Source organism: Pimelobacter sp. 30-1 (genome assembly GCF_018831735.1).
Taxonomy (GTDB): Bacteria; Actinomycetota; Actinomycetes; order Propionibacteriales; family Nocardioidaceae; genus Nocardioides.
In genome coordinates, this window is record NZ_NHTS01000003.1 from 1 (window position 1) to 225,725 (window position 225,725).

A 225,725-nucleotide genomic window follows, 5' to 3' on the forward strand; every position below is an offset into this window, starting at 1 on the left:
ACTCACTGCCTGAACCCCCCAGCGAAGGAACACAGCGCTACACCACTAGCCGGGACTTGACCTGGCCCCGTGCTCGGTTCGTCAGCGTTAGCGTGTTGATGTGAGCCGCAGCTACTCCCTTCCGACTGTGAAAACTCTGTTCGCCGAAGCCAACGCATGCGCTTACCCGGACTGTTCGACTGCGCTGATCTTCCGTGATAGGGGCCGCACGACCGTCGTGGCGCAGATCGCTCACATCCGCTCGGAAAGCCGACTGGGGCCGCGCTTCGACGAAGGCTTCCAGGGAGATCTGAACGGTCCGGAGAATCTCTTGCTTCTTTGCGGTCTTCACCACCCACCCGTTGACCGTCACGAGTCGCTGTACGGCGTTGGCGAACTACTTCAATGGAAGGCAGAACAAGTACGTCGTGCCGACGGCGGAACTGACGTAAGCGAGGAACAGGTCCGAGCGCTGGTAGGCCTGAGTGCGGAGGAGCGCCAAGCATTGACCATGGTGGCTCGACTCGCGCAGCGCGTCGTCTTTGTGTGTCAGGAGGCGCACGAGGCGGTGGTAGAGCTATACGCGCTAGAAGAGGCTGCGAGAGCGAGATCCGCGATGGGCTTCGGGGTCATGTACGACGTCGATGAAGACGGCACGAGAACGCGGATCAACCCGCGGAGCATCCAACTTCCTCTGGCAGAACAGCGAGAGTGGGAGGGGAAGAGGACAGAGGAACTGGATGCGCGGAACCGCAGTGTCCGTGATGCGTTGGGCGCGCTGGAGGAGGAGCTTGCTGTCTTCAGGATGATCTCGCCGAACATCTCTGGTTCTACGGCTGCGGTGCTGACTGCGACAACTGCCGTGTTGCGCACCGTGAACAGTCCGGACTCGGACAACCTCGTTGAGGCTCGTCGGGCGGTCGACGACCGGTTGGCACAGCTGTGGCGTGTGGCCAACGGTGTTGAACAATCACCGTTGCTCGCCGGCTCCGACTAGGTGGCGTTCGTTGAGGACGGGTTTGTCGCTGAACGAAGGGGTGGCAGCACGACCCAGCGGATTGCGTGGCTGACGCGGTCGACTCGCGGCGTGCTGCCTCCGGACGCTGACGATCGGTCTGTCCCATCAGGCTGACCGGTCCCAGTCAGGCCGGAGGACGAGAGCCGCCGAATCGCCCTGAGTCGGCCGCTCGTCGACGCGATGCTGCGGATGTTTGACCGCGGAGAAGCCGCGCGCGATGCCCTGCAGGACCACGTGCAACCGATGTCCGGCGGGCAGCATCGTCTCGACGAACGTGAAGTTCACCGAGGTCAGTGGCGCTCTGTCACTCCTCGGTCAAGCAAGAATCTCATATAGTCCGCGAGGGACGAGACGCCCTCTGACTTCACTGCCACACAGTGACGGTAGCGGAGCCAGGCTCGCGACTCCTGCACGAACGGGTGATAGCAGCAGGTGAGCGGTGAACGACTCGGGCAGGCAAGATCGCGGGGCTCGACTGCCCACACAGACATCTAGGTGGTGTCGCGCTGGCGCCCTCACGTTGCTGAAGGGGCGGCTCAGGTCGTGCCGGTCACCTATCGACTTCAGAGACAACCCGCTCCATTCGGGTTCTGAAATCGCGCTCGCTCCCCCGCGTGTCAGTCCTCTGAGGAAGCGCTTCGTCCCCACTACAAGTCGCCGAACGCTGCGTTTGCGCAGGTCAAGCCCACTAGTTACTCCCACTCGATGGTGCCCGGCGGCTTCGACGTGATGTCGACGGTGACCCGGTTGACGTCGGCCACCTCGTTGGTGATCCGGGTCGAGATCTTCTCGAGCACCTCGTAGGGCAGGCGCGCCCAGTCGGCGGTCATGGCATCCTCGGAGGTCACCGGCCGCAGCACGACGGGGTGCCCGTAGGTACGGCCGTCACCCTGGACGCCGACCGAGCGGACGTCGGCCAGCAGGACGACGGGCATCTGCCAGATGTCGCCGTCGAGGCCGGCGGCGGTCATCTCCTCGCGGGCGATGGCGTCGGCGTCGCGCAGCAGGTCGAGGCGCTCGCGGGTGACCTCGCCGATGATGCGGATGCCGAGGCCGGGGCCCGGGAAGGGCTGGCGCTGGACGATGACGCTGGGCAGCCCGAGCTGGGCGCCGACGGCGCGGACCTCGTCCTTGAAGAGCTCGCGCAGCGGCTCGACGAGCTCGAACTCGAGGTCCTCGGGCAGGCCGCCGACGTTGTGGTGGGACTTGATGGTCGAGGTGCCGGCGCCGTGGCCGGACTCGACGATGTCGGGGTAGAGCGTGCCCTGGACGAGGAAGCCGACCTTGGTGCCCTCGGGGGCGCCCTTGATCACCTCGAGCTCGGCGCCCTCGAAGGCGCGGATGAACTCGCGGCCGATGATCTTGCGCTTGGTCTCGGGCTCGCTGACGCCGGCGAGGGCGTCGAGGAACTGCTTCTCGGCGTCGACGATGACGAGCTTGGCGCCGGTGGCGGCGACGAAGTCGCGCTCGATCTGCTCGGTCTCGCCCTTGCGCATGAGGCCGTGGTCGACGTAGACGCAGGTAAGCCGGTCGCCGATCGCCTTCTGCACGATGGCCGCAGCGACCGCGGAGTCGACGCCGCCGGACAGGCCGCAGATGGCGCGGCCTTCGGGGCCGATCTGCTCGCGGATGCGGGCGATCTGCTCCTCGGCGATATTGCCGATGGTCCAGGTCTGGCGGCAGCCGGCGATGTCCCAGAGGAAGTGCTCGAGGATCTTCTGGCCGTGCTCGGAGTGCAGCACCTCGGGGTGCCACTGGACGCCGGCCAGGCCGCGGTCGACGTTCTCGAAGGCGGCGACCGGGGTGACCTCGGTCGAGGCGAGGACCGTGAAGCCCTCGGGGGCCGCGCTGACCGAGTCGCCGTGGGACATCCACGCGTTGTGCTCGGCGGGGATGCCGGCGAGGAGCGTGCCGGGCAGGCTGGTGGTGACGCGCGTCCGGCCGTACTCGCGGGCGCCGGTCGCCGACACGGTGCCGCCGAGGTGGGCGGCCATGAGCTGGAAGCCGTAGCACATGCCGAACACGGCAGGGCCGGCCGAGAAGATGGCCGGGTCGATCGTCGGCGCGCCCTCGGCGTAGACCGAGGAGGGACCGCCGGAGAGGATGATCGCCTTGGGGTTGCGGGCGACCATCTCGGCCACGGGCATCGTGTGCGGCACGATCTCGGAGTAGACCCGCGCCTCGCGCACCCGGCGGGCGATCAGCTGGGCGTACTGCGCCCCGAAGTCCACCACCAGGACCAGGTCGTGGTCGTGCTCGTGCTCGGGCTGGTTGTCCACGGCCGCCGTCATGGCCGAATCGTATCGAGGGCGCGCCGTACCGCCCGAACCGGCCGGGGCGGGGCAACGACCCAAAAGTTGAGAACCTTCGCCAAGTCGAACGCCTCTCGCTCGGCGCAGCGTCAACCGGTGGTTCGGGCGCGCCGAACCCGCAGCGTCTCGAGCCCGACGTAGACGGTGCCGCCGGCCGCGAGCACGAGCCCCGCGATCGCCAGCCAGACCGGCGCCGCGGTGGACGCGAGGTAGGCCGGCCGGAGCCGCGCCCACAGGACCAGTACGACGAGCATCGGCGCCCAGTACCACAGGCGCAGCAGCGGGACGGCGAGCGCCACGAGGCCGACGAAGCCGACCGCGACCGAGGCTCCGGCGAGCGTCCAGCCGACGCCGCCCAGGCCGGCCACCAGCGGCACGGACGCGAGGACGCAGCCCAGCAGTCGCAGGAGGGGCGGGCGCCAGGGCGCCGACGGGGCGAGCAGGGTCAGCTCAGGCCACCGATCGACGAGGGGGAAGCCGATCGCGATCGCACCGAGCACCGGCATCACGTGGAGCACCGTCGTCGGGTTGCCGAGCACGGGAAGCGAGAGTGGCGTGTCACCCGTGCCCAGCGCCCCCAGCATCATCAGCACTCCGACCGCCAGCGCGGCGACCAGACCCCAGGCACGAGCGACGGCGAGCGCGCGACTAGCCCAGGCCATCGGGCATCCGCAGCTGCGCGTAGGCGCAGTCCGTGAGCTGGCGGTAGGTCGTGCGCACCCACCCGTCGGCGCGCGCCGGGTCGCCGGTCAGCCAGGCCCGGTCGCGGTCCTCGGGCCGAGGCTCGAGCACCCCCGCCCGCACCTGGAGCCAGCGCCCCAGCAGGTGGCGTGCCTCGAAGGACAGGTGTGGCGGCTCGTCGCCGTAGTCCGCGGGGCACGAGGTCGGCCGGGTGAGGGCGTCGGTGGCGAGCTCGTCGGGCACCACCCGGTCCGCCCCGGACTCGCCCAGGTCGATCGACCCGGTGCCTGGAGGCTGCTCGTCGAGCGACTCCACGAAGCGCGCCGGCATCGGGATCTCGAGCGCCCGCAGCGCCGCCGCCTGCCGGTCGACCTTGGCCGCCAGGTCGGCCAGCGGCCGCGGATGCTCGGCGTAGACGCACACCTCCGGCTGCGCGCCGGCGCACGTCCACTCCGGATCGGCGCGGAGGTCGACCGTCATGTCGTCGTCGATCGCGAACCAGCTCGCCACCCACCCCAGCAGCGCCCCGCCCACGAGCACCCGTCGCGCCGCCGTCGCGAGGAACAGCCGCGGGTGGGCCAGCGCGACGACGACGACCGTGAGCGCGAGCGCCGCCGCACCGGGCACCAGCCAGCCCCGCGGGACGAACCGGAAGCCCGCCAGGTCGACGGTGGCCCCACCGTCGAGGAAGAACTCGGGAAGCGGCCCGGACTGGCTCCACAAGAAGACCAGCAGCACCAGCACCACCGCCAGCGGCGCCGTCCAGGGCCGACCGCTCGCGTAGCCGATCGCGGCACCGATCGCGGCCTGCCCCGCCAGCACGCCGCTGACCGGGAGCAGGATCCACACGTCCTCGGGATACGCAGGCACCCCCGACAGCGACGCGATCGTCGTCGCACCGGCCGTGACCACGACGAGGGCGCTCACGGCGAGCACCCAGATCGCGAGCAGGGGCTGCAGCCAGCGCAGCCAGTCGCGGCAGCTCTGCAGGATCACTTCGCTCATCGCCGAGGAGCGCAGCCGGGCATAGACCAGGCACGCCGCCCCGGCGGCCACCGGGCCGAGAAAGACGCGCGCTGAGGCCCCCGCGTCGAGCGCCATCCGCCAGGAGCCGCGCCAGTCGTTGATCCGGCCGGATGACGCCACCGCGCCGGCCGCCACGAAGACCACGAGCATGACCAGCACGCCCCGCCGCCCTCCCAGCCAGGTCGCCCACCGCCTCACGACCGGCTCCCGGCGATGGTGGCCAGGAAGGCGTGCTCGGCAGAGGCGCCCGGCCCGCCGCGTTCAGCGACGAACTGGTCGAGCCCGCCGTCGTAGAGCACCCGCCCTGCCTCGAGGACGGCGACCCGGTCGGCCATCGTGGCGACATCCTCCATCACGTGGCTGCTCAACACCGTCACTGCGGACGCGTCGAGGTCGAGCAGGATGGCGCGCAGTGCCGCCCGCTGCTCCGGATCGAGACCGGTGGTGGGCTCGTCGAGGAGGAGTACGTCGGGCTCGGTGACCAGGGCCACGGCGAGCGCCAGCCGGCGGTTCATCCCGCCGGAGAGTCGCCCGACGCGGTCGTCCCGGCGCGACCCGAGCCCGACTCGGTCGAGGATGCCGGCATTGCGCCGAGCCGCCAGCGCGGCCGGGACCCCGCGCACCCAGCTCGCGTAGGCGAGGGCGTCGGACACCCGGAGCTCACGCGGCAGGTCGAGCTGCTGGGGCATGTAGCCGATCCGCCCGATGACCGCGCCCCGCGAGCGCCGGTAGAGGTCGACGTCGTCGACCCTCACCGTGCCCGCCTCGGGCCGGCGGCAGCCGGCCAGCGTACGGAGCAGGGTGGACTTGCCGGCGCCGTTGACGCCGACGAGCCCACACACGCCGCCGGTCAGGAGGAGCTCGTCAACATCGACGACAGGGGTCGCGGTGCGGCTGTAGGTGCACCGCAGACCAGCGAGGGCAACGGTCATCGATCAGAGACTGAAGGTGAAGTAGGGCTTGCGGCTGCAGGGATCGCCGCTCCACTTCTGGTCCTCGCAGACCTTGACGTGCACCCGGCCGCGGTCGGCGCCGCGGCTCGAGTAGTCGTCGCTGTCGTACTGGTCGCGCCAGTCGCTCGAGTTGCTGCGGGCGCTCTGGTCCTTGCCGACCTCAGGGCACCACGCGGGAGACCCGCCGCCCGGACACACCTTGTAGTAGCTGTAGCTCGTCTCGGTGTAGACAGCATGGTCGTTGCCAGGCTTGCGGTCGCGCCAGTTGGTGTGGTTCTTGAGGTAGCCGTTCTTCTGGTACGCCGTCCCGTAGGCCTGCCCCCGCAGCGTGCCGCTGTCGGAGACGTTGAGCGGCTCGGAGCGGGAGTACCAGTCCTGGTCGGCGGCGAAGGCGGTCGGCGCCGTGGCGAGGACCGCGCCCGCCGCCACGGTCGAGGCGACGAAGGCGCCGAGGGCGTGCAGTCGGGTGGTCATGAGCAGGCCTCCTGAGAAGGGTCAGGCACCGGCAGAGCGCCGGGCAGACCCATCTTCGTATGGTCATACTCGATCTGTCATCGACGTTTTGCGCAGGACTTCGCTCAGGGCGAGGTCCCCGGAAAACGCACCAGGGCCCGGCCGGGGAGGGAGGGTGGCCGGGCCCTGATTGTCCACGCAACTGATGGACAGTGCCTGGACCGAGCCCGGGCTTCGGGAGGGAGCGTGAATTCCCGGGCTCGCTCAGTTCAACGACCCCGTGTGGGGTGGGTTACGCAGGGTCCGGACAACTTCGACAAAAGTTCTGGGGCGGCCCCAGGATCTCCCGGGACCGCCCCACGAGGCATCAGCTTTCGCTCAGCTCACACCCACGATGGGCAGCCGCAGCGCCGCCGGGGCGTCGTCCGGGACGACGGGCGCCTGCGGGGCGACCGGCTCGATCCGCGCGTACGACGCGCCGAGCGCCGGGCGGGAGTCCGCCTCGCCCTTGTTGGGCCAGAAGGCCATCGCCCGCTCGGCCTGGGCGGTGATCGTCAGCGACGGGTTGACGCCCAGGTTGGCCGAGATCGCCGAGCCGTCGACGATGTGCAGCCCGGGGTGCCCGAACATCCGCTGGTAGGGGTCGACCACGCCGGTCTCGGGGCTGTCGCCGATGGTGCAGCCGCCGATGAAGTGGGCGGTCAGCGGGCGGTTGAACGGCTCGCCGATGGTGCCGCCGGCGGTGCCGCCGCCCATCACCGCGGCCATCCGCCGTACGGCGTCGTTGGCGGCGGGGATCCAGGTCGGGTTGGGCTCGCCGTGGCCTTGCTTGGAGGACAGGATCCACTTGCCGGCGACCTTCTTGGGGAAGGTCGTGATCGAGTTGTCGACCGACTGCATCACCAAGGCGATGACGACCCGCTCGGACCAGTGCTTGACGTCGTAGAGGTCGCGGACCCGGCGGCGCTCCTTCCACAGCTCCTTGAGCCACACCTTCCAGCGCGGGTCGGGCCCGTCGCCGTCGGTGAGCACGGTCTGCATGAGCGACATGGCGTTGCTGCCCTTGCCGTAGCGCACCGGCTCGATGTGGGTGTGCCCGTCGGGGTGCCACGACGAGGTGATCGCGACGCCCTCGGTGTAGTCGACGTCGGCGCCCTGGGGCGCGATCGCGCCGAGGATCGACTCGGAGTTGGTCCGGGTCAGGTGGCCGAGGCGGTCCGAGACGTGGGGCAGGTCGCCCTCAGCCTTGAGCCGGTGGAGCAGCTTCTGGGTGCCGAGCGCGGCGGCGGAGAAGACGACCTGCTCGGCGGTGTAGGTCTTGGTGGCGGTGCGCCGCGAGAGCTTGGCCTTGGTCCAGCGCGTGTCGACCTGGTAGCCCCCGCCGGCCAGCGGCCGGACCCGGGTGACCGTGGTCAGCGGATGCACCTCGGCGCCGTTCTGCTCGGCGAGGTAGAGGTAGTTCTTGACCAGCGTGTTCTTGGCGTTGTGCCGGCAGCCGGTCATGCACTCGCCGCAGTCGCGACAGGTGTTGCGCTGCGGCCCGGCGCCACCGAAGTAGGGGTCCTCGACCTGGGCGCCGGCCTCCTGGCCGGGACCGCCGAAGAAGACACCGACCGGCGTGGCGTGGAAGGAGTCGCCCACCCCCATCTCGTCGGCGACCTTCTTCATCACCTCGTCCGAGGGCGTCATCCGCGGGTAGGTGACCACGCCCAGCATCCGCTTGGCCTGGTCGTAGTACGGCGCCAGCTCGTCCTTCCAGTCGGTGATGTGCGCCCACGACGGATCGGCGTAGAACGGGTCGAGCGCCTCGTAGAGCGTGTTGGCGTAGACCAGGGAGCCACCGCCGACACCTGCGCCGGCCAGGATCAGGCAGTCCTTGACCATGTCGATGCGCTGGATGCCGTAGCAGCCGGCGGACGGGGCGTAGAGGTACTTCTTGAGGTCCCAGGAGTTGTCGGCGAAGTCGTCGTCGCTGAACCGCGCGCCGGCCTCGAGGACACCGACCTTGTAGCCCTTCTCGGTCAGCCGCAGCGCGGTGACCGAGCCGCCGAAGCCGGAACCGATGACGAGGACGTCGTAGTCGAAGTCGGTCATCGGTTCACGCCCGTCCGAGCTTGTCCATGATCCGCAGCGAGGCGGACATGAACTTGGCGTAGCCCTCGTCGGACATCCCGAGCATCGGCCCGAAGCGGATCAGCCGCTGGGTGGCGACCGACTGGGTCTCGGTGTAGCGGTGGATGCCCTCGGCACCCTGGCGCCGGCCCATGCCGGACTCGCGCATGCCGCCCATCGGGGCGTCGATGCTGGCGAAGGTCGCGCCGAAGGCCTCGTTGACGTTGACCGTGCCGCACTTGATCTGGCGCGCGACCTGGCGCCCGCGCTCGGTGTCGCGGGTGTAGACCGAGCCGTTGAGGCCGTACTCGCCGTCGTTGGCCCGCGCGATCGCGTCGGCCTCGTCGTGGAAGCGGTAGATCGAGACGACCGGGCCGAAGGTCTCGTTGCCGAAGCAGGTCATCTCGGGGGTGACGCCCTCGAGGATCGTCGGCTCGAAGTAGTAGGGCGCCAGGTCGGGCCGCGCCTTGCCGCCGGCCAGCACCCGGGCGCCCTTGGCGACCGCGTCGTCGACGTGGGCGGTGACCGTCTCGAGCTGGTCGGCGGAGATGAGCGTGCCCATGTCGGCGTCCCAGTCGAGCGTGGCGCCCAGGCTCATCGCCTTGGTGCGGGCCACGAAGCGCTCGACGAAGCGGTCGTAGACCGCGTCGGCGACGAACATCCGCTCGGTCGAGACGCACAGCTGACCGGCGTTGGAGAAGCAGGCCCGCACCGCGCCCTCGGCCGCACGCTCGATGTCGGCGTCGCGCAGCACCAGGATCGGGTTCTTGCCGCCGAGCTCGAGCGAGCAGCCGATGAGCCGCTCGGCCGCCTGCTTGGCGATGATCTTGCCGGTCGCGGTGGAGCCGGTGAAGCAGATGTAGTCGGCGCGCTCGATGATCGGCGTCCCGAGCTCACGCCCCGGACCGGCCACGACCTGCCACAGGTCGCGCGGGAAGCCGGCGTCCTCGAGCAGCTGGGCGCCCAGCAGCGCGGAGAGCATGGTCTGGGCGTCGGGCTTGGTGACCACGGCGTTGCCGGCGAGCAGCGCGGGGAGGCCGTCGCACAGCGCCATGGTGAACGGGTAGTTCCACGGCGAGATGATCCCGACGACGCCCTTGGGCACCCGGTTGAGCTCGACCCGGGTGAGCACCGGGACGACGCCCGGCCGGCGCTCGGTGTCGAGGTGGCGGTGCGCCGTACGGGCGTAGTAGCGGGCGGTCAGCGCGATGTGCAGCGGCTCGTCGAAGGCGTGCTTGCGGGCCTTGCCGGACTCGAGCTGGATCAGGTCCATGATCTCGTCCTGGCGGTCGAGCACGATGTCGTGGAGCCGGTGCAGGATCCGCGAGCGCTCGTCGATCGAGACCCGCGCCCAGGCCGCCTGGGCCACCCGCGCACGCCGGAACGCCTCGGCGACGTCCTCGGTGCTCGACTGCGGGATGTTGGCCACCGGCGCCCCGTTGATCGGCGAGTGGACCTGGGTGGTCCGGCCCGTCGTCGCGAGGATCCGGTCGGTCAGCCGGGCGACGTAGTCCGGCTCGAGGGCGTACGACGCCCGGGGGTCGTGCTCGGGGTCGTGGGGGCCCTCCACGACGGGGCCGCCGGAGGCGCCGGAACCGGGGATCGCTTCGCTCATGTGACGAGCGTAGGTGAGCAGGGTCACCTACGGCTACCGATCGGTAACGGATGTGTGGCTTTACACATCTCGTCTTGATGTCAAGGGACTACATCGGGGGCGCCGCGAGGTACACCGACTTGGCCTCGGTGTACTGCGCCAGGCCCTCCGGCCCGAACTCGCGCCCCAGCCCGGAGGCCTTGAAACCGCCGAACGGCGCCGCGAAGTCCATCGTGTAGGTGTTGATGCCGTAGGTGCCGGTGCGCACCCCGCGGGCGACCTCGAGGCCGGCCTCCTGGTCCGCGGTCCACACGGTGCCGGCCAGGCCGTACTCGGAGTCGTTGGCGATCCGGATCGCGTCGGCCACGTCGTCGTAGGCGATGACCGAGAGGACCGGGCCGAAGATCTCCTCCTGGGCGATGCGCATCTTGTTGTCGACGCCGGCGAAGACGGTGGGCCGGACGTACCAGCCGCGGTCGAGACCCTCGGGACGACCCTCGCCGCCGACCAGCAGCTGGGCGCCCTCCTCCTGCCCGATCCGGATGTACGACGCCACCCGCTCCTGCTGGCGCTGCGCGACCATCGGACCGATCTCGGTCGCGGGGTCGAGCGGGTCGCCGACCTTCATGGCGCCGATCGCCGAGGCGAGGGCGGCAGCGAAGGCGTCGTGCCGCTCGCGCGAGACGAGCACCCGGGTCTGGGCGACGCAGGCCTGGCCGGAGTTCATCACGCCGAGGAACTTCAGGCCCTCGATCGCGGCGGCCTCGTCGGCGTCGTCGAGGATGATCGCGGCGGACTTGCCGCCGAGCTCGAGCGAGACCCGCTTGAGCTGCTCGCCGCAGATCGCGCCGATCTTGCGGCCCGCGGCGGTCGAGCCGGTGAAGGCGACCTTGTCGACGCCGGGGTGGCGCACGAGGTGCTCCCCCACCTCGCGGCCGCCGGCGACGATCGAGACGACACCCTCGGGGACGCCGGCCTCGACCAGGAGCTCGGCGAGCAGGTAGCCGTCGAGCGGGGTCTCCGGCGCCGGCTTCACGACCACGGTGCAGCCAGCGAGGAGCGCCGGGACGACCTTGGACAGGATCGTGAACTGCGGGACGTTCCACGGCGGGATCGCCGCGACGACGCCGACCGGCTCGTGGCGCACGACGACGTCCGCGCCGAGCACGCCGGGACGCCGCTCCTCCCACGGGAACTCCCGCGCGATGCCCAGGAACGCCTCGATCTGCATCCAGGGCGCGGGCGCCTGGGCCAGCGAGCTGAACGAGATGGGCGAGCCCATCTCGGTGGAGATGATGGTCGCCATCTCGTCCAGCTTGGCGGCGTACAGGCCGGAGAGGTTCTGCACGACCTCGATCCGCTCGGCCGGGCTCATCCGCGGCCACGGCCCCTCGTCGAACGCCCGGCGCGCGGCGGCGACCGCGGCGTCGATGTCGGCGGTCGATCCCTCGGGGACGCGGGCGACGACCTCCTCGGAGTGCGGCGAGACCACCTCCAGCACGGCGTCGGTGGCGGGCGTGGCCCAGGTGCCGCCGATGAAGAGGGCGTCGCGGTCGAGGGTCATGTCGTGCTCCTAGTCGAGGTGGTGCGGGTCGTGCGGATCAGGGGGCGAGGGTGAACCAGTCGGCGAAGCCGCTGGGGTCGTGCCGGCCGAGGGCGCCGTGCTCGAAGAGCCCCCATCCCTCCGAGCCGTCCGGTACGCCGGCCCCGGGGCCGTGCACGGTGGCCCGGCCGACGTGGTCGATCACGCCGAACATCACCCGGCCGGCGACGGCCGGGTCGTTCATGTCGTAGGTGAGGCGCTCGGTGAACGCCGGGCCCTTCCACATGCCGTGGGTCCAGTCGGAGTCGCCGCCGTAGCCACCCCCGACGTGGATCGGCACGGGCAGCTTGGAGGTCACCTCCAGCACGAGCTCCTTGCCCTCGGGCGTGGTGCACACGATGGTCGCGCCGGTCGGGACGCGGGTGCCCGAGGTGTAGCGGATCTCGACGCGCGGCCAGCCGAGCTGCTCGACCCGCCCGTCACGCCAGATCCGGGTGCAGTCGTTGAGCGTGCGGAAGCCGTCCGGGGTCTCCTGGATGATGAGGACGACGCAGAACTCCTCGAAGCGCAGCGGCACGTAGAGCCACCACATCCCCTCGAAGGCCGGGTCGGCCGGCTTGCCCGCGGGCGCGGCCTCGCCGACGGGACGGATGCCCCACGACCGGTCGCGGCTGCCGAGCCAGCGGTCGGGGGTGACCGCGATGTCGGTGCCGTCGACGCTCAGGACGCCCTCCCAGGTGCCGAGCTGGGCGAAGCGCTGCGCGTCGAGCGTCGTACCGGTGCCCTGGCGCATGACGTGCGGCAGCTCCTGGACGACGGGGAAGGAGCCCTCCCAGGTGAGATCCATCGCGATGCCCTCGGTCTCCTCGAGCACCAGGCGGAGCTTGTGGAGCGGCTCGACGACCTCGACCCGGTAGTTGCCGACCTGCTGGGCCATCCGGTCCGCGCCGCGCGGGTCGGCGGCGTCGGAGAGGTGGACGGCGGTCTGCTCGTCGCCGCGGCGCAGCAGGACGAAGGCGTCCTTGGTGCCGAGGTTCGGGTAGAAGCCGAGGCCGGTGATGAGGAAGAGGTCGCCGGTGCGGTCGTGGGCGTTGAGGTAGCAGCGGTCGTAGAAGTTGCGGTCGCTGCTGCCCGCCCACGCGACCGGGCGCGGCAGCTGGTGGATCGGGAACTCGTCGAGCGGGCCGAGGCCGTAGTACTCGCCGTGCAGGCCGTGGTCGTGGTGGGTGCTCATGCGCCGACCTCCTCGAGGAGCCGCTCCAGGAGCGGTCGGTGGTGGAAGACGGCCTCGGGGTCCTCGGGCCGCTCGATCTCGCCGAAGTGGATCTGGCGTGCGCTGGTGCGCAGGAAGACGCAGCCCCAGTTGACCGCGGCGTGCAGCAGGAACCAGGTGAGGTCACCGGTCTCGACGCCGGTCAGCTCGCGGTACGTCGCCACGACGTCGTCGGCCGCCAGGAACTCGGGCATGCCGGGCAGGCCGAGCATGGTCGCGATCTCCTGGAAGACCTGGTGGGCGAAGACCAGCCACGCGAGGTCCATCTCGCGCGGCCCCAGGGTGGCCATCTCCCAGTCGAGGACGGCGACCGGCTCGAAGTCGCGGTACATCATGTTGCCGATGCGCGAGTCGCCCCAGACGAGCACCGGATCGCCCTCCGCGACGGGCAGGTTCGCCTCGAGCCAGGCCAGACCGCGCTCGATGAGCGGGGAGCGCGGGCTCGCCTCCGCGGTGGTGATCGCGTAGTCGTACCAGGCGCGGGTCTTGGCGAGGTTGCGTGCCAGCGGGGACGCGCCCTCATGCCCGGTGACCGCGGGGTCGAGGAAGCCGAAGGTCGTCGCGGCGTCGGGGATGCCGTGCAGCCGGGCCAGGACGTCGACGGTGCTGCGCTGGAGCTGCGCCTGCTGCTCGGGCGAGGCGTCGAAGAGCCAGTTGTCGCCGAACGGGTACGGCAGCACGTCGGGCGGGACCGCGCCGTCGAGACGCTCCATCAGGAAGAACGGGGTGCCGAGCACGTCACCGGTCGGCTCGTTGAGGCCGACCGCGGGCACCGGGATGCCGGCCAGCTCGCCGGCCAGACGCATCGCGTCGTACTGATCGGTGAGGCGGTACTCGGCGAAGACCGGCAGGTCGCTCGCCGCCGGCGCCACGCGGGCGACGTACTCGCGGGTGACGCGCGCGCCGTCCTCGGTGGTGGTGATCGCGAGCAGGACCGTCTCGCTCGACATGCCGTTGGTCTGCACGCCGTCGTGGAGGGTCACCTCCGGCGCGGCGCCGTCGGGCAGCACGCCGGTCAGCCACTCCTCGAGCCGGTCGTGCACGGCACCCTGGTCGCGGCTGGAGCGCTGCAGCGTCATCTCGGCGATGTCGGCAGGCAACGGGGACTGGGTCACGGGGGTCCTCCTGGGGGTGAGCACAGCCTGTTAGAACGTGTTCTAACTTGTCAATGGCCGATTACGGTACCCTCGGTAACGAAAGAGGGGAAGGCCTTCATGGGGACCAAAATCGGCCGTCCGCGCGACCCGCGGATCGAGCAGGACGCGCTCGCCGCCGTCCGCTCCCTGCTGGCCGAGGGCGGCTACGCCGCCGTCACCGTCGCCGCGGTCGCGGCCCGCGCCGGCACCACCAAGCCCGCCCTCTACCGCCGCTGGCCCGCCCTCCCCCACCTCGTCCACGAGGCCGCCTTCCCCGGCGAGCTCGCCGGCGAGCTCCACCTCGGCGACGACCTCGCCACCGACCTGGCCGGCATCGTCCGCGGCACCCGCGACGCCCTCTGCGACCCCGTCGCCGCCGCCGCCCTGCCCGGCCTGCTCGCCGAGGTCAGCACCTGGCCCGACCTGCACGCCGCCATGATGCAGCGCTTCGCCGGCGTCTTCCGGGCCCTCGACGAACGCCTGCGTGCGGCCGTCGTTGCCGGCGAGGCCCACCCCGACGCACGGGCCGACGACCTGCTGCGGCTGATCATCGGCGCGGTGATCTCGGGGGTGCTGCTCACGCCGGGACAGCTCGACGACGCGTGGGTGGAGCGGCTGACCGCGACCTTGGGGCGGAGCCTGCGGCCCTAGGGCATGTCTCTCAAGTCCGCGCCGTCGCGAGCGGCGTTTGCGGCCGAGCTGGCAAGGCGGAGCAGCGAAGGCGGGCCGACGGCGGGGCCGATAGTGGGTCGAGTCTGCGACAACGCCGCCAGATCGAGTCGCAAACGCCGCGCAGCAGGCGCGGACTTGAGAGACATGACCTAGGCGCGGACCGGCTCCCTGCGGAAGGTGCGCCCGGCCAGGCCGAGCAGGACGACGCCGAACACGATGTCGCCGCCCACGACCATGATCAGGTCGGCCTCGCTCACGATGCCGCCGTCCCGGTGCCGGGGATGGGTGAGGAAGAACGGGCAGAGGGCCACGACGGCGACGGCGATGGCGAGGCGCCGATGCACGAACCACACTCCGGCGACGACCGCGCCCAGGACGATGCCGAGAGCGAGCCCCCATCCGAGCACGCCCGCCCAGCGGTCCCCCAGTAGGTCGCGCGTCGCGCCGATCCGCGGGACGTCGATCACCGCGATGGTGAGCGGGAGGGCGCCGATCATGAGCGCCCGGAACCGCGGGTGCGCGTCGACGAAACGCTGGAGGCGCCCCGTCACCCGCGGATCTCCGCGAGCGCCGCGCCCTCCTCGTCCCCCAGCCGGACGAGCGCCGTGCTGTCGGGGGCATAGACCGCCGAGCCGCCGATGAACGTGTGCGGCCCGCACCGCCCGGTCAGTCCGGCGACGACGACGTGGAGGCCGTGGTCGAGGGCGCGGGCGGCGTAGGTGACGTCGAGGCGGCGGGCGCCGCCGGGGAAGTAGGCGACCGAGGCGAGGTAGACGCTCGCGCCGGCCGCGGCAGCGATGGCGGCGTGCTCGGGGACGCTGCCGTCCCTGCAGATCGACAGACCGAGGACCACTCCATCGACAGTCAGGGTGGCGGGGCGGTCGCCGGGGACGAACCAGTCGGGCTCGGCGCCGTCCAGGTGCTGCTTGTCGTACGGCGCCGAGGTGGTGCCGTCCGGCTCGACCACCACCGCGCTGACCGTACGACGACCCGCGCCGCGCGCGAGGGCCGCCGACGCGACGACGGTGGTCCCGGTGGCGGCGGCCGCCGCCCGCAGCGGGTCGAGTGCGGGTCCCTGGAGGGTGGTCGCGGTGGGGAGGTCGGCGGCGAAGGCCGCGGCGTCGTACCCGGTGAGGAAGGCCTCGGGGAGGACGGCGACGCGGGCCTCGGCCTGGCGGACCAGGCGGGCGGCGGTGGCGACGTTGTGGGCGAGGTCGCCCGAGCGGGCCTCGGCCTGGAGCGCGGCGACGATCACCTGGTCGGCGCGGTCAGTGGGCGACGACCTCGACGCGCTGGAACTCCTTGAGCTCGGTGTAGCCGGTGGTGGCCATCGAGCGCTTGAGCGCCCCGACGAGGTTCATGGTGCCGTCGGCGACGCGGGAGGGACCGAAGAGGATCTCCTCGATGGTGCCGACCTGGTCGAACTGCACGCGCTGGCCGCGCGGGAGGTCCGCGTGGTGCGCCTCGGCGCCCCAGTGGAAGCCGCGGCCGGGGGCGTCGGTGGCGCGCGCGAACGGCGAGCCGACCATCACCGCGTCGGCGCCGCAGGCGATGGCCTTGGCCAGGTCGCCGGAGGTGCCGATGGAGCCGTCGGCGATGACGTGGACGTAGCGGCCGCCCGACTCGTCGAGGTAGTCGCGGCGGGCGGCGGCGACGTCGGCCACCGCGCTGGCCATCGGGACCGCGACGCCGAGGACGGTGCGGGTGGTGTGGGCCGCGCCGCCGCCGAAGCCGACCAGGACGCCGGCCGCGCCGGTGCGCATGAGGTGCAGGGCGGCCTGGTGGGTCGCGCAGCCGCCGACGATGACCGGGACGTCGAGCTCGTAGATGAACTCCTTGAGGTTGAGCGGCTCGGCCTGGCTCGAGACGTGCTCGGCGGAGACCGTCGTCCCGCGGATGACGAAGAGGTCGACGCCGGCGTCGGTGACGGCCTTGGCGAACTCCTTGGTCCGCTGCGGCGAGAGCGAGGCCGCGACGGTCACGCCCGCGTCGCGCATCTCGCGCAGCCGCTCGGCGATGAGCTCGGCCTTGATCGGCTCGGTGTAGATCTCCTGGAGCCGGCGGGTCGCCTCGACGCCCTGGAGCCCGGCGACCTCCTCGAGCAGCGGCTCGGGGTCGGCGAAGCGGGTCCAGAGGCCCTCGAGGTTGAGCACGCCGAGGCCGCCGTAGCGACCGAACTCGACGGCCGTCTTGGGCGACATCACCGAGTCCATCGGGGCGGCCAGGATCGGCAGCGAGAAGCGGTAGGCGTCGATCTGCCAGTCGACGCTGACCTCCTCGGGATCGCGCGTGCGCCGGGAGGGCACGATCGCGATGTCGTCGAAGGAGTACGCGCGGCGGGCCCGCTTGGCGCGGCCGATCTCGATGTCGCTCACCGGAGAAGGTTACCGAGCCGCGCGGCCGGGGCAGGAAGGCAGGCGTGTCGTTGCGCCTGCTGCCCGCCCTCGCCGTCCTCGCGGCGGTCTCCCCCGCCCTCGTCGCGTGCACCGGCGACGAGCCCGCCGAGCGCACCACCGAGCACACCACCGAGCGCCGTACGACGGGCACGCTCGACACCGGCTGCGCCCGGGCGCCGGGCGAGGTGACGCACTCCCCCGTCTCCGACGTCGTCCGCGTCGACGGGGTGCTCTACGGCGTCACCCCGCAGGGCGTCGACCGGATGCAGGGCTCCGAGCGCTCCCTGGCCTACGCCAGCGACGACCTCGGCCTCGACCTGCTGACCGCGGTCGACGGCGACCTCGTCCTCGCCAGCGACGAGCGGATCGCCCGGATCACCGTCGGCGGCGATGTCGTCTGGGAGCGGCCGGCCGCCGGGGACGGCTCCGCGCCGGTCCTGCTCGCCCCGGAGCCGGTGGTGGTCGTCGGCGGCGAGCGCATCGACCTGGGCACCGGCGAGAGCGCCGCCGCGGGTGCCGCGGTCCCCGACGCCGAGCACGAGCTGTCCCGCGACGGCGAGGACTACTTCCTGGCCGACCACAGCGACGCCGCCCGCGCCTACCTCAGCGACGGCGGGCACGTCCTCGTCACCGACGCCGCGCAGGGCACGCTCGGGGAGCTCGACGGCGCCGTCGCGGTCTGCGGGGACCGGGTCTACGGGCTCTCCACCGACGGCGCGACGCTCACGACGTACGAGGCCGGCGAGGGCCTCGCGGTGGTCTCCACGGTCACACTGCCCGCGGACGCGCGGGCACTCTCGCCGGACTGGTCGACGCTCAGCACCACGGGCGGCGCGGTGCTCGTCGACGTCCAGGGCGAGACCTGGGTGGTCAGCGACTGAGGTCGAGGTACATCACGTGCAGCCCGGCGAACGACCCGTCGGGACGGCGGAAGGCGCCGGGCACGGTGCCGATCACCTCGAAGCCGAGGCTGCGCCACAGCACCACGGCGACCGTGTTGGTGGACACGACCGCGTTGAACTGGATCCCCGCGAAGCCCTCGGCCCGGTGCCAGGCGAGGACGTGCTCGCCGAGCGCCCGGCCGACGCCGTGGCCGCGGGCGGCGGTGCCGACCATGAACGACGCGGTGCCGATGTGGCTGCCCTGGGCGGGCCGGTTGGGGCCCATCTTGGCGGTGCCGACGACGACGCCGTCGACCTCGGCGACCGCGACCGCACCGGGCTGGTCCAGCCAGAACGAGCGCGCGGCGGCGTCGTCCAGCGGGGGCATCGCGTAGGTCTCACCGGCGGTGAGGACCTCGTCGATGATGGCCGCGACGGCCGGCCAGTCGTCGGCGACGAAGGGCCGGATCGTCACGCTCACGAGTGGTGGTAGTTCGGCGCCTCGACGGTCATCTCGATGTCGTGCGGGTGGCTCTCCTTGAGCGAGGCCGAGGTGATCCGGATGAACTGGCCCTTCTCGCGCAGCTCGGCGATCGACTGGGCCCCGACGTAGAACATCGACTGGGACAGGCCGCCCAGGAGCTGGTGCGCGACGCCGGCCAGCGGGCCCTTGTAGGCGACGCGCCCCTCGATGCCCTCGGGGACGATCTTGTCGTCGCTGGTGACCTCGGCCTGGAAGTAGCGGTCCTTGGAGTAGGACTTCTTGCCGCGCGAGGACATCGCGCCGAGCGAGCCCATGCCGCGGTAGGACTTGTACTGCTTGCCCTGGTGGAAGACGACCTCGCCGGGCGACTCCTCGCAACCGGCGAGCATCGAGCCGATCATGACCGACTCGGCGCCGGCGACGATGGCCTTGGCGATGTCGCCGGACTGCTGGAGACCACCGTCGGCGATGACCGGTACGCCGGCCGGGCCGGCCGCGAGGGCCGCCTCGTAGACCGCGGTGACCTGGGGGACGCCGCAGCCGGTGACGACGCGGGTGGTGCAGATCGAGCCGGGGCCGAAGCCGACCTTGACCGCGTCGGCGCCGGCGTCGACGAAGGCCTGGGCGCCGGCCCGGGTGGCGACATTGCCGCCGATGACCTGGACGTGCTTGGTGGCCGGGTCGGACTTGAGCCGGCGGACCATGTCGAGCAGGAGGGTGACGTGGCCGTGGGCCGTGTCGGCGACGAGGACGTCGACGCCGGCCTCGATCAGGCCGGTGGCCCGCTCCCAGGCGTCACCGAAGTAGCCGATCGCCGCGCCGACCATGAGCCGGCCGTCGCCGTCCTTGGAGGCGAGGGGGAACTGCTCGGACTTCACGAAGTCCTTGACCGTGATGAGGCCGCCCAGGCGGCCCTCGGCGTCGACGAGCGGCAGCCGCTCGCGCTTGTGGCGGCGCAGCAGGGCGGTCGCGTCGTCACGGCTGATGCCGACGTCGCCGGTGAACAGCGGCATCGGGGTCATCACCTCGTCGACCTTGGTGGTGGCCCACTCCGCGACGGGGGTGAACCGCAGGTCGCGGTTGGTGCAGATGCCGAGCAGCCGGTTGTCGGCGTCGACGACGGGGAGACCGGAGACGCGGTACTCGCCGCAGATCCGGTCGAGCTCCTCGAGCGTCGCGTCGGGGCCGATGGTGACCGGGTTGGAGATGATCCCGGTCTGGGTCCGCTTGACGAGGTCGACCTGGTAGGCCTGCTCCTCGGCGGAGAGGTTGCGGTGCAGGATGCCGATGCCGCCCTGGCGGGCCATCGCGATCGCCATCCGCGACTCGGTCACGGTGTCCATCGCGGCACTGATCAGGGGCGCCTTGATCGAGATCTCGCGGGTCAACCGCGAGGTGGTGTCGATGTCGTCCGGCGCCAGGTCGGAATGACCCGGGAGCAGGAGGACGTCGTCATAGGTGAGACCAAGGGCTGCGAACTTGTCCGGAACCTCCACCCGCCCCATTCTACGGGCGACGGGCCAGGACGAAGCATCCGCGTCGACGGCTGCCTCGCCCTGGCCCCGCACACCCCCTAGCGGCGTACGACGAGGCGCACGTAGCCGCTCGCCGACGGCAGCTGCACGGCACTGCCGAGCAGCTCGACCCGCAGGTGGTGGACACCGCGCTTCAGCCGAGGCAGGCGCACCACGACCTTGCCCGAGGCGTCCTTGCGCAGCGTCGCCACGGCGATCACCTTGCCGCGCTCGCGGACGACGACCTGGCCGGTCGCGGGCACTCCGTGCGCACCGGGGATCCGGGCGGTGACCCGGACGACGGCGCGCGCGGACGGGCGGACCTGCTTCTTGGCCAGGCGGGCGGTGACGACGGGCCGGACCCGGGTCACCGTGAGGGTCGTGGCCGCGCTGGAGGCGAGCACGCCGTCGGCGCCGTCGTACCGGGCGGCGACCTGCAGGCTGCCCGGACGCAGGTTCGCGGGCAGGCTCACCCGCGCGGTGCCGGCGGCCAGCGTGGCGCCGACCTGGCGGCCACCCACGGTGAGCGTGACCCGGCCGGCGACCGGGGCGCCGTCCGCGTCGGCCACCCGGACCGTGGCCACCGGGGCCCGGCCGTAGGCGACCTTGGCACTGGCCAGCGCGACCGTCGTGGTGGTGGCGACGTCGACCGGCTCGGTGATCTCGGCACCGAGCTCCCCGTCCAGGGTGATCGGGTCGAGCTCGGCCCCGGCGGCGTAGAAGCCGGCGAAGGCGGCGGCACCGGACGCGGTCAGCGTCGCCGGCAGCGCCCGGGCGGTGACCCGGTCCTTGCCCGTGGCCCAGTCCCGTGCGTCGAACGCGGCGAGCTCGACGGCCGGGTAGCTCACGACCTGGTGGGTCGTCTCGTCCTTGGACTCGACGTCGGCGACGAGGACACCGTGGTCACCGTCGACGCGCAGCACCGGGTCGCTGATCCGCAGCGCGAGGCACGGCGAGTGCTCCACGGCGCAGGTCGGCGGGCCGTCGTGACCGGTGAACCGCACGGTGCCGCCCATCCGGACCTCGGCGGTGCCCGCGGCGGGGTCGCTCCAGCCGCCCGTCACCGGGAAGGCGAAGGTGCCGTCGGGGTTCTGCGTGACGCCACCGTCGAGGGTCACCGTGCCGTGCGCGATCGGGCCGGCGAGGTAGTCGCGGAACGACTTCTTGACGCCCCAGGTCAGGGTGCCGCCGTCGATCGCGCGCTTGACCGTCGAGGGCTCGGCGACGTCGAGCGTCGCGACCCGCGTGTACGTCGTGCCGAGCGCGTTGGTGAGCTTGGCCCGGACCTTGAGCCCCGCCTGGTCCGCGGTGGTGTCGCGGAGGGTGAGGAAGCCGCCGTCGATGACGACGCTCTCGTCGTCGGCACCGATCGACTGCCACAGGCCGCCGATCCGGCGCTGCCAGGTGATCGTCGGGTACGGGTTGCCCGCGGGCATCACCTTGAACTGCGCGTCGTCACCGGGCACGGTCGCGATGTCGTCCGGCTGGGCCGCGACCCGCGGGAAGAACTCCACCTTCAGCGTCGCCGTGAGCGAGGTCGCGGTGGCGTGCTCGTTGGTCGCGAGCACCCGGAACTGGCGGCCGTTGTCGTCGCTGGTCGCGGGCCAGGTCAGGCTCGACCCGGTCGCGCCGGGGACGTCGGCGAACTTGCCGGTGCTGCTGAGGCGGGTCTGCCAGCGCAGGCTGTCGGCGTCGGTGTACTCGGTGCTCAGGGTGACGTCCTTGCGCACGACGCCCTCGTCGAGCTGCACGGTCGTGTCGGCCGGCGAGCTGGTCGCGGTCGGCGCGACGCCGGTCGGCTTGAACCGCAGCACCCGGCGGTCGTCGTCGGTGGTGCTGGCGACGAAGACGGTCTGGTCGGTGCCGATGTCGCCGCCGAGGTTGTTGAAGAACGAGCCGGAGCCGAGGTTGGGCACGTTGATGTCGGCCCAGCCGTCGCCCTTCCACACCCGCACCCGGCGACCCGAGAAGTCGAGCATGATCGCGGTGTTGGTGACGTGCTCCTTGCGGTCGGCGAGGAACGAGCCCACGCTCGCGCGCAGCCACGGCCCGGACGCCCGGTAGGCACCGTCGATGGCGGCGATGCGGATCTTGCTGCCCGAGTACGCCGACAGCCACACCCCGGTGGTGTCGCGGAACGCCATCGTCGGCTGGTCGAACTGGCCGGGCTGCTTCGAGGTGTCGTCGGCCACGCCGGGGATCGCCGTCGCCAGGAGCGTCTTGTCGGAGGCGATCAGGCGGACGTAGCGGGCACCCCTGCTCGCGCTCGCGGCCGTGGTGACCACCGCGGTGGCGCTGAGCCCGGCGACGGACTCGCGGTCGCCGAAGGCCAGGCCGGTGTAGGGCGTCACCGTGTAGCCGGTGGGCTCGGCGGCGCTGTGGGCGAGGACGGCGAGGCCGCTGGAACCGAGCACGAGGATGCGGTCGCGCGGTGCGTCGTAGCTGATCTCGAAGACCGTGCCGACGGCCGTGGCGACGGTGACGGGCGTGTAGCCGTCCTGCGCGTCGTACCGGTAGCCGACGAGGCCGGTGCCCTGCGCCATGAGCACGACGCCGTTGCCGGGGTCGAGCACCATGCCCGGGTAGGCCTGGTTCGCGGCCGGCACCGGAGCGGTGGGCAGCGGCGCGAGGGTCGTGTAGTCGTAGGCCTGCAGCACCGCGGTGCCGGCACCGGCGGGCACGTGCTGGACGTGGAGGACGCCGCGGGCGGTGTCGGCGACCACGTTGGAGACGCTCGCGACCCCCTCGATGGCGCCGTCGGGCTCGTACATCGGAGCACCGGAGGCGACGATGTTCTCGGCCGTGTAGACCGGGACGCCGCCGGGGCCGGCGTAGTCGATGTCGATCGTGTCCATCGAGCTGCCGGCCTGGTAGAAGCCGGCGAAGGCGGGCGCGGTCTCCTCGGTGAGCACCGACGGCAGGTCGGTCCACACGGTGCGGCCGCCGGAGATCTGCGGGGCCTTGCCCTCGAACGGGATGTCGACGACCGGGACGTGGCCGAAGTCGACCAGCTCACCGGTCAGGGCCCGCGAGGTCACGTCGGCGAGGATCGCCGGCCGCTCACCCTCGAGGACCAGCTCGAGGTTGCGGAACGTCATGTCGAGCGCACCCTCGTGGGCCTCGAAGTGCACGCTGCCGACGAGGTCGAGCTGGAGGCGCTTGCTGTCCGGGTCGTAGCTGCCGCCGGAGACGTCGAACTCGAACTCGCCGGCGCTGTTGGTGCGCAGCCCGTCACCGACGGTGATCCCGCCGGTGCCGATGTAGTGGCGGAACGAGGCGCGCACGCCCCACACGACGGTGCCCTGCTCGATCGCCACGGGTGCCGCAGCAGGTGCCGCGGCGGTGGCGCGGCCCGGAGCGGCGACGAACGCCGGCAGCAGCAGCGCGAGCGCGAGGAGCAGGAGGAGGGGTGGGCGCGCCAGGGCACGCCACCGGGACGACGACGAGGTCACCGGAGGTCCTTTCGAAAACAGGGGGGACCCGAGAACGCCTAGACTTAGGCGAGCCTTACCTTAGTCATTGTGGTGACACTTTGTCGAGAAGTCCGTCCGCCGGACACCGGCCCGGCGCTTGACGGGCGCGAGAGGCTGGGGAGGTGAGCTCGGACCTTCCTCCGCACGTCCTCGTCCTCTTCGGCGCGACCGGTGACCTGGCCGCCCGCAAGCTCTTCCCCGGCCTCTACCGCCTGGCCGCGGCCGACCGGCTGCCCCAGCACTACGCGGTGCTCGGCAGCGGCCGGCACTCCCCCGGCACCGACGAGGAGTTCCGCGCCCACGTCCGCGCGGCCCTCGACGAGTTCGTCGGCGAGGTCGACGACGCCGTGGCCGGCCCCCTGCTGGAGCGGATCCGCTTCGTCACCTCCTCCGCCGACGACGGCGCGGGCCTGGCCGAGGCCGTCCGCGAGGCCGAGGACGGCCTCATCGACGAGGCGCACTGCCTGCTCTCCGACGTACGGCGCCTGCTCTACCTCTCGGTGCCGCCGGGCGCGGTCAAGGGCATGATCGGCATGCTCGACCGCGAGGACCTCGTGGCCCGGACCCGGCTCGTCGCGGAGAAGCCGTTCGGCACCGACCTCGCCACCGCCCGCGAGCTGCACAGCGTGCTGACCTCGGCGTTCACCGAGGACCAGGTCTTCCGGATCGACCACTTCCTCGGCAAGGAGGCGGTCCAGAACATCCTCGCGCTGCGCTTCGCCAACGGCCTCTTCGAGCCCGCCTGGAACCGGCACACCATCGAGTCGGTCCAGATCGACGTCCCCGAGAAGCTCACCGTCGAGGGCCGGGGCAGCTTCTACGAGGGCACCGGCTGCCTGCGCGACATGGTGACGACCCACCTGGCCCAGCTCCTCGGCTTCGTCGCCCTCGAGGACCCCCACGCCTTCCGCGCCTCCGCGATCCGCGCCGCCAAGGCCGCGACCTTCTCCGCGGTGCGCCCGCTCGACCCCGAGCGCGTCGTCTTCGGCCAGTACGACGGCTACCGCGACGAGCCCGACGTGGCCCCCGACTCCGACGTCGAGACGTTCGTCGCCGCCGAGGTCTGGATCGACAACGACCGCTGGCGCGACGTCCCGTTCTACCTGCGCACCGGCAAGGCCCTCGCCGACGGACGGCGCACCATCACCGTCCGCTTCCGCGACCCGCGCCACCGCTGGCTCAAGCCCGAGGGCGGCGGCGTCCCCGAGCCCAACGAGCTCGTCATCGACCTCGCCGACCGGCCCAAGATCGCGATCGAGGTCCGCGCCAAGCGCCCCGGCCCCGACATGGCGCTGGTCGAGGGCGTCTTCCGCCTCGACCTGGTGTGCGACGTACCCGGCGCGGACCCGCTCGAGGCCTACGAGCGGCTGCTGCTCGACGTGATGCGCGGCGACCGGACGCTGTTCATCAGCTCCGAGGAGGTCGACCGGCTGTGGGAGATCTTCCAGCCGGTGCTCGACCGCCGCCCGCGCACCCAGGTCTACGCACCCGGCTCCTGGGGGCCGGCGAGCGCCCTCGACCTGCCGCTGGGCGGCTGGCGGCTGGGCGACCGGGTCAGTGCGGCGAGCTCTTCGTCCACTCCTCCGACTGGGTGAGCTTGAAGAGATAGGCCAGCGGCGGCACCACGACCACGACCGCCAGCCCGACGGCGACGAGCAGCCCCTGCAGGGTCGCCCGGGCGCCGGCGGCGTCGGCGATGGTCACCTCGTCGACGAGCAGCCAGGGGTACTGACCCACGCCCCAGCCGGAGACGACCGCGGCGACCGCGAGGACCGCGGTGATCCGGGCGAGGGCGTAGCGGCGACGCCAGAGCAGGACCATCGTGCCCAGGCCGGCCAGTCCGGCGAGGACGACGAGCGGCGCGGCGCGGCCCTCCAGGCCGGCGGCCAGGGTGGGGGCGTCGCGGTCGAGGGGGACGAGCGCGGCGAAGACGAGCAGGCCGGTGATCGCGCCGACCGCGAGCGCCCGGACCCGGAGCTCGCCGGCCAGGCGGTGCTGACCGCTGCGCTCGGCGTCGGCGACGAGGAAGGTGCCGGCCAGGAAGGCGCAGGTGCCGACGGCGATGACGCCGCCGAAGATCGAGGTCGGGTTGAGCCACGACGTCCACAGGTCGCCGCGCCCCTCGAGCGGCACCCGGCCCGAGGCGATGCCGCCGGCCACGGTGCCGAGGAAGAACGGCGTGATGATCGACGAGGTGGCGAAGACGATGCCGAAGAGGCGGGCCTGCGCGAGCGTGGCGGCGTACTTGCGGAAGGCGAAGCTCGCGCCGCGCAGGACGATGCCGAGCAGGGCGAACAGCAGCGGGAAGACCAGCGTCGACATCGCGGCGGCGAACGACTCCGGGAAGCCGGTCCACCAGATCACGAGCACGTAGATCAGCCAGACGTGGTTGGCCTCCCACACCGGGCCGATGCTGTGGTCGACGAGCGTGCGCAGCTCGGCGCCGCGCTTGCTGCTGCCCGCGGTGAGGTCGAAGAAGCCGGAGCCGAAGTCGGCGCCGCCGAGCACGGCGTAGGCGATGATCCCGACGAAGAGAGCGGCCGCGACCGCGAGCTCGAGGCTCATCGGTGGGCCTCCGGCTCGGACGCCGGCTCGGGGTCGGGGGCGTACGGGCTGGGCAGGTCGACATCGCCCGCCCGCCAGCGCCGGGCCATCGAGCGCAGCACCACGACCGCGCCGATCGTCATGGTGGTGTAGACGACGGTGCTGATCCCGAGCAGCCACCACAGGCTCGCGGTGTAGTCACCGACCGCCTCGGGCGTGCGCATGATGCCGTAGACGATCCATGGCTGGCGGCCGACCTCGGTCGCGATCCAGCCTGCTTCGAGCGCGATCACCGCCAACGGCCCGGCGATCGCCGCGAACCGGAGGAACCAGCGTTTCTCCAGCAGGTCCTTGCCGCGCCGGCGCTGCACCCAGAACAGGACGACGGCGCCGGCGAGCAGCGTGCCGATCCCGACCATGGTCTGGAAGGCCAGGTGGGTCATGTTGATCGGCGGGTGGTCCTCCTCGGGGATCGTGTCGAGCCCGGGGACCGGCTTGTCCGGCGAGTTCATCGCGATCAGCGAGCCGAGCAGCGGGATGTCGATGGAGTACTTCACCTCGCCGTCGATCATCACCCCGCCCAGCCGCAGCGGCGACGGGCTCTCGGTGGTCTCGGCCAGCTCGAACGCCGCCAGCTTGGCCGGCTGGCGCTCGTCGAGGCCGAAGCCCAGCACGTGCCCGACGAAGGGCTGGGTGACCGCGGCGATCGAGGCGAACACGAACGGCACCATGAAGCCGAGGCGGTGGTGGGCGTCGCGCCGGCCGCGGAGCATGCCGACCGCGTAGACGCCGGCGATCGTGAAGCCGGCCAGCATGTAGGCGCCGACCCACATGTGCGCGAACTGCAGGAAGGTGTGCCCGTTGAAGAGCACCTTCCACGGCTCGACGTCGGTGACCTCGCCGTCGACGAGGCGGAAGCCCGTCGGCACGTTCATCCAGGCGTTGACCGCGAGCACGCAGTAGGCGCCGATGATGCCGGTGATCGCCATCGGCAGCACCATCAGCACGTGCCGCTTGGGGGGCATCCGGTTCCAGCCGTAGAGGTAGATGCCGAGGAAGATCGCCTCCAGGAAGAAGGCCAGCCCCTCGAAGGCGAAGGGGAGGCCGAGCACGTCGCCGTACTTGCCCATGAGGCCGGGCCAGAGCAGGCCCATCTCGAAGCTGAGCACCGTGCCCGAGACCGCGCCGATCGCGAAGAGCACCGCCGAGACCTTGGCCCAGCGCTGGGCCAGCCCCAGGGCGACGGGGTCGTTCTTGCGGATGCCGCGCAGGTGTATCACGAAGATCATCGCCGGGAAGGCCACGCCGAAGCAGGCCAGGATGATGTGCCAGCCCAGCGAGAGCGCCATCTGCTGACGCGCCGGCATCAGGCCGGCGGGCTCGTCAGGAGCGGCGGACGCCACCTGGGTGGCGACCTCGGTGACAGCGTGGGTGAGGACGTCGACGCTCAGCACGACCCTGACGCTACGCCCCCGTCCGGCCCCGTTCACGAGTTTGTGAACCGATTCACAAGCGGGGTGGAGACGGTCGGACCCCCGTCACCGGCAGGCCGGTGACGTGCTACGCCGGGGAGGTCAGCGCGAGCGGCGCAGGTCGTTGAGCGCGATCCGGACGGTGAGCGACTCCCCCGCCATCCGGATCCGTCCGCGCATGCCCGCGGCGAGCACCATCGGGAGCACCGCCTGGCTGTCGGAGGGCGCGGTCAGCACGATCTCCTCGGCCCCCTGGTCGCGCGCCGCGCGGGCGATGTCGGCGAGCAGCCGGGTCCCGACCCCACGCCGCTGCCACGCCGGGTCGACCCAGAGGTCGACGGGCCAGGGGGTGTCGGCCGTGTCGTGCGCGGTCACCTCGGCACGGCCCGCGACGAGCCCGCCGGAGAGCGCGGAGACGGTCGTGTCGACGGTGACGTAGTCGGGCTCGGCGGCGCCGGGCTGCTGGGGCGCGGGCGGCACCTGGGCGTCGAGCACCTGGCCGACCAGCCCCGCCAGGGCGGCCGCCCGGGCCCGCTCGGTGGGGGTGAACGGCGGCTCGCGGCGGATCTGGATGGTGGTGGACTCCCCCACCGCCATCTCGAGCACGTCCTCGGTGCCGGTGCTGGGCGCGACCGCGGCGTCGAAGAGGTGGGCGGCGACCTCGGGGAAGGTGGCCGGCTGGGCGATGATCGAGCGGACCGCCTCGACGTACCGGGTCGGCTGGTCCTCGAGCGCGGCCGCGGTCGCGGGGACGGCGGAGACCGTGACCCCGCCCGCCTTGTCGATGAGCGCGTGCAGCTCGGCGCTCGTCCAGCCCTCGGGGACCTGCAGGACGAGCTCGTCGGTGACGCTCGCCGCGTCCGGGAAGACCTGGACGGTCTGGATGTTGACGCCCGCGCGGCCGCACGCCGCGGCCAGCTGGGCCAGGGCGCCGGGGCGATCGGGCAGTCCGGCACGGACTCTCCAGAGCATGTGCCCACTATGCCGGAGAGATGTGTCGGAAGGGGATCCCCCAGATTTCGGCTGATGACATGCTCCGGTCGCCGTGCGAGGGTGAGAGCCATGCCGAGCTGGGTCTACCTGCTGCACCCGCCCCGCACGGGGTTCGTCGCCACCATCACCGAGGACGAGGCGGCGCTCATGCACGCGCACGCCGACTACCTCGCCGCTCTGCTCGACCAGGGCGTGCTGGTGCTGGCCGGGCCGACGCTCGGCGAGACCAACACCGGGATCACCGTCTTCGAGGCCGACGACGAGGACGCCGCCCGCGCAGTCATGCTCGCCGACCCGGCCGTCACCGGCGGCCTGATGACCCCCGAGCTGCGCCCGATGCGGGTGCGCTTCCTGCGCGGACGCGAGGACTGATCCGGTGCGCCGCCCCATCCGTACGACGCTCGGCGTGGCGCTCACCGGCGCCCTCGCGCTCACCCTCGCCGTCCCGGCCACCGCGCCGGCGCCGGCGGGCGCCGAGGTCCGCAGGTTCGCCGACAAGGCGGCCGAGAACCCCGACGCGATCCGCACCGTCCGGGTCGACCACGGGCTCTACAACGTCCGGTTGCGGGTCAACGCCGGCGAGCTCGCGCACAACTACCACTGGTACCTCGACACGGTCCCGAGCCGCCCCGGCCCCGAGTACGTCGCCGTGGTGATCGGCGAGGTCGAGAGCTTCGCGGTGCACAGCGTGCCCGGCTGGCTCGCCGGCCCCGGCGGCGGGCCGCGCGGCACCGGTCCGCTGCGCTGCCAGGGCCGGGTCGACTTCGACGTCGACCGGCAGCGGGTGACGTTCACGATCCCCCGCCGGTGCCTGCGGGAGAACCCGGCCGCGACCGGACAGCCGGCCCGGGTCCGGGTCGGCCTGGAGGCCTGGCCCGACTTCGGCCCCGCCCAGGACCGCTTCCCGAAGCGGCACCGGTTCAGCGACTGGGTACGCCGCGGCCCGGTGCACTAGGCCCAAAAAGCCGGAGACCCGGCTCGTCGCAACGAGCCGGGCCTCCGCGATGGTGCAGGTGGGCCTCAGTGGCCGTGCCCGTGACCGTGGCCGTGACCGGCCGCCTCGGGCTCCTCCTCCTCGGGCTTGTCGACGACCAGGACCTCGGTCGTCAGCAGCATGCCCGCGACGGAGACCGCGTTGGCCAGGGCCGACCGGGTCACCTTGACCGGGTCGATGACGCCCTGGGCGACGAGGTCGCCGAACTCGCCGGTGGCGGCGTTGTAGCCGTTGCCGACACCGAGCTCGCGCACCTTGTTGGTGACGACATAGCCGTTCTCGCCGCCGTTCTCGGCGATCCAGCGCAGCGGCTCGTCGACGGCCTTGCGGACGATGCGGACACCGAACGCCTCGTCACCGGTCAGGCCGAGGTCGCCCTCGAGCGCCGCCGCAGCGTGGATGATCGCCGAGCCACCGCCGGGAACGATGCCCTCCTCGATCGCGGCGCGCGTCGCGGAGACGGCGTCCTCGATCCGGTGCTTCTTCTCCTTGAGCTCGACCTCGGTGTGCGCGCCGACCTTGATCACCACGACGCCGCCGGAGAGCTTGGCCAGCCGCTCCTGGAGCTTCTCGGTGTCCCAGTCGGAGTCGGAGACCTCGATCTCCTTCTTGATCTGCTCGACGCGACCCGCCACCTCGGTGTCGTCGCCGGCACCGTCGATGATCGTGGTGTTGTCCTTGGTGACCACGATGCGGCGGGCCTGGCCCAGCACGTCGAGACCGACCTGGTCGAGCTTGAGGCCGACCTCGGGCGAGATGACCTGGCCGCCGGTGAGGACCGCGATGTCCTGGAGCATCGCCTTGCGGCGGTCACCGAAGGCCGGGGCCTTGACGGCGACGGCGTTGAAGGTGCCGCGGATCTTGTTGACGACCAGCGTCGACAGCGCCTCGCCCTCGACGTCCTCGGAGAGGATGAAGAGCGGCTTGCCGGCCTGGATGACCTTCTCCAGCAGGGGCAGCAGGTCGGCGATCGCCGAGATCTTGCCCTGGTGGATGAGGATGTAGGGGTCGTCGAGCACGGCTTCCTGGCGCTCGGCATCGGTGACGAAGTAGGCCGAGATGTAGCCCTTGTCGAACTGCATGCCCTCGGTGAACTCGAGCTCGGTCGAGGGGGTATTGGACTCCTCGACCGTGATCACGCCGTCCTTGCCGACCTTGCCGAAGGCCTCGGCGAGGAGCTCGCCGATGTGGCTGTCACGCGAGGAGACGGTCGCCACGGAGGCGATGTCCTTGGCGTCCTCGACCTCGCGGGCGGCGGCCTTGAGCGCGTCGCCCACGGCACCGGCCGCGGCGTCCATGCCCCGCTTGAGGCCCATCGGGTTCACGCCGGCCGCGACCGCGCGCAGGCCCTCGTGGACCAGCGCCTGGGCGAGCACGGTCGCGGTCGTCGTACCGTCACCGGCGACGTCGTTGGTCTTGGTCGCGACCTCCTTGGTGAGCTGGGCACCGAGGTTCTCGAACGGGTCGTCGAGCTCGACGTCACGCGCGACGGTGACACCGTCGTTGGTGATGGTCGGCGCGCCCCACTTCTTGTCGAGGACGACGTAGCGGCCCTTGGGGCCGAGCGTCACCTTGACGGTGTTGGCGAGGGCGTCGACGCCCCGCTCGAGCGCGCGACGGGCGTGCTCGTCGAACTCCAGGATCTTGGGCACTGCTTACTCCTTGGGTGTGGAAAGCCGAACGCCCGGGACGCCGCTCGCACCGGCAGGCGGTGCGGGACGTCCCGGGCGGCGTGAAGCTCGGATCAGGCCAGAACCGCGAGGACGTCGCGGGCCGAGAGGATGAGGTACTCCTGGCCGGCGTACTTGACCTCGGTGCCGCCGTACTTGCTGTAGATGACCTTGTCACCCACGGCGACGTCGAGCGGGACGCGGTTGCCGTTGTCGTCGATGCGGCCGGGACCGATCACGAGGACCTCGCCCTCCTGGGGCTTCTCCTTGGCCGTGTCAGGGATGACCAGGCCAGAGGCGGTGGTCTGCTCCGCCTCGAGAGGCTTGACGACGATCCGGTCCTCGAGCGGCTTGATGTTGACCGACACGATGTCGACCTCCACTTTCTGAGCTGACGGGTGCTGCTGACTCTTTGGGGCGAGGCCGGGAAGGACCCCGACCTGCATTGGCACTCTCGGTTCGAGTGTGCCAATGACGAAACTAGCACTCTCCGCAAGGGAGTGCCAGGCCCGGCCCCGGCTGACAGGATCAGGGGGTGGACCTCGACGACTTCCGGTGGCTGCTGACCGACGAGGGCCAGGCCCTGCTCACCGAGGCCACCGCCCTGGTCGGTTCCGGGGCCACCGCCCTGGCGGCCGGCTCCGCCCTGCGTCGTACGACGACGCCGGAGCGGGCCGCGACGGCGCTGACCCAGGTCGACCTGCGCGCCCGCGCGCACGCCAAGTTCGGTGACCTGGCCGCGCGGATGTACTTCACCCCCGACGCCCTGGAGCAGGCGACCCGGCTCCGGGTCGCCCAGCACCGGGCCGGGCGCGCGGCCGCGTTCGGCGCCCGCACCCTGATCGACCTCGGCTGCGGCATCGGCGGCGACCTGCTCGCGGCCGCCCGGGCCGGGATGGTCTGCGCGGGCGTGGACCTCGACCCGGTCCGGGTCGCGGTGGCCGAGGCCAACCTCGCCGCGCTGGGCCTGCCCGGCGCGGTCCAGGTGGCCGACGCCACCGAGATCGACCACCGCGGCTTCGACCTCGCCTACGCCGACCCGGCCCGTCGTACGGGCGCGGGGCGCAGCTTCCGGGTCGACGACTGGACGCCGCCGTGGTCGTGGGTCGAGACGCTGCTGGCGCGCGATGCGTGCGTCAAGGTCGCCCCCGGCATCCCCCACACGCTCGTGCCCGACGGCGTCGAGGCCGAGTGGGTCAGCGACGAAGGTGAGGTCAAGGAGGCCGCGCTGTGGGCCGGCCGCACCGCGACCGTACGACGGCGCGCCACCGTGATCGGCACCGGCGGCCTCGCCACGATCACCGACGAGGACGACCCCGGCGCCGACGCGGTCGGGGTCGCGCCGGTGGGTGCCTTCCTCTACGAGCCCGACGGCGCGGTGATCCGGGCGGGTCTGGTCACCGCGGTCGCCGCAGGCGTCGGGGGCGCGCTCATCGACCCGAAGATCGCCTACGTCACCGCGGAGGCGTCGTACCGGACGCCGTTCGCGCGGGCCTACCGCGTGGTCGAGGAGCTGCCCTACCGCGAGAAGCAGCTCAAGGCCGCGCTGCGCGAGCGCGGGATCGGGCGGCTGACCATCAAGAAGCGCGGCGTGGACGTCGTACCGGAGGCGCTGCGCAAGCGCCTCGCGCTCCAGGGCGACGCCGAGGCGACCGTCGTGCTGACCCGGGTCGCGGGCGAGGGCACGGCGCTGCTGGTCGAGCCGTTCTAGGGCGCGGGAACTAGTCGGGCAGGTCCATCGTGCGCCCGCCGCGGGCCAGCACCGCCCGCTCGCTGCGGATCACGGTCTTGTGCAGGTCGGCGTTGTCGCCCCGCCGCACCCGGTCCGGTACGACGTGCCGCGAGGTCCGCGCGAAGGTCGTGGCCCCGCGCCACGCGACGGCGTGGGCCGGCGTCCAGGGCAGGCCGTAGAGGCGGCGTACCTCGGGCGGGAGCATGCCGACGACGAGCAGGTTGGTCACCGTGACGCCGGGGCGGGCGACGAGCGGGACGGGCATGTCGCGGGCGATCGCGCGGCCCACGGCGCGGGCCTCGGCGGTGAGGTGCATCCGGCCGGAGGTGTACCAGTCGCGCATCCACTGCTCGAAGGCCGCCGCGGTCTCGGGCGCCACCGAGCGCGGCATGCCGAAGAGCTCGCCGAAGCGCACCCAGTCGGCCCAGAGGTCCTCCTTCTCCTTCGCAAGGAGAGGCCGCACGAGGGTCTCGAAGGCGACCCGGGAGGAGTCGGCGAGCATGGCCATCGTCCAGAGCATGAGCTCGGGGTCGAAGGCGTCGTAGGGCGTCCCGCGGGAGAACTCGCCCTCGTCCTGGGTGAGCTCGCCGCGCACCCGGGTGTGCAGGTCGTGCACCGCAGCGAGCAGCCGGTCGGCCTCGGCGCGCGGGGCGAAGAAGACCGTCTCGAAGGCCAGCGCAGTGCGGGCCAGGCGCTCGAAGGGGCGCTCCTTGGCGAGCGTCGACTGCGAGGTGCCGACGTAGGGCACGGGGTGGGTGGCGCCGATGATGAGCGCGCGCTGGCCGTAGGTCTGCCCGACCGCGCGGTGGGACTGGACGAAGCGCAGCATCGAGCCCTCGGGGAAGTACCCGTCGTCGACCCGCGCCGCGTCCATCGCCTCAGCCTGCCAGGACCTCGGTCACCGGGAGGCTCGAATCGGCCGGGAGGTCCAGCGGGGACGGCGTCCGCCCGCGCTCGACCATGGTGGCGCCGAGCGCGGCGACCATCGCGCCGTTGTCGGTGCACAGGCCGGGGCGTGGCACCCGGACCCGGATGCCGAGCTTGCCGGCGCGCTCCTCGGCGAGCACCCGCAGCCGGGAGTTGGCTGCGACTCCGCCACCGATCATGAGGTCCTCGATGCCTTCGGCGCTCGCGGCGTCGAGCGCCTTGCGGACCAGGACGTCGCAGACCGCCTCCTGGAAGGACGCCGCCACGTCGGCCACCGGGACCGGTTCGCCGGAGCGCTCGCGGGCCTCGACCCAGCGGGCGACCGCGGTCTTGAGCCCGGAGAACGAGAAGTCGAAGCGGTGCCGCTCCAGGTCGCGCCGGCTGGTCAGCCCGCGCGGGAAGTCGATCGCGACCTGGTTGCCCTCGCGGGCCGCCTTGTCGATGTGGGGGCCACCCGGGAAGGGCAGGCCGAGCAGGCGGGCGACCTTGTCGAAGGCCTCACCGGCCGCGTCGTCGATGGTGGCGCCGAGCGGGTCGACGCCGCCTTCGTACCCGGTGATGTCGGTGACGCGGAGCAGGCTGGAGTGGCCGCCCGAGACGAGCAGCGCGAGCGACGGCTCGGGCAGCGGTCCGTGCTCGAGCTGGTCGACGGCGACGTGGGCGGCGAGGTGGTTGACGCCGTAGATCGGCTTGCCGAGCGAGAGCGCGAGCGCCTTGGCCGAGGCGACGCCGACGAGCAGCGCGCCGGCGAGGCCGGGACCGTGGGTGACCGCGATCGCATCGACGTCGCGCAGCGTGATGCCGGCGGTGTCGCACGCGCGCTGGATGGTGGGGACCATCGCCTCCAGGTGCGCCCGGCTGGCGACCTCGGGGACGACGCCGCCGAAGCGTGCGTGCTGCTCGACGCTGCTGGCGACCGCGTCGGCGAGGAGCGTGTGACCGCGAACGATCCCGACGCCGGTCTCGTCGCACGAGGTCTCGATGCCGAGGACCAGGGGTTCGTCGCGGGTCATGGGTCCATTGTGACGGGTGTGCTGAGCACCAGTGCGGTGGTCCCGTCGCGGTAGTAGCGGGGGCGGCGTCCGAGCTCGGCGAAGCCGTGCCGCTCGTAGAAGGTGCGGGCGATGATGTTGTCCTCGCGGACCTCCAGCAGCAGCCGGGTCGCGCCGCGCTCGCCGGCCACCGCGTGGGTGGCGGCGAGGAGGGCGCCGGCCACACCGGAGCGCCGCCGCTCCTCCGGTACGGCGATCCGCTGGAGCTCCGCGTCGACGTCGACGACGCTCACCACCGCGTAGCCCAGGAAATCCGCAGCGCCGCCGTCCGCGGACGAGCGGGCGACGAGCAGCGCCATGGTCGGCACCAGGCCGCCGACGGCCTCGCGCAGCAGGTTCGGCGACCACGGGTCGAGGGGGAAGGCCTCCGCCTCCAGCGCGGCGATCTCCGCGATGTCGTCGACGCCGGCCGGGCCGATGTTCACCGCGGCGACGGCTCGTCGGCGAGGACCGCCTTGGGCGCCCGCGGGATCTCGGCGTCGGGACGGCGCAGGTAGAGCGGCTCCGGCGCCAGGACGGCGAACCGGCCGGCCACGACACCGCGCGCGAGCCAGGCGGCGCTGGGCCGCTGCGGCCCGCGGGACTCCGGGAACGCCTCGGGGTAGAGGGTCGCGCCCTCCCCCACGACCGGGCGGTCGCTGGCGAGGGCGGCCGGCCGATCGACGACCGGCTCGTCCTGGCGCACCGCCCCGGCGTCGTACGACGCGAGGTAGACCTCCTTGCGCCGGGCGTCCGTCGCGACCAGGAAGTCGCCGTCCACGGCGCCGGTCTCGACCGCCTCGAGCGCGAGCGGGTCGAGCGAGCAGACCCCGTGCACCGGAACGTCGAGCACGTGCGCCATGGTCCGCGCGGTGACCAGCCCGACCCGCAGCCCGGTGAACGGGCCGGGGCCGACGCCGACGGCGATGCCGGTCAGGTCGTCCGGGCTCGCGCCCACCTCGGCGAGCACCTGGGCGATGAGCGGCGCGAGCTGCTCCCCGTGGCGCATGCTGCTGGTGGCCGTCGCCTCGGCGACGACGTCCGTGCCGTCGTGAAGGGCGACGGTGACCGTCGGGGAGGCGGTGTCGAACGCGAGCAGCACGCACCGAGCCTAGTTGAGGCTCAGGACCAGGCCTTGACCCAGTCGACGACGAGCGTCGAGGTGTCGGGCATCTTGTCGGTACGGGTGTTCCAGCCCAGGCCCCACACCTGGGTGAGGACCAGGTAGAACGGCTTGTCGAACGGCTGCGCCCCGGTCATCCCGGTCGGCGTCCAGCGGTGGCTGTAGCAGAGCCGGCCGTCGTAGTAGAAGCGCATGATCTTGGGCGTCCACTCGACCGCGTAGTTGTGGAAGGCCGTGCTCGCCGTGGGCATCCGGCAGGAGTAGCCCGAGCTGAGCTGGGTGTTCTCGCCGGCGTAGTGCACCGACGGGTAGACGTTGGCCGGCAGCCCGCTGAACCACTCGGCGATGTCGACCTCGCCCGAGCCGGGCCAGCGGCCGTACGCCTGGTCCTGCGGGTAGAGCCAGAACGCGGAGTGCGAACCGGCGATCCCCGACTCGGCGGGCATCTTGAGCCGGGCCTCGAAACGCCCGTAGGTCTGGGTGAACTTCGAGCGGGTGGCGACCGTGGAGACCTCGGCGTTGGTCGTGAACGACCCGTAGGGGCTGCGGCAGAGGAACTCCGTCGGCAGGATCGTGGACGTCAGCCGCAGCAGGCCGCCGCCGACCCGGACCGTGCGCTCGTTGTCGACGTAGCAGCCCTTGCTGCCGCCGTACATGCCGCTGAAGGAGGTCTGCTGGACCATCCACCGGCTGCGGTCGAGCGCGTCGCCGTCGAACTCGTCGTAGAAGCTGCACGCGTAGTAGCCGCCCTCGGCGCGCTGGGGGCGGCTGCCGCAGGTGTCGACCGGGGCGCGCTCGGGCGTCGGTACGACGGCGGGCGCCACGTCGCGCTTGTGGCTCACCCGGCCGGCCGCCTTGACCCGGTAGGTGCGGGCCGTCGCGGGGCGGGCGAGGACGATCTTGAACGTGCCCTTCTTGGTCGCCCGGCGCTGGGCGACCGTGGCCCAGCTCGCGCGCCGCCGCTCCTGCAGCCGGACGACAGCCCGGGCGCGGGTACGGCCGGCGAAGACGACCGTGGAGCTGCGCGCCACCGGCTTCGTCAGCACGGGGCGCTCCGGGCGCTCCGGCGCGGCACCCGCCGTCTCGGCGGTGACGGGCGCGAACAGCGCACCCGCACAGATCAGTGCCGTCAGCGCGGCCTTCAGTCCCCCCATGGAACTTCCCCTCCAGAAAGTTTGAACCCTCGCTCTGGAGACTAGGAAGAATGCGCATCCTTACGGCACGGGTGTGCGATCCGACTCACACGGGCTCGATGGGACTAGCCCGAGCAGGACCGGTCCCCGAACGAAGGGACGGAGGTCCCGGGACTTCAGCCCAGGTCGGCCAGGACCACACCGAGCCAGCGCAGGCCGACGGGGTCGAGCTCGACGACGCGCGGATCGGCCTCGGGGTCGACGTCGGTGCGCGCGGTGGCCCGGGCGATCCGGATCTCGAGCCGGTCGTCGGAGAGGCTCTCGGCGACGCCGGTCCCCCACTCCACGACGGTGACGGCCTCGTCGAGGTCGGTGTCGAGGTCGAGGTCGTCGAGCTCGGCCTGACCGCCGAGGCGGTAGGCGTCGACGTGGACGAGCGCCGGTCCGTCGCTGAGGGAGGGGTGCACCCGGGCGATGACGAACGTCGGCGAGGTGATCCCGCCGCGCACGCCCAGGCCCTCGCCGAGGCCCTGGGTGAAGGTGGTCTTGCCGGCCCCGAGCTCACCGCTGAGGACGAGCACGTCGCCCGCGCGCAGGTGGCCCGCGACCCGGCGGCCCAGGTCGCGCATGGACTCGGCACTGGGGACGTCGACGGCGACCGGGACCGGCCGCGCCATCTCGACGTACGGCGCGTGACGGGCCGTCTGCACGAAGCCCATGTCGCGCCAGAAGCCCACGGTGCGCGGCAGCTCCTCGCGCGCCAGGATCACCGCCCTGGTCGCGCCCGCCCGGCCGGCCGCGCGCAGCCCGGCCCGGACCAGCTCGCGCGCGAAGCCGCGGCCCTGGGCGGCAGGGTCGATGCCGAAGCGGCGCAGGTAGACCGCGTCGCCGACGGGGTCGAGGACGACCGCGCCGACCGGCTTGCCGTCGGCGCGCACGAGCAGTCCGCCGCCGGGCGCCAGCATCGCGGCGATCGACTCCTCGGTCTCGGCGAGTGCCTCGGTGGGCGGGTCGAGCGCGGGGCGCGCGGCGAACGCGGCCCGGACGACGGCCAGGACGTCGGCGGCGGCCTCGGGGCCGACGCGCGTGGTCTCCACGGTCACCGGGCTGCTGCCCTCGCGGTGGCGGCGGTGATGAGCTGGTCGAGCTCGGCGTTGACCAGCTCGTGGCGCTCCATGATGACCATGTGGCCGGCGCCCTCGCACTCGAGGAGGCGGGAGCCGGGGATCCGCGCGTGCAGCTTGCGGGAGTGGCCGATCGAGGTGAGCTTGTCGGCGGTGCCGCAGATGACCGACGTGGGCACCTGGCCGAGCCGCTCGACGAAGTCGAACTTGTCGAGACCGGCGAAGTTGGGGAAGAAGTCGGCGACCACCTCGAAGGGGGTCGCGGCGAGCATCCGGTCGACGAACTCGACGTAGCCGCGCGGCACCTCCTCGCCGAAGGCGAAGCGGTCGGTGGCGACGGTCGCGACGGCGCCGCCCGCGCGTCGTACGCCGTCGATGGCGCGGTGGCCGAGGTGGAGGGTGCGGACCGCGCCGCGGGTGACCGGGCCGGCCAGCCGGGCCGGGACCATCGGCAGCAGCACCCGGCTGGGGTCGAGCCCGCCCGCCGTGGTGGAGATGAGCCCGACGCCGACGACCCGGTCACCGATGAGCTCGGGGTACTGCTCGGCGAGCGCGACGATCGACATCCCGCCCATGGAGTGCCCGACCAGGACGACCGGCCCCTCGGGCACGACCTCCTCGAGCACCCGGTGCAGGTCGCGGCCGAGCTGCTCGATGGTGGCGTGGGCGCGGTCGGAGCGGCCGGAGCGGCCGTGCGAGCGCTGGTCGTAGTAGACCGCGCGGACCAGGCCACGGTAGGCCGCGCGCTGGAAGTGCCAGCAGTCGAGGTTGAGGCAGTAGCCGTGCACGAAGACGACGGTGACCGGGCCGGCGAACTCGTCGACCTCGACGTGGAGCGGGACGCCGTCGTCGGCGACGACCGTGACCGGCGCCGAGTGCAGCGAGCCGAACGGGATGTCGTCTCCGGAGCGGCGGCTGATCGCCCGCTGCTGGCGCGCGATGCCGAGCGCGGCACCACCGGCCGCGGCGACGCCGAGGGCGCCGGCGAGCGAGCCGAGGATCCGGCTGCGGCGGCTCACCGGTCGCCCTCCGTGCCATCGACGTACCTGCGGGTCATCCGGCCCCCGATCCTGGTGACGATCTCGTAGCTGATGGTGGCGCAGGCCTCGGCCCAGTCCTGGGCGGTGGGTCCACCGGCGGACGGCGGCCCGAAGACGATCACCTCGCTGCCGACCGGCGGCCGGTCGCCGCCGAGGTCGACGACGACCTGGTCCATGCACACGGTGCCCCGGATCGGGCGCTGCTTGCCCTCGATGCCGACGGACGCCGCGGCGTCGGCGGCGCCGGGACGCGAGGCGTGGCGCGGGATGCCCTCGCCGTAGCCGACGGGGACGAGACCGACCGTGGTCGGGTGCTCGGCCACCCAGTGCTGGCCGTAGGAGACGGCGTCGCCCACGGCGAGGTCCTTGACCATGAGCAGCGGCGCGCGCACGGTCATCGCGGGCACGAGCCCGATCTCGGTCGCCTCACCGGGCGCCGGGTCGAGACCGTAGAGGGCGATCCCGCAGCGCACCGCGTCGAAGCGGGACGACGGCCGCAGGATCGCCGCCGCCGAGTTGGCCATGTGGCGCAGCTCGGGACGCAGCCCGTGCTCCTCGGCGAGCGCGAGCGCATCGCGGAAGGCCGCCTCCTGGCGGTCGTTGGCGGGGTGCGCGGGCTCGTCGGCGCACGCGAAGTGGGACCAGAGGCCGGTGATGGTCCAGGACCCCGCCTCCTCGCCGGCGCGCGCCCGCTCGAACAGCTCGGCCCAGGCCGCGCGCGGGGCACCGCTGCGCGAGAGCCCGGTGTCGACCTTGAGCTGCACCCGCGCGGGCCGGCCGGCCGTGGCTGCCGCCGCGGCGAGGGCGTCGAGGTGGGCGAGGCTGGACGCGGTGACGTCGAGGTCGGCGGCGACCGCGGCCGCCAGATCGGTCCGGGGCCCGATGATCCAGCACAGGATGCGGCCCTCGACACCGGCCGCCCGCAGCGCGAGCGCCTCCTCGACAGTGGCCGCAGCGAGCCAGTCGGCGCCGCCCTCCTGGGCGGCCCGGGCGCAGGCGACCATGCCGTGGCCGTAGCCGTCGGCCTTGACCACCGCGATCAGCGGGACCCCCGCGGTCGCGCGCAGCAGCCGTGCGTTGGCCCGGACCGCGGCCAGGTCGACGACGATCTCGGCGGGGCCGAGGGGCTGGGTCATCTGACTATCGTCCCATCACGGGGTGGTCAGGGTGGCGAGCAGGTCCGGCAGCGTGGCGGCGACGTCGGAGGCGACGATCGGGCCGTCCTGGGCGGCGAGCGTCGCCGCGGCGCCGTGCAGCCAGGAGCCGGCCGAGGCCGCGTCGAACGGGTCGAGCCCGGCGGCGAGGAGCGTCCCGATCAGCCCGCCGAGGACGTCGCCCGCGCCGGCCGTGGCCAGCCAGGGCGTGCCGGTCGTGGTCACCCGGGCCCGGCCGTCGGGGCGCGCGACGACGGTGTGCCGGCCCTTGAGCAGGACGACGGCGTCGAGCTCGTGAGCGGCGCGGCGGGCGTGGTCGAGCCAGCGGGCCTCGACGTCCGCCCGGTCGGCGTCGAGCATCCGGGCCAGCTCGCCCGCGTGGGGCGTGAGCACGGCGGAGCGGCCGCGGGCCAGGCCGGCGAAGGCGAGCGCGTCGGCGTCGACGACGACGGGGACGTCGTCGGCCAGGGAGCGGCGCAGCGCGTCCTCGGCGCGGTCGTCGCTGCCCGAGCCGACCACCCAGGCCTGCACCCGGCCGGGGCCGACGACCTCGGGGTGCGCGGCACGGACGAGGTCCAGGGCGGCCGGGTCGCCGTCGTACCGGACCATGCCGGCCAGGCCGCACGCGGCGCCGGCCACGCTGAGCAGGGCGGCGCCGGGATAGGTCGCGGAGCCGGAGCGGACGCCGACGACGCCGCGGGTGTACTTGTGGGCGTCGGCCGCGGGGCGCGGGAGCAGCGCCACGACGTCGGCGGCCTGGAGCGCCTCGACGGGGGCCTCGGGCAGGTCCAGGCCGATGTCGACGAGCTGGAGCGCGCCGCACGCGCGGGCCGCGGGGTCGACGAGGTGGGCGATCTTGTGGGTGCCGAAGGTGACGGTCAGGTCGGCGCTGACGTGGGGCCCGGCGACCTCGCCGGTGTCGACGTCCACCCCCGACGGTACGTCGACCGCGACCACCGGGGTCCCGGCGACGTGGCCGAGCGCCGCGACCGCCGCGGGCCGCAGCCCGGGACGCCCGCCGATGCCGACGATCCCGTCGACGACGACGTCGTACGGCGCCGGTACCGGGCCCGGGCTGCCGATCCGGCCGCCCGCGGCCCGCAGCGCGGCGACCCCGCCCTCGTGCGCCGACGACGAGAGCAGCCAGGCCTCGACCTGGACGCCGCGCCGGGCGAGCAGGACCCCCGCGTAGAGGGCGTCGCCTCCGTTGTCGCCGGAGCCGACGAGGAGCAGCACCCGGCGGCCGTAGCCGCTGCCGAGGAGGTCCAGGACGGCGTACGCCAGGCCGGCCGCGGCGCGCTGCATGAGCGCGCCCTCGGGCAGCCGGGCCAGCAGCGCGGCCTCGGCCGTGCGGACCTGCTCGACCGTGTGCGCCCGGATCACGACTCGAGCACCACCATCGCCGAGGCGATGCCGCCGTCGTGGGTGAGCGAGAGGTGCACCGACGTCACGCCCTGGGCGTCGGCCTCGGCCAGCACGGTGCCGCGCAGCACGAACCGCGGCCGGCCGTTGTCCTCGGAGACCACCTCGGCGTCGTGCCAGGACATCCCGCGCGGGGCGCCGAGCGCCTTGGCGAGCGCCTCCTTGGCGGCGAAGCGCGCCGCGAGCGAGCGGATGTGCAGCGTCCGCTCGGCCTCGGTGAAGAGCTTGGTCACCAGCGCCGGCGTACGACGGCACGACTCCTCGAACCGGGCGATCTCGCACACGTCGATACCGACGCCGACCACCGCCACGGCCTTACTCGACGGTGACGGACTTGGCGAGGTTGCGCGGCTGGTCGACGTCGTGGCCCAGCACCGTGGCGAGCTCGCAGGCGAACAGCTGGAGCGGCACGATCGCCACCAGCGGCTGGAGCAGGACGGGCACCTTGGGCAGCCGGATCAGCTCGTCGGCGTAGGGCTCGATGGAGGCGTCTCCCTCCTCGGCCAGGCAGATGGTCCGGGCGCCGCGGGCGCGGACCTCCTGGATGCCGCTGAGCATCTTGCCGTGGAGCTGGTCGCGACCCTTGGGGGGTACGACGCAGAGAACCGGCAGGCCGTCCTCGACCAGCGCGATCGGGCCGTGCTTGAGCTCGCCGGCCGCGAAGCCCTCGGCGTGGAGGTAGGCGAGCTCCTTGAGCTTGAGCGCCCCCTCGAGCGCGACCGGGTAGCCGGCGTGGCGGCCCAGGAAGAGCACCGAGCGCGACGAGGCGTGGTCAGCGGCGAGGGAGTAGACGGCGTCGGAGCCGGAGAGCACGGTCTCGATGTGGCCGGGCATGGCCTCGAGGTGCTCCATGATCTCGTCGATCTCGTCGCCGAAGCGGGTGCCCTTGACCTGGGCGATGTAGAGCGCGAGCAGGTAGCAGGCGACCAGCTGGGTCAGGAAGCCCTTGGTCGAGGCGACGCCGATCTCGGGGCCGGCGTGGGTGTAGATCACCGCGTCGGACTCGCGCGGGATCGAGGAGCCGTTGGTGTTGCAGATCGCGAGCACCTTGGCCCGCTGGGAGCGCGCGTGCCGGATCGCCTGGAGCGTGTCGGCGGTCTCGCCGGACTGGCTGATCGCGACGATGAGCGTGGTCGCGTCGATGATCGGGTCGCGGTAGCGGAACTCCGAGGCGAGCTCGACCTCGACCGGCGTCCGGGTCCAGTGCTCGATGGCGTACTTGGCGACCATGCCGGCGTAGAACGACGTACCGCAGGCGATGATGATGATCTTGTCGATGTCGCGCAGCTCTTCGTCGGCCAGGCGCATCTCGTCGAGCTGGAGCCGGCCGGTCGCGTCGCGGCGGCCGAGCAGGGAGTCGGCGACCGCGCGCGGCTGCTCGAAGATCTCCTTGCGCATGAACCAGTCGTGGCCGTCCTTCTCGGCCGAGGAGAGGTCCCAGTCGACGTGGAAGCGCTTGGCCTCGACCAGGCGGCCGTGGAAGTCGGTGACGTCGACCTTGTCGCGGGTCATCACGACGATCTGGTCCTGGCCGAGCTCGAGCGCCTCGCGGGTGAACTCGATGAAGGCGGCGACGTCGGAGCCGAGGAAGTTCTCGCCCTCGCCCAGGCCGACCACCAGCGGCGAGTTGCGCCGGGCCGCGACGACCTTGTCGGGCTCCTCGGCGTCGATCGCGACCAGGGTGAACGCACCCTCGAGCTGCTGGCAGACGCGCTGCATCGCGGTCGCGATGTCGACCCCGGACTGCACCTGGAGCTCGAGCAGCTGGGCCACGATCTCGGTGTCGGTCTCGGAGATCAGCTCGTGGTCGTCGGCCTCGAGGCGCGCGCGCAGCTCGAGGAAGTTCTCGATGATGCCGTTGTGCACCAGCGCCACCCGGCGGGACTCGCCGGTGTGCGGGTGCGCGTTGACGTCGTTGGGCGGGCCGTGGGTGGCCCAGCGGGTGTGCCCGATGCCGATCTGAGCCACCGGCATCGGCGTCTCGTCGAGCACCTTCTCGAGGTTGGCGAGCTTGCCGGCCCGCTTCTCGGTCCGCAGCAGACCCTCGCTCACGACCGCGACGCCGGCGGAGTCGTAGCCGCGGTACTCGAGCCTGCGGAGACCGTCGATGACGGTGTCCTGGGCCGACCGGGGCCCGATGTATCCGACGATGCCGCACATGATCGGCCAGTCTAAGCGGTCCGGGCCTGCATCCCCGCCTCGACAGCGGTGTGGCGCCCGCCGCCCTCCCCCGGCACCGTCCGGATCGAGGACGCACCTGAAGCCGCGGTGACGCCGACTGGAACAATCGGCGCCATGACGACGGGCGCGAGCACGGCGGACACCCCCGGCGAGGAGCTCCCGCGGGAGGCCTCGCCGTACGTCGAGCTGGACCGGGCGACCTGGGCACTGCTGGCCTCGGAGACCGAGAGCCCGCTCACCAGGGACGAGGTGCACCGGCTCCGCGGCATCGGCGACTCGCTCGACCTGCGCGAGATCCGCGACGTCTACCTGCCCCTGTCCCGGCTGCTGTCCATGCGGGTCAGCGCGGCGACCGACCTGCACCACGCACAGGAGGAGTTCCTGCACGGCCGGACGCCGCCGCGCACGCCGTTCGTGATCGGGCTGGCGGGCTCGGTGGCCGTCGGCAAGTCGACCGCGGCCCGCGTGCTCCAGCAGATGCTCGCGCGCTGGCCCGAGCACCCCAACGTCGCGCTCGTCACCACCGACGGCTTCCTCTACCCCAACGCCGAGCTCGAGGCGCGCGGGCTGCTCCAGCGCAAGGGCTTCCCCGAGTCCTACGACCGGCGCAAGCTGCTCAAGTTCGTCATCGACATCAAGTCCGGCATCGACGAGGTCGAGGCGCCGGTCTACTCCCACCTCGTCTACGACGTGGTCCCCGACGAGAAGATCGTCGTCAAGCGCCCCGACATCGTCATCGTCGAGGGTCTCAACGTGCTCCAGCCCGCGCGGGTCCGCGAGGACGGCCGCACCGGCCTGGGTCTGTCGGACTTCTTCGACTTCTCGATCTTCGTCGACGCCAATACCAACCACATCCGCGACTGGTACGTCGACCGCTTCCTCAAGCTGCGCGAGACCGCCTTCCGCGACCCGTCGTCGTACTTCGCGAAGTACGCCTCGCTGACCCACGACGAGGCCGTCGACGAGGCCCGCCGGATCTGGGACGCCATCAACGGCCCGAACCTGGCCCAGAACGTGCTGCCCACCCGCTCGCGGGCCACGCTGGTGCTGCGCAAGTCCGCGGACCACTCGGTCCGCTACGTCAGGTTGCGCAAGATCTGAGGGGTTTTCGCCCCATCCCGCGGATTCCGTGGGTTTCCGGCCGCCTCAGGCGGCAAGGACCCCTGGCATGACTCCCCGCAAGAAGGTCTCCGTCCTCACCGCCCTGCTGGCCGCGTCGACGTTCGCGTTGGCCGCCTGCGGCGGCGACGACGAACCCGACCGCAAGGGCAGCGACCCCGCCTCGACCGAGGCGACCACCGAGGCCTCGACCGAGACCACCACCGACGCCCCGACCGACGCCGGCACCGAGACCACCGAGGCCGCGCCCGCCGGCGACGTCGCCGCCCCGGGCACCGCGCTCGCGTTCGGCCAGCCGGCCGTCGTCCCGTTCTCGTCCGGCGACGCCAGCGGCACCGTCTCGGTGACCGTCACCGGCATCACCAAGGGCGCCGCCGCCGACCTGGCCCCGCTCAAGCTCGGCGACCGGGCCAAGGGCTTCGTGCCCTACTACATCAAGCTCGACGTCACCGGCGTCTCCGGCAGCGCGGAGCTGTCGAGCTACTCGATCAACGAGTCGATCGAGGGCACCCTGCCCGACGGCACCGAGGCCCAGAACATCTCGATCATCGGCACCTTCGCGCCGTGCGACGGCGAGTCCTTCCCCAGCGGCTTCGCCGACGGGCAGACCTTCTCGACCTGCGTGCCATACCTGGCCCAGGAGTCCTCCTCGGTCAGCGGCGCCCGCTTCGCCCCCAACGACGGCCCCTACAGCTCCTTCGACGGCAAGCCCGTCGTCTGGAAGTAGGGCCCGCGCCACCGATTTCGCGGCCGACGTCCCCGTCCCGGGAGGGGATGTCGGCCGCGAAATCGACGTTTCCCACACACTTCGGACGATCTGCTGGACCGCCCGCTCGAGCCGTTCCTAGCGTCGGCCCATGACCGCTCCCGTCCGCTCCTCCTGGCGCCGCGCGCTCGCCGTCCTGGCCGCCGGCGCCACCGTGCTCGTCCTCCTCGCGCCGACCGGCCCCGCGCGCGCCGCCGCCACCGCCGCCACCGCCGCGACCTGCACCGACGTGTCCGTCCCGGTCACCTACGCCGGCGGCTCCGGCCGGATCGCGGGCACCCTCTGCGTGCCCCCGGGCGGGGCGACGAGCGTCCAGCTCCTCGTCCACGGCTACAGCTACGCCCGCTACTACTGGGACTTCCCCTACCAGCCCGAGACCTACTCCTACGTCCGGCGAGCCACCGCGGCCGGCTACGCGACGCTGGCCATCGACCGGCTCGGCGACGGCGCGTCCACCCGCCCGGCCGGGCTCCACCTCACCTGGGACAACGCCGCCGCCACCGTGCACCAGGTGGTGACCGCGCTGCGCTCGGGCGACCTCGGCACGGCGTACGACAAGGTGATCCTGGTCGGCCACAGCTACGGCTCGGTGACCAGCTACCGCGCGGCCGACCGCTACCAGGACGTCGACGCGCTCATCGTGACCGGCATCGCCCACCGCGCCGACCTGGTCCGGCTGACCACCGACCTCGTCCTGCAGTCCCCGCCGGCCGCGCTCGACCCGAAGTTCCGGGGTCAGGGCCTCGACCCCCTCTACGTCACGACCCGGCCGGGCACCCGCGGGCTGTTCTACAACACCGCCAACGCCGATCCCGAGGTGATCCGGGTCGACGAGCGGCTCAAGCAGACCGCCGGCCTGCTCGAGATCCCGACCGCCGCGCAGTACCTGGTCAACGGGGTCTCGCGCCGCACGAACATCCCGGTGCTGACCGTGCTCGGCGACCAGGACCCGTTCTTCTGCGGTCTGCTCGCCGCGCCGTGTGCCTCGGAGGAGGGGCTGGCCCGGTTCGAGCGGCGCTTCTACGGCCCGGGCGCCACGGTCGAGCGGCCCTGATCCCCGCGGGCGGCCACGACATCAACCTGGAGCGCACGGCGCCCCAGGCCTACGACCGGATGCTCGCGTTCGCCGACCGGGTCATCGGTAGTCGTCGAGAGTGAACCGCTGCCGCGCGAGCCGGGTCCGCCCGTCCTTGGCGAGCACGGTGACCACCAGGGTCTCCGCTCCCCGCAGCACCGGTACGCCGCCCGGGCAGCGCAGGTCCGGGCACAGCGAGCGGTACGGGCTGTCCTCGGCCAGCCGGAGCTCCGCGATGGAGGCGGTGCCGTCGGCAGCCGCGACCACCGAGTGGGCCGCCATCTTCGCGAGGTCGTCCAGCTTCCACTGCACCAGGAGCGTCTGGTCGGACGCGAAGCCGCGCAGCTGGAAGTTGAACCAGTCGCACGGCGCCGGGACCCGCTGGCCCGTCTGCTCCTCCACGAGGTCGCCGGCATCGCAGGCGGCGCCCGGTACCGGGATCAGCTCGACCGAGCGGGGCTTGGCCGTGCCGCAGACCTCCCGCTCCGGCCCGCCCGTACGCCGCTCCCCCTCCACCGCGACCAGCCGCAGCCGGGCGCAGCCCTCCGCGCCCCCGACCGGCACGTCGATCGCGAACGTCGGCTCGACCTGGCGCCACTCGCCGTCGGCGTCGCGGCGCTCGAGGACCGTGCGGACCGCGCCCGTGTCGCCGGGCAGGTCGACGGTGACCGCGACCGCGCGGTCCCGGGCCACGACCGTGGCCTCGACCGCGGCAGGTGCGGTGGGGGCGGCCGGGCCTCGGGCGGCCGGATCGTCGTCGCCGCGGGCGAGCCACCAGGCGCCGGCCGCGAGCGTCGCGGCGACCAGCACCCCGGCGACCAGCAGCACCGGGCCCGCGCGCCGGCGCCGGCGTACCGGTCCGGGAGGCGGCGGTGGCGGTGGCGGTGGTGCCGGCGGCCGGATCACCGTCTCCTCCGGTCGCGGCGGCGCCCAGGCGCGCAGGACCGCGGCCAGCCGGGCCGCGCTGGCGTAGCGGTCCTCGGGGCGCTTGGCCAGGCACCGGGCGATGATCGCGTCGAGCGCGGCGGCGTCCGGTACACCGGCGGGCAGCGCGGGGACCGGCTCGTTGACGTGGGCGTGGGCTGCCTGGAAGCTCGTCCCCTCGTACGGCGCCCGCCCCGCGAGCAGGTTGAAGAGCAGGCAGCCCAGCGCATAGATGTCGGTCGACTCGGTCGCCGGTTGCCCCAGGTGCCGCTCGGGTGCCATGAACGGCGGGCTGCCCGGCACGGCACCCGTCTGGGTCAGGCCGAGGTCGGCGGCCACCGCGATGCCGAAGTCGGCGAGCACCGGGCGCAGCTCCTCACCGCGCCGCCACAGCAGCACGTTGGCCGGCTTCACGTCCCGGTGGATCACCCCGAGGGCGTGGGCGTCGGCCAGACCCTCGGCGACCGCCGCGACCAGCGGGACCGCGATCTCCGGCGGCATCGAGCCGTGGCGCTCCAGCCATCCGGCCAGGTCGCCGTCGGCCAGGAAGTCCGTGACCAGGTAGAACCGTCCGTCGCTGCGGCCGTAGTCGAAGATCACCACGACGTACGGCGACCGGACCCGCGCCAGGATCGCCGCCTCGCGCTCGAAGCGGCGCACGAACTCGGCGTCCGCGAGCTCCTCGCGGATCACCTTGACCGCGACGATCCGGTCCAGCACCCGGTCCCGGGCGCGGTGCACCACGCCCATGCCGCCGCTGCCGACGATCTCCAGGAGCTCGTAGCGCTCGTCGACGACCTCGCGCGGCGCCGGTCCCGAGGTCACGCCCGGCTCCTCAGTACCGCACCTGGAACGCGCACGCGGCGAGCCGTCCCGGGTAGAAGGCGCCGAGCACGTCGAGCGGATCGACGGCGGGTCCGGTCGGCGCGGTGGTGGTCTTTTCAGGAGGTCGCACGTCACGCACCTGGGTCGGCGCGGGTGGGCGCGGCGGGCGCGGCTTGACCCGGACCCGGACCGCCTGGCGGGACATCGCCGTGGTCAGCCCGGCCTTGCCCTGGACCTGCACGGCGAGGACGTAGCGGCCCGCGCGCGGCGGGGTGTAGGCGAGCATGAACCGACCCTTGCGGTCGGTGCGGACCCGGACCGGAGTGCGGCGCAGGAGGCCGGTGCGACCGGTGACGCGGACGGCGTACAGGTCGACGACGCGCTTGCCCCCGGGCACGACCCGGCCGGTGAGCAGCAGCCGGCGCCCGGCCAGCGCGGCCTTGCTCCGCCGGGTGAACGTCGCGGTCGGGGTGGCCACCACCCGGAAGGCCCCGCTGGACTCGTCGGTCCCGTCGGCACCCTGCGCCTGCGCCGCGACCCAGCCGTTGCGGCTGAACCGGATCGGCACCTGGTTGATGCCGGCCGCACCAGTGCGGTCGTGGATCAGCGTGCCGGTCGCGGTCGTGTTCTCGACCGTCGAGAACCACACCCGCAACCGGCCGGCCTGGGCCAGCCGGACCGGCTGGGTCGAGACGTTCGGGTACGTCGGGTGCATCACCAGGCAGCCCGCCCGGCTGCCGACCAGCGGGTCCACGAGGCGCACGAAGTCGACCCCGGACGGGCGCAGGCTCCAGCGGCCGCCGGGATCGGCCGCGTTGACCTGGATCCGCACCTCGCCGCTGGCCACGAACCGGCCGGTGACGCAGGCGCTCACCCGCGCGGGGATCGCGCCGCCGCGCCGGCAGAGCGGGATCCGCTCCGCGGCCAGCCCGGGACGCCGGCGGAAGATCGCCAGCCGCGGCGGCGCGGGCAGGGCGGCGTCGTGGAAGGCGAAGGACAGCGACGTCGGGGCGACCGGAGCGGTCACGTCGACGGCGGGCTGGAGCTCGCCACTCGCGACGTCCGTCGTGGTGCCCTCGACCACGGCGACGCCCGTGACGGCCTGATCGGGGCGGTAGACGGCGTACATCGGGTCGTCGGCGCTGGTCACCGGGTCGCAGGGGCGGGCCGCGTCCCCGGCGGCTCCCGGCGTGCCGCAGGCGCCGGTGCCGAGCCGGGCCCCACCGGAGACCCTCCCACCGGTGCCGGAGCTCGCCCCGCCCGCGACGCTGAGACCACCGGCGAGCACGTCGATCCGGCCGGTCCCCTCGTAGCGGACGTTGAGCGAGCCGCGCCCGCTCCCGGCCGACTTGGTCACCGTGCCGGCGTTGCTGAACAGCGCGAGCTCTCCGTCGGGACGGCCGTTGGCGAGGCCCTCGTAGACGCTGCCGTCACCGGCGAGCTCGAAAGTCCCACCCGCCTCGACCGCGATCTCGGTGTCGCGGTCGGCGGCGAGGTAGCCCGCGGCACCCTCGACCCGGAGCAGCCCGCCGGAGGCCACCTCGAGCCGGTAGCCGTCGGCGAGGTTCACGCCGCGTCCGGCCACGGTGAGCCGGCCGCCCGAGCCCACCCGGAGAACCCCGGTCGGCCCGACCCCGGAGCAGCCGGCCACCTGCTCACCGGGCGGGAAGCCCTCGCCGGGCGCGGCGTCGCAGAAGTCGTTGTCGAGCGTGGCGGCGCCGGTACCCGCCTCGCCCCACAGCACCCGCCCGTGGACGTCGATCGCGCCGGGCCCGCCGAGCGTGCTCCCCCGCAGCTCGACCGCGGCGCCGGCCGCGATCGTCGAGGAGTAGCCGGCCGGACCGCCGTAGACCATCACCCGGGCGTTCGGTCCGACCGCCAGCGTCGCCTGGGCGACCTGGAGGGAGAGCACGTGCACGTGCGTCTCGTCGTCGAGCACGACGCGGGTCCCGGTCAGCACGCAGAGGTAGCCGGTCAGGCTGTCGTCGGTGGCCGGCGTGCCGTCGTAGTTGGGGGCGCGGTGGGTGAGCGGCTGACCGGCGCGCTCGGTGTTCCAGGAGGCATCGGTCTTCCAGGCGCCGCCGTCCGGTCCGGCCCACGTGTAGCGGGTCAGCCCGGCCGGGACCGCACCACCGCACGGAGCCACCGCGGCCGCGGCCGGCGCGGCTGCGCCCGCCACCGTCAGCAGCGGCACCACGAGGGCCAGGACTCCGCCGGCCCATCCGATTCTCGACATGACACACCCCCCGGTCGGTCACCCCCGAGACGCAGGGCTCAGCCTATGCCGGGCTGCGGCGCGCGTCCCCCGATCAGCCGACGTCGCGACGCAGCGTCGTGAGCCGGCCGATGACGGCGAGCACGACGACGTACGCCAGGAGCACGAGGATCGCCGCCCAGCGCGGGAGCAGGTCGACGTCGCCGGTCGCGCCGAGGAAGGACGCGCCGATCAACGAGTCCGCCGCCCCGCCCGGCAGGTACGACGCCACGCCCGCCAGCGCGTCGACCTGGCTCAGCACCACGCGGGCCAGTGGCTCGACGAACTGGGTGAACGCCAGGATCACGACGATCGCGGCCACCTGGTTCGACAGCACCGAGCCGACGGCCACGCCGATCACCGCCCACAGGGCGATCGCGACGACGCTGAACAGCAGCCCGACGAGCACGTCGCCGCGGCCGAGCATCGCCCCGTCGCCCTTGATCTGCAGCATCGGGGCGCCGCCGGCGACGGTGGCGAGGACGCCGACCAGGCCGGCGACGAGGCCGACCGGCAGGACCGAGACGATCTTGGCGACCAGGAAGCGGGTCCGGTCGGGCTCGACGAGCAGGCTCTGGGTGATCGTCTTGTGCCGGAACTCGGTGGTCATCGCGAGGCTGCCGATGATGAGCGGGAAGACGTAGCCCACGCCGTTGACGACCGAGTAGACCGACCGCGCGGCGGCCTCACCGGTCAGCGGCGGCTCCTGGCCGTCGGGCACGAAGACGAAGGTCGTCGAGACGACGGCGGCGATGAAGACCAGGTAGCCGACCATCACGATCAGCAGCAGCCACCACAGCCGGGTGGTGAGCAGCTTGCGGTACTCCGCGACGAGTGCGGCCCTCATCGGACGTCCTCCGGTCGGGTCAGCTCGAAGAAGAGCGCCTCCAGGTCGACATCGCGCCGGACCAGCTCGTGCAGCTCGAGCCCGGTCGCGTGGGCGGCCGCGCCGACCTCGGCCGCGGTCGCGCCGTCGACGACGGTGCCGGCACCGTCGGCCTCCAGGGTCCAGCCGCGGTCGGCCGCGAGGGACGCGAGGGCGTCGGGCCGCGGCGTCTCGACGTACGCCGCCGGGGTGGCGCGGGTGCGCAGCTCGGCCAGCGTCGAGGCGTGCCGGAGCCGGCCCTGCGCGATGACCACGACGTCATCCACGCTCGCCTCGACCTCGCGCAGGAGGTGGCTGGAGACCAGGACGGTGCGTCCCTCCGCGGCGAACTGGCGCAGCAGCTGCCGGATCCACACGATGCCCTCGGGGTCGAGGCCGTTGGTCGGCTCGTCGAGCACGATCACCGGCGGGTCCGCGAGCAGCGCGGTGGCCAGGCCGAGCCGCTGGCGCATGCCGAGCGAGTAGCCGCCGACCCGCTTCGTGGCGGCCTGGTCGAGGCCGACGGCCTCGAGTACCTGGCGGCAGCGCTGCTTCGAGACGCCGACCTGGGGCGCGAACCCCTCGAGGTGACCGAGCCCGGTGCGTCCGGGGTGGAAGCTCGACGCCTCCAGCGCCGCGCCGACGACCGTGCCCGGCCGCTCGTACGACGTGTAGGGCCGGTCGCCGACCAGGGTCCGGCCCGCGCTGGGCCGGGTCAGCCCGAGCAGCATCCGCAGGGTGGTCGTCTTGCCGGCGCCGTTGGGTCCGAGGAAGCCGGTCACGGCGCCGGGGCGGACGGTGAACGTGAGGTCGTCCACCGCCTTCACGGCGCCGAACTGCTTGGTGAGTCCGTCGATGACCAGTGGGGGACTTGTCATGGCACCACCCTGCCAGGTGGCGGCACCGGGTCAGAGGGCGAGGCGCTCCCGGACCACGTCGGCCAGGCCGTGGGCCACGCTGTCGGCCTGCTCGGCCGTCGGCGCCTCGACCATCACCCGCACCAGCGGCTCGGTGCCGGAGGGGCGCAGCAGGACGCGCCCGCTGTCGCCGAGCTCCTCCTCGGCCGCCGCGACGGCCGCGAGCAGGGCCGCGTCGTCGGTGCGCGCCCGGTCGACTCCCCCGACGTTGACCAGGACCTGGGGCAGCCGGGTCATCACGCCGGCCAGGTCGCGCAGGCGGTGGCCGGTCACGACCATCCGCTGCAGCACGTGCAGGGCGGTGAGCAGGCCGTCGCCGGTGGTGGCGTGGTCGCGCAGGATGACGTGACCCGACTGCTCGCCCCCGAGGGAGTAGCCGCCGGCGCGCATGTCCTCGAGGACGTAGCGGTCGCCGACGCCGGTCTGGCGCACGGTGACGCCCGCGGCGGTCATCGCCTGGACCAGGCCGAGGTTGCTCATCACGGTCGCGACGAGGGTGTCGTCGCGCAGCCGGCCGGCGTCCTTGAGGCCCAGCGCCAGGATCGCCATGATCTGGTCGCCGTCGACGACCTCGCCGGTGTGGTCGACCGCGAGGCACCGGTCGGCGTCGCCGTCGACGGCGAAGCCGGCGTCCGCGCCGTGCTCGAGGACCGCCTTGCGCAGCGGCTCGAGGTGGGTCGAGCCGCAGCCGTCGTTGATGTTGAGGCCGTCGGGCTCGGCGCCGATGGTGATCACCGTGGCACCGGCCTCGCGCAGCGCGTGGGGGCCGACCGCGCTCGCCGCGCCGTGGGCGCAGTCGAGGACGACGGTGAGTCCGGCCAGCGGCCGGTTCGCGGCGTCGTCGAGGGTGCCGACCAGGTGGGCGGCGTACTCCTCGACGGTGGGGCCGTAGGGCGTGACCCGGCCGACGGCACCGCCGGTGGGGCGGTCCCAGTCCTGGCCGACGTGCTCCTCGATCTCGCGCTCCAGGGCGTCGTCCAGCTTGACGCCGCCGCGGGCCAGGAACTTGATGCCGTTGTCGGGCATCGGGTTGTGCGAGGCGCTGATGACCACGCCGAGGTCGGCCTCCAGCGCGTCGGTGAAGTACGCGACGCCGGGCGTCGGCAGCACGCGCAGGCGCAGGACGTCGACGCCCGCGGCGGCCAGGCCCGCGACCACGGCGTGCTCGAGGAACTGCCCCGAGATGCGGGTGTCGCGGCCGACGACGGCCAGCGGGCGGGGCCGGTCGAAGCCGCCGTGCTCGACGAGCACCCGGGCCGCGGCGACGCCGAGGTCCAGGGCCAGCTCGGCGGTCAGCTTGTCGTTGGCGAGTCCGCGGACCCCGTCGGTCCCGAAGATGCGGGTCACGTGCGCTCCCTCTGTGTCACTGGTGCTGCCGTAAAACTGCCGACAGGGCCACGGACCGCGGCAGCGGTGCGTGGCCCTGTCGTGATGATCGCCTGGAGGCGGATCAGCGCTTGCTGTACTGCGGGGCCTTGCGGGCCTTCTTGAGACCGGCCTTCTTGCGCTCGGTCGCCCGGGCGTCGCGGGTCAGCAGACCGGCCTTCTTGAGGGTCGGGCGGTTGGCGTCGAGGTCGATCGCGTTGAGCGAGCGAGCCACGCCGAGGCGCAGCGCGCCGGCCTGACCGGTGATGCCGCCGCCGTGGATGCGGGCGATGACGTCGAAGCGGCCCTCGAGGCCGAGCGCCGCGAACGGCTCGTTGACGACCTGCTGGTGCAGCTTGTTCGGGAAGTAGTCCTCGATGGTCCGGCCGTTGATGGTCCAGGTGCCGGTGCCGGGGACGATGCGCACGCGGGCCACGGCCTCCTTGCGGCGGCCGGTGGCCGCGCCGGGGGCGATCGTGGCGGGACGGGCGTCGATGGCGGCCGACGGAGAGGTCTCGCTGGTGTAGGCGACACCCTGCTCGTCGGTCTCGAAGGTCTCCTCGACCTCGGTGGTGTTCTCAGTCACTTGATAAGTCCTCAGTCCTGGTCAGCTCTGTCGAGAAGTCACTGGGAGATCTGGGTGATCTCGTAGGGAACGGCCTGCTGGGCCTGGTGGGGGTGAGCCGGGCCGCTGTAGACCTTCAGCTTCTTGATCATCTGCCGGCCGAGGCGGTTCTTCGGCAGCATGCCCCACACGGCCTTCTCGACGGCCTTGCGAGCGTCCTTGTCGATGACCTCACCGATCGGGGTCGCGGTCAGACCACCCGGGAAGCCCGAGTGGCGGTAGACCATCTTGGCCGTCCGCTTGTTGCCGGACAGGGCGACCTTGTCCGCGTTGACGATGATGACGTAGTCACCGGTGTCCGCGTTGGGCGCGAAGATCGGCTTGTGCTTGCCGCGCAGCAGGTTGGCGGCGGTGACCGCCAGGCGACCGAGGACGACGTCCGTCGCGTCGATCACGAGCCAGGCGCGCTCGACGTCGTCGGGCTTCGGAGCGTAGGTGCGCATGATGCGAACCCTCCTTGCTAGTTCGTAGCCACACGACGGATGTCGCACGGCGGTGCCTTCGCAGCGGGCTGCTCGGGCGGCGTCTCCTGACGAACTCAGCCCGGCCCACGCACGCTCGTCATCACGACGATCCGAGGGCGATCCGGGTCTGCCTCACGAACGGGCGTGAAGCGGCAGAAGACGCGACCGCCAAGGCTACGGGAGCGTGGAGACGCGGGTCAAAACGGTGCACCCGCCCGCACCGGCCGCCGATCGCGCTGTGACCTGTGCCACACTCGGGCCGCATGGACTCCGGACTGGTCTCGATCGGCCTGCCCGCCGCGCTGGCGATCATCATGTTCGGCCTCGGCCTGGCCCTGACCGCCGACGACTTCCGCCGGGTCGGCAGCGCCCCGCGCCCGGTCGTCATCGCCCTGCTCGCCCAGCTGGTCCTGCTCCCCCTGCTCTGCTTCGGCCTGGTGCTGGCGCTCGAGCTGGAGGCGATCCTGGCCGTCGGCATGATGCTGCTGGCCGCCTCGCCGGGCGGTACGACGGCCAACCTCTTCAGCCACCTCTTCCGCGGCGACGTCGCCCTCAACATCACGCTGACCGCGGTCAACTCCGTGATCGCGGTGGTGAGCCTGCCGCTGGTCGTCAACTTCGCCGTCGGCTGGTTCGACCCCGCCGGCGCCGAGGACATCGGCCTCCAGCCGGCCAAGACCGCCCAGGTGTTCGCCATCGTGCTGGTCCCGGTCGCGATCGGCATACTCGTGCGCCGCTCCTCCCCCGCCTTCGCCGAGCGCGCCGACCGGCCGGTGCGGATCGCCTCGGCCGTGGTCCTCGCGCTCGTCATCATCGGCGCGCTGCTGGGCGAGCGCGAGAACCTCGGCGACTACCTGGCCGACATCGGCCTGGCGACGGTCCTGTTCTGCGCGGCGAGCCTGGCCGTCGGCTACACGCTGCCGCGGCTGCTCGGCGTACCGGAGCGGCAGGCGCTCTCGTCGGCCTTCGAGGTCGGCATCCACAACAGCACGCTGGCGATCGCGGTGGCCCTGAGCGTGCTCGAGAACGACACGCTGGCGGTCCCCGCCGCGGTGTACGGCGTCCTGATGTTCCCGCTCGCACTGCTCGCCGGGTGGCTCTTGACGCGCGGCCGCAAGGGCGGCCCGGGTCACGCTTCGGGACACCGGCTACCGGCTCTGTGACGTGGCCGACTAGGTTGGCAGCGTGACTGACTCTCTCACCGTACGCGACAACCGCACCGGCGCGGAGTACGAGATCCCGATCGTCGACGGCACCATCAAGGCCGCGGACCTCGGGCAGATCAAGCTCAACGACGACGAGCCGGGACTGGCCACCTACGACCCGGGTTTCGTCAACACCGCCTCGTGTCGTAGCTCCATCACCTACATCGATGGGGACAAGGGCATCCTCGAGTACCGCGGCTACCCGATCGAGCAGCTGGCGGAGAAGTCGAACTTCCTCGAGGTCGCCTACCTCCTGATCCACGGCGAGCTGCCCACCAAGGAGCAGTACGAGAACTGGGTCCACGAGATCACGTTCCACACGTTCGTCCACGAGAACGTCAAGGGCTTCATGCAGGGCTTCCGGTACGACGCGCACCCGATGGGGATGCTGATGGCGTCGGTGGGGGCCCTGTCGACGTTCTACCCCGAGTCGAGCCGGATCGCCGACCCCGACAACCGGCACATCCAGATCGTCCGGATGATCGCCAAGATGCCGACCCTCGGCGCCTGGTCGTTCCGCCACGCGCAGGGCAAGCCGTACGTCTACCCGGACAACGAGCTGTCCTACGCCGAGAACTTCCTCTCGATGCTCTTCAAGATGAGCGAGACGAAGTACGCCGGCGACCCGCGCATCGTCAAGGCGCTCGACACCCTCTTCATCCTCCACGCCGACCACGAGCAGAACTGCTCGACCAACGCGGTCCGCTCGGTCGGCTCCTCGCAGGTCGACCCCTACTCGGCCGTCGCCGCCGGCATCGGCGCCCTCTTCGGCCCGCTCCACGGCGGCGCCAACGAGGCCGTCCTCAAGATGCTGCGCCGGATCGGCACCGTCGAGAACATCCCCGCGTTCATCGAGGGCGTCAAGAACGGCGAAGAGCGCCTGATGGGCTTCGGCCACCGGGTCTACAAGAACTTCGACCCGCGCGCCAAGATCATCAAGAAGGCCTGCGACGACGTCTTCGAGGTCACCGGGGTCAACCCGCTCCTGGCCGTCGCCAAGGAGCTGGAGAAGATCGCGCTCGAGGACGAGTACTTCATCAAGCGCAAGCTCTACCCCAACGTCGACTTCTACTCCGGCCTGATCTACGAGGCCCTGGAGTTCCCGCCGGAGATGTTCACGGTCCTCTTCGCGATCGGCCGCACCCCCGGCTGGCTCGCGCAGTGGCTCGAGCTGACCCAGGACAAGGAGCAGAAGATCGCTCGTCCCAAGCAGATCTACACCGGCGCCCGGACGCTCGACTTCGTCCCCGCCGAGGAGCGCTGGGCCTGAGCCGGCGCGCCGCTGATCGCTCCGCGACCCCGACCGCTGCTCCGCAGTGGCCGGGGTCGCTGGTTTTTCGGGGTCAGGCGAGCAGGGCGTCGAGGTCGACGGGGACCTCGACGTCGCCGTAGGTGAGCACAACCTGGCCACCGGTGTGGCGGGCGGTCTCGAGGTAGAGGCCGTCGACGAGCTCGAGGGTGAGCACCTGGTGGTCACGCGGGTCGACGATCCAGTACGACGGCGCGCGCCACGCCGCGTAGCGCTGGACCTTGGCCACGAGGTCGTCGCGCCGGTTGGTGGAGAGCACCTCGACGACCAGCAGCGGGACGCCGGACAGGAAGTCCTCGTCGCTCTCGTCCCGGAAGACGGTCAGGTCAGGGATGAGGAGCTCGCGGACGCCCGATGGCGACCAGCCGAGGGACGGGAGCGCCTCCGCCCCGGCAGGCAGGTCGGCCTCGACCAGGCGTAGGAGCCGCTTGACGATCTGCTGATGCTTCTTGCCTGCGGTCGGCATGACGACCAGGCACCCCCCGTAGTACTCACCGTCGTTCTCGGGGTGGTTCAGGTAGTCGCCCCAGCTCATGGGGATGCGCCGCAGCTCTTCGGTGGGCTCCATCGCCACGGTCATCGCTGCTCCTTCCAGTTTCGGCGTCTCCCGAGATCGTCGCCGACCCGGCAAGTCAACGCAACCGCCAGGTCCGCCGCAACCGGCAGCCTCAGCCCTGGGGAAAAGCCGGCAGCTCCGCCTCGAACAGCCAGGGCCCCAGCAGCCCGGCGACATCCACCCCGGTCCGCTCCCCCGCGAACTCCAGGAGCTCCGCCGTGGTCACCGACGCCCCGCGCCGCTCGGCCGCCCAGGCCTTGAGCAGCCCGAAGAAGGACTCGTCACCGACGGCGACGCGCAGCGCGTGCAGGGCCAGCGCCCCGCGCTTGTAGACGCGGTCGTCGAACATGAGCTCCGGGCCGGGATCGGCGAGCACCAGGTCCTGGGGCAGGTCGGCGAGGCGCTCGTGGTGGTGGCGGGCCCAGCCGTCGCAGGTGTGGGGGCCGCCGGACTCCTCCGACCACAGCCACTCGGCGTAGCAGGCGAAGCCCTCGTGCAGCCAGATGTCCTGCCAGTGGCGCAGGGTGACGGCGTTGCCGAACCACTGGTGCGCCATCTCGTGGGCGATCAGGCGCACCTGGGACCAGTCGGTCGAGCAGAAGTTGCGGCCGAACGTCGACAGGCTCTGGCTCTCGAGCGGGATCTCGAGCTCGTCGTCGGTGACGACCGCGGCATAGCCGTCGAAGGGGTAGTCGCCGAAGACCCGCTCGAAGAACGCCATCATCGCGGGCTGCTGGTCGAACGAGCCGGCCAGGTCGGCGTCGGGCGGCGCGATGGTGACCAGGGACGGCGCGTGCTCGGTGGTGTCGTAACGGCCGATCTGCACCGTCGCCAGGTACGACGCCATGGGCCGGTCCATCACGTAGGTCCACGTGTCGACGCTGGCCCGGCGCCGCTTCTGCGCGAGGTTCCCGTTGGCCACGACGGTGTAGCCGGAGGGCGCGGAGAGCTCGATCCGGTAGGTCGCCTTGTCGTCGGGCCGGTCGTTGCAGGGGAACCAGGTGGGCGCGCCGTGCGGCTGGGCCGCGACGATGACGCCGTCCTCGAGCTCCTCCCAGCCGGCGTCGCCGTGGTAGCGGTCGATGACCGGCTGCGGCGAGCCGCCGTAGGCGATGGTCAGGGTGAGCTCGGCGCCGGCCGCGACGGCGCGGTCGAGCTGGAGGACCAGGCGGTTCGAGCGGGTCGACCACTTCTTGAGGCGGGCGCCGTCGATGCGCAGCTTGGTCGCGGCGAGCCCGGCCAGGTCGAGCACGAGCCGGTTGGTCTCGGCGAGCACGACGACCGACAGGACGGCGGTGCCGCGCAGGCGGTTGCCGTCGGGCACGTAGATCAGGTCGAGGTCGTAGTGCCGCACCGAGTACGACGGATCGCCGTGGTCGGGCAGGTACGGGTCAGCGGTGGGAAGTCCGGGCACGGCGGGTCAGTCCTCCGCCCACGGCCCGATCGGGTTCCCGATCCACCTCGTCTTGTCCGGCACCGTCTCCCCCCTCATCACCAACGACACCGGACCGACCGTAGCGTGCTTGCCCAGCGACGCCGCGGGCAGCACGACCGAGTTGGGCCCGAGGGTCGCGCCGCGGCGCAGCCGGACGGTGTCGGTGGCGAGCAGGCGGTCGTGGAAGAGGTGGGTCTGCACCACACTGCCCTGGTTGACGGTGGCGCCGTCGCCGAGGTCGACGAGGTCGGGCTCGGGCAGCCAGTACGACTCGCACCACACGCCGCGGCCGACCCGGGCGCCCATCGCGCGGAACCACAGGGTGATGAGCGGCGAGCCGGTCGCGAGGCCGGCGAACCACGGCGTCGCGAGCACCTCGACGAAGGTGTCGGCCAGCTCGTTGCGCCACACGAACGAGCTCCACAGGGGGTGCGCGCCGGCCCGGACCCGGCCGACCAGGAGCCACTTCGCGGCGATCGCGACGACGGCGGCCAGGAGGCCGGCTCCCCACAGCAGCAGCGGTACGACGAGCGCCCCGGCCACCGCGCCGTGGTCGGCCCACACGGCCAGGCTGCCGAGCACCACCAGCGCGTGCAGGGCCACGGCGAGGGCGATCGGGACGAGCCGGGCCAGCTCCCAGCAGGCGCGGGCGACCTTGAGCCGGGTCGGCGGGGCGTAGGTCCGCTCGTCGGCCGAGCCCTGCTCGGCCCGGCGCAGCGGCGCGGGCGGGCTGCCGAGCCACGACTCCCCCGCCTTGACGGTGCCGCGCGCGGGCGCGGCCGAGAGCACCGCGACCAGCGAGCGCTTGGGCACCTTGCGGCCGGGTGCGGCCATCGCGGAGTTGCCGACGAAGGCGCGCTTGCCGACCTTGACCCGCTCGGCACGCAGCCAGCCGCCGCCGAGCTCGTAGCCGCCGATCAGGGTGTCGTCGGCCAGGAACGCCTGGTCGCTCACGGTCGTCAGCGACGGGATCATCAGCACCGTCGAGGCCTCGACGTCCTTGCCGATGCGCGCGCCGAGCAGGCGCAGCCAGCGGGGCGTGAGCTGGGAGCTGTAGAGCGCGAAGAGCCAGGTCCGGGCCTCGTCGAGCACCCGGATCGTGCCCCACACGCACAGCGCGGCGCGGCTCTGGAGCGGGTGCGCGCCGGGCTTGACCCCGCGCGCCAGGAGCCGCACGACGAGCAGCACCAGGAGCGCCAGCACGACGCAGCCGGCGACCACGCCGGGCACCAGCCACGGCAGCAGCGCCCGGGCGGCCTCGCCGGCCGACGCGGTCGAGCCGATGTCGGCCAGCAGCAGCACCGGTACGACGACCGCGAGCAGCGCGAGCAGGGGCAGCAGCGCGAGCAGGGCGGCCGTGGCGGCGTACGAGACCGCCCACACGCGCAGCGAGCGGCGCGAGGCCGGCGGGCGCTCGGCCCACGGACCCCGGGCGGCCGAGCTGGCGCGGGTGGCCGGCGCGCCGGACCAGAACTCCCCGGCGGGCACCTGCCCGAAGACCGCGGAGCCGGGCGCCACCTCGGCGTCGTCCCCGACGACCGCGCCGGGGCAGAGCATCGAGCGGGTGCCGACGCGGGCCCGGCGGCCCACCCGGATCCCGCCCACGTGGAGGGTGTCGCCGTCGATCCAGTAGCCGGTGAGGTCGACCTCGGGCTCGATCGAGGCGCCCTTGCCGACGGTGAGGTGACCGGTGATGGGCGGCAGCGAGTGCAGGTCGGCGCCGCGGGCGACCTTGGCGCCGAGCAGCCGCGCGTACCAGGTGATGTAGGGCGCGCCGCCGAGGCGGGTCGCGCCCAGCTCGTCGGCGAGGCGCTCGGCCGCCCAGATCCGCAGGTGCACCTTGCCGCCGCGGGGGTAGGCGCCCGGCTGCACGCCGGCGAGCACCGCCCGGGCGAGCTTGGCCGCGACGAGCATCCGTCCCGGCGGGCTGACGAAGACGACGAGCAGCAGCACGATCAGCCACCACGGCGCGGCCGGCACCCAGGCCACGTCGAGCAGGTCGTGGACCAGGCGCGAGGCGGTCAGGATCCCGGCGAGCCAGCGCGGCGCGGCGAGCGCCCGCAGCACCGGTACGGCGAGCACCTGGCCGACCTGGGTCTTGGGCGGGATCGGCTTGACCTTGCGGCTCTGCTCGGCGAGCGCGCTGGGCTCGAGCGAGTCGAGGAAGGCCGCGAGCCCGTCGACGGTGGGATTCTCGTAGAGGTCCGCGACCGTGAGCTCGGCGTGCTCCGCGCGCAGGAGGGTGACCACCTGGGCCGCGGTGAGGCTGCCGCCGCCGAGGTCGAAGAAGTCGGATCCCGGGCCGTCGGGAGCCGCGCCGATGACCTTCTGCCAGACCTCCGCGATGCGCGCGGACGTGCCGTGCAGGCCGGCGTCGGCGGGATCCGCGGTCGGCAGCGGCCAGGGCAGCGCGTCGCGGTCGACCTTGCCGGAGGTGCGCGTCGGGATGTCGTCGACGACCGCGAGCCGCGGGACGAGGGCAGCCGGCATCGTGGCCCGCAGGTGGGCGGTCGCCGCCGCCGCGTCGTACGCCGCGGTGGTGGTGAGGTAGCCGACGAGCAGCTGGTTGCCCGTGCTCGTGCGGCGCACGGCCGCCGCGGCGGCCGAGACCCCGGGCAGCGCGAGCAGGGCCGAGTCGATCTCGCCGAGCTCGATCCGGCGTCCGCCGACCTTGACCTGGTCGTCGGCACGGCCGGCGAACAGCAGCCCCGCGGGGTCGTTGATGACGATGTCGCCGCTGCGGTAGGCGCGCTCCCAGCCGAGTGTCGGCATGGGCGCGTACTTCTCGGCGTCCTTGGCCGGATCGAGGTAGCGGGCGAGCCCGACGCCGCCGATGATCAGCTCACCGCGCTCGCCCTCGGCGACCGGCTCGCCGGTCGCGGGATCGACCACGACGAGGTCCCAGCCGGCCAGGGGCAGCCCGATCCGGACCGGGCCGACGCCGTCGACGAGCGCGCCGCACGCGACCACGGTCGCCTCGGTCGGGCCGTAGGTGTTCCAGACCTCGCGGCCCTCGCGGGCCAGGCGGGCGGCCACCTCGGGCGGCAGCGCCTCGCCACCGAGGATGAGCAGCCGGACCCGCTCGAGCGCGTCGTCGGGCCACAGGCTGACCAGGGTCGGCACGGTGGAGACGACGGAGATGTCGTTGGCGGTCAGCCAGGGCCCGACGTCGACGCCGCTGCGCACCAGCGCCCGCGGCGCGGGGACCAGGCAGGCGCCGTAGCGCCAGGCGAGCCACATCTCCTCGCAGCTCGCGTCGAAGGCGACGCTCAGGCCCGCCATCACCCGGTCGGACGGGCCGATCGGCGCGTCCTGCAGGAACATCCCGGCCTCGGCGTCGACGAACGCCGCGGCATTGCGGTGGGTGACCGCGACCCCCTTGGGCGTCCCCGTCGAGCCGGACGTGAAGATCACCCAGGCGTCGTCGTCGACCCCCGGGTCGCGCCGGGACCGGGCCGGCGCCTCGCGGCGCGCCTCGATGACCAGGCCGGTGCCGATGAGCGCGGCGACCCGGGCCTCGCCGAACACCAGCCGGGCCCGCTCCTCGGGGTCGTCGGCGTCGACCGGCACGTAGGCGGCACCGGCGAACAGGATCCCCATGATCGCGACGTAGAGGTCGGTCGTGCCCGACGGCAGCCGGACGCCGACCTTGTCGCCCGGGCCGATCCCGAGGTCGGCCAGGTCGGTGGCGACCGCCTCGGCGGCCTCGGCGAACTCGGCGTAGGTGACCGTGTCGTTGCCGCTGTCGAGCGCCATCGCGTCCGGGTGGTCGGCGGCCGTGCGCCGCAGGACGTCGACCAGCGTGCGCGGCGGGGGCGCCTCGTCACCGCGGAGCAGGGGGTTCACCTCTCGATCCTCGTCGATCCAGGTGAACGGGACATGACCGGTTCGCAGGCACTCCGTTGTGCCGCTTTGTGATGTGAGCCACAATCAGCGAGGTGAGTGCGACGACGGAGCCCGAGAACCCCGCCCCTGCCACCCGCGCGTGGCCGCCTGCCGTGCCGCCGGAGCCGACGTACGTCGACGACCGGCTCAACTACTGGGCCGAGGCCACCCCCGACGCCGAGGCGATGACCTACCTCGGCCGGACCTGGACCTGGGCCGAGTGGCACGACCGTGTCCACCGCGCGGCCGGCGGCCTGCGCGACCTCGGTGTCGCCCGCGGCGACGTCGTGTCCTTCCTCGACAAGAACCACCCGGCCTGCGTCGAGATCAGCCTCGCCGCGGGCTCGATCGGCGCCGCCAACGCGATCATCAACTGGCGCTCGGCCGGCGACGAGATCGACTACGCCGTCAACGACTCCGGCGCCAAGGTGCTCTTCGTCGGGCGCGAGCTGATGCCGACGATCGAGGCGATCCGCGACCGGCTGCCGAACGTCGAGAAGATCATCGAGGTCACCCCCGACGGGGGCGAGGACGACGAGTACGAGCAGTTCCTGGCCGCCTCCACGGCCTGCGCCGACGGCCCCGACGTCCTCGAGGACGACGTGTGCCTGGTGATGTACTCCTCCGGCACGACGGGCCGGCCCAAGGGCGTCATGCTCACCCACCGCAACATGGTCAAGCACACCATCAACGCCCATGACGGCTGGGGATTCGAGCCGGGCGACAAGTCGATGGTGGCCATGCCGCTCTTCCACGTGGGCGGCTCGTCGTACGTGCTGTTCGGGATCCACGACGGCATCCCCAGCGTGATGACCCGCGAGCCCGACGCGGCCTCGCTGGCCGGCGCGATCCTGGCCGGCGCCAACCGGACCTTCCTGGTGCCGGCGGTGCTCGCCCAGGTGCTCCAGGCGGGACCCGACGCGGTCCAGCTGTTCGGGCTGCTCAAGACCTACACCTACGGCGCCGCGCCGATGCCGCCGCCGCTGCTGCGCGCGGCGATGAAGGCCTGGCCCGACACCGACTTCATCCAGGTCTACGGCCTGACCGAGGTGGCCGGCGTCGCGACCCACCTGATGCCCGAGGACCACCGCACCGCCGAGGCCGACGGTCACCCCGAGCGCCTCGTCTCGGCCGGCAAGCCGCTGCCCGAGTGCGAGGTCCGGATCGTCGACCCGGCCACGCTCGCCGACGTCGCCACCGGCGAGCACGGCGAGATCTGGCTCAAGACGCCACAGCTGATGAAGGGCTTCCTCAACAAGCCCGAGGCCACCGCCGAGGTGATCACCGACGACGGATGGTTCCGCACCGGCGACATGGGCCACGTCGACGAGGACGGCTTCGTGTTCGTCTCCGACCGGCTCAAGGACATGATCATCACCGGCGGCGAGAACGTGTACTCCCCCGAGGTCGAGCGGGTCCTCTCCGAGCACCCCGCGGTCCTCGAGGTCGCCGTGATCGGCGTACCGGACGAGCGGTGGGGCGAGTCGGTCAAGGGCGTGGTCGCGCTCAAGGAGGGCTCGGACACCAGCGAGCTCGAGCTCATCGAGTGGACCCGCGAGCGCCTCGCCCACTTCAAGGCGCCCAAGACCGTCGACATCATCCCGGCGCTGCCCCGCAACCCCACGGGCAAGATCCTCAAGCGCGAGCTCCGCAAGCCCTACTGGGAGGAGCAGGAGCGCCAGGTCTGAGCCGCCCCCCACCCGAGCCTCAGTGCGCGATGGCCGCCCGGACCCGGGCGGCCGTCTCGCCGAACTTCGCCAGCCCGCGGATCTCGTCCGGCGCGAGGTCGGCGTCGGCGGAGAACGGGACCAGCTCGTCGAGGACGATCCGCCCCGGGCGCGGGCTCATCACGAGCACCCGCGAGCCGAGGAAGACCGCCTCGTCGACGCTGTGGGTGATGAAGAGGATGGTCTTGCCGGTGGCCCGCCACAGCGCGAGCAGCTCGCCCTGCAGTCGCTCGCGGGTGAGTGCGTCGAGCGCGCCGTAGGGCTCGTCCATGAGGATCACCTCGGGGTCGCCGGCGAGCACCCGCGCGATCTGGGCGCGCTGCTGCATACCGCCGGAGAGCTCGTACGGACGCCGGTCGGCGGCATCGCTCAGCCCGACCAGGTCGAGGTAGCGGTCGGCGATGGCCAGCCGCTCGGCCCGCCGTACGCCGCGCAGGCGGGGGCCGAGCGCCACGTTGCGCCGTACGTCGAGCCAGGGGTAGAGGTTCGGCTGCTGGAAGACCACGCCGCGCTCCACCCCCGGCCCCGTCACCGGCACGCCGCCCACCGCGATCGAGCCCGCCGACGGCGACGCGAAGCCGGCGATCATCCGCAGCAGCGTGGTCTTGCCGCACCCCGACGGCCCGGCGAGCGTGACGAGCTCGCCGGGCGCGATGTCGAGGTCGATCCGGCCGAGCGCCGCGACGGCGCCGCCGCGGGCCGGGAACGCGTGCTCCAGGCCCGCGACGGCGATGCCCTTGCTCATCGGTGCCCGCTCACTTGCCCGCGGCCGCCGCACCGGACGGGTCGACCCCGGCGGCGTACACGTCGGGTCCCGCGACGGCGTCGATGCCGTCCTGGGTGAGCAGGAACTCCGCGGTGGCGTGGAGGTCCTCACCGAGCTTCTTGCCCAGCCACTCCGTCTTGGCCTGGTCCGCGGCACGCAGGTAGGTCAGCCCGGCGAACTGCGCCTTGGCCTCCTCCGGCGTCACGCCGACCTCGATCGCCACGCTCTCGGCGGCCTTGTCGGGGTCGGTGAGGATCTGCTCGACGGCGTAGTCCTGGGCCTTGGCCCAGACCTCCAGCACCTTCGGGTTGGCCTCGATGAACGACGTGCTCGCCAGCCCCAGGTCGTACGTCGGCTTGCCGGCCGCCGCGGTGTCCGCGCTCGACAGGATGACCGTGCCGCCCTCCTTCTTCAGCTCCGACAGGGTCGGGTCCCAGATCCAGGCGGCGTCGATGTCGCCCTTGGTCCAGGCCGGCGCGACCTGCTCGGGCTCGCTGTTGACGAGCTTGTAGTCGGCCGGGTCCTCGCCGGCGTCCGTGATCGCCTGGAGCAGCGAGTAGTGCGCGGTCGAGCCGAACGGCGTCGCGATCGTCTTGCCCTTGAGCCCCTTGATGTCGGTGATCGCGGGGTCGCGGACCACCAGCGACTCGGCCTCACCGATGACGTCGTGGATCCAGACCACCTTGACCGGCAGGTCCAGCGGCGCCGAGAGGGCCTTGGTCGAGGGCGAGGAACCGGCCAGGCCGAGGTCGAGGCTGCCGCCGCCGAACGCCTGGATCACGTCGCCGCCGGAGGCGAAGTTGCTCCACTCGACGGTGGCGTTGGGCAGGCAGGACTCGAGGATCCGCTGGTCCTTGACGACAACATCGCCGTTGGGGATCTTCTGGTAGCCGATCCGGATCTTGCCGGTCACCGAGGTGTCGGCCTTCCAGGGGCAGTCGCTCGCCGACGCCTCCTTGTCCTCGCCCAGGCTGCACGCCGACAGCGGGAGCACGAGGGCGGCGACCAGGCCGGCAGCGGCGGTCCAACGGGTGCGGTTCATTTCAGGCCTTTCCTCGCCACGGGACGACGAGCTTCTCGATGGTGCGGATGACGGCGTCAAGGGCGATCGCGGTGAGGCCGATGACGAGGATGCAGGCGACCGACAGCGCGATCTTGTTCTGCGTTCCCGAGAGATAGGCCAGGCCTCCGATGCCCGGCAGTCCGTTGACGAGCTCCGCCGCGACGACCGTCGTCCAGGCGAAGCCGACGGCGACCCGCAGGCCCGACAGGATGTCGGGCAGGGTCGCCGGGAGGATCACGTGCCGGGTCACCTGCAGGCGCGAGGCACCCAGGCTCCGTACGGCGTTGAGCTGGTCCAGGCGCACGCCCCGCACGCCGTTGACCGTGGCGAGCGTGATCGGCGGGAAAGCGGCGAGGAAGAGCAGCCACACCTTCGAGGTGTCGTAGATGCCGAACCACGCCACCAGGAAGCCGATGTAGGCCAGCGGCGGCAGCGAGCGCAGGAAGTCGACGTACGGGCCGACGAGGTCACCGACCCACCGCACGCTGCCCATGAGCAGCCCCAGCGGTACGCCGACCAGGACGCCCAGCGCGAGGCCCAGACCGATCCGGCGCAGGCTGACGAGCAGGTGCTCCCAGAGGAAGTAGTTCTCCTCGCCGCGCACCACGCGCTCGATCCCGCCCCCGACGGGGTGGTGGGAGTTGGCGCGCACGAACGCGTCCCACACCTCCAGCGGGCTCGGGGTCAGGTAGTGCGGCTGGACCAGGTCCGCCGCGGCGACCACCGACCAGACGACCAGCAGCACGACCAGGCTGACGGCGAGGCCGGCCCAGCGGCGCGGTGCGGAGACGGAGGAGCGGGTGGACACCCGACGTAATCTATAGCGAGTCGCTCAACTTTATGTCTTTGGGGTTGATCTACGAGACGCAGCCCGTCACCGCAGGCTCAGAGGAAGTCCTCACCTCGGTCTCAGCGGGATCACAGGGAGGCTGCGCACGATGGATGACATGACCCAGGTCCCGCCTCCCCCGCCGTTCCCGCCGCCCTCCCCCTTCGAAGGAGCGCCGGCTTCCCCGGGCCGGCGTCCACGACGGGCCGGCTTCGCGGTCGCCGTGCTGAGCGGCGCACTGCTGGTGGGAGGCGGGGCCGGGGTCGCCGGCGCCGCCCTCTACGACAACGCCAACGGCGGTGGGAGCCCGTCGAGCACGAGTGCCCCGCTCCCGGTCGTCGACAGCGGCAACAAGCCGGCCGCGTCCGGCAGCGTCGAGTCCGTCGCCTCGGCCGTGCTGCCCTCGGTCGTCGAGCTCAACGTGAGCGGCGGCGGCTCGGGCGGCAGCGGCTCGGGCGTCATCCTCGACGCCGACGGCCTGATCCTCACCAACGACCACGTGGTGACGCTGGGCGGCCAGATCCAGGCCGACCAGGCCGAGGTCACCGTGTCGTTCAACAACGGCAAGAAGGCCCGCGCCACCGTGGTCGGCACCGACCCGCTCACCGACACCGCGCTGGTCAAGGTCGAGGGCGTCGACGGGCTCAAGCCGATCACCATCGGCAAGTCGAGCAACCTCGACGTGGGCGAGCAGGTGGTCGCCGTCGGGTCGCCGTTCGGCCTCGCCGCGACCGTCACCAGCGGCATCGTGAGCGCGCTCGACCGCCCGGTCGAGGTGGCCCGGGACGCCAACGGCAACGCGACGGCGTACCCGGCCATCCAGACCGACGCCGCGATCAACCCCGGCAACAGCGGCGGGCCGCTGGTCAACATGGACGGTCAGCTGGTCGGCATCAACGCCTCGATCCGCTCCACCGGCTCGGCCCAGGGCGGCGCGGAGTCCGGCTCGATCGGGCTCGGCTTCGCGATCCCGATCGACGAGGTGCTGCCGATCATCGACCAGCTCCGGGCGGGCGAGACGCCCACCCACGCCCGCCTCGGCATCCAGGTCCGCGACGCGGCCGGCACCGCCGGGTCGAGCGACAGCACGATCACCGGCGCCCGGATCCAGAGCATCGAGAACGGCTCCGCGGCCGGCAAGGCCGGGCTGAAGGACGGCGACATCATCACCGCCATCGACGACCACCAGATCGACACGACCGAGGGCCTGATCGCGACCGTGCGCTCCTACCGCCCCGGCGACACGGTCAAGGTCACCTACCAGCGCAACGGCAAGGAAGCCACCACCGACCTCGCGCTCGGCTCGGACGGCTAGAGAAGGCGCCGCGCCCCACAGACGGGCCGGCGGAGCGCGGCTGACCTGCAGGGCGTGTCGGGGGGCATGCTCGCGGGACTCTCCTAGGAGCCGCCTCCGCCGGCCTTCCGGCGGTGCATCCGCGGACCGCCGCCGGCGACCTCGGACCCGTGCGCCTTCTCCTTGGTCGGGCTGTCCTCGTGGACGCCCTTCTCCTTGCGGTTCTTGCGGTCCAGGGCCTCGCGCATCTTGGCCTTCAGGTCATCGTTCGCGTTGTTGGCAGCCATGGGTCCACCGTCGCATCCAGGACCCACCCAGGCCAAGGGATTAACCGGCGCGGCGTTGGAGCTCTGCCGAACGCGCCGACGGGACGAAGCCGAGCTCCTCGTTGATGTCGATCATCGGCCCGTTGACCTCGGCGTTCCAGGTCACCAGGCGGCGTCCGGACGCCGCCGGGCCGAGGTCGCGCTGGAGGGCCTGCAGGTTGGCCACCTTGAGCGCCACGCCCAGGCGGTGACCGCGGTGCCCGCGGGCCACGAGCGTGCCCCACTGGAAGGCGACCCCGGGATCGTGCGCCGGGACCACGACCTCGGTGTAGGCCACGACCTCGCCGGCGGCGTCGAGCGCCACCGCATGCCACGAACGACGGCCCTGCCGGGCCTGGGTCGCCTCCATCGCCCGGAAGGCCGCGACATCGGCCGAGTCGTCCTCGCGCTCGGACTCCCCCGTCGGCGCCTCGGTCGGCAGCGTGCTCCACACCGCGAGCCAGCTCTCGACCAGCTCGTCGGGGACGGGCCCCTGCCACGCCTCGATCCGGTACGCCGCGTGGTGCGGCGCCGCGTCCGCCGCCAGCGCCACGAGCCGCTCCTCGCTCACCGGGAGCACCAGCTCGCGCTGCACCTCGCCGATGCCGAAGTGGTAGCCGCGCGCCAGCGCGAACGCCATGCCCGGGGTGCCGGCACCGTCGGCCGGCCCGTCGTAGGGCCACTGGGAGCGCGCATCGAGGCGGCTCCGGCCGGCCTCCGCGGCGCGCTCGTGGAGCCGGTCGAGCACCCGGCCGCCGTACCCGTGGCGGCGGTGGGCGGGCAGCACGTGGACGTCGAGCTCGGCGGCGTCCAGGTTGTCGAGCAGGCGCATCGCCAGCCAGCCCGCCGCGACCGGCTCGCCGTCGAGGAGGCCGAGGTGGAAGGTGTCGCGGCGCATCCCGTCGCTGGTGCCCACCACGACCGCCAGCTCCTCGGCGGTCCACGGCGTCGCCGGCGGGCCCACGTCGTGGCGCAGCGAGGCGGCGGTCACCGCCGCCCAGGCCCGGATCCCCGCGTCGTCGCCGTGGGCGACCTCGACGACCTCGAAGCCGCTCACCGGGTGCGCTCCACGCGGCCCTCGTCCCAGACCGGGCCGTCGGACTCGTAGACGGTGCCGTCGGAGCCGAACACGCAGAACCGGTCGAACCCGCGCGCGAACCACCGGTCGTGGGTCACCGCGACGACCGTGCCGTCGAAGGCCTCCAGGCCCTCCTCCAGCGCCTCGGCGGACTGCACGTCGAGGTTGTCGGTCGGCTCGTCGAGCAGCAGCAGCGTGGCGCCGGAGAGCTCGAGCAGCAGGATCTGGAAGCGCGCCTGCTGGCCGCCCGAGAGCGACTCGAACGGCTGCTCGGCGCTGTCGGCCAGCTCGTAGCGGTCGAGCACCCGGCTCGCCTGCTCCCGGCCCATCCCCTGGCGCCCCTGGGGTGTGCCGTCGCCGCGGTGCAGGATCTCCAGCAGCGTCCGCCCGACCAGCTCGGGGTGCTCGTGGGTCTGCACGAACCACCCCGGCCGCACCCGCGCGCCCAGCCGGGCCCGGCCCGCGTGGGCGACCGGCGCGATCGGCACGTCGCCGACCGGGCGGTGCTCGACGTCCGGGTCGGAGCCGCCCGCGGCGAGCAGGCGCAGGAAGTGGGACTTGCCGGAGCCGTTGGAGCCCAGCACGGCCAGCCGGTCGCCGTACCAGACCTCGAGGTCGAAAGGCTTCATCAGCCCGGTCAGCTCGAGGTCCTCGCAGACCACCGCCCGCTTGCCCGTGCGCGCGCCGGACAGCCGCATCGTGACCTGCTGCTCGCGCGGCTGCTCGGTCGGCGGGCCGGCGTCCTCGAACTTGCGCAGCCGGGTCTGCGCCGCGCGGTACTGCGACGACATGCCGTCGTTGTACTCCGCCTTGATCTTGAGCCGCAGCACGAGCGCCTTGATCTTGGCGTGCTCCTCGTCCCAGCGCCGGCGCAGCTCGGCGAAGCGCGCGAACCGGTCCTTGCGCGCCTCGTGGTACGACGCGAACCCGCCCGGGTGCGTCCACGCGCTGTTGCCCGTGCCACCCGCCCCGAGCTCGACCGTGACCACGTGCGTCGCGGCGTTGGCGAGCAGCTCACGGTCGTGGCTGATGAAGAGGATCGTCTTGTCCGAGGCCGCGATCCGCTGCTCCAGCCAGATCTTGCCGGGCACGTCGAGGAAGTTGTCCGGCTCGTCGAGCAGCAGCACCTCCTCGGGCCCGGCCAGCAGGTACTCCAGCACCAGCCGCTTCTGCTCACCGCCGCTCAGCGTGCGCAGCTCGCGGTACTTGGCCCGGTCGTAGGGCACCGCGAGCGCCTTGACCGTGCACACGTCCCAGACCACCTCGACGTCGTACCCACCGGCGTCGGCGTACTCGGCGAGCGCGTGGGCATAGGCCAGCTGGGTCGCCTCGTCGTCGGTGTCCATCAGCGCCAGCTCGAAGCGCTCCACCTCGGCCGCCGCCTGCTGCACCCGCTCGGGCGCCAGCCCCAGCAGCAGGTCCGCCACGGTCGGCTCCTCACCGAGCCCCCGGTCGACCATCTGCCGCATCACGCCCAGCCCACCCGAGCGCGTCACCGCGCCCGCATGGGGCTGGAGGTCACCGGTGATGATCCGGAACAGCGTCGTCTTGCCCGCACCGTTGGCGCCGACGAGCGCCACCTTGGCACCCTCGCCGACCCGGAACGACACCTCGTCCAGGAGCACCCGCCCGTCGGGCAGCTCGTACCGGACGCCGGCGACCTCTACATGTCCCACGAGGGTCGATTGTCCGGGGTCGGCGGGCGGAAAGCGACCGGGTTTCGCGAGCTCAGCGCGCCCACTCGGCCGGGCAGTGCTCGTGCTCGCGGCAGCAGGCGTGCGGATACATCTCCTCGTCCGGCCACGGGTGCGACCAGCCGGCGCCCGACAGCTCGGGATGGGTGCACTTGTAGCGCTCCGGCCGGTCCGGCGCCGCCGCCTGCTGCAGAACGGCGGCCCGCGCGTGCGTGAGCTCGCCGCTGCGGTCGAGCAGCCGGGCGACCTCGGAGAGCCGGCTCACTCGGCGACGAAGCGCGCGTCGATCTCGGCGGTGACCTCGATGTCCTCGGGCGACAGGTTGAGCTCGGCGCCGCCGGCGCTGTCCTTCGCCGCCATCCGCATGTACGGCGCACCGCCGCCCCCGCCGATCGGCGTGATCCCCTCGCCCAGCATCCCCGCGTCGGCCACCGCGACCGGGGTGACGGCGCCGAGGCCGAGCGCGTCGGCGTACTCCTGGGCGCGGCGGACGGCCTCCTGCACCGCACGGGTGCGGACCGCGCGCTCCAGGTCGTGGCGGTTGCTCTCGGTCAGCGCCCAGACCACCCCGTCGAGGCTGAAGCCCTCGGTGCCGGCGACGTGACCGCTCACCCAGGCGCTGAGGGCGCCGAAGTCGCGGAACTTCACCTCGACGCCGACGCTGGCGTGGTGGACGAGCGGGAGCTGCTTGCCGTCCTGGTTCCACGGGCGGTTGGCCCAGGTGCGCACGTGCTTGGTCGACCACCAGGTGACCGGACCCTGGTCGGGGTCGTGCATCGGCTGGATCGACTTCTTCACGCTGTCGAGGTCGCGCAGCACGCGGTCGTAGACGGGCTGCATCTTCGGCCCCTCGAACCCGAGGGTGACCTGGACGGTGCCCCGCTCGGGGCGCTGGAACGCGGTGTGCGCCCCGCGCACGGTGAACTCGGTCGGCATGCGCCCACTGTAGGGGCGCGTCCCTCAGCCGCGGCGGGACTCGAGGACCCGGAACCCCTTGGCGCTCGCCAGCCGCTCGGTCGGGAAGCCCTGCTCGCCCAGCCAGCGCTGCAGCGAGTCCGCACCGAGGTTCTTGCCGACCACCATCACCGCGCGGCCGCCCGGGGCGAGCCGCGGCAGCCAGGTCAGCAGCAGCTCGTGGAGCGCCGCCTTGCCGATCCGGATGGGCGGGTTCGACCAGATCTCGTCGTACGTCGCGGCGGGGTCGATCCCCTCGGGCGTGGCCGCGGTGAACCGGTCGGTGACGCCGAGCGTGGCGGCGTTCTCGTTGGCGAGGAGCACGGCGCGCTGGTTGACGTCGACCGCGGTGACCACGGCCTCGGCGGCCGCGACGGCGCAGGCGAGCCCGATCACGCCGTACCCGCAGCCGAGGTCGAGGATCCGCCCGCCGGTGGGCGGCTCGGTCTCGCGGAACAGGATCGACGTACCGATGTCGAGGCGGCCCTGCGCGAACACCCCGGAGCCGCTGACCAGGTCGAGCTCGACGCCCCACACCTCGGCGTGGACGGGCGCGCGCTGGAAGGCCACCGACGGGTCGGCGGAGAAGTAGTGCTCGTCGCTCATCCCTCGGCCCCTTCCGCCAACGTACGCCGTGCCGACGCCTGCGCGACCCGCTCGGCCAGCTCGGCGTCGTCCGGGTAGGCGACCTCCTCGAGCGTCAGCCCGTGCGCCGGGACGACGACCACGTTCTGGTCGCGCCGCCGCCCGGTCAGGATCTCCGCCGCCCAGGCGGGATCCTTGCGCCCCTCGCCCACCGCGATCATGCAGCCGACCAGCGCCCGCACCATCGAGTGGCAGAACGCATCGGCCTGGACGTGCCCGAGCAGCATCCCCTCGGACGTCCGGGTCCAGCCGAACTCCAGGAGCGTCCGGATCGTCGTCGCACCCTCACGGTGCTTGCAGAACGCCGCGAAGTCGTGCAGCCCGACCAGCGACCGCGCCGCCTCGTCCATCGCCGCGACGTCGAGCGCCCGCGGCCAGAAGAGCACGTGGTTGCGCACGAGCGGGTCCACCCGGGCCGGGTCGTCCACGATCCGGTAGGCATAGCGCCGCCACAGCGCCGCGAACCGCGCGTCGAACGCCTCCGGCGCCACGCTGATCCGGCGCACCCGCGCGTCCTTCGCCAGCACCCCGTTGACCCGCCGGGCCAGCACGTCGAGCTGCCCGAGCTGGCGCGCCGCCGTCTCCGAGCCCTGCTCGGCGTCCTCCGGGACGTCGACGTGCGCGACCTGGCCGCGCGCGTGCACCCCGGAGTCGGTCCGGCCGGCACAGGTGACCCGCAGCGACCCCTCCGGCAGCCGCAGCACCGTGGTCAGCGCACTGGTCAGCTCGGCCTGGACGGTCCGCAGACCCGGCTGCGCCGCCCAGCCCCGGAAGTCGGCGCCGTCGTAGGCGAGATCGATCCGCAGGCGCACCCGAGAAGCCTAGGGGGTGCGACCGCGCGGGCCTCACTCGCAGCCGACGCCGTCTCCGTCACGGTCGAGGTGGGAGCCGTAGCCGGGGTCGCCGATGCGGATCGGGGCCGCGCCGTGGGCGCGGACGTCGTCGCAGTTCTCGTAGGAGACGGTGACGGGGGCCGGCTTCGGCTTCGGCTTGGGCTTGGGCTTCGGCTTGGGCGCGGGCTTGGGCTTCGGGGCCGGCTTCGGCTGGGGTGTCGCGGTCGCGCCGGTGTCGGCGAACCCGCGCACCGAGGGCGTGGGCGTGGCCGTGACCGTGGCGGTCACCGTCGCCGTCGCGGTCGTGGTGACCGTCGCCGTCGCCCGCGCCGCCGGATCGGCGGACTCCTGGCCGCTGCACGCGCCGAGCGCCATCGTCACCGCCAGGACCGGCAGCAGCCCGGCCACCCGCCACGTACGCACCCTCGTCCTCATGCGGGCTGACGCTAGACCGCTTCTCCCTCGGCCGGGGCAGTTTCAGACAATTCGTCCCGCGTCGGCGGATCCGCCCCCACCCGCCCGACCGTCACCGCGGCCGCCCGGGCGGCGTACGCCAGCGCGGCGGTCCACTCCTCGGGCCCGAGGCCGCAGATCCGCTCCCGGCCGCCCGGTCCGAGCACCGGCCACAGGTGGTCGAGCAGCCCGGCCGCGAAGGTGTCCCCCGCGCCGATGGTGTCGACGACCTCGACCGGCGGCGCGTGCACCCCGCCGGTCGACCAGTCCGTACCGGAGCAGGCGTGCCACGACGCGCCGTCCCCGCCGTGGGTGACGACCACGGCGACCGGGCCGCCGGCGATCGCGAGCAGCGCGGTGGCGCTCTCCCCCACGAACCGCTCGGGCCACAGCGCGAGCAGGTCCTCGTCGGAGGCCTTGACGATGTCGGCGAGCGCGGCCATCCGGAGCACCCCGGCGGCGACGTCCGGTCCGGTGCCGGTGACCGCGGGGCGCAGGTTGATGTCGTACGAGACGGTCGCACCGGCCGCGCGCAGCCGCTCGACCAGGGCGAGCGTGTCCGCCGCACCCGGCGCGAGCAGCGGCGCCTGGGAGGTCACGTGGACGACGCGGGCCGCCTCCGCAGGCTCCTCGACGTCCGCCGGCAGCTCCCACCCCATCGCGAAGGTGTACGTCGCCGCGCCGTCCCCGCCGATCACCGCCTCCGCGCGCGAGGTCGCCCCCAGCACGGTCGGCGTCCCGGCCAGGCCGACGCCCGCCGCCCGCAGGTGCTCGGCGACGAGACGACCCGCCGCATCGTCGCCGTACGACGTCGCGAGCCGGACCGCGCGCCCCAGCCGGGCGAGCGCGACGGCGACGTTGACGGCCGAGCCGCCCGGGCGTTCGACGGGGGCCAGGCCCGGCGCGTGGACGACGTCCAGCACGGACTCCCCGATCACCAGCGCTGTCATCCCGACACACTAGTGTCGCGACGTGGCCCTGGAGACGTCCCTCGAGAAGCCGGCGCCGGTCCGGGCGATCGCGAACGCGATCTCCGGGTGGGTCGACCGGCTCGGGGCGGTGTGGGTCGAGGGCCAGGTGACCCAGGTGAGCCGGCGTCCCGGCCTGGCCACGGTGTTCCTGACGCTGCGCGACTCGGTCGCGGACATCTCGGTGCCGGTCACCTGCTCGCGGGTGATGTTCGACAGCCTGCCGACCCCGGTGACCGAGGGGGCGAGCGTCGTCATCCACGCGCGGCCGTCGTACTACGCCAACCGGGGGACGCTCTCGCTCCAGGCCCGCGAGATCCGGATGGTCGGCCTCGGCGAGCTGCTCGCCCGCCTCGAGCGCCGCCGTCAGCTCCTCGCCGCCGAGGGACTCTTCGCGCCCGAGCGCAAGCGCCGGCTGCCGACCGTGCCGACCCGGGTCGGCCTGGTCACCGCGCCCGGCTCGGCCGCCGAGCGCGATGTCGTCGAGAACGCCACCCGCCGCTGGCCCGCCGTCGTCTTCACCACCGCCTACGCCTCGATGCAGGGCGCGCGCTCGGCCGCCGAGGTCATCGAGGCGGTACGACGCCTCGACGCCGACCCCGCCGTCGACGTGATCGTCGTGTCCCGCGGCGGCGGCTCGGTCGAGGACCTGCTGCCCTTCTCCGACGAGGGCCTGATCCGGGTCGTGTCCGCCGCCCGCACCCCCGTCGTCTCCGCGATCGGCCACGAGCCCGACAGCCCGCTGCTCGACCTCGTCGCCGACGTCCGCGCCTCGACCCCGACCGACGCGGCCAAGCTGATCGTCCCCGACATCGCCCAGGAGCGCGCGATGCTCGACCGCGCCCGCGAGGCCCTGCGCCGCGCCGCACGCACCCGCGTCGACCGCGAGCAGGCCCAGCTCGACGCGATCCGCTCCCGCCCCGCACTCGCCCACCCCGGCACCCTCCTCGACGCCCGCCTCGACGAGCTCGACGACTGGCGCACCCGGATCCGCCGCCAGCTCGAGTGGCAGCTCGACCGCGCCGCCGACGACCTCGACCACCGCCGTGCCCGGGTCCGCGCGCTGTCCCCGCTGGCCACCCTGCGCCGCGGGTACGCCGTCCTCCAGGACGACGCCGGCCGCGTCGTCACCTCCGTCCACGAGGTCGCCGCCGACGCCCCGCTCTCGGTGCGCGTCGCCGACGGCCGCATCCACGTCACCGCCACCACGACCGAGTCGATCGAGGAGAACCATGACTGACGAGCCCGGGACCGCGACCACCGAGGAGCTGTCCTACGAGGACGCCCGCGCCGAGCTGGTCGAGGTCGTGCGGCAGCTCGAGGCCGGCGGTACGACGCTCGAGGAGTCACTGGCCCTGTGGGAGCGCGGCGAGGCGCTGGCCACCGTCTGCCAGGGCTGGATCGACGGGGTCCGGGCACGGCTCGACGCGGTGCTCGACGACGAGTCCGCGGAGGCGGACGAGGACGACGACGAGGACTAGCGGATCTTCGTCGTCACGAGCGCGTCGACGATCGACTGCAGCTCCTGCTTCGACGCGGAGCCGAACACCAGCACGGTGTTCTCGCCGACCTTCGCGACGTACGCCGCGTCACCGCCCTTGTCGGTGTAGCCCTTCCACTCCCGCGCGACCGGCGCCGCGACCGACGCGGGCACGGTGTAGCCCGCACCCGCCTGGGTCTCCTCGTCGACCCACTTGGTCAGCAGCGCCGACGACGTCGCACGCTCCTGCCGGACGGCGACGAAGCGCTCCTTGCCGGTGAGCATCCGGACCATGAAGACCGGGTCCTCCTCGGACGGCGTCACGTCGACGCCGGTCGAGATCCAGCCCTGGGGCAGTGCGCTCGGGTAGACCGGCGTCAGCCCGGCCTGTTGGGCCGACTGCACGGTCTCGAGGTAGTCGACCGCCTCCGGCTTGATCTCCGTGGAGCTGCGGAAGGCGCCCATGAAGTAGAGGAGGCCGCCGATGACCAGGACCGTCACCAGCAGCGAGGAGATGAGGCCGCTGAAGGAGCGCTGGTAGCGGCCCGGACGGCCGGTGGACTCGGTCTGCTGCGTGCTCATCTCGCCCCCAGTCTCCCAGCCGGCCCCACGAAGCACGCACCCGGGAGGGCGCACGACGACGAACCTACCCAACGGTTGTTGCACTCTTGGCAACATTTGCTACGTACTTCCTAGGTAAATGCCCTAGGGTCCGGATGGTGTCCACACCAACGAAGAAGCGCACCACCCTGCTGCGCCGGCTGGCCGCGGCGAGCGCCGTGCTGGCCCTCCCCCTGACCGCGACCGCCATCGCCCCGGCGGCCCACGCCGACGACAACGCGACCCTGACGGTCGTCGGGACGAGCGACGTCTACGACTCGTTCCTGGTCCAGACGATCCTCAAGCCGCAGTTCGAGGCGGCGTACCCGCAGTACACGCTCAACTACGTCAGCCGCGGCACGGGCGCCGCGATCGCCTACGCCAAGTCCGGCGCGGCGAGCGCGATGATCGTCCACGCGGCGGCGCTGGAGAACCAGTTCGTCGACGAGGGCTACTCGCTCGAGTCGTACGGTCGCGCGATCTTCTGGGGCGACTACATCCTCGGCGGCCCGGCCGCCGACCCCGCCGGCATCTCGAGCGCGGGCCACGGCAACGACATCGTCCGCACCTTCCAGGACATCGCCACCGCCGGAGCCGCCGGTACGGCGACCTTCGTCTCGCGCGGCGGCACCCCCGGCACCACCGTGCAGGAGCACGCGATCTGGGCCGAGACGACCAGCGTACCGCTCTGCACGATCAGCGCCTCCGACGGCGGCGGCAAGGCGCCCACCACCGGCAACGGCGCGTGCGGCACGGTCGCCGACCTGCCCGCTTGGTACAAGCGCACGGACCTGACCCAGGCCCCGAACATCCTCGCGGCGAGCACCTGCAACTTCTCGCCCCGCCCGGCGAACAGCTGCTACGTCTTCACCGACCGCGGCACGTTCAACTACCTCCAATCGACCGCGCAGGCCACGAACCTGACGATCCTGACCCGGGACAACGCCCCGAACGCGATCGGTGGCCCCGACCTCCTGGTCAACTCGTTCCACGCCTACGCCATCAACCCGGCGAAGTTCACCGCCAACCCCGGCGTCTCCATCAACACCGCGGCGGCCACGGCCTTCCTCAACTGGGTGACGTCCCCGGCCGGCCAGACCGCCGTCGGCGGCTACCTGAGCGACACCGGCGACGCGCCCTTCCTGCCGTCCGCGGCCCCGGCCGTCACCACCTCGACCGTCCCGGCCTCGCTCGTCTCCGGCCAGACGCTCAAGGTGACCGGCACCCTGCGCAATGTCGTACCGGGCACGCCGAAGCTGGACTTCGTCCCCGTCAAGCTCGTCGGTACGCCGACCGGCGGCGGCGCCGCCACGACCGTCGCCACCGCGACCACCGATGCCACCGGCGCCTTCACCCTGACCTACAAGCCGACTGCGTCGATGAGGTACGCCGTCGTCACCGACCAGATCACCAAGATCGAGAACACCACCCTCGACCCGATCTTCGGCGACCTGCTCGCCCCGACCGAGACCTCCCTCGGCACGGTCAACGTCACGGCCGCCCCGCTCGCCAAGGGCACAGTCACCGCGAAGGCGGCCAAGGCCGGCGCCAAGACCCGCTTCCACGGCAAGCTCACGCCCGCCGCCGGCAGCGCGAAGGCCAAGGTCGTCGTCTACGTGAAGGTCGCCGGCGCGAAGAAGTTCCGCGCCCTGACCACCGTCGCGCTCCGCAAGGGCGCGAAGACCTGGAGCACCAAGGTCCGGGTCAAGGGCAAGCGCTTCACCTACTACGTGAAGTACACCAACCCCGGCACCAGCACCCCCGCCACCTCGCCCAAGAAGCGGACGGCCCGCTGAGCAAGCGCACGCGACGGCTGACGTGGTCGCTCCTGGCCCTCGGGCTGGGGGCGACCGCGTCGCTCGTCGGCATGACGGCGGACCCGGCGGCCGCCGGGCCCTGCCCGGGCAGCGCCGTCGACGGGTGCGTGATCGTCACGCTGACCGGGCCCGAGGGCCGGACCGTGCTGGTGCCGGGCAGCGACATCAGGGCCTGGGCGGCCGAGGCGGGTGAGCACAACCCTGACTACGACATCCGTCGCGTCCCCGGGGGCCCGGTCGAGGACCGGGTGACCGCCACGAGTGCGCTGCCGGTCCGCGACCTGATCGAGCACCTGACCCGGCCCGGCGCCGCACTCGACGGACTGCAGCCGTCGGACGTGACGATCGTGAAGCTCCCCCACCCCCAGAACGACTACATCTCCACGCTCGGCAAGGCCGACCTCGGCCCCGCGGGCAGCGGCGGCTTCGCCGACGGCCTCGAACCCGTCGTGTACTTCGCCGACTCCGACGCCGTCTCCTACATCCGTCCCCTGCGCCCCGGCACCGACGACGTCAACGGCGACGACGACCTGCGGCCGGGAGGACGGATCGCCCTCGAGGTGACCCTCAGCACCACCGGCCGCGTCCTCACCCCGGAGATCACGGTGACCCCGGCCCACCCGACCGTCGGCCAGAAGGTGCGGTTCCGCGCCGACGTGCCGGGCGCGCCGTACCCGTCGCGGCTCACCTACCGCTGGCAGCTCGGGAGCGCCGGCGCGGCCGATCCGCAGAACCCGGCGACGGCATCGGCGACCTGGACGACCAAGGGCGGCCGGACGATCGGCCTGGTCGTCACCGACGACCGCGACTCCTACGGCCGCGCCCTCGCGACCTTCACGGTCGGGGACGCACCGCCCCCGACCGAGACCCCCACCGTCCCGGTCCAACCCGGCGGAGGTGGCGGCAAGGGCGACGGCAACGGCGAGACCGAGGGCCCCCCGGGCGGCCAGCACGCGACCCCCGGAGGCACCGGGACCGACGGCGCACCGGGCCCGACCGGACCGCCCGAACCCGCCGGCACGGCGACGACCTCACCGACCCCCGCACCTGACCCCGACGACGGCACCGTCCGCGGCCTCCTCCTCAGCTCCGGTACGACGACCGGCGGCGTGGACGCCCCCGCGCCCACCGAGGGCCCGGCGACCAGCTCGACCGTCGTGCCGCCGAAGCACCCGTTCCGGATCGCCACGGGCGTGTGGTTCGCGCTGCTGGCGGGGCTCCTCGTCCTCGTCGGCGCGGCCGGAGAGCTGCGCGACGTACTCCGCACCAGGAAGGCCACCTCATGAAGGACCAGCTCTACGAGACGATCTTCCGGGCCTCGGAGGCGCTCGAGATCCCCGTCGTGGTGCTCGCGCTCGCCTCGCTCGCGTGGGTGGTGGTCGAGCTGGGCTCGTTCGCCGCCGAGACGGCGCGGCGGCTGCAGCGCCGGCTGCCGGCGCTGGTGCAGGCGGCGGACCGGGCGCGCGGGGCGCTCGACGCGGGCGACCGGGACGCGATGGCGCAGGCCCTGCGGGCCGTCGCGTGGAGCCCCGCGATGGGGGCGGTGCTCGCGTCGTTCGCGCGGGACGCCGGGACCCCGGGAGCCGAGGCGCGGATGGCCAAGCAGCTCGCCGACTTCGACTTCGGCCGGCAGCGCCGGCTCGGGCGGACCCGGCTGCTGGTGCGGACCGGCCCGGCGCTCGGGCTGATGGGCACGCTGATCCCCCTCTCACCGGCACTCGAAGGGCTGGCCGCCGGCGACATCGCCGCGCTCTCGGACAACCTGCGCCTCGCGTTCAGCATCACCGTGCTCGGCCTGCTGGTCGGCGCGGGAGCCTTCGCGATCTCGCTGGCCCGGGACCGGATCTACGGCCAGGACTTCTCCGACCTCGAGTACGTCGCCGCGATCCTCACCGCCGCGGCCGACCAGACCACCCCCGCCGACCCGGCCACCCCGGCCGAGGAGCGCGTCCGGTGATCCGGGTCAACCCGCGCGCCCGGCGCCACGAGGACCGGGCCGGCGACCCGCTCGACGGTCTGGTCAACCTGTTCGACCTCGGGATCGTGCTGTCGGTCGGCTTCCTGCTCGCCGCGCTGTCCTCGCTCAACCTGGCGGACACCCTCACCAAGGACGGCGCACCGGCCCAGCAGCCGCCCCCGGGCTCGATCACGGTGCCGCCGGACGCGGAGGTGTCCGACGTACCGACCGATGCGCCGTCGGTGGTCGGCCAGGGCGAGCAGGTGGGCCAGGTCTACCGGCTCAACGACGGCCGCCTCGTCTACGTCGTCCCGAAGCCCTCCGCCGGACCGACTCCGTGAACTTCTGGACCGACGGCTTCGGCCAGGCCTGGGACCTGGTGCTCGGCCGCGAGCCGTGGCTGCTCGACCTGACGCTGACCACGCTCAAGGTGGCGCTGCTGCCGACACTCGTCGCCTTCGTGATCGGGCTGCCGATCGGGCTCGCGCTCGGGCTGGGCCGGTTCCGCGGCCGCGGCGTCGGGCTGGTGCTCGCGAACGCCGGGCTGGGCCTGCCGCCGGTGATCGTGGGGCTGTTCCTGGTGCTGCTCATGTTCCCGGTCGGGCCGCTGGGCCGCCTGCACCTGCTGTTCACGCTCAACGGCGTCTACGTCGCCCAGACCGTGCTCGCGCTGCCGATCATCGTGGCCCTCAGCGCCTCCGCGGTGCGCGACGTCTCCCCCGGCCTGCTCGACCAGGCCCGCGCGTTCGGCGCGGGCCGGCTGCGGGTCGGCGCGCTCGCGGCCCGCGAGGCGCGGACCGGGATCCTCGCCGCGGTCATCGCCGCCATCGGCTCGGGGCTCTCGGAGGTCGGCGCCGTCGTCCTGGTCGGCGGCAATATCGACGGCCTGACCCAGACCCTGGCCAGCGCCACCCTCGCGCGGGTCAACGCCGCGCACTGGGCCGAGGCGATCGCGATCGGCATCGTGCTGCTCGGCCTGATCCTCGTCGTGGTCGCGCTGCTCACGATGCTCCAGTACGGCCGGCGCCGGCCCGGACCGCCCAGGCGGGCGACGTGAGCGGCGAGCGGCTCCTCACCCTCGACGCCCTGCAGGTACGCCGCGGCCGGGCGAGCGTCGTCCACGGCGTCGACCTGACCCTGGACCGCGGCGAGGTCGTGGCGGTGCTCGGCCCGAACGGCGCGGGCAAGAGCAGCCTGCTCGAAGCGGTCGGCGGCGTGGTCCGCGCCCACGGCGGCCGGGTGGAGCGGACCGGACGCGTCGCCTCCGTGCTGCAGGCCCCGGGTCTGGCGAGCCGGTCGGTGCGCGCGAACGTCGAGCTCGCGCTCGCCTGGTGGGGCGTCCCGCGGTCGCAGCGGCGGGCGCGGGCGATGGAGGCGCTGGAGCAGATGCGCGCCGCGCACCTCGCCCGGCGCCACGCGACGACCCTCTCGGGCGGGGAGCGGCGCCGGGTCCACGTCGCCCGCGGGATCGCGCTCCGGCCCGACCTGCTGCTCCTCGACGAGCCGTTCGCCGGCCTCGACGCCGAGACCCGCGCCGCGCTGTGCGAGGACACGGGGTCGGCGCTGCGCACCGCGGCGGGCGGCGTCCTCGTCGTCGTCCACGACCGCGCGGAGGCCTGGGCGCTGGCGACCCGGCTGGTCGTCATGATCGAGGGCCGGGTCGTCGCCGCGGGCGGTCCGGACGCGCTCCTCGCCGCGCCGCCGAGCGCCGAGGTCGCCCGCTTCCTCGGGTACGACGGCGAGCTGGTCCTCGGCGACGAGCTGGTCTTGACCCGTCCCCCGCACGTCGTCCTCGACGCCGCCGGCGAGCTCACCGGCACCGTCACCCGGCTGGTCCCCCAGCAGGACGGCGTCCGGATCGAGGTCACCGGAGCGCACGGCTCCGTGCGGACCGTCCGGCCGACCGGCAGCGTCGGTCTCGGCGACCCCGTCCGGTTCCGGCTCGACGGCGCGGTCCGGTTCCCCGCCCCGGCGGCGACGGGAGCGCCCTAGGATGAGCGACGTGTCGGAGTACTTGCGCATCGGTGAGGTCGCCCAGGCCGTGGGCGTGAGCGTCGACACGCTGCGCCGCTGGGAGTCCGAGGGCCGCGTCGTGTTCGAGCGCCAGAACAACCAGCGCGTGCTGCGCTCGGACCAGCTGCCGGCGCTGACCGCCAAGCTGACCGGGCGCACCGCCACCTCCAGCGCCCGCAACCGGCTCGCCGGCGTCGTCGTCTCGGTCGAGCGCGACGGCGTGATGGCCAAGGTCGAGCTGGCGTGCGGTGACTACCGGATCGTCTCGCTGATGAGCCGCGAGGCCGCCGACGACCTGGGCCTCGAGCCCGGCAAGCCGGCGACCGCCGTGGTGAAGTCGACGACCGTGATCGTCGAGGCCTGATGGGACGACGGACCGCGCGCCTCGCGGCGGCCACGCTGGTCCTCGGCGTCCTCGCCGCGGGCTGCACCGACGAGCAGCGCAAGCAGCTCAGCCCGACCTGCGCGATCGCCCAGACCGCGGTCGACGACGCCCAGCGCCAGGCCGAGAACGCCATCGCCACGATCAGCGAGGACCCGGCGACCGCCCGGCGTACCCTCACCGCGGTCAAGACCGCGCTGAGCGCGGCCAAGGCCACCGTGTCCGGCGACGAGCGGGCCCAGCTCGAGAACGCCGAGCAGGCCGTCGCCGACCTGCTCGCCCAGGCCCGCCGCAGCACCCAGGGCCGGCCGGTCGACGGTGCCGTGGTGACCGAGGCGCGCGAGGGACTGCTGGCCGCCGTCAAGGGAGTCCGCGCCGACTGCTGAGCAGCGGATGCAACACCCGGTGGCGCTTTTCTGCCGCAGATGCGGCAGGGTGGTGTCATGGCCGACTATCGCGTCTCCGAGGCGGCTGACCTCCTCGGCGTCAGCACCGACACCGTGCGCCGCTGGATCGACGCCGGCCGGGTGGCGAGTGCGACCGTCGACGGACGCACCGTCATCCCCGGCCCGGACCTCGCCGTGCTGGCCGCGTCGCTGGTCGACGAGGCCGACCGCACGCGCACCCGTTCGGGTGAGGTCAGCGCGCGCAACCGGATGACCGGGATCGTCACCCGGGTCGTCGCCGACACGGTGATGGCCCAGGTCGAGATGGTCTGCGGTCCCTACCGGGTCGTGTCGCTGATGAGCGCGGAGGCCGCGGCCGAGCTGGGCCTCGAGCCCGGCGTCCGCGCGATCGCGTCGGTCAAGTCCACCACCGTCGTCGTCGAACGACCCGTCTCCCCGAGGAAGCAGTCCTGATGAAGACCACCTGGCTCCGGCTCGGCGCCGCGAGCGCCGCCGTCCTGCTCGCCCTCCCCCTCGCCGCCTGCGGTGACGACGGCGACAAGGGGGGCGACACCAAGAGCGGCGGCAAGACCGAGCTCACCGTGTTCGCCGCCGCGTCGCTGACCAAGACGTTCGAGGAGCTGGAGAAGACCTACGAGGCCGCGCACTCCGACGTCGACGTCAAGCTATCGTTCGGCGGCTCCTCCGACCTGGTCGCGCAGATCACCGAGGGCGCCTCGGCCGACGTCTTCGCCTCGGCCGACACCGCCAACATGGACAAGCTCGTCGCCGCCGGTCTCACCGCGGGCGAGCCCCAGGAGTTCGCGACCAACACGCTCATGATCGCGGTCCCGCCGGGCAACCCGGCCGGCATCAAGGGTCTCGCCGACCTGACCAAGAAGGACGTCAACCTGGTGCTGTGCCAGCCCGAGGTCCCGTGCGGCAGCGCGTCGGCCAAGGTCGCCGAGGCGGCCGGGCTGGACTTCAAGCCGGTCAGCGAGGAGCAGTCGGTGACCGACGTCCTCGCCAAGGTCGAGTCCGGCGAGGCCGACGCCGGCCTGGTCTACGTCACCGACGTGACCGCGGCCGGCGACAAGGTCCAGGGCATCGAGTTCCCCGAGGCGGCCGACATCGTCAACCACTACCCGATCGTCGCGGTCAAGGACGCCCAGCACGCCGACCTCGCGCAGCAGTGGATCGAGCTCGTCCTCGGCGAGGGACAGAAGGTCTTCGAGCAGGCCGGCTTCGGCGCGCCCACCCCGTGAGTCGCGGCGGGCGCACCCGGCACGTCGGCCTGCCGCGCTGGCTCTTCGGGCCGGCGCTGCTGGCCGCCGTGTTCGTGGTGCTGCCCGTCGCCTCGATGACGACGCGGATCGCGTGGGGCGACTTCCTCTCGCTGATCACGTCCGAGGGGGCCCGCTCGGCCCTGTGGCTCAGCATCCGTACGTCGACCGCCAGCACCCTGCTCTGCCTGGTGCTCGGCATCCCCCTGGCCACGGTCCTCGCCCGGAGCGAGGCCCGCTGGCTGGGGGTGCTGCGCTCGCTCGTGCTGCTCCCGCTCGTGCTGCCGCCCGTCGTCGGCGGCATCGCCCTGCTGTCCGCGTTCGGCCGCCAGGGCCTGCTCGGCTCCGAGCTCGAGGCGCTCGGGATCAAGATCGCGTTCAGCACCGTCGCCGTCGTCCTCGCCCAGACGTTCGTGTCGCTGCCCTTCCTGGTGGTCAGCCTGGAGGGCGCCCTGCGCACCGCCGGCGAGCGGTACGACGTCGTGGCGGCCTCGCTCGGCGCCCGCCCCACGACGGTGCTGCGCCGGGTCACGCTGCCGCTCGTGCTCCCGGGCCTGGCCTCGGGCGCCGTGCTCGCGTTCGCCCGCTCCCTGGGTGAATTCGGCGCCACCATCACCTTCGCCGGCAGCCTGGAGGGCACCACCCGCACGCTGCCGCTGCTCATCTACAACCTCCGGGTCACCGATGCCGACGCCGCCGTGGCGATGTCGCTGGTCCTGGTCGCCGTCGCCGTGCTGGTGATCGGCCTGGTCCGGCCGCGGGGTGCCCTGTGAGCGCGCTCGTGGACGTGACCGTCGCTGAACGTGACGTCAACGTCAGCTTCGAGATCGCGGACGGCGAGACCGTCGCGCTGCTGGGCCCCAACGGCGCGGGCAAGTCCACGACGCTCGCGGTCCTCGGCGGCCTGCTGCGCCCCGACGCCGGGCGGATCGTGCTCGACGGCGAGGAGCTCACCGGCCCCGGGCGCTGGGTCGCGCCGCACGCGCGTCGTACGGCGCTGCTGGCGCAGGACCCGCTGCTGTTCCCCCACCTGACGGTGCTGGAGAACGTCGCCTTCGGCCCGCGCAGCACCGGGACCGGACGCCGCGCGGCCCGCGCCGCCGCCGAGCACTGGCTCGCCGAGGTCGACGCCGCCGACCTCGCCGGCCGCAAGCCTTCGCAGCTCTCCGGCGGCCAGGCGCAGCGCGTCGCGGTCGCCCGGGCGCTCGCCGCGGACCCCCGCCTGCTGCTGCTCGACGAGCCGATGGCGGCGCTCGACGTGGCGGTCGCCCCGGCGCTGCGGACGCTCCTGCGCCGCGTCCTCGCCGACCGCACGGCCGTCATCGTCACCCACCACGTGCTCGACGCGCTGCTGCTCGCCGACCGGGTGGTCGTGGTCGAGGACGGGCGGGTGGCCGAGCAGGGACCGACCAGCGAGGTGCTCTCCCGGCCGCGCAGCGCCTTCGCGGCGCGGTTCGCGGGGCTCAACCTGGTCTCCGGCGTCGCCACCCCCGACGGCGTACGACGTCCGGACGGCCTGCTCCTGCACGGCACCGCCGCGACCGGCGACCACCCCGCCCCCGGCGCCCCCGCGGTGGCGGTCTTCCGCCCCTCCGCGGTGGCCGTGCACCGGGAGCCGCCCGGCGGCAGCCCGCGCAACGCCCTGGCGGTCGTGGTGACCGAGCTCGAGCCGCTGGGGGATGTCGTCCGGGTGCGCGCGGGCGAGCTCGCGGCGGACGTCACGGTGGCCTCGGTCGCCGAGCTGGGACTCGCACCGGGCACCGGCGCGACGTTCGTCGTCAAGGCGACCGAAGTCGACGTGTACGCCCAGTGAGAAAGCGACCGATAGGGTTCGCCCTATGAACGACGCCCTCGCCGTGGAGCCGCCCGCCCCCGACCGCAACCTCGCTCTCGAGCTGGTGAGGGTCACCGAGGCGGCCGCCATGGCAGCCGGGCGGTGGGTCGGCCGTGGTGACAAGAACGGCGCCGACGGCGTCGCCGTCCAGGCGATGCGCGTGATGATCTCGACCGTCAGCATGAACGGCACCGTCGTGATCGGCGAGGGCGAGAAGGACAACGCCCCCATGCTCTACAACGGTGAGACCGTCGGCGACGGCACCGGCCCCGAGTGCGACGTCGCCGTCGACCCGATCGACGGCACCACGCTGACCGCCAAGGGCATGGCCAACGCGGTCGCCGTCCTGGCCGTCGCCCCGCGCGGCACGATGTACGACCCCTCCGCCGTCTTCTACATGGAGAAGCTCGTCACCGGCCCCGAGGCCGCCGACCTGGTCGACATCCGCTACCCCGTCGCCGAGAACATCCACCAGGTCGCCAAGGCCAAGGGCTCCAACCCGTCCGACGTGACCGTCGTCCTGCTCGACCGTCCGCGCCACGACAAGCTGGTCGAGGAGATCCGCGCGACCGGCGCCCGGATCAAGTTCATCACCGACGGCGACGTGGCCGGCGCGATCATGGCCGCCCGCGCCGACACCGGCATCGACCTGCTCCTCGGCATCGGCGGCACGCCCGAGGGCATCATCGCCGCGTGCGCCATGAAGGCCATGGGCGGCACGATCCAGGGCCGGCTGTGGCCCACCGACGACGAGGAGCGCCAGCGCGCCATCGACGCCGGCCACAACCTCGACCCCGACCACATCCTCACCACCGACACCCTGGTGACCGGTGACGACTGCTTCTTCGTCGCTACGGGCATCACCGACGGCGAGCTCGTCCGCGGCGTCCGCTACCGCGGCGGCGGCGCCGTGACCCAGTCGCTGGTCATGCGCTCGCGCAGCGGCACGATCCGGACCATCACGTCCGAGCACCAGCTCTCCAAGCTGCGCGGCTTCAGCGCGATCAACTTCGACTGACCAGCTCCAGCAGGCGCGCGACGTCGGCCACCGCGTCGGCGACGGGATCCTCGTCGCCGGCGGCGGCGCCGTACAGCAGCGCCGCATCGAGCATCCGTACGACGAGGTCGAAGTCCGCGCTCGCCCCGACGGCTCCCCAGCCGCACCGGTCGAGCGTCTCGCGCAGCGCGTCCAGGAGGGCGGGCCGCGAGGCGGCCATGATCGGGCGCAGCTCGGGGTCCGACGTCGCCTCCAGCATGGGCTGGAGGCGGCGGGTGACGACCGCGCGGTCGAGCGCGGGCGCGTAGAGCACCTCCAGCAGCAGCGCGGCGGTCGCGGTCGCCGACCGGCGGCGCCGGGGCAGCGCGGCCGCCCGCTCGGCAGCGCCGGCCGAGCGGACCCGCTCGGCCGCGGCGACCGCGGCGGCGTAGAGCTCCTGGCGGGTCGGGAAGTAGTAGCCCGCCGAGCCGGCGGGCACCCCCGCGGCGGCGGCGACCTTGCGGTGGGTGACCGCGTCCGGTCCCTCCTCGATCAGCAGGCGGGCGGCGGCGTCGACCATCGCCTGCTGGCGCTGCGCGCTGCGCGCGCGGGCCGTGGGACGGGGTGCGGTGGCCACGGCGCCACCCTACGGGCGACCCCGCAGCCGGAATAACTAAACGCGCGTATAGGTTCTGGCTACCGAGGGCCGAGATCCGGCCCCACGGTTGGACTCGAGGTGCAGCACGATGAACACCCTGGTGGCCCAGGAGGGCCTGAAGATCGACTGGGCGAACATGCCCACCTACAACACGATCATGGCCGTCGCCGTCGGCGCCGCCCTGGTCGGACTGGTGATGCTGGGCCGCCAGCTCCTCACCTCCCCCCAGGAGGTCGAGACCGACGGCTGGGCACTCACCTTCGGCATCCTCGGCGGCATCCTGACCGCGACCGGTCTGCACATGACGCTGACCTGGCCGCTCGCCGCCGGCGGATTCCCGTTCGACAACATCATCTTCGGCGAGACGAGCCTCGGGTTCGGCGTCCTGCTGCTCGGCGCGGCGCTCTACCTGTGGAAGCGCGGCGCGACCGCGCTGGCGGCCAGCAAGCCGGTCGAGAAGCTGGCGCGCGTCGCCCAGCCGATCACCGTCTTCGTCGGCGGCCTGGGCCTCAGCCTGCTCGCCATCGCGGTGGCCGGCATCAAGTACCAGCTGTTCGCCGCTCCCCCGCAGGAGCCCATCTCGGGCGAGTTCGCGGACTACCCGCTGGTCGAGGCGATCTTCATGTCGGGCCTGATCGGCATCGTCGGCCTCGGCGCCCTCGCCTTCGCCGTCCTGGTCAACCGCCTGCGCAGCACCGGTACTGCGGGCGTGTGGGCCCGGATCACCGGCTGGCTGTGGACCGTCTCGGGCGTGCTGTTCCTGCTGTTCGGCGCGATGAACTTCTTCACCCACATCGGGCTCATCGTCAACACGATGTGACCCGAGCCCCCGGCTCGAGCCTCAGGCTCAGGCCGAGTCGCGCCCCATCCGCACGGAGACCCCGGCGGGTGGGGCGCTCAGCGCTGTGGCGACGGCGTCGATGACCCGCGGGTCGACGGCCATGCCGATGTGCGAGGCCCGGACCTCGACCGCCTCGCCCTGCGGGTCGCGGCAGGCCTTCCAGTCGACGATCCCGTCGCGGCGCGAGTAGATGTTGGTCATCGCCACGTCCGCCCGCAGCGGCTCCTGCGACTCGGTGAAGCTCAGGTGGGCGCACTCCCCCGCGACGCAGTCGGCCGACATCAGGCCGGGCACCCCGGCGTCCGAGAGCCGGTTGAGGACCCGGACCCCCCGGGTCAGCACCGCGTGGTGCGCGGCCGGCGCCCGCATCGGGCTGCCCATCGTGACGATCCCCGAGACCAGGTCCGGGCGGCGCGCGGCGAGACCGCGGGCGATCATCCCGCCGAGGCTGTGCCCGACGATCCGGACCCGGGCATCGCGGCGCTCGGCGATCTGCTCGATGCGCGCCTCCAGCAGCAGCGCCGAGCTGAGCGTGCAGCCGATGTTGGCGTGGATCTGGGACCGGTAGGTCCGGAACCCCCGCGCCCGCAGCTCGGCGGCCATCGCCGTGAGCGTCCAGTCGCCGGCCAGGAAGCCCGGCACGAGCAGCACCGGCTCGGCCGCCCGCGCCGCCGCCCGCTCCGCATAGGGAGTACGACGACGCGCGTGGTGGGTCACGGTCCGGCGGGCGGCGTAGCGCCCCGCCTCGGTCACCAGACTGCCCTCGCGCAGCAGCGCGGCCAGCGCCGGACGGCCGTAGCCGTCGGGCAGCAGCCAGGGCGCCAACGTGTTGCTCACGTCACAGACGTTACCCAGTTGAAAGGGCAACTACTCGCAATTGGGCACACTGGAGAGCATGTCTCCCGCAACCACGGTCTCGGACGAGCTGCTGGCCCCGCTGAGCAGCGGCATCGAGCTCTGCTACCAGACGTTCGGCGATCCCGACGCCGAGCCGCTGCTGCTCGTCATGGGGCTGGGCGGTCCGATGACGTGGTGGCCGCGGGAGCTGTGCGTGCGGCTCGCCGAGGCGGGGTTCTACGTGATCCGCTACGACAACCGCGACACCGGGCGCTCGACCCGGATGACCGGACGGGTGACCACCGGACGCCTGGCGCGGGCCTTCGTCGGGGCGCCGGCGCCGGCGCCGTACTCGATCGGGGACCTGGCCGGCGACGCCCTCGGGCTGCTCGACCACCTCGGGCTGCCCGCGGCGCACGTCGCGGGGGTCTCGATGGGCGGCATGATCGCCCAGACGATGGCGCTCGACGCGCCCGAGCGGGTGCTCAGCCTGGTGAGCATCATGTCGACGACCGGGCGGCGTGGGGTCGGGTGGCAGAGCCCGGCGCTGCTGCCGACGCTGGCGGCGCGGCGGGGGCCCGGCAAGGAGGCCTACGTACGACGGGCGCTGCTCGTCTGGGGCATCATCGGCTCCCCCGGCTTCCCGGTCGACGAGGCCGACCTGCGCGCACGCGCGGGCGAGACCTGGGACCGCGGGGTCGACGAGGCCGGTGTGGTGCGCCAGATGCTCGCCGTCCTCACCCAGTCCGACCGCACCCGCCGCCTGGCCGAGATCACTGCGCCGACGACGGTGCTGCACGGCCTGGCCGACAAGATGGTGCACGTGTCCGGCGGGCGCGCGACCGCGGCCGCGATCCGTGGCGCGGAGGTCGTGCTGGTGCCCGGTTGGGGGCACGACCTGCCGGCGCCGCTGTTCCCGACGTTCGTCCGCGCGATCCGTCGTACGGCGGACCGCGCCGGCCGCCGGCCCTAGGACGCCGCCGCGGGATCCGCCGCCGCCACCTCGGCGCCCGGGATCCGCCCGGCCCGCTCGTGGTCGACGGTGAGGTTCTCGCCGGTGGCCGGGTCGAAGAGGTGCATCCGGCGCCCGTCGACCCAGATCTCGGCCTCCTGGCCCTCGGCGATCCGGCTCGCGCCGTCGAGCGAGACCACGAGCTGGGTGCGCAGGGCCTCGCCGTCGAGGTCCTTCTCGAGCTGGAGCAGCTGCTGCTTGACCTCGTCGGGCGACTCGAACGGGATGTAGGCGTAGGTCTCGTTGCCCAGCCACTCCACGACGTCGACGGTGGCCCGGAACGTCGAGCCGGTCCGCCCCTCGGCGTCCGCGAGCGAGGCGTCCTCGAAGTGCTCGGGCCGGATGCCCGCGATGAGCAGGCCGCGCCCGGCCGCCCGCTCGGCCCGGTCGGCGGGGATCTCGACGGTGCCGAACGGCAGCTGCACCCGCGTCCCCTCGACGGTGGCGGGCAGGAAGTTCATCGGCGGCGAGCCGATGAAGCCGGCCACGAACAGGTTGCCCGGGTTCTCGTAGAGCTCGCGCGGGGTCGCGAGCTGCTGCAGCAGGCCCCGCTTGAGGACGGCGACCCGGTCACCGAGGGTCATCGCCTCGGTCTGGTCGTGGGTGACGTAGACGGTCGTGATGCCGAGCCGCTTCTGGAGCCGGGCGATCTCGGTGCGCATCTGGCCGCGCAGCTTGGCGTCGAGGTTCGACAGCGGCTCGTCGAAGAGGAAGGCGTCGGCCTGGCGGACGATCGCCCGTCCCATCGCGACGCGCTGGCGCTGGCCACCGGACAGGTTGCCGGGCTTGCGCTCCAGGTGCTCGTTGAGCTCGAGGGTGTCGGCCGCGTCGCGCACCAGCCGGTCGACCTCGCTGTCGGGCATCTTCGCCAGGCGCAGCGGGAAGGCGATGTTCTCGTAGACCGTCAGGTGCGGGTAGAGCGCGTAGTTCTGGAAGACCATCGCGAGGTTGCGCTCGCGCGGGGCCAGGTCGTTGACCCGGCGCTCCCCGATGATCATGTCGCCGGAGGTGATGTCCTCCAGGCCGACGATCATCCGCAGCAGCGTGGACTTCCCGCAGCCCGAGGGCCCGACGAGGATCATGAACTCGCCGTCGGCGACGTCGATCGAGACGTCGTTCACGGCGGGAAAGCCGTCGCCGTACTTCTTGACGATGTGGTCCATCGTGATGCCGGCCATGGGAACCTCACCCCTTCACCGCGCCGGACGTCAGCCCGGCCACGATCTTGCGTTGGAAAATCAGGACGATGACGATGATCGGGATGGTCGCGATGACCGCTCCCGCGGCCAGCAGCGAGGCCGGCCGGTTGAACGGATCGGCGCCGACGAAGAACGACAACGACGCTGGGATGGGCCGTGCGGTCTCGGTCGAGGTCAGCGAGATGCCGAAGACGAAGTCGTTCCAGGCGAAGAAGAACGTCAGGATCGCCGCGGTGAACACACCGGGAGCGGCCAGCGGCACGATCACCTTGCGGAACGCCTGCCACGACGTCGCGCCGTCGACCTGGGCGGCCTGCTCCATCTCCCACGGGATCTCGCGGAAGAACGCCGACAGCGTCCAGATCGCCAGCGGCAGCGTGAACGACATGTAGGGGATGATCAGCCCCGGCCACGTGTCGTAGAGCCCCGTCGCGCGCCACATGTCGAACAGCGGGCCGATCAGCGAGACGACCGGGAACATCGCGATGGCGAGGGCGATGGTGAGCACGAGCTTCTTGCCGCGGAACTCGAGCCGCGCGATGGCGTACGCCGCCAGCGTGGCCACGATGACCGAGAGCAGGGTCGCGATCAAGCTGATGCCGATCGAGTTGAAGATCGCGCGCCGGAATTGCTCGTTCTCCCAGACGGTCTTGTAGTTGTCCCAGCCGGCGCCCGTCCCGTCACCGGGGAAGAAGCCGGGATTGCCGTTGGTGATCGAGGCCTCGGACTTGAAGGACAGCGAGATGATCCAGACGACCGGCAGCAGGCACCAGATCAGGATGAGGGCACAGCCGACGACGAGGCCGACGCGATTGCGGGTGCGGTTCATCTCAGGACTCCTGCCGGGCCTGCGCCAGGTCGACGCGGAACAGCTTGACGATCAGGAAGGCCACCAGCAGGACCGAGAGGAACAGCAGGACCGACAGCGCGGAGCCCATGCCCAGCTGGAACTGCTCGATGGTCTGGCGGTAGGTCAGGAAGCTGATCGACTCCGTCTTCACCGCACCGGCGGTCATCACGAAGATGTTGTCGAAGATCCGGTAGGCGTCGAGCGCCCGGAACAGGACGGCGACCATGATCGCGGCCCGCATGTTCGGCAGGATCACCTTGGTCAGCCGCTGCATCCAGGTGGCACCGTCGACCTTGGCCGCCTCGATCATGTCCTCGCTGACCTGGGCCAGCCCGGCCAGCAGGAGCAGCGACATGAACGGCGTGGTCTTCCAGATCTCCGAGACCATGATCGAGACCACCGCCGACCCGGTCTGGCCGAACCAGTTGAAGTCGTCGCCCACGAACGGCAGCCATCCGTTGATGAAGCCGTTCTGGTAGGAGAAGGCGAACTGCCAGGCGAAGCCCGAGACCACGGTGATGATGCCGTAGGGAACCAGGATCGACGTCCGGATGATGCCGCGGGCGAAGATCACCCGGTGCATCACCATCGCGAAGATGAACCCGATCACCAGCTCGATCGCGACGGTGACGACCATGTAGAGCACGGTCACCCCGGTCGTCTGCCAGAACAGCGGATCGGTGAGCGCCGTGACGTAGTTGCGCACTCCGATGAAGTTGCGGTCGTCCGGCGCGGTCAGCGCGTAGTCGAAGGTCGACAGGTAGATCGCCCGCAGCATCGGGAACGCCGTCACGATCAGCATCAGGACGACGGCCGGAGCCACGAGCCGCTGCCCGAGGCGGGTCTCGGCCCGGGCCCGGTCGCTGACCTCCGGCTTTGCGGTCCGGCGGTGACCGCCGGTGGTGGTGGGGGCGGTGACGGTGCTCATAGCAGCGACTTCCCTTCCAGCACGTCCTTCAGGTAGGTCGCGGACTCCTCGGGCGTGCTGCCCGGGTCGACCGAGGTCGGCGAGTGCCACTTGGCCTGGATGGCGCCCGAGATCATCGCGTAGAAGGCGCTCTTGGGTCGCGGCCCGCCCTCGTCCACGCTCGTGCGGAAGAGCTCGATCAGGTCCTTGGGGTACTTGCCGCTGGCCGCCACCTGGTCGTACGCCGCGTTGGTCGACGGCATCAGGCCGTCGTTGAGGGCCAGGTCGACCTGCGCCTTCTCGGACGTGATGCAGCGGGCCGCCTCGGTCGCCCAGTCGGCGTGCTTGGTGTAGGCACCGACGCCGATGTCGATGCCGCCCACCGGCGGCTTGGAGGTCTCGCCCTCGACCGTGGCCGGGTAGCGCACCCAGCCGAGGTCGGCGAACTGCTCCTTGGTGGGGCCGCCGGCCTGGCCGATCAGGCCTTCGTAGTTCTTGTAGACGAACGTCCAGTTGACCATGAACTCGCCAGGGCCCTCGGCCGGGAACATCTGCCCCAGGCTGGTGCCCTCGTTCGACACCGACAGGTCGGGCTGGGCCGCCTTGGAGTCGGCGAGCTCCTGGATGACCGTGGCCGCGTCCCGGCCGGCGGCGGAGTCGACGTCGACCTTGGCGTCGCGCCCGGCCTCGGTGTCGGAGACGATGTCGCCGCCGGCACCCTGGATGAGGGCGTTGATCCACACGACGTAGGCCTCGTACTTGTTGGCCTGGACGCCGACCGTGCCGCCGTTGTCGGAGGCCGCGTCGATGACCTGCTTCCAGGTGACCGGCTTGGTCATGTCGAGTCCTGCGGCCTCGGCGAGCGACTTGCGGTACCAGAGCACCTGGGTGTTGGCCCAGAGCGGGATCGCGTAGACCTTGTCGTTCCAGGTCACCGTGTTGGCCGCTCCGGCCAGGTAGTCGCCGCCGCCCTCGAGGCTGCCGTTGATCGCGTCGGCGAGCTCACCCTCGACGGGCTCGAGCCATCCGGCGTTGGCGAACTCGGCCACGAAGACGGGGTCGAGGTTCATCAGGTCCGTCGAGGAGTCCTTGGCCGCGAGCCGGCGCGCCAGCTGGGTGCGCTGGTCGGTCGCCGAGTTCGGCAGCTGCTGGACCGCGATGTCGTAGTCACCGGTGCTGCACGACTTGGCGTACTTCTCGAACGTGGCCACCCCGTCGGGGTTCACGTACCAGTTGAGCACCGGCTTGCCCGAGTCACCGCACGCGCTCAGCGTGGTGGTGGCGAGCACCGCCACGGCGGCTCCGGCGACAGCGCGTCGCCTTCGTCGAGACCTTCGCCTCGGCACCTCACTTGTCGACCTCATCGCCCGATCACCCCTCCCAAGAGTGTGGCGTGCGTCACTCAGTCCTAGCCCAGCGGAGGCACTCTTGTCCACGCCCCCGTGAGGGATCAGTGCCCGTGACGTGGGATTCCAGACGTCGTAACTTTGCTGTCATGGCGCTCCACGTCGTCGCGGCACGCACCGATCCGGCGCTCTTCCGGCTGCCGTGGTCGCGCCCGCTCGCCGAGTGGGAGGACTGGTACGTCGTCCCGCTGCCCCTCGGGCTGTCGCGCCACGTGGTCCGGGTGGTCCAGGTGAACCGGCAGTTCGTCGCGGTCAAGGAGACCCAGGAGGCCATCGCGCTGCGGGAGTACCACCTGCTGCGCGACCTGCAGCGGCTCGACCAGCCGGCCGTCGTACCGCGGGGGGTGGTGACGGGGCGCCGCTCCGACGCCGGCGAACCGCTACCGGCCGCACTCCTCACCGAGCACCTGCACTACTCGCTGCCCTATCGCACGATCTTCCAGCGCGGGCTGCCCGCGCACCAGGTCCCGGCCCTCGTCGACGCCCTCGTCGTGCTGCTGGTGCGCCTGCACCTGGCCGGCTTCTTCTGGGGTGACGTCTCGCTCTCCAACGCGCTTTTCCGCCGTAGCGCCGGGGGTTTCGCCGCTTTCCTCGTCGATGCCGAGACCGGCGAGCTGCGCTCGCACCTGTCCGACGCGATGCGCGAGCACGACGTCACGGTCGGCGTCGAGAACATCTTCGCCGAGCTCCTCGATCTCCAGGCCAGCGGCGACACGGACGTCGAGGTCGACGGCCAGGAGGTCGTCGCCCAGCTGGCCGACCGCTACCACGCGCTGTGGGACGAGCTCACCGCCGCCGAGGAGTTCGGCGCCGACGAGTGGTACCGCGTAGAGCAGCGGATCGCGCGCCTCAACGACCTCGGCTTCGACGTCGACGAGCTCGACGTCCAGACCGACTCCGACCGGGTGCGCATCCAGCCCAAGGTGGTCGAGGCCGGGCACCACCGGCGCGAGCTGCGCGAGCTCACCGGGCTCGTCGCCGAGGACAGCCAGGCGCGCAAGCTGCTCAACGACCTCGCCGCCTACACCGCCCACTTCGGGTACGACGACGAGGACCGCGAGACCGTCGCCCGCCGTTGGCTCACCACGATCTACACGCCCATCGTCGACCTGCTGCCGCCCAGCATGCGCACGACGATCTCGCCCGCGGAGTACTTCCACGAGGTGATGGAGCACCGCTGGGCGCTCTCGGACGAGGCCGGGCACGAGGTCGACATCATCGAGTCGGCGCGCGACTACGTCGAGAACGTGCTCCCGCACCGGCCGCCCGACCTGCCGGGAGCGGCGCCCTAGGGCGTGCCGCGCGCGGCGAGCTCGGCGTGCAGCCGTGCCGGGTCGGCGGAGCCCGTCGCCAGCAGCGCCCACAGCAGCAGCCGGGCCTTGACCGGCGGCAGCCAGCCGGCGCCGATGGCACCGCGGGCGAGCAGGTCGATCTCGGAGCCCGGGTAGCCGTACATCGCCCGCCCGGTGGGGCCGGAGCCCGTGCGCGAGGCGAAGACGACCGGCATCCGCTCGGCGGCGCGGCCGACCGCGGCGGCCATCGCGGCCGACACGTGACCGGCGCCGAAGCCGGCGATCACGACGCCGTCGACACCGCTGTCGCGGACCGCGTCGAGGACGTGCCCGTCGTCGCCGAGGTAGGTCGCCAGCAGCGGGACGCGCGGGTCGGGGGTGTCGGCGGCGGGCAGGGCCAGGGCGGGCGCGCGGCTCGCCGGTACGCCGTAGACGACCTCCGCCTCGACGCAGCGGCCGATCGGGCCGAAGCCGGCGGACCGGAAGGCGCTCGTCGACATCGAGTCGGTCTTGGCCACCCACCGCGCCTGGTGGATCTCGTCGTCGAACGCGACGAGCGCACCCCGCTCGCGCGAGGACGTGGCGAGCGCGCAGCGGACCGCGGTGAGCAGGTTGGCCGGACCGTCGGCACCCGCGGCCTGGGGCACGCGCATCGCGCCGGTGACCACCAGCGGCTCGGGGCGGTCCCAGAACAGGTCGAGCAGGTACGCCGACTCCTCCAGCGTGTCCGTGCCCTGGGTGATCACCACGCCGGTCGCTCCGGCATCCACGGCGTCGTGCGCCCAGCGCAGGGTCCGCAGCACGGTCGGCTCGTCCAGTGACGGGCTCGGCAGCTGGGCGAGCGTCTCGGCGCGGACCGTCGCGAGGTCGCCGAGCCCCGGCACCGCGGCGGCGAGCCGCTCCGCGGTCAGGGTCGGGACGACCTCGCTGCCGTCGTCGGCACTCGACGTGGAGGCGATCGTGCCGCCGAGGGCGCCGATCGCCACGGTGGGTCTGGTCATGGCGCCATCTTCGCGGATGCGCCCGCCCTGTCGGCGGCGGGTGGCAGGCTGACGCCCATGCCGGACGACGTCACCCCCGGCCGCCTCGGCGGCAGCACCGAGCGCCCCGCCCGCTTCTTCGCCGACGCGGCCGAGTTCGGCGCCTGGCTCGCGCTCCACCACGACAGCGAGACCGAGCTGTGGATGGGGCTCTACAAGAAGCACGTCCCCGAGCGCGGGCTCACCTGGGCCGAGGCCGTCCCCGAGGCGCTGTGCTGGGGCTGGATCGACTCCGTGGCCCAGCGCATCGACGAGGACGCCGTCCGCCAGCGCTGGACGCCGCGCAAGAGGACGAGCAACTGGAGCAAGGTCAACCTCGACCTCGTCGAGCAGCTCCGCGCCGAGGGCCGGATGCAGCCCTCCGGCCTCGCCATCTGGGAGGTACGACGCCCCGAGGCCGCGCCCTACACCCACGAGGTCGACGGCGAGCTGGTGCTGCCCCCGGCGTACGCCGCCCAGCTCGCCGCCTCCCCCGCCGCCACGGCGTTCTGGGAGACGGCGACCCGGACCTACCGGCGGGTGTGCACCAACTGGGTCCTCAGCGCCAAGCAGGAGGCGACCCGCGACCGCCGGATGACCCAGCTCGTCACCGACTCCGCCGCGGGCGAGATGATCCCCAGCCAGCGCTACGGCGAGGTGCCCAAGTGGGTGGCGCGGGCCGCCGCCGCGGCTCAGGAGGCCTCGGGCTCCACGTAGACCGTGCCCCCCAGCTCGACGAACTCGGCCGACTTCTGCGCCATCCCGTCGGTGGCGAAGCGCTCGCGCACGTCCTGGCTGATCCGCATCGAGCAGAACTTCGGCCCGCACATCGAGCAGAAGTGCGCGGTCTTGGCGTTCTCGGCGGGCAGCGTCTCGTCGTGGAAGGACTCGGCCGTGACCGGGTCGAGCGAGAGCGCGAACTGGTCGTGCCAGCGGAACTCGAAGCGGGCCTTGGACAGCGCGTCGTCCCAGTCCCGGGCGCCCGGGTGGCCCTTGGCGACGTCGGCGGCGTGCGCGGCGAGCTTGTAGGTGATGACGCCGGTCTTGACGTCGTCGCGGTTGGGCAGGCCCAGGTGCTCCTTGGGCGTGACGTAGCAGAGCATCGCGGTGCCGTGCATGGCGATCGTGGCCGCGCCGATGGCCGAGGTGATGTGGTCGTAGCCGGGCGCGATGTCGGTGGCGAGCGGCCCGAGCGTGTAGAACGGCGCGCCGTGGCACCAGTCCTGCTGGAGCCGGACGTTCTCCTCGACGAGGTGGAGCGGGACGTGGCCGGGGCCCTCGACCATCACCTGGACGTCGTGCTCCCAGGCCCGTGCGGTGAGCTCGGCCAGCGTGCGCAGCTCGGAGAGCTGGGCCTCGTCGTTCGCGTCGGCGGTGGCGCCGGGGCGGAGGCCGTCGCCGAGCGAGAACGAGACGTCGTAGCGCCGGAAGATCTCGCAGAGCTCGTCGAAGTGCGTGTAGAGGAAGTTCTCCTGGTGGTGCGCGAGGCACCAGCCGGCCATGATCGAGCCGCCCCGGCTGACGATCCCGGTCACCCGGTTCGCGGTGAGCGGCACGTAGCGCAGCAGCACGCCGGCGTGGATCGTCATGTAGTCGACGCCCTGCTCGCACTGCTCGATCACGGTGTCGCGGAAGACCTCCCACGAGAGCTTGTCGGCCTCACCGTTGACCTTCTCCAAGGCCTGGTAGATCGGGACGGTGCCGATCGGGACCGGCGAGTTGCGGATGATCCACTCGCGCGTGGTGTGGATGTCCTCCCCGGTCGAGAGGTCCATGACGGTGTCGGCGCCCCAGGTGATGGCGTGGGTGAGCTTGTCGACCTCCTCGGCGATCGACGAGGTCACCGCGGAGTTGCCGATGTTGGCGTTGATCTTCACCAGGAACCGCTTGCCGATGATCATCGGCTCGGACTCGGGGTGGTTGACGTTGGCCGGGATGATCGCCCGTCCGGCAGCGACCTCGCTGCGCACCAGCTCGACGTCGCAGCCCTCGCGCAGGGCGACGTAGCGCATCTCCTCGGTCACCACGCCCGCCCGGGCGTAGGCCATCTGGGTGATGTTCTCGCCACGGCGCGGGCGGCGCCGCTCGCCGCGCCACTCCTCGTTCGCCGCGCCCCGCCGGACCGCCGAGCGGCCGTTGTCGATGAGCTGCGTCTCCCGGCCGTCGTATGACATCGTGTCGGCGCGGCCCTCGATCCACCCGGCGCGCAGCGGTGCCAGGCCGACCTCCGGGTCCGAGCCGGGTCCCTCGGTGCAGTAGCGGTCGAACGTCTCGCCGTTGGTGAGCGCGACGCGGGTGAACGGCACGGCCAGGTCGCCGGCCTCGTCGCTCTTGAGGACGCGGGTGTGAGCGGGGTGGACGGTCATGCGATCTCTCCTTGGGTGGGGGCGTGCGGGTGGGCGAGCAGGTGGGCGACCGGTCCCCGGCCGCGGCCGAGGGTCCAGTCCGAGCCGAGGTGGAGCTGGCGGGCGACGAAGGCGTCCGCGAGCGGGGCGGCCGTGGCGAGGTCGACGCCGTGGGCCAGGTACGCGGCGAGCGCCGCGGAGTGGGTGCAGCCGGTGCCGTGGTCGTTCGTCGTCACGATGTCGCCGCCGCGGGTGACCAGGACGTTCGCGCCGCCGGGCCGGCCCAGCGCCGCGAACTCCTCGGCGTTGGGGGTCGCGACGGTGGCGACGGGCAGCAGGTGCTCGCGGTAGGCGGCGACCACCGCGGCCGAGGCGAGCACCGCGCCCGAGGTCGCGACCAGCACCGGATCGACGACGAGCACCCGGTCCGCGCACCGCTCGGCGACCAGGCGCACGACCTCGGGCGTGGCCAGCATCCCGGTCTTGACCGCGACTGGGTCGAGGTCGTCGAGGACCGCGTCGAGCTGGGCGACCACGACGTCGTACGGGATCGGGTGGACGGCGCGGACGCCGGTCGTGTCCTGCGCGGTGACGGCGGCGACGACGCACGTGCCGTGGACGCCGAGGGCCGCGAAGGTCGCCAGGTCCGCGCCCACGCCGGCGCCGCCGCTGGAGTCGGTGCCGGCGATCGTCAGCACCACCGGCGGGTTCACCTCACGACCTCGCGCAGCAGCGCGGCGACGACGGCGCCGGGGTCGTCGGCGCGCATCACCGCGCCCATCACGGCCACGCCGTAGGCGCCCGCATCCCGCGCCAGTGCGGCGTTCTGGGGCGTGATCCCGCCGAGCGCGTAGACCGGGAGCGGCGGTGCGGCGAAGGCCGACGCCGGCAGCGGCGGACCGTAGCCGGGCTTGCTCTCCGTCACCGCGTACGGCGACAGGGTGGCCCACCACGCGCCGTCCGCCGCCGCGGCCACCGCATCGGCCCGGCTGTGGCAGGAGCGTCCCCACCGGGTCGCGACCTCGGGCAGCGCCGCGCCCGCCGGCAGGTGCACGCCCGCGCACCCGGCGACCGGACGGTGCGCGGCGATCACCTCCAGGCCGCAGGAGCGCGCGTGGTCGGCGATCTTGGCGCGCTCGTCGTCCGGCAGGTCGACCTCGCGCAGCAGCACCGTCGTCAGGCCGGCGTCGGCAGCGGCACCCAGGACGTCGCGCAGCGAGCGGCCCGCGGGCACCAGCGTGCGGTCGGTGAGCACGACCAGGCGGCGGCTCACCGGGGTCCCCGCGGACTTGTTCGGGGGAGCGCAGCGGAGGAGAAGAAGTCCGTGGGGTGGTTCATCCGATCCTCCCCAGGACCGGGCTGGAGGCGCGGGCCTCGCTGCGGCGCGGGATCCGGCCCGCCGACCACGCGAGCCGTCCCGCCTCGACGCCGAGTCGCAGCGCGGAGGCCATCGCCACCGGGTCGTCGGCGCGGGTGACCGCGGTGGCGGCGAGGACCGCGTCGCAGCCGAGCTCCATGGCCAGCGCGGCGTCGCTCGCCGTACCGACCCCGGCGTCGAGGACGACGGGCACCTCGACCGCCGCCCGTACGGCGGCGATCGCATGCGGGTTGAGCACGCCGAGCCCCGAGCCGATCGGTGAGCCGAGCGGCATCACGGCCGCGCAGCCGGCATCGACCAGGCGCCGGGCGAGCACCGGGTCATCGGTCGTGTAGGGCAGCACGACGAAGCCGCGCCGGACCAGGTCCTCGGCCGCGTCGAGCAGCTCGACCGCGTCGGGCAGCAGCGAGCGCTCGTCGCCCACCACCTCGAGCTTGACCCAGTCGGTGCCGAGGGCCTCGCGGGCCAGCTCGGCGGTGAGCACGGCCTCGCGGGCCGACAGGCAACCGGCGGTGTTGGGCAGCAGCCGGACCCCCGCGTCCCGCAGCGCCGCGAGCAGCCCGCCCTCGGCGAGCGAGGAGGTCCGGCGCACCGAGACGGTCACCAGGGCCGGGCGCGCCGCGTCCAGCACCGGGCCGACGAGCGCGACGTGGGGCAGCCCTCCGGTGCCGAGGAAGAGCCGGGACGGCAGGACGACGCCGGCGATCGAGAGCTCGCTCATCCGCCCTGCACCGCCGTCACGACCTCGACGACGTCGCCGTCGACGAGCCGCCGGGCGGCCCACTCGCCGCGCGGGACCACCTCGTCGTTGACCGCGACCGCGACACCGTGGGGACGCGGGTCGCCGAGGCGCTCGTGCAGCAGGTCGGCGATCGCACGGGCCTCCGTGCGCACCGGCTCGCCGTTGCAGGTGATCGTCATGGTGCTCCTTCGGTCGTGCGGCGGGGATCCACCGCGGGGTCGACGTGTCCGGTCTCGAGGTGGTCGGCGACGAGCCGTGCGGTGAGCGGGGCCAGCAGCACGCCGTGCCGGTAGTGCCCGGCCGCGAGGACGACGCCCGGGACGCCGCTGGGCCCGACCAGCGGCAGGCCGTCGGCGGTCGCGGGGCGGTCCCGGGCGGTCCCCTCGACGAGCTCGGCCCGGTCCAGGGCCGGCCACACGGCGCGCGCGGCGGCCAGCAGCCGCAGCGTGCCCCCGCCGGTGAGGACCGGCGGCGCGGCGTGGGCCTCGGAGGTCGCGCCGAGCACCACCCGGCCGTCGCCGCGCGGGACCAGGTAGACGGCCTCGCCGCCCACCCACCCGCGGACCGTACGACGCGGCGGGTCGTCCGAGCGCAGCCGCAGCACCTCGCCGCGCACCCCGCTCACCAGGCCGGTCCACGGCGCCGGGAGCCGCGCGCCGGTGGCGACCACGGTGACCTCGGCTTCGGGCCGCGCGGTGGGGCGCAGCGCGACCCGGTCGAGCAGCGCCGCGCAGACCGCGCGCGGGTCCACGCTCGCCTCGTCGGGCAGCAGCGCGCCGCCGGCCACCCGGGCCAGGGTCGGCTCGGCCGCGCGCACGCCGGCCCGGCCGAGCAGCCGGGCCTCGTGACCGCGCCGGCCGAGCAGCGCCACCTGGCGCTCGACCTGCTGGAGGTCGCCGCCGTCGTACCCGACGAGGAGGGTGCCGGTCCGCCGCAGCGCGACCCCCAGCCGCTCGGCGAGCGCCGGCCACAGCGCCAGCGAGGCCACCCCGAGCCGGAGGATCTCCTCCTCGCCGTGCCACACCTCGGCACCGGGGCTCAGCATCCCCGCCGCGGCGTACGACGCCCCACTGGCCGGGTCCGGATCGACCACCGCGACGCAGTGCCCGCGACGGCCGAGCTCCTCGGCGACCGTCAGCCCGACGATCCCCGCGCCCAGCACGTCGACGCGCATCAGCCGACCGCCGCGACGAGCTCCTTCGCTGACCCCACCGGGTCGGGTTGTCGCCAGATCGCGCCGATCACCGCCACGCCGTACGCCCCGGCGGCGCGCGCCTGCGCGGCGGAGTCCGTGCCGAGCCCGCCGATCGCCACCAGCGGCAGCACGCCGGCGGCCGCGGTCACGGCCGCGAACCCCAGCGGCGTGGGCAAGCCGGCCTTGGACGAGGTCGCGAGCACCGGGCCGAAGCCGGCGTAGTCGGCCCCGGCCTCCGCGGCGGCGACGACCTCGGCGCGCGAGCGACAAGTCGCCCCGACGAGCAGCCCGGGCGCGAGCCGGCGGGCGTCGGCGACGGCGAGGTCGCTCGTGCCGAGGTGGACGCCGTCCGCGCCCGCCGAGAGGGCGACGTCCAACCGGTCGTTGACGACGACCGTGGCGCCGTACGGCCGGACGGCGGCCAGCACCGACCGGGTCAGCGCGACCAGCGCGCCGGTGGGCAGGGACTTGTCCCGCACCTGGAAGCCGTCGACGCCGGCCTCGGCCAGCGCGGGGAGCAGGGTGAGGTCCTCCGCAGAGGAGGTCAGGCAGAAAAGACGTGCGCTCATCAGGTCCGTTCCTTCGCCGGCATGATCCGGATCAGGTGTGACGGTCGGAGCGGCTCCAGCTCCCTCTCAGCCCGCTGCCGCGGACTCCCGTGGGTGGTCGTGACTCACGCTAGCGCACGATCCTCGGCGAGCTCCAGAGGGTGCTCGGCGAGGTAGCGCCGGACGGCGAGCGCCGCGGCCCGGCCGGCGCGGTTGCCGCCGATGGTGCTGGCCGAGGGTCCGTAGCCCACGAGCTGGACGCGCGGGTCGCGCAGCGCGGTGGTCGCGGTCTGCACGTCGGTCCCGCTCTGCAGCAGGGCGATCCCGCCGTGCTCGCTGCGCAGGTGCAGCGGCGCGAGGTGGCCCACGGCCGGCCGGAACCCGGTCGCCCAGAGGATGACGTCGGCCCGCTCGAACGAGCCGTCGGCCCAGCGCACGCCGTCGGGCTCGATCCGCGCGAACATCGGGCGCCGGCGCTCGTACACCCCCAGCCGGGCGGCCTCCTGCTCCTGCGGGCGCAGTGCCAGCCCGGTCACGCTCACCACGCTCGCCGGGGGCAGGCCCGCACGGACCCGCTCCTGGACGAGCTCGATCGCGTGGCGCCCGGCGTTCTCGTCGAAGCGGTCGCGCCACACCGGCGGCCGGCGGGTCACCCAGACCACATCGGTCCGCGGCCCCAGCTCGCCGAGGAACTGCACCGCGGACGCCCCGCCGCCGACCACGACGACGCGCTTGCCGTCGAAGTGCTCGGGGCCCGGGTAGTCGGCGGTGTGCAGCTGCTCCCCCGCGAACGTCTCGGCGCCCGGGTAGTGCGGCACGAACGGCCGGGTCCAGGTACCGGTCGCGTTGACCAGCGTGCGTGCGGTCCACGCGCGCTCCCCCGCGTGGACGACGAGCAGCCCGTCGGCGTCCTCGGTCACCCGCTCGACCCGCACCGGCCGGACGACGGGCAGCCCGTGCTCGCTCTCGTAGCGGCCGAACCAGTCCGGCACGACCACGTTGGCCCGGGCCCCGGAGTCCCCCGGCGCGGGCGCGTCGGGCAGGTCCGCGACGCCGTGCACGTCGTGCATCGACAGCGAGTCCCACCGGTGCTGCCAGGCGCCGCCGGGCTGCGGGTTGGCGTCGAGGACGACGTGGTCGAGGCCCAACCGGGTCAGGTGGAAGGAGGCGGAGAGCCCCGCCTGACCGGCTCCGATGACCACCGCGTCGTACACGTGCACGCCGGTACAACGGCGGCGCCGGCCCGGCTATGCCCGCACCGGATCCGTCTCGCGGGCAGATCAGGCGTGACTTGCCGGCAGAACCTTCGTTAAATTGATGTCCGGAATGCCCTCGCGCGCTCGTCACGAGCGGGTGCGCGGTGGTTTCCTGGGGGGACAAACTTCAAAAAAGTCACAACACGAATGGGAATGGGGTCCCGTGAACGTGCGGAAGCTCGTCACTCTTGTCGCCTTTGCTCTCGGGGGTGCAGGTCTGGTCGCCGTACCGGCGCCGGCTCACGCCGCCGACCCGGTCTACTGGTCCTACTCGGCCAGCACCGGCGCGACCTACATCAAGGTGCTCGACGGCGTCGTCCAGTCCGACCTGACCGCCCAGTCGGGCGTCACCGGCGGGGCGAAGTCCAGCAGCTCCAAGAACAGCACCGCGGCCGTCAAGGTGCTCAACCTCGCCGAGGTCGGCGCGGTCGAGACCAAGACCGACGCGGTGGTGCAGAAGGCGCTGGTCGGTCAGACCACGACCCTCAAGTCCTTCGCCCGGACGGCGCACGTCAGCCTCCTCGGCGGCCTGATCTCGGCCGACGCGCTCGAGACCAACGTGACCACCACCGGTCGAGCGGACGGTTCGGCGTCGTACACCGCCAACAGCCGCCTGGCGAACATCAAGATCGCCGGCATCAAGCTGCCGCTGAACATCCCCAAGAACTACGCGGTCACCATCCCGGGCGTCGCGAGCGTCACGCTCAACTACGCGCTGCACGGCAAGTACGACCAGCCCGAGGGTGACCTGGCCGGCACCATGGCGTGGGCCGTCGGCATCACGCTGCTCAAGCCGCTCGGCGGCTACTCGGCCGGCGTCACGCTGCTGGTCAACCCGGTCAACCAGTACCTCTCCGAGGTCGCTCCGGCCTCCGGCGCCTCGCTCGGCGGCACCGCCTACGGCACCCGCATCCAGGCGCACGTCGGCGACGACATCCAGGTCGTCAGCGACCCGACCGCCCGCGTCGGCACGCCCGTCGGCTCCAGCAACGGCCGCACGCTGACCAACTCCACGCTCGGCGTCCGGGTGCCCGGCATCCTCACCACCGGCGTGATCAGCTCGACCACGACGTCCAAGAAGGACGCCTACGGCAACGCCGAGGTCACCAACACCAACCAGACCGCGGGCATCAACCTGCTCGGCGGCCTGGTCAAGGCCAACGCCATCAAGGTGAGCGCGGCCGGCAAGCTGCAGGACGGCAAGTGGACGTCCACGATGGACATGCAGCTGGTCAACCTGGTGATCGCGGGCCAGAAGATCCCGATCAACGTCTCGCCCAACACGATCCTCGACATCGCCGGGCTCGGCAAGGTCGCGCTGAACCTCCAGCAGACCAGCACCAACGGTGGTGCCTTCCAGAACGCCATCACGGCCGTCAAGATCACGCTCGACACCGCTCAGGCGGGTCTGCCGGTCGGCGCCACCGTCGAGCTGGGTGTGGCCTACACCGCCATCGCCCCGTCCGCCGGCTGACGGTTCGCACGGACCACCCTCCGAGGGGCCGGGTCGCCGCAAGGCGGTCCGGCCCCTCGGCCGTTCCCGGGGCCGGGTCCACCGATGGGTGGCCCGGGCTCCGGGCGGGATATCCTGTGTGCTCGTGGCTGAAGCTGAGTTCCGTTACTCCGACCTCCTCCCCACCGGCAAGGACGACACGCCCTACCGGTTGATCACGAAGGAGGGCGTCGAGACCGTCGAGGGCCCCGACGGCCAGACCTTCCTCAAGGTCGATCCGGCGGCCATCCAGCGGCTCACCGCCGAGGCGATGCACGACATCAGCCACTACCTGCGGCCCGCCCACCTGGCCCAGCTGCGCAAGATCATCGACGACCCCGAGGCCTCGGGCAACGACCGCTTCGTCGCGCTCGACCTGCTCAAGAACGTCAACATCTCCGCCGGCGGCGTGCTGCCGATGTGCCAGGACACCGGCACCGCGATCGTGATGGGCAAGAAGTCCGAGGGCGTGCTCACCGGCGCCGAGGACGGCGAGTGGATCAGCAAGGGCGTCTACGACGCCTACACCAAGCTCAACCTGCGCTACAGCCAGCTCGCGCCGCTGACGACGTACGAGGAGAAGAACACCGGCACCAACCTGCCGGCCCAGATCGAGCTCTACTCCACCGCCCAGGGCGAGAAGGGCCCGGAGTACAAGTTCCTCTTCATGGCCAAGGGCGGCGGCTCGGCCAACAAGTCGTTCCTGTTCCAGGAGACCAAGGCCGTCCTCAACCCGAAGCGGATGCTGGAGTTCCTCGACGAGAAGATCCGCTCGCTCGGCACGGCCGCCTGCCCGCCGTACCACCTGGCGGTGGTGATCGGCGGTACGTCGGCCGAGTTCGCGCTGAAGACCGCGAAGTACGCCAGCGCGCACTACCTCGACAACCTGCCGACCGAGGGCTCGATGAGCGCCCACGGCTTCCGCGACCTCGAGCTCGAGGAGGAGGTCTTCAAGCTGACCCAGTCCTTCGGCATCGGCGCCCAGTTCGGCGGCAAGTACTTCTGCCACGACGTGCGCGTGGTCCGGCTCCCCCGCCACGGCGCGTCGTGCCCGGTCGCGATCGCCGTCTCCTGCTCGGCCGACCGCCAGGCGCTCGGCAAGATCACCGCCGACGGCGTCTTCCTCGAGCAGCTCGAGACCGACCCGGCGCAGTACATGCCCGACGCCGGCGTCGCCGAGGACATCTCCGGCGGCGAGGTCGTCAAGGTCGACCTCAACCGGCCGATGAGCGAGATCCTGGCCCAGCTGTCGTCGTACCCGGTCAAGACGCGGCTCTCGCTGACCGGCCCGCTCGTGGTCGCGCGCGACATCGCGCACGCCAAGATCCAGGAGCGCCTGGACGCCGGCGAGGAGATGCCGGAGTACCTCAAGAACCACCCGGTCTACTACGCCGGCCCGGCCAAGACCCCCGAGGGCATGGCGTCCGGCTCGTTCGGCCCGACCACCGCGGGCCGGATGGACTCCTACGTGAAGTCCTTCCAGGCCGCCGGCGGCTCGATGGTCATGCTCGCCAAGGGCAACCGCTCGAAGCAGGTCACCGAGGCGTGCGACGCCTACGGCGGCTTCTACCTCGGCTCGATCGGCGGCCCGGCCGCCCGCCTGGCCCAGGACTGCATCAAGAGCCAGGAGGTCATCGAGTACCCCGAGCTCGGCATGGAGGCGGTCTGGAAGATCGAGGTCGAGGACTTCCCCGCCTTCATCGTCGTCGACAACAAGGGCAACGACTTCTTCACCGACCCCGGCGGCGCGGTCACCGTGCCGATCACCGGGATCCGGGTCCGCTCGGCCGAGTAGTCGCGCCGCGGGGCGCCGGGAACCACCGGCGCCCCCGAACCGTTCACCAGGCATGCGCTGCCCTGTGGATGAGACGACGCTCGTGATGAGCGAGCGGAGCGGGATCGAGATCGACTACTGCCCCCAGTGCCGGGGCGTGTGGCTCGACCGCGGCGAGCTCGACAAGATCATCGACCGCTCCGTCGACGCTCCGGCGCCGGCCGCCCCGCAGGCGCCGCCGCAGAAGCAGTACGACAACTACCGCGAGCCGCGCCAGCAGCAGCAGTACCCGCCGCAGCAGCAGGGCTACTACAAGAAGCGCAAGCGCGAGTCCTGGCTCAGCGAGCTGTTCGACTGAACCGCCCGACCAGGGCGTTCACCAGCTCGGCGGCCGGTTCGGGTCGGTCGACGGTCGCCGCGAACCGCTGACCGTCGCGCAGGGTGAGCACCAGGCCCGGTCCGCGACGCGCGACGGCCGCCCGCCCGCGCGTCGTACGGCGGTAGCCCCAGCCGCCCCAGCGCAGCGGCTCGACGTGCTCGGCCTGCGCGCTCGCGATCCGGTCGACGGGCACCCGGACCCGCGGCCACTGCGCGGGGCCCCACGACACCGCGACGCCGGCGTCGTCGACGCGCACCGTGACGACGTGGGTCCAGGCGAGGGCCACGGCGGCGAGCCCGGCCGCGAGCGCCGCCGGCCACACCGCGAACCACAGCGGGACCGTGCCGAGCCCGAGCACGACCCCCGCCACGAGCATCCGGCCGGACGAGGCCTGGCCGACCCAGGCGACCCGCTCGCCGTCGGCCAGCACCAGGCTGGACGAGGGCGCGGGCGGCGCCTCGGCGTCCGGGAGCGGTGCGGGCAGCAGCCGGTGCACCGCGAACGCGGCCACGAACGGCACCAGCGTGGCCGCGACGATGCTCAGGACCGGCAGCCGGACGTCCGCGGCCCGGACGGCGTCCGCGGAGGCCACCAGCGTCGCCACGAAGAGCGCGGCAGGCAGGCCCGCGACCCAGGTGGCGGCCGCGGCGCCCAGCCCGCCGAGCGCCGTACGGCGGCCGGCGCGGGCGACGAGCACGAGCGCCACCGCCGCGGCGAGGACCACCACGCCCAGGACGATCGTGGTGAACGCGGCGAGCCCGGAGGTGCCGTCGACGTCCCCGCCGAGGTCCCAGTGGGTCGGCAGCGGGTCGGGCACGTCGCCGCGCAGGAGCAGGGCCGTCCCGATCGCCCACAGAGGCGCCTGGAGCACGACGAGGGCGGCGAGGAGCTGCCGGAGGCGGAGGGTCATGGGGTGGCCTTTCGGATCTCGTCGACGAGCTGGTCGGGGGTCAGGCCGATGCGCGCGGCCCGGTCGAGCAGCGCCCGCACCTCGCGGCGCAGCGCGACCCGCTCGCGGTCGGGCTCGGCGAGGTCGCTGCGCACGTGCGCACCCCGGCCGCGGCGCAGGTCGACGACCCCCTCGTCGCGCAGCGCGGCATAGGCGCGCAGCACGGTGTGCATGTTGACGTCGAGCCCCGCGGCCAGCTCGCGGGCCGGCGGCAGCTTGTCGCCGCCGCGCAGGCTGCCGTCGATGATCGCCGCGCGCACCTGGGCGGCGATCTGCTCGGCGAGCCCGAGCGGGCTGGTGGGGTCGACCCGCAGCAACATGTTTGCATCATACTAGAACAACTCGATCAACGCTCCTCCCCCTCCGCCGAGGTGGCACGGCCGAGTAGCGTCGGTGTCGTGAGCACCCCGCACGAGCACACCGCCTTCCGCACCGAGCACGACTCCATGGGCGAGGTCCTCGTCCCGGCCGCCGCCCTGTGGCGCGCCCAGACCCAGCGCGCGGTCGAGAACTTCCCGATCAGCGGCACGCCGATCGAGCCCGCCCTGATCCACGCCCTCGGTCACGTCAAGGGCGCCGCGGCGAGCGCCAACGTGGCGCTCGGCGTCCTCGACCCCGAGCTCGCCACCGCGATCACGACCGCGGCCCGCGCCGTCGCCGACGGGCGGTACGACGACCAGTTCCCGATCGACGTCTTCCAGACCGGCTCGGGCACCAGCTCCAACATGAACGCCAACGAGGTCATCGCCTCGCTGTGCGCCCGCGAGGGCGTCACCGCGCACCCCAACGACCACGTCAACGCCAGCCAGTCGAGCAATGACACCTTCCCGACCGCGATCCACGTCGCCGCGACGCTGGCCGTCACCGACGACCTGGTCCCCGGGCTCGACCAGCTCGCCACCTCGCTCGAGGCCAAGGCCGACGAGTTCGCCGGCCTGGTGAAGTCCGGGCGCACCCACCTGATGGACGCCACCCCGGTGACGCTGGGCCAGGAGCTCGGCGGCTACGCCGCGACGATCCGCTACGGCGCGGAGCGGCTCGCCGCCGTCCTGCCTCGGGTGCGGGAGCTCCCCCTGGGCGGCACCGCCGTCGGCACCGGCATCAACACCCCGCCCGGCTTCGCCGGCGCCGCGATCGAGGCGCTCAGCGCGGCGACCGGCCAGGAGTTCACCGAGGCCCGCAACCACTTCGAGGCCCAGGGCACCCGCGACTCGCTGGTCGAGCTCAGCGGCGTCCTGCGCACGATCGCGGTCGGCCTGACCAAGATCTGCAACGACCTGCGCTGGATGGGCTCGGGCCCCACCACCGGCCTCGCCGAGATCCACCTGCCCGACCTCCAGCCGGGCTCGTCGATCATGCCCGGCAAGGTCAACCCGGTGCTGCCCGAGGCCACCCTCATGGTCTGCATGCAGGTCATCGGCAACGACGCCGCGGTCACCGTCGCCGGCGCGAGCGGCAGCTTCGAGCTCAACGTCGCCATGCCGGTCCTGGCCCGCAACGTGCTCGAGTCCGTCCGGCTCCTCGCCGCCGCCTCCCGCACCCTCGCCGAGCGCTGCATCGACGGCATCACCGCCGACGCCGACCGGATGCTGCGCTATGCCGCCTCGTCACCCTCGGTCGTCACGCCGCTCAACCAGCACATCGGCTACGAGGCGGCCGCCAAGATCGCCAAGCAGGCGCTCGCCACCGGCAGCACCATCCGCGAGACCGTGCTGGCCCTCGGGTACGTCGAGCGCGGCGAGCTCACCCTCGAGCAGCTCGACGCCGCCCTCGACCTCGCCTCGATGACGCACCCCTAGCCCGGCCCGGGGCCACCCCCGGCCCCGCGGAGCGCGCCTCAGGCCCGCTTGCGCCCGGTCAGCGTCGCCGCGACGATCACCGCGATCGCGGCCACCGCGATCTGCCACAGGTGGCGCAGCCAGTCGATGCCGTTGGTGGCGTTGTCCCAGGTGGCTTCGTGCCCGTCGAACGGCTTGTTGTTGTGCCCGAACAGCACCCAGTAGAGCAGGCTGCCGACGAGCATGCCGACCACACCGCACGCGACGGTGAGCCAGAGCGGGAACTTCGTGCGGTCGCCGGGCGCCACGGCCTTGCCGATGAGTCCGATGACGGTGCCGCCGACCAGGGTGACGATGATGGTCCAGAGCATGTGCGGGCCCCTTCTGTCGTACGGGGCACCCGGAAGCCCCGGCTAGGCGTCATCATGCACCCTCAGCCCCTCCGAACGCGCCCAAGCGGCGTGTCGCCGCCCAACCACCCGCACCGACCACCGCGCCCGCCCGACCACCCGGCCCGCCCGACCACCCGGCCCGCCCAACCACCCCCACCGACCAGCCGGGTCCCCCAGCAAGGCCGATCGGCGGCAACGCCGACGAGAAGCCGAAGCGAGCGAGGCACGAGCGACCGGAGGCGACGACGTCGGCGTTACCGCCGACGCCGACGTCTGGCCGCCAAGTCCGAACGACCGGCCAGAACCTCGACCGCGAGCGCGGCAGCGCGGCGCGACGAAGGAGCGACGCGCTCGCGCCATCCAGCTCAGTACCAGCCGACGGACTCGCTGTGCCCCCAGGCGCTGCAGGGGCTGCCGTAGCGGTTCTTGATGTAGCCCAGGCCCCAGCGGATCTGGGTGGCCGGGTTGGTCGCCCAGTCCGCGCCCTCGGTCGACATCTTGGAGCCGGGCAGTGCCTGCGGGATGCCGTAGGCGCTGGACGTCGGGTTGTCGGCGTTGACGCGCCAGTTGGACTCGCGGGTCCACAGCGAGTCGAGGCAGCCGAACTGGTCGGAGGAGAAGCCGAACTCCCCCAGGAGCGCGCGGGCGATGTCGCGCGGGTCGGAGTCGGAGAGCTTGCGCTCGTCGGTCATCGCGGCGGTGCGGGCCTCGCTGAGGTCGAGGGCCTTGGCCGGGACCGACTCGGGACGACGGTCGCTGCGCGACAGGACGGCCTCGCGGCGCGGGGCGGTCTGGTCGGTGGCGGAGGCCGTGGTGCCCTCGGCCGCGGCACCGTCGGACGAGGTCCGGGCGAGCGGGTCGAGGTCGGCGCTGGCGGCGGCCGGCGGGGCCACGTGCTGGCCGGCGAGGCCGGCCGCGATCGAGACCCCGGTCACGGCGACCGCGACGGAGGAGAAGACGACGGCGTTGCGCGCGGCCTTGCGCGGCGCACGGGCCAGGTGGGCGTGCTTCGGCGCTCCGCGATGCTTCGGTGCGGGCTTGGCGTGATTCGACAAGTGCTCGTATCCGGGCTCGACGTCAGGGGCGCAGCCACCGCCCGATCGGGCCCGACTCGATGTCATCACCGCCGGTGGCCAAGCGCCCACCCTGCCTGAGGAGGCGAGGGGACGCAAACCGAACCGCGGAACTTCCCCCGGTTCGCGTGAACCCGTCCGCCCCCTGGGGCACACGAGTCACAGGCGTCCCACCCGCCTCCTCGGCGGGCGGCGTCAGAGGACCACGTTCTCCAGCATCTCGGTGACCAGCGCGGCGATCGGCGAGCGCTCGGAGCGGGTCAGCGTGACGTGGGCGAAGAGCGGGTGACCCTTGAGCTTCTCCACGACCGCGACCACGCCGTCGTGGCGGCCCACCCGCAGGTTGTCGCGCTGGGCGACGTCGTGGGTGAGCACGACCTTGGAGTTCGCGCCGATCCGGGACAGCACGGTCAGCAGCACGTTGCGCTCCAGCGACTGCGCCTCGTCGACGATGACGAACGAGTCGTGCAGCGAGCGGCCGCGGATGTGGGTCAGCGGCAGCACCTCGAGCATGCCGCGGTCGAGGATCTCGTCGACCACGTCGCGCGAGGTGAGCGCGCCGAGGGTGTCGAAGACGGCCTGGGCCCAGGGCGACATCTTCTCCGACTCCGAGCCGGGCAGGTAGCCGAGCTCCTGGCCGCCCACCGCGAAGAGCGGGCGGAAGACGACGACCTTCTTGTGCTGCTGGCGCTCCATGACCGCCTCCAGGCCCGCACAGAGGGCCAGGGCGGACTTGCCGGTGCCGGCCCGGCCGCCGAGCGAGACGATGCCCACCTCGGGGTCCAGGAGCAGGTCCAGGGCCACCCGCTGCTCGGCGCTGCGGCCGTGGATGCCGAACGCCTCGCGGTCGCCGCGCACCAGGTGCACCTGCTTGTCGGGGCCGACCCGGCCGAGCGCCGTCCCGCGCTCGGAGAGCAGCACCAGGCCGGTGTGGCAGGGCATCTCGCGCGCCTCGGCGTGGTCGAGGGTGCCGTCGTCGTAGAGCTCGTCGAGCTCGGTGCCGCTGACCTCGAGCTCGGCCATGCCGGAGTAGCCGGTGTCGGAGTCGCTGATGGTCTCGCCGCGGTACTCCTCCGCGGCCAGGCCGACCGCCGAGGCCTTGATCCGCATCGGCAGGTCCTTGGAGACCAGCGTGACGTCGTGGCCCTCGTCGGCCAGGTTGCGGGCGACGGCGAGGATGCGGGTGTCGTTGTCACCGAGCCGGAAGCCCGAGGGCAGCGACGTGGCGTCGGTGTGGTTGAGCTCGACCCGCACGCTGCCGCCCTCGTCCCCCATCGGGACGGGGGTGTCGAGCCGGCCGTGGCTCACCCGCATCTCGTCGAGCGAGCGCAGCGCGCTGCGTGCGAAGTACCCGAGCTCGGGGTGGTGGCGCTTGGCCTCGAGCTCGGTGATCACGACCACCGGCAGGACGACCTCGTGCTCGGCGAACCGGCGCAGGGCGGCCGGGTCGGCCAGCAGGACGCTGGTGTCGAGGACGTAGGTACGGCGCTGCGTGCTGGTCTGTGCCCCATCGTGATTGGTTCCCACGACTCACCTCACCGGACCGCACGCGCCCCCGTAGGGCCGCCCCGGCCCTATTCCTTGTGGACGGACCGGGCTGCGCTTGCGTGATGGTTCACGTCGGGCCTCCCGATGTGGCCGGCTTCCCCACCTGCCACTGCTTCGGAAGGTACGCCCGGCTCCCGACCAAACCGGGCGCCACGCCGGTCCACGGAAGTTAATGTCAGGTGACGCGTCGGTAGGTCAGGTCGGTGATGACGCGGTCCTTCGCGAGCCCCTTGCGCTCGAACTTGGTGACCGGCCGGTCCGCCCAGCGCTCGACCACACCGCCCTCGAGCAGCGGCTCCGCGTCGAGCACCTCGACCATCTGCTCGGCGTAGTCGGCCCAGTCGGTGGCCAGGCGCCAGAGCGCGCCCGGAGCGAGCCGGGAGGCGACCAGCGCCGCGTTCTCGGCGTTGACCAGCCGGCGCTTGTGGTGGCGGGTCTTGTGCCAGGGATCGGGGAAGAACGTCCACAGCTCGCTGATCGCGCCCGGCCCGAGCAGGTGCTCCAGGGTCCAGACCGCGTCGACGCCGCAGAAGCGGACGTTGGTCGCACCCGCCTCGCCCACCCGGCCCAGGCTCTCGGCCACGCCCGGCTGCCAGACCTCCAGGGCCAGCACGTTGACCTCGGGACGCGCCGCGGCCAGGGCCGCGGTGGCCTCGCCGACGCCGCCGCCGATCTCGACGACCAGCGGCGCCTCGCGCTCGAAGCAGGAGGCGAAGGTGAAGCCGGGGCGGTCGACGGCCTCGTCGGGGATGACCCACCGCTCGGCGTACGTGTCCCAGGCGGCCTGCTGCTTGGGCGAGAACCGGCTGCCGCGCCGCGAGTACGTCAGCACCTCGCGCAGCCGCCGGCCGTCCTCGGTGAGCTTGTGGTGCGGTCGCGCGGGCGTCACGCCACCACTCATGCCGAGCTCCCGATCAGGATCACGATGAAGATCACGTAGACCACCGCGAACGCCAGCCCGAGCAGCAGCAGGCAGCTTCCGACGATGCCGAGCACCCAGCCGATGGTGACCATCTGGGAGCCGCCGACGGTCCCCCGGGACGCCGCGATCTCCTTGCGGACCCGCCCGCCCATCACCCACGCGAACGGCGCCAGCACCTGGCACAGCACGATGCCGAGGATGCCCAGGATCAGCACCGTCGTCGCCTGCGGGTGGTCCGGCGGCGGCGCCGGCGGCAGCCCGTAGCCGCCGTACGGCGGGTACGGCCGGGGGTCGTAGGGGTTCGGTCCGGGCGGCTGGCTCACCGGCGGATTCTCCCATCCGGCGCCCGCGCCGCAAAAGCAGAGGAGCCCCTGCCGCCGAAGCGGCAGGGGCTCCCCCCGAAGCAGGTCAGATCACTTGGTGATCTTCGTGACCCGGCCGGCGCCGACGGTGCGGCCACCCTCACGGATCGCGAACTTCAGACCCTCGTCCATGGCGATCGGCTGGATCAGCTCGACCGTCATGTCCGTGTTGTCGCCCGGCATGACCATCTCGGTGCCCTCGGGAAGGGTCACGACGCCGGTCACGTCGGTGGTCCGGAAGTAGAACTGCGGACGGTAGTTGTTGAAGAACGGCGTGTGACGGCCGCCCTCCTCCTTCGAGAGGATGTAGACGCTCGCCTCGAAGTTGGTGTGCGGGGTGGTGGTCCCCGGCTTCACCACGACCATGCCGCGCTCGACGTCCTCGCGCTTGGTGCCGCGCAGGAGCAGACCGACGTTCTCACCGGCCTGGCCCTCGTCGAGCAGCTTGCGGAACATCTCGACACCGGTGACGGTGGTCTTCTGCGAGGTGTCGCGGATGCCGATGATCTCGACCTCCTCGTTCACCTTGACGATGCCGCGCTCGATACGACCGGTGATGACGGTGCCACGACCGGTGATCGTGAAGACGTCCTCGACGGGCATGAGGAACGGCTTGTCGACCTCACGCTCGGGCTGCGGGATGTACTCGTCCACGGCCGACATGAGCTCGAGGACCGACTTGCCCCACTTCTCGTCGCCGTTCAGCGCCGGGAAGGCAGCAACGCGCACGACCGGAACGTCGTCGCCCGGGTACTCGTACTCGGAGAGGAGCTCGCGCACCTCCATCTCGACGAGCTCGATGAGCTCGTCGTCGTCGACCATGTCGCACTTGTTGAGCGCGACGACCAGGGCGGGGACGCCGACCTGGCGGGCGAGCAGCACGTGCTCACGGGTCTGCGGCATCGGACCGTCGGTCGCGGCGACCACGAGGATCGCGCCGTCCATCTGGGCGGCACCGGTGATCATGTTCTTGATGTAGTCCGCGTGACCGGGGCAGTCGACGTGCGCGTAGTGGCGCGCCTCGGTCTGGTACTCGATGTGCGCGATCGAGATCGTGATGCCGCGCTGGCGCTCCTCGGGAGCCTTGTCGATCTGGTCGAACGGCGAGGCCTCGTTGAGCTCGGGGTACGCGTCGTGCAGGACCTTCGAGATCGCCGCGGTCAGCGTGGTCTTGCCGTGGTCGATGTGACCGATCGTGCCGATGTTGACGTGCGGCTTGGTCCGCTCGAACTTCGCCTTAGCCACTGGGGCTCCTCCTGGATGTGTTGTTACTTGACTCGTACAAAGGGGTGGTGCGCCGAGGGTCTGCGACGATTACTCGCCGCGCGCCTTCTTGATGATCTCGTCGGCGATGTTCGTGGGAACCTCGGCGTACGAGTCGAACTCCATCGAGTACGACGCCTGGCCGGAGGTCTTGGACCTCAGGTCGCCAACGTACCCGAACATCTCGGACAGCGGCACGAGGGACGACACGACGATGTCGCCGTGACGCTCCTCCTGCGCGCGGATCTGGCCGCGACGGCTGTTGATGTCACCGATGACCGTACCGAGGAAGCTCTCGGGGGTGGTGACCTCGACGGCGAACATCGGCTCGAGGAGGCACGGCCGCGCCTTGCGGGCAGCCTCCTTGAACGACTGGATGCCGGCGATCTTGAACGCGAGCTCGGACGAGTCGACGTCGTGGTACGCGCCGTCCTCGAGGGTGAACTTCACGTCCACCATCGGGTAGCCCGCCAGGACACCGAACTCCATGGCCTCCTGGCCACCCTGGTCGACCGAGGGGATGTACTCCTTCGGCACGCGACCACCGGACACGTTGTTGACGAACTCGTAGCCCGCACCCAGACCGGTCTCGGGGTCGATGTTCGGCGCGATCGAGATGACGACCTTCGCGAACTGACCCGAGCCACCGGTCTGCTTCTTGTGGGTGTAGCTGTGGTTCTCGACGGTGCCGCGGATGGTCTCGCGGTAGGCGACCTGCGGCTTGCCGACGGTGGCCTCGACCTTGAACTCGCGCTTCATCCGGTCGACGAGGATCTCCAGGTGGAGCTCGCCCATGCCGGCGATGATGGTCTGGCCGGTCTCCTCGTCGGTCTTGACGACGAAGGTCGGGTCCTCCTCGGAGAGCCGCTGGATGGCGGTGCCGAGCTTCTCCTGGTCGCTCTTGGTCTTCGGCTCGATGGCGACCTCGATCACCGGGGCCGGGAACGTCATCGACTCGAGGACGACCTGGTTGCTCGGGTCGCTCAGCGTGTGGCCGGTCTTGGTGTCCTTGAGACCCATGACCGCGACGATCTGACCAGCACCGACCGACGCGATCTCCTCGCGCTTGTTGGCGTGCATCTGGTAGACCTTGCCGATCCGCTCCTTGCGGCCGTTGACCGAGTTGACCACGGTCGAGCCGGCCTCGAGCTTGCCCGAGTAGACCCGGACGTAGATCAACTTGCCCAGGTGCGGGTCGGAGGCGATCTTGTAGGCCAGGCCCGAGAACGGCTCGTCGTCGGAGGGCTTGCGGCTGATCGCCTTCTCCTCGTCGCGCGGGTCGTGACCGACGATGGCGTCGATGTCGAGCGGCGAGGGGAGGTAGTCGATGACCGCGTCGAGCAGGGGCTGGACGCCCTTGTTCTTGAACGCGGTGCCGCACAGGACCGGGTTGAGCTTGTCGGCGAGGGTCGCGCGACGGATGGCGGCCTTGAGGGTCGGCACGTCGAACGTGTCGCCGTCCTCGAGGTAGACCTCCATGATGTCGTCGTCGGCCTCGGCGAGGGTCTCGACGAGCTTCTCGCGGTACTCGGCGGCCTTGTCGGCCAGGTCCGCGGGGATCTCCTCGACGACGTAGTCCTCACCCATGGTGGTCTCGCCGCGCCACACCTTGGCGTTCATCTCGACCAGGTCGACGACGCCGATGAAGTCGGACTCGGCACCGATCGGGAGCTGCATGACCAGCGGGGTGGAGTTGAGGCGCTCGACGATCATGTCGACGCAGCGGAAGAAGTCCGCGCCGGTGCGGTCGAGCTTGTTGACGAAGCACATCCGGGGCACGGAGTACTTGTTGGCCTGGCGCCACACCGTCATCGTCTGGGGCTCGACGCCCGCGACACCGTCGAACACCGCGACGGCGCCGTCGAGGACGCGCAGCGAGCGCTCGACCTCGGCCGTGAAGTCCACGTGGCCGGGGGTGTCGATGATGTTGATCTGGTGCTTCTTCCACCAACAGGTCGTCGCGGCCGACGTGATGGTGATGCCGCGCTCCTGCTCCTGCTCCATCCAGTCCATCGTGGCGCCGCCGTCGTGGACCTCACCGATCTTGTAGGTGATGCCGGTGTAGAACAGGATGCGCTCGGTGGTGGTGGTCTTGCCGGCGTCGATGTGCGCCATGATGCCGATGTTGCGGACGACGTTCAGGTCCGTCGTGATGTCGACTGCCACGTGAGTCAGCGTTCCTTAGGTTCGGGTTGGAACCGGTGTGCCGGAGCGAGCGCCGCGTGTGCGGGCCCGCTCCGACGAAGTCACCAGCGGTAGTGAGCGAAGGCCTTGTTGGACTCGGCCATCTTGTGCGTGTCCTCGCGCTTCTTCACCGCGGCACCGAGGCCGTTGGCGGCGTCGAGGATCTCGTTCTGCAGGCGCTCGGCCATCGTCTTCTCACGACGGTCGGATGCGTAGCCCACGAGCCAGCGCAGCGCGAGCGTGGTGCCACGCGTGCCCTTGACCTCGATCGGGACCTGGTAGGTCGCGCCACCGACGCGGCGGGACTTGACCTCGATCGCGGGACGGACGTTGTCCAGCGCGCGCTTGAGGGTGATGACCGGGTCGGTGCCGGTCTTCTCGCGGGTGCCTTCGAGCGCGCCGTAGACGATGCGCTGCGCGACCTGCTTCTTGCCGTCCTGCAGCACCTTCGACACGAGCTGGCTCACCAGCTGCGACCCGTAGACCGGGTCGACGTCGATCGGCCGCTTCGGCGCGGGGCCCTTGCGCGGCATGTCAGCTCTTCTCCTTCTTGGCGCCGTAGCGGCTGCGAGCCTGCTTACGGTTCTTCACGGCCTGGGTGTCCAGAGCGCCGCGGATGACCTTGTAGCGAACACCGGGGAGGTCCTTCACACGACCGCCGCGGACGAGCACGATCGAGTGCTCCTGGAGGTTGTGACCCTCACCCGGGATGTAGGCGGTGACCTCGACGCCGCTGGACAGGCGCACACGGGCGACCTTGCGCAGGGCGGAGTTCGGCTTCTTGGGGGTGGTGGTGTAGACGCGGGTGCACACACCGCGACGCTGGGGCGAACCCTTCAGGGCAGGCGTCTTGGTCTTCGACACCTTGTCCTGGCGGCCCTTGCGGACCAACTGATTGATGGTGGGCACCTGGTGGTTCCCTTTCGGTTTTTTCTCACGGCTCGGCGACTTGCCGGGCTCGGGATCCTGCTTGCTGCGATAGTGCCGGTGCGATCCCTGGAGGGGCGGCCGGGAACCGGTGCGCCTCGCAGGGCATGCTCGACGTGCCGGGGCACCCCAGACACGGGATTCGAGATTACCGGCCGGTCAAAGGCGGGTCAAAATGCCGACCGCACGCTCCCGGCCGCCGGGTGCTCAGGTCAGCAGCCGGGTGATCGGCTCGATCGCGAAGTAGACGACGAACAGCCCCGCCACGACCCACAGCAGCGGGTGCAGCTCGCGGGCCTTGCCGCGCACGATCTTGAGGAAGACGTAGGCCACGAAGCCGGCGCCGATGCCCACCGAGATCGAGTACGTGTAGGGCATCAGCACGATGGTCAGGAACGCCGGGATCGCGATCTCGACGTCATTCCAGGCGATGCCGGTGATCTGCTGCATCATCAGGAAGCCGACCAGCACCAGCGCCGGGACGGCGGCCTCCGACGGGATCATCGCCACGAACGGCGAGAGGAAGATCGTCACCAGGAACAGCAGGCCGGTGACCACCGAGGCGAGGCCGGTCCGGGCCCCCTCCCCCACACCCGAGGCCGACTCGATGTAGGAGGTGTTGGACGAGACACCGCCCGCACCGCCCGCGATCGCGGCGACGGAGTCGATGACGAGGATCCGCTCGGTGTGCGGCGGGGTGCCGTCCTCCTGGAGCAGGCCGGCCTCGGAGCCGATGGCGGTCATCGTGCCCATGGTGTCGAAGAAGTCGGCGAGCATCAGCGAGAAGACCAGGAGCAGGACGGTGACGACGCCGACCTTGTCCCACGAGCCGAGCAGGTTGAACTGACCCAGCGTGCCGAAGTCGGGTGCCTGGAACAGGTCGTCGGGCCAGGCCGGGACGGTCAGCGACCAGCCGCCGGCCTGCTCGGCACGGCTGCCGAGGTCGGCGAACGACTCGAGGATCACCGAGCCGACGGTCATCACGATGATCGAGATCAGGATGGCGCCGCGCACCTGGCGCACCCACAGCGCGAGCATGAGCAGCAGGCCGACGATGAACACCAGCACGGGCCAGCCATCGAGGTGCCCGTCGGCGCCGAGCTGGACCGGGACGGTCGTCTTGGCGGCGTCGGGCATCCGGCCCACGACACCCGCGTCGACGAAGCCGATGAGCGCGATGAAGAGGCCGATGCCGACCGAGATCGCGACCTTGAGCTGGGCGGGGACGGCGCGGAAGACCGCCGTACGGAAGCCGGTGAGGACGAGCACGAGGATGAGCACACCCTCGATCACCACCAGGCCCATCGCGTCGGACCAGGTCATCTGCCCGGCCACCGCGAGGGCGAGGAAGGCGTTGAGCCCGAGCCCCGTGGCCAGCGCCAGCGGGTAGTTGGCGACGACGCCCATCAGGATCGTGACCACGCCCGCGACCAGCGCGGTGCCGGCGGCGATCGCGGGGAGGTTCGGGGCGCTGCCGCCACCGAGGTACTTGCCGTCGATGTCGGTCGCGTAGCCGAGGATCAGCGGGTTGAGCACCACGATGTAGGCCATCGTGAAGAACGTGACAACACCGCCACGGACCTCGCGCCCGATCGTCGAGCCGCGCTCGTTGATCTTGAAGTAGCGACTGATCGGGTGGGTGCTGACGCTGTTGAATTCGGCCGAGCTCACGACGGAAGCATGGCAGCACGCGGCTCCGTGGTCCGCAGGGTGGTCGCGCTGCGGGACCGGAGCACCAGCACCGCGAGCCCGACGCCGACCAGGACGAGCAGCCCGCCGAGGATCAGGGTCCAACGGGCGCCGTACTGCTCGCCGACCCAGCCGATGAACGGGGCGCCCAGCGGCGTGCCGCCCATGACGATGGTCATGTAGATCGCCATCACCCGGCCGCGCAGCGCCGGCGCCGACTCGATCTGGAGCAGCGCGTTGCACGAGTTGAGCACCGTGATCACCGAGAAGCCGAGCAGCGGGCATACCAGCACGAAGGTCAGGTACGACGGCACGAGCCCCGCCACGACCTCCAGCACACCGAAGACGACCGCCGCCCCCACCAGGAGCCGCAGCCGGACCTGGGAGCGCCCGGCGGCGACCAGCGCACCGGTCAGCGAGCCGATCGCGAGGAACGAGCCGAGGATCCCGTACTCCTCGGCGCCCTTGCCGAACTCCTCGGTCGCCATCAGCGCGGAGGTGATCTGGAAGTTCATGCCGAACGTGCCGACGAAGAAGACGAGCACCAGGATCATCAGCATCTTGGGCTGGCCGCGCAGGTAGGCGACACCCTCGCGCAGCATCCCCGGGGTGCGCGCGGCGGCCTTCGGGGAGTGCAGCTCGGCCGGGTCCATCCGGCGCAGCTGGTAGATCACGGCCAGGTAGGACACAGCGTTGGCCAGGATCACCCAGCCGGTGGCCCGCATCCCGCCCCCGCCGACGCCGATGAGCAGGCCGGCCAGGCCGGGGCCGATCAGCCGGGCGGAGTTGAACGCCGCGGAGTTGAGGCTGACCGCGTTGGCGACGTCGTCGGTGCCGACCATCTCGGACACGAACGCCTGCCGGGCGGGCGCGTCGAAGGCGGCGCCGATGCCGAAGACGAACGCGATCACGTAGACGTGCCAGGTCTGCGCCGAGCCGGTCGCGGCGATCACGCCGAGCAGGAGCGCGGAGAGCGCCATCACGGCCTGGGTGACCTGGAGCAGGCGGCGCTTGGAGAAGCGGTCCGCGACCACGCCGGCGTACGGCGAGAGGAGGAGGACCGGGAGGAACTGCAGGCCGGTGGTGATGCCGAGCGCGGCACCGCCGTTGCCGGGGATGGTGAGGACCAGCCAGTCCTGGGCGACGCGCTGCATCCAGGTGCCGACGTTGGAGATCAGGCTGCCGGCGAAGTAGAGGCGGTAGTTCGGGTGGGCCAGGGAGCGGAATCGGGGGCTCGTGGGGACTCCTTCGGGGTCGGTCGGCTAGTCGGCTTCGGCGAGCCGTTGCAGGATCGGGGCCGCGCGGCGCAGGACGTCGCGCTCCTCGGGGGTCAGGTCGGCCAGGCGCTTGGAGAGCCAGCGGTCGCGGCGGGTGACGTCGGCCGCGACGACCGCGCGTCCCTCGTCGGTGATCCGTACGACGACCTGGCGGCCGTCGCTCGGGTGCGCGTGCCGCTCGACCAGCTCGGCGTCGGCCAGCGTGGTGACCGTCCGGGTCATGCTCGGCGGCTGCACCTGCTCGCGGCCCGCGAGCGCACCGACCGTGAGGTCGCCGTGCCGGTTGAGCGCGTAGAGCACCGCCATCGACGAGACGCTGAGGTCGTTGTCGGGGTGCCGCTCGCGGAACAGCCGGCGGCGCAGGCGCATCACCGCGAAGCGGAGCTCGGTGGCGAGCCCCGCATTGCTGCGCACGTGCTTCTCGAGGGTCGGCATATCGTTAGCATAAGTCATTACCTGAGGTAACTATTCCCGGTGGACCTCGCCGGGCCCGGCCGGCCGTCGTACGATCGCGGTGTGGAGCTCCGCGACGACCAGCCGACCCAGCACGAGTTCGGCAAGCGCACCTACCTGATCGCGCCCGTCGAGCCCCTCGACGTCGACGGCGTGCGGACGGTCCAGGTCGGCACCGCGCTGTTCTTCCTCGCCTTCGTCGGCCTGCTGCCGTTCTACGGCCGGCTCCAGGACGACGGCCACACCTGGCTGCTCTGGATGTGCCTGACCGGCGTCGGCCTCGGCGTGCTCGGCATCGAGTACTGCAAGCGCCGCCGCCAGGTCCGCGCCGAGCGCGCCACCGACGATGCCTGACTCGCTCCCCCCGACCCGCTGGGCCCTCGGCGGAGCGCGGAACACCGGCTACGGCGAGCGCTTCGCCGACCTCATCGCCCAGGGCGAGGACGTCGTCGGCGAGGGCCGGCTCGCGGACGCGCTCGTCGGCCGGGGCGCCCGGATCCTCGACGCCGGCTCCGGCATGGGCCGCATCGGCGGCTACCTCGACGCCTGCGGTCACAGGGTCACCGCGGCCGAGCCCGACGCCACGCTCGTGGCGCAGTCGCGGCGTACCTATCCGGGGCTGACGGTCGTCCCCCTCGAGATCCTCGCGCTCACCCCCGAGGCGCTCACCGACGCGGGCGTCCCGACCGAGTACGACCTCGTGGTCTGCGTCGGCAACGTGCTGGCGTTCCTCGCCGAGGGCACCGAGGTGGCCGTGCTCGAGCGCCTCGGCTCACTGACCGCCCCTGGCGGCCGGATCCTCGCCGGCTTCCACCTCCAGGGCGGCCCGGCGACGGCCCGCTCCTACCCGCCCGACGAGTTCGCCGCGGACGTCACCGCGGCGGGGCTGCGGGTCGACCACCGGTTCGGCGGGTACGACCTGCGCCCGGTCGACGACCAGTACGCCGTCTGGGTGCTCGCGCGGGGCTGAGGCCGCGTGCGCCGCGCGTCGGTCGCGGTGGGACGAAGCCGGCCCGGAGCCCGAGGGAGCGAGGCACGAGCGACCGAAGCGGAGGGAGGCGCCGTTCCACGCGCCGACCCGCTGGTCGCCGGACGGCCGCGACCCGATCCGGTCTCGACCGCCCGTCGACTCAGAAGGTCTCGAGGTCGTCCAGGGACACGGTGTCGATGACCGGCGGGGCCGGCGGCTGCGGCTGCTGGCGCTTGGTCAGCCGGACCTCGGAGTGGCCGCCGCACCCGTGCTGGTGGGCCACGACCCGGCCGTCGTCGTTGGCGTCGCCGTTGGCGCAGACGCCGAACAGCTCGGAGAGCGGTCCGGACAGGCGGACCAGGAAGCCGCAGGAGTGGCAGTGGTGCGGCGCGGCCTTGGCGATGGGCGCGTCGGGGCCCGGCTCGCCGTCGTACCAGCGCTCGGCGGCGGCGTCGCGGCCCTCGGGCGAGAGCACCCGGACCCGGCCCAGGCCGAGGTCCTTGGCGACCGTGCGGATCTGGGCCTTGTCGTCGGTGTCGAGCGGGTCGTCCCCGAAGGAGTACGTCGGCACGAGCCGCGCGTCGTCGTCGGCGACGGGCAGCAGGTCGCCGGGCGACATGTCGCCGGGCTGGAGCCGGTCGCGGTAGGGCACCCAGGCGGGGGCCACGATCGCCTCCGGGCCGGGCAGCAGCACGACCTCGACGACGGTGACCTTCTTCTGGCGCGAGGCGCGGGTCAGCGTGACCGCCCACTGCCAGCCGAGGTAGCCCTTGCGGCTGCAGTCGAACAGGTGGGTGACCACGCGCAGGCCGTCGGTCTGGTGACCGAGGTGCTCGCCCACGTCGGAGGCGTCGACCTCGTCGAGCAGCGCCGTGCGCGCCGTGTCGATGGCGTCGGCGATGACGGCGTCGGTCAGCTTGCGCTCGAGGGTGGACACGGGCACAGCATCCCCCATCGGGGCGACGGTCGTCACGTCGGGGCGGCGCGCGGCACCTGTCGGGCCCACCAGGCAAGATAGGACGGGTGAGCAGCAACGGACCCGACCCGCGCCATCCGGGGGCGCCATCCGGTCCACTGCCGGGCACCGATCCGACCACCGAGCCGACGTCCGAGACCGGATCGGTCCGCGCCGCCAAGGCGACCGCGCGCGGGGTCAAGGGCGTGGCCCGGGTGACCGGGCGCGCGAGCAAGGCGACCGTACGTACGGCGCGCAAGGCCGCCGGCGCCCAGGGAGCCGACCGGTCGGGCCTCAACCGGCTGATCGAGCTGCACGCCGCCAACGCCGCGGGCGACTCGGCCTTCGCGATCGCGCTGGCCGGCACTGTCTTCTTCGCGGGCGCGACGAGCGGCGAGCGCGGCCCGGTGCTGCTGTTCCTCGGCCTCACGATGGTCCCGTTCGCGGTCGTCGCGCCCCTGATCGGCCCCTTCCTCGACCGGTTCAGCCACGGTCGCCGCTGGGCGATCGGCGCGACCTTCGCGCTGCGCGCGTTCCTGTGCTGGGTGCTGGCCGGGACCCTCGCCAGCGGCTCGCCCTGGTTCTACGTCGCCGCGCTCGGCGTCCTCGTCTCCTCCAAGGCCTACGGCGTGGCCAAGGCCGCCGCCGTGCCCCGTCTCGTGCCGCCCGAGATCACCCTGGTCAAGGCCAACGGCCGGGTGGCGCTCGCCGGCGTGGTCGGCGCCTGCGTGTCCGGACCGCTCGCGGGCCTGGCGTTCTGGATCGGCCCGGAGTGGGCCTGCCGCTACGCGTTCGTCGTCTTCACCCTCGGTACGGTCGCCGCGATCCTGCTGCCCACCCGGATCGACGCGACCCAGGGCGAGGAGTCCGTCGACGCCCCGCGGGCCGACGGCAAGCGCCGCAGCAGCGGACTCCCCCCGAAGGTCGCCTTCGCGCTGCGCGCCAACTGCGGACCTCGGCTGCTGTCCGGCTTCCTGACCATGTTCATGACCTTCGTGCTGGCCACCGAGCCGCTCGACGGCTGGGAGACCAAGACCAAGTCGACCATCCTGGTCGGCCTGGTGATCGGTGCCGCCGGTCTCGGCAACACCCTCGGGATCGTCGTCGCCTCGCTCGCCCGCAAGATCAACCCGGCCGTGATGGTGGTCGTCGCGCTGATCGCCGACATCGCGGCGTTGGTGTTCGCGACGGTGCTCTACAGCCTGCTGCCGCTGCTCGTGCTCGGACTGACCGTGGGCCTCATGCAGTACCTCGCCAAGGTCTCCCTCGACTCCACCATCCAGTCCGGCGTACCGGTGCGCGCCCACGCCAGCGCGTTCGCCAAGGGCGACACCACGCTCCAGCTGGCGTGGGTGATCGGCGGCTTCCTCGGCGTGATCCTGTCCTACCCCGCGATCAACGGCGTCGGGCTCGGCTTCGCGGCCGTCCTGCTGACGGCATGGGCCGTCTTCGTGCTGCGCACCTCGCCGACGCGACGCAAGAAGGAGCCGGCGCCGCCGGTCACGACCGGCGGCTGATCCGGCTCCCGCCGCGCGCCGCGCAGGCTCAGCCCTCGAGCTCGTCGGCGAGCGCGCGCAGCAGCATCGCCACCGGCTGCGCCGTACGGCGGTCGGGGTGGCGACCGTGGCGGTAGGCCTCCCCCACGCCGTCGAGCAGGCGGATCAGGTCCTCGACGATCGGGACCATCTCCTCCGGCTTCTTGCGGCGCGCCTCCTTCTGGTTGCGCGAGACCGACGCGGGGGCGTCGACGAGGCGGACCTGGAGGGCCTGGTCGCCCCGGCGTCCCTGGGCGATGCCGAACTCGACCCGGGTCCCCGCCTTGAGGGTGGTCACGCCCTCGGGGAGCGCGTCAGCGCGCACGTAGACGTCAGCCCCGTCGGGCTGGGAGAGGAAGCCGAAGCCCTTCTCCGCGTCGTACCACTTGACCTTGCCAGTAGGCACGGCTCTCGGCCCACCTCTCGTGTCGTCATCGGGAACGGCACATCGTAGGACATGCCGCATCGCCACCTATTCTCACGATCGTGGCAACCGAATTGATGCCGCCGGTGCTGCCGGCCCCGTCCCTGCCGATCCGGACCGAGCGCCTGGTGCTCCGGCTGGTCCGTCCCGACGACCGCGCCGCCATCGGCGCCTACTGCGCCGACCCCGAGGTGACCCGCTACCTGCCCTTCCCCGCCCTCGACGAGGACGGGCTCAGCACCCGCATGGAGCGCCTCGTCGCCGGCACCGCTCCCTCGGCGACCGGCGAGATCCTCGCCCTGGCCGTCGAGCACGAGGGCGTCCTCGTCGGCGACCTGATGCTCCGGCTCACCACCGCGCACTCCCCCGAGTCCTCGCCCTCGATCGCCGAGCTGGGCTGGGTGTTCGCGCCGGCGTACGCCGGGCGGGGGTTCGCCACCGAGTCCGCCGCAGCCCTCGTCGACCTCGCCTTCACCCACTACCCGCTGCACCGCCTGATGGCCCAGCTGGACCCGCGCAACCTGGCTTCGGCGCGGCTGTGCGAGCGGCTCGGGATGACGTTCGAGGCGCACACCCGCGAGGACTACGCCGAGCGCGCCGGCGGGTGGAGCGACACGGCCGTCTACGGCCTGCTCCGGCGAGAGTGGGAGGCGGGGCGCTAGGGCGCGCGCCCTAGGCACTAGGCCTAGGCCCGCTCGACCTTCATGCTGCGGTCGCCGAAGCGCACCACGTCGCCGGCCAGCAGCGTGCTCGGCCGGCCCGGGGTCAGCGAGCGCGACATGCCCTGGCGCACGACGTAGGAGCCGTTGGTCGAGCCGCGATCCATCACCACCAGCGCGCCGTCGGGCGCCACCTGGAACTGGGCGTGGGTCTTGGACAGCGACATGTCGCTGGACCGCAGCGGCACCACGTGCCGCACCGGCTCACCCGGACGCGCCTCGGGACGCCGGCCGACCAGCGCCAGGCCCTCGACCTCGAACGCCTCGCCGGTGTCGAACTCCACCCGCCAGCGCAGCACCGGCGCCGGGGCCTGGGCCGCGGCGGCGGCCGGGGTCTGCGCGGCGGGGTCGCCGGCTCGGGGGCGGACGCGGGTCTGCTCGGCGATCGGGGCTCCGGGGGCTCCGGGCGGGGGTGCGCGGTGGGCTCCGGGGGGCGTGGGCAGGGCGGGCGCCGGGGGCGGGGTCGGGGTCGGGTTCGGGGCCGCCGCTGGAGTCGGCGCCGGAGCCGGGACCGGGGCTGCGGCTGGGGCCGGGGCTGGGACCGGCACGGAGGTCGGCGTGGGCGTCGGTGTCGGCGTCGGGGTCGGGGTGTCCAGGACCGGCGCCGGCAGCAGCCGCATCGCGGTGAGGTTGACGACCTGCTGCGGCCGGGCGGCGACCTCGTCGACGTCGACCGGGACCGGACGCGGGCGGGCGTCGACCACGACCGCGTCGCCGATCCGGTCGTGGAGCGCGCGGCGGCGTCCGTCCGGGTCCATGGCGGCGGTCCAGGCGAGGGTCGCCCAGCCGAGGCCGACCGTCGGCAGTCCGGCCACCCCGAGCACGATCGCCCGCCCGAGCGCCGCCGGCACCCCGATCGGACGCCCGGTGCTCTGCCGGACCACCCGGAGGCCGGCGAGCGCCTTGCCGGGCGTGCGCCCCGTCGTACCGAGGGCGAGGGCGAGGACCAGCCCCACCAGCACCAGCACCCCGGCGAACGCCAGCGCCGCGACGAGCACCCGTTCGCTCAGCAGCCAGGCCCCCGCGGCGGCCGCGGCCGCCAGTCCCCACCCGAGCACGCGGTCGACGAGGAAGGCGGTGAACCGCCGATCCATCTCGGCCGGCGGGTCCAGGACGACGCGGCCCGTGCCGGGTCCGCCGCCGAGGCCGGAGCCGGCGGCGACGGGCGGTGGGGCGAGGGACGACATGCGGGGCGCTCCGAGCGGCGAGGGTGGTGGGTCGGTCAGGTCAGGGACGGGTCACCTGGATGGTGACCCCGTCGCCGAGGTTGATGATCGCGCCCGGGATGAGCTGGACCGCGATTCCCGGCTTGAGGTCCTCGGGCCCGAGCCCGGGCTGGACCAGCACGGTGCCGTTGGTCGAACCCATGTCGGTCACGACCGCCGTACCGAGGTCGGCGCCGGTACCGGGCCGTACCTCCACGTGCGTCGACGAGATCTCGTGCAACCGGCTCGGCACCGTCACCAGCGTCGGCTGCTCGGTCGAGGTGAACCGCCGCGCCTCCGGAGCCCGCCCGATCAGCACCGCCCGGTCGACCACGATCGTCTGACCGTCGGACACGAGCAGCTTGGCGACCGGCTGGGTCACGGCCGGTACCTGCGGCTGCCCGGGGATCCCCGGTACGGGCGGCGCCGGCGGCTCACCGCCACCGGCCACGGTGTGGCCGTCGTGCTCCACCCCCGGAGCCGGGGGCGGCGGGTAGGAACCGGTGACCGGCTCCCAGGAGCCGATCGGCAGCGGCGGGGCGTCGGGGGCGTCCGGCGCGTCCGGGAGGTCGGGGACATCGGGGACGTCGGAGGGGACAGGCACGGGCGGGATCGGCGGCGCGGGCGGCACCGGAGGAACCGGCGGCACCGACCCCGGTACGCCGGGCGGCGGGGGCGGGATCCACCCCGGCGGCGCGACCTCGGTGGCCCCGCCGACTCCCAGCGGCGGTACGGACGGCGTCGGCGGCTCGTCCAGCGGACTGGGCTCGGCGCCCGGCTCGCTCCAGGGGGTGACCCAGCCGTCGGGGGCGGGCTCGGGCTCCGGCGCGGGCTCCGGCGCGGGCTCCGGCGCGGGCTCGGGCTGGCCGAGCTGGTCGGGCTCGTCGGACACGACCGGGAGCGGGTCAGTCAGCGGATCGGCCTCAGGGTCGACATCAACAGCAGCAGCCGCCGCGGCGGCGACCGGCTCGTCGTCGACGATCTCGAGGACCTCGGTGACCGGGCCGTCGTCCGCGCCCGCGTCGATGGCAGCGTCAGCCGCGACCTCCGGGGCGACCTCGGGCTCGACCTCGGGGGCGACCTCGGGTACAGCCTCGGGTACAGCCTCGGGTGCAGCTTCGGCCACAACCTCGGGCTCGGCCAGGGGCGGCGCGGCGGCGGGCGTACCGACCGCGACGGCCGAGGGGCGGTCGATCCGGCCGACCCGGACCAGGCCGGTGTCGATGGCGAAGTCCACGTCCGACGGGGCGGCGGCGTCCTCGGACTCGGGCGGCAGGGTGATGGTGAGGCCGGTGACGTCCTCGACGGTGCGCTCGACCCAGGTGTGGCTGGCGGCGCCGTCGACGGTCACGGTCTCGCCCGAGCCTCCGGAGGCGACGGTGGCGACGACGCCCGTGCCGCGCAGGAGGAAGCGGGTGGGGCCGTCGGTGCTGGTGCTGACCAGGACGAAGCCGGGGATCCGGCTCAGGCCCGCGGCGAGGAGGCCGTCGAGGACCTCGTCGAAGCCGGCGCCTCCGTCGACGGTCGCCCAGAGGCCGACCACCTGGTCCTTCTGGGAGGCCGGCAGGACGATCGCGGCGTTGGTGCCGAACACGGCGAGCCAGGAGCCCGCGCGGTAGGACCAGGCTCCGGCGGCACTGGTGGCGCCGGTGGCGCTGGTGGCGTCGGCGCTGGCGTTCTCGCTCATGGGAGTGCTCCCAACTTCTGCTCCAGACTCATCCGCTGGGCGGCCGAGTCGTACGGATCTTCGTGCGCCAATCCCACCACATCCACCACGACGGCAGTCGCGTTGTCGTGTCCCCCGGCGGCGACGGCCGCGGCGACGAGGGCGTCGGCGGCGTCGCGGGGGTCGTCGTGGCGGGCGAGGATCGCGGCCAGGGCGGCGTCGTCGACCATGCCGCTGACGCCGTCGGAGCACAGGACGAGGCGCTCGACCGCGGAGAGGGGCAGCAGGAAGTAGTCGGCCGCGCCGCTGACGTTGCTGGGCATCGCGGCGCCGCCGAGGGCGCGGGTGACGACATTGCGGCTGGGGTGGACGGCAGCGGCGGCCGGGGTGAGGCGGCCGGCGTCGACGAGCTCCTGGACGACGCTGTGGTCGACGCTGACCTGTTCGAGCTCGCCCTCGGAGAAGCGGTAGATCCGGGAGTCGCCGACGTTGGCGAGCAGCCAGCGGGGGCCGTCGGCGGACTCGACGAGGAGGGCGATCACGGCCGTCGTACCGGCGGCGAAGCCCTCGCCCGCGCCGGCCGCGCGCTGCTCGGCGTCGTAGGCGAGGAGACGGTCCTGGACGGCCTGGAGCGTGGCGTCGACGACGGCGGTCCCGCGCTCGAGGTCGTAGCGGCCCTCGGCGAGGCGGGCGAACTCCTCGACGACGAAGGCGCTCGCGATGTCACCGCGATCGTGACCGCCCATGCCGTCGGCGACGACGAAGACGGGCGGGGCCGCGAGGTAGGCGTCCTCGTTGGCCTGGCGGACGAGTCCGACGTCCGTGGCGGCCCCGTGGTGGAGCTCGACGTGGGTCATGCGGCACGCGGCCCTGACCGCGTCGGTAGCGTGGTCCCCGTGGGAGCAGGCCCGAGCGGACACCGGTCACTGGCCGACCAGCTGAGGTCGTGGCCGGATGAGCGGATCCGACGCCTGCTCACGGAACGTCCCGACCTGGCCACCCCTGCCCCTCACGACTTCGGACAACTCGCTTCGCGCGCCGCGGTGAGGAGCTCGATCGCTCGCGCGCTCGACGGCCTCACCCGAGGCGAGCTTTCGGTGCTAGATGCCCTCGTGGTGGCCGGCCAAACCACCGATCCGGAACTCGTCGAGATCGTCCATGCCGAGCCCGGGTACGCCGCCGCGGTGCTGACCCGGCTGCGCGACCTCGCGCTCGCCTGGGACACCCCGGAGGGCCTGCGCCCGCTCAGCGGGATCTCCGACGCCCTCATCGGCGGCCGGGACGCCGGGGTCAGCGGGATCCGGCCGCGCACCGCCACCCCGCGAGCGCCCGAGGAGATCGCGGCGGCCATCGCGGGCCTGCCCGAGGGCGCCCGCAAGCTGCTCGACCACGTCGTCGACGAGGGCGGCACGGCGAAGTCCGGCAGCGCCCGGATCGGCCTGGCTCCCGAGGACGCCGAGACGCCCGCCGAGCTGCTCATCGCGCTCCGGCTGCTCGTCCCGGGCGGCTCGCTGCTGCCCGGTCTGCTGGTCGTCCCGGGCGAGGTCGGGCTCGCCCTGCGCGGAGGCCGTACGACGACCGAGCCGGTCGACGTCGTCCCGGCCGTGGCCTCGGCCGAGCGCCCGTCCCGGCTCACCCTCAGCGCGGCGGCCGGCGCCGCCACCGACGTCGTACGACGTACCGAGCTGCTGCTCGAGTGGTGGGGCCACCGCCCCGCCGCCGCCCTGCGCACGACCGGGCTCGGCGTACGCGAGCTGCGCGCCACCGCCGCCCACCTCCAGGTGAGCGAGAGCGAGGCCGCCCTGGTGATCGAGGTCGCCAGCGAGGCCGGCCTCCTCGGGACCCGCGCGGACGCCGACGGCAACCAGGTCTGGGTCCCGACCACCGAGTTCGACCGCTGGCGCGAGCTGCCGACCGCCGAGCGCTGGGCGCGCCTGGCCCAGGCCTGGCTGACCAGCCCCCGGCTGCCGTCGCTGGTCGGCGAGCGCGGCCCGGACCAGAAGCCCTGGAACGCGCTGACCCCCGAGCTGTCCGCGGCCGGGATGCCGGAGGCCAAGGCGATGGCCCTCGCCGCGCTCGCGGACCTGCCCGAGGGCCACGGGCTCGCCGCCGGGACCGGGCTGCCCTCGCTCGTCACCCGGCTCGCCTGGGAGCGCCCCCGCCGGCCCCGCACCCGGCCCGACCTCGTCGCGTGGGCGGTCGCCGAGGCGGCGGTCCTCGGCATCACCGGCGCCGAGACCCTGGCGCCGTACGCCGCACCACTGCTCGCCGGCGCCGACCCCGCACCGGCCCTGGCCGAGCTGCTGCCCCCGCCCGTCGACCACGTGCTCGTCCAGGCCGACCTCACCGCCGTCGCCCCCGGCCCGCTCGAGCCCGACCTCGCCCGGCAGCTCCAGCAGGTCGCCGACGTGGAGTCGCACGGCGCGGCGACCGTCTACCGCTTCACCCCCGACTCCGTACGACGGGCGCTCGACGCCGGCTGGACCGCGGCCGAGCTGCACGCGTTCGTCCTCGCCGCGTCCCGGACACCGATCCCCCAGCCGCTGAGCTACCTGATCGACGACGTGGTGCGCAGCTTCGGCCGACTCCGCGTCGGCGTCGCCTCGTCGTTCGTCCGCTCCGAGGACGAGGCCGCGCTCGCCGCGCTCGAGAACCACCCCAAGGCCGCCGGGCTCGGCCTCCAGCGGATCGCGCCGACCGTCCTGGTCTCGACCGTGCCGATCGACGTCCTCCTCCCCCGGCTGCGCGAGCTCGGCGCCGCCCCCGTCGTCGAGGGACCCGACGGTGTGGTTCGGGTGGGCGCCGCCGAGGCCCTCCGGGCCCGCAGCCCGCGCACCCGCGAGGCCACCGACGCCGCCCGCGCCGCCGCCCGGCAGTCGGCCCAGGTGGTGGCCGCCGTGCAGACGCTGCGTGAAGGTGACGAGGCCGCCCGCAACCGGCCCGCCTCGGCGTCCCTGCCCGGAGGCGGGGTGCTCTCGGCCCTGCGCGACGCGATCGAGCGCCGGGGCACAGTCCTCATCGGGTTCACCGACAACCAGGGCGTCGTCGCCGAGCGCGCGATCCTCCCGCTGACCGTCGAGGGCGGTCAGCTCACCGCCCGCGACGCGGACGCCGACGCCGATGACCTCGATGCCGAGCGGCGCTACGCGGTGCACCGCATCAACCGGGTGGTGCCGACCGGCACGTAGACTCGTGCGGTGACCGACGGACCCCTGATCGTGCAGTCGGACAAGTCCCTGCTCCTCGAGGTGGACCACCCTCAAGCCGCCGAGTGCCGCAAGGCGATCGCGCCCTTCGCCGAGCTGGAGCGCTCCCCCGAGCACATCCACACCTACCGGCTCACCCCGCTGGGGCTCTGGAACGCCCGCGCCGCCGGTCACGACGCCGAGCAGGTGGTCGACACCCTGCTCGCCTTCTCGCGCTACCCCGTGCCGCACGCGCTGCTCGTCGACGTCGCCGAGACGATGGCCCGCTACGGCCGGCTCCGCCTGGAGAAGCACCCCACGCACGGCCTCGTCCTCGCCTCGACGGACCGTCCCGTGCTCGAGGAGGTCCTGCGCGCCAAGAAGATCGCCGGCATGCTCGGCAGCCGGATCGACGACGACACGGTCGCGGTCCATCCCTCGGAGCGCGGCAACCTCAAGCAGGCGCTGCTCAAGCTGGGCTGGCCAGCCGAGGACTACGCCGGCTACGTCGACGGCGAGGCCCACCAGATCGACCTCGCCGAGGACGGCTGGACGCTGCGCGACTACCAGCGCGACGCGGCCGAGTCGTTCTGGCACGGCGGCTCGGGCGTCGTCGTCCTGCCCTGCGGGGCCGGCAAGACGCTGGTCGGCGCGGCCGCGATGGCCCACGCCCAGGCGACCACGCTGATCCTGGTGACCAACACGGTGAGCGCCCGGCAGTGGAAGGACGAGCTGGTCCGCCGGACGTCGCTGACGCCCGACGAGATCGGCGAGTACTCCGGCACGGTCAAGGAGATCCGGCCGGTCACCATCGCGACGTACCAGGTCATCACGACCAAGCGGAAGGGCGTCTATCCGCACCTCGAGCTGTTCGACGCCCGCGACTGGGGCCTCATCGTGTACGACGAGGTGCACCTCCTCCCTGCTCCGATCTTCCGGATGACCGCCGACCTCCAGGCCCGCCGCCGGATCGGCCTGACCGCCACGCTGGTCCGCGAGGACGGCCGCGAGGGCGACGTGTTCTCGCTCATCGGCCCCAAGCGGTACGACGCCCCGTGGAAGGACATCGAGGCCCAGGGCTGGATCGCCCCCGCCGACTGCATCGAGGTACGGGTCTCGCTCCCCGACGCCTCGCGGATGACCTATGCGACCGCCGAGCCCGAGGAGCGCTACCGCCTCGCGGCCTGCACCCCCGAGAAGGTCGGCGTCGTGCGCGACCTCGTGACCCGCCACGCCGGGCAGCCCACCTTGGTGATCGGCCAGTACCTGGAGCAGCTCGACGAGCTCGCGGCCGCCCTCGACGCTCCGGTGATCACCGGGCAGACCTCGGTCAAGGAGCGCCAGCGGCTCTTCGACGCCTTCCGCTCGGGCGAGCTCGGGCTGCTCGTGGTGTCGAAGGTCGCGAACTTCTCCATCGACCTGCCGACCGCTGAGGTCGCCATCCAGGTGTCGGGGTCGTTCGGCTCCCGCCAGGAGGAGGCCCAGCGCCTCGGCCGGCTGCTGCGCCCCGGGGAGCCCGGGCCCGACGGCGAGCGGAAGATCGCGCACTTCTACACGATCGTCGCGCGCGACACCGTCGACGCCGAGTTCGCCCAGAACCGGCAGCGGTTCCTGGCCGAGCAGGGCTACGCCTATCGGATCGTCGACGCCGGGGACGAGCTCGCCGGCCGCTGAGCCCGGCTCAGCGTCGGAGCCTGCCAGGGGCGACCGCGACCTCGAAGGGGACCCGCGCGGTCCACTCCTCGTCGCCCGCGACCGCCGCGGCGGCGACGTAGGCGCCGTCGCGGAGGTCCCACGCGGTCAGCGTGGCCTGGTCGCCCGCGACGTCGACGACCCAGTAGGCCGCGACGCCGGCCCGCTCGTAGACGCGCTTCTTGAGGCCGAGGTCGCGGTGTCGGGTGCTCGGGGAGAGCACCTCGACGGCCAGCAGCGGTGGGCCGGCCAGACCGCGGTCGTCGAGTGCCTCGGGATCGAGCACCAAGACGTCGGGCTGGACGACGGTGTGGCGGCCGAGCACCACGTCGAAGGGCGCGTGCGAGACCTCCAGGTGGTCGGGACAGGCCGCGCCGAGGGTGAGGATCAGCCGGGTCGCGGCGATCTGGTGGCGCGGGATCGGGGCAGCGGACACGACGATCTCACCCTCGATCAGCTCGTACCGGTTGCCGTCGTCGGGCATCCGGTCGAGGTCGTCGCGGGTGAGCATCGGGGTCGAACGGGCGGCCATGGTGGTCATGTTGCCTCACTCTCGGGAGCGTTTGAAGGTCCATGGAGCGAGGCTGTCGCGGATCGTCGATGAGGCCGAACGGGACCGCGGCGCCTGTGGAGACCGCACACGGAGAAGGCCACCTGTGGATGACAGGTGGCCTTCTCCGGTGGGAGGGGGACGGAAGGGGCGGCGGCTCAGGCGGCTCAGGCCGCTTGGTGCCCCGGAACCGCGTCGGTAGTCGCGGTCGTGTCCGCGGCCGCGGTGGTGACCAGCGCCCGCTCGAGGATCTCGGTGACCACGCCGACCGGCGTGACGGTGAGCTGCTCGAGGATCTCGGCCGGGACGTCGTCCAGGTCGGGCCGGTTGCGCTCGGGGATGAACACCTCGGCCACGCCCGCCCGCTGGGCGGCGAGGAGCTTCTGCTTCACCCCGCCGATCGGGAGCACCCGACCGGACAGCGTGACCTCGCCGGTCATCGCGATGTCGGAGCGCACCGGGCGACCGGTGAGCAGCGAGACCAATGCGGTGACCATGGTGACGCCGGCCGACGGCCCGTCCTTGGGTACGGCGCCCGCCGGGAAGTGCACGTGGATCGACTGCTCGAAGGCAGCGGCCGGGATGCCCAGCTCGGCGGCGTGCGAGCGCACCCACGAGAGCGCGATCCGCGCGGACTCCTTCATCACGTCGCCGAGCTGGCCGGTGACGGTGAGCCCCGCCTCGCCGGAGGCGACGGAGGTCTCGACGTAGAGCACGTCGCCGCCCATGCCGGTGACCGCGAGGCCGGTGGCGACACCGGGCACCGAGGTCCGCTCCTCGACGTCGGGGGTGAACCGTGGCCGCCCGATGAGGTCCTTGAGCTGGTCGACGCCGATGTCGACGCGGTCGGCCGCACCCGACGCGAGCTGCGCGGTCGCCTTGCGGAACGCCTTGGCGAGCAGCCGCTCGACCTGGCGTACGCCGGCCTCGCGGGTGTAGTTCGCCGCGATCTCGCGCAGCGCCTCGTCGGTGATGGTCACCTCGTCGGCCGACAGCGCGGCCCGCTCGAGCTGGCGCGGGACCAGGAAGTCGCGGGCGATGGCGACCTTGTCCTCCTCGGTGTAGCCGTCGATCGAGACCAGCTCCATGCGGTCGAGCAGGGCCGCCGGGATGGCGCCGACGTCGTTCGCCGTGGCGATGAACAGCACGTCGGACAGGTCCAGGTCGAGCTCGAGGTAGTGGTCGCGGAAGGTGTGGTTCTGCGCGGGGTCGAGGACCTCGAGCAGGGCCGCCGCGGGGTCGCCGCGGTAGTCCGAGCCGACCTTGTCGACCTCGTCGAGGAGGACGACCGGGTTCATCGAGCCGGCCTCCTTGATCGCGCGGACGATGCGGCCGGGCAGCGCGCCGACGTACGTCCGGCGGTGACCGCGGATCTCGGCCTCGTCGCGGACGCCGCCGAGGGCGACGCGCACGAACTCACGGCCCAGGGACCGCGCGACCGACTCGCCGAGCGAGGTCTTGCCGACGCCCGGAGGCCCCGCCAGCAGGACGACGGCGCCCGAGCCGCGTCCGCCGACGACCTCGAGCCCGCGCTCAGCACGGCGCGCGCGGACGGCCAGGTACTCAGTGATCCGGTCCTTGACCTCGTCGAGCCCGTGGTGGTCGGCGTCGAGCACCGCCCGGGCCGCGGCGATGTCGTTGTCGTCCTCGGTCCGCACCGACCAGGGCAGGTCGAGGACGGTGTCGAGCCAGGTCCGGATCCAGCCGGCCTCGGGGTTCTGGTCGCTGGAGCGCTCCAGCTTGTCGACCTCGCGCAGCAGCGCCTCGCGGACGGCGTCCGGGACGTCGGCGGCCTCGATCCGGCTGCGGTAGTCGTCGCCGCCGTCGGGGTCACCCTCGCCGAGCTCCTTGCGGATGGCGGCGAGCTGCTGGCGCAGCAGGAACTCGCGCTGCGACTTCTCCAGCGACTCGCGCACCTCGGAGTCGATCTTGTCGCTGACCTCGGACTCGGCGACGTGCTCCCGGGTCCACTCGACGACCAGGCGCAGCCGGGCGACGACGTCCGCCGTCTCGAGCAGCTGTCGCTTGCGGTCGTCGGAGAGCCAGGGGGCGTAGCCCGCGGTGTCGGCCAGGGTCGCGGGGTCGTCGATCCGGGTGACGGTGTCGGCGACCTGCCAGGCCTCGCGGCGCTGGAGGAGGCCGACCACGAGCGACTTGTACTCGTCGGCCAGCGTGCGCGCCTCGTCGGTGATCGTGTCGGCCTCGACGGGCTCGACCTCGACCCAGAGGGCCGCGCCGGGACCGGTGACACCGCTGCCGATGCGCGCGCGGCCGCCGGCCTTGAGCACGGCCGCGGGCGCGCCGCCGGAGAACCGGCCGACCTTCTCGACCGTGGCCACGACGCCGTACGACGCGTAGCGGTCCTCGAGCCGAGGAGCGACGAGGACCTGGGCGGTCTCACCGGACTCGCGAGCGGCGATCTGGGCGGCGTCGATGGCGGCTCGGGCGGGCTCGTCGAGCTCGACCCGGACCACCATCCCGGGGAGCACCACCACATCGGAGAGGAACAGCACCGGAAGCTGGATCGGGTTCGTCATGCACCGATCAATGCCCTACCGAGGCCCGGTGTTCCGGCGTTCGCCAACGGCGAACCGGGGAACTCCTGCGCTCAGGCCCGTAGCGCCCGACAGTCCCGCTGGCCCAGGCCCACCGCGGCCCAGTCCCAGCCCGGCGCACCGAGCGCCTGGGGGGCGAAGGCGGCCTCGATCTCGGCCGCGTCGCCGGAGTCGAGTGCCGCCACCCGCCGGTCGAATCCCGCCACCCGGTCGGACGCCAGCGCGACGACGGCCGCCCACGCCTCGGTCGCGACCAGGTCGTCGGCCGGTACGGCGGCCAGGTCGTCGTGGGTGCGCTGCCACTCGTCCCGGACGGCACGGACGGCGGCGCGATCGTCGTCGGTCGGCGCGACCGCCTTGCCCTGGTGCACGGCGAGGACGAGGTCGAGCGTGCGGGTCGCGGCGCCCGCGAAGCCCGAGGTACGACGGCGGTCGGCGATGGCGCGGCACGTGCTGGCCGCCGCCGCGGCGAACGCCGGCGCGGCCGGGTCGGGTCCGGCGACGTTGGCGAGCACGGCACAGTCGCGGCCGGCGAGGGCGGCCAGGCCGGCCGCGGCGAGGTCGTCGTCGGACGCGGCCGCGAAGGCCTGGCCCGGGGCGAGGTCGGCCGGCGGCCAGGCGGCGGCCGTGACCGCGGCGAGCCGCGTGTCGAGGCCGGCGATCGTGTTCTCGACCGGGGCGAGGACGACGTCCCAGCCGGACGGCTGCGGCCCCGTGCGCAGGGTGTCGAGGTCGGCGGCGAAGGCGTCGCGGGCCGCGGTGAGGTCGGCGCGGAGGGCGGCGCGCACGTCGTCCGCGGGCGGGTCGTCGGACCACGACAGGGTGAGGACCCGCAGCGCGGCGTCCCGGCCCCGGGTGAACACCTCGGCATCGCGCCGGTTGAGCAGGTCGGTGCACCGCGTCGCGACCGCCGCGATGTCGTCGGCCGGCGCGCCCACCGAGGGGTCGCTCGGGCGCGGGTCGGGGTCGTTCGCGGAGCACGCGACGCCGACCAGCGCGAGCAGGGTGAGCACGGTGGCGAGGGGAGCACGCGGCATGGGGTCCTCCCTACCCCCTCGGGACCGTGCCGGAAACCGTCCGGTCAGCCGGCGGTCGCGAGCGGCACGCCGAGCCGGCGGCGCAGGTCCGCGACGCTGATCCCCCACGTCTCCCGGACGACGACCGCGTCACCGCCGACCTCGAACACCCCGTGGTCGGTGTAGACCCGGCTCACGCAGCCCACGCCGGTGAGCGGGTAGGTGCAGGCCGGGACGAGCTTGGGCGAGCCGTCCTTGCCGAAGAGCGACATCATCACGAGGACGTCCTTGGCGCCGATGGCGAGGTCCATCGCGCCACCTACGGCGGGGATCGCTCCGGGCTTGCCGGTGTGCCAGTTGGCGAGGTCGCCGTTGCCGGCGACCTGGTAGGCGCCGAGCACGCAGACGTCGAGGTGGCCGCCGCGCATCATCGCGAACGAGTCCGCGTGGTGGAAGTACGACGCCCCCGGCAGCTCGGTGACCGGCACCTTGCCGGCGTTGGTCAGGTCCGCGTCCACCTCGTCGCCGTGGGCCGCGGGGCCCATGCCGAGCATGCCGTTCTCGGTGTGCAGGACGACGCCGCGCTCGGCGGGCAGGTGGTCGGCGATCTTGGTGGGCTGGCCGATGCCGAGGTTCACGAACGAGCCGTCGGGGATGTCGCGGGCGATGACCTCGGCGAGCTCGTCCATCGAGAGGGGGCCGCGGTCGAGGTGCTCGGTGGTGGTCATCGTGCTCCCTGGACGGTGTAGTGGCGGGCCTCGACGGCGACCACGCGGTCGACGTAGATGGAGGGGGTGACGACGGCCTCGGGGTCGAGCTCCCCCGTCGGTACGACGGCGGTCACCTGGACGATCGTGGTCGTGGCCGCGGCGGCCATCACCGGCCCGAAGTTCCGGGCGGTCTTGCGGTAGACGAGGTTGCCGAGCCGGTCGGCGCGGTGCGCGGAGATCAGCGCGTAGTCGCCCTTGATGGGGTGCTCCAGCAGGTACGGGCGCCCGTCGATCTCGCGCAGCTCCTTGCCCTGGGCGAGCGGCGTGCCGACGCCGGTGGGGCTGTAGAAGGCGCCGATCCCCGCGCCGGCGGCGCGCATCCGCTCGGCGAGGTTGCCCTGGGGGACGACCTCCAGCTCGATCCGGCCGGCGAGGTAGAGCTCGTCGAAGACGTAGGAGTCGGCCTGGCGCGGGAAGGAGCAGACGACCTTGCGCACCCGGCCGGCCTGGAGGAGCGCGGCGAGGCCGACCTCGCCGTTGCCGGCGTTGTTGGACACGATCGTCAGGTCCGTCGCGCCCTGGCGGATGAGGGCGTCGATGAGGTCGAAGGGCATGCCGGCGAGGCCGAATCCCCCCACCAGGACGGTCGATCCGTCCTCGATCCCGGCGACGGCCTCGTCCGCGGAGTCGAGGAACGACGTCCGCGCCATCAGCGGGCCCCCTCGTTCTCGAGGACGACGGCGAGGCCCTGGCCGACGCCGATGCAGATCGCCGCGACGCCCCAGCGCTCGTTGCGCTCGCGCAGCACGTGGGCGAGCGTCCCGACGATGCGGCCGCCGGACGCACCGAGGGGGTGACCGAGGGCGATCGCGCCGCCGCGGGTGTTGACGATCTCGGGGTCGATCTTCCAGGCGTCGACGCAGGCCAGGGACTGCACTGCGAAGGCCTCGTTGAGCTCGACCGCGCCGACGTCGGACCAGGAGATGCCGGCCCGCGCGAGCGCCAGGTTCGCGGCCTCGACGGGGGCGTAGCCGAAGGCCTGGGGCTCCAGCGCGGAGGCGCCGCGACCCGCCACGCGGGCGACCGGGTCGGTGCCGATGAGGTCCGCGGCACCGGCCGAGCCGAGCAGGACGGCGGACGCGCCGTCGCTCAGGGGCGAGGCGTTGCCGGCGGTGATGGTGCCGTCCTTGCGGAAGACCGGCTTGAGGCCGGCCAGCGACTCCGGCGTGCTGCCGGCCCGGATGCTCTCGTCCCGGGGCAGGTCGACGCCGTCGACGGGCACCACGAGGTCGTCGTAGAAGCCGTCCTCCCAGGCCTGGTGGGCCCGCTGGTGCGAGCGGGCGGCGAAGGCGTCCTGCCGCTCGCGGGAGATGCCGAACCGCTCCTGCAGCTGCTCGTTCGCCTCGCCCAGGCTGACGGTCCACTCCGGCGGCATCGCCGGGTTGACCAGGCGCCAGCCGAGGGCGGTCGAGACGGCCGTGACGTCGCCCGCGGGGAACGCCCGCGACGGCTTGGGCAGCACCCAGGGTGCCCGGGTCATCGACTCGACGCCGCCGGTCAGGACGACGTCGGCGTCGCCGGTCTCGATCGTGCGCGAGCCGACGAGGACGGCGTCCAGGCTGGATCCGCAGAGCCGATTGACCGTGGTCGCGGGGACGCTGACGGGCAGACCGGCCAGCAGGACCGCCATCCGGCCGACATTGCGGTTGTCCTCGCCGGCGCCGTTGGCGTTGCCCCAGACGACGTCGCCGATCGCGGCCGGGTCGAGGCCGGGCGTCCGGGCCAGGGCGGCACGGACGACCTGCGCGGCGAGGTCGTCGGGACGGAGGTCGGCCAGGCCGCCGTTGAACCTGCCGAACGGCGTGCGGACCGCGGTGTAGACGTAGGCGCTCACGGTCCCGACGCTAGGGGGCCGCCTTGATATTGTGAAGTATCAATATCGGACCCATCTGAGACGAGTTCAGATATGGATCTCCTGCGCCACCTGCGCTACTTCGTGACCGTCGCCGAGGAACGGCACTTCGGTCGTGCCGCCGAGCGGCTGCACATGGCGCAACCGCCGCTCTCCCAGCAGATCCGGCGCCTGGAGGCCGAGCTGGGCGTGGACCTCTTCGTGCGCACCACCCGCCGGGTCGACCTGACCGAGGCCGGGACGGCGTACCTCGAGCGGGCCCGGGCGATCCTCGGCTCGGTCGACGACGCCGCCGAGGAGGCCCGGCGGGTCGCGGCCGGCGTCGTCGGGCGGCTCGCGATCGGGTGCGTCGGATCGGCGACGTACAGCCTGCTCCCGGACCTCTCCCGGCGCCTGGCCGAGGAGCTGCCCGGCGTCGACTTCGCGTTCCGCGGCGAGATGCTCGTCGCCGACCAGGTCGAGGCGCTGCGCGCGGGCGCGATCGACATCGCGCTGCTCCGCCCGACCGACGACGACGCCGGACTGACCGTCACCCGCCTGCGCGAGGAGCGGCTGGTCGTGGCGGTGCCCGCCGGGCACCGGCTCGCGGCCAAGCGGCAGGTCCGGGTCGCCGACCTCGCGGGCGTCGACCTGATCGTGCACGCGGCCGCCCGACGCTCCGTCATGTACGACGTCGTGCGCGACCTGTTCGCCGAAGCCGGCGTCGCGCCGCGGATCCGGCACGAGGTCGGCGAGACCTCCACGCTGGTGACGCTGGTGGCGGGTGGGCTCGGCGCGGCCGTCGTGCCGGAGCCGGTGGGGGCGCTGGCCCTCGCGGGGGTCGTCTACCGCCCGCTCGTGCGCCCCGTCCGCTCGGTCGAGCTCACCGCGGCGCACCGGGCCGAGCGCACCGAGCCGCACCTGCACCGCACGCTGGCGGTGCTCACCGAGCTGGTGCGGAGGGGCCGCTGATTCATAATCTGGAGTTATGAATCAGCGAACTATTGGTCTTTGTGTTTCTGGATCCCTCGGATCTAGCGTGAAAGAGCCGCGTGACGACCACCACACCGGCTCGACGCCCCCGAGGAGGTGAGCATGGACCTCAAGCAGCTGCGCTACTTCGACGCCGTCGCCGAGACCTGCCACTTCGGCCAGGCCGCCGAGCGCCTCCACCTCGCCCAGCCCGCGCTCTCGCAGGCCATCCGCCGGCTCGAGGCCGAGCTCGGCGTGCTGCTCCTCGCCCGCACCACCCGCCAGGTCGCGCTCACCCCGGCCGGCGAGTTCTTCCACCGCGAGGTGCGCCGGATCCTCGGCGACCTCGACGCCTCGGTCCTGGGCGCCCGGAGCATCGCCGAGGGCAGCCGCGGGCTGCTCCGGGTCGGCTTCACCGGCACCAGCGCGTTCACCCAGCTCGCCCGGCTCTCCCGGATGATCCGCGCGGCGCTGCCCGGCGTCGTCCTGGAGGTGCAGGCCGACCTGCTCACCCCCGCCCAGGTGGAACGGCTGCTCGACGGGCGGCTCGACCTCGGCGTGCTGCGCGGACCGGTCGCCGAGCCCGGCATCGAGACCCGCACGCTCCTGCAGGAGCCGCTCGTGCTCGCCCTGCCGGCCGACCACCGGCTCGTGCCCGAGCCGGCGCTCGAGGTCGTCGACGTCTCCGCCGACGAGTTCGTGGCCTATGCCGACACCCGCTCGGCGGTCAACGAGGCGATGCTCTCCAGCTGCCGCCGGGCCGGCTTCTCCCCCAACATCACCCACCGCGCGCCGGGCACGGCCGCGCTGCTGGCCCTGGTCGCGGCCCACCTCGGCGTCGCCCTCGTCCCCGAGTCGGTGCGCAGCATGCAGCTCAAGGGCGTCGTGTTCCGCGACGTCGCCGGGGCCGCGAGCATCGACCTCTCCCTGGCCTGGCGGGCCGGAGAGCCGTCGGCGCTGGTCACCGGCGCGCTCGACGTCCTCGAGCGCGACGGCTTCTTCTCCCCGCACCCCTCCCCCACGAGCTGAGGACCCCGTGAAGATCACCGCGATCGAGGCGATCCCGTTCCGGATCCCCTACGTCAAGCCGCTGAAGTTCGCCAGCGGCGAGGTGCACGTCGCCGACCACGTGCTGGTCCGCGTCCGCACCGACGACGGGATCGTCGGTGTCGCCGAGGCCCCGCCGCGGCCGTTCACCTACGGCGAGACGCAGCGCGGCATCATCGCGGTGATCGAGACGATCTTCGCCCCCCAGCTGGTCGGTCTCTCGCTGACCGACCGGGAGCAGATGGCGGCCCTGCTGGGCCGCACGGTCGGCAACCCGACCGCCAAGGCCGCGATCGACATGGCGGTGTGGGACGCGCTCGGCCGCACCCTCGGGCTCACCGTGACCGAGCTGCTCGGCGGCTACACCGACCGGATGCGCGTCTCGCACATGCTCGGCTTCGACCAGCCCGGGGCGATGGTCGACGAGGCCGAGCGGATGCGCGACGTCCACGGCATCACGACGTTCAAGGTCAAGGTCGGCCGGCGTCCCGCGGCGCTCGACGTGGCCGTGGTCCGGGCGCTGCGCGAGGGCCTGGGCCCCGACGTCGTCCTGTACGTCGACGGCAACCGCGGCTGGACGGCCTCGGAGTCCGCACGGGCGATGCGCCAGATGGCCGACCTGGACCTGGCGTTCGCCGAGGAGCTCAGCCCGGCCGACGACGTCCTGGGCCGGCGCTGGCTGGTGCAGCAGCTCGACGTCCCCTTCATCGCCGACGAGTCCGCCACGACGCCCGCCGAGGTCACCCGCGAGGTGCTCGGCGGCGCGGCGACGGCCCTCTCGATCAAGACCGCGCGCACCGGCTTCTCCGGCTCGCAGCGGGTGCTCCACCTCGCCGAGGGACTCGGCCTCGAGGTGGTCATGGGCAACCAGATCGACGGCCAGCTCGGCTCGATCTGCACCGTGGCGTTCGGGGCGGCGCACCAGCGCACCACCCTGCACGCCGGCGAGCTGTCGAACTTCCTCGACATGAGCGACGACCTGCTCACCGAGCCGCTCCGCATCGAGAACGGCGAGCTCGCCCTCCGACCCGGCGCCGGGCTCGGCGTCGACATCGACGAAGACAAGCTTCGCCGCTACCGCACCGACTCCTGAGCCGCAGCAGCACCGCAGCACCGCAGGAAACCAACCCGAGAGGACACGTCATGACCACCGAGGTCGCCACCGCCGCCGCTTCCGGCGCCAGCGCCACCGAGCGCTTCCACTCCGACAAGTCGCCCTACGCGGCGGTCAGGGACACGCCGCCCGAGCGCGTCGACCGCCTGGCCCGGCGCGTGCTCGACGCCGTCTACCAGACGGTCCGCGACGAGAAGGTCACCTACGACGAGTTCAACGCGCTCAAGGCGTGGATGATCGGCGTCGGCGAGGACGGCGAGTGGCCGCTCTTCCTCGACGTGTGGCTCGAGCACGTCGTCGAGGACGTCAACACCGCCCACCGCGAGGGCAACAAGGGCTCGATCGAGGGCCCGTACTACGTCCCCGGCGCGCCCGAGCAGGGTGCGAAGGGCACCATCGAGATGCGCGAGGGCGAGGCCGGCACGCCGCTGGTGTGGACGGGCACGGTCACCTCGACCGACGGCACGCCGCTCGACGGCGCGCTCGTCGAGCTGTGGCACGCCGACAGCGACGGCTTCTACTCGCAGTTCGCCCCCGGCATCGCCGAGTGGAACCTGCGCGGCAACTTCCGGGTCGGTGCCGACGGCGCCTTCGAGATCCACACGATCCAGCCCGCGCCGTACCAGATCCCGACCGACGGCTCCTGCGGCAAGCTCATCGCCGCCGCCGGCTGGCACGCCTGGCGTCCCGCCCACCTGCACGTCAAGGTCTCCGCGCCCGGCCACGAGCTGCTCACCGCCCAGCTCTACTTCCCCGGCGACGAGCACAACGACGACGACATCGCCTCGGCGGTGAAGCCCGAGCTGATGCTCGCGCCGCAGGCCCAGGCCGACGGCTCGGTCACCGTCGACTACGGCTTCGTGCTCGACCCCGAGAACCCCGCCTGATGCTGTTCCAGGTCCGGATGGACGTCGACCTCCCGCGCGACCTCGACCCCGCCCAGCGGGACGACGTGCTCGCGCGGGAGAAGGCGTACTCCCAGGAGCTCCAGCGCTCCGGCGAGTGGGCGCACCTGTGGCGCATCGTCGGGCAGTACGCCAACATCAGCGTCTTCGACGTGGAGTCCAACGCGCGGCTGCACGAGATCCTGTCGAGCCTGCCGCTGTTCCCCTACATGCGGATCGAGGTCACCCCCCTGACCACGCACCCGTCGGCGATCTGAGGATGCCGTGACGCCCCGCCTCGCCCTGCGCCACCTGGCCGGCACCCCCGGCCGCCCGCTCCTCGTCGTCGGTCCCTCGCTCGGTACGACGACCGACCGGCTCTGGGGCGCGGTCGCCCACCGCCTGGAGGGCTGGAACGTCCTCGGCTGGGACCTCCCCGGCCATGGCCACAGCCCCGCCGCCGACCGGCTCACGCCGGGCTTCTCGATGGCGGTGCTCGCCGAGGCCGTGCTCGCCGCGGTCGGCGAGGCCGTCGGGGAGGACGTCGGGGAGGACGTGCCGTTCGCCTACGCCGGCGACTCGGTCGGGGGCGCGGTCGGTCTCCGGCTCGCGCTCGACCACCCCGGCCGGCTCTCGTCGCTCACCGTGCTGTGCAGCGCCGCTTCCTTCGGCGGTCCGGACGGCTGGCGCGACCGGGCCGCGCTCGTGCGGGCCGAGGGGATGGCGCCGATGGTCGCGTCGTCACCGGCCCGCTGGTTCGGCAGCGCGATCCCCGAGGAGCGGCGGGCCGCCGCCCTCGGCGATCTCGCCACCGTCGATCCCGAGGGCTACGCCCGGGTCTGCGAGGCGCTCGGCGGCTTCGACGTGCGGGACCGGCTGGCCGAGGTCGAGGTGCCGCTGCTCGCGGTGGCCGGGGCCGAGGACGTCGCCACCCCGCCCGCCGCGCTGGCCGAGATCGCCGACGGCGTCGCGGACGGCCGGCTCGAGGTGCTCGGCGGCGTGGGCCACCTGGCGCCCTACGAGGCGCCGGACGAGGTCGCCGTCCTGCTGCGCGACCACCTCGCCCCGCCCGCTCACTCCGCGCGCAGCAACGCCGACAGCCGGGCCCGGGCGGCGTCGAGGTCGGCCAGCGCCTGACCGCCGGTGAACGTCACCGACCGCAGGACGCCGGTCCACGCGAACGGCGGCGCATAGGCGTCGCTGACCGGGAATCCCGCGTCGTGGCCGAGCCGGAGCCCGCCCCCGCCGATCTGGATGCCGCTCGCACCCATGCCCTGCGCGAACGGCGCGCGGGCGACCTCGGTCCCGTCGACCAGCAGGACGCCGTCGGCTCCGGCCAGGCGGAACCCGACCGTGTGCGCGCCCGGGGTCAGCGGCGCGACCGACGTGACGTCGTACGGCGTGCTGGTGGCGTTGAGCAGGAACCGCGGGCAGCCGTCGACCACCACGAGCGCCCAGCCGTTGGACCAGTCGCCGATCGCGGCGAGCACGCCCTCCCCTCCCCCGTCCGGTACGACGACGTCCGCCTCGACCAGCGCCCCCAGCGCGAGCGACGGCACGGCCTCGTCCGCCACCGGGTTCGCGCCGGGCCGGACGACGAGGCGCTCGGGCACCGGCCACAGCGGCGGCTCGATGCCGGGCAGGTGCCCGTAGAGCCCGTCGGTCAGCGGGAACACCTGGTTGGCCGCGGCCTCCGCCTCCCACCGCGCCTCCAGGTCGGCGACGACCTCGGGGTGCTCGTCGGCGAGGTCGTGCGCCTCGGAGAAGTCGTCGTCCATCCGGTACAGGCACCACCGGTCGCTCGCGAAGTCGCGGCTGCCGGGCAGCATCCGCTCGTCGTCGACACCGGTCGAGACGTGGTCGGTGGTGGCCTTCCAGCCGTCGTGGATGATCGAGCGCGAGCCGAGCATCTCGAAGTACTGCGTGGTCCGCGGCGCCGGCGCCGCGGGATCGGCGAGCGTGGCGCGCAGCGAGGCGCCCGCCATCGGCTGCTGCGCGACGCCGTCGACCTGCGCGGGCGCGGTGACCCCGCACAGGTCCAGCACGGTGGGCGCGATGTCGACGATGTGGCACCACTGGTCGCGGATCCCGCCCGGCACGGCCATCCCGCGCGGCGGCTTGAGCACCATCGGGACCCGGACACCGCCGAGCCAGGAGTAGCGCTTCCACAGGTGGAAGGGGGTGTTCCCGGCCCACGCCCAGCCCCACGGGTAGTGGTTGTAGCCGCGCCAGCCGCCGATGTCGTCGATGGCGGCGAGGTTGTCGTCGAGGTCGTCGCCCACCCCGAACCCGAAGCGGTGCTCGTTGAGCGAGCCGAGCCGGCCGCCCTCGGCGCTGGCGCCGTTGTCCGAGGTGAGCAGGACGATCGTGTCGTCGAGGATGCCCAGCTCCTCCAGGCTGTCGAGCAGCCGGCCGAGGTGGTGGTCGAAGTGGGCGACGAAGCCGGCGTGCGCCTCGGCGTACCGCGCGAAGAGACGGCGCTCGTCCGCGCCGAGCTCGGCCCAGTCCTGCACCCACGGCGGCCGCGGCGGCAGCGTGGTGCCCTCCGGGACGAGGCCCGCGGCCTGCTGGCGCGCGAAGACCCGCTCGCGCAGGCACTCCCACCCGTCGTCGAAGCGCCCCGCGTAGGCCTCGATCCACGCGGGCGGCACCTGGTGCGGCGCGTGCCCGGCGCCGGGCGCGAAGTACATCAGGAACGGCTTGTCGGGGGCGGCGTGCTTCTGGTCCTTGACCATCCGCACCGCCTCGTCGACGAGGTCCTCGGTGAGGTGGTAGCCCTGCTCCGGCGTCGCGGGCGGCTCGACCGCCGAGTTGTCGCGGTAGAGCGTCGGCGTCCACTGGTTCGCGTCGCCGTGGAGGAAGCCGTAGAAGCGCTCGAAGCCCTGCCCCAGCGGCCAGGTGTCGAACGGGCCGGCGGCGGTGCGGTCGTTGCGCGGGGTCAGGTGCCACTTGCCGACGGCCATCGTGTTCCACCCGGCGTCGCGCAGGATGCGGGGCAGCGTGGCCGCCGACGCCGGCATCCGGCCGCTGTAGCCCGGGTAGCCGCCCGGCATGTCGGCCAGGAAGCCGATGCCCACCGCGTGGGAGTTGCGTCCGGTCAGCAGCGAGGCCCGGCTCGGCGAGCACATCGCCGTCACGTGGAAGCGGTTGTAGCGCAGGCCCTGCCCGGCGATCCGGTCGATGTTGGGGGTGTCGATCTCGCCGCCGAACGTGCCGAGCTGGCCGAACCCGATGTCGTCGAGCAGCACGACCAGCACGTGGGGGCGACCGGCCGGGCGCGGCCGCGGCGCGTGGTACGGCGTGGACGCGTCCGCCGTCCGGGCGATGACCGGGGCGGTGGCGGGGTTCTCGCTCACGATCGGGCTCCTACGATGCTCGGGTGACGGACTTCGGTGTGCTGCTCAGCCTGGCGGGCGTGGTGTTCGTCGACGCCCTGCACGAGCGGCTGGGTGAGGAGGGGTTCGGGGACTTCACCGTGCGCAGCGGCTGGGTGCTGCGCACCCTCGGCGACGAGGAGCTGAGCCTGCGCGACCTGGCCGAGCGGATGGACCTCAGCAGCCCCGGTGCGCTCAAGGCGATCAACCCGATGCTCGACGCGGGCTACCTCGAGCGCGCCGGGACCAGCGACAAGCGGGTGCGCGCGGTCCGGGTGACCGAGCGCGGCCGGGCGGCGCTGGCCTGCGCGAGCGCCTTCCACGCGGAGTTCGAGGCGAGCCTCGCCGCCGCGGTCGGCGCCGACGACGCCGCCGCGACCCGGCGCGGACTGGAGTCGCTGGTCGAGCGCGGGTCGGCGCACCTGCCGCGCGCGCTGACGCCCTAGGTCCCCGCCCCGCCGCGTCATGACGCCGGCTCCGGCGGGCGCCGGCGCCAGAACGACGACAGCAGCAGCCCGGTCAGCACGTCCCACAGCGCCCAGAAGGCGACGACGAGCGCGACCCCGCCGAGCTGGTCGAAGTACGCCAGCGCCAGGACCAGCCCGAGCGCCGTGTTGCGGATGCCGGTCTCGAAGGTCATCGCCCGCACCCCCGCGGGCGGGAGCCGGAAGGAGCGGCCCACGACGTACCCGACGAGGAGGACGACGGCGTTCTGGATGATCGCGGGGACCGCGACCTCGTCCAGGTGCGCCACGATCACGCCACCACGGGTGGCCAGCCCCGCCACGATCACGAGCAGCAGCGTGACCAGGACGGCGATCTCGACGGGTCGGCGCAGCCGGGCCGCCAGCCCCGGCCGGCGCGCGGCCACTGCGATGCCGACGGCGAACGGCAGCCCGATCAGGAGCGCCACCTCGACGCCCATCTCGACCGGGTCGAGCCGGATGTCGCTCAGCAGCGCGTCGGCCGCCGGGTAGCGCGCGGCCCAGAAGCCGAACGCGACCGGCGTCGCCGCGACCGCCAGCAGGTTGGAGCAGGTGGTCAGCGCGATCGACAGCGCGACGTCACCGTGCGCGCGGTGGGTCAGCAGGTTGGAGAGGTTGCCGGCCGGGCAGCAGGCGATGAGCAGCATCCCCAGCGCGACCGAGCCGCCGACGTCCAGGGCCCGGCACAGCAGCAGGGTCAGCGCTGGCAGCACCGCGAACTGGGCCGCGAGACCGCCGGCCAGCACCAGCGGGCGCCGTACGACGGCGCGGAGGTCGGCGAGCCGGACGTCGAGCGCGACGCCCAGCAGGAAGACCGCGATGAGCAGCTTGATCCCGGTCTGACCGCCCTGGCCCAACGAGAGCCGGAGCGCGTCCAGGTCGGACGCGGCAGCGAGCATCGAGCCTCCCTCCCAAGTGCTTAACCGCAGTTAAGCATATGGGAGGGGTGGCGCGGGAGGCTCAGTCCTCGCGCTCCTCGGCGAACTGCTCGTGGTTGCGGATGACCTCGCCGATGATCACGTTGAGGATCTTCTCCGCGAAGTGCGGGTCGAGCCCCGAGCTCTCGGCCATCGACCGCAGCCGGGCGATCTGCACGGCCTCGCGCGCGGGATCGGCCGGCGGCATCCCGGCCCGGGCCTTGAGCCGGCCCACGGTCTCGGTGCACTTGAACCGCTCCGCGAGCAGGTGGATGAGGGCGGCGTCGAGGTTGTCGATGCTCGACCGCAGGCGGTGGAGCTCGGCGCGGGCGGCGTCTTCTGCACTCACACCCCGCATCCTGCCCTACGCCTCCGGACGGAGATCACCGACCTGCCGGGCGTACCACGGGTCGCCCACGTGGACGGCGATCTCGCGCAGCGTCCAGTCCGCGCCCCGCGGCCGGTCCCACGCGTCCGGGCCCGCCGCGAGCAGCCGCAGCCGGAACGTGCGCGAGAGCCGGGTCAGCCGCTCGGTCGCCTCGACGAGGTCGACCTCGGTGAACGGCGCCAGGTCGGCCGGCGTCGTCACCGCGCTCTCGAACCAGCCGTTGGGCCGGGTGGGCACGCCGGCCAGGAGTGCCTCGACCTGTGCCAGGTGGTCGACGAGGTGGTCGCCGTAGCGGCGGACCGCCTTGTGCGGCGTGTAGATCCGGGCGCCGTCCTCGGCGACCCGCGGCCGCCCGTCCCAGGCGAGCCAGGTGCGGGCCAGGGCGAGGACCTCGGCGGTGGCCTCCTCGACGACGCGGCCGGGGTCGGTCGCGCTCTCCTCGATGCTCATGGCGGCGACGCTAGGCCGCCGACGTCTCGGTCACGGCCGAGACGTCGCCGCGCGATGATCGACCCCATGAGCGCCGACCTCGCCCAGATCGGCCGGGCCCTCGGAGCACCGGCCCGGGCCGCGATGATCCACGTCCTGCTCGATGGAGCGCCGCACCCGGCAGGCGAGCTGGCGCGAGCGGGCGGGGTGAGCTCGGCGACGGCGAGCGAGCACCTCGCCGTCCTCGTGGCGGCGGGGCTGGCCACCGTCGAGCGGGACGGGCGGCACCGGCAGTACACGATGACCGACCCGCGGATCGCCCAGGCGCTCGAGCTGCTCGGCGGCCCGGCGCCCGAGGAGGTGACGTCGCTGCGGCTCTCCCGCGAGCAGCAGCGCGTACGCCGGGCGCGCACCCGCTACGACCACCTGGCCGGCCGGCTCGGGGTCGCGCTCACCGAGCAGCTGGTGGCCCAGGAGTGGGTCGATGCCGCGCTCACCACGGTCACGCCGGCCGGCCGGAGCGCCCTCGCCGCGCAGCTCGGCATCGACCTCGACGACGTCCGCACGGGACGGCGTCCACTGCTGCGCGCCTGCCGCGACTGGACCGAGCGCCGCGACCACGTCGCCGGCGTGCTCGGCGCCCGGCTCGCGGCGCACGCGCTCGCGGACGGGTGGGTGGTCCGCAAGCCCGGCAGCCGCGGGCTCACCGTCACCGCCCACGGAGAGGACGCGCTCGGCCTGCTGGGCGTCGTGCTCCCCTAGGATCCGAGACCTCCGAGCACGACGCCTTCCCGAGAGGACCCCCATGAGCGACCAGGTGATGTACACCCTCGACCCCGACGAGCAGCCGACCCACTGGTACAACATCGTCGCCGACCTCCCGGTCCCCCCGCCGCCGCCGCTCCACCCGGGCACCCACGAGCCGGTCGGACCCGACGACCTCGCGCCGCTGTTCCCGCCCGAGCTGATCGCGCAGGAGGTCACCGCCGAGCGGTACGTCGAGATCCCCGAGGCCGTGCTCGACGTCTACCGGCAGTACCGCCCGAGCCCGCTCTACCGCGCCCGCCGCTGGGAGGAGAAGCTCGGCACCAGCGCCCGGATCTACTACAAGTACGAAGGCGTCTCGCCGGCCGGCTCGCACAAGGTCAACACCGCGGTGCCGCAGGTCTACTACAACAAGATCAACGGCATCACCCGGCTCACCACCGAGACCGGCGCGGGCCAGTGGGGCACCGCCCTGTCGTACGCCGCCTCGCTGTTCGGCGTGACGTGCGAGGTGTGGCAGGTCGGCGCCTCGTTCGACACCAAGCCGCAGCGGCGCACGCTGATCGAGGTCTTCGGCGGCAAGGTGCACCGCTCCCCCAGCCGCCTGACCGAGTCGGGCAAGGCGTTCGCCGAGGACCACCCCGGCTCGCTCGGCATCGCGATCTCCGAGGCGGTCGAGGTCGCCGCGCAGGACCCCGAGGCCAAGTACGCGCTGGGCTCGGTGCTCAACCACGTCCTGCTGCACCAGAGCGTCATCGGCGAGGAGGCGCTGCGCCAGCTCGCCAAGGCCGGCGAGACCGGTGCCGACCTGGTCGTCGGCTGCGCGGGCGGCGGCTCGAACTTCGCCGGCCTCGCGTTCCCGTTCCTGCGCGAGAAGCTCGCCGGCAACCAGGACCCGCGGATCCTCGCGGTCGAGCCGAGCTCGTGCCCGACGCTGACCCGCGGCGAGTACCGCTACGACTTCGGCGACACCGCGGGCCTCACGCCGCTGATGAAGATGCACACGCTCGGCCACGACTTCGTGCCGTCGCCGATCCACGCGGGCGGCCTGCGCTACCACGGCATGGCGCCGCTGGTCTCGCACGCGGTCAACGAGGGCTACATCGACGCGGTCGCGCTGCACCAGAACGAGTGCTTCGAGGCGGCGGTCGAGTTCGCCCGCACCCAGGGCATCGTCCCGGCGCCCGAGTCCTCCCACGCCCTCGCCCAGGTACGCCGCGAGGCGCTCGCCGCGACCGAGGCCGGCACCTCGCCGGTCATCGTCGTGGGCCTGTCGGGCCACGGCCTGCTCGAGCTCGGCGCCTACGCGAGCTTCCTCGACGGCAACCTCGACGACGACCCGCTGTCGGACGAGGCGCTGAGCGAGGCGCTGGCCAACGTGCCGGTCATCGACTGACCGAACCGTCGTACGCACGGCCCGGGAGACGCGCAGCGGCGCGACTCCCGGGCCGTCGTCGTCCCGCGACCAGGGCGAGGGCGGCCACGACCGCGCCGGCCCCGGCCACCCACGCGATCGCCCAGCCGGTGCCTGCCGAGTCTCCGTGGGTCGCGGCCCGGCTCCGGAAGAGCGCGTCGCCCGCGGCCAGCGCCACGGCACCGATCACCTGCCGGCCCAGGAGCAGGGTCCCCATCGCCGCGGCGAGGTCGCGGGGCGCGACGCTCCGGGAGAGCGCGATCTGCAGGCCGGACAGCTGCGGTCCCATGCCGAGGCCGAGCAGCGCCATCGCGGCGAGCGGCAGCACCGCCGCCGACGACGCCCCCAGCCCGAGGAAGGCGAGCGCGCCGGCCAGGGTGACGGCGCTCGCCGCGACCAGCGGCACGCGCAGACCGCCTCGGCTCACCAGCACAGCGCCCACGTTGACGCCGACGAGCAGCGCGACGAGCAACGGGTAGACCCGGATCCCGGCGCCGGTGGCATCGAGCCCGCCGTCGAGCTGGTACCAGCGCGGGACCAGCAGCACGCACGCGTAGAGCCCCGTCGTCGCGAAGGCCCCGGCGAGCAGCAGCCGGGCCGACGCGGGGTCGGCCAGCAGGCGCAGCGGCACGATCGGCGCGGCCGCCGTGGCCTCGACGCGCAGGAACAGCACGATCCCGAGCACACCGCACACGAGCGCGCCCCCGGTCGACGGCAGCAGCCAGTCGCCGAGCTGCTGGTGCCGGTTGAGCGCCACCAGGAGCGCGCCGATGCCGAGGACCAGGCAGGCGATGCCCGCGAGGTCGACGTCGGTACGCCGCGACTCCATCCGGCCGAAGCCGGCGGGCAGCGAGCGCAGCAGCATCACCATGGCGGCCAGGCCGACGGGCAGGTTGACCAGGAACGCCCAGCGCCAGCCGACGTGGTCGGTGAGCAGGCCGCCGATGAGCGGACCGGCGATGAAGCTGATCGCCATCACTGCCGAGATCGCCGCCTGGCCCGCGCCGCGCTTGCTGTCGCGGGCGAGCTCGTTGACGACGAGGAAGCTCAACGCCTCCAGGGCCGCGGCGCCCGCGCCCTGCGTCGTACGGCCGGCGACGAAGACGGGCATCGAGCCGGCCAGCGCGCAGACCGCCGAGCCCACCAGGAACAGCGCCATGCCCAGGAGCAGCATGTCGCGGCGACCGGTCCGGTCGGAGAGCCGGGTCGCGACCGGCAGCAGGACGGTGGCCGGCACGAGGTAGCAGGTGAACGCCCAGACGTACCACGACGGTCCGCCCAGGTCGCCCACGATCCGCGGCAGCGCCGTGCCGACGATCGTCTGGTCGAGCATCGCGAGCAGCAGTCCCGAGACGACGGCGGCCCAGAGCAGCCCGCGGCGCCGGGGCGAGAGATCAGGTGGATTCACATATCGAATCTGACATGTCATTTTCGACATGTCAATCTGGATTGCTGGGACTAGGCTCGGCCCATGTCGTTGCGCCACGCGATCCTGGGCCTGCTCGCCCGCAAGCCCTCGACGGGCTACGAGATCGCGCGGATGTTCGACGTCTCCCTCCGCTCGGCCTGGCACGCCGGGCACAGCCAGATCTATCCCGAGCTCGCCCGCCTCGAGGCCGGCGGACTGGTCGAGGTCGTCGAGCGCGGGGCCCGCGGCAGCAAGACGTACGCCCCCACCGACGCCGGCCGCGAGGAGCTGCGCCGCTGGCTCGTCGAGGCCGAGCCGGACCGCTCCCAGCGCAACGAGGGCGCCGTGCGGCTGTTCCTCAACCAGCTCCTGTCACCCGAGGACCGCCGCCGGGTCTTCACCCGCGACCTCGACCACGTCGAGGCCGAGATCGCCACGCTGCGCGAGCTGCACGACCAGACCGACGCCGACGAGCCCTTCGCCGCCCAGATCGATCTCGGCCTGCGGATCAACGAGGTGCTCGCGGCCTGGCTGCGCGAGCAGGCCGCACGCTGAGCGCCCCGCACCCGTAGCCGCTCGAAAACCACCTGCACAAGGCATTTCCGCCCCTCTAGCGTTCACCGCCGGTCGCGTCCGCGGCCACCACGAGAACGCACGTCACGAGAAGGGCGACGACACAGGAACCATCGATGGACAAGATCACCCCGAAGCTCCTCAGCTGGGCTTCGATCCTCGAGCAGGGCACCCGCGAGCAGGCGATGACCACGGCCCGGATGCCGTTCATCCACCCGCACCTCGCGCTGATGCCCGACGCCCACCTGGGCCTGGGCGCGACGGTGGGCTCGGTCATCCCGACCCTCGGCGCGATCATCCCGGCCGCGGTCGGCGTCGACATCGGCTGCGGCATGATCGCGGTCCGCACGCAGTACGTCGCCGACGAGCTGCCCGCGGACCGGCGACCGCTGCGGGAGGCGATCGAGCGGGCCGTCCCGCTCTCGGCCGGCGCCGCCAACCAGACGATCTCGCGCGAGCACACGCAGCGCCGGCTCGACGAGCTGAGCGCCGCGGCCGAGCAGGCGGGCTTCGATCCCGGCCGCTACGCGAAGCGCTGGGAGCTGCAGCTGGGCACGCTCGGCTCGGGCAACCACTTCATCGAGGTGACCGTCGACGAGGAGCAGCGGGTGTGGCTGTTCCTGCACTCCGGATCGCGGGGCGTGGGCAACAAGATCGCGCAGAAGCACATCCAGGTCGCCCGCGACCTGTGCGAGAAGTGGTGGATCAAGCTCCCCGACAAGGACCTGGCCTACCTCGCCGAGGGCACCGACGAGTTCTGGTCCTACATCCGCGAGATGCGGTGGGCGCAGCGCTACGCGCTGCTCAACCGCGAGGAGATGATGGACCGGGTCGTGCGGCAGTTCGCGGAGTGGGTCGGGCTCGGTTCGGCCGACGAGGTCGAGCGGGCCGAGGAGATCAACTGCCACCACAACTACACCGAGCAGGAGCGGCACTTCGGGCGCGACGTGTGGCTCTCCCGCAAGGGTGCGATCAACGCCGAGCTCGGGCGGCCGGGGCTGATCCCGGGCTCGATGGGCACGGCGTCGTACGTGGTGAGCGGGCTGGGCAACCCGGTGGCGCTGCACTCGGCGCCGCACGGCGCGGGGCGGGAGTACTCCCGGTCCAAGGCCCGGCGGACCTTCACCCGCGAGCAGCTGCGGGAGGCGATGACGGGCATCGAGTACCGCGACACCGACGCGTTCATCGACGAGATCCCCGCGGCGTACAAGGACATCGACCGGGTGATGGCCGACGCGGCCGACCTCGTCGAGGTCCGGCACACGCTGCGCCAGATCGTGAACGTGAAGGGCGACTGAGGCCCGATCCGGACCCACCGGTGACAGCGGCCGGGGCGGTCGGTTTGAATGTGCGGATGGAGGACGACCATCCCACCCATCCCGACCTGCCCTGGCCGCTGATCGGCGCCGACGCCCTGCGCGACGAGCTCCTGGCGGCCTACGGCGAACCGAGCCGCGGCCACCACGGCACCCGCCACCTCGCCGAGGTGCTGGCCCGGCTCGACGAGCTGGCCGCGGCCGGCACCGCCTTCGACCGGACCCCGGTGCTGCTCGCAGCCTGGTTCCACGACGCGGTGTACGACGGCGAGCGCGACGCCGAGGAGCGCTCGGCGACCTGGGCCGAGCACGCGCTCCCCCAGCACGCCGACCCGGCGACCGTCGCCGAGGTCGCCCGCCTGGTGCGGCTCACCGAGCACCACCGACCCGAGGCCGGCGACGACAACGGCTGCGCGCTGAGCGACGCCGACCTCTCGATCCTCGCCGCCGGCCGCGAGCGCTACGACGAGTACGTCGCGGCCGTGCGCACCGAGTACGCGCACCTGTCCGACGACGTCTTCACCGCCGGCCGGGCCGACGTCCTGCGCGCGCTCGCCGACGCCCCCGAGCTCTTCCGCACCGCCCACGGCCGCGCGCGGTGGGAGGAGCCGGCCCGGGCCAACATGGCCCGCGAGCTCGGCGTCCTGTCGTCCTCCTGAGCACCGCTCACCCCCGAGCACGCACAATGGGAGGCGTGGACGACAGCGCTATCTACACGGCCCGGGCCCGGGTGCTGGCCGACCTCGAGGCCCGCGGCCTCGGGAGCCCGGCCTCGGTGACCCTGCTCGAGGAGGCCTGTTCGGAGCGCCGGTGGTGGCTGAGCCAGTGGCCGCCCGGACAGGACTTCGTCGCCGGCCTGGTCGCCCAGGACGTCCAGGACGGCCTCGCCGACCAGTTCGGGCGCGGGGTGCGCGAGGGCCTGTGGCCGGTGTGCACCCACTGCGCCGACGGACCCGTGCACGCCCTCCACATCGAGCCCGACCTCGGCGGCCCCGACCCCACCTGGGTGTGCGAGGAGACCGGGACGCCGGTCGCGCCGCTGGGTGGGCTCGGCGCCCATTAGGGCGTGTCTCCCAAGTCGTCTTCGCCTCGCTCAGCGGGTGGCGCAGAGCTGGACGCTGAGCGTGTACGCGTCCCCGCGGTAGACCGTCCGCGACACCTCGACCACCGCATCGCCGGCCAGGGCCCGCCGGTGGTGGCGCAGCACCGCCGAGCCGGACGGGATCTCCAGCAGGGCCGCCTCCTCGGGCGTCGCGGTGGCCGCGGCGAGCATGTCCTCGGCCCAGCTGGGACGCAGGCCGCGAGCGGCCAGGTCGTCGTACAGGCTGGTGGGGAGGCACTCCAGCAGCCCCGGCACGCGGGTCCGGTCGAGGTAGGCGTCGGAGAGGCAGACCGGGCGACCGTCGGTCATCCGCAGCCGGCGCCAGTGCACGACCGGGACGCCGGCCTGGACCTGCAGCGCCCGGGCGAGGTTCTCCCCCGCGGGCAGCTGGTCCGCGGCGAGGGTGCGGGACTCGGCGACGATGCCGCGGCGCGCCATCTCCTCGCTGAAGCTCGTCACCCCGCTCGCCGTACGCCGGGGGGTGGCGACGAACGTCCCCCGACCGGGGAAGCGCTCCAGCACCCCCTCACCGACCAACGCGTCCAGCGCCTGACGCACCGTCATCCGCGCCACGCCGAACCGGTCGACGAGGTCGCGCTCGGACGGCGCGGCCGTGCCGGGCGCGCTCCCATCGACCAGGTTGCGCACGTACTCGCGGATCGCGACGTGCTTGAGTGAGCGGCTCATCGTGGCGAAAGGCTAGAGAGGACGCGCGAGGGCGTCCGGAGAATCGCGGAAACTTTGCCGCGGTGCGAACACCTGTTCGAATCCTGGGGTACCCTCGAACCCATGACGGTCGACTTCCAGACCAGCCTGTTCGACCCGGCCACCACGGCCGTCCCGGCGTCCGAGCTCGCCCCCGAGCGCCGCTCGCTCAGCGCCGGCGCCTGGGTCGACGTCGCCCGCAACTGGCTCCCCGACGCCGATGACGTCTTCGCGACCCTGGTCACCGAGGTGCCCTGGCGCGCCGAGCGGCGCACGATGTACGACCGCGTGGTCGACGTACCCCGCCTGGTGTTCACCTACATGATCGGCGACGAGCTCCCCCACCCCGCGCTGAGCGCCGCCCGCGAGCGCCTCAGCGCGCACTACCTGCCCGAGCTGGGCGAGCCCTTCCGCACGGCCGGCTGCTGCTACTACCGCGACGGGCGCGACAGCGTCGCCTGGCACGGCGACACCATCGGCCGCGGCTCCACCCACGACACGATGGTCGCCATCGTCTCCCTCGGCGACCCCCGCCGCCTCCACCTGCGCCCCCGCGACCCGGAGCGGCGCGACGAGGCGTTCGCGGTCGAGATGGGCCACGGCGACCTGGTCGTCATGGGCGGGGCGTGCCAGCGCACCTGGGAGCACGCGGTGCCCAAGGTGGCGGCGGCCGGACCGCGCGTCTCGGTGCAGTTCCGGCCGCTCAACGTCTTCTGACCTGTCGGGGCGAGCGCGTCTCCGGCGCAGGTCCCGGCAGCAAGCTGCCCTCGGCGCCTCCCGCCGCGCTGCCGCGCTAGCCCTGAGTGGCCCGGGTCTGCTCGTCGATCTCCTCCTGCGAGCGCAGGATGCAGAACTCGTTGCCCTCCGGGTCCGCCAGCACGACCCACCCCGAGCCGGGACCGTAGATCCCGCGGTGGTCGGCGACCTGGGTCGCGCCGTGGTCGAGGAGGCGCTCGAGCTCGTCGTCGCGGCCGCCGGAGCCGGGGCGCGGACGCAGGTCGAGGTGGAGCCGGTTCTTGGTGCTCTTGCGGTCCGGGACCTCGATGAAGAGCACCTGCTGGCCGGTGTCGGGGTCGACGATCATGCACTCCTCGTGGCCCGGCTCGTTGGGATCGCCGGGCACGTCGGTGTAGCCGAGGACCGGCTTCCACCACTCCGAGAGGTCATAGGCGTTCGCGCAGTCGACGGTGAGGTGCGAGAGGAACGACGTCATCCCGTCAGGGTACGGCGGGCGCCCCGGTCGGTGTCGGGCTCGGGGTGGGCGTCGGCGTGCCCGGAGGGGGCTCGGTGGGCGTCGTCCCCGGGTCGGTGGGCCCGGTGGTCGGTACGTCGGTCGGGTCGGTCGGCCCCGTCGTCGGGTCGGTCGGCCCCGTGGTGGGGTCGGTCGGACCGGTGGACGGCGCGTCGGTGGGACCGGTCGGCGTCGGGTCCGGGTCGGGCCGCGGGCGGTCGCGGTCGTTGCCGCCGCCGTTCTTGTCGCCGAAGATCCCGGTGAGCGAGGTCCGGTCGGAGCCGTCGGTGCCGCCGGTGATCGTCGAGACGCTCTTGCCGGCGATCAGCTCGACCAGGCTGATCACCACGATCGCGATCACGAAGACGAGCGCGGCGAGGAGCGCCATCTTCTTCCACGGCAGCTGGGCCCAGCGGCTGGGCTCGGCCTCCTCGAGGTCGCTGCTGGCGGCGTCGAGGTGGTGGTGGGCGCGGTCGAGCTCGCGCTCGGCGGCCTCGGGGTCGGAGCGGCGCGAGGCGCGGCGTACGTTCTGGTCGGCCAGGTTGACCCGCTGGAGCGCGGCGGCCTGGACGTCGGCCATCCGCCGCCGGCTCGACTCGATGCCCTGCTTGTAGAGCGCGGAGCTGACCGTGGCGATGACACTGCCCAGGGCGGCGCCGATCAGGGTGCCGGCCGCGCCGAGGGTGGAGAGCAGCACGGCGACGGTCACCGCCGCGCCGGCCCCCGCGAAGGTCGCGGGCCAGTCGATCCGCGTCCTGCGCTCGGGGGCCTGCGAAGCCTCCTGGGGTTCTGCCTCAGCCATGGGGTCGCACGATTCGTCAGTCGGTGCCGTTGGCCTTGATGAAGGCGAGGATCTGCTCGGAGAGCTCGGGGCGGCACACGATGACGTCGGGCAGGTAGACGTCGGCCTGGTTGTAGACCAGCTCGCTGCCGTCGACGCGCGAGGTGAACAGGCCGGCCGCGCGGGCCACGGCCACGGGGGCCGCAGAGTCCCACTCGTACTGCCCGCCCGCGTGCACGTAGGCGTCGGCGACGTCGCGCACGACCGACATCATCTTGACCCCGGCCGAGCCCATCGGGACCAGCTCGGCGTCGAGCTCGGCGGCCAGCGCCTGGACGAACGCCGGCGGACGGGTGCGCGAGACCGCGATGCGCGGGCGCTGCGACGTGCGCGCCGGTACGACGGGCGGCGTACCGGTGGTGAAGGTCTCGCCCAGCACCGGCTGCGCGACGGCTCCGGCGACCAGCTCGCCGTCCTGCCACAGCGCGACGTGGACCGCCCAGTCGTCCCGCGGCGGCTCGGAGAACTCGCGGGTGCCGTCGAGCGGGTCGATGATCCAGACCTTGGCGGCGCTCAGCCGGGCGTCCTTGTCGTCGGCGCTCTCGAGCGCCTCCTCGGACAGGACCGCGTCGTCGGGCCGGTGCGCGGCCAGCAGCTCCATGAGCAGCACGTGCGCGGCCCGGTCGCCGGCGTCCTTGAGCTCCTTGCCCTCGAGCCCCTCGGTGCGCACCTCGAGCAGGCGGCGCCCGGCGGCCTCGGCCAGCCAGGCGGCGAAGAGGTGGTCGTCGGCGACGACGTCGGGAGCGGGGGTACCGGGCACGGAAGTCACGGTCGCCAGCGTAGCGATCCGGCGCGAACCCGGAGCGCGGCCGTCACCGGTTGAACGTCTGCTGGGTCTTCTCCAGACCCTCGGCGATGAGCGTCTCGACCGCGTCCGCGGCGCTGTCGACCTGGAACGGCAGCTCCTTGCGCTCGGTGGTCGAGTAGTTGGATAGCACGAAGTCGGCGACGTCCTGGCGTCCCGGCGGGCGGCCGATGCCGGCCCGGATCCGGTAGAAGTCGCCCGTGCCGAGCGAGGAGCGCATGGACTTGAGGCCGTTGTGGCCGTTGTCGCCGCCGCCGAGCTTGATCCGGAGCGTGCCGAAGTCGATGTCGAGCTCGTCGTGGATCGCGATGATCCGCTCGGGCGGGACCTTGTAGAACGTGGCGAGCGCCTTGACCGGGCCGCCGGACTCGTTCATGTAGGAGCGCGACTTGGCGAGGACGACGCGAGGGGCGGCGGCGCCGGGGGCGGCCAGGCGGCCCTCGACCACGTCGGCGCGGCCGGTCTTGTGGGCGCGGAAGCCGCTGCCCATCCGGCGGGCGAGCTCGTCGACCACCTGGTAGCCGATGTTGTGCCGGTGCCCCGCGTACGACGGCCCGGGGTTCCCGAGGCCGACGACCAGCCACACGTCAGCGTCCGCCACGGTCTCGCTCCCGGTCTCGTCGGTGGGCAGGGGGGTGGGAAATGCGGAGCTCCCCGGTGCGGCGGACCGCACCGGGGAGATCAGTCGGCCCAGGAACCACCTGAGCCGGCCGAAGGTCACTCGCCGGCAGCCTCGGCGGCCTCGGCCGGGGCGGCGTCGCCCTCAGCGGCCTCGGGCTCGGGCTCGGCGGCCTGCTGCTCGGTGACGTTGACGACCAGGGTCTCGGCGTCGGTGAGCAGGGTGGTGCCCGAGGGAAGCTCGATCTGGCCGGCGAGGAACTGGGTGCCGGCCTCGGCGCCCTCGATGTTGATCTCGAACTGCTCGGGGATGTGGGTGGCCTCGGCCTCGACCTGGACCGTGGCGTTCTCGGTGACGACCAGGGTGCCGCTGGCGGCGTCGCCCACGACGTGGACGGGGACGTCGACGGTGACCTTCTCGCCACGGACGACGGCGACGAAGTCGACGTGCTCGAGGACGCGGCGGACCGGGTCGACCTGGACCTGCTTGGTCAGGGCGAGCTGCGCGGTGCCGTCGATGTCGAGCTCGAGGAGCGCGTTGGCGCCACCGTGCTTGAGCGCCATCATCGTGTCGTGGCCCGGGAGGGTCAGGTGGATCGGCTCGTTGCCGTGGCCGTAGACGACCGCGGGAACCTTGTTGTCGCGACGGATGCGGCGGGCGGCGCCCTTGCCGAACTCGGTGCGGACCTCGGCCTTGATCTTCTCGGTGCTCATCGGAATCTCCTGGTTCGTACGTCGACGTGGCGGGTGCTGCCCGGAGACGAAGAACGCCGCGCTTCCCTCACCCGGTGATCGGCTGGGGCGCGCGGCGTCGTACAAGACGAACCGGCCCAGTCGATCACGGAGTCACAGAAGCGGGAGCTCCCTCGCCGAGGCAACCGGAGAAGGTTACCCAACGGCGGCAAGGCCCGCGAAATCCGCAGGTCAGGCGTAGGGATCGGTGATCTCGCGCAGCGCCTCCAGGGCGTCGCGCAGGGCCGCCATCCGCTCCGCGCCCAGGTGCGCGGTCCACTCCCGCTCGACGGCGGCCTCGACCTCGCGCGCGAGCCGCTGGACGGCGCGCCCGCGCGGCGCGATCAGCACCAGCCGGGCGCGGGCGTCACCCGGGTCCGGGACCCGGACGACGTACGCCGCGCGCTCCAGCTGCTCGACCAGCACGCCGGCGCTCTGCTTGGTGATCCGCGCCTGCGCGGCGAGCGCGGTGAGCCGGATGCCGTCCTCGCCGAGCCGGGCCGCCACGCGCGCCATCGCCGGGGTCAGGTCGTCGTAGCCCGCCGCCGCGACGGCCTCGGCGACCCGCTGCTCGACGTACCGGGCGCCGATGAACATGAGCAGGGCCGGGTGCGGGCGGTCCATCGCGCTCCTCGGGTCTTGACGAACTAGTCAGGAAGACTGACGATATCAGGGAAGGGAGTCGCCATGGACCGGTCGCAGACGTGGGCCCACATCCATGCCGAGCGCGCCGCGCTCGCCACGACCCTCGCGGGCCTCGACCCGGACGCGTGGTCGCACACCACCCTCTGCCCGGGCTGGACGGTCCACGACGTCGCCGCGCACGTCATCTCCACGGCCCGGATCGGCTGGCGCCAGATGCCCGGGATGCTGGCGCGCAACGCCGGGCGCGGCTACAACACGATGATCTTCCGCGAGGTGAAGCGGCTCGGCGCCCGCGAGACCCGGGAGAGCATCCTCGCCGACTTCGAGCGCCACGCCACGAGCCGGCACCACGTGCCGACGACGACCTCGGTCGAGCCGCTCATCGACGCGCTGCTGCACCACCAGGACATCGTCCGCCCGCTCGGGCTGCGGCACACGATGGCGCCCGAGGCCGCGGCCGTCGCCACCGACCGGGTACGACGGCTCGCGCCGCTCATGGGCACCGGCCGACTCGTGCGCAGCATCCGGCTGGTCGCCACCGACCTCGACTGGGCGCGCGGCTCCGGCCCCGTCGTCCGCGGCCCGGTGCAGGAGCTGCTCATGCTCGCCTCGGGCCGCGCCCCCGACCCGGACCTCGTCGAGGGAGACGGGCTGGCGCTCGTCCCGCCGCGCCCTCGCGCGTAGCCCTGCGCCGGCGGATACTTGTTGATACTTTCTTGAAGTATCGGCGGGTATCGATCCTCGGGAGCGCAGATGACAGCCAACCCCTACACCCCCGGCCAGGTGCCGCGGGTCTTCGCCGGACGCGCCGCGGAGCTGCACCGCATCGAGGACCAGCTCGCCCGGGTCCTCACCTTCGGCGAGCTCGGCGGCCCCCTGCTCGTCTTCCACGCGCCCCGCGGCATCGGCAAGACCTCGCTGCTGCGCACGGCGCAGCGCCGCGCCGAGGAGCTGGGCTTCGTGACGGCCTGGGTCGCGTGCAGCCGCGAGCGGCCCGTGCTGCCCGAGCTGGTGAGCGGCCTGCGCACCGCACTGGAGCGCGCCGAGGTGCTCCCCCGCGGCGGTGCCGGAGGGGCCTGGCGCAAGCGCCTCGAGCGGGTCTCCGTCGAGGTCGGCCTGCCCGGCGCCAAGGTGGCGGCCGAGGTCGCCTCCCCGCCCGGCGAGAAGCCGGACGACACCCTGGGCCTGGCCCCCATCAGCGCGCTCGGCACGCTGCTCCACGACGCCGCCGCCCTCGTCCGGCGCCGCGGCGGTGCCGGGCTCCTCCTGCTGGTCGACGAGCTGCACGTCGCGCTCCCCGACGACATGTCGATCCTGCTCAACACCCTGCAGAACCTCGACGGCGACCGCGAGCACAACCCGCTCGCCGTCGTCTCCGCCGGACTCCCCGTGACCCCCGAGGCGCTGACCCGCGCGGCGACCTTCGGCGAGCGCAGCGCGTTCGTGCCACTCGACGTCCTCAACAGTGCCGACGCCCGGGCCGTGCTCACCGCCCCCGCGGCCGCGGCCGGCGTGGGCTGGACCGAGGGCGCGCTCACCGCCGTCGTCGACGAGGCCCGCGGGCACCCGTACCTGCTCCAGCTCATCGGCAGCAGCACCTGGGACGCCGCCCGGCCGCGCCGCGGCGGCAAGCTCGGCCTGCCCGACGTACGACGTGGCCTGCCCGCCGCCCAGCAGCAGCTGGCCGCGATGCACCGGGCCCGCTGGGGCGCGGCGACGCCGACCGAGCAGGCGTTCCTGGCCGCCATGGCCGCGACCGGCCTTGACAACGTCACCCGGGTCGCGATCGCGGCCGGGATGGACCGCGACTCCCGCTCGATCAGCGCCCCGCGGGAGCGGCTCATCGAGAAGGGCGTCATCGAGCCGGTGGGCCACGGCCTGGTGCGGTTCACGCTCCCGGGATTCGGCGCCTTCGTCCGCGGCCTCGACGACGCCTGAGCGTCCTTGCTCCCCCTAGGCTGAGTCCCGTGCGCATCGACTTCCACGGCTCACCGGAGCCGACGATCGGGGTGGAGTGGGAGTTCGCACTGGTCGACCGGCGCAGCCGTGACCTCCGCAACGAGGCCGCACACCTGTTCGCCCGGGCCAAGCCGCGGATGCCCGACCCGGGCAAGCTCCACAAGGAGCTGCTCAAGAACACCGTCGAGGTGGTCACCGGCGTGTGCGACACCGTCGGCCACGCGATGGCCGACCTGCGCGAGACCCTCCAGCACGTCACCGCCGCGGCCGACGCCCTCGACCTCGACCTGTACGGCGCCGGCACCCACCCGTTCGCGTCGTGGACCGGGCAGCAGCTCACCGAGGGCCACCGGTACGCCGAGCTGATCAACCGCACCCAGTGGTGGGGCCGGCAGATGCTCATCTGGGGCGTGCACGTGCACGTGGGGCTGCCGGAGAAGAGCCGGGTGCTGCCGGTCCTCAACGGCCTGCTCACCTACTACCCCCACCTGCAGGCGCTCTCCGCGTCCTCGCCGATCTGGATGGGGATGGACACCGGCTACGCGTCCAACCGGGCGCTGATGTTCCAGCAGCTGCCGACCGCGGGGCTGCCGTTCCAGTTCGAGCGCTGGGAGGAGTTCGAGCAGTTCGCGCACGACCAGATGACCACCGGCGTCATCGACGAGCTGAGCGAGATCCGCTGGGACCTGCGGCCCGCGACCAAGCACGGCACCTTGGAGAACCGGATCTGCGACGGCGTCTCCACCCTCGCCGACATGGAGGCGCTCGTCGCCCTCATGCACTGCCTCGTGATCTGGCTCGACGGGCGGGTCGCGGCCGGCGAGACGCTGACCACGATGCCGCCCTGGCACGTGCAGGAGAACAAGTGGCGCTCCGCGCGCTACGGCGTCGACGCGATCGTCATCCTCGACGGCGCGTCCAACGAGCGGCTGGTCACCGACGACCTCGCCGACCTGGTCCCGCTCCTCATGCCTACCGCGGCCCGGCTGGGCTGCGAGCGCGAGCTCGCCTCGGTGCTCGACGTCGCGCAGCGCGGGCCGTCGTACGTGCGGCAGCGGGCGGTCGCCGAGCGCACCGGCGGCGACCTGGTCGCCGTCGTCGACTCGGTGGTGACCGAGCTGCGCGCGGGGCTCTAGGACGAGGGTCGACGTGATCAAGGTGAACCAGGTGGTCTCCGCGGCGGAGGCGCAGAGACTGCGGCACGTCGATGTGCTGGGCGTCTACGTCGGCAGTGGCACCGAGCACGATCGAGCGGTCGCCACCAGTGCCGTGCCGGCCATCAGGTCGGCGTCCGAGGCGTTGCTCTCGGTCGCCCTGGCCCCGTCCGGACCGGTCACGACGGAGGCGGTCCACCAGACGGTGCGAGACCTGCGGCCGGACTACTTCGAGTTCACCGCAGTGGATCCGGAGAAGACCGCGGACGTGCACCGGCAGACGGAGCTCCTCGAGGAGATCGACGTTCCCAAGGTGGCGAACGGGTTCTTCCTGCTCGCCGACGACCTCTCGTTGACGGATCGAGCCGACTACCTCGGCCTGTTGAGGGCAGCGGGCGTCGTCCTGTTCCAGGTCGAGCTGGAGTCGGTCGTCGACGCCGACTGCCGGATCTCTGCGTCGGGGAGGAAGGCCATCGCGAGCATGTTCGCCGACGTGCCCGTCCTGATCTCCGACAGGTTCCGCCGGATCTCCGACGTGCCGGACCTGGGGCAGCGCGGGGTCTCCTTCAACCTCGGCAACGACGGAGCCGTCAACTACGACCACTCGACCCGATCGATGTCGTTGTCGAGGGTGCTCCGAGCGACCTCGGTGCCGGAGCGCAGGTGACGGGCGCTCGCTAGTACCGGCGGGTGTCGGGGAAGACGACCCGGCAGCTGTCGTCCGCGCACGGCGGCGTCTCGGCCCACACCAGTGCGGAGTCGAACGCCGAGCCGGTCGAGAGCATCACCTGGACGCCGGTGAACGCCTTCTCCTTGTAGGCCTTGACCACGAACACCACATCGGCCTTGCCGTCGCCGTCGACATCGCTGAGGGTCGCGCCCTGGAGCGCGCGGTTGCCGATGGTGCTCGTGCCGGTGAACGACGTGACGGGCTGGGGGCGGCCCGACGCGAGGTCGTACACGGTGACGACGAGCTGCTCCTTGGCGGTGTTGGCGCTGACGCCGACCAGGCTGGTCGTCCCGTCGCCGGTGACGTCGCCGACCAGGAAGGCGTCCTCGTAGATGCTCACCTTGCTGACCGCGCCCGGCTCGAAGGCCTTGCCGGTCGAGCGGAGCATCGCGTAGCCGCGGTCGCCGGCGTAGTAGCCGGAGTAGTCGGCATCGCTCAGCTGCTCGGCCGGAAGCTCGGTCCACAGGTCGGTCCGGCCGTCGTCGTCGAAGTCGCCGGCCCGGATGGTCGTGCTGTCGATGGTGGCGTTGGGCAGAGCCAGCCAGCGCTCGGGATCGGCGAACGTGCCGGAGCCGTCGCCGCGCAGCACGGAGATGTCGACCGCCTTGTCGTCGGGTCCCGCGACCGCGAGGTCGGCGTGACCGTCACCGTCGAAGTCGCCGGCCTGGACCTGGATCTTGACGCCGTACTTCTTGAGCGAGGACAGGTCGAGCGTGAACCGCTGCTCGCCGGGGAAGTCCGGGTCGCCCGAGCTGAGCGTCAGCTGGTTGCCGGACTCGACGAACGCCCAGCGCAGCTCCTCCTCGACCCCGTCGCCGTCCCAGTCGACGTGCAGGGTCGTCGGCTCGGCGTAGGGCTCGACCGAGGCCGACGTCGTCGTGAACACCTTGCCGTTGCTGCTCGCGGTCACCCGCTGCACGTGGCTGTAGTCGAGGTGGACCAGGTAGACCACGTCGCCGAAGCCGTTGCCGTCGAGGTCGCCCTGGATCCCGGCCGCGGCCGGGTCGTCGGTGCCGCCCTTGCCGTCCTTGCCGTCCTTGCCGTCCGTGCCGCCGGCGGAGTCGCCGGACCAGGGCTGCAGGACGGCGAGCGTGACGCCCGAGCCGACCAGCAGCACCAGGACCACGGCCAGCGCCGCCCAGAGTGCCGTACGGCGGCGCGGCGGCGCGGCCGGCGTCGGAGCGGCCGGCATCGGTGCGGCCGGGGGCGACGACCAGGCCGGCGGGACCTGGCCGTAGCTCGGCGTCGGCTGCGGCGGGGCCGGGGCAGGCTGCGGGGCAGGGGCCGGCGCGGGCGGCGGCGCGGGCGGCGGGGTCGGTGCGACGACCGGCCGTACCTGCGTCGGGGTGGGCGGTTCCGCCATCCGGCGCCGGTCGGCGGTCCAGCCGGTCCCGTCCCAGCGACGTTCCCAGCCGTCGCCGTCCGGATACCACCCGGGAGGCGTGGTGTAGTCACTCAAGGCCGAGATCCTTTCGGGAGACGCGGTGAACATACCCCGGCCCTGCTCCTTGTGACCGCGGTCACGACGCGCGAGGATCGCCGGACCTGCAACGAAAGGGGCTCTCGCATGGTCTCCGTGCCCGGCTTCCGCCCGATCGACCCGACCGCCACCGCGTTCCTCCTGGCGGAGAACCGCAACATGCCGATGCACGTGGGCGGCCTGCAGCTCTTCGAGCCGCCGGCCGGCGCGGGGCCCGACTACGTGCGCCAGATGTTCGAGTCGATGCGCGACACCGCGCAGGTCTCCCCGCTCTTCCTCAAGCACCCCTACCGGTCGGTCAAGACGGGCGGGACGCTCGTGTGGCGCGAGGACGAGCAGTTCGACATCGAGCACCACGTCCGACACAGCGCGCTCCCCCAGCCGGGCCGGGTCCGCGAGCTGCTCGAGCTGGTCGGCCGGCTGCACTCCACCCGGCTCGCCTGGGAGCGGCCGCTGTGGGAGACCCACGTCATCGAGGGGCTCGCCGACGGCCGGGTCGCCATGTACACCAAGCTCCACCACGCGCTCGTCGACGGCATCTCGGCGATGCGGCTGATGGCGAGCGTGCTGTCCTCCGACGCCGACCGGCGCCACATGCCCGCGCCCTTCGCCGAGGGCGCCGCCCGGCGCCGGCGTCCCGAGCCCGAGGGACCCGAGTCGCTCCCGGCCGCCGCCGTCGACGCGGCGACCACCGCGGCCCGCACCCTCGCGGACCTGCCCGGCGACGCCGTCCGTACGGCGCTCAGCGTCAGCGCCGACGCCGCCGGCATGCCGCTCGCGCTGATCCGCACGCTGCGCAAGGGCCTCAAGAACGAGACCTCGGCGGTCTCCCTCGCCGCGCCGCGCACGATCTTCAACCAGTCGATCACCGGCGCCCGCCGGTTCGCCGCGCAGGACTGGCCGATCGAGCGGATCCGCGGCGTCGGCAAGGCCAGCGGGACGACGATCAACGACGTCGTGCTCGCCATGTGCAGCGGCGCGATGCGCACCTACCTCACCGAGCTCGACGCGCTTCCCGACCAGTCGATGGTCTCGATGGTCCCGGTCGGCCTCAAGGGCCGCCAGGCCGGGACGCCGTCGGCCGACGGCGGCAACGCGATCGGCTCGGTCATGGTCCGCCTCGCCACCGACAAGGCCGACCCGGCCGACCGGCTGCGCACCATCGCCGCGTCGATGAAGGACGGCAAGGAGGCGCTCTCGTCGATGACGCCCACCCAGATCGTCGCGATGAGCGCGATCGGCATGGCGCCCTCGATCGTCGTACCGATGCTCAAGATGCAGGGCATCGTGCGCCCGCCCTACAACCTGATCATCAGCAACGTGCCCGGGCCGCGCGTCCCGCACTACTGGAACGGCGCCCAGCTGGTCGGCAACTACCCCGTCTCCATCCCGATCAACGGCATGGCGCTCAACATCACCTGCACGTCGTACGCCGGCAACATGGGCTTCGGCCTGACCGGCTGCCGCCGCACCGTGCCGCACCTCCAGCGACTGCTGACCTTCCTGGACGACGAGCTCGCCGCGCTCGAGAAGGCGGCCGGCGTCAGCTGAGCTCGGCGTAGCCCCCGCCGACCGTCGCCGCCACCGCCCGGAGCCGCGCCCGGGTCACCGCAGCGACGGTCGCGTAGCCCGCCCGCTCGGCGTTGGAGCCGACCCGGGTGGGCTCGGCGGAGTTCACCGACAGGCACGTACGCCGTCCCCCGTCGGCCGCATTGGCCAGCGCCACGGCGTGCCCCGTGGTGCCCGAGCCCGCGAAGTAGTCGAGCACCCGGGCGTCGGACGGCATCGTGCCGAGCACCCGCAGCAGCAGGCCCGTCGGCTTGGGCGACTCGAAGACGTGACCCACCAGGTCCTTGAGCTCGGCGACCGCGGTGTCGGTGGAGCCGATCTCCTCGGCGAGCCAGATGGTGCGCAGCTTCTTGCGCCGCCCGCCGACGGGATGGCGCCAGTCGCGCTGGTAGACGTCGACCCGGTCACCGCGCACGCCCCGCACGACCCGGCACTCGAGGTCCTCGGGCCGCTCCTCGATCAGCGGTCGCGACCAGCGCCACACGGCCGGCGTACCGTCGCCGAAGACGGGCTTGATCTCGACCGCGCCCGCGAACGGGTCGGCCGCGACCTGCCCGGTCTCCGGGTCGCCCCAGAGCGCGAAGTGCAGCGTCGGCGAGCTGAGCGGGTTGAACTTCTTGTTGGTGTTGCGCAGCGGCAGCCGCCGGTAGCGGCGCCCGTCGTCGGTCGCGAGCGGGAAGTCCCCCTCGACCACCGTGTGCGGCGACGACGCGTCGAGCACGCACCGCCGCGCGTTCTTGGCGTAGACGAGGACGTACTCGTGCGCCGTCGCGAACCCCTTGCCGAGCTGGCGGCCCTTGGCGTTGAGGTTGACCACGACCTGGGCCAGGAAGTTGGCCTCGCCGAACACCTCGTCGAGCAGCAGCCGCAGGTACGCCGCCTCGTGGTCGTCGATGCTGACGAAGATCGCGCCGGTCTCGGCGAGCACCCGGTGCCCGGCCTCGATCCGCGGCCGCAGGTAGGCCAGCCAGGACGCGTGCCGCCCGGCCGCGCCCGCGCCTCGCTTGCCCTTGAAGTCGTCGTGGTACACGAAGCCGTTGCCGGTGTTGTAGGGCGGATCGAGGTAGATCAGGTCGTACGACTCGTCGGGCAGCGTCGCGAGCACGTCGAGGTTGTCGCCCTCGGCGAAGGTGTTCCACGGTGCTCCCGGCTCGGCGCCCACCGGGCCATCGTGACAGGCTCGGCGGGTGGCCCGTCGTACCTTCACCCGAGCCGAGCTGGAGTCCTTCCGCGACGCCGTCGTCCCCGACCTGCTGCCGAACGCCCCCGGCCAGCGGCTGCGGCTGCTGTTCGTCGGCATCAACCCGGGGCTGTGGACCGCCGCGACGCAGACCCACTTCGCCCACCCCGGCAACCGCTTCTACCCCGCACTGCTGCGCGGTGGCGTGATCACCGAGCCGGTCGACCCCGCCGACGGGATGAGCGATGCCGACCGGGTGATGATGCGCGATCGCGGGATCGGCATCAGCAATGTCGTCCACCGGGCCACGGCCAAGGCCTCCGAGCTGAGCAGCGAGGAGCTGCGCGCGGGCGGCGTCCAGCTCACCGAGCTCGTCGCGCGGGAGAAGCCGGAGGTCGTCGCGATCGCCGGGATCACGGCGTACCGGACGGCGTTCGGGCACCCCAAGGCGGTGATGGGCCGCCAGCCCGCGACGCTCGACGACCTGTGGTCCGGCGCCGAGCTGTGGGTGGTGCCGAACCCGAGCGGGCTCAACGCCCACGAGACCGTCGAGACGCTGGCCGCGGCCTACCGCGAGGTCGCGGTCGCGGCCGGGATCGTCACGGACGCGCGGTCGTAGCCGCCCCCACCACCATCGGGACGACGGTCACCGCTCCCCCGGGCATCCGCAGCTCCTCGAGCTCGGTGATCGTGAACGGCGAGCGCCGCAGCGAGCCGACGAAGTCGCGGTTGGGCCGGCACCCGTCGGCGATCCGGCGCTGGAGCGGGGTCGCGACCTCCTGGACGACGCGGCGCAGGCCGGAGCCGCGCACGTGCTCGTGGAACAGGAAGGTGCCGCCCGGGCGCAGCACCCGGGCCAGCTCGGCGAGGGCCGCACCGGGGCGGTCGAGCGAGCAGAAGACCAGCGAGGCGGCCACCGTGTCGAACGAGCCGTCCTCGAACGGCAACGCGTAGGCGTCGCCGTCGACGATCTGCCAGGCGCGCGCCCGGATGTCCGCCGTACGACGCTGGAGCTGGGCGCGCAGCGCCGGGTTGGGCTCCAGCAGCACCAGCTCGGTCACCTCGGCGGTGTAGTGCGGGACCGAGAAGCCGTTGCCGGTGCCCAGGTCGAGCACCCGGCCGTGGGCGCGGGCCAGGTGCCGGGCGCGGATCTCGGCCTGGCCGGCGTCCTCCGCGCGCTGCATGACGTCGGGGTACCAGCGGGCGAAGAGGCGCTGGCTCCGGGTTCCGGCTCCCTCGCTCACGGGGTGCCTCCTTCGGTGGGGGTCGGCGTCGGGGTCGGCGTCGGGGTCGGGGTCGGCGTCGGGGTCGGCGTCGGGGCGGCCCGGAGCACGACGCGCTCCTCGACATCCTCGTCGGCGCTGACGTCGGTCGTCATCACCACCTCGCGGGAGGCGGGGTCCACCTCGATCACCAGCCGCCACGACCAGGGCCCGTCGGCCCGGTCGAGCGCCGCGCGGACCTGGGCGATCATCGCGTCCGGCTGCGCCAGGTCGAGGGGGAAGCGGCCGGGGTGGAAGTCCTCGTACTCGTTGTCGCGGGAGCGGACCCGGTAGCCCTCGGGGTCGTAGTGCGACGTCTCGACGGTGCGGACCTTCTCGGTGGTGGGGTCGTAGTACTCCACGCGGAGGCTGTACTCGTCGAGGCGCACCGAGATCGGCTGCTGGCCCGGGGCGGCCTCGGTCGCGTACTGGAGCGCCGCGCTCACGAAGTCCGCGGCGAGGACCTCGGTCTGCACCGAGCCCCGGTCGGGGCCGTCGTCGCCGCTGCGGACGAGCGCGACGACCAGCACGATGACCGCCACCACGGCGACGGCGGTGCCGGTCATCAGCCACGGCCGGCGGGCGGCTGCGGGCGCGGGCGCGGCGGCCTTCTTGGAAGCGGGCTTCGTGGGCGCCGCCGCCTTCTTGGGCGCTGCCGGCTTCTTGGGCGCCGTCGTCTCGTCCTCCGGGCGCGGGTCCCCCGGGCGGCGGTAGCGCTTCCAGCGCGGCTGCTCTGCCATGTCGCGGAGTGTAGGCACTCCCCGGCGCCGGCCTCAGAGCGGCTGGATGCCGGTGACCTTCCAGTCGCCGTCGCGCCGCTCCGCCTCGACGGAGAGCTGCGCCGCCGAGTAGGTCGCCTCCTTGTCGGACTCGCGCTGCGAGGCCTGGTCGAGGAAGACGAGCAGCGTCGCCTTGTCCCCCTCGAGCTTCTTGACCGCGGCCACCTGGACCTGGGCGGTGAGGACGAGCTTCTGGCCGGGTGCCTTCTCCTTGAGCGCGGCGAAGAGCGTGTCGTACTGCTCGCGGGCCTGGCCCGCGAGCAGGTCGTCCGCGGCCTGCTCGGTGGGCGCCGGGTCGTTGTAGTCGAAGCTGAGCACCCGGACCAGGGCGGCGGCGACCGCCGACTGGACCTCGGTGGTGCCTGGGTCGTCGACGACGGCGTGGTTGGCGACGTTGTCGGCGCTGCGGGCCCGGTCGGCCTGCCAGAAGGCGAAGCCCGCGCCGGCCAGCAGGAGCAGCGCGACGAGCAGGATGCCGTGCTTGCGCAGGACGTCGAGGAGTCCGTTCACGATCGGTTCACCGCCACCTGGTCGAGGCCTTCGAGGAGCCACTTGCCGCCGACCTTGACCAGGTCGGCCGCCATCCGGTTGCGCTTGACCGTCGGGGCCGCGTCGGGCGCGCTGGTGTCGATCACCGTCACCTCGAGCGCGGCGATCACGGTCGCGGTGCTGGGGGTGAGGTCGACGATCGCGGCGTCGGTCACCTTGCCGGTCGAGATCATCTTGCGGTCGGCCATCAGCTTGCGGGACTCGGCGTCGGTGGCGGCGATCTGGTCCTTGAGCGTGCCGGTCGAGACGTCCTCCCACTTGTCGAGGCCACCGTCGATGTCGCGGTAGTCGAGGGTGTTCATCGTCTCGATCTCGCTGCGCGCGGTGATGAGCACCTGGTCGCGCAGCTCGGCCCGGTCGACCGCGGCGGAGTCGTGGTCGCCGGCCCGGATCCAGGAGACCACGGCGAAGACCAGCAGGATCGCGGCCAGCAGGGCCAGACCGAGCTCGATCGGGGTACGGCTGCTGCCCGAGCCGCCGCCCGTACCGGCGCTGCCGTCTCCGGGGCCGGCGCCGGCCGGAGCGGTCTCCGGCTCAGCCGAAGCCTCAGCCTCGCGGACCTCGTCGTCGCTGATGGCCTTCTCCTCCACGTCGTTGCCGATCACTGCCCACCGCCCAGCAGGTCGTCGAGGTCGTCGGCGACGTCGATACCCGGGCGCGTGGCCACCCCGCTGTCGCTGCCGCCCTGGACCGCCCGCGGACCGCGGACGTTGCCCTCGCGGCGCGGTGCGGTGCAGCCGGCACGCGTGTTCAACGGCGGCCCATCGGTCGTCACGGTGCCGCGCCGCTGGGTGGTGCCACCATAGCCATCGACGCACGGCAGCGGGTTGAAGAAGGTCGGCACCATGCCGAAGTTGAGCCCGCGCCCGCTGGTGGTCGCCCAGCCGATGCTGACCGCCTCGGGCAGCCGGATCATCGTGTCGCGCACCCCGCCGGAGTAGACCCCGAAGATGGTCGCGGTCGAGACCAGGTTGTTCATCAGGATCGACAGCGGCTGGCCCACGTCGCGGATCAGCAGGCTGACCTCGCGCGAGGCGCCCGGCGTGGCCGCGATGAGCGTGCGCAGGTCGGCGTCGGAGTCCTCGAGCGTGGCCGAGAAGAGCGCCAGGTCCTGGCTGTAGGAGCGGATCGCGGACCCGGACTCCTCCTGGGTCTGCAGCACGCGCTTGGCGTTGCGGATCAGCGAGGCGCTGACCAGGAAGTTGTCGTCGGCCGCCTTCTGGAACTCCATCGAGGTGCGCAGCAGGCGCCCGAAGTCGTCGCCGACACCGCGGGAGAGGTCGTAACCCTCGTCGATCACGGTGGTCAGCGACTCCGACGGGATGGAGCCGGCCAGATCACGCCCGGCCCGCAGCACCTCGGCCAGGTCCTGGGGCAGCGCCTCCGGTCCACCGCTGAGGTGGTCGCCGTCGGCGAGCACCTCCTTGTCGTTCGACCCGCGCAGGTCGAGGTACTGCTCGCCGATCGCCGAGCGGTTGCGGACCGCGGCGGTCGCGTCGGCCGGGATGTCCGGGGCGCCCGGGTCGATCTCGACGCTCACGTCGACGCCGTCGGAGGTCGGCGTCATCGCGGTGACCTCACCGACCTGGACGCCGCGGTAGGTGACCTCGGAGTTGACGAACAGTCCCCCGGCGTCAGGCAGCGCGACGGTCAGCCGGTAGCCGCTGCTGAACGGCGTGAACCCGACGTACGACGCACCGAGGTAGCTGGTGCCGAGCAGCGCCACGAGCACGAACAGGCCGAGCTTGACGTGGACACCGCGGGTGAGCTGCTGCATCTCACTCGCCTCCTTCTGCGACACGGGAGTCGTTCTGGCTCGGCGCCGATCCGCTGCCGGAGGGCGATCCCGACGGGGTGCCGCCGGACGCGGAGCCCGACGGGGTGCCCGCGCTGCCGGACGGCGAGCCGCCCGGCGTGGTCGGCAGGATCGACGGGCCGGGCACGGTCGGCGTCCCCAGGCCCGGGGTGGCGCTGTCGGTGGGCGGCAGCATGGTCGGCGGCGGCTCCTCGGTCCGGGCACCGCCCTTGCCGGAGCCACCGGTCACCGGACGGCCGGCGATCGGCTGGGGCCACGAGCAGCCGTACGACGAGCAGCCCTGGGGGGTGCGGAAGTTCGTCGTGATGAACACGTTGAGGTAGTCGCCCTTGATCGCGCTCAGCACCGAGTCCGGGAACGGGTAGGTCAGCAGGATCTCCATCGAGCGCGGCAGGTCGTCCCCGGCCTTGGCCAGCTCGGTCAGGATCGGGTCGAGCGCCTTGAGGTCGGCGACCATGTCGTCCTGGGACGCGTCCAGGGTGCGGACGGTGACCTTGGAGAGCCGGTCGAGGGCGCTGAGCATCCGGGTCAGCTGGGGGCGCTGCTCGGTGAGCACCTTCATGCCGGGCGAGAGCCCGTCGAGCACGTCGACGATCTGCTGCTTGTCGTCATCGAGCGACTTCGAGAGCCGGGCCAGACCGTCGATGGCCGCGGTGATGGCCTCCTTGCGGTCGTCGAGGACCCCGACGAACCGGTTGACCTCGGTCAGGAAGGCCTTGACCTCGCCGGTCCGGCCGTCGCCGGCCTTCTGCAGCTCCTGGGAGATCTCCTGGAACTGCCCAACCCCGCCGCCGCTGAGGACGAGCGAGAGCGCGCCGAGCACCTGCTCGGCGGTCGCCGCGGCGTCGGTGTCGGCCGTGCTGAGCCGGGCGCCGTCGGTGAGCCGGCTCGCCACGGGCGCGCCGGCGCCGCCGCCCTCGGGGCGGACCAGGGCGACGTACTTCTCGCCGAGCAGCGAGGTCTGCTGCAGCCGGGCGATGGTCTGGCCGGGCAGGTCGATGTCCTTGCGGACGACCATCTCGACGACCGCGGTCCGGCCGTCGGAGCCGAGCTTGACCTTGGTGACCCGGCCGACCGAGACGTTGTCGACCTTGACGTTCGACTGGGGCACCAGGTCGAGCACGTCGGTGAACTCGGCGGTGATCGTGATCGGGTCGTCGCCGACGTCGGCGCCGCCGGGCAGGGGCGCGTCGTAGACGCCGCCGCCGATGATGCCGCAGCCGGTCAGGCCGAGGCTGACGGTGGCCAGCAGCGCCGCCGCCGTACGGCGGACGCGGGTGGTGGGTGCGCGCATGGTCACTGTCCTCCGTCCACGCCGGGCAGGAGCACCGGGGGCGCGTCGTTCGAGGTCCGCACCGACTTGCCGTCCTTGCTCCACACGGTGAGCTCGTTGAGGTTGCCGCGACCGGAGATCGTGTTGGAGCCCGGGTCGTAGGCACGGATGAAGTTCTGCAGCGCGAGCGGGATCAACCGCACCGCCTCGGCCAGCGACTTGCGCTGGTTGACCAGCACCCGGGTCGGGCCGCTGAGCTTGTCGACGCTCTTCTTGAGCGCGGCCCGGTTGTCCTTGACGAAGCTCTCGAGCAGGCTCAGCGCCTTGCCGAGCTCGGTGATCGAGCCGGAGAGGTTCTCGCGGTCCTCGGCGAGGTAGTCCGCGACGAGGGCGAGCTTCTCGTTGGCCCCCGCCACGCCCTTGTCGTGCTCGAGCAGGGTCTTGTTGAGGGTGTCGAGGTTGCGCACCGTGGCGAAGAAGTCCTGGTCGAAGCCGGCGATCGTCGCCGAGGCGTCGGAGAAGTTGCCGATCATCTTGTTGATCGAGGCGCCCTGGCCGTCGAGGTTCTCGGCCAGCGCGGTCAGGAAGTCCGACAGCGCGCCGTTGCGGTTGGCGCCGTTGGGCCCGAGCTGCTCGCCGACATCGGCCAGGCTGCGGTACATCTCGTCGATCTCGACGGGAACGGCGGTCTGGGCGATCGTGGTGCCGTCCTTGATCGAGGGACCGCTGACCCACGGCTCGGTGAGCTGCACGTAGCGGTCGCTGACCAGGGTCGGCGCGACGACGACCGCACCCGTGCCGGGCGCGACCTTCTGGCCCTCGTCGATCTTCATGGTGACCTTGACCTTGTCGCCGTCCGGCTCGACCGCGGTGACCTTGCCGACGGGGACGCCGAGCACCTGGACGTCGGAGCCCGGGTAGAGGCCGACCGCCGCGTCGAACTCGGCGGTGAGCTCGGTGCCGGGACGCAGCATCTTGAGGCCGACCACGACCCCGGTGGCGACGATCGCGAGGCCGACGACGATCGCGACCCAGCGCATCAGGGGAGACTTCATCGGGCACCTCCGGGGCGGCAGTCGCGGACGACGTCCTTGTCGAGGACGGGCGCGTCCTGGGCGTCGAACAGGCCGCAGATGTAGGAGTCGACCCAGCGCCCGTTGCCCATCGCCGCGGTGAGCATCCGGTAGTAGGGACCGAGCACCGCGATGGCGTCGTTGAGGTGGCGCTGGTTGCGCTGGAGCATGTCCGCGACCTGGTCGAGCTTCTCCAGGGCCGGGCGCAGCTGCGCCTCGTTGTCGCGCACGACGCCGGCCAGCTCGATGCCGAGGGTCTTGGTCGCCTTGAACATCCGGCGGATCGCCTCGCGGCGGTTGGCCAGCTCCTCGAGCAGCAGGTCGCCGTCGTCGATCAGCTTGCCGATCTCGGCGTTGCGTGTGGCCAGCGTCCCGGTCACGCCGTCGGTGGCCTTGAACAGCCGGGCCAGCTCGTCGTCGCGGCTGGAGATGGTCTCGGAGAGCCGGGTCAGGCCGCTGACCGTGCCGCGCACCGACTCCGGGGTGTCGGCGAGCACCTCGCCCATCGTCTGGAGGGCGTCCTCCATCTGGTTCGTGTCGATCTCGCCGAGGTTCTCCGAGAGCTGGGAGAACGCCGCCTGGACGTCGTACGGCGTGGTGGTGTGGTCGAGCGCGATCGGGTCCTCGAGCTCACCGGTGCCTTGGGGGTCGATGGAGAGGAACTTCTTGCCGAGCAGGGTCTTGATCTTGACCCCGGCCGTCGACTCCTCGCCCAGCCGCACGCCCTTGACCCGGAAGGTGACCAGCACCCGGTCCCGGTCGAGCTCGACGTCGGTGACCTTGCCGACCTTGACCCCGGCCACCCGGACCTCGTCACCGGCCCGCAGGCCCGCGGTCTCGGCCAGGTAGGCCTGGTGCTTGTCGCCCCCGCCGATCACCGGCAGGCCCTCGGCGTTGAAGGTCAGGAAGAACGTCGCCGCCAGCGCGACGAGCCCGATGATCGCGATGACGATCCGGTTGCGCTCCGCGAACGACGTCGGGAAGCGCCTCTTGACGCGTGCCATCACTTGCACCTTCCCGCGACCGGCTGGGCGCCGAGATCGCCGTAGTAGCCCTCGGGCAGCGGGATCCGGCCCTCGATGGAGCACAGGTAGAAGTTGACCCACGAGCCGTAGCTGGCGAGCTTGGCCATCCGCTTCATCTTGTCCGGCATGGTCCGCAGCGACTTCTCGATGACCGCCTCGTTGTTGGCCAGGACGCCGGAGAGGTCGCCCAGGCTGCGGATCGAGCGCTTGAGCGGGCCACGGCCCTCCTCGAGCAGACCCGCGACGCTGTAGGAGAGGTCGCTGAGGCCGTCGATGGTCTCGCCGATGGTCTTGCGGTCCTCGGACAGGCCGCTGACCAGCTGCTGGAGGGTGACCAGGGTGGTGTCGAGCTGACCCGACCGCTCCTGGACCACGCCGAGCACCGAGGACAGGTTGGTGACGAGGTCACCGATCACCTGGTCCCGGTCGGCCAGGGTCGAGGTCAGGCTCGCGGTGCTCTTGAGCAGGCCCTCGACGGTCGTGCCCTCGCCCTGGAAGACGGCGACGATCTGGGCGCTGAGGTTGTTGACGTCCTCGGGGTCCAGCAGCCGGAAGAGCGGCTGGAAGCCGTTGAACAGGACGGTCAGGTCGAGCGCCGGCTCGGTGTCGTCGACGGAGAAGACGTGCCCGGCCGCGAGCCGCTTGCCGCTCACGTCGCCCGGCTCGATCGCGATGTAGCGCTGGCCGACCATGTTGCGAAAGCGCAGCAGGGCGCGGGCGCCGTTGCCCAGCGGGGCGTTCTCGGCCACCGTGAAGCGGACCTTGGCCACGTTGTCGTCGGCGACCTCGACGCTGGAGACGGTGCCGACCTTGACGCCGGCCATCCGGACGTCGTCGCCCTTGTTGAGGCTGGTCGCGTCCTTGAACATCGCGACGTACTCGTCGGTGGGGCCGCCGGCGCTGTTGCGGATCGTGCTGGCCAGCGCGAGCGTGGCCAGGATCGTGACGAGCGCGAACACCAGCGACTTGGTCAGCGTGACGCCGACGACGTGGTCCTTGAGGAAGCTCATCGGACCTCCACCTCCGCTCCCCGCAGCAGCGGTCCGACCAGGAGGCTGCCCCAGGTCGGGTAGTCCGCCGGACCGACGCCCGCCTCGGGCGCCATCATCTCGGCGATGAGCTGGTTCTCGGCGGGCGAGTTGGCCTCACCCAGGCCCGCGCTGTCGGCGAAGGCCTGCTGCACCCGCTCGCTCGGCGGCGGCAGGATCCGCTCCGGGCCGTCCTCGGCCTCGCCGGCCGAGCGCGCCCGCACCGGCTTGACGCTGCCGTTCTGGTAGGGGCAGCGCGGCACGCCGGTGGTGCGGAACGTCGGGTCGTCCTTGCCCATCACGTAGCGGCCGCGGCTCGGCGTGACGTTGAGGATGACGTGCATGCCCGGCTCCTTGGTGCCCTTGCCGAGCGCCTTGTCCATCACCGGGATGAAGTCGCGCAGCGCCTTGAACAGGCACGGGAACTGCACGGCGTACGGCGAGACCGCCTCGAGCGCGCGCCGGCTCTCCCGCGAGAGCGTGATGATCGTGTCGGAGTTGGCGACCATCCAGCCGTTGGTGTCGTCGGCCGCGGTGATCACGCTCGCGAACAGGTCGGAGACCTGGGTGCGCTGGTCGACCAGCGTCTGCGAGGTCGTGGTCATGCTGTCGAGCGCGTCGACCAGGTCGGGCGCGGCGTCGGCGTAGACCTCCGCGACCCGGCCCAGGGCCGCGATGTCGTCGGCCATCTGGGGGGTGAGCGGGTTGAGCTTGTGCAGGTACTGGCCCCAGGCCACGACCGTGTCCCCCATCTCGGTGCCGCGTCCGCGCAGCATCTGGACGAGCTCGCCCAGCATCGCGGAGAGCTTGTCGGGCTGGATCGCCTGGAGCACCGGCAGCAGCTCGTCGAAGACCTCTTCGAGCTCGACCGCGGGTGCCGAGGCGTCCTGGTGGATCGTGTCACCCGGCTTGAGCGTCGACCCGCCCGCTCCGGGGCGGACCAGCGCGACGTAGCGCTCGCCGAAGAGCGTCTTGGGCAGCAGCCGCGCGGTCGTGTCGGCCGGCAGCTCGTCGAGCACGTCGGGCTTGAGCGCCAGCGTGAGCGTCGCCCCGCCGTCGCGCGGCTCGATCTCGGAGACCGTCCCGACCGGGACGCCGTTGAGCTTGACGTCGGAGCCCTTCTGCAGGGCGTTGCCGAGCGTGCCCGTGGTCAGCTTGATGTCGCTGCGGTCGGTGAAGACCTGGTTGTAGGCCGCCCAGGTGCCGACGATGATCGCCAGCACCAGGCCGAGGTAGCCCAGGCCCAGGGCGGCGTCGCGGACGCGCCCGAGGCCCGCACCGGCGCTCATCCGGCGATCCTGACGGTGGTCGTGGTGCCCCACATCGCCATCGACAGGGCCAGGTCGAGCAGCGCGACGACGACGAGCGTGCGGCGTACCGAACGACCCACGGCGACGCCCACCCCGGCCGGTCCGCCCTTGGCGAAGAAGCCGAGGCGGCAGTGGATGAGGATGACGAGCACGGCGAACACCAGCACCTTGCCGAAGGACAGCAGGATGTCGACCGGCGGCAGGAACAGCTGGAAGTAGTGGTCGTAGGTACCGGCCGACTGACCGCGCATCTGCACGGTGACCAGGCGGCTGCCGGCATAAGAGGTGAGCAGGCCGATCACGTAGAGCGGGATGATCGCGATGAATCCCGCCACCACCCGGGTCGAGACGAGGAAGGGCACCGCGTCGAGGCCGATCACCTTGACGGCGTCGATCTCCTCGCTGATCCGCATCGCTCCCAATTGGGCGGTGAACCCGGCGCCGACCGTGGCCGACATGGCCAGGGCCGCGACCAGCGGCGCGATCTCGCGGGTGTTGAAGTAGGCGGAGATGAAGCCGTTGAGGGCGCTCGTGCCGATCTGGTCGAGCGCGGCGTAGCCCTGGAGGCCCACGACGGTGCCGACGAACAGGCTCATCCCGGTCATCACGCCGACGGTGCCGCCGATGACGGCGAGCGCGCCGGTGCCGAAGCTGACCTCGGACAGGACCCGCCAGACCTCCTTGGGGTAGAGCCGCAGCGCCTTCGGGATGCCGGCCAGGACCCGGCCGTAGAAGCGGACGTCCCGGCCCGACTGCACGAGCCGGTCGAGGCGACGGTCCCACCAGGGCCGCTTGGCCACCGCGACGGGTGGACGGCTGGCGATGGCCATCTCAGGCTCCCTTCCCGGGCACGAGCTGGAGGTACAGCGTGGTGACGACGAAGTTGACGAAGAACAGCAGCAGGAAGGTGACGACGACCGACTGGTTGACCGACTCCCCCACGCCCTTGGGCCCGGGCCGGGTGTTGAGGCCGCGGTAGGAGGCGACCACACCGGCGAGGAAGCCGAAGATGACGGCCTTGATCTCACCGACCACCAGGTCGGGGATCTGGGCCAGTGCGGTGAAGCTGGCGAGGTAGGCGCCCGGCGTACCGCCCTGGACGACGACGTTGAAGAAGTAACCGCCGAGCACGCCGACCACCGAGACCAGGCCGTTGAGCAGCACCGCCGCGATGACGCAGGCGAGCACGCGCGGCACGACGAGGCGCTGCACCGGATCGATGCCGATCACCCGCATCGCATCGATCTCGTCGCGGATCGTGCGTGACCCGAGATCGGCGCAGATGGCCGCACCTCCCGCTCCCGCGATCACCAGGGTGGTCACGATGGGTGCGGCCTGCTGCACGACGGCGAGGACCGACGCGGCGCCGGTGAAGGACTGCGCACCGACCTGGACGGTCAGCGTGCCGAGCTGGAGCGCGATCACCGCGCCGAAGGGGATGGCGATGAGCATCGCCGGGATCCAGGAGACGCTGGTGACGAACCAGAACTGGTCGAGCAGCTCGCGCGCCGAGAACGGGCGCCGGAAGGCGGCCCGGATGGTGTCCAGACCGAGCGCGAAGAAGGCGCCCGTCTGGTCCAGGGCACGTGCCAGGGGGTCCGGCCGGGTCAGGGCAGGCGGTCGGTCTGCCTCCTCGTCGTCGGCGACGTACAGTGACGCCTCGCCGCTGGCGACCCGCCGCGCGTGGCGCTCGGTGGCCGGCCGGGGCCGGCCGCTGGCAGGCAGCAGCTGGCGCGGCAGCACCTCGATCGCCCGGGCTCCGGCCCGGACCATGGACGGCGCGCCGCCGCCCCCGTCGACCGGGTAGCCGTAGTCGTCCAGGAGCGGGGCGTTGCTCGAGTGGTCGACCTCCTCGCTCATGCCGATCGGGCCGACCGGGTCGCCCGCCATGAACTGCGAGACCACCGGGTGGTCGGTGAGCAGGAACTGCTCGCGCGGCCCGTACATCACCAGCTGGCGGCGGTAGAGCATGCCGAGGTTGTCGGGCAGCGTGCGCGCCAGCTCGATGTTGTGGGTGACCACGAGCATCGTCGCGTCGGTCTGGGCGTTGACATCGAGCAGCAGCTGGGCCAGGTTCGCCGTACGCACGGGGTCGAGGCCGGAGTCCGGCTCGTCGCACAGGATGATCTCGGGGTCGGTGACCAGCGAGCGGGCCAGACCCGCGCGCTTGCGCATGCCGCCGGAGATCTCGCCGGGCAGCTTGTGCTCCTGGCCGAGCAGCCCGACCATGTCGAGCTTCTGCATGGTGATCTCGCGGACCTCGGACTCCCCCTTGCGGGTGTGGGCCCGCAGCGGGAATGCCACGTTGTCGTAGACGCTCATCGAGCCGAACAGCGCGCCGTCCTGGAAGAGCACGCCGAACTTCTTGCGCAGCTCGAGGCGGTGCGACTCCTTGGCGGTGACCATGTCGACCCCGTTGACCAGGCAGACGCCGGCCTCGGGACGCAGCAGGCCCATCAGGGACTTGAGGAACACCGACTTGCCGGTGCCGGAGGGGCCGAGCAGCGCCGTGATCTCCCCCGGCGCCAACGTCAGCGTGACGTCGCTCCAGATGTTCTGGGAGCCGAAGCTCTTGGTGAGTCCGGTGACCTCAACGGTGCCGCCCATGGCGGATCTCCTGCCTGTCGGTGCTGGTGTACGTCGTACGTGCGGGGGTGGATCGGGTCACGGAGTGACCTCCGGACCGGTGCCCAGGGCGTCGGTCGGCGTCTCCGTCGCGGTGGTGCTCGAGCTCGGGCCCGGGCTGGGGCTCGGCGTCGAGGTGTCGGTCTCGGTCGGGGTGGGCGTCGGTGTCGGCGTCGGGGTCGGGGTGTCCGTGGGGCTCCCGCTCGGGCTCCCGCTCGTCGCGCTGCCGGACGGCTTGGTGGGCTTGGGCCCGAGCGTCGCGGTGGGCGCGGCGGTCGCCCGCGGGCCCTGGCTCGCCGCGAGCATGCCGACCCGCGCGGGGACCGTCGTACCGGTGCCGGGGAGGGCGGGCAGCGGCAGCGTCACCGGCGGCGGCGCCGGCACCTGCGCGGACTGCTTGTCGTAGCGGCGGGCGATCGCCAGCACCGTGGGCACGAACCCGTCGCCCGGGTGGTACGCCGCCAGCGAGGCCTTGAGCCCCTTACGCGTGCTGAGGTCCTGGTCGGCGCACAGCAGGACCGCCGCGGCCAGCGCCGCGTCGTCGAGGTCCTGCGGGTCGCGCACCCCGTTGTTGTCGGCATCGACGGCGACCCGGCTCCAGGTCGCCGGCAGCAGCCCCAGGGGCCCCACCGGCGCGTCCCAGCGCGGGTTCGCGTCGAGCGCCCCGAGATCGGTGTCGGGCAGCTCGCCCCGACCCCCACGTCCGTTGAGCGGAGCACCCACGAACCCCGGCTTGACCCGCCCGGCCTTCCCGACCCGGTGATCACCCTTCGGCCCGCGCCCGTGGTCGGACTCGACCCGCCCCACGGCCGCCAGCACCGTCCACGGCAACCCGCACGCGGACGCCGTGTCCATGATCGTCGCCGCCCGCTGGTAGGCCAGCACCGCCGCCGGCGGCGCCGAGCCGAGCGACCCCGGGAGATCGCTCGGCCTGCCGACCGGCGCCCGTCGTACGTCTTCGGGGGCGGTCATCACGGCAGGCGCCACCACCGGCGCCTCCGTCACCCCCTCCGCCGTCGTCGTGCTCTGCACCGCGGCCGTCGTCGGCACCTCCGCCGACGACGCCCGCAGCACCTGCACGACGCCGCCCACAACGCCCGTTGTCGCGAGCAGGACGCCGAGAAGAACCACCGTCACGTGGCGAGTACGGGACGCACGGTGCCGGATACCCCGACGAGCCGTGCTGCTGAGCCGACGGATCATTTCCGCTGCGCGCCCCATGCCTCCCCCTCGTGACGACCCTCACATGACGTGCCTAGTCAAGGTCCCTGCGGACGCGTTCGGAAAGGGGCACGCCGGAACCGGTTGCGGTGCCCCGTTGATGTTGTGATGCGCGTGACAACTTTTCGGTGACAGCACCCCGAACCCTGCTTGGCCGGTGGGTGTCACTAAGGGGCCCGGGACCCCCTTGTCACTCACCTGACAACGGCGCGTTCACGGATTGCTCAGCGCCATGGGGGTGCTCCCGGCCGGCGGCGCGTTCGTGAAGGCGCCGCGGATGCCGAGGCTGTCGCCCACCTGGAAGTCGAGCGTGGCGCACAGCGCCCCGGTCGGCGGAGCGGGCGTCGCAGCGACGACGAGTCCCGTCGGGACGTAGGAGGACGCGCCGGATCCGGGGTTGCCAGCCGGGGTGAACACCTGTGTCGCCGGGTCGACCTTGCCGTTGACGACGCCCTCGACGTAGAGGTCGCAGTTGGCCCAGCTGACCTTCCACCTCACGTTGGTGATCCTGGCCGGCCACGTCCCGGCCACGGGGTCGCCCGTCACGATGAGGTTCGGGGTCGTCAAGGACGTGATCATCGTCGTCCCGAAGAACGGGTTGGTGCAACCCGAGGAGCTGAAGGTGCCCAGCGTGGCCGCGGTCGCGCCGTACGCCCTGCTGGCGCCGGGGCTGCTCACCGATCCGCCGAACGAGAAGCCCGAGCAGCTGACGCTCTGGTCGGGCTCGATGATCGTCAGCTGGATCCCCGGCACGGTGGTCGTCTCCGGCGTCCGCGGGTCGTCGTAGCTCCCGGTCAGGCTGATGCCCGGACCACCTGACGGCGTGTAGGTGGTCGCTGCCTGCGCGGGCGCCGTCGTACCCAGCAGGGAGAGGACCGTGCCCAGCACGGCTCCTCCCGTCGCGAGCGGTCGGAATCGACGCGCCGCACGTGCTCTCATGTCATTGGTCTCCCGTGATCGGCGCTCGCGACCGTGTCCTGATCTCGGCGCGCACGCTGGTGCCCCGGCCTCGCGAGACAGCGTGCCTAGTCGTTCGGGATCGGCGGTCGTACGGGCGTCGGCGGTGCCGGGAGTGGGCAGAGGTTCAGGCAGATGTCGAGGTTGTCCACGTCGATGTCTCCGTGGGAGACGAGGGGGCCTTGCACCACACGAACCGGATTGTTCGGTCCGGAGGCCATCGCCGTGATCAGCGGGCTGAGGTTCTCACCCTTCGTGCCGCACCCGGCGAACGGCGGTACCTCGAGACCGGTCGACGGCTTGATCACCCGACCGTTGTCCTCGAAGTAGTAGGGCGAGTTGAGCGGGCCACGCGAACCGACGTGCAAACCGTCGTAGGAGCCCAGATCACCACCACCACCAGGTGAGTAGCCGCCAACCGCCCCGCTCTCGCCCCAGAGCTGCAGGTCAGCGGGCCTGACCGTCCGGCACGAGGGGCCGAGGTCGACGGGGCGTCCGTCGACCTTGAGGTCCTTGATCGAGATCTCGACCTTCCCCTCCGCCAGCGTGCTGACCTTCGGCATCGCGTTGCTGTAAGCCAGGTCGCATCCCTCGCTGCCGGTCGAGACACCCCAGATGTGAATCATGAAGGGCTTCACCTTGCCGTTCACCCGAGGCGCCCTGAGAACGAGGGTCGCCGTCGCCGGGATCGCCCCGAAGGCGACCATCCGGATCGGCACCTCCGCGAGCTTTCCGACATCTACGCCTCCACCCGGGAGTCGCGTGACGGGATACATGAGGTTCCGGATGTAGGGACCCCGCCGCTGCGTGGTGATGTCGTTCGTCGCGCAGTCGGGCTGGAAGAACGGGTCGGCCACGCAGGGTCGCCCTCGGGCGCACAACGCCTGGTAGACGGTCGGGTTGTCGACGGGGGTGTTGAAGAGGCTCAGGTAGAGCACTGCCCAGATGGGCGTCTCCGGCTTGATGGTGATGTACATCTTCGACCGCGTGACGACGGTGCCCTGCGTGCTGGTGACGACGCCCTGACCTCCGCCGTTGAACGGCGGGTTCGTCGATGGGAGGTCCCCTTGGCCGTCTCCAGGGGCGCTGCTGCTCGGAGTACTCAGCAGCAACGAGACGACGGCCGCCAAGCACACAGCGACCAGCGCCCGGTGGCCGAGCAGCGAGGAGAAGCGGGACGAGGACCGGGATCGCATCGACGGTGACCTTCCGAAGGGCGGTGCGGGAACGATAGTGCAAACACCTGGACGCCGACGGTGCGGCTCGCGATCAGCGAGCCAGCACCGCCGGCGCCAGGTCACGGCATCACGAGTTGGTGATCGTCAGACCCGAAGCGGTCCAGTAGCCACCGACCGAGATGGTGTCGCCGAGCTGCACGTCGAGAGTCGCGCAGGTGCCACCGTTCGGGATGGTGTAGCCGGGGCCACCCATCGGCGTGGTCGTGATGGTGAGACCGCTCGCACCCGAGTTGGGCGTGAACTTCTGGTCGGTCTCGTTGAACGAGCCGGCCACCGAGCCACCGACGTCGAAGGTGCATCCGGCCGCGGTGATGTCGGCGTTGATGTCGTACAGCGTCGCGGGCGACTTCTGACTCGCCGGCGAGGACACGACGACCTCGGGACCGGTGACCTTGACCTTCCAGGTACCGGACGGGGTGACCGTGGTCGCGCCCGCGATCGGGTTGGTGCAGCCGCTCGAGGTCAGCGAACCGAGCTGACCACCCTCAGAGCCGAAGGTGCGTGCGACGCCGTTGTTCGTCACCGTGCCGCTGAGGTTGAACGTGCTGCAGGTCAGCGTCTGACCGGCCTCGATGTCGGTGAAGCTGACGCTGGAGCCGGTGAAGGTCACCGCGCCGCCAGACGCAGTCGGCGTGTAGTTCGACAGGGCGTGGGCGGGGACGGTCGTCGCGAGGATGGCAGTCCCGGCGGCGGCGGTGGCCACGAGACCAGCAGCGACGTGCTTGATGCGCTTGCTCATTGCGTTTCTCCTAATGGGGGTGGTGATGAGGTGGATGGATCGTTCTTGAAGAGCGGTGATCGTCGAGACGGTCAGTCGCCGTTGCGGGGGTTGTCGAGCTTGAGCTGCAGGGTGTTGTCGCTGTTCGGCACGATCAGGTTGATCGGCAGCGAGCCGATGGTCGGGAAGAAGCCCGGGATGCTGAAGAAGTTCAGCGGCGCGCAGCCAGTGAAGTTGCCGATCGTGTACTTCGCCGTCACCGGGCCTCCGCCGTTGATGGTGAAGAATCCGGTGGGCGGGGTGGTGCTGTTGTCGATCGGGCTGCCGACGTTGATGGTGACGGGGTCGATCGTGTGGCAGTTGTTGCCAACGGCCAGCGGCCACCAGATGCCGAAGACCTTGGTCTCGACGTCGCTCAGCTTGATGTCGTACTTCACCTGCGTCTTGAGGTCGAGCGCCTGGCGGGGCGACGGGAGCTTCGTGAGCGTGCCGGTGATCTGGCCGACCTGGGTCATCGTGACCCGGGCCCGCGCCGGAAGCCCGAGGATCTCGAAGTTCATGACCTTGCTGGGGACATTCATCGTGCCGGCGACGATCGGCGTCGGAGCCGGCGCCGAGGTGTCGATCGTGACCCGGATGGTGGTGGGACCGATCGGCATGTCCGCGTTGACCTGACCACCGACGTGGGTGGACCCGACAGCGTCGTAGATGACGCTGAGGTGGTTCGGGTTGGTCTCGTCGGCGTGCGCCACGGACGGCGCCGCGAAGGTGCCGGCGACAGCCGCGAGGGCGGCGAGAGCGCCGACGGCAAGCGACGTCCGCTTGCGCTTGGTGGACCTGATCTTCACTGGATCCTCCTGGGGGATTCGGTTGGTGCAACCTTTGGTTCCGAGATGCGAGCCGGTCAACGGAGAAGGCCCGCAGGGGCTGGAATTCCGGACGTGCGTCCGGTTCGCGGTGTCACGGGCGACCACGCCGGGACACCTCCTCGCGCCAGCCGGGCAGGCTCGCGTGGAGCGAGACGACGATGGCGGCGTGGGCGGAGGGTTCGGCGTCGACGGCGGGGACGGCCTGCTTGCCGAGGCGGAGGCGGTCGTGGGCGGTCTGCTTGGCGATGTGGTGGGTCGCGGCGATGACGGCGAGGGAGGCGCGGGACTCGAGCCAGGTGAGGAGGACCTCGGCGATCTCGACGCGGCGCGCGGGCTTGAGGTCCTGGAGGCCGGAGAGGTACTTGGCGACCAGGAGCTCGGTGAGGGCGGGGCGGCCGGCGAGCAGGAGGTCGGCGGCGACGTCGGCGCAGGGGGTGACCTGGCGGTCGGAGGGGATGACGCCGGCGCGCATGGCGTCGGCGGCCTGGTGGGCGAGGCGGAGGGCGTCGCCGAGCTCGCGGGCGGGGCGGGGCGGGCCTTCGACGACCCGGTCCCCCGCCTCCAGTACGACGTCCGCGCGCTGCGCGAGCGGGACCAGGGCCGCGCGCCCGGTGCTGTCGACGAGGGCGTCGGGGATCTCGGCGGTCGCCCGGATCGCGCCGCGGCTCCCGCACACCCACACCAGCGGCACGTACGCCGTGTCCCCCGGGATGCCGGCGATCGCGAGGAGGTCGTCGGGCACCGCCTCGGAGGCGAAGAGGGCCCGGGCCATCATGTGCCGGCGGGCGGCCGGCCCGAGGGCCATCATCGTGTGCGCCTGGCGGTGCCCGGCGAGCGCGGCGTGCTGGACGTGGCGCAGGAAGACGGTGAGCCGACAGCGCAGGCCGTCGACCTCGTCGTCCGGGATGAGGCGCGAGATCATGTGCTCGGCCTGGCGGGCGCGGTCGTCGACGACGCGCTGGAGGTCGGTGCTCAGGCGTGCCGCGGTGTGCCCCCGGACGGCGGCCCGGCGGCCCAGGCGCATCAGGGTCGGGCGGACCAGGCGGACCGCGTCGTCGGAGTGGCCGTCGGTGGCGACGAAGGCGCGGGTCGCGGCGACGACGGAGTCGAGGACAGCGGGTGGCAGGCTGCGCTCGGCGAGGTCGAGGTCGCGGCACAGCTCGTCGACCAGAGCCTCGCCCGAGGTGATGTCCTCCCGGCCTTGGATCATGCTCCCGATCACCGCCGCTCCCTCCTGTGCGCCGGGTTCCGCTGCCCCCACTGCAGGAAGATCCGGCTGTCCCACGCTCGTTGAGTGACGAGCGCCACACGCAATCAGCCACAGCGCGACACCCCGTCGCAAGTGTCGGGAGACCCGAAGGACCGAATCCGGTGCTGCCTTGTCAGATGGATGACAACGGGCGTCCGGCCGCCATGACGCGGCCTCGGGGTGACCCCGGGCAGGGGGGCAGTGGTGGGCCAGGAGGTCCAATACTTGTCATGCGGATGACAAATTCTTCCCTCGTCCGACCGGCAGAGGTATGTTCCAGAGCACACCGGCACGCCGGTGGGGAGGGCAGGGACAACGAGATGCAGGTGCACCACATGCAGGACCCCAGACACATGCGGCCGGCTGCCGCGGCCCGGTGAGGCGGGCCTCGCGCGGCAACGACGACGGAACAGGTCAGAACGAGATGACAGAGGCCCCCGCCCGGGTCTCGCTCCCCGGTTCGGCCCAGTGGATGATCAGCAGCCTCGAGGGCCAGGTCCGCGAGGTGGCCGAGCGCGTCACCCTGCAGGTGCGCACGACGGTCCCCGACATCGACGGCGGCGGTGACAGCCGGCTGCGCCAGCTCGTCTTCACCGCCATCCACAACGCCATGCGGCTGTTCGTGGACGAGGCGCTGGGCCGGGAGGTGTCCTACGTCGCGGTCGAGGACATGTTCCGCAAGGTCGGCTACCGGGTCGCGATCCGCGGCCGCGACCAGGACGTGATCGACCAGGGCATGAACGTCGCCGTGCGCGAGCTCTCGACCGAGCTGCGGGTGCGCGCGGCCGAGAACGAGCTGTCGGCGGGCGCGCTCAACGCGATCAACGAGGCGGTGACGATCTTCGTCGCCCACCTGACCGAGCAGATCACGATCGGCTGGCGGGCCGGCGCCGAGGCGCGCAACACCGACTCGGGCCTGGCCCGGGCCCGGCTCCTGGCGGCGCTGCTGTCGGGGGCCGACGACGACGAGGTCGAGACCCAGGCGGCGATCGCCGGCTGGGAGGTGCCCGACCGGCTGACCGTGATCGCGGTCGAGCTGCCCGAGGGCCGCACGATGCCCGGCGACGCGCTCGGCCACGAGGCGCTGACCCGCCCCAGCCGTACGCCGCAGCCGGTCGTGTGCGGCGTCGACGACGCCGACGAGGTGGTCGCCCGGATCCGCGCGACGTTCCCGCAGGCCCGGGCCGCCGTGTGCTGGCCGGTGCCGCGCTCCGACGTACCGGCGGCGTGGACGTGGGCCAACCGGGCCCAGGAGCTGGTCCGGGCCAAGGTGATCCCGACCCGGCCGGTGATCGACTGCGTCCGGTTCCGGACCGAGATCTGGCTCCACGCCGAGCCGGTGCTGCGCCGCCAGCTCGCCCAGGAGCTGCTCCAGCCGCTGTTCAACGAGACCGAGAACTCCCGCGAGATCCTCTCCGAGACGCTGCTCGTGTGGCTCGAGACCCGCGACAGCGCGCCGGCGATCGCCGCCAAGCTGGGGGTGCACCCGCAGACGGTGCGCTACCGCTGGAAGCGGATCAACGAGCTCTTCGGTGACTCCCTGCACGACCCGGACTTCGTCATCCAGCTGACCTTGCTGCTCAAGGCCAGCGTGCCCCTGTGGATCGCGGGCGACCAGAGCGACTTCGAGCGCTTCCGCGAGCAGGAGGAGGCCGGATGAACGCTGCCCTCCTGGTCGCCTGTGTTCTCGTGGCCGCACTGCCAGGGGTCTTCGCGTACGCCGCACCGGTGACGCTGTGGATCGTCCGTGCCCGCGCGCGCGGCGCCGGTGTCTTCCTCGACGACCGGCGCGCGCTCACCATCGGTCCGCGGATCGACACCGTGCTCCTCGACCGCTGGGGGACGGTGACCACCGGGCAGCTGCGCGTGGTGGCGATCGACCCGGTCGAGCCCGACCACGAGCGCAACCTGCGCTGGTTCGCCGGTGCGCTCGGCCACGCCGCCGACGACCCGGTCGGCCGGGCGATCGCGCGACTGTCGAGCCGCGGCAAGCTCAGCCAGGTCCAGCAGCACCACGGCGGCGGGCTCAGCGGTTCCGTGGACCGGCACCCGGTCCGGCTGGGCAGTCCCGAGTGGCTCGGCATGGAGGCCCGCAACGGCATCGGCGTGACCGTCGGCGTCCAGGTCGACGCCCGCCCGATCGGCTACATCACGGTCGCCGACGAGGTCCGCCCGCACGCCGCCGAGGACGTCACGCGGCTGCGCGCCGCCCAGGTCGAGCCGATCCTGGTCTCCGAGGACACCGAGGGCAACACCCGCCAGCTCGCCGACGCCTGCGGCATCACCCAGTGGTACGCCGCCACGCCGGCCGACCAGCGCGAGCAGCTCGTCGACGAGCACCGCCGGCGCGGCCGCGTGGTCGCGGTGGCGAGCCCGACGCCGGTCCCCTCGGCCGACCTGATCCTCAGCGACGCCGAGTCCACCGACGGCATCCGGCTGCTCGACCTCGACGTGGGCCGGGTCGCGACCGCGCTCGCCCTCACCCGCAGCGCGGCGCGCGCGACGGTCCGCTCGCGCCGGACCGGCATCCTGCTCGGCCTGGTCGGGATCGGCCTCGCCGTGGCGAGCGTGCTCTCGCTCCCCCTCGCGATCGGCTACGCCGTGCTCGCGTGCGCGGTGGTCGTGGCGACGGCCGCACCGGCCGCCCCCACGACGAGCGTCACGAGCCCAGATCCAGCCCCATCGGCGACTTGACCGGGATCTCCCCCGCCGCGACGACCGCGGCGCTGATCGGCCGCAGCGCGCCGGCGAGCGCGGTGAGCTCGGCGTCGTCGAGCACCTCGTAGGCGCTCGCGGCGAGCTCGTCGGTGGTCGCCTCGACGGCGCGGTCGAGCGCGCGGCCGGCGTCGGTGAGCCGGCCGTCCGCGGTCGCCAGGCCGCGCCCGGCCAGACGGGCGAGCTCGGCGGCCCACTCCTCGTCGCCGAGGTGGCGTGCCGCGCGGTAGACCTCGTGCGGGGTGTCGCTCGCCAGCGACCGGAACACGTGGGCGGTGCGACCGCCGATGCCGCGCGCGAGCAGGGTCGCGACGTGCCCGTCGCCGCGGTGCTCGCGCAGCAGGGTGGCGGCGTGCCACAGCAGGGCCAGGGGCTCGTCGGCAGCAGGCACCGGAAGGGCCCGGTTGGCGGCGTACAGCGGGCGTCCGGGCAGCGGCGCGGCGAGGGCCGCACGGGCCGCGAGGCCCGCCGCGACGGTGGCGTCGGCGCCCCCGGTGACCCGGTGCAGGGTCGCCACGGAGCCCCGCAGCCGGGCGTCGAGCGCGGCCTGCGGCGGCGCGAACGTCCACGCGTCGGGCAGCGCCCGGCGGACGTGGTCGGCGTCGAAGTTGTAGAACAGCGCCTGCACGAGCTCGGCCGAGGCCGGGCCGAGGGGCGCCGCGCGGCCGGCGAAGTAGCCCATCCAGAAGCCGCGGTAGCCGGCGTCCTTGAGCGCGCCCAGCGGCTCGGGCGAGAAGTAGGTGACGGCGTGGATCGGCTCGAGCAGGCGCCAGAGGTCGCGGGCCGTGGGCCGCGCCGGGGAGGCCGGGGAGGAGGTCACCCCTCAGTGTCCTCCTGGTCGCCGTCCTCGTCGTCGAGCAGGCCCTCCTTGCGGGCGGCGCCGACGAGCCTGCGTACGTTCTCGACGGTGCCGCAGCCCTCGTCGATGAGGGCGTTGCGCCGCGCCGCCCACTTCTCCCCCAGGCCGTAGCGGATGCGCTCGGAGACCTCGGTGCGCGCCGGTTCGAGGATGCTCAGCTCCTCCTCGGCGATGTGGTGCGCGATGAGGTTGCTGAGCTCCTCGACGGCGTCCTGGAAGGCCTGGGTCTCGGTGCCCTTGAGCTCGAGGACGGCGAGCAGCGCCTCGTTGCCCTCGGCGTGCTCCTCGGTGCCGTGCTCGACCTCCTCCTGGCCCACGTCGCCGGCCTGGGCGCGCAGCACCGGGTAGACGACCTCCTCCTCGGCCTCGCCATGGGCGATGAGGACGTCCGCGAACGCCCAGCGCACGGCGTTGCGGTCGGAGGTCCCCAACCGGAGCTGGGACAGCAGGTGCTCGAAGCGGCGGTGGTCCTCGGCGATCAGGTCGAGCACGTCGCCGTACTCGGGCCGGCCGAGATCGATCGCAGTGGTCGTCATGGCGCGGGCAGTACCCGCAAACCCTCCAGGTACCCGTGCACCAGGGAGACCGCCGAGGCGCCCTCGCCGCTGGCCGCGGCGACCCGCTTCATCGAGCCCGAGCGGATGTCTCCGGCCGCGAAGACGCCCGGGACGCAGGTGGCCAGGTCGGCGGGCGGCAGTCCGTCGGTCCAGCACTCCGTGGGCACCTCGCGGCCGGTGAGCACGAAGCCGTGCTCGTCGCGCAGCACCGCGTCGCCGAGCCAGTCGCAGTGCGGGGCGGCGCCGATGAGCAGGAACAGCCCGCCCGCCTCGACCTTGTCCTCGGCTCCGGTACGGACGTCGCGCAGCAGCAGCCAGCCGAGCTGGCCGTCGGTGGCGCCGCCGTCGACGATCTCGGTGCACGGCCGTACGGCGACCCGCGGGTTCCACTCGATCTCGTCGATCAGGTAGCGCGACATGGTCGCCGCGAGGTCCTCGCGCCGGATCAGGATCGTCACCGAGCGCGCGAACCGGGCCAGGTGGATGGCGGCCTGTCCGGCGGAGTTGCCGCCGCCGACGACGTAGACGTCGCGGTCCTCCATCTCGCGCGCGGCGGCCATCGCGGCGCCGTAGTTGACGCCGGCCCCGACGAGGTCCTCCAGGGCGGGCACCCCGAGCCGGCGGTAGGCCACGCCCGAGGCGACCAGGACGGCACGGGCGTGGACCGCGCCCCCGCTGGTGACGAGCGTGTGCGGCGCGCCGTCGGTGCCGGGCACGAGCTGGTCGACCGGCCAGCCGGTGAAGAAGCGCGCCCCGAACCGGATCGCCTGGACCCGGGCCCGCTGGCCCAGCCGCATCCCGGAGATCCCGCGCGGGAAGCCCAGGTAGTTGCGGATCATCGAGCTGGTCCCGGCCTGGCCGCCGATCACCTCGGACTCGATCACGACGGTCGACAGCCCCTCGGAGGCGCCGTAGACCGCGGCGGCGAGACCGGCCGGCCCGGCGCCGACGACGGCCAGGTCGACGACCGTGTCGACCTCGATGTCGGAGGGACGGCCGTAGATCATCGCGGCCAGCTCACGGGTCGAGGTCGGCTGGAGCACCGGGCGGTCGGCGAAGGGCCGCGACGCCAGGTGCACCAACGGGTACGACGGCGCCCCGGTCAGCAGCGCGAGCGCCTCCTGCCCCTGGGGGCTGTCGGGCGGGTAGGTGCGGTGCGGCATCCCCTGCCGGTCGAGGAAGTCGCGGATCGCCAGCGCGAGCGGTCCCGGCTCGGGCGCGATGATCCGCACCGAGTCGATCTCGGAGGTGGCGACCGTGGCGCCCCAGTCGCTGAGCAGCTCGGTGATCGCGTAGTGGAACTCCTCGTCGCGACGCCCCTGGGGCAGCACGAGGTAGGTGTCGAACTTGCCCTTCTGCAGGTAGGGGCGCAGCGCCACGCTCTCCTCGGCGAACCGGGCGATCGGGATCGCCACCACGCGCCGCGCGGTCGGCACGAGCGAGCGCCAGTCGTGCATCGCGACGAGGACGTTGCCGCCGGGCACCTGGGACTCGGTGACGACCAGCGCGACGGGCTGGCCGCGCTCGACCGCGGCGACCAGCTCGGCGGTCGCCTCGGCGGCGGTCGCGGCGGGGCGGACGTCGTACTCGTGGGCGTAGCGGCGGAACTGGTCGGTGAGGACGTCGAGGTGCTCGCCCGAGACGAGCAGGATGACGGGATCGTTCACCTGCCCAGTGTGGCGGGCGCGGCCACGCCCGACCAGCGCTCCGGGCGCGGGGTCCGTCGAGTAGGCTCGGGGGCGATGGAGAACACGCCCGAACTCGCCGCCCTGATCGACCAGCTCCAGGGCGAGGAGTACGCCGTGACGGAGCCCCTGCCCGGCGTGATCCACGTCCAGGGGCGCTTCTCCAACCCGGAGCGGATCGCGCTGCGCGCCGCGGCCGACGCGCACCGACCGGTCGCCGTCTGGGCGACCAGCCACCACGACGACTGGGCCCTGGTCGTGTGGACCCGTCCCGACCTGGTCGCGATCACCCAGAAGGGCGCCACCCCGCAGCGCTGGCGGCACCGCCGGCTGCCGGCGACGCTGCGCCCCGACGCGCAGACCTTCCTCGAGGGCGCCTCCTCGCCCTTCGACATCGTGACCCGGCCCAAGCACCAGCCCACGGACGCCGCCCGCGAGGTGCTCGACCACTTCGGCATCACCGACCCGCCCCCGCCGGGCTGGGTCCCGCCGGTGGTCGAGGCGCCCGTGGTCCAGGAGAGCCTGGTCCCGGCCGCGCCTGCGAAGCCCAAGCGGGTGGCCGCCCCCAAGGCGCCGGCCAAGCCCGAGAAGCCCGAGCCGGTCATCGCGATCTGCCCGAGCTGCTTCATGGCACTGCCCGCGACCGGCATCTGCGACAACTGCGGCTGAGCCCGCACGCTCGTGGCTGACCGGCAGCGACGCCTCGTCGTCGGCGCGATCATCGTCGACGACCTGGCCGCGCCGACCCGGGTGCTCGCGTGCCGGCGTACCAGGCCGGAGGCGATCGCCGGGCAGTGGGAGTTCCCCGGCGGCAAGGTCGAGCCGGGCGAGACGCCGGCCGCGGCCCTGGTCCGCGAGATCGCCGAGGAGCTGTCGGTCGCGATCGAGGTCGGCGCCGAGCTGCTCGACGCGGCGGGCGGACGCTGGCCGATCGACGAGCGCTACGAGCTGGCGCTGCTGCTCGCGGCGCTGGCTCCGGGCGAGACCGCCGTCGCGGGGAGCGACCACGACGAGCTGCGCTGGCTGACCGGCGCCACGCTCGACACGGTCGACTGGCTGCCCGCGGACCTGCGGGCGCTCCCCCGGCTCCGGGCGCTGCTCGAACGCGAGCGCGGGTTCGCGTAGCCCGGGAGACGCACGACGGCACGATTTCTGGCCCATCCTCTGGCGACTACTAGCCGTTGGGCAACTTTAGCAATCGCCGGTAGACGTCCTCCGAGACCAAGCCATAGAAATGGCGATGGTAGACCTGAGATCCGATTTCAATGGTCGCCTGTGCGGAATCGTGCGTCGACAGCGAGGGGATCCACTCAAGCTCCAGTGAAGCCCGGACCCCTTCAGGGAGGGCCGCCAAGTTTGGCTCACTTTCGCTGATCCGCCAACGAACAGCGTTTCGCGCTACGAAATCTTCCAGATCGACAATTGAGTCGCGGAGCGAGACATCCAGAATCACATCGACGCCCGAGATCGAGGCAATTGCGTCTGCAGACTGCACCCGGTCGCACTCTACAACCTCGAGCTCCTTGAGCGCGGGCAAGCCCGCAAGGGGCGCGAGGTCACTGATCCCGAGACCTCGGAGGCCCACTGACTTCAGGTTTTCTAGACCGTAGATCGACGAAAGATCGGAAAATCCCGCACAGTAACTCAGCCGCAGGTGGGTAAGCATGGCAGCTTTGGAAAAGTCGATGGCCTCAACGTCACTTGCACCGAGGAAAACGGCCAACGCCTTCTCGGCCACCAGCGAGAAGGCCGCTGAATTGAACGGACCGCGGTCGGAGAAGATAAACGCCTGGAGCCGGCGCAGAAGGTGAAGTGAAGGGAGTTCTCGACTCGAGACATTGTAAACTCTGCCATAGTCGAGCCGCGAGTCCCTGAGGACTTTTTCGGCATATTTATCCGGATCAAAATAACTCCAACTCCTAAGGAGTTCCCGAGCAACCGTAACGCGGTCATCCGGTCCAAAACTGACCAATGCGTCCAGCGCTGATTCGCCCCCGACTAGCGTCAACGATCGGACACAGGCGGCGGACGTCGTCGCAAGCGTTTCGCGCCCTGCAAACTGCTTCAAAAGAGGCACCGCAATCTCTCCCGCAGATGCGACGGATTGCGCGTCTGTCATATTGGCCGGTGGAATGAGCTTCTCAAGCGCGCCGCCAAGACGAACGCGAACTTCTTCAGAGAGTTCTACCGCCGTACCCATGCATGCGACCGCTAGCAGGTGAAGCCGATGCCTCTCATCAAGCTCCCTATCTCCGCGGTCGAGAAGCTGACCAATCAAATCACTTGCCACTGATTCCGTCGCGTGGCCCGCCGCCAAAACCACAACCTCTCGCCACTCACCGAGGTGGGCATTCTGAACCAGCAATCCGACGTTCTGTCCATCGATTGCCTCCTTGGCCGCTAGGTACTCCTGGAAAGTCCGGTGGACGAAATCAACGCGTCCCACAACCGCCTCCCGCAGCAGCCCGCTGCGTTCGAGAAAGTATCGGAGCGCGGTACGTCCATCAACGGATACGCGCTGCATAGTCCGCAGTCGTCTAGCGAATGAACCTTCTGCCTCTAGTTTCGAACAGTCCGAGTACCCGTTGAGGATCAACCAGTACGCGAAAGCTTGGAGCAAGAGCCGCTTCTCGCGATCGGGAAGCGCTTGCTGAGCCACAACGGCAGATGGGATCTTTCGTTCAGAATCCCTGCGCTCAAGGAGCATTTCCAACGCAATTCTGTACAACTCCATCCGATCTTTCGGGAGCTGCTCATTTCTGTCTCTATTCAAAGCACACAACATCGCACACAAGAGGGGCGAGGTTGCCAACGAGCGCAGGCTGGCCGTATCTCGAATACGTGCCTTGAGGGCAGTAGCAGCTCGAGCCAGTTCATGCCCGCGCTCGTCGTCATTCGTGGCAGATGCGACCGCATCGTGCCAGCGGTCGATCAGTTGAAATATGTCATCAGGGGTCATCGGTTCGAGGTCGCAATGCTCAAATTCGACATTCTCCAACCAGTCCTGCTCGGCAGCCGCCGGCCGAGAAGTCACGACATATTTCGAGTCCGGAAAGGTTGCGGCCAAGTCCGCAATCCACTCCCGGGCCTGGTCTCGATCAGCAGCCGGGATCTCATCGACGCCATCGACAAGTACCAAGGCCCGCCCTTCCCGCAGCACCGAATGAACCCACTGGGCAGGCATTTCCTCGGCGAGATTCTTTGCGACCGCGGCAACAAACTCCCCCGGCGCCGGAAGGTCGCGGTCAACATACCTTCGCAATTCCAAAAAGAACGGGACTCTTCCGTTCCAACTAGCCAGTGCCTCAGGAAAGTCCTGCCGCGCAGCTCTAACTGCAAGCCATCTCAGAAGGGTCGTTTTTCCCGATCCCGCCTGTCCCCTGACAAACATTCTCTGAGCAGACGAGAGCGCATCGTGCACCCGCACGTACTCAGTGTCACCAGAATCATCCTTCGTCGAATCTCTCGTGGCCTCATTCGCCGCATAGTTTGAGGAAAGGGTGATATAGGCGACCGTCAATGCGTAGCGCCTACTCAGGGGGCTCGCATCGACCCCAAAGAGCTCCAACTGGTCCAGCTTCCTGGCCACGTCCCTAACGTACTGACGTTCGAATCCTTGAAACTGTGAACCGACCACAGACGCCTGAAGATCCGGAAGCCGGTCAAGCACGGTCCGAACGAGATCAATGATCTGTGATTCTCGACGTAGAGACTCGACAGCAGCAGCCGTGCCGAACTCTGGTAGCGTGGTCGATATTTCTACCACATAATTGCATGCCTCGGTTAGCACTCTCCGGAAAATCTCCGATCCTGCCTCGGAAAGCCTCTCGCGCTCGATTCGGTCACGCTGGGAGCTTCGAATGTGCCCCTCCAAGGAGGCAGGCTCAAGGTCATGCATGATCAGCAGCGGAAGTCCAACAACTGCCGCTGTCATCACTTCCCCGACTGCAGTGACGGCGGCGTTTACCTCGTACTCAGGAACGCTTCTGAATTCATGAGTGAACATAGGCTCAAGCTTCGAAGCAACCTGATCGGCGATCGCATCAAACTGACGCTTCGCCCGTCTATGCTCACTAAAATCGGAGATTGCGGATCGGAGAAGACCCGTTGCCTCCTGCCCCAGATCCAATGCCAGTGGACTATCGCGCAACCAGATCTTTAGGACTGTATTTGACACAGATGCACCGACGGTGAGCGTCAGGGTCTCAAGGAAGGGCATGGGGGTTCTCCTGAATTCGATCGCGCTCGCCCCGACCCTAGGCCCACTTCGGACTACTAGGGGGCCGTTTCGTCCATCTGCTCGCTCGGCCGTTCCGTCTTCCCTGGCGGCCGGGGTCAACTTCGAGCCGGTCAAACTGCACGACCGTCTTATGCTTCATCAACCACAGCGCGACCCAAGCCGCCAGGGCCCATTCCCTTAGACCCCAGAGCCCGGGCGACAGATCTGGCCAGGGCGAGCGGGACGCCGGTCGGCACCAGTGCCCCGAACGGGCTCGAACCGCGTGCACGCCGAGTGCAAGCCCGCGCAGGCACAGTTTCAGGACGAGCAGCGCGAGCAGGCCCTAGGCCCAGGAGCTCTCGAGCACCTCGCGGTGCGTGGGCAGCGCGGCGTCATAGACCGCGCGGCCCTTGTCGGTCAGGCAGACGAAGACGCTGCGCCGGTCGTTCTCGCAGGCCGAGCGCGAGACCAGGCCGTCCTTCTCGAGCCGGGTGATGGCGCGCGAGAGCGCGCTCTGGCTGAGGTGGATGTCGCCGGCGAGCTCGGCCATGCGGTACTTGCCGCAGTTGGCGTCGACCACCCGGTCGAGGGTCTCGAACTCGCTGAGCCCGATGCCGTGCCGGTCCTGGAGGGCCTTCTCGAGCGCACAGCTGACCGCGGCGTGCCGGTCGAGCAGCAGGCGCCACTCGGCGACCAGGGGGCTCGGGACGGCTGCCTTCGGCATGCCCGCATCCTAGCCAGGAGGCGAATTTTATGCAAACGCATTATTTGCGCTTGCATTGAATGCGTGCGCATGGAAACCTTCTGTGCCATGTCCTCGACATCCCTCACTCCCCCCGCCTCCGCCGGCGCGATCAGCTGGTCCCGGCGCACCTGGGGTCTGCTGATCACGCTCTGCGTGGTCCTCTTCCTCGACGGGCTCGACGTCTCCATGGTCGGCGTCGCCCTGCCCTCGATCGGCGCCGAGCTCGACCTGTCGACGTCCTCGCTCCAGTGGCTGATCAGCGGCTACGTCCTCGGGTACGGCGGCCTGCTCCTCGTCGGCGGACGCACGGCCGACCTCCTCGGCCGGCGGCGCGTCTTCCTCATCGCGCTGGCCGTCTTCGCCGTCGCCTCGCTGCTCGGCGGCCTGGTCAGCTCGGGCCCGCTGCTCATCGCGACCCGCTTCATCAAGGGCCTGGCCGCGGCGTTCACCGCCCCGACCGGCCTGTCGATCATCACGACCAACTTCGCCGAGGGCCCGGCCCGCAACAAGGCGCTGTCGATCTACACCGTCTTCGGCGCGGGCGGCTACTCCTCCGGCCTGCTCTTCGGCGGCCTGATGACCGGCATCGGCTGGCGCTGGACCTTCCTCCTGCCGGTGCCGATCGCGCTGCTGGCGCTCGTCGCGGCGTACTTCCTGGTGCCGCGCGACGAGGCGGCCGAGGAGGGCGGCCACGACCTGCTGGGCGCGCTCACCTCGGGCGCCGGCATGCTGCTGCTCGTCTACACCGTCGTCTCGGCGCCCGAGGTCGGCTGGGCCTCGGCCCGCACGATCGGCTCGTTCGTCGGCGTCGCCGCCCTGTTCGCGGCGTTCGTGACGATCGAGCGCCGGATCGCGCACCCGCTGATCCGGCTGGGCATCCTGCGCAAGTCCACCCTGGTCCGGGCGAGCATCGCGATCGTCGCGGTCGGCGGGTCCTACTTCAGCTGGCAGTTCATCGTGACCCTGTTCCTCCAGGACGGCCTGCGCTGGAGCCCGCTCGAGCTCGCCCTCGCCCTGCTGCCGATCGGCCTGATGGTGACCGCGTCCGCGATCTTCTCCGACAAGCTCGTCGACCGCTTCGGCAGCGGACCGATCATCGCGGTGACGATGTCGATCATGGCCGTGGGCTACCTGCTGTTCGTGCTGCGCCTCGACACCGCGCCGTCGTACGTCGGGATGCTGCTGCCCGCACTGCTCCTCATCGGCATCGGCTGGGTCGGCTTCCCGGCGATCAACATCCAGGCGACGAGCGGCATCGACGACGACGAGCAGGGTCTGGCCGCCGGCGTGCTGCAGACCTCGATGCAGGTCGGCGCCGCGATCGTCCTGGCCGTCACCACCGCGATCATCGCGTCCGGCGCGGGCGAGGCGGCCACGCCCACGGCCCTGCTCGACGGCTACCGACCGGGGCTGGCATTCGCAGCGGCGGTCAGCGCGGTCGGCGCGCTCGTGGCGATCGCCGGGCTCGCGCTGGAGCGGCGGTCCCGGCGCCAGGAGGGTCCGGCCCCGGTCGTCGCGACCGAGCCGGCCCTGGTCGACGCGGCCTGAGCCACGCCACCTCGCAGAACCGGCCCCCGACGCAGCGCGTCGGGGGCCGGTTCGTCACAGACCGAGGTCGGGCGTCCGCTCGGGCAGCAGGTCGACGACCGGCACCTCCAGCACCTCGCTGAGCGCGAGCAGCGTGCTGAGCTGCGGGTTCATCGGCCGCCCGGGGCGGGACTCGCCCTTCTCGAACTTCTGGTACGTGTAGCCCGCGATCCCGGCCAGGTGCGCGACCCGCTCCTGGCTCAGTCCCCGCGCGGCCCGCGCTCGCTGGAGGTTGACGCCGAGCTCGCGCGCGTACTGCTCGAAGGTGATCCGCCGTTTCGCCACGCTCCCATCATCGGGAGGTGACCACCTGCTTTCGACCACACGGGAATGGGAATCGCTGTCGCGAGAGCTCCGCTCAGCCGACCCCGGCCTGAGCCTCCGCGGTGACGGTGACGCCCTCGGCGAACTCGACGACCTGCTCGTCGGAGAGCCCGAGCGACTTCCACGCCTGGACGACGACACGGTGCTCGCCGTCGTCGTAGGTCAGCACCTGGGCGCCGTCCTCGGCCGTGCGCAGCCGGCCGTCGTGGTCGCCGACCCGGACCGGACGCCCCTCGGGCGGTGTGGTCACCGACTGCGACTCCAGCATCACGACCAGCTTGTCGCTGAACACGTCGAGCCCGCTGTGGTCGTCGGCCCGCGCCACGTTGAGGTTGTACGCCGTCGCCCCCTCGAGCACGAAGCCCGCCGGCACCTTGGTCACGACGAAGCCCGGCTGCTGCTGCCCGGTGTAGGCGACGAGCCGCGGCGCGTCGTTCGGCGCGGCGGTGATCGGCGCGGGCGCCGGCGTGCGGTCGGCGTTGACCGCGATGGTCCCGCCGACGACGGCCACGGCGGCCAGGCTGAGCCCGGCCGTGCCGCGCCGGAACGCGCGGCGGCGGGCGGCCCCGCGACCGCGGGCCACGTCGCGTCGTACGGTCTCGGCGGCGGGCTCCGCGCCGGGCGCGGCGAGCCGCGCGAGGCGGTCGGTGAGGTCGGTCATGGCTGATCTCCTTCGTGCAGGGATCCCGAGAGGGTGACGGGCTGCGGGAGGACCTCCCGCAGCTTGGCGAGACCGCGGGCCGTCTGGCTCTTCACCGTGCCGACGCTGCACCCGAGCGCGTCCGCGGCGTCCTCGACGCTGAGGTCGACGACATGACGCAGGACGACGGCCGCGCGCATCCGGTCCGGGAGCGCGGCGAGCGCCGCGACCAGCTCGGCGTCGACCGGGTCCGCCATGACCGCGCCGGCCCGGTCGGGCAGGTCGTCGGTCACCGTCTCCCGCGCGACGGCGGGACGGCGGCGGTGGTCGATGAAGGCGTTGACGAGCGACCGGCGCGCATAGGCGTCGACCGCACCGCGCCGCGAGGCCCGCCCCCACGCGAGGTAGAGCCGGACCAGGGTGCCCTGGACCAGGTCCTCGGCGAGGTGGACGTCGCCGGCGGTGAGCACCATCGCCGTACCGAGCAGGTGACTGCGCCGGCGCCGGACGAAGTCCTCGAACTCCGCGTCGCGGTTCTTCGGTCTCATGCTTCCTACACGGATGGCGCCTCCTCGGAGGTTGCACGTCCCCCGAGGAGATCCTCGCTCAGCCGTAGTGGCAGACGTAGCCGAGCGTCTCGGTCACCTCGATGTCGAACGACGAGTCGCCGGGCACGCTGAACGACTGGCCCGCGGCGTACTCCTGCCAGTCCTCGGACCCGGCCAGGCGGATCCGGCAGGCACCGGCGTTGAGCTCCATGACCTCGGGCGCCGCGGTGCCGAAGGTGAGCGAGGCCGGGAAGATCACGCCGGCCGACTTCCGGGTGCCGTCGGCGAGGAAGAAGGTGTGGCTGACGCAGGCACCGTCGAAGTAGATGTTGGCCTGCGGGTCGAGGGTCACGTTCTCAAAGGTCACGGGGCGAGAGCGTAGTGCGGGCGTACTCCAGCACCGCACACCCGTTGTCGAACGTGCGCACCTGCTCCAGCGTGAACGCCTCGGGCGCGAACGCCCGGTCGAGCATCCGCACCCCGTCACCGACGACGACCGGGTACTTCTTGACCACCAGCCGGTCGATCTCGGCGCTCACCTGACCGGCCAGCCGGCCGCCGCCGGCGAGCAGCACGCCGCGCGAGGACGGGTCGGCCTTGAGCCGGCGCACGACGTCGAGCGGCGCCTCCGCGGTGACCTCGACCGGGTCGCCGGCCGCGGGCAGCGAGCGGCTGACCACGACGGTGCGCAGGTGCGCGTAGGGGTCGAGCAGGCCCTCGGCGAGCGCCGGGTCGTAGGTGCGCCGCCCCATCACGACGGTGTCGAAGCGGGTCAGCGGCGCGTCGGCGACGCCGAACGCGGCACGCGCGGGCGTGGGCAGGGTGTCGGCGAACTCGCTCGCGAGGAAGCCGAGGAACTCCTCGGAGAGACCGAGGAAGTCGACCTCGTCCTGCGGGCCGGCGATGAAGCCGTCGAGGGTCACGCCGATGTAGTAGGTCAGCTCAGGCATGCCGGAGAGCCAACCACTACGTTTGAAGTACGTCAAGCGTCCTTGTTAGATGGCCCCTGATCCGGCAGGATGCCGCCATGGCCCGCAACCCCGCCCGTCGTACCGAGCTGCTCGACGCGGCCACCGACCTGCTCGCCGCGGTCGGCGCGCGCGGGCTGACCTTCCGGGGGGTCGACGAGCAGGCGGGCGCCCCGACCGGGACGACGTCGAACTACTTCCGCTCGCGCGAGGACCTGCTCCAGCAGCTGTGCGACCACGTCTTCACCCGGCTCGCGCCCGACCCGGCGTACGTCGCCGAGCGGCTCGCCGCCCCGCGGACCCGCGCGCTCGAGACGACCCTCATGCACGACCTGGTCGCGCGCGCGGACGCCGACAGGGCCGGTCACCTCGCGCTCTTCGAGCTGCGCCTGGAGGCGGCCCGCCAGCCCGCGCTGGGCGAGGTGGTCACGGCGCGCTTCCGGGCCAACCTGGAGGCGATCACCGCCGACCACGTCGAGGGCGGCTTCCCCGGCGGGCCCGAGGCGGCGCGGGCGCTCTACCTGGCGATGACCGGCTTCCTCTTCGAGCACCTGACCCTGCCGGGCCTGCACCCGGACAGCACCGAGCTCGTCACCGGGCTGGTCGAGCGGATCGTGCCCGCGGACTCCTAGCCCCGGGCCTCGCGGGCCTCGGCCTCGGCGACGAGCTGGCGGACCCGCTCGATCGTGCCCTCGCGCGAGCCCGCGATGTGCTCGGCCATCATCGCGCCGGCCCGCTCGGCGTCCCCGGCGCGGAGCACCGCGACCAGCTCGACGTGCTCGTGGTGCAGCCCGTGCGCGTCGACGTCCTGGCCGATCCGGAAGAGCTGGAGAGCGCGGCCCGAGAGCGAGCGGAAGATCGAGCCGAGGAGCGGGTTGCCGGCCGCGTCGACGACCGCCTCGTGGAACTCCATGTTGAGGTGGGTCGCCCGCTTGCGGTCGCCGGCCCGGGTCGCCTCCTGGGCCTCGACGATGAGCCGGTCGAGGCGCGCCAGGTCGACGTCGGTACGCCGCTCGGCGGCCGCCGTCGCCGCCATCGACTCCAGGCCGATGCGCACCTCGAAGAGGTGCAGCGCCGAGTCGGGGTCGAGCGCGGCCACCTGGGCGCCGCGGCGCGGGAGGACGGTGACCATCCCCTCGGCGGCGAGCTGCTGGATCGCCTCGCGCACGACGATCCGGGAGACGTCGAGCACCTCGGCGAGGTCGCGCTCGACCAGCCGCTCCCCCGGCGCCAGGCGGCGCTCGATGATCTGGTCGCGCAGCTCCTCGAGGACCAGGTCGCGCAGCGACCGGTACCGCGAGCCCAGCGTCTCCTCACCCGGCGTGACCGCCATGCCGACTCCTTTCGAGGCTTCTCCACAGTCTCAGATCTGAGACGAAAGGTACGCCCCCGGCATTTCGCCGGCCGGGCCCCCTGGGTCAGTGTGTCTCTTGCCACATCGTAGACCTACGATCTACGGTATACCAAATACCATCAGCCAAGGAGCGACATGCCTGCCTCCCTGCTCGTCCGCCAGGCGCGACTGCCCGGCCACGACGACCTCCAGGACGTCCTGGTCCGCGACGGAAGGATCGCCGCGATCGGCACCAGCGTCGCCGCGCCCCGCCCGGACGTCCTCGACGACGTCCCCGTCGAGGACGTCGCCGGCGCGCTCGTGCTCCCCGGCCTCATCGACGCCCACTGCCACGTCGACAAGACGCTGTGGGGCGGGCCGTGGGTGCCGCACGCGGCCGGGCCGCGCCTGGTCGACCGGATCGCCAACGAACGGGACCGGCGCACCGACCTCGGGCTGCCCTCCCCCGAGCACGCCGCCGACCTGCTCCGGCACATGGCCACCCTCGGGACGACCCGGGTCCGCACCCACACCGACGTCGACCCCGCGCTCGGCCTGGCCGGCATCGAGTCGGTCGCCAAGGCCGCCGACGCGGTCCGCGGGCTCGTGGACGTCGAGCAGGTCGCCTTCCCCCAGGACGGTGTCATCCGCCGGCCCGGCACGCTCGAGCTCCTCGAGGCCGCGCTCGACGCGGGCGCCACGACCCTCGGCGGCATCGACCCCGCCGGGGTCGACGACGACCCGCTCGGCCAGCTCGACGCGCTCTTCGAGATCGCCGCCCGCCGGGGCGCCGGCATCGACATCCACCTGCACGACACCGGCAGCCTCGGTGCCTGGCAGTTCGGCCTGGTCGCCCGGCGCACCGTCGCCTTCGGGTTGCAGGGCAAGGTCGCGCTCAGCCACGCCGACGCGCTCGGCACGGTCCCCGAGGACGAGCGGTTCCGGCTCATCGACCTGCTCGCCGAGTCCGGCGTCGCCGTCATCACCGCCGCCGTGTACGACGTACCGGTCCCCTCGGTGCGCGACCTCGCCGAGCGCGGCGTCACGCTCGCCTGCGGCAGCGACGGCATCCGCGACCTGTGGGGGCCCTACGGCAACGGCGACATGATCGAGCGCGCGATGCACGTCGCCTACCGCAACGGGCTGCGCCGCGACGAGGACATCGCCCTCGCCCTCGACTGCGCCACCACCGGCGCCGCCCACCTGCTCGGCCTCGACTCCTACGGCCTCGTGCCCGGCGCGCCGGGCGACCTGGTCGTCGTACCGGCGCGGACGGTCGCGGAGGCCGTCGTCGCCCGCCCCACCCGCTCCCTGGTCGTCAAGGACGGCCACGTCATCGCTCGCCACGGCGAGCTCGTCCACCCCACCCACCTGGAGTTCCCGTCATGAAGCACCTCCTCACCGGCACCGCCGTCGCCGCCCTCCTCGCCGTCGGCCTGAGCGCCTGCACCAACGCGTCCACCGACCCCGGCGCCACCGGGGGCGTCGACGTCCCCGACGCCTCGGACCAGGTCGACGTCGCGACCGACCAGGCCGCGGCCGACCTCCTGCCGGCCGACATCGCCAAGGCCGGCACGATCAAGGTCGCGATGGACGCGTCGTACCCGCCCTTCGAGATGTTCGCCCCCGACAACAAGACGATCGTCGGCTTCGACGCCGACTTCGCCACCGCCGTGGCGCAGAAGCTCGGCCTGAAGGTCGAGCTGGTCAACGCCGGCTTCGACACGATCCTCACCGGCCTCGCCGCCGGGCGCTACGACCTGGCCGAGTCGAGCTTCTCGATCACGCCGGAGCGGCAGCAGGTCGTCGACTTCGTGACCTACCTGCAGGGCGGCGCCGGGATCGCCGTACGGCCGGGCAACCCGGAGGACCTGTCGATGGACCCGATGGTGCTGTGCGGCCACAAGATCGCCGCGCAGAAGGGCACCACCCAGGCGATCGAGCAGCTGCCCGCCATCCGCCAGCAGTGCATCGACGCCGGCAAGGCGCCCGTCGAGCCCGAGCTGTTCCCGTCGCAGAACGACGCGATCCTCGCCCTCAACTCCGGCCGTGTCGACGGCATGATGGCCGACAGCACGGCGATCTCGTACCAGGGCGCCCTGGCCGGCGGGAAGTTCGAGCTCGCCCCCGGCGACATCTACGAGTCGCGCCCGACCGGCATCGCGCTGCCCAAGGACTCGCCGCTGCGCGCGGCCGTCGCCGCCGCCGTGACGTCGCTCTACGACGACGGCACCGTCGCGACGCTCACGAAGAAGTGGAACATCCCCGACACCAACCTCGCGCCGAACCCGGGGAGCTGACATGACCACCATGGCCCTCTCCCCCACCAGCGAGTACGTCGAGCTGACCACGGTCCGCCGCCGGCACCCGCTGCGCTGGGTCAGCGCGGTGCTGCTGGTCGCGCTCACCGCCTACGCGCTGCGCGACGTGTTCACCAACCCCAACTTCGGGTGGGACGTCGTCGGGCTCTACCTGCGCGACGTCTCGATCTTCCACGGCCTGGTGACCACGCTCCTGCTCACCGCGATCTGCATGGGGATCGGCATCCTGCTCGCCGTCCTGCTCGCGGTGATGAGGCTCAGCGCCAACCCCGTGGTGCGGAGCTTCGCCTTCGCCTACGTCTCGTTCTTCCGCGGGACGCCGGTCCTCGTGCAGCTGCTGTTCTGGTTCAACCTCGCCGCGCTCTACCCGGTGATCAGCTTCGGCCTGCCCGGCGTGCACCTCGACGCCAACACCCTCATCACGCCGTTCATCGCGGCCGTGCTCGGGCTGGGGCTCAACGAGGCGGCGTACATGTCGGAGATCGTGCGCGCCGGCATCCTCTCGGTCGACCACGGCCAGAACGAGGCGGCGTCCGCCCTCGGCCTGACCCGCGGCCAGACCCTGCGCCGGATCGTGCTCCCCCAGGCGATGCGCGTCATCGTCCCGCCCACCGGCAACGAGACCATCGGCATGCTCAAGACCACCGCGCTCGTCTCGGTGCTCGCCGTCCACGACCTGCTGTACTCCAGCCAGATCATCTACGCGAAGAACTTCCAGACCGTCCCGCTCCTCATCGTCGCGAGCATCTGGTACCTCGCCGTCACCACGGTCCTCGGCATCGGCCAGTACTACCTGGAGCGCCGCTACGCCCGCGGCAACCGCAACCTGCCGCCCACACCCCTGCAGCAGCTGCGCAAGTTCTTCCGCACCCACGCACCTGTCGAGAGGAGCAAGTCATGAGCACCACGGCCGTGGCCGCGCCCAAGGTACGCGCGGCCGGCGTACGCAAGTCGTACGGCAACCTGGAGGTCCTCAAGGGCATCGACCTCGTCGTCGAGCAGGGCGAGGTGCTCTGCCTGATCGGCCCCTCGGGCTCGGGCAAGTCCACCTTCCTGCGCTGCGTCAACCACCTCGAGGCCATCGACGGCGGCCGGCTCTGGGTCGGCGACACCACCGTCGGCTACGAGCAGCGCGGCACCAAGCTCTACGAGCTCAGCGACCGCGAGATCTGCCGCCAGCGCACCCAGGTCGGCATGGTTTTCCAGCACTTCAACCTGTTCCCCCACATGACCGTGCTGGAGAACCTCGTCGAGGCACCCCTGCGCGTGCTGCGCCAGCCTCGCCGCGAGGTCCGCGAGCGCGCCCTCGCCCTCCTCGGCCAGGTCGGGCTCGCCGAGAAGGCCAACGCCTACCCGCGCAGCCTCTCCGGCGGACAGCAGCAGCGCGTCGCCATCGCCCGCGCCCTGTGCATGCAGCCCAGCCTCATGCTCTTCGACGAGCCCACCTCCGCCCTCGACCCCGAGCTCGTCGGTGACGTCCTCGCCGTCATGCGCAACCTCGCCGAGACCGGCATGACGATGATCGTGGTCACCCACGAGATCGGGTTCGCGCGCGACGTGGCCGACCGGGTGGCGTTCTTCGACGGCGGCCAGATCGTCGAGGTCGGTCCGGCGGCGCAGGTGATCAGCGACCCGCAGCACCAGCGGACCCGGGAGTTCCTCGCGGCCGTGCGCTAGGGCCTCCTTCGCGGAACGCCTTCCCTGAACGACCCGGTCGGTCGTGGCCCGAGAGCGCGGCCGGCCGGGTCCACCAGCCCCCCCCCGCACTTCGGACAGCGCAAGGTGACGTGGCGGCTGGCCTCCGCGCCGACGTCCTCGTGGAGCGGCTTCGACGGCACGTTCCCGGCCGAGCTCTCCTCCGACGAGGCGGGCGAGGCCGTCGTGAGCTACGAGTACGACGCGTCGTACGGCTTCGGGGCGCCGGACTGGACCACGGAGTCCGACGAGGACAGCCTCTACGTCAATGCGACGGTCGACCTGGTGGATGGAGAGCCGCGGGTGACGTTCTCGTCGTACTGACGGGGGCGATCGCGGGCACATGCCGCAGGTCCAGGCCCAGCACCCCGACGACCGCGAGCAGCCCGAGCGCCAGCACCGCCGGTCCCACCCATCCGTACGTCGACCACGCGCTCGCCCCGAGGCTGCCGAACACCGACGAGCCGACGTAGTAGGCGCAGAGGTAGAACGCGGCTGCCTGGCTCGCGCTCGCACCGGCCGCGTGGGCCCGCACCGCGACCCAGCCGCTCGCGATGCCGTGGACCACGAAGAAGCCCATGGTCAGGCACGCCAGTCCCGCCACGATCGCGACCAGGCTGTGCGGGACGGTGAGGGCGACGCCCGCGATCGCGACGGCACAGCCCACCGGCAGCACCGCCCGCCGCCCGACCCGGTCTGCCCAGGCGCCGGAGACCGCCGCACTGACCGACCCGAGCGGGTACACCAGGTAGAGCAGGCTGATCGCCCCCAGACCGAGATGGTGCGGTCCCCCGACCAGGCGGAAGCCGAGCGCGTTGAACACCACCACCAGCGCACCCACCGAGCACGCCCCGACGACGTACAGGCGGCGCAGGACGGGATCCGCCAACGCCGCCCGCGACATCTCCCCCAGCGCGAGCTCCTGGCGCCGGCGTCCCCGGAAGTTGCGGGACGGCGGCAGGGTCAGCGTCACCGCGACCGCGCAGACCAGGCTCAGCACCGCGGCCGCACCGAGACCCCAGCGCCAGTCGAGCGCCTCGGTCACCGGCGCGGTCAGGACCCGGCCCACCATGCCGCCGAGCGCCGTACCGCCGATGTAGACGCCGGCCGCCCGCGCCTGTGCCGACGCGTGCAGCTCCTCACGGAGGTACGCCGTCGCCACCGCCGGCAACCCCGCCAGCACCAGACCCTCGACGAAGCGCAGCACCAGCAGGGCATCCCACGACCACGCGAACGGGCACAGCAGCGCGACGAGGCTCGACAGCCAGACCGCACCGACGATCATCCGGGTCCGCCCGACCACCTCAGAAGCCGGACCGGCGACCAGCAGCCCCAGCGCCAGTCCCGCCGTGGTCAGCGACATCGACAAGGTCGCCTGCGCCGGCGTCACCCCGAAGTCGTCGTGGAAGGCGGGCAGCAGCGCCTGGGTGTCGTACAGCAGGACGAAGGTGACCATCCCCGCACACACCATCGCCGCCATGGTCCGCCGGTACGCGGCCGATCCACGCAGATGTCCCTCATGCACCCGACCAGCGTGCGCCGTCCACGATCATGCGTCCAATGCGATTGACGCTGGCCCTCCATACGCTTCGCGTATTCTCGTCGCGTGCGCATCCGAGACCTCGAGTGGCTGGTCGCACTGGCCGACCACCAGCACGTGACCGACACCGCCGCGATCCTCGGCGTCACCCAACCCACGCTCTCCCGAGCTCTCGCGCGCGCCGAGGACGAGCTCGGCGTACGCCTCTTCGAGCGCGTGCCCGACGGCCTCACCACCACCCCCAACGGCGCCTTCGTCGTCGACGCCGCCCGCGACCTCGTCGCCCGCTACCGCCAGATGACCACCGAGATCGAGACCCGCCTCGACCCCGACCGCGGCATCGTCCGCCTCGCCTTCCTCGACTCCATGGCGACCTCCCTGGTCCCCCGCATCCTCCGCGGCTTCCACCACCAGGCCCCCGGCGTCCGCGTCGAGCTCTCCCAAGAACCCGCCCACGCCATGCTCCGCGACCTCAACGCCGGCACCGTCGACCTCGCCATCACCTCCGGCCGCCCCGACGGCGACTTCGGCTGGATCACCCTCCAGCACGAACGCCTCGTCCTCATCGTCCCGCCCACCCACCGCCTCCGCACCCGCAAGCGCATCGACCTGCGCGACCTCACCTCCGAAGAGCTCGTCACCACCCCCCTCGGCTTCGGCTTCCGCACCCTCGTCGACGGCCTTCTCGCCGACGCCGGCATCACCCTGCCCGTGTCCTTCGAGAGCGCCGACCTCGCGACCATCGAAGGTCTGGTCGCCGCGGGGCTCGGGGTGGCCGTCGTACCGGAGGCGTTCGCGGGAGTCTCCGGCACCGTCGGCATCGCGCTCACCGGGGCGAACGCGCGGCGCAGTGTGGGGATGACGTGGCGGACGGATCGGGGGCTGGAGCCGGCGGCGGAGCGGTTCCGGGAGTTCGTGGTGGGTGAGGCGCCGTACGGGACCAGTGGCATGGATCGGCAGAACACCACATAGGTGTGCTCGAAGGCGGGCCAGAACTCGTCAAGGCTTGCCTTCGTGTCGACAACCATGACCGGGACGCCCGGCCCCTTCGCTCGTAGGTCCCTCGTTGAGCAAGGCTGACTACTACTTCGGGGAACTCGAGGGGCATCCGGTCGGCTCCACCTATGCCAGCCGGGCAGAGGCCATGGCCGCTGGGATTCACCGGTTCGCGATGCAGGGCATCTCAGGGAGCGCCGGCATCGCCGCCAACTGCATTGCGCTCAGCAAGGGCTACGTCGACGACGAAGACCATGGCGATTGGATCCTTTACACGGGCGCCGGCGGCAAAGACCCGAAGACGGACCGGCAGATCGCCGACCAAGAGATCACCCAGTACCACAACGCCTCACTCGTCTATAGCGAGGAAGGCGGTCTCCCCGTCAGGGTCCTTCGCGGGCACAAGGGCGAGAAGCCCTACGCCCCCAAGGTCGGCTTTCGCTACGACGGCCTCTACCAGGTCACCCGGCATTGGGCCGAGCAAGGCCGCGATGGCTTCCGCATCTGGCGCTTCCACCTCGTCCGCCTGACCCCTGACGAGGCGCGTCCCTGGACACCGGCCGGTCAGCGGCCCGCCACCGGACCCGTCGGCGACGCCGACTTCCGAGCCGACGTAGCTCCCCCTACCAGCGTCACCTACGAGCCCTCCGCCGAGGCACCAGCGGGTAACCCGGCACCGCATCGCGCAACCGGAATCGTGCAGCGGATCGTCCGCTCCAGCAGGGTCGCGAAGTACATCAAGGAACTGCACGGACATCGCTGCCAGGTGTGCGGTCTCAACTTGGATCTCCCGGTGGCGCCCTACAGCGAAGGCGCACACATCCGCGCCCTAGGAATGCCCCACAACGGACCCGACACCCACGACAACGTGCTCTGCCTGTGCCCCAACCACCACGTGCTGCTCGACAAGGGCGGCATCTATCTTGACGACCACCTCATCGTGCGCGACCACGCAGGCAATGAGCTCGGTCCCCTCACGGTGGTCAACGGCCACGACGTGAGTCTCACCCACGTTCGCTACCACCGCGAGCACCACGGTTTCGCGTCCTAGCTAGGAACGCGCAACGGCCCGGCCCCTCACTGAGGGACCGGGCCGTTGGACGTGCTAGCTCAGCTGCAGCCGCTGGTGCTGCCGCAGCCCTCGCACACGTAGCACGAGCCGGCCGGCCGCATCTTCGTGCCGCAGGTCATGCACAGCGGGCTGTCGACCGCGTGGCCGGTGATCTGCTCGAGGAGCTCGGCCGTGGTCTTGGCGACCTTGACCTCGGGGGCGCCGGCGAGGGGGTCCTCGTCGGCGACCTCGACGACCTCGGCCTCGACCGGGGCGGTCTTGGCGACGGGGGCGGTGTCGACGAGCTCGGAGGCGTTGCCGGTCTCCTCGACGGGCTCGTACGAGCCGGTCTCGAGGTGGCGCTGGCGCTCGTCGGCGGAGTAGATGCCGAGGGCGGCGCGCTCGTCGAAGGACAGGTAGTCCAGGGCCAGGCGGCGGAAGACGTAGTCCATGATCGACTGCGCCATCCGGACGTCCGGGTCGTCGGTGAGGCCGGCGGGCTCGAAGCGGAGGTTGGTGAACTTCGAGACGTAGGTCTCGAGCGGGACGCCGTACTGGAGGCCGATGGAGACGGCGATCGAGAAGGCGTCCATCACGCCGGCCAGGGTGGAGCCCTGCTTGCCGAGCTTGAGGAAGATCTCGCCGAGGGCGTTGTCGTCGTGGGCGCCCGAGGTCATGTAGCCCTCGGCGCCGGCCACGGTGAACGACGTGGTGCGGGCCTGGCGGGACTTCGGGAGGCGCTTGCGGGTGGGGGCGTAGACGATCTTCTCGACGACCTTCTCGACGACCTTGCCCTCGGCAGCGGCGTCGGCAGCGTCGGCGGCGTCCTTCTTGGCCTTGCCGCCGCCGTCGGCCAGGGGCTGGCCGACCTTGCAGTTGTCGCGGTAGATCGCGGTGGCCTTGAGGCCGAGCTTCCACGACTCGAGGTAGATCTGCTCGATGTCCTCGACGGAGGCCGACTCGGGCAGGTTGACCGTCTTGGAGATGGCGCCGGAGAGGAAGGGCTGGCAGGCGGCCATCATCAGGACGTGGCCCATCGGCTTGAGCGAGCGCTCGCCCATGGCGGTGTCGAAGATCTCGTAGTGCTCCGGCTTGAGGCCGGGGGCGTCGACGACGTGGCCGTGCTCGCCGATGTAGGCGACGATCGCCTCGACCTTCTCGCTGTCGTAGCCCAGCTTCTTGAGGGCGCGCGGGATGGTCTGGTTGACGATCTGCAGCGAGCCGCCGCCGACGAGCTTCTTGAACTTCACCAGGGAGAAGTCGGGCTCGATGCCGGTGGTGTCGCAGTCCATCATGAAGCCGATGGTGCCGGTCGGCGCGAGCACGGAGGCCTGGGCGTTGCGGAAGCCGTTGGTCTTGCCGAGCTCGACGACCTGGGCCCACTCCTCGGTGGCCAGCTTGTGGACCTCGGCGTCGGCGATGTGGAGGGTGCGGACGTCGTCGTTGGCCGCCTGGTGCTTGCGCATGACGCGCTGGTGGGCCTCGGCGTTGCGGGCGTAGCCGGCGTAGGGGCCGACGATCGCGGCGAGCTCGGCCGAACGACGGTACGACGTACCGGTCATCAACGAGGTGACGGTCGCGGCCATCGCGCGGCCACCCTCGGAGTCGTAGCCCAGGCCCATGGCCATGAGCAGCGCGCCGAGGTTGGCGTAGCCGATGCCGAGCTGGCGGTAGTCGCGGGTGGTCTCGCCGATGGGCTCGGTCGGGAAGTCGGCGAAGCAGATCGAGATGTCCATCGCGGTGATGATCAGCTCGACGGCCTTCGCGAACAGCGGGGCGTCGAAGGTGTCGTCCTCGCGCAGGAACTTGAGCAGGTTGAGCGAGGCGAGGTTGCACGAGGAGTTGTCGAGCGACATGTACTCCGAGCACGGGTTGGACGCGGTGATCCGGCCGGTCTCGGGGTTGGTGTGCCAGGCGTTGATCGTGTCGTCGTACTGCAGGCCCGGGTCGGCGCAGGCCCAGGCGGCCTCGCTGATCTTGCGGAACAGGCCGCGGGCATCGACGGTCTCGATGACCTCGCCGGTCATCCGGGCGCGCAGGCCGAAGTCGGTGCCGGCCTCGACGGCGCGCATGAACTCGTCGTTGACGCGCACCGAGTTGTTGGCGTTCTGGTACTGGACCGAGGTGATGTCCTTGCCACCGAGGTCCATGTCGTAGCCGGCGTCGCGCAGGGCGCGGATCTTGTCCTCCTCGCGCCACTTGGTCTCGACGAACTCCTCGATGTCGGGGTGGTCGACGTCGAGGACGACCATCTTGGCCGCACGACGCGTCGCGCCGCCCGACTTGATGGTGCCCGCCGAGGCGTCGGCGCCGCGCATGAAGGAGACCGGGCCGGACGCCGTACCGCCGCTGCTGAGGAGCTCCTTGGAGGAGCGGATCCGGGAGAGGTTCAGGCCGGCGCCGGAGCCGCCCTTGAAGATGAAGCCCTCTTCCTTGTACCAGTTCAGGATCGAGTCCATCGAGTCGTCGACGGAGAGGATGAAGCACGCGGAGACCTGCTGGGGAGCGGTCGTGCCGACGTTGAACCACACCGGGGAGTTGAAGGAGAAGTACTGGTGCACGAGCAGCCAGGTCAGCTCGTGCTCGAAGACCTCCGCGTCCGCCACGCTCGCGAAGTAGCCGTGCTCCTTGCCCGCCTTGACGTACGTCGACACGACCCGGTCGATGAGCTGCTTGAGGCCGCGCTCCCGCTCCGGGGTGCCGACCGCGCCGCGGAAGTACTTGGTGGTGACGATCGTGGAGGCGTTGAGCGACCAGAAGTCGGGGAACTCCACACCGAGCTGCTCGAAGACGGTCTCGCCCGTCTTCCAGTTGGTCTGGACGACGTCCCGACGCTCCCAGGTGATCTCGTCGTAGGGGTGGGTGCCCTCGGTGCTGAAGACGCGGTCGATCTTCAGGCCCTTGCCGGATGCGGCGCCTGCGGCGGTCGGGTTGCTGGCCGTCTCGGTCATGACTCTCCTGGTCTCCTGGTGTGCGACGTGGCGGGGGTCGGCGGTGCGGCGATGGATGCGCGCTCTGGGGAAGGGTGGTGGCCCGGCAGGCAGCTTCCCCACTACCTGCCGGGCGTTCGTGGTCAGCCCGTCGGGGCTGAGGCGGTCGCGAGACCGCCCGGGGCTCCGCCCGACTCGCTCTGCAGCTGGCGCTCGGCACGCAGCAGGGCGATCTCGTTCTCGAAGTCCGCCGCGGAGTCGAACCCGCGGTAGACGGAGGCGAAGCGGAGATAGGCCACCTCATCGAGGCGGCGCAGGGGCGAGAGGATCGCGAGGCCCACCTCGTGGGCCGCGATCTCGGGGCTGCCGGCGAGTCGCAGCTGGTCCTCGACCTCCTGGCCCAGGCGGGCCAGGTCGTCCTCGTCGACCGGGCGGCCCTTGCAGGCCTTCCGGACGCCGGCGACGGCCTTGTCGCGCGTGAACGGCTCGGTCGCGCCGGAGCGCTTGAGCACGGTCAGCTGCATGGCCTCGACGGTCGTGAACCGCTTCTCGCACGCAGGCGACTGGCAGACCCGGCGACGCCGGATCGAGCAGCCGTCCTCGGATACCCGGGAGTCGAGGACCTTGGTGTCGTTGTGCTTGCAGTACGGACAGTGCATGGTTCCTCCTCCCGAGTCGGCGCTTGTGGACAAAGGGGCTTCCCCTGTGCACAAACGAGGATGTTTCTGTGTACTTCACGCCAGGTCCTGTGGACCTATATGTGGAGAACTACATCGTTGTAACTACTAGATGTAGTGGTAACCGTACGCCCCGGACACGACGGACGCAAGACCGCGCCCCGGCCTGTCGCGCGGACCCGCTCAGCACGCCTGAAACACGCCGGGATTTGCGTGCGGGACCGGTCTGGACGTCGTACGCGGAGGGCGTCGGGAGGGCGATTCGAGGGCCTCCGGGGAGCCTGTGGATCGACGAGGTGCGCCCTAGACGGAGGGTTGCCGACCCATTCCACCCACCCATCAGCAACAATGACCGCCGTGGCAGGAGGAAAGCGGGCCGGCGATCGGACGAAGGCGCGATTCCGCCCTGCCCTGCTCCTGCTCGCGGCCGGGATCACGTTCGCCCTGGTCGCCTGGGGGTACCTGGTGCTCGCCGCCATCGACTTCGGCGCGACCGCCCGCCACGACGACAAGACCGGCGCCTGGGCGCTGCTCGTGGTCGCCTCGGCGGGCGCCATGCTCTGCCTGTTCCTGGCGTTCATGCTGGCCGCGCGGTTCTCGCGAGCACTCGGCCTGACCTCCGCGCCGGACCCGAAGCCCAAGCGCGACCCCGACGCCCCCAAGGGCGGCAAGCGCGCCGCTCGCTGACGGTCGGCCCGGCCGCCCAGCCCGGGCTCGCCCCGACACGACGCGCCTCGAGACGCCGCGACGCCACCAGCGGCGCCGGGCGGCGCCGGGAACGGCCCGGCAGGGCGCGGCAGGGCGCGGCCCGGCAGGGTGCGCGGGGGGGTTGCGGCCCCACTCGCGCGGCCTGCCCCGGCCTGGCCGCCCAGCAACCCGGCACCGCGCGAACGACGACTGCGAGCGCGGCAGCGCGTCGAGAGGGCCTCCCCGGCAGCTTGCTGCCGCCTCTCAGCCCGAAGACGCGCTCGCGCCAAAAACGCGAGCGGCGGGATCCGGGTGAGGTCGGTCGACCGGATCCCGCCCCTCGTCTTCCCCAACTCCGCTGGGGTCGAGTCAGCGGAGAAGTTCAGGTGGCGGCTCAGCTGTCGGCGGGGACGCGGAGGTCCTGGCCGACGTAGACGGTGCCGCCGTCCAGCGCGTTGAGCTGCTCGATGCGCTGCATCATGTCGCGCACGTCGTCGCCGGTCGTGGCGGCGGCGTCGCTGGCGATGTCCCACAGGGTGTCGCCGGGGGCGACGGTGATGACGTCGACCTCGGCGGGCGCGGGGGCGGCGTCGCGGGAGGCGGCGGAGCCGGCGGCGAGCCAGATCGCGGCGGCGACGACCGCGGTGAGCGCGAAGAGGAAGACCACGAGGCGTCCACGGCGGGTCAGCCGGACCTGTCCGGTGCGGCGCACGGCAGGCGCAGCCGTACGACGGGCGGGGGCGACGCGCGGGGCAAGGGTGACGGTGCTCATGGTGAACCTCCGGGGGAAGTGGACGGATCCCTGTTTGTAGTCAGGGGGTCCGACGGAAGTCGTCTCGATCAGGTGTTCGATCGAACGTGTGTACGAGACTAGATCATGTGTTCGAACAAATCCAGCCCTCGTTCGAAAATCCGTTCGAGAGTCTTCGGCGGGCTCGCGCAGGCAAGAGCCGACACGCCCGTTCGAACACGTGTTTGAAAAGGGGCGGCGACTTCGGTTAGCGTCGTCACACCGTCCCGGTTCGGGCCGGGCCGCAAGACCGTCGCCGATCTGGAGGGCACCACCCATGGCTGACCGCAAGGCCGACAAGCAGGCCGCCAAGCAGGCGAGCAAGGTCACCGAGCTGCCCGACGGCCCGGCGGACGCCACCGGACTCACGCCGCGCCAGCAGCGGGTCCTGGCCCACATCAAGGACAGCATCGAGAAGCGCGGCTACCCGCCGAGCATGCGCGAGATCGGTCAGGCCGTCGGCCTGACCAGCACCTCCAGCGTCGCCCACCAGCTGCGCACCCTCGAGGAGAAGGGCTACCTCAAGCGCGACCCCAACCGGCCGCGCGCCCTCGAGGTGTTCCTGCCCGAGGTGATGGCGGCCCGGCGCGCCATCGGCAACGTCGAGGACCCCGACCGCCCGGCCTACGACGAGACCGGCATCGGCGACGCCGCGCCGGTCCCGGCCAACGTGCCGGTCGTCGGCCGGATCGCCGCGGGTGGCCCGATCCTGGCCGAGGAGCGGGTCGAGGACGTCTTCCCGCTCCCCCGCCAGCTCGTCGGCGACGGCCAGCTGTTCCTGCTCGAGGTCAGCGGCGAGTCGATGATCGAGGCCGCGATCTGCCACGGCGACTACGTGGTGATCCGCCAGCAGCCGACCGCCGAGAACGGCGAGATCGTCGCGGCTATGATCGACGGCGAGGCGACCGTCAAGACCTTCCAGCGCAAGGACGGTCAGGTGTGGCTGCTGCCGCACAACCCGGCCTTCGAGCCGATCGACGGCACCCACGCGACCATCCTCGGCAAGGTGACCGCCGTCCTTCGGCGGGTCTGAGCGCTCGGTGACGTAGGGTCAGGGGGTCTTGTCGTCCAGGCGAAAGCCCGATCTTCCCCATGACTTCTCGCAGCCGCTTCCCCCGCGCCGCGTTCCTCGTCCCGTCCCTGCTGACCGCGCTGCTGGTGGTCCCGCTCACCGGCGCCGCGGCGCAGGCCGAGACGGGCAGCCCGGTGCCGCCGACCGACCTCACGGGTCTGGTCGTGGACCCGCTGACCGGCACGCTCGCTCCGGCGACCGCGGCTGACCCGGCTGATCCGGCCGCGCCGGTCGACCCGCAGGCCGAGGCCGAGGCGGCGCTCGAGACGGTCCAGGGCATCATCGACCCGGCCACGCCGGTCACGACGACCGACAGCAACGATCTGACCCTGGCGCTGGCCGACCTGGCCACCACCCGCGACGACCTGCCCAGCGGCCTCAAGAAGGACGCCGCCCGGCTGCTCGCCCGGCCCAACCCGAACGACCCGGCCGGCGGCATCGAGTGCACCTCAGGCTCCGGCCTGCCCTGCTACGGCAGCGTCCCCGAGGCCCCCTCGGTGTGCGAGAACGGCATCTGCGTCCACTACGTCGCCTCCGGCGTCAACGCCGCGAGCGGCGCCTGGGCCGCCGACGTCCTCGACGTCATGCAGTACGTCGCCGGTCGCTACGCGACCGCCGGCTACCGCAAGCCGCTCTCCGACGGTGCCGCCGGCATGTCCAGCGGCGGCGTCGGCAATGTCAACGGCGCGTTCGACGTCTACCTCGCCGACCTCGGGAAGTACGGCCTCTACGGGTACTGCACCACCGACCGCCAGGTCGGCGGCCACGGCACCGCCCCGGCCTACTGCGTGCTCGACAACGACTACTCGGCCGCCGAGTTCGGCCGGGCCCACACGCCGACCGAGAACCTCCAGGTCACCGCGGCCCACGAGTACTTCCACGCCGTCCAGTTCGCCTACGACATCGGCGAGGAGCGCTGGATGATGGAGGCGACCGCGACCTGGGCCGAGGACGAGCTCTACGACAACGTCAACGACAACCGCCAGTTCCTCAGCAGCGGTCCCCTGGGCCGCCCGGCGCAGGCGATGACCAACGCCAACGGGGCCTACGGCGCCTGGATCTTCTTCCGCTACCTCAGCGAGCGCTTCCCGACGCCGGCCGGCGGGATGCCGGTGATCATCCGCGACATCTGGAACCGGGCCGCCGGCACGACCGACGCCCGGACCGCGCTCAACCGCACGCTGGCCGCGCGCAACACCGAGCTGCGCAAGCAGTTCGGCTGGTTCACCGCGTGGAACCGGCGCCCGGCGGCGTACTACTCCGAGGGCTCGGCCTACCGGGCGGCGCCGCTGTGGCGCTCGTACCGGCTGACCATGGGCCGCAGCGTCTCGGCGCGCACCGACATCAACAAGCTGGCCTCGCGCACGGTCCGCTACAAGAGCGCGCTGCAGCGCGCCGGGCGGCTGCGGGTCGACGTCAACCTCAGCTCGCGCAACGCCGGCGCCTTCGCGATCGTCACGATCAAGCAGAAGAACAAGCCGGCTGTGACCCGCAAGGTCAAGATCAACGCCAAGGGCGACAAGCGGGTGGTCTACCCGTTCGGCCGCAACGTCCAGTGGGTCGAGATCAACCTGTCGAACTCCGGCAACAAGACCCGTGCGGCCAAGATCAGCGCTCGCGTGATCCGCTGACCTCGGCCAGCCGGGTCAGGGCCGACCGCACGACCGCAGGGTCGGTGGTCGGCCACATCGGCGGCAGGCTCGCCTTCAGGAACGACCCGTAGCGCGCGGTCGCCAGCCTCGGATCGAGGACGGCGACCACGCCTCGGTCGTCCGTGGTGCGGATCAGCCGGCCCGCGCCCTGGGCGAGCAGCAGCGCGGCGTGGGTCGCGGCGACCTGCATGAAGCCGTTGCCGCCCGCCTTGTCGGCCGCCTTCTGGCGCGCGCTCATCAGCGGGTCGTCGGGTCGCGGGAACGGGATCCGGTCGATGATCACCAGCTGGCAGGTGTCCCCCGGTACGTCGAGCCCCTGCCACAGGCCCAGCGTGCCGAACAGGCAGGTGTAGGGGTCCTCGACGAACTGCCGGGCCAGCTCGGGCAGCTGCGCCTCGCCCTGGGCGAGCGTGGTCAGGTGGGGCAGTGCCTTGCGGACGTGCTCGGCCGCGGCCTCGGCCGCGCGGCGGCTGGAGAACAGGCCGAGGGTACGGCCGTCGGCGGCATCGATGAGCTCGGTGATGGCGTCGAGCTGGGCCGGGCCGAGGCCGTCGCGTCCGGGCGGCGGGAGGTGCCGGGCGACGTAGAGGATGCCCTGCTTGGGGTAGTCGAACGGGCTGCCCACGTCGAGGCCCCGCCAGGGCTGGGCGTCGTCGGGCCAGTCCGCGCGCGGGGCGGCGGCGTCGACCCGCTCGGACGGCTTGAGGCCGACCGAGCCGGCCACGGTCGAGAAGTCGCCGCCGAGCATGAGCGTCGCCGAGGTGAGCACCACGGTGTTGTCGGCGAGCAGCCGGTCGCGCATCTGGCCCCAGACCTGGAGCGGCGCGACGCAGAGCATCGGCGGGATCCGGTCGGTGCCCTCGGTGCGCCAGAGCACGTCGGCCTCGGAGAAGGCGGCCATCCGCTCGGCGGTGGTGAGCACCTCCTGGACCATGCCCTTGGCCTGGGTGAGCGCCGCGTCGGGCTCGCTGCCCGACTCCGCCTTGGGGTACGCCGACAGGCAGGCGCGCGCCGCGTCCCGGACCAGCGTGAGCGCGTCGGCGAGGTCCTCGGGCACCCGCTCGAAGCGTCCGGTCGGCGCATCGGTGATCGCCGCGCGCAGCGCGTCGGCGGCATCGGCGAGGTCGTCGCCCTCGCTGCCGTCGACGTGGCGGATGCTGCGTCGCGCGGCCCGCTCGACCTCGGCCGCCCAGAGCTCGTCGGTGGCGGCCTGGGTGACCCGTGCGGCGAGCTCGTGGGCCTCGTCGATCACCACGGCGTCGTACTCGGGGATCATCGGGATGCCCTCGATCGCGTCGATCGCGAGCAGGGAGTGGTTG

224 protein-coding genes, 1 pseudogene and 1 riboswitch (1 of these 226 running past the window's edge) are annotated in these 225,725 nt (G+C 72.4%); of the genes and pseudogenes, 80 read left to right on the forward strand and 145 right to left on the reverse strand.

Going from position 1 to position 225,725, the window contains the following annotated elements:
- The first annotated feature begins 100 nt into the window (after window positions 1-100).
- The gene (locus CCO04_RS05245) at window positions 101-976 is read left to right on the forward strand and encodes an HNH endonuclease (RefSeq protein ID WP_215813076.1); all 876 of its coding nucleotides are present in this window, start codon (window positions 101-103) and stop codon (window positions 974-976) included.
- Between the two features lie 126 nt (window positions 977-1,102).
- On the opposite strand, the gene CCO04_RS05250 is transcribed toward CCO04_RS05245, so the two are convergent.
- The 11 genes from CCO04_RS05250 to CCO04_RS05300 form a co-directional block, all read right to left on the reverse strand.
- A complete protein-coding gene (locus CCO04_RS05250) occupies window positions 1,103-1,282 on the reverse strand; it encodes a hypothetical protein (protein WP_215813077.1) in 180 nt (59 codons plus the stop codon).
- Window positions 1,283-1,689: 407 nt separating this feature from the next.
- Window positions 1,690-3,288, reverse strand: coding sequence for a glutamine-hydrolyzing GMP synthase (gene guaA / locus CCO04_RS05255; protein ID WP_215813078.1), 1,599 nt, complete (start codon window positions 3,286-3,288; stop codon window positions 1,690-1,692).
- A 110-nt stretch (window positions 3,289-3,398) separates the two neighbouring features.
- A complete protein-coding gene (locus CCO04_RS05260) occupies window positions 3,399-3,971 on the reverse strand; it encodes a hypothetical protein (protein WP_215813079.1) in 573 nt (190 codons plus the stop codon).
- Window positions 3,958-5,175: a hypothetical protein gene (locus tag CCO04_RS05265; protein ID WP_215813080.1), complete on the reverse strand. Its 1,218-nt coding sequence runs from the start codon at window positions 5,173-5,175 to the stop codon at window positions 3,958-3,960. Before CCO04_RS05265 ends, CCO04_RS05260 begins: the two co-directional genes overlap by 14 nt.
- 35 nt (window positions 5,176-5,210) lie before the next feature.
- A complete protein-coding gene (locus CCO04_RS05270) occupies window positions 5,211-5,948 on the reverse strand; it encodes an ABC transporter ATP-binding protein (RefSeq protein ID WP_215813081.1) in 738 nt (245 codons plus the stop codon).
- 3 nt (window positions 5,949-5,951) lie between these two features.
- Window positions 5,952-6,443 carry a hypothetical protein gene (locus tag CCO04_RS05275; RefSeq protein WP_215813082.1) on the reverse strand — a complete coding sequence of 164 codons (492 nt, stop codon included), beginning with the start codon at window positions 6,441-6,443 and terminating at the stop codon, window positions 5,952-5,954.
- 357 nt (window positions 6,444-6,800) lie between these two features.
- Complete coding sequence (locus CCO04_RS05280; RefSeq protein WP_215813083.1) at window positions 6,801-8,516, reverse strand: GMC oxidoreductase; 1,716 nt, start codon at window positions 8,514-8,516, stop codon at window positions 6,801-6,803.
- A 4-nt stretch (window positions 8,517-8,520) separates the two neighbouring features.
- Window positions 8,521-10,149 carry a succinic semialdehyde dehydrogenase gene (locus CCO04_RS05285; protein ID WP_215813084.1) on the reverse strand — a complete coding sequence of 543 codons (1,629 nt, stop codon included), beginning with the start codon at window positions 10,147-10,149 and terminating at the stop codon, window positions 8,521-8,523.
- Window positions 10,150-10,237: 88 nt separating this feature from the next.
- Complete coding sequence (locus CCO04_RS05290) at window positions 10,238-11,692, reverse strand: aldehyde dehydrogenase (protein WP_215813085.1); 1,455 nt, start codon at window positions 11,690-11,692, stop codon at window positions 10,238-10,240.
- 37 nt (window positions 11,693-11,729) lie between these two features.
- Complete coding sequence (locus tag CCO04_RS05295; RefSeq protein ID WP_215813086.1) at window positions 11,730-12,905, reverse strand: hypothetical protein; 1,176 nt, start codon at window positions 12,903-12,905, stop codon at window positions 11,730-11,732.
- Entirely contained in the window at window positions 12,902-14,059 is a 1,158-nt protein-coding gene (locus CCO04_RS05300; RefSeq protein WP_215813087.1) for a phosphotransferase family protein, read from the reverse strand. The genes CCO04_RS05295 and CCO04_RS05300 overlap by 4 nt, the downstream gene beginning before the upstream one ends.
- A 99-nt stretch (window positions 14,060-14,158) precedes the next feature.
- Between CCO04_RS05300 and CCO04_RS05305 the strand changes: the two genes are divergently transcribed.
- On the forward strand, window positions 14,159-14,731 hold the full coding sequence (locus CCO04_RS05305; protein WP_215813088.1) for a TetR-like C-terminal domain-containing protein: 573 nt from the start codon (window positions 14,159-14,161) through the stop codon (window positions 14,729-14,731).
- Window positions 14,732-14,901: 170 nt separating this feature from the next.
- On the opposite strand, the gene CCO04_RS05310 is transcribed toward CCO04_RS05305, so the two are convergent.
- Genes CCO04_RS05310 through CCO04_RS05320 form a run of 3 tightly spaced genes read right to left on the reverse strand, consistent with a single transcriptional unit; the run spans window position 14,902 to window position 17,127 of the window.
- A complete protein-coding gene (locus CCO04_RS05310) occupies window positions 14,902-15,303 on the reverse strand; it encodes a hypothetical protein (protein ID WP_215813089.1) in 402 nt (133 codons plus the stop codon).
- Window positions 15,300-16,007, reverse strand: a complete 708-nt coding sequence (locus tag CCO04_RS05315) for a carbon-nitrogen hydrolase family protein (RefSeq protein WP_215813090.1) — start codon at window positions 16,005-16,007, stop codon at window positions 15,300-15,302. Before CCO04_RS05315 ends, CCO04_RS05310 begins: the two co-directional genes overlap by 4 nt.
- Before the next feature lie 13 nt (window positions 16,008-16,020).
- Window positions 16,021-17,127: a GuaB3 family IMP dehydrogenase-related protein gene (locus CCO04_RS05320; protein ID WP_215813091.1), complete on the reverse strand. Its 1,107-nt coding sequence runs from the start codon at window positions 17,125-17,127 to the stop codon at window positions 16,021-16,023.
- 44 nt (window positions 17,128-17,171) lie between these two features.
- On the opposite strand from CCO04_RS05320, the gene CCO04_RS05325 reads away from it, so the two are divergent.
- Window positions 17,172-18,029: a hypothetical protein gene (locus CCO04_RS05325; RefSeq protein ID WP_215813092.1), complete on the forward strand. Its 858-nt coding sequence runs from the start codon at window positions 17,172-17,174 to the stop codon at window positions 18,027-18,029.
- Here the strand turns inward: CCO04_RS05325 and CCO04_RS05330 are convergent.
- The 3 genes from CCO04_RS05330 to CCO04_RS05340 form a co-directional block, all read right to left on the reverse strand.
- Entirely contained in the window at window positions 18,019-18,504 is a 486-nt protein-coding gene (locus CCO04_RS05330; protein ID WP_308281135.1) for a GNAT family N-acetyltransferase, read from the reverse strand. The two genes, CCO04_RS05325 and CCO04_RS05330, sit on opposite strands and share 11 nt — an antisense overlap.
- Before the next feature lie 2 nt (window positions 18,505-18,506).
- Window positions 18,507-20,009, reverse strand: coding sequence for an IMP dehydrogenase (gene guaB / locus CCO04_RS05335; RefSeq protein ID WP_374196962.1), 1,503 nt, complete (start codon window positions 20,007-20,009; stop codon window positions 18,507-18,509).
- 77 nt (window positions 20,010-20,086) lie between these two features.
- Complete coding sequence (locus CCO04_RS05340; protein WP_215813094.1) at window positions 20,087-23,479, reverse strand: HtaA domain-containing protein; 3,393 nt, start codon at window positions 23,477-23,479, stop codon at window positions 20,087-20,089.
- A gap of 143 nt (window positions 23,480-23,622) precedes the next feature.
- Between CCO04_RS05340 and zwf the strand changes: the two genes are divergently transcribed.
- On the forward strand, window positions 23,623-25,095 hold the full coding sequence (gene zwf, locus CCO04_RS05345) for a glucose-6-phosphate dehydrogenase (RefSeq protein ID WP_215813095.1): 1,473 nt from the start codon (window positions 23,623-23,625) through the stop codon (window positions 25,093-25,095).
- Here zwf and CCO04_RS05350 read toward each other — a convergent pair.
- The 3 genes from CCO04_RS05350 to CCO04_RS05360 all read right to left on the reverse strand — a co-directional run bounded on the left by CCO04_RS05350 (window position 25,055) and on the right by CCO04_RS05360 (window position 28,488).
- The gene (locus CCO04_RS05350; RefSeq protein ID WP_215813096.1) at window positions 25,055-26,065 is read right to left on the reverse strand and encodes a cytochrome d ubiquinol oxidase subunit II; all 1,011 of its coding nucleotides are present in this window, start codon (window positions 26,063-26,065) and stop codon (window positions 25,055-25,057) included. The genes zwf and CCO04_RS05350 overlap by 41 nt on opposite strands.
- Entirely contained in the window at window positions 26,062-27,498 is a 1,437-nt protein-coding gene (locus CCO04_RS05355) for a cytochrome ubiquinol oxidase subunit I (RefSeq protein ID WP_308281136.1), read from the reverse strand. Before CCO04_RS05355 ends, CCO04_RS05350 begins: the two co-directional genes overlap by 4 nt.
- A gap of 120 nt (window positions 27,499-27,618) precedes the next feature.
- The gene (locus CCO04_RS05360; RefSeq protein WP_215813097.1) at window positions 27,619-28,488 is read right to left on the reverse strand and encodes a GNAT family N-acetyltransferase; all 870 of its coding nucleotides are present in this window, start codon (window positions 28,486-28,488) and stop codon (window positions 27,619-27,621) included.
- A gap of 90 nt (window positions 28,489-28,578) precedes the next feature.
- Between CCO04_RS05360 and CCO04_RS05365 the strand changes: the two genes are divergently transcribed.
- Both CCO04_RS05365 and CCO04_RS05370 read left to right on the forward strand, forming a co-directional pair.
- A complete protein-coding gene (locus CCO04_RS05365) occupies window positions 28,579-28,881 on the forward strand; it encodes a YciI family protein (RefSeq protein ID WP_215813098.1) in 303 nt (100 codons plus the stop codon).
- 4 nt (window positions 28,882-28,885) lie between these two features.
- Window positions 28,886-29,464, forward strand: coding sequence for a hypothetical protein (locus CCO04_RS05370; protein WP_215813099.1), 579 nt, complete (start codon window positions 28,886-28,888; stop codon window positions 29,462-29,464).
- A 65-nt stretch (window positions 29,465-29,529) separates the two neighbouring features.
- On the opposite strand, the gene groL is transcribed toward CCO04_RS05370, so the two are convergent.
- Both groL and groES read right to left on the reverse strand, forming a co-directional pair.
- Window positions 29,530-31,155: a chaperonin GroEL gene (gene groL, locus CCO04_RS05375; protein ID WP_215813100.1), complete on the reverse strand. Its 1,626-nt coding sequence runs from the start codon at window positions 31,153-31,155 to the stop codon at window positions 29,530-29,532.
- 92 nt (window positions 31,156-31,247) lie between these two features.
- Window positions 31,248-31,541: a co-chaperone GroES gene (groES, locus tag CCO04_RS05380; RefSeq protein WP_215813864.1), complete on the reverse strand. Its 294-nt coding sequence runs from the start codon at window positions 31,539-31,541 to the stop codon at window positions 31,248-31,250.
- 167 nt (window positions 31,542-31,708) lie between these two features.
- On the opposite strand from groES, the gene CCO04_RS05385 reads away from it, so the two are divergent.
- A complete protein-coding gene (locus tag CCO04_RS05385) occupies window positions 31,709-32,884 on the forward strand; it encodes a class I SAM-dependent methyltransferase (RefSeq protein WP_215813101.1) in 1,176 nt (391 codons plus the stop codon).
- A 10-nt stretch (window positions 32,885-32,894) separates the two neighbouring features.
- On the opposite strand, the gene CCO04_RS05390 is transcribed toward CCO04_RS05385, so the two are convergent.
- From CCO04_RS05390 to glmS, 11 genes are all read right to left on the reverse strand, one after another.
- The gene (locus CCO04_RS05390; RefSeq protein ID WP_215813102.1) at window positions 32,895-33,779 is read right to left on the reverse strand and encodes an oxygenase MpaB family protein; all 885 of its coding nucleotides are present in this window, start codon (window positions 33,777-33,779) and stop codon (window positions 32,895-32,897) included.
- Window positions 33,780-33,783: 4 nt separating this feature from the next.
- Entirely contained in the window at window positions 33,784-34,845 is a 1,062-nt protein-coding gene (tsaD, locus tag CCO04_RS05395; RefSeq protein WP_215813103.1) for a tRNA (adenosine(37)-N6)-threonylcarbamoyltransferase complex transferase subunit TsaD, read from the reverse strand.
- Complete coding sequence (gene rimI / locus CCO04_RS05400; protein ID WP_215813104.1) at window positions 34,842-35,309, reverse strand: ribosomal protein S18-alanine N-acetyltransferase; 468 nt, start codon at window positions 35,307-35,309, stop codon at window positions 34,842-34,844. The genes tsaD and rimI overlap by 4 nt, the downstream gene beginning before the upstream one ends.
- Window positions 35,306-35,965, reverse strand: a complete 660-nt coding sequence (tsaB, locus tag CCO04_RS05405) for a tRNA (adenosine(37)-N6)-threonylcarbamoyltransferase complex dimerization subunit type 1 TsaB (RefSeq protein ID WP_215813105.1) — start codon at window positions 35,963-35,965, stop codon at window positions 35,306-35,308. Before tsaB ends, rimI begins: the two co-directional genes overlap by 4 nt.
- 20 nt (window positions 35,966-35,985) lie before the next feature.
- The gene (locus tag CCO04_RS05410; protein ID WP_215813106.1) at window positions 35,986-37,140 is read right to left on the reverse strand and encodes a family 16 glycosylhydrolase; all 1,155 of its coding nucleotides are present in this window, start codon (window positions 37,138-37,140) and stop codon (window positions 35,986-35,988) included.
- Window positions 37,141-37,295: 155 nt separating this feature from the next.
- Window positions 37,296-38,216 (reverse strand): tRNA (adenosine(37)-N6)-threonylcarbamoyltransferase complex ATPase subunit type 1 TsaE, encoded by a 921-nt coding sequence (gene tsaE / locus CCO04_RS29655; RefSeq protein ID WP_257754010.1) that lies wholly within the window; start codon window positions 38,214-38,216, stop codon window positions 37,296-37,298.
- Between the two features lie 2 nt (window positions 38,217-38,218).
- Window positions 38,219-39,262 carry an alpha/beta fold hydrolase gene (locus tag CCO04_RS05420; protein WP_215813108.1) on the reverse strand — a complete coding sequence of 348 codons (1,044 nt, stop codon included), beginning with the start codon at window positions 39,260-39,262 and terminating at the stop codon, window positions 38,219-38,221.
- Entirely contained in the window at window positions 39,259-40,419 is a 1,161-nt protein-coding gene (alr, locus tag CCO04_RS05425) for an alanine racemase (RefSeq protein ID WP_215813109.1), read from the reverse strand. Before alr ends, CCO04_RS05420 begins: the two co-directional genes overlap by 4 nt.
- Window positions 40,420-40,434: 15 nt before the next feature.
- A complete protein-coding gene (locus tag CCO04_RS05430) occupies window positions 40,435-41,820 on the reverse strand; it encodes an NAD(P)H-hydrate dehydratase (protein WP_215813110.1) in 1,386 nt (461 codons plus the stop codon).
- Window positions 41,817-42,170, reverse strand: coding sequence for a holo-ACP synthase (locus CCO04_RS05435; protein WP_215813111.1), 354 nt, complete (start codon window positions 42,168-42,170; stop codon window positions 41,817-41,819). The genes CCO04_RS05430 and CCO04_RS05435 overlap by 4 nt, the downstream gene beginning before the upstream one ends.
- A 4-nt stretch (window positions 42,171-42,174) precedes the next feature.
- Window positions 42,175-44,019 (reverse strand): glutamine--fructose-6-phosphate transaminase (isomerizing), encoded by a 1,845-nt coding sequence (glmS, locus tag CCO04_RS05440; protein WP_215813112.1) that lies wholly within the window; start codon window positions 44,017-44,019, stop codon window positions 42,175-42,177.
- Between the two features lie 135 nt (window positions 44,020-44,154).
- Between glmS and coaA the strand changes: the two genes are divergently transcribed.
- The 3 genes from coaA (at window position 44,155) to CCO04_RS05455 (ending at window position 46,979) form a co-directional block, all read left to right on the forward strand.
- On the forward strand, window positions 44,155-45,141 hold the full coding sequence (gene coaA / locus CCO04_RS05445) for a type I pantothenate kinase (RefSeq protein ID WP_215813113.1): 987 nt from the start codon (window positions 44,155-44,157) through the stop codon (window positions 45,139-45,141).
- Between the two features lie 67 nt (window positions 45,142-45,208).
- Window positions 45,209-45,886 carry a hypothetical protein gene (locus CCO04_RS05450; RefSeq protein ID WP_215813114.1) on the forward strand — a complete coding sequence of 226 codons (678 nt, stop codon included), beginning with the start codon at window positions 45,209-45,211 and terminating at the stop codon, window positions 45,884-45,886.
- A 130-nt stretch (window positions 45,887-46,016) separates the two neighbouring features.
- Complete coding sequence (locus tag CCO04_RS05455) at window positions 46,017-46,979, forward strand: alpha/beta hydrolase (protein WP_215813115.1); 963 nt, start codon at window positions 46,017-46,019, stop codon at window positions 46,977-46,979.
- Window positions 46,980-47,060: 81 nt separating this feature from the next.
- Here CCO04_RS05455 and CCO04_RS05460 read toward each other — a convergent pair whose 3' ends face one another.
- The 7 genes from CCO04_RS05460 to rplM form a co-directional block, all read right to left on the reverse strand.
- Window positions 47,061-48,749, reverse strand: coding sequence for a serine/threonine-protein kinase (locus CCO04_RS05460; protein WP_215813116.1), 1,689 nt, complete (start codon window positions 48,747-48,749; stop codon window positions 47,061-47,063).
- A gap of 10 nt (window positions 48,750-48,759) precedes the next feature.
- Window positions 48,760-50,985: a hypothetical protein gene (locus CCO04_RS05465; RefSeq protein ID WP_215813117.1), complete on the reverse strand. Its 2,226-nt coding sequence runs from the start codon at window positions 50,983-50,985 to the stop codon at window positions 48,760-48,762.
- A gap of 73 nt (window positions 50,986-51,058) precedes the next feature.
- Window positions 51,059-51,850: an ABC transporter permease gene (locus CCO04_RS05470; protein WP_215813118.1), complete on the reverse strand. Its 792-nt coding sequence runs from the start codon at window positions 51,848-51,850 to the stop codon at window positions 51,059-51,061.
- Complete coding sequence (locus tag CCO04_RS05475; protein WP_215813119.1) at window positions 51,847-52,746, reverse strand: ABC transporter ATP-binding protein; 900 nt, start codon at window positions 52,744-52,746, stop codon at window positions 51,847-51,849. Before CCO04_RS05475 ends, CCO04_RS05470 begins: the two co-directional genes overlap by 4 nt.
- 30 nt (window positions 52,747-52,776) lie before the next feature.
- Window positions 52,777-54,132, reverse strand: coding sequence for a phosphoglucosamine mutase (glmM, locus tag CCO04_RS05480; protein ID WP_215813120.1), 1,356 nt, complete (start codon window positions 54,130-54,132; stop codon window positions 52,777-52,779).
- A 103-nt stretch (window positions 54,133-54,235) separates the two neighbouring features.
- The gene (rpsI, locus tag CCO04_RS05485; protein WP_374196991.1) at window positions 54,236-54,751 is read right to left on the reverse strand and encodes a 30S ribosomal protein S9; all 516 of its coding nucleotides are present in this window, start codon (window positions 54,749-54,751) and stop codon (window positions 54,236-54,238) included.
- 23 nt (window positions 54,752-54,774) lie between these two features.
- Window positions 54,775-55,218 (reverse strand): 50S ribosomal protein L13, encoded by a 444-nt coding sequence (gene rplM / locus CCO04_RS05490; RefSeq protein ID WP_215813122.1) that lies wholly within the window; start codon window positions 55,216-55,218, stop codon window positions 54,775-54,777.
- A gap of 284 nt (window positions 55,219-55,502) precedes the next feature.
- On the opposite strand from rplM, the gene CCO04_RS05495 reads away from it, so the two are divergent.
- Both CCO04_RS05495 and CCO04_RS05500 read left to right on the forward strand, forming a co-directional pair.
- A complete protein-coding gene (locus CCO04_RS05495; protein ID WP_215813123.1) occupies window positions 55,503-56,402 on the forward strand; it encodes a bile acid:sodium symporter family protein in 900 nt (299 codons plus the stop codon).
- A gap of 22 nt (window positions 56,403-56,424) precedes the next feature.
- Window positions 56,425-57,714, forward strand: a complete 1,290-nt coding sequence (locus tag CCO04_RS05500; protein WP_215813124.1) for a citrate synthase — start codon at window positions 56,425-56,427, stop codon at window positions 57,712-57,714.
- A 73-nt stretch (window positions 57,715-57,787) separates the two neighbouring features.
- Here the strand turns inward: CCO04_RS05500 and CCO04_RS05505 are convergent, their stop codons facing one another.
- From CCO04_RS05505 to CCO04_RS05515, 3 genes are all read right to left on the reverse strand, one after another.
- Window positions 57,788-58,333 carry a Uma2 family endonuclease gene (locus CCO04_RS05505; protein ID WP_215813125.1) on the reverse strand — a complete coding sequence of 182 codons (546 nt, stop codon included), beginning with the start codon at window positions 58,331-58,333 and terminating at the stop codon, window positions 57,788-57,790.
- Between the two features lie 88 nt (window positions 58,334-58,421).
- On the reverse strand, window positions 58,422-59,723 hold the full coding sequence (locus tag CCO04_RS05510) for a M1 family metallopeptidase (protein ID WP_215813126.1): 1,302 nt from the start codon (window positions 59,721-59,723) through the stop codon (window positions 58,422-58,424).
- A gap of 6 nt (window positions 59,724-59,729) precedes the next feature.
- Complete coding sequence (locus CCO04_RS05515) at window positions 59,730-63,590, reverse strand: Pls/PosA family non-ribosomal peptide synthetase (protein WP_308281137.1); 3,861 nt, start codon at window positions 63,588-63,590, stop codon at window positions 59,730-59,732.
- 92 nt (window positions 63,591-63,682) lie between these two features.
- Here CCO04_RS05515 and CCO04_RS05520 point away from each other — a divergent pair, with 92 nt between their 5' ends.
- Entirely contained in the window at window positions 63,683-65,317 is a 1,635-nt protein-coding gene (locus CCO04_RS05520) for a long-chain-fatty-acid--CoA ligase (RefSeq protein ID WP_215813127.1), read from the forward strand.
- Between the two features lie 19 nt (window positions 65,318-65,336).
- On the opposite strand, the gene CCO04_RS05525 is transcribed toward CCO04_RS05520, so the two are convergent.
- Genes CCO04_RS05525 through CCO04_RS05535 form a run of 3 tightly spaced genes read right to left on the reverse strand, consistent with a single transcriptional unit; the run spans window position 65,337 to window position 67,993 of the window.
- A complete protein-coding gene (locus CCO04_RS05525; protein WP_215813128.1) occupies window positions 65,337-66,101 on the reverse strand; it encodes an ABC transporter ATP-binding protein in 765 nt (254 codons plus the stop codon).
- Between the two features lie 10 nt (window positions 66,102-66,111).
- A complete protein-coding gene (locus CCO04_RS05530) occupies window positions 66,112-67,164 on the reverse strand; it encodes an ABC transporter substrate-binding protein (RefSeq protein WP_215813129.1) in 1,053 nt (350 codons plus the stop codon).
- Window position 67,165: 1 nt separating this feature from the next.
- Window positions 67,166-67,993, reverse strand: a complete 828-nt coding sequence (locus tag CCO04_RS05535; protein WP_215813130.1) for an ABC transporter permease — start codon at window positions 67,991-67,993, stop codon at window positions 67,166-67,168.
- A 130-nt stretch (window positions 67,994-68,123) separates the two neighbouring features.
- Here CCO04_RS05535 and CCO04_RS05540 point away from each other — a divergent pair, with 130 nt between their 5' ends.
- Window positions 68,124-69,329: a S1C family serine protease gene (locus tag CCO04_RS05540; protein ID WP_252372823.1), complete on the forward strand. Its 1,206-nt coding sequence runs from the start codon at window positions 68,124-68,126 to the stop codon at window positions 69,327-69,329.
- Between the two features lie 83 nt (window positions 69,330-69,412).
- Here CCO04_RS05540 and CCO04_RS05545 read toward each other — a convergent pair whose 3' ends face one another.
- From CCO04_RS05545 to CCO04_RS05585, 9 genes are read right to left on the reverse strand one after another with little or no spacing between them, the layout of a single operon-like run.
- A complete protein-coding gene (locus CCO04_RS05545) occupies window positions 69,413-69,595 on the reverse strand; it encodes a DUF5302 domain-containing protein (protein ID WP_215813131.1) in 183 nt (60 codons plus the stop codon).
- A 40-nt stretch (window positions 69,596-69,635) separates the two neighbouring features.
- Window positions 69,636-70,670, reverse strand: coding sequence for a GNAT family N-acetyltransferase (locus CCO04_RS05550; RefSeq protein WP_215813132.1), 1,035 nt, complete (start codon window positions 70,668-70,670; stop codon window positions 69,636-69,638).
- On the reverse strand, window positions 70,667-72,367 hold the full coding sequence (locus CCO04_RS05555) for an ABC-F family ATP-binding cassette domain-containing protein (RefSeq protein WP_215813133.1): 1,701 nt from the start codon (window positions 72,365-72,367) through the stop codon (window positions 70,667-70,669). Before CCO04_RS05555 ends, CCO04_RS05550 begins: the two co-directional genes overlap by 4 nt.
- A 52-nt stretch (window positions 72,368-72,419) precedes the next feature.
- On the reverse strand, window positions 72,420-72,650 hold the full coding sequence (locus CCO04_RS05560) for a hypothetical protein (RefSeq protein WP_215813134.1): 231 nt from the start codon (window positions 72,648-72,650) through the stop codon (window positions 72,420-72,422).
- Complete coding sequence (locus CCO04_RS05565) at window positions 72,647-73,321, reverse strand: SIMPL domain-containing protein (protein WP_215813135.1); 675 nt, start codon at window positions 73,319-73,321, stop codon at window positions 72,647-72,649. The genes CCO04_RS05560 and CCO04_RS05565 overlap by 4 nt, the downstream gene beginning before the upstream one ends.
- 24 nt (window positions 73,322-73,345) lie before the next feature.
- Window positions 73,346-73,945 (reverse strand): class I SAM-dependent methyltransferase, encoded by a 600-nt coding sequence (locus CCO04_RS05570; protein WP_215813136.1) that lies wholly within the window; start codon window positions 73,943-73,945, stop codon window positions 73,346-73,348.
- Complete coding sequence (truA, locus tag CCO04_RS05575; RefSeq protein ID WP_215813137.1) at window positions 73,942-74,796, reverse strand: tRNA pseudouridine(38-40) synthase TruA; 855 nt, start codon at window positions 74,794-74,796, stop codon at window positions 73,942-73,944. Before truA ends, CCO04_RS05570 begins: the two co-directional genes overlap by 4 nt.
- 33 nt (window positions 74,797-74,829) lie before the next feature.
- Window positions 74,830-75,252 (reverse strand): excalibur calcium-binding domain-containing protein, encoded by a 423-nt coding sequence (locus CCO04_RS05580; RefSeq protein WP_215813138.1) that lies wholly within the window; start codon window positions 75,250-75,252, stop codon window positions 74,830-74,832.
- An 11-nt stretch (window positions 75,253-75,263) separates the two neighbouring features.
- Window positions 75,264-76,220, reverse strand: a complete 957-nt coding sequence (locus tag CCO04_RS05585) for a PfkB family carbohydrate kinase (RefSeq protein WP_215813139.1) — start codon at window positions 76,218-76,220, stop codon at window positions 75,264-75,266.
- 22 nt (window positions 76,221-76,242) lie between these two features.
- On the opposite strand from CCO04_RS05585, the gene xseA reads away from it, so the two are divergent.
- The gene (xseA, locus tag CCO04_RS05590; protein ID WP_215813140.1) at window positions 76,243-77,478 is read left to right on the forward strand and encodes an exodeoxyribonuclease VII large subunit; all 1,236 of its coding nucleotides are present in this window, start codon (window positions 76,243-76,245) and stop codon (window positions 77,476-77,478) included.
- The gene (locus CCO04_RS05595; RefSeq protein WP_215813141.1) at window positions 77,471-77,719 is read left to right on the forward strand and encodes an exodeoxyribonuclease VII small subunit; all 249 of its coding nucleotides are present in this window, start codon (window positions 77,471-77,473) and stop codon (window positions 77,717-77,719) included. Before xseA ends, CCO04_RS05595 begins: the two co-directional genes overlap by 8 nt.
- Here the strand turns inward: CCO04_RS05595 and CCO04_RS05600 are convergent.
- Complete coding sequence (locus CCO04_RS05600; protein ID WP_215813142.1) at window positions 77,716-78,300, reverse strand: DUF4245 family protein; 585 nt, start codon at window positions 78,298-78,300, stop codon at window positions 77,716-77,718. The two genes, CCO04_RS05595 and CCO04_RS05600, sit on opposite strands and share 4 nt — an antisense overlap.
- 137 nt (window positions 78,301-78,437) lie before the next feature.
- Here CCO04_RS05600 and CCO04_RS05605 point away from each other — a divergent pair, with 137 nt between their 5' ends.
- The 13 genes from CCO04_RS05605 to glpX all read left to right on the forward strand — a co-directional run bounded on the left by CCO04_RS05605 (window position 78,438) and on the right by glpX (window position 89,008).
- The gene (locus tag CCO04_RS05605; RefSeq protein ID WP_215813143.1) at window positions 78,438-80,114 is read left to right on the forward strand and encodes a substrate-binding domain-containing protein; all 1,677 of its coding nucleotides are present in this window, start codon (window positions 78,438-78,440) and stop codon (window positions 80,112-80,114) included.
- Between the two features lie 71 nt (window positions 80,115-80,185).
- The gene (locus tag CCO04_RS05610) at window positions 80,186-81,421 is read left to right on the forward strand and encodes a hypothetical protein (RefSeq protein WP_215813144.1); all 1,236 of its coding nucleotides are present in this window, start codon (window positions 80,186-80,188) and stop codon (window positions 81,419-81,421) included.
- Window positions 81,418-82,092: a MotA/TolQ/ExbB proton channel family protein gene (locus tag CCO04_RS05615; protein ID WP_215813145.1), complete on the forward strand. Its 675-nt coding sequence runs from the start codon at window positions 81,418-81,420 to the stop codon at window positions 82,090-82,092. Before CCO04_RS05610 ends, CCO04_RS05615 begins: the two co-directional genes overlap by 4 nt.
- Window positions 82,089-82,433 carry a DUF2149 domain-containing protein gene (locus tag CCO04_RS05620; protein WP_215813146.1) on the forward strand — a complete coding sequence of 115 codons (345 nt, stop codon included), beginning with the start codon at window positions 82,089-82,091 and terminating at the stop codon, window positions 82,431-82,433. Before CCO04_RS05615 ends, CCO04_RS05620 begins: the two co-directional genes overlap by 4 nt.
- The gene (locus tag CCO04_RS05625) at window positions 82,430-83,149 is read left to right on the forward strand and encodes an ABC transporter permease (protein WP_215813147.1); all 720 of its coding nucleotides are present in this window, start codon (window positions 82,430-82,432) and stop codon (window positions 83,147-83,149) included. Before CCO04_RS05620 ends, CCO04_RS05625 begins: the two co-directional genes overlap by 4 nt.
- Complete coding sequence (locus tag CCO04_RS05630) at window positions 83,146-84,084, forward strand: ABC transporter ATP-binding protein (RefSeq protein ID WP_215813148.1); 939 nt, start codon at window positions 83,146-83,148, stop codon at window positions 84,082-84,084. The genes CCO04_RS05625 and CCO04_RS05630 overlap by 4 nt, the downstream gene beginning before the upstream one ends.
- 10 nt (window positions 84,085-84,094) lie before the next feature.
- The gene (locus tag CCO04_RS05635) at window positions 84,095-84,469 is read left to right on the forward strand and encodes a molybdopterin-binding protein (protein WP_257753980.1); all 375 of its coding nucleotides are present in this window, start codon (window positions 84,095-84,097) and stop codon (window positions 84,467-84,469) included.
- Entirely contained in the window at window positions 84,469-84,873 is a 405-nt protein-coding gene (locus tag CCO04_RS05640) for a hypothetical protein (RefSeq protein ID WP_215813150.1), read from the forward strand. Before CCO04_RS05635 ends, CCO04_RS05640 begins: the two co-directional genes overlap by 1 nt.
- A gap of 57 nt (window positions 84,874-84,930) precedes the next feature.
- A complete protein-coding gene (locus CCO04_RS05645; protein ID WP_215813151.1) occupies window positions 84,931-85,347 on the forward strand; it encodes a molybdopterin-binding protein in 417 nt (138 codons plus the stop codon).
- Window positions 85,347-86,138, forward strand: coding sequence for a molybdate ABC transporter substrate-binding protein (modA, locus tag CCO04_RS05650; protein WP_215813152.1), 792 nt, complete (start codon window positions 85,347-85,349; stop codon window positions 86,136-86,138). Before CCO04_RS05645 ends, modA begins: the two co-directional genes overlap by 1 nt.
- Window positions 86,135-86,929, forward strand: a complete 795-nt coding sequence (locus CCO04_RS05655) for an ABC transporter permease (RefSeq protein ID WP_257753977.1) — start codon at window positions 86,135-86,137, stop codon at window positions 86,927-86,929. Before modA ends, CCO04_RS05655 begins: the two co-directional genes overlap by 4 nt.
- A complete protein-coding gene (locus CCO04_RS05660) occupies window positions 86,926-87,969 on the forward strand; it encodes a sulfate/molybdate ABC transporter ATP-binding protein (protein WP_215813153.1) in 1,044 nt (347 codons plus the stop codon). The genes CCO04_RS05655 and CCO04_RS05660 overlap by 4 nt, the downstream gene beginning before the upstream one ends.
- Before the next feature lie 25 nt (window positions 87,970-87,994).
- Entirely contained in the window at window positions 87,995-89,008 is a 1,014-nt protein-coding gene (glpX, locus tag CCO04_RS05665; protein ID WP_215813154.1) for a class II fructose-bisphosphatase, read from the forward strand.
- On the opposite strand, the gene CCO04_RS05670 is transcribed toward glpX, so the two are convergent.
- Window positions 88,995-89,603 (reverse strand): TetR/AcrR family transcriptional regulator, encoded by a 609-nt coding sequence (locus CCO04_RS05670; RefSeq protein ID WP_215813155.1) that lies wholly within the window; start codon window positions 89,601-89,603, stop codon window positions 88,995-88,997. The two genes, glpX and CCO04_RS05670, sit on opposite strands and share 14 nt — an antisense overlap.
- A gap of 109 nt (window positions 89,604-89,712) precedes the next feature.
- On the opposite strand from CCO04_RS05670, the gene CCO04_RS05675 reads away from it, so the two are divergent.
- Window positions 89,713-90,444 carry a DUF981 domain-containing protein gene (locus CCO04_RS05675; RefSeq protein ID WP_215813156.1) on the forward strand — a complete coding sequence of 244 codons (732 nt, stop codon included), beginning with the start codon at window positions 89,713-89,715 and terminating at the stop codon, window positions 90,442-90,444.
- Between the two features lie 27 nt (window positions 90,445-90,471).
- Here CCO04_RS05675 and CCO04_RS05680 read toward each other — a convergent pair whose 3' ends face one another.
- The gene (locus CCO04_RS05680; RefSeq protein WP_215813157.1) at window positions 90,472-91,302 is read right to left on the reverse strand and encodes an alpha/beta fold hydrolase; all 831 of its coding nucleotides are present in this window, start codon (window positions 91,300-91,302) and stop codon (window positions 90,472-90,474) included.
- Between the two features lie 58 nt (window positions 91,303-91,360).
- Between CCO04_RS05680 and CCO04_RS05685 the strand changes: the two genes are divergently transcribed.
- Window positions 91,361-92,275 (forward strand): alpha/beta fold hydrolase, encoded by a 915-nt coding sequence (locus tag CCO04_RS05685; protein WP_215813158.1) that lies wholly within the window; start codon window positions 91,361-91,363, stop codon window positions 92,273-92,275.
- Here CCO04_RS05685 and CCO04_RS05690 read toward each other — a convergent pair.
- Genes CCO04_RS05690 through CCO04_RS05705 form a run of 4 tightly spaced genes read right to left on the reverse strand, consistent with a single transcriptional unit; the run spans window position 92,272 to window position 96,565 of the window.
- On the reverse strand, window positions 92,272-93,492 hold the full coding sequence (locus CCO04_RS05690) for an ABC transporter ATP-binding protein (RefSeq protein ID WP_215813159.1): 1,221 nt from the start codon (window positions 93,490-93,492) through the stop codon (window positions 92,272-92,274). The two genes, CCO04_RS05685 and CCO04_RS05690, sit on opposite strands and share 4 nt — an antisense overlap.
- A 7-nt stretch (window positions 93,493-93,499) precedes the next feature.
- Entirely contained in the window at window positions 93,500-94,342 is an 843-nt protein-coding gene (locus CCO04_RS05695) for a carbohydrate ABC transporter permease (RefSeq protein WP_215813160.1), read from the reverse strand.
- A 1-nt stretch (window position 94,343) separates the two neighbouring features.
- Window positions 94,344-95,291: a carbohydrate ABC transporter permease gene (locus CCO04_RS05700; RefSeq protein ID WP_215813161.1), complete on the reverse strand. Its 948-nt coding sequence runs from the start codon at window positions 95,289-95,291 to the stop codon at window positions 94,344-94,346.
- Window positions 95,288-96,565 carry an extracellular solute-binding protein gene (locus tag CCO04_RS05705; protein WP_215813162.1) on the reverse strand — a complete coding sequence of 426 codons (1,278 nt, stop codon included), beginning with the start codon at window positions 96,563-96,565 and terminating at the stop codon, window positions 95,288-95,290. The genes CCO04_RS05700 and CCO04_RS05705 overlap by 4 nt, the downstream gene beginning before the upstream one ends.
- 200 nt (window positions 96,566-96,765) lie before the next feature.
- Here CCO04_RS05705 and CCO04_RS05710 point away from each other — a divergent pair, with 200 nt between their 5' ends.
- Window positions 96,766-97,968 (forward strand): DUF4032 domain-containing protein, encoded by a 1,203-nt coding sequence (locus tag CCO04_RS05710; protein ID WP_215813163.1) that lies wholly within the window; start codon window positions 96,766-96,768, stop codon window positions 97,966-97,968.
- Here the strand turns inward: CCO04_RS05710 and CCO04_RS05715 are convergent.
- On the reverse strand, window positions 97,965-98,969 hold the full coding sequence (locus CCO04_RS05715; protein ID WP_215813164.1) for an asparaginase: 1,005 nt from the start codon (window positions 98,967-98,969) through the stop codon (window positions 97,965-97,967). The two genes, CCO04_RS05710 and CCO04_RS05715, sit on opposite strands and share 4 nt — an antisense overlap.
- Window positions 98,970-99,026: 57 nt before the next feature.
- Between CCO04_RS05715 and CCO04_RS05720 the strand changes: the two genes are divergently transcribed.
- Window positions 99,027-99,704: a YdeI family protein gene (locus CCO04_RS05720; protein ID WP_215813165.1), complete on the forward strand. Its 678-nt coding sequence runs from the start codon at window positions 99,027-99,029 to the stop codon at window positions 99,702-99,704.
- Here CCO04_RS05720 and thiC read toward each other — a convergent pair.
- The 8 genes from thiC to CCO04_RS05760 form a co-directional block, all read right to left on the reverse strand.
- Complete coding sequence (thiC, locus tag CCO04_RS05725) at window positions 99,680-101,353, reverse strand: phosphomethylpyrimidine synthase ThiC (RefSeq protein ID WP_215813166.1); 1,674 nt, start codon at window positions 101,351-101,353, stop codon at window positions 99,680-99,682. The genes CCO04_RS05720 and thiC overlap by 25 nt on opposite strands.
- On the reverse strand, window positions 101,350-102,045 hold the full coding sequence (locus CCO04_RS05730; protein WP_215813167.1) for a bifunctional hydroxymethylpyrimidine kinase/phosphomethylpyrimidine kinase: 696 nt from the start codon (window positions 102,043-102,045) through the stop codon (window positions 101,350-101,352). The genes thiC and CCO04_RS05730 overlap by 4 nt, the downstream gene beginning before the upstream one ends.
- Window positions 102,042-102,605, reverse strand: a complete 564-nt coding sequence (locus CCO04_RS05735; RefSeq protein WP_215813168.1) for a thiamine phosphate synthase — start codon at window positions 102,603-102,605, stop codon at window positions 102,042-102,044. The genes CCO04_RS05730 and CCO04_RS05735 overlap by 4 nt, the downstream gene beginning before the upstream one ends.
- A gap of 61 nt (window positions 102,606-102,666) precedes the next feature.
- The gene (locus CCO04_RS05740) at window positions 102,667-103,431 is read right to left on the reverse strand and encodes a thiazole synthase (protein ID WP_215813169.1); all 765 of its coding nucleotides are present in this window, start codon (window positions 103,429-103,431) and stop codon (window positions 102,667-102,669) included.
- On the reverse strand, window positions 103,428-103,631 hold the full coding sequence (gene thiS, locus CCO04_RS05745) for a sulfur carrier protein ThiS (RefSeq protein ID WP_215813170.1): 204 nt from the start codon (window positions 103,629-103,631) through the stop codon (window positions 103,428-103,430). The genes CCO04_RS05740 and thiS overlap by 4 nt, the downstream gene beginning before the upstream one ends.
- A complete protein-coding gene (locus CCO04_RS05750) occupies window positions 103,628-104,626 on the reverse strand; it encodes an FAD-dependent oxidoreductase (protein ID WP_215813171.1) in 999 nt (332 codons plus the stop codon). The genes thiS and CCO04_RS05750 overlap by 4 nt, the downstream gene beginning before the upstream one ends.
- Entirely contained in the window at window positions 104,626-105,216 is a 591-nt protein-coding gene (locus tag CCO04_RS05755; RefSeq protein WP_215813172.1) for a thiamine phosphate synthase, read from the reverse strand. The genes CCO04_RS05750 and CCO04_RS05755 overlap by 1 nt, the downstream gene beginning before the upstream one ends.
- A riboswitch (TPP riboswitch) is annotated at window positions 105,207-105,317 on the reverse strand. (Overlaps the previous gene by 10 nt.)
- 3 nt (window positions 105,318-105,320) lie before the next feature.
- Window positions 105,321-106,415, reverse strand: a complete 1,095-nt coding sequence (locus tag CCO04_RS05760; protein ID WP_215813173.1) for an NAD(P)-binding domain-containing protein — start codon at window positions 106,413-106,415, stop codon at window positions 105,321-105,323.
- Between the two features lie 199 nt (window positions 106,416-106,614).
- Here CCO04_RS05760 and CCO04_RS05765 point away from each other — a divergent pair, with 199 nt between their 5' ends.
- The 3 genes from CCO04_RS05765 (at window position 106,615) to CCO04_RS05775 (ending at window position 110,075) form a co-directional block, all read left to right on the forward strand.
- Window positions 106,615-107,925, forward strand: coding sequence for a choice-of-anchor P family protein (locus CCO04_RS05765; protein ID WP_215813174.1), 1,311 nt, complete (start codon window positions 106,615-106,617; stop codon window positions 107,923-107,925).
- A 124-nt stretch (window positions 107,926-108,049) separates the two neighbouring features.
- On the forward strand, window positions 108,050-109,738 hold the full coding sequence (locus CCO04_RS05770) for a fumarate hydratase (protein WP_215813175.1): 1,689 nt from the start codon (window positions 108,050-108,052) through the stop codon (window positions 109,736-109,738).
- Between the two features lie 52 nt (window positions 109,739-109,790).
- A complete protein-coding gene (locus CCO04_RS05775; RefSeq protein WP_215813176.1) occupies window positions 109,791-110,075 on the forward strand; it encodes a zf-TFIIB domain-containing protein in 285 nt (94 codons plus the stop codon).
- Here CCO04_RS05775 and CCO04_RS05780 read toward each other — a convergent pair.
- Window positions 110,056-111,006, reverse strand: coding sequence for a hypothetical protein (locus CCO04_RS05780; protein WP_215813177.1), 951 nt, complete (start codon window positions 111,004-111,006; stop codon window positions 110,056-110,058). The genes CCO04_RS05775 and CCO04_RS05780 overlap by 20 nt on opposite strands.
- Entirely contained in the window at window positions 111,003-111,365 is a 363-nt protein-coding gene (locus CCO04_RS05785) for a GntR family transcriptional regulator (protein WP_215813178.1), read from the reverse strand. The genes CCO04_RS05780 and CCO04_RS05785 overlap by 4 nt, the downstream gene beginning before the upstream one ends.
- 78 nt (window positions 111,366-111,443) lie before the next feature.
- Here CCO04_RS05785 and CCO04_RS05790 point away from each other — a divergent pair, with 78 nt between their 5' ends.
- A complete protein-coding gene (locus CCO04_RS05790; protein WP_308281138.1) occupies window positions 111,444-112,844 on the forward strand; it encodes a class II fumarate hydratase in 1,401 nt (466 codons plus the stop codon).
- Between the two features lie 38 nt (window positions 112,845-112,882).
- Here the strand turns inward: CCO04_RS05790 and CCO04_RS05795 are convergent, their stop codons facing one another.
- The 12 genes from CCO04_RS05795 to CCO04_RS05850 form a co-directional block, all read right to left on the reverse strand.
- Window positions 112,883-113,194: a hypothetical protein gene (locus tag CCO04_RS05795; RefSeq protein ID WP_215813179.1), complete on the reverse strand. Its 312-nt coding sequence runs from the start codon at window positions 113,192-113,194 to the stop codon at window positions 112,883-112,885.
- Window positions 113,195-113,580: 386 nt separating this feature from the next.
- Window positions 113,581-114,270, reverse strand: coding sequence for a lytic transglycosylase domain-containing protein (locus CCO04_RS05800; RefSeq protein WP_215813180.1), 690 nt, complete (start codon window positions 114,268-114,270; stop codon window positions 113,581-113,583).
- Between the two features lie 213 nt (window positions 114,271-114,483).
- The gene (locus CCO04_RS05805) at window positions 114,484-115,815 is read right to left on the reverse strand and encodes a PhoH family protein (RefSeq protein ID WP_215813181.1); all 1,332 of its coding nucleotides are present in this window, start codon (window positions 115,813-115,815) and stop codon (window positions 114,484-114,486) included.
- 196 nt (window positions 115,816-116,011) lie between these two features.
- Window positions 116,012-116,725 (reverse strand): tRNA (guanosine(46)-N7)-methyltransferase TrmB, encoded by a 714-nt coding sequence (gene trmB / locus CCO04_RS05810; RefSeq protein WP_257753953.1) that lies wholly within the window; start codon window positions 116,723-116,725, stop codon window positions 116,012-116,014.
- Between the two features lie 8 nt (window positions 116,726-116,733).
- Window positions 116,734-117,081 carry a hypothetical protein gene (locus CCO04_RS05815; protein WP_215813183.1) on the reverse strand — a complete coding sequence of 116 codons (348 nt, stop codon included), beginning with the start codon at window positions 117,079-117,081 and terminating at the stop codon, window positions 116,734-116,736.
- 90 nt (window positions 117,082-117,171) lie between these two features.
- Complete coding sequence (gene tuf / locus CCO04_RS05820) at window positions 117,172-118,365, reverse strand: elongation factor Tu (protein ID WP_038677270.1); 1,194 nt, start codon at window positions 118,363-118,365, stop codon at window positions 117,172-117,174.
- A 69-nt stretch (window positions 118,366-118,434) separates the two neighbouring features.
- Window positions 118,435-120,549 carry an elongation factor G gene (gene fusA, locus CCO04_RS05825; protein ID WP_215813184.1) on the reverse strand — a complete coding sequence of 705 codons (2,115 nt, stop codon included), beginning with the start codon at window positions 120,547-120,549 and terminating at the stop codon, window positions 118,435-118,437.
- 80 nt (window positions 120,550-120,629) lie between these two features.
- Window positions 120,630-121,100 carry a 30S ribosomal protein S7 gene (gene rpsG / locus CCO04_RS05830; RefSeq protein ID WP_215813185.1) on the reverse strand — a complete coding sequence of 157 codons (471 nt, stop codon included), beginning with the start codon at window positions 121,098-121,100 and terminating at the stop codon, window positions 120,630-120,632.
- 1 nt (window position 121,101) lies between these two features.
- Window positions 121,102-121,476, reverse strand: coding sequence for a 30S ribosomal protein S12 (rpsL, locus tag CCO04_RS05835; RefSeq protein ID WP_038677267.1), 375 nt, complete (start codon window positions 121,474-121,476; stop codon window positions 121,102-121,104).
- 225 nt (window positions 121,477-121,701) lie between these two features.
- Complete coding sequence (locus tag CCO04_RS05840) at window positions 121,702-123,165, reverse strand: NCS2 family permease (RefSeq protein WP_215813186.1); 1,464 nt, start codon at window positions 123,163-123,165, stop codon at window positions 121,702-121,704.
- Window positions 123,162-124,400 (reverse strand): MFS transporter, encoded by a 1,239-nt coding sequence (locus CCO04_RS05845; RefSeq protein WP_215813869.1) that lies wholly within the window; start codon window positions 124,398-124,400, stop codon window positions 123,162-123,164. Before CCO04_RS05845 ends, CCO04_RS05840 begins: the two co-directional genes overlap by 4 nt.
- Before the next feature lie 45 nt (window positions 124,401-124,445).
- Window positions 124,446-124,895, reverse strand: coding sequence for a MarR family winged helix-turn-helix transcriptional regulator (locus CCO04_RS05850; protein WP_252372827.1), 450 nt, complete (start codon window positions 124,893-124,895; stop codon window positions 124,446-124,448).
- Window positions 124,896-124,976: 81 nt separating this feature from the next.
- Between CCO04_RS05850 and CCO04_RS05855 the strand changes: the two genes are divergently transcribed.
- Both CCO04_RS05855 and CCO04_RS05860 read left to right on the forward strand, forming a co-directional pair.
- Window positions 124,977-125,267 (forward strand): DUF2530 domain-containing protein, encoded by a 291-nt coding sequence (locus CCO04_RS05855; protein WP_215813188.1) that lies wholly within the window; start codon window positions 124,977-124,979, stop codon window positions 125,265-125,267.
- Window positions 125,260-125,883, forward strand: a complete 624-nt coding sequence (locus tag CCO04_RS05860; RefSeq protein ID WP_215813189.1) for a bifunctional 2-polyprenyl-6-hydroxyphenol methylase/3-demethylubiquinol 3-O-methyltransferase UbiG — start codon at window positions 125,260-125,262, stop codon at window positions 125,881-125,883. The genes CCO04_RS05855 and CCO04_RS05860 overlap by 8 nt, the downstream gene beginning before the upstream one ends.
- A 160-nt stretch (window positions 125,884-126,043) precedes the next feature.
- On the opposite strand, the gene CCO04_RS05865 is transcribed toward CCO04_RS05860, so the two are convergent.
- Entirely contained in the window at window positions 126,044-126,820 is a 777-nt protein-coding gene (locus CCO04_RS05865; protein WP_308281139.1) for a DUF3027 domain-containing protein, read from the reverse strand.
- 86 nt (window positions 126,821-126,906) lie between these two features.
- Here CCO04_RS05865 and CCO04_RS05870 point away from each other — a divergent pair, with 86 nt between their 5' ends.
- Window positions 126,907-128,355, forward strand: a complete 1,449-nt coding sequence (locus CCO04_RS05870; protein WP_308281140.1) for an MFS transporter — start codon at window positions 126,907-126,909, stop codon at window positions 128,353-128,355.
- A gap of 28 nt (window positions 128,356-128,383) precedes the next feature.
- Here the strand turns inward: CCO04_RS05870 and CCO04_RS05875 are convergent, their stop codons facing one another.
- Window positions 128,384-128,779, reverse strand: coding sequence for a cold-shock protein (locus tag CCO04_RS05875; protein ID WP_038677262.1), 396 nt, complete (start codon window positions 128,777-128,779; stop codon window positions 128,384-128,386).
- 80 nt (window positions 128,780-128,859) lie between these two features.
- Between CCO04_RS05875 and CCO04_RS05880 the strand changes: the two genes are divergently transcribed.
- A complete protein-coding gene (locus CCO04_RS05880) occupies window positions 128,860-129,459 on the forward strand; it encodes a GNAT family N-acetyltransferase (RefSeq protein WP_215813191.1) in 600 nt (199 codons plus the stop codon).
- A gap of 23 nt (window positions 129,460-129,482) precedes the next feature.
- Here the strand turns inward: CCO04_RS05880 and CCO04_RS05885 are convergent, their stop codons facing one another.
- From CCO04_RS05885 to CCO04_RS05895, 3 genes are read right to left on the reverse strand one after another with little or no spacing between them, the layout of a single operon-like run.
- Window positions 129,483-130,703 carry an RDD family protein gene (locus CCO04_RS05885; RefSeq protein WP_215813192.1) on the reverse strand — a complete coding sequence of 407 codons (1,221 nt, stop codon included), beginning with the start codon at window positions 130,701-130,703 and terminating at the stop codon, window positions 129,483-129,485.
- A gap of 40 nt (window positions 130,704-130,743) precedes the next feature.
- Window positions 130,744-132,408, reverse strand: a complete 1,665-nt coding sequence (locus tag CCO04_RS05890) for a hypothetical protein (RefSeq protein WP_215813193.1) — start codon at window positions 132,406-132,408, stop codon at window positions 130,744-130,746.
- Window positions 132,405-133,244: a PP2C family serine/threonine-protein phosphatase gene (locus CCO04_RS05895; RefSeq protein WP_215813194.1), complete on the reverse strand. Its 840-nt coding sequence runs from the start codon at window positions 133,242-133,244 to the stop codon at window positions 132,405-132,407. The genes CCO04_RS05890 and CCO04_RS05895 overlap by 4 nt, the downstream gene beginning before the upstream one ends.
- Before the next feature lie 255 nt (window positions 133,245-133,499).
- Between CCO04_RS05895 and CCO04_RS29480 the strand changes: the two genes are divergently transcribed.
- Both CCO04_RS29480 and CCO04_RS05905 read left to right on the forward strand, forming a co-directional pair.
- Window positions 133,500-135,575, forward strand: coding sequence for a helicase-associated domain-containing protein (locus CCO04_RS29480; RefSeq protein ID WP_308281141.1), 2,076 nt, complete (start codon window positions 133,500-133,502; stop codon window positions 135,573-135,575).
- A gap of 9 nt (window positions 135,576-135,584) precedes the next feature.
- Complete coding sequence (locus tag CCO04_RS05905) at window positions 135,585-137,246, forward strand: DNA repair helicase XPB (RefSeq protein WP_215813196.1); 1,662 nt, start codon at window positions 135,585-135,587, stop codon at window positions 137,244-137,246.
- A gap of 7 nt (window positions 137,247-137,253) precedes the next feature.
- Here CCO04_RS05905 and CCO04_RS05910 read toward each other — a convergent pair whose 3' ends face one another.
- The 6 genes from CCO04_RS05910 to CCO04_RS05935 all read right to left on the reverse strand — a co-directional run bounded on the left by CCO04_RS05910 (window position 137,254) and on the right by CCO04_RS05935 (window position 143,989).
- Window positions 137,254-137,805 (reverse strand): Uma2 family endonuclease, encoded by a 552-nt coding sequence (locus CCO04_RS05910; protein WP_252372828.1) that lies wholly within the window; start codon window positions 137,803-137,805, stop codon window positions 137,254-137,256.
- Window positions 137,806-137,981: 176 nt separating this feature from the next.
- On the reverse strand, window positions 137,982-140,351 hold the full coding sequence (lon, locus tag CCO04_RS05915) for an endopeptidase La (protein WP_215813197.1): 2,370 nt from the start codon (window positions 140,349-140,351) through the stop codon (window positions 137,982-137,984).
- 71 nt (window positions 140,352-140,422) lie between these two features.
- Window positions 140,423-141,406: a hypothetical protein gene (locus CCO04_RS05920; protein WP_215813198.1), complete on the reverse strand. Its 984-nt coding sequence runs from the start codon at window positions 141,404-141,406 to the stop codon at window positions 140,423-140,425.
- 44 nt (window positions 141,407-141,450) lie between these two features.
- Window positions 141,451-142,113 (reverse strand): 3-oxoacid CoA-transferase subunit B, encoded by a 663-nt coding sequence (locus tag CCO04_RS05925; protein WP_215813199.1) that lies wholly within the window; start codon window positions 142,111-142,113, stop codon window positions 141,451-141,453.
- The gene (locus CCO04_RS05930; protein ID WP_215813200.1) at window positions 142,110-142,805 is read right to left on the reverse strand and encodes a 3-oxoacid CoA-transferase subunit A; all 696 of its coding nucleotides are present in this window, start codon (window positions 142,803-142,805) and stop codon (window positions 142,110-142,112) included. Before CCO04_RS05930 ends, CCO04_RS05925 begins: the two co-directional genes overlap by 4 nt.
- A complete protein-coding gene (locus CCO04_RS05935; RefSeq protein ID WP_215813201.1) occupies window positions 142,805-143,989 on the reverse strand; it encodes a thiolase family protein in 1,185 nt (394 codons plus the stop codon). Before CCO04_RS05935 ends, CCO04_RS05930 begins: the two co-directional genes overlap by 1 nt.
- A 72-nt stretch (window positions 143,990-144,061) precedes the next feature.
- On the opposite strand from CCO04_RS05935, the gene CCO04_RS05940 reads away from it, so the two are divergent.
- The 6 genes from CCO04_RS05940 to CCO04_RS05965 all read left to right on the forward strand — a co-directional run bounded on the left by CCO04_RS05940 (window position 144,062) and on the right by CCO04_RS05965 (window position 149,140).
- Entirely contained in the window at window positions 144,062-144,958 is an 897-nt protein-coding gene (locus CCO04_RS05940) for a LysR family transcriptional regulator (protein ID WP_215813202.1), read from the forward strand.
- A 123-nt stretch (window positions 144,959-145,081) separates the two neighbouring features.
- Window positions 145,082-145,987, forward strand: coding sequence for a LysR substrate-binding domain-containing protein (locus tag CCO04_RS05945; RefSeq protein ID WP_215813203.1), 906 nt, complete (start codon window positions 145,082-145,084; stop codon window positions 145,985-145,987).
- A gap of 7 nt (window positions 145,988-145,994) precedes the next feature.
- Window positions 145,995-147,098: a mandelate racemase/muconate lactonizing enzyme family protein gene (locus CCO04_RS05950; protein WP_215813204.1), complete on the forward strand. Its 1,104-nt coding sequence runs from the start codon at window positions 145,995-145,997 to the stop codon at window positions 147,096-147,098.
- Between the two features lie 50 nt (window positions 147,099-147,148).
- Window positions 147,149-148,006, forward strand: coding sequence for a catechol 1,2-dioxygenase (gene catA / locus CCO04_RS05955; RefSeq protein ID WP_215813205.1), 858 nt, complete (start codon window positions 147,149-147,151; stop codon window positions 148,004-148,006).
- A complete protein-coding gene (gene catC / locus CCO04_RS05960) occupies window positions 148,006-148,281 on the forward strand; it encodes a muconolactone Delta-isomerase (protein ID WP_215813206.1) in 276 nt (91 codons plus the stop codon). Before catA ends, catC begins: the two co-directional genes overlap by 1 nt.
- Window positions 148,282-148,288: 7 nt before the next feature.
- Window positions 148,289-149,140 (forward strand): alpha/beta fold hydrolase, encoded by an 852-nt coding sequence (locus CCO04_RS05965; protein WP_215813207.1) that lies wholly within the window; start codon window positions 148,289-148,291, stop codon window positions 149,138-149,140.
- On the opposite strand, the gene CCO04_RS05970 is transcribed toward CCO04_RS05965, so the two are convergent.
- Window positions 149,077-151,359, reverse strand: a complete 2,283-nt coding sequence (locus CCO04_RS05970; protein WP_308281142.1) for an arylsulfatase — start codon at window positions 151,357-151,359, stop codon at window positions 149,077-149,079. The two genes, CCO04_RS05965 and CCO04_RS05970, sit on opposite strands and share 64 nt — an antisense overlap.
- Before the next feature lie 23 nt (window positions 151,360-151,382).
- On the opposite strand from CCO04_RS05970, the gene CCO04_RS28340 reads away from it, so the two are divergent.
- The gene (locus CCO04_RS28340) at window positions 151,383-151,823 is read left to right on the forward strand and encodes a MarR family winged helix-turn-helix transcriptional regulator (RefSeq protein WP_215813208.1); all 441 of its coding nucleotides are present in this window, start codon (window positions 151,383-151,385) and stop codon (window positions 151,821-151,823) included.
- 17 nt (window positions 151,824-151,840) lie between these two features.
- Here CCO04_RS28340 and CCO04_RS05980 read toward each other — a convergent pair whose 3' ends face one another.
- From CCO04_RS05980 to CCO04_RS05990, 3 genes are all read right to left on the reverse strand, one after another.
- The gene (locus tag CCO04_RS05980; protein ID WP_215813209.1) at window positions 151,841-152,761 is read right to left on the reverse strand and encodes a bile acid:sodium symporter family protein; all 921 of its coding nucleotides are present in this window, start codon (window positions 152,759-152,761) and stop codon (window positions 151,841-151,843) included.
- Window positions 152,762-152,822: 61 nt separating this feature from the next.
- Window positions 152,823-153,137: a chorismate mutase gene (locus CCO04_RS05985; protein ID WP_215813210.1), complete on the reverse strand. Its 315-nt coding sequence runs from the start codon at window positions 153,135-153,137 to the stop codon at window positions 152,823-152,825.
- Between the two features lie 6 nt (window positions 153,138-153,143).
- Window positions 153,144-153,617: a hypothetical protein gene (locus tag CCO04_RS05990; protein ID WP_215813211.1), complete on the reverse strand. Its 474-nt coding sequence runs from the start codon at window positions 153,615-153,617 to the stop codon at window positions 153,144-153,146.
- A 66-nt stretch (window positions 153,618-153,683) separates the two neighbouring features.
- On the opposite strand from CCO04_RS05990, the gene CCO04_RS05995 reads away from it, so the two are divergent.
- Both CCO04_RS05995 and CCO04_RS06000 read left to right on the forward strand, forming a co-directional pair.
- Window positions 153,684-154,358: a helix-turn-helix transcriptional regulator gene (locus CCO04_RS05995; RefSeq protein WP_215813212.1), complete on the forward strand. Its 675-nt coding sequence runs from the start codon at window positions 153,684-153,686 to the stop codon at window positions 154,356-154,358.
- A gap of 43 nt (window positions 154,359-154,401) precedes the next feature.
- Window positions 154,402-155,757: a TrpB-like pyridoxal phosphate-dependent enzyme gene (locus CCO04_RS06000; RefSeq protein ID WP_215813213.1), complete on the forward strand. Its 1,356-nt coding sequence runs from the start codon at window positions 154,402-154,404 to the stop codon at window positions 155,755-155,757.
- On the opposite strand, the gene CCO04_RS06005 is transcribed toward CCO04_RS06000, so the two are convergent.
- Window positions 155,747-157,183 carry an MFS transporter gene (locus CCO04_RS06005; protein ID WP_215813214.1) on the reverse strand — a complete coding sequence of 479 codons (1,437 nt, stop codon included), beginning with the start codon at window positions 157,181-157,183 and terminating at the stop codon, window positions 155,747-155,749. The two genes, CCO04_RS06000 and CCO04_RS06005, sit on opposite strands and share 11 nt — an antisense overlap.
- A gap of 63 nt (window positions 157,184-157,246) precedes the next feature.
- On the opposite strand from CCO04_RS06005, the gene CCO04_RS06010 reads away from it, so the two are divergent.
- The 4 genes from CCO04_RS06010 (at window position 157,247) to CCO04_RS06025 (ending at window position 160,135) form a co-directional block, all read left to right on the forward strand.
- Entirely contained in the window at window positions 157,247-157,738 is a 492-nt protein-coding gene (locus CCO04_RS06010) for a PadR family transcriptional regulator (RefSeq protein ID WP_215813215.1), read from the forward strand.
- Window positions 157,739-157,872: 134 nt separating this feature from the next.
- Window positions 157,873-159,054 carry an RtcB family protein gene (locus CCO04_RS06015; protein WP_215813216.1) on the forward strand — a complete coding sequence of 394 codons (1,182 nt, stop codon included), beginning with the start codon at window positions 157,873-157,875 and terminating at the stop codon, window positions 159,052-159,054.
- 56 nt (window positions 159,055-159,110) lie between these two features.
- Window positions 159,111-159,731 carry a hypothetical protein gene (locus CCO04_RS06020; RefSeq protein ID WP_252372829.1) on the forward strand — a complete coding sequence of 207 codons (621 nt, stop codon included), beginning with the start codon at window positions 159,111-159,113 and terminating at the stop codon, window positions 159,729-159,731.
- A gap of 26 nt (window positions 159,732-159,757) precedes the next feature.
- On the forward strand, window positions 159,758-160,135 hold the full coding sequence (locus CCO04_RS06025; protein ID WP_215813217.1) for a hypothetical protein: 378 nt from the start codon (window positions 159,758-159,760) through the stop codon (window positions 160,133-160,135).
- Between the two features lie 30 nt (window positions 160,136-160,165).
- Here CCO04_RS06025 and CCO04_RS06030 read toward each other — a convergent pair whose 3' ends face one another.
- Entirely contained in the window at window positions 160,166-160,861 is a 696-nt protein-coding gene (locus CCO04_RS06030; protein WP_215813218.1) for a GntR family transcriptional regulator, read from the reverse strand.
- A 102-nt stretch (window positions 160,862-160,963) separates the two neighbouring features.
- Between CCO04_RS06030 and CCO04_RS06035 the strand changes: the two genes are divergently transcribed.
- Window positions 160,964-161,596 (forward strand): alpha-ketoglutarate-dependent dioxygenase AlkB, encoded by a 633-nt coding sequence (locus tag CCO04_RS06035; RefSeq protein WP_215813219.1) that lies wholly within the window; start codon window positions 160,964-160,966, stop codon window positions 161,594-161,596.
- Between the two features lie 76 nt (window positions 161,597-161,672).
- Here the strand turns inward: CCO04_RS06035 and CCO04_RS06040 are convergent, their stop codons facing one another.
- From CCO04_RS06040 to CCO04_RS06065, 6 genes are all read right to left on the reverse strand, one after another.
- Window positions 161,673-162,092, reverse strand: coding sequence for a VOC family protein (locus tag CCO04_RS06040; RefSeq protein ID WP_215813220.1), 420 nt, complete (start codon window positions 162,090-162,092; stop codon window positions 161,673-161,675).
- Between the two features lie 4 nt (window positions 162,093-162,096).
- Entirely contained in the window at window positions 162,097-162,912 is an 816-nt protein-coding gene (locus CCO04_RS06045) for a hypothetical protein (protein WP_215813221.1), read from the reverse strand.
- A 16-nt stretch (window positions 162,913-162,928) separates the two neighbouring features.
- The gene (locus tag CCO04_RS06050) at window positions 162,929-163,720 is read right to left on the reverse strand and encodes a 3'(2'),5'-bisphosphate nucleotidase CysQ (protein WP_308220358.1); all 792 of its coding nucleotides are present in this window, start codon (window positions 163,718-163,720) and stop codon (window positions 162,929-162,931) included.
- 43 nt (window positions 163,721-163,763) lie between these two features.
- Window positions 163,764-164,357 carry an aminoacyl-tRNA hydrolase gene (gene pth / locus CCO04_RS06055; protein ID WP_215813222.1) on the reverse strand — a complete coding sequence of 198 codons (594 nt, stop codon included), beginning with the start codon at window positions 164,355-164,357 and terminating at the stop codon, window positions 163,764-163,766.
- Window positions 164,358-164,473: 116 nt separating this feature from the next.
- Window positions 164,474-165,088, reverse strand: a complete 615-nt coding sequence (locus tag CCO04_RS06060) for a 50S ribosomal protein L25/general stress protein Ctc (protein WP_215813223.1) — start codon at window positions 165,086-165,088, stop codon at window positions 164,474-164,476.
- A gap of 210 nt (window positions 165,089-165,298) precedes the next feature.
- Window positions 165,299-165,730 (reverse strand): MarR family winged helix-turn-helix transcriptional regulator, encoded by a 432-nt coding sequence (locus tag CCO04_RS06065; RefSeq protein ID WP_252372830.1) that lies wholly within the window; start codon window positions 165,728-165,730, stop codon window positions 165,299-165,301.
- Between the two features lie 63 nt (window positions 165,731-165,793).
- Between CCO04_RS06065 and CCO04_RS06070 the strand changes: the two genes are divergently transcribed.
- The 4 genes from CCO04_RS06070 (at window position 165,794) to CCO04_RS06085 (ending at window position 169,531) form a co-directional block, all read left to right on the forward strand.
- Window positions 165,794-166,435, forward strand: a complete 642-nt coding sequence (locus tag CCO04_RS06070) for a maleylpyruvate isomerase family mycothiol-dependent enzyme (protein ID WP_215813224.1) — start codon at window positions 165,794-165,796, stop codon at window positions 166,433-166,435.
- A 69-nt stretch (window positions 166,436-166,504) separates the two neighbouring features.
- Window positions 166,505-167,689 (forward strand): ATP-binding protein, encoded by a 1,185-nt coding sequence (locus tag CCO04_RS06075; protein ID WP_215813225.1) that lies wholly within the window; start codon window positions 166,505-166,507, stop codon window positions 167,687-167,689.
- Between the two features lie 29 nt (window positions 167,690-167,718).
- On the forward strand, window positions 167,719-168,846 hold the full coding sequence (locus CCO04_RS06080) for a glutamate--cysteine ligase (protein ID WP_215813226.1): 1,128 nt from the start codon (window positions 167,719-167,721) through the stop codon (window positions 168,844-168,846).
- A gap of 31 nt (window positions 168,847-168,877) precedes the next feature.
- Window positions 168,878-169,531, forward strand: coding sequence for a hypothetical protein (locus tag CCO04_RS06085; RefSeq protein WP_215813227.1), 654 nt, complete (start codon window positions 168,878-168,880; stop codon window positions 169,529-169,531).
- Between the two features lie 10 nt (window positions 169,532-169,541).
- Here the strand turns inward: CCO04_RS06085 and CCO04_RS06090 are convergent, their stop codons facing one another.
- The gene (locus CCO04_RS06090; RefSeq protein WP_215813228.1) at window positions 169,542-171,053 is read right to left on the reverse strand and encodes an FG-GAP-like repeat-containing protein; all 1,512 of its coding nucleotides are present in this window, start codon (window positions 171,051-171,053) and stop codon (window positions 169,542-169,544) included.
- Between the two features lie 108 nt (window positions 171,054-171,161).
- On the opposite strand from CCO04_RS06090, the gene CCO04_RS06095 reads away from it, so the two are divergent.
- Window positions 171,162-172,625 carry a wax ester/triacylglycerol synthase family O-acyltransferase gene (locus CCO04_RS06095; protein ID WP_215813229.1) on the forward strand — a complete coding sequence of 488 codons (1,464 nt, stop codon included), beginning with the start codon at window positions 171,162-171,164 and terminating at the stop codon, window positions 172,623-172,625.
- Here the strand turns inward: CCO04_RS06095 and CCO04_RS06100 are convergent.
- Window positions 172,618-173,805, reverse strand: a complete 1,188-nt coding sequence (locus CCO04_RS06100; protein ID WP_308281143.1) for a site-specific DNA-methyltransferase — start codon at window positions 173,803-173,805, stop codon at window positions 172,618-172,620. The genes CCO04_RS06095 and CCO04_RS06100 overlap by 8 nt on opposite strands.
- Window positions 173,806-173,830: 25 nt before the next feature.
- On the opposite strand from CCO04_RS06100, the gene CCO04_RS06105 reads away from it, so the two are divergent.
- Window positions 173,831-174,442 (forward strand): mismatch-specific DNA-glycosylase, encoded by a 612-nt coding sequence (locus CCO04_RS06105; protein ID WP_215813231.1) that lies wholly within the window; start codon window positions 173,831-173,833, stop codon window positions 174,440-174,442.
- Here the strand turns inward: CCO04_RS06105 and CCO04_RS06110 are convergent.
- From CCO04_RS06110 to CCO04_RS06180, 15 genes and pseudogenes are all read right to left on the reverse strand, one after another.
- Window positions 174,423-175,067 carry a class I SAM-dependent methyltransferase gene (locus CCO04_RS06110; protein WP_215813232.1) on the reverse strand — a complete coding sequence of 215 codons (645 nt, stop codon included), beginning with the start codon at window positions 175,065-175,067 and terminating at the stop codon, window positions 174,423-174,425. The two genes, CCO04_RS06105 and CCO04_RS06110, sit on opposite strands and share 20 nt — an antisense overlap.
- Window positions 175,064-175,825: a hypothetical protein gene (locus tag CCO04_RS06115; RefSeq protein ID WP_215813935.1), complete on the reverse strand. Its 762-nt coding sequence runs from the start codon at window positions 175,823-175,825 to the stop codon at window positions 175,064-175,066. Before CCO04_RS06115 ends, CCO04_RS06110 begins: the two co-directional genes overlap by 4 nt.
- A gap of 33 nt (window positions 175,826-175,858) precedes the next feature.
- Window positions 175,859-176,374, reverse strand: a complete 516-nt coding sequence (locus CCO04_RS06120) for a hypothetical protein (RefSeq protein ID WP_215813233.1) — start codon at window positions 176,372-176,374, stop codon at window positions 175,859-175,861.
- On the reverse strand, window positions 176,371-177,018 hold the full coding sequence (locus CCO04_RS06125; RefSeq protein ID WP_215813234.1) for a hypothetical protein: 648 nt from the start codon (window positions 177,016-177,018) through the stop codon (window positions 176,371-176,373). The genes CCO04_RS06120 and CCO04_RS06125 overlap by 4 nt, the downstream gene beginning before the upstream one ends.
- Window positions 177,015-178,190, reverse strand: coding sequence for an MlaD family protein (locus tag CCO04_RS06130; protein ID WP_215813235.1), 1,176 nt, complete (start codon window positions 178,188-178,190; stop codon window positions 177,015-177,017). The genes CCO04_RS06125 and CCO04_RS06130 overlap by 4 nt, the downstream gene beginning before the upstream one ends.
- Window position 178,191: 1 nt before the next feature.
- Window positions 178,192-179,523: an MCE family protein gene (locus CCO04_RS06135; RefSeq protein WP_215813236.1), complete on the reverse strand. Its 1,332-nt coding sequence runs from the start codon at window positions 179,521-179,523 to the stop codon at window positions 178,192-178,194.
- 2 nt (window positions 179,524-179,525) lie between these two features.
- On the reverse strand, window positions 179,526-180,557 hold the full coding sequence (locus CCO04_RS06140) for an MCE family protein (RefSeq protein ID WP_215813237.1): 1,032 nt from the start codon (window positions 180,555-180,557) through the stop codon (window positions 179,526-179,528).
- Window positions 180,554-181,579: an MCE family protein gene (locus CCO04_RS06145; protein ID WP_215813238.1), complete on the reverse strand. Its 1,026-nt coding sequence runs from the start codon at window positions 181,577-181,579 to the stop codon at window positions 180,554-180,556. The genes CCO04_RS06140 and CCO04_RS06145 overlap by 4 nt, the downstream gene beginning before the upstream one ends.
- A complete protein-coding gene (locus CCO04_RS06150; protein WP_215813239.1) occupies window positions 181,579-182,610 on the reverse strand; it encodes an MCE family protein in 1,032 nt (343 codons plus the stop codon). Before CCO04_RS06150 ends, CCO04_RS06145 begins: the two co-directional genes overlap by 1 nt.
- On the reverse strand, window positions 182,607-183,917 hold the full coding sequence (locus CCO04_RS06155; protein WP_215813240.1) for an MCE family protein: 1,311 nt from the start codon (window positions 183,915-183,917) through the stop codon (window positions 182,607-182,609). The genes CCO04_RS06150 and CCO04_RS06155 overlap by 4 nt, the downstream gene beginning before the upstream one ends.
- Window positions 183,914-184,768 carry an ABC transporter permease gene (locus tag CCO04_RS06160; protein WP_215813241.1) on the reverse strand — a complete coding sequence of 285 codons (855 nt, stop codon included), beginning with the start codon at window positions 184,766-184,768 and terminating at the stop codon, window positions 183,914-183,916. Before CCO04_RS06160 ends, CCO04_RS06155 begins: the two co-directional genes overlap by 4 nt.
- 1 nt (window position 184,769) lies before the next feature.
- Window positions 184,770-185,531, reverse strand: coding sequence for an ABC transporter permease (locus tag CCO04_RS06165; protein WP_252372904.1), 762 nt, complete (start codon window positions 185,529-185,531; stop codon window positions 184,770-184,772).
- 570 nt (window positions 185,532-186,101) lie between these two features.
- Window positions 186,102-186,545, reverse strand: a pseudogene (locus CCO04_RS29660) (ABC transporter ATP-binding protein); the annotation flags it as partial.
- 57 nt (window positions 186,546-186,602) lie between these two features.
- Window positions 186,603-187,700: a hypothetical protein gene (locus CCO04_RS06175; protein ID WP_215813242.1), complete on the reverse strand. Its 1,098-nt coding sequence runs from the start codon at window positions 187,698-187,700 to the stop codon at window positions 186,603-186,605.
- 297 nt (window positions 187,701-187,997) lie between these two features.
- Window positions 187,998-188,282, reverse strand: coding sequence for a hypothetical protein (locus CCO04_RS06180; protein ID WP_215813243.1), 285 nt, complete (start codon window positions 188,280-188,282; stop codon window positions 187,998-188,000).
- On the opposite strand from CCO04_RS06180, the gene CCO04_RS06185 reads away from it, so the two are divergent.
- On the forward strand, window positions 188,257-188,571 hold the full coding sequence (locus CCO04_RS06185; protein WP_215813244.1) for a hypothetical protein: 315 nt from the start codon (window positions 188,257-188,259) through the stop codon (window positions 188,569-188,571). The genes CCO04_RS06180 and CCO04_RS06185 overlap by 26 nt on opposite strands.
- 238 nt (window positions 188,572-188,809) lie before the next feature.
- Here the strand turns inward: CCO04_RS06185 and CCO04_RS06190 are convergent, their stop codons facing one another.
- From CCO04_RS06190 to CCO04_RS06205, 4 genes are all read right to left on the reverse strand, one after another.
- Window positions 188,810-189,937 (reverse strand): hypothetical protein, encoded by a 1,128-nt coding sequence (locus tag CCO04_RS06190; RefSeq protein WP_215813245.1) that lies wholly within the window; start codon window positions 189,935-189,937, stop codon window positions 188,810-188,812.
- Window positions 189,938-190,046: 109 nt separating this feature from the next.
- Window positions 190,047-190,718 (reverse strand): hypothetical protein, encoded by a 672-nt coding sequence (locus tag CCO04_RS06195; RefSeq protein ID WP_215813246.1) that lies wholly within the window; start codon window positions 190,716-190,718, stop codon window positions 190,047-190,049.
- A 71-nt stretch (window positions 190,719-190,789) separates the two neighbouring features.
- Window positions 190,790-191,545: a hypothetical protein gene (locus CCO04_RS06200; protein WP_215813247.1), complete on the reverse strand. Its 756-nt coding sequence runs from the start codon at window positions 191,543-191,545 to the stop codon at window positions 190,790-190,792.
- Between the two features lie 112 nt (window positions 191,546-191,657).
- Window positions 191,658-192,776 (reverse strand): hypothetical protein, encoded by a 1,119-nt coding sequence (locus CCO04_RS06205; RefSeq protein ID WP_215813248.1) that lies wholly within the window; start codon window positions 192,774-192,776, stop codon window positions 191,658-191,660.
- Between the two features lie 463 nt (window positions 192,777-193,239).
- Between CCO04_RS06205 and CCO04_RS06210 the strand changes: the two genes are divergently transcribed.
- Together CCO04_RS06210 and CCO04_RS06215 are read left to right on the forward strand one after the other, a co-directional pair.
- A complete protein-coding gene (locus CCO04_RS06210; RefSeq protein WP_215813249.1) occupies window positions 193,240-194,475 on the forward strand; it encodes a helix-turn-helix domain-containing protein in 1,236 nt (411 codons plus the stop codon).
- Window positions 194,472-195,509: an HAD family hydrolase gene (locus CCO04_RS06215; RefSeq protein ID WP_215813250.1), complete on the forward strand. Its 1,038-nt coding sequence runs from the start codon at window positions 194,472-194,474 to the stop codon at window positions 195,507-195,509. Before CCO04_RS06210 ends, CCO04_RS06215 begins: the two co-directional genes overlap by 4 nt.
- Here the strand turns inward: CCO04_RS06215 and CCO04_RS06220 are convergent.
- Genes CCO04_RS06220 through CCO04_RS06230 form a run of 3 tightly spaced genes read right to left on the reverse strand, consistent with a single transcriptional unit; the run spans window position 195,475 to window position 198,613 of the window.
- Complete coding sequence (locus CCO04_RS06220; protein WP_215813251.1) at window positions 195,475-196,350, reverse strand: hypothetical protein; 876 nt, start codon at window positions 196,348-196,350, stop codon at window positions 195,475-195,477. The two genes, CCO04_RS06215 and CCO04_RS06220, sit on opposite strands and share 35 nt — an antisense overlap.
- Entirely contained in the window at window positions 196,347-196,925 is a 579-nt protein-coding gene (locus tag CCO04_RS06225; protein ID WP_215813252.1) for a hemerythrin domain-containing protein, read from the reverse strand. Before CCO04_RS06225 ends, CCO04_RS06220 begins: the two co-directional genes overlap by 4 nt.
- A complete protein-coding gene (locus tag CCO04_RS06230) occupies window positions 196,922-198,613 on the reverse strand; it encodes an FAD-dependent oxidoreductase (RefSeq protein ID WP_215813253.1) in 1,692 nt (563 codons plus the stop codon). Before CCO04_RS06230 ends, CCO04_RS06225 begins: the two co-directional genes overlap by 4 nt.
- 75 nt (window positions 198,614-198,688) lie before the next feature.
- On the opposite strand from CCO04_RS06230, the gene CCO04_RS06235 reads away from it, so the two are divergent.
- Complete coding sequence (locus tag CCO04_RS06235) at window positions 198,689-199,300, forward strand: hypothetical protein (protein ID WP_215813254.1); 612 nt, start codon at window positions 198,689-198,691, stop codon at window positions 199,298-199,300.
- Window positions 199,301-199,312: 12 nt separating this feature from the next.
- A complete protein-coding gene (locus tag CCO04_RS06240; protein WP_215813255.1) occupies window positions 199,313-199,756 on the forward strand; it encodes a (deoxy)nucleoside triphosphate pyrophosphohydrolase in 444 nt (147 codons plus the stop codon).
- Between the two features lie 49 nt (window positions 199,757-199,805).
- On the opposite strand, the gene CCO04_RS06245 is transcribed toward CCO04_RS06240, so the two are convergent.
- Window positions 199,806-202,850: an NACHT domain-containing NTPase gene (locus CCO04_RS06245; RefSeq protein WP_215813256.1), complete on the reverse strand. Its 3,045-nt coding sequence runs from the start codon at window positions 202,848-202,850 to the stop codon at window positions 199,806-199,808.
- 343 nt (window positions 202,851-203,193) lie between these two features.
- Window positions 203,194-203,574, reverse strand: coding sequence for a MarR family winged helix-turn-helix transcriptional regulator (locus tag CCO04_RS06250; RefSeq protein WP_215813257.1), 381 nt, complete (start codon window positions 203,572-203,574; stop codon window positions 203,194-203,196).
- An 87-nt stretch (window positions 203,575-203,661) separates the two neighbouring features.
- On the opposite strand from CCO04_RS06250, the gene CCO04_RS06255 reads away from it, so the two are divergent.
- The gene (locus CCO04_RS06255) at window positions 203,662-205,143 is read left to right on the forward strand and encodes an MFS transporter (RefSeq protein ID WP_215813258.1); all 1,482 of its coding nucleotides are present in this window, start codon (window positions 203,662-203,664) and stop codon (window positions 205,141-205,143) included.
- A 54-nt stretch (window positions 205,144-205,197) separates the two neighbouring features.
- Here CCO04_RS06255 and CCO04_RS06260 read toward each other — a convergent pair whose 3' ends face one another.
- The 5 genes from CCO04_RS06260 to CCO04_RS06280 all read right to left on the reverse strand — a co-directional run bounded on the left by CCO04_RS06260 (window position 205,198) and on the right by CCO04_RS06280 (window position 207,644).
- Window positions 205,198-205,467, reverse strand: a complete 270-nt coding sequence (locus CCO04_RS06260) for a helix-turn-helix domain-containing protein (RefSeq protein WP_215813259.1) — start codon at window positions 205,465-205,467, stop codon at window positions 205,198-205,200.
- A 73-nt stretch (window positions 205,468-205,540) separates the two neighbouring features.
- Window positions 205,541-206,167, reverse strand: coding sequence for a hypothetical protein (locus CCO04_RS06265; RefSeq protein WP_215813260.1), 627 nt, complete (start codon window positions 206,165-206,167; stop codon window positions 205,541-205,543).
- Window positions 206,164-206,694 (reverse strand): SigE family RNA polymerase sigma factor, encoded by a 531-nt coding sequence (locus CCO04_RS06270; protein WP_215813261.1) that lies wholly within the window; start codon window positions 206,692-206,694, stop codon window positions 206,164-206,166. Before CCO04_RS06270 ends, CCO04_RS06265 begins: the two co-directional genes overlap by 4 nt.
- 58 nt (window positions 206,695-206,752) lie before the next feature.
- Window positions 206,753-207,061, reverse strand: a complete 309-nt coding sequence (locus CCO04_RS06275; RefSeq protein ID WP_215813262.1) for a pyrimidine/purine nucleoside phosphorylase — start codon at window positions 207,059-207,061, stop codon at window positions 206,753-206,755.
- Window positions 207,051-207,644, reverse strand: a complete 594-nt coding sequence (locus tag CCO04_RS06280) for a dihydrofolate reductase family protein (RefSeq protein WP_215813263.1) — start codon at window positions 207,642-207,644, stop codon at window positions 207,051-207,053. Before CCO04_RS06280 ends, CCO04_RS06275 begins: the two co-directional genes overlap by 11 nt.
- 77 nt (window positions 207,645-207,721) lie before the next feature.
- Between CCO04_RS06280 and CCO04_RS06285 the strand changes: the two genes are divergently transcribed.
- Window positions 207,722-208,294: a TetR/AcrR family transcriptional regulator gene (locus CCO04_RS06285; RefSeq protein WP_215813264.1), complete on the forward strand. Its 573-nt coding sequence runs from the start codon at window positions 207,722-207,724 to the stop codon at window positions 208,292-208,294.
- On the opposite strand, the gene CCO04_RS06290 is transcribed toward CCO04_RS06285, so the two are convergent.
- Entirely contained in the window at window positions 208,291-208,995 is a 705-nt protein-coding gene (locus CCO04_RS06290) for a GntR family transcriptional regulator (RefSeq protein ID WP_215813265.1), read from the reverse strand. The two genes, CCO04_RS06285 and CCO04_RS06290, sit on opposite strands and share 4 nt — an antisense overlap.
- A 156-nt stretch (window positions 208,996-209,151) precedes the next feature.
- Here CCO04_RS06290 and CCO04_RS06295 point away from each other — a divergent pair, with 156 nt between their 5' ends.
- From CCO04_RS06295 to CCO04_RS06315, 5 genes are all read left to right on the forward strand, one after another.
- Window positions 209,152-210,384, forward strand: a complete 1,233-nt coding sequence (locus tag CCO04_RS06295; protein WP_215813266.1) for an amidohydrolase — start codon at window positions 209,152-209,154, stop codon at window positions 210,382-210,384.
- Entirely contained in the window at window positions 210,381-211,295 is a 915-nt protein-coding gene (locus CCO04_RS06300; protein ID WP_215813267.1) for an ABC transporter substrate-binding protein, read from the forward strand. Before CCO04_RS06295 ends, CCO04_RS06300 begins: the two co-directional genes overlap by 4 nt.
- A gap of 1 nt (window position 211,296) precedes the next feature.
- A complete protein-coding gene (locus tag CCO04_RS06305) occupies window positions 211,297-212,217 on the forward strand; it encodes an amino acid ABC transporter permease (RefSeq protein ID WP_215813268.1) in 921 nt (306 codons plus the stop codon).
- Window positions 212,214-212,993, forward strand: a complete 780-nt coding sequence (locus CCO04_RS06310; protein WP_215813269.1) for an amino acid ABC transporter ATP-binding protein — start codon at window positions 212,214-212,216, stop codon at window positions 212,991-212,993. Before CCO04_RS06305 ends, CCO04_RS06310 begins: the two co-directional genes overlap by 4 nt.
- Before the next feature lie 105 nt (window positions 212,994-213,098).
- Window positions 213,099-213,335, forward strand: coding sequence for a hypothetical protein (locus CCO04_RS06315; RefSeq protein ID WP_215813270.1), 237 nt, complete (start codon window positions 213,099-213,101; stop codon window positions 213,333-213,335).
- Here the strand turns inward: CCO04_RS06315 and CCO04_RS06320 are convergent.
- A complete protein-coding gene (locus CCO04_RS06320; protein WP_215813271.1) occupies window positions 213,277-214,491 on the reverse strand; it encodes an MFS transporter in 1,215 nt (404 codons plus the stop codon). The two genes, CCO04_RS06315 and CCO04_RS06320, sit on opposite strands and share 59 nt — an antisense overlap.
- 126 nt (window positions 214,492-214,617) lie before the next feature.
- Here CCO04_RS06320 and CCO04_RS06325 point away from each other — a divergent pair, with 126 nt between their 5' ends.
- Window positions 214,618-215,523: a LysR family transcriptional regulator gene (locus CCO04_RS06325; RefSeq protein WP_215813272.1), complete on the forward strand. Its 906-nt coding sequence runs from the start codon at window positions 214,618-214,620 to the stop codon at window positions 215,521-215,523.
- 94 nt (window positions 215,524-215,617) lie between these two features.
- On the forward strand, window positions 215,618-216,598 hold the full coding sequence (locus CCO04_RS06330) for a YDG/SRA domain-containing protein (protein ID WP_215813273.1): 981 nt from the start codon (window positions 215,618-215,620) through the stop codon (window positions 216,596-216,598).
- A 59-nt stretch (window positions 216,599-216,657) separates the two neighbouring features.
- On the opposite strand, the gene CCO04_RS06335 is transcribed toward CCO04_RS06330, so the two are convergent.
- The gene (locus tag CCO04_RS06335) at window positions 216,658-219,549 is read right to left on the reverse strand and encodes a vitamin B12-dependent ribonucleotide reductase (RefSeq protein ID WP_215813274.1); all 2,892 of its coding nucleotides are present in this window, start codon (window positions 219,547-219,549) and stop codon (window positions 216,658-216,660) included.
- Between the two features lie 122 nt (window positions 219,550-219,671).
- Complete coding sequence (gene nrdR / locus CCO04_RS06340) at window positions 219,672-220,187, reverse strand: transcriptional regulator NrdR (RefSeq protein WP_215813275.1); 516 nt, start codon at window positions 220,185-220,187, stop codon at window positions 219,672-219,674.
- A 375-nt stretch (window positions 220,188-220,562) separates the two neighbouring features.
- Between nrdR and CCO04_RS06345 the strand changes: the two genes are divergently transcribed.
- Entirely contained in the window at window positions 220,563-220,892 is a 330-nt protein-coding gene (locus CCO04_RS06345; protein WP_215813276.1) for a hypothetical protein, read from the forward strand.
- 394 nt (window positions 220,893-221,286) lie between these two features.
- Here the strand turns inward: CCO04_RS06345 and CCO04_RS06350 are convergent, their stop codons facing one another.
- Window positions 221,287-221,664, reverse strand: a complete 378-nt coding sequence (locus tag CCO04_RS06350; protein ID WP_215813277.1) for a LysM peptidoglycan-binding domain-containing protein — start codon at window positions 221,662-221,664, stop codon at window positions 221,287-221,289.
- Window positions 221,665-221,959: 295 nt separating this feature from the next.
- Here CCO04_RS06350 and lexA point away from each other — a divergent pair, with 295 nt between their 5' ends.
- Window positions 221,960-222,715 (forward strand): transcriptional repressor LexA, encoded by a 756-nt coding sequence (gene lexA, locus CCO04_RS06355; RefSeq protein ID WP_215813278.1) that lies wholly within the window; start codon window positions 221,960-221,962, stop codon window positions 222,713-222,715.
- Between the two features lie 59 nt (window positions 222,716-222,774).
- Window positions 222,775-224,385, forward strand: coding sequence for an MXAN_6640 family putative metalloprotease (locus CCO04_RS06360; RefSeq protein WP_215813279.1), 1,611 nt, complete (start codon window positions 222,775-222,777; stop codon window positions 224,383-224,385).
- Here CCO04_RS06360 and CCO04_RS06365 read toward each other — a convergent pair.
- On the reverse strand, window positions 224,363-225,725 hold the 3' portion of the coding sequence (locus CCO04_RS06365) for an ATP-dependent DNA helicase (RefSeq protein WP_374196972.1). 650 nt of this gene lie beyond the right edge of the window; 1,363 of the gene's 2,013 nt are visible here — the last part of the coding sequence; its start codon lies off the right edge, out of view; its stop codon occupies window positions 224,363-224,365. The genes CCO04_RS06360 and CCO04_RS06365 overlap by 23 nt on opposite strands.

Bases quoted from the DNA above. Each gene is read 5' to 3' on its own strand.
- guaA (WP_215813078.1), bottom strand. From the start codon at position 3,288: ATGACGGCGGCCGTGGACAACCAGCCCGAGCACGAGCACGACCACGAC.
- CCO04_RS05260 (WP_215813079.1), bottom strand. From the start codon at position 3,971: ATGGCCTGGGCTAGTCGCGCGCTCGCCGTCGCTCGTGCCTGGGGTCTG.
- CCO04_RS05270 (WP_215813081.1), bottom strand. From the start codon at position 5,948: ATGACCGTTGCCCTCGCTGGTCTGCGGTGCACCTACAGCCGCACCGCG.
- CCO04_RS05275 (WP_215813082.1), bottom strand. From the start codon at position 6,443: ATGACCACCCGACTGCACGCCCTCGGCGCCTTCGTCGCCTCGACCGTG.
- CCO04_RS05280 (WP_215813083.1), bottom strand. From the start codon at position 8,516: ATGACCGACTTCGACTACGACGTCCTCGTCATCGGTTCCGGCTTCGGC.
- CCO04_RS05285 (WP_215813084.1), bottom strand. From the start codon at position 10,149: ATGAGCGAAGCGATCCCCGGTTCCGGCGCCTCCGGCGGCCCCGTCGTG.
- CCO04_RS05290 (WP_215813085.1), bottom strand. From the start codon at position 11,692: ATGACCCTCGACCGCGACGCCCTCTTCATCGGCGGCACCTGGGCCACG.
- CCO04_RS05295 (WP_215813086.1), bottom strand. From the start codon at position 12,905: ATGAGCACCCACCACGACCACGGCCTGCACGGCGAGTACTACGGCCTC.
- CCO04_RS05305 (WP_215813088.1), top strand. From the start codon at position 14,159: ATGGGGACCAAAATCGGCCGTCCGCGCGACCCGCGGATCGAGCAGGAC.
- CCO04_RS05350 (WP_215813096.1), bottom strand. From the start codon at position 26,065: ATGAGCCTCGAGCTCGCGGTCGCGGCCGCTCTCTTCGTCGGGATCATC.
- CCO04_RS05360 (WP_215813097.1), bottom strand. From the start codon at position 28,488: ATGCTCTGGAGAGTCCGTGCCGGACTGCCCGATCGCCCCGGCGCCCTG.
- CCO04_RS05365 (WP_215813098.1), top strand. From the start codon at position 28,579: ATGCCGAGCTGGGTCTACCTGCTGCACCCGCCCCGCACGGGGTTCGTC.
- CCO04_RS05390 (WP_215813102.1), bottom strand. From the start codon at position 33,779: ATGGACGCGGCGCGGGTCGACGACGGGTACTTCCCCGAGGGCTCGATG.
- tsaD (WP_215813103.1), bottom strand. From the start codon at position 34,845: ATGACCCGCGACGAACCCCTGGTCCTCGGCATCGAGACCTCGTGCGAC.
- CCO04_RS05410 (WP_215813106.1), bottom strand. From the start codon at position 37,140: ATGGGGGGACTGAAGGCCGCGCTGACGGCACTGATCTGTGCGGGTGCG.
- alr (WP_215813109.1), bottom strand. From the start codon at position 40,419: ATGACCCAGCCCCTCGGCCCCGCCGAGATCGTCGTCGACCTGGCCGCG.
- glmS (WP_215813112.1), bottom strand. From the start codon at position 44,019: ATGTGCGGCATCGTCGGATACATCGGGCCCCGGTCGGCCCAGGACACC.
- coaA (WP_215813113.1), top strand. From the start codon at position 44,155: ATGACGACGGGCGCGAGCACGGCGGACACCCCCGGCGAGGAGCTCCCG.
- CCO04_RS05450 (WP_215813114.1), top strand. From the start codon at position 45,209: ATGACTCCCCGCAAGAAGGTCTCCGTCCTCACCGCCCTGCTGGCCGCG.
- CCO04_RS05455 (WP_215813115.1), top strand. From the start codon at position 46,017: ATGACCGCTCCCGTCCGCTCCTCCTGGCGCCGCGCGCTCGCCGTCCTG.
- CCO04_RS05465 (WP_215813117.1), bottom strand. From the start codon at position 50,985: ATGTCGAGAATCGGATGGGCCGGCGGAGTCCTGGCCCTCGTGGTGCCG.
- CCO04_RS05470 (WP_215813118.1), bottom strand. From the start codon at position 51,850: ATGAGGGCCGCACTCGTCGCGGAGTACCGCAAGCTGCTCACCACCCGG.
- CCO04_RS05475 (WP_215813119.1), bottom strand. From the start codon at position 52,746: ATGACAAGTCCCCCACTGGTCATCGACGGACTCACCAAGCAGTTCGGC.
- rplM (WP_215813122.1), bottom strand. From the start codon at position 55,218: ATGCGCACCTACGCTCCGAAGCCCGACGACGTCGAGCGCGCCTGGCTC.
- CCO04_RS05495 (WP_215813123.1), top strand. From the start codon at position 55,503: ATGGACTCCGGACTGGTCTCGATCGGCCTGCCCGCCGCGCTGGCGATC.
- CCO04_RS05505 (WP_215813125.1), bottom strand. From the start codon at position 58,333: ATGACCGTGGCGATGGAGCCCACCGAAGAGCTGCGGCGCATCCCCATG.
- CCO04_RS05525 (WP_215813128.1), bottom strand. From the start codon at position 66,101: ATGAGCAAGGGCATCGCCGTCGCGGGCCTGGAGCACGCGTTCCCGGCC.
- CCO04_RS05530 (WP_215813129.1), bottom strand. From the start codon at position 67,164: ATGAACCGCACCCGTTGGACCGCCGCTGCCGGCCTGGTCGCCGCCCTC.
- CCO04_RS05540 (WP_252372823.1), top strand. From the start codon at position 68,124: ATGGATGACATGACCCAGGTCCCGCCTCCCCCGCCGTTCCCGCCGCCC.
- CCO04_RS05545 (WP_215813131.1), bottom strand. From the start codon at position 69,595: ATGGCTGCCAACAACGCGAACGATGACCTGAAGGCCAAGATGCGCGAG.
- CCO04_RS05565 (WP_215813135.1), bottom strand. From the start codon at position 73,321: ATGCCGACCGAGTTCACCGTGCGCGGGGCGCACACCGCGTTCCAGCGC.
- CCO04_RS05570 (WP_215813136.1), bottom strand. From the start codon at position 73,945: ATGAGCGACGAGCACTACTTCTCCGCCGACCCGTCGGTGGCCTTCCAG.
- CCO04_RS05580 (WP_215813138.1), bottom strand. From the start codon at position 75,252: ATGAGGACGAGGGTGCGTACGTGGCGGGTGGCCGGGCTGCTGCCGGTC.
- CCO04_RS05585 (WP_215813139.1), bottom strand. From the start codon at position 76,220: ATGACAGCGCTGGTGATCGGGGAGTCCGTGCTGGACGTCGTCCACGCG.
- CCO04_RS05595 (WP_215813141.1), top strand. From the start codon at position 77,471: ATGACTGACGAGCCCGGGACCGCGACCACCGAGGAGCTGTCCTACGAG.
- CCO04_RS05600 (WP_215813142.1), bottom strand. From the start codon at position 78,300: ATGAGCACGCAGCAGACCGAGTCCACCGGCCGTCCGGGCCGCTACCAG.
- CCO04_RS05610 (WP_215813144.1), top strand. From the start codon at position 80,186: ATGACGGCGGACCCGGCGGCCGCCGGGCCCTGCCCGGGCAGCGCCGTC.
- CCO04_RS05615 (WP_215813145.1), top strand. From the start codon at position 81,418: ATGAAGGACCAGCTCTACGAGACGATCTTCCGGGCCTCGGAGGCGCTC.
- CCO04_RS05640 (WP_215813150.1), top strand. From the start codon at position 84,469: ATGGGACGACGGACCGCGCGCCTCGCGGCGGCCACGCTGGTCCTCGGC.
- CCO04_RS05645 (WP_215813151.1), top strand. From the start codon at position 84,931: ATGGCCGACTATCGCGTCTCCGAGGCGGCTGACCTCCTCGGCGTCAGC.
- modA (WP_215813152.1), top strand. From the start codon at position 85,347: ATGAAGACCACCTGGCTCCGGCTCGGCGCCGCGAGCGCCGCCGTCCTG.
- glpX (WP_215813154.1), top strand. From the start codon at position 87,995: ATGAACGACGCCCTCGCCGTGGAGCCGCCCGCCCCCGACCGCAACCTC.
- CCO04_RS05675 (WP_215813156.1), top strand. From the start codon at position 89,713: ATGAACACCCTGGTGGCCCAGGAGGGCCTGAAGATCGACTGGGCGAAC.
- CCO04_RS05685 (WP_215813158.1), top strand. From the start codon at position 91,361: ATGTCTCCCGCAACCACGGTCTCGGACGAGCTGCTGGCCCCGCTGAGC.
- CCO04_RS05690 (WP_215813159.1), bottom strand. From the start codon at position 93,492: ATGGCCGGCATCACGATGGACCACATCGTCAAGAAGTACGGCGACGGC.
- CCO04_RS05695 (WP_215813160.1), bottom strand. From the start codon at position 94,342: ATGAACCGCACCCGCAATCGCGTCGGCCTCGTCGTCGGCTGTGCCCTC.
- CCO04_RS05700 (WP_215813161.1), bottom strand. From the start codon at position 95,291: ATGAGCACCGTCACCGCCCCCACCACCACCGGCGGTCACCGCCGGACC.
- CCO04_RS05710 (WP_215813163.1), top strand. From the start codon at position 96,766: ATGGCGCTCCACGTCGTCGCGGCACGCACCGATCCGGCGCTCTTCCGG.
- CCO04_RS05715 (WP_215813164.1), bottom strand. From the start codon at position 98,969: ATGACCAGACCCACCGTGGCGATCGGCGCCCTCGGCGGCACGATCGCC.
- CCO04_RS05720 (WP_215813165.1), top strand. From the start codon at position 99,027: ATGCCGGACGACGTCACCCCCGGCCGCCTCGGCGGCAGCACCGAGCGC.
- thiC (WP_215813166.1), bottom strand. From the start codon at position 101,353: ATGACCGTCCACCCCGCTCACACCCGCGTCCTCAAGAGCGACGAGGCC.
- CCO04_RS05740 (WP_215813169.1), bottom strand. From the start codon at position 103,431: ATGAGCGAGCTCTCGATCGCCGGCGTCGTCCTGCCGTCCCGGCTCTTC.
- thiS (WP_215813170.1), bottom strand. From the start codon at position 103,631: ATGACGATCACCTGCAACGGCGAGCCGGTGCGCACGGAGGCCCGTGCG.
- CCO04_RS05750 (WP_215813171.1), bottom strand. From the start codon at position 104,626: ATGCGCGTCGACGTGCTGGGCGCGGGGATCGTCGGGCTGACGGTCGCC.
- CCO04_RS05755 (WP_215813172.1), bottom strand. From the start codon at position 105,216: ATGAGCGCACGTCTTTTCTGCCTGACCTCCTCTGCGGAGGACCTCACC.
- CCO04_RS05775 (WP_215813176.1), top strand. From the start codon at position 109,791: ATGCGCTGCCCTGTGGATGAGACGACGCTCGTGATGAGCGAGCGGAGC.
- CCO04_RS05780 (WP_215813177.1), bottom strand. From the start codon at position 111,006: ATGACCCTCCGCCTCCGGCAGCTCCTCGCCGCCCTCGTCGTGCTCCAG.
- CCO04_RS05785 (WP_215813178.1), bottom strand. From the start codon at position 111,365: ATGTTGCTGCGGGTCGACCCCACCAGCCCGCTCGGGCTCGCCGAGCAG.
- CCO04_RS05795 (WP_215813179.1), bottom strand. From the start codon at position 113,194: ATGCTCTGGACCATCATCGTCACCCTGGTCGGCGGCACCGTCATCGGA.
- rpsG (WP_215813185.1), bottom strand. From the start codon at position 121,100: ATGCCGCGCAAGGGCCCCGCGCCGAAGCGGCCGATCGACGTCGACCCG.
- CCO04_RS05850 (WP_252372827.1), bottom strand. From the start codon at position 124,895: ATGCCGACCCTCGAGAAGCACGTGCGCAGCAATGCGGGGCTCGCCACC.
- CCO04_RS05860 (WP_215813189.1), top strand. From the start codon at position 125,260: ATGCCTGACTCGCTCCCCCCGACCCGCTGGGCCCTCGGCGGAGCGCGG.
- CCO04_RS05885 (WP_215813192.1), bottom strand. From the start codon at position 130,703: ATGTCGTCCCTCGCCCCACCGCCCGTCGCCGCCGGCTCCGGCCTCGGC.
- CCO04_RS05890 (WP_215813193.1), bottom strand. From the start codon at position 132,408: ATGAGCGAGAACGCCAGCGCCGACGCCACCAGCGCCACCGGCGCCACC.
- CCO04_RS05895 (WP_215813194.1), bottom strand. From the start codon at position 133,244: ATGACCCACGTCGAGCTCCACCACGGGGCCGCCACGGACGTCGGACTC.
- CCO04_RS05910 (WP_252372828.1), bottom strand. From the start codon at position 137,805: ATGACCACCATGGCCGCCCGTTCGACCCCGATGCTCACCCGCGACGAC.
- lon (WP_215813197.1), bottom strand. From the start codon at position 140,351: ATGACGAACCCGATCCAGCTTCCGGTGCTGTTCCTCTCCGATGTGGTG.
- CCO04_RS05920 (WP_215813198.1), bottom strand. From the start codon at position 141,406: ATGCCGCGTGCTCCCCTCGCCACCGTGCTCACCCTGCTCGCGCTGGTC.
- CCO04_RS05925 (WP_215813199.1), bottom strand. From the start codon at position 142,113: ATGACCACCACCGAGCACCTCGACCGCGGCCCCCTCTCGATGGACGAG.
- CCO04_RS05930 (WP_215813200.1), bottom strand. From the start codon at position 142,805: ATGGCGCGGACGTCGTTCCTCGACTCCGCGGACGAGGCCGTCGCCGGG.
- CCO04_RS05940 (WP_215813202.1), top strand. From the start codon at position 144,062: ATGGATCTCCTGCGCCACCTGCGCTACTTCGTGACCGTCGCCGAGGAA.
- CCO04_RS05945 (WP_215813203.1), top strand. From the start codon at position 145,082: ATGGACCTCAAGCAGCTGCGCTACTTCGACGCCGTCGCCGAGACCTGC.
- catA (WP_215813205.1), top strand. From the start codon at position 147,149: ATGACCACCGAGGTCGCCACCGCCGCCGCTTCCGGCGCCAGCGCCACC.
- catC (WP_215813206.1), top strand. From the start codon at position 148,006: ATGCTGTTCCAGGTCCGGATGGACGTCGACCTCCCGCGCGACCTCGAC.
- CCO04_RS05980 (WP_215813209.1), bottom strand. From the start codon at position 152,761: ATGCTCGCTGCCGCGTCCGACCTGGACGCGCTCCGGCTCTCGTTGGGC.
- CCO04_RS05985 (WP_215813210.1), bottom strand. From the start codon at position 153,137: ATGCGGGGTGTGAGTGCAGAAGACGCCGCCCGCGCCGAGCTCCACCGC.
- CCO04_RS05990 (WP_215813211.1), bottom strand. From the start codon at position 153,617: ATGAGCATCGAGGAGAGCGCGACCGACCCCGGCCGCGTCGTCGAGGAG.
- CCO04_RS05995 (WP_215813212.1), top strand. From the start codon at position 153,684: ATGAGCGCCGACCTCGCCCAGATCGGCCGGGCCCTCGGAGCACCGGCC.
- CCO04_RS06000 (WP_215813213.1), top strand. From the start codon at position 154,402: ATGAGCGACCAGGTGATGTACACCCTCGACCCCGACGAGCAGCCGACC.
- CCO04_RS06010 (WP_215813215.1), top strand. From the start codon at position 157,247: ATGTCGTTGCGCCACGCGATCCTGGGCCTGCTCGCCCGCAAGCCCTCG.
- CCO04_RS06015 (WP_215813216.1), top strand. From the start codon at position 157,873: ATGGACAAGATCACCCCGAAGCTCCTCAGCTGGGCTTCGATCCTCGAG.
- CCO04_RS06020 (WP_252372829.1), top strand. From the start codon at position 159,111: ATGGAGGACGACCATCCCACCCATCCCGACCTGCCCTGGCCGCTGATC.
- CCO04_RS06025 (WP_215813217.1), top strand. From the start codon at position 159,758: ATGGGAGGCGTGGACGACAGCGCTATCTACACGGCCCGGGCCCGGGTG.
- CCO04_RS06030 (WP_215813218.1), bottom strand. From the start codon at position 160,861: ATGAGCCGCTCACTCAAGCACGTCGCGATCCGCGAGTACGTGCGCAAC.
- CCO04_RS06035 (WP_215813219.1), top strand. From the start codon at position 160,964: ATGACGGTCGACTTCCAGACCAGCCTGTTCGACCCGGCCACCACGGCC.
- CCO04_RS06040 (WP_215813220.1), bottom strand. From the start codon at position 162,092: ATGACGTCGTTCCTCTCGCACCTCACCGTCGACTGCGCGAACGCCTAT.
- CCO04_RS06045 (WP_215813221.1), bottom strand. From the start codon at position 162,912: ATGGCTGAGGCAGAACCCCAGGAGGCTTCGCAGGCCCCCGAGCGCAGG.
- CCO04_RS06060 (WP_215813223.1), bottom strand. From the start codon at position 165,088: ATGAGCACCGAGAAGATCAAGGCCGAGGTCCGCACCGAGTTCGGCAAG.
- CCO04_RS06065 (WP_252372830.1), bottom strand. From the start codon at position 165,730: ATGGACCGCCCGCACCCGGCCCTGCTCATGTTCATCGGCGCCCGGTAC.
- CCO04_RS06070 (WP_215813224.1), top strand. From the start codon at position 165,794: ATGGACCGGTCGCAGACGTGGGCCCACATCCATGCCGAGCGCGCCGCG.
- CCO04_RS06075 (WP_215813225.1), top strand. From the start codon at position 166,505: ATGACAGCCAACCCCTACACCCCCGGCCAGGTGCCGCGGGTCTTCGCC.
- CCO04_RS06095 (WP_215813229.1), top strand. From the start codon at position 171,162: ATGGTCTCCGTGCCCGGCTTCCGCCCGATCGACCCGACCGCCACCGCG.
- CCO04_RS06115 (WP_215813935.1), bottom strand. From the start codon at position 175,825: ATGGCAGAGCAGCCGCGCTGGAAGCGCTACCGCCGCCCGGGGGACCCG.
- CCO04_RS06130 (WP_215813235.1), bottom strand. From the start codon at position 178,190: ATGCAGCAGCTCACCCGCGGTGTCCACGTCAAGCTCGGCCTGTTCGTG.
- CCO04_RS06135 (WP_215813236.1), bottom strand. From the start codon at position 179,523: ATGCGCGCACCCACCACCCGCGTCCGCCGTACGGCGGCGGCGCTGCTG.
- CCO04_RS06140 (WP_215813237.1), bottom strand. From the start codon at position 180,557: ATGAAGTCTCCCCTGATGCGCTGGGTCGCGATCGTCGTCGGCCTCGCG.
- CCO04_RS06145 (WP_215813238.1), bottom strand. From the start codon at position 181,579: ATGGCACGCGTCAAGAGGCGCTTCCCGACGTCGTTCGCGGAGCGCAAC.
- CCO04_RS06150 (WP_215813239.1), bottom strand. From the start codon at position 182,610: ATGAGCTTCCTCAAGGACCACGTCGTCGGCGTCACGCTGACCAAGTCG.
- CCO04_RS06155 (WP_215813240.1), bottom strand. From the start codon at position 183,917: ATGAGCGCCGGTGCGGGCCTCGGGCGCGTCCGCGACGCCGCCCTGGGC.
- CCO04_RS06160 (WP_215813241.1), bottom strand. From the start codon at position 184,768: ATGGCCATCGCCAGCCGTCCACCCGTCGCGGTGGCCAAGCGGCCCTGG.
- CCO04_RS06190 (WP_215813245.1), bottom strand. From the start codon at position 189,937: ATGCGATCCCGGTCCTCGTCCCGCTTCTCCTCGCTGCTCGGCCACCGG.
- CCO04_RS06195 (WP_215813246.1), bottom strand. From the start codon at position 190,718: ATGAGCAAGCGCATCAAGCACGTCGCTGCTGGTCTCGTGGCCACCGCC.
- CCO04_RS06205 (WP_215813248.1), bottom strand. From the start codon at position 192,776: ATGATCCAAGGCCGGGAGGACATCACCTCGGGCGAGGCTCTGGTCGAC.
- CCO04_RS06210 (WP_215813249.1), top strand. From the start codon at position 193,240: ATGACAGAGGCCCCCGCCCGGGTCTCGCTCCCCGGTTCGGCCCAGTGG.
- CCO04_RS06215 (WP_215813250.1), top strand. From the start codon at position 194,472: ATGAACGCTGCCCTCCTGGTCGCCTGTGTTCTCGTGGCCGCACTGCCA.
- CCO04_RS06225 (WP_215813252.1), bottom strand. From the start codon at position 196,925: ATGACGACCACTGCGATCGATCTCGGCCGGCCCGAGTACGGCGACGTG.
- CCO04_RS06235 (WP_215813254.1), top strand. From the start codon at position 198,689: ATGGAGAACACGCCCGAACTCGCCGCCCTGATCGACCAGCTCCAGGGC.
- CCO04_RS06245 (WP_215813256.1), bottom strand. From the start codon at position 202,850: ATGCCCTTCCTTGAGACCCTGACGCTCACCGTCGGTGCATCTGTGTCA.
- CCO04_RS06250 (WP_215813257.1), bottom strand. From the start codon at position 203,574: ATGCCGAAGGCAGCCGTCCCGAGCCCCCTGGTCGCCGAGTGGCGCCTG.
- CCO04_RS06255 (WP_215813258.1), top strand. From the start codon at position 203,662: ATGTCCTCGACATCCCTCACTCCCCCCGCCTCCGCCGGCGCGATCAGC.
- CCO04_RS06265 (WP_215813260.1), bottom strand. From the start codon at position 206,167: ATGACCGACCTCACCGACCGCCTCGCGCGGCTCGCCGCGCCCGGCGCG.
- CCO04_RS06270 (WP_215813261.1), bottom strand. From the start codon at position 206,694: ATGAGACCGAAGAACCGCGACGCGGAGTTCGAGGACTTCGTCCGGCGC.
- CCO04_RS06280 (WP_215813263.1), bottom strand. From the start codon at position 207,644: ATGCCTGAGCTGACCTACTACATCGGCGTGACCCTCGACGGCTTCATC.
- CCO04_RS06285 (WP_215813264.1), top strand. From the start codon at position 207,722: ATGGCCCGCAACCCCGCCCGTCGTACCGAGCTGCTCGACGCGGCCACC.
- CCO04_RS06290 (WP_215813265.1), bottom strand. From the start codon at position 208,995: ATGGCGGTCACGCCGGGTGAGGAGACGCTGGGCTCGCGGTACCGGTCG.
- CCO04_RS06295 (WP_215813266.1), top strand. From the start codon at position 209,152: ATGCCTGCCTCCCTGCTCGTCCGCCAGGCGCGACTGCCCGGCCACGAC.
- CCO04_RS06300 (WP_215813267.1), top strand. From the start codon at position 210,381: ATGAAGCACCTCCTCACCGGCACCGCCGTCGCCGCCCTCCTCGCCGTC.
- CCO04_RS06305 (WP_215813268.1), top strand. From the start codon at position 211,297: ATGACCACCATGGCCCTCTCCCCCACCAGCGAGTACGTCGAGCTGACC.
- CCO04_RS06310 (WP_215813269.1), top strand. From the start codon at position 212,214: ATGAGCACCACGGCCGTGGCCGCGCCCAAGGTACGCGCGGCCGGCGTA.
- CCO04_RS06320 (WP_215813271.1), bottom strand. From the start codon at position 214,491: ATGGCGGCGATGGTGTGTGCGGGGATGGTCACCTTCGTCCTGCTGTAC.
- CCO04_RS06335 (WP_215813274.1), bottom strand. From the start codon at position 219,549: ATGACCGAGACGGCCAGCAACCCGACCGCCGCAGGCGCCGCATCCGGC.
- nrdR (WP_215813275.1), bottom strand. From the start codon at position 220,187: ATGCACTGTCCGTACTGCAAGCACAACGACACCAAGGTCCTCGACTCC.
- CCO04_RS06350 (WP_215813277.1), bottom strand. From the start codon at position 221,664: ATGAGCACCGTCACCCTTGCCCCGCGCGTCGCCCCCGCCCGTCGTACG.
- lexA (WP_215813278.1), top strand. From the start codon at position 221,960: ATGGCTGACCGCAAGGCCGACAAGCAGGCCGCCAAGCAGGCGAGCAAG.
- CCO04_RS06360 (WP_215813279.1), top strand. From the start codon at position 222,775: ATGACTTCTCGCAGCCGCTTCCCCCGCGCCGCGTTCCTCGTCCCGTCC.